This window comes from Streptomyces sp. NPDC097640, assembly GCF_040302705.1.
Lineage (GTDB): Bacteria > Actinomycetota > Actinomycetes > Streptomycetales > Streptomycetaceae > Streptomyces.
Genome location: NZ_JBEOSB010000006.1, coordinates 166474 through 391761, shown reverse-complemented (window position 1 = coordinate 391761; position 225288 = coordinate 166474). Strand labels below are relative to the sequence as shown.

At 72.7% G+C, this 225288-nt stretch carries 188 protein-coding genes and 2 pseudogenes (1 of these 190 only partly in view); 107 read left to right on the top strand and 83 right to left on the bottom strand.

Annotated elements, in window-relative coordinates; all coding sequences use genetic code 11:
• Positions 1-114: 114 nt before the first annotated feature.
• From ABTY62_RS12340 to ABTY62_RS12235, 22 genes are all read right to left on the bottom strand, one after another.
• Positions 115-996: a peptidoglycan-binding protein gene (locus ABTY62_RS12340; protein WP_311728426.1), complete on the bottom strand. Its 882-nt coding sequence runs from the start codon at positions 994-996 to the stop codon at positions 115-117.
• Positions 997-1075: 79 nt separating this feature from the next.
• Positions 1076-2611: a DUF6519 domain-containing protein gene (locus tag ABTY62_RS12335; protein WP_352129349.1), complete on the bottom strand. Its 1536-nt coding sequence runs from the start codon at positions 2609-2611 to the stop codon at positions 1076-1078.
• A gap of 73 nt (positions 2612-2684) precedes the next feature.
• The gene (locus ABTY62_RS12330; RefSeq protein ID WP_352129348.1) at positions 2685-4859 is read right to left on the bottom strand and encodes a hypothetical protein; all 2175 of its coding nucleotides are present in this window, start codon (positions 4857-4859) and stop codon (positions 2685-2687) included.
• A 25-nt stretch (positions 4860-4884) separates the two neighbouring features.
• Entirely contained in the window at positions 4885-8766 is a 3882-nt protein-coding gene (locus tag ABTY62_RS12325) for a putative baseplate assembly protein (protein WP_352129347.1), read from the bottom strand.
• The gene (locus ABTY62_RS12320; protein WP_352129346.1) at positions 8766-11951 is read right to left on the bottom strand and encodes a putative baseplate assembly protein; all 3186 of its coding nucleotides are present in this window, start codon (positions 11949-11951) and stop codon (positions 8766-8768) included. Before ABTY62_RS12320 ends, ABTY62_RS12325 begins: the two co-directional genes overlap by 1 nt.
• Positions 11948-12331: a GPW/gp25 family protein gene (locus ABTY62_RS12315; RefSeq protein WP_352129345.1), complete on the bottom strand. Its 384-nt coding sequence runs from the start codon at positions 12329-12331 to the stop codon at positions 11948-11950. The genes ABTY62_RS12320 and ABTY62_RS12315 overlap by 4 nt, the downstream gene beginning before the upstream one ends.
• The gene (locus ABTY62_RS12310; protein WP_352129344.1) at positions 12328-12675 is read right to left on the bottom strand and encodes a hypothetical protein; all 348 of its coding nucleotides are present in this window, start codon (positions 12673-12675) and stop codon (positions 12328-12330) included. The genes ABTY62_RS12315 and ABTY62_RS12310 overlap by 4 nt, the downstream gene beginning before the upstream one ends.
• Positions 12676-12702: 27 nt before the next feature.
• On the bottom strand, positions 12703-13236 hold the full coding sequence (locus ABTY62_RS12305) for a phage baseplate assembly protein V (protein WP_311728434.1): 534 nt from the start codon (positions 13234-13236) through the stop codon (positions 12703-12705).
• A 16-nt stretch (positions 13237-13252) separates the two neighbouring features.
• Positions 13253-14392, bottom strand: a complete 1140-nt coding sequence (locus ABTY62_RS12300) for a hypothetical protein (protein ID WP_352129343.1) — start codon at positions 14390-14392, stop codon at positions 13253-13255.
• Positions 14382-14762, bottom strand: a complete 381-nt coding sequence (locus tag ABTY62_RS12295; RefSeq protein ID WP_352129342.1) for a LysM peptidoglycan-binding domain-containing protein — start codon at positions 14760-14762, stop codon at positions 14382-14384. Before ABTY62_RS12295 ends, ABTY62_RS12300 begins: the two co-directional genes overlap by 11 nt.
• 20 nt (positions 14763-14782) lie before the next feature.
• Entirely contained in the window at positions 14783-15454 is a 672-nt protein-coding gene (locus ABTY62_RS12290; RefSeq protein ID WP_352129341.1) for a hypothetical protein, read from the bottom strand.
• Entirely contained in the window at positions 15451-16149 is a 699-nt protein-coding gene (locus ABTY62_RS12285; RefSeq protein WP_352129340.1) for a hypothetical protein, read from the bottom strand. The genes ABTY62_RS12290 and ABTY62_RS12285 overlap by 4 nt, the downstream gene beginning before the upstream one ends.
• A gap of 24 nt (positions 16150-16173) precedes the next feature.
• Positions 16174-22719, bottom strand: coding sequence for an eCIS core domain-containing protein (locus ABTY62_RS12280; RefSeq protein WP_352129339.1), 6546 nt, complete (start codon positions 22717-22719; stop codon positions 16174-16176).
• Positions 22716-23021 (bottom strand): hypothetical protein, encoded by a 306-nt coding sequence (locus tag ABTY62_RS12275; protein WP_352129338.1) that lies wholly within the window; start codon positions 23019-23021, stop codon positions 22716-22718. The genes ABTY62_RS12280 and ABTY62_RS12275 overlap by 4 nt, the downstream gene beginning before the upstream one ends.
• Positions 23012-25060: an ATP-binding protein gene (locus ABTY62_RS12270; RefSeq protein ID WP_352129337.1), complete on the bottom strand. Its 2049-nt coding sequence runs from the start codon at positions 25058-25060 to the stop codon at positions 23012-23014. Before ABTY62_RS12270 ends, ABTY62_RS12275 begins: the two co-directional genes overlap by 10 nt.
• Positions 25061-25093: 33 nt before the next feature.
• On the bottom strand, positions 25094-25993 hold the full coding sequence (locus ABTY62_RS12265; RefSeq protein WP_352129336.1) for a Pvc16 family protein: 900 nt from the start codon (positions 25991-25993) through the stop codon (positions 25094-25096).
• A gap of 4 nt (positions 25994-25997) precedes the next feature.
• Entirely contained in the window at positions 25998-26744 is a 747-nt protein-coding gene (locus ABTY62_RS12260; protein ID WP_352129335.1) for a flagellar biosynthesis protein FlhF, read from the bottom strand.
• Positions 26737-27588, bottom strand: a complete 852-nt coding sequence (locus ABTY62_RS12255; protein WP_352129334.1) for a hypothetical protein — start codon at positions 27586-27588, stop codon at positions 26737-26739. Before ABTY62_RS12255 ends, ABTY62_RS12260 begins: the two co-directional genes overlap by 8 nt.
• 38 nt (positions 27589-27626) lie before the next feature.
• The gene (locus ABTY62_RS12250; protein WP_352129333.1) at positions 27627-28151 is read right to left on the bottom strand and encodes a phage tail protein; all 525 of its coding nucleotides are present in this window, start codon (positions 28149-28151) and stop codon (positions 27627-27629) included.
• 7 nt (positions 28152-28158) lie between these two features.
• Positions 28159-30006, bottom strand: coding sequence for a phage tail sheath C-terminal domain-containing protein (locus tag ABTY62_RS12245; protein WP_352129332.1), 1848 nt, complete (start codon positions 30004-30006; stop codon positions 28159-28161).
• Between the two features lie 488 nt (positions 30007-30494).
• On the bottom strand, positions 30495-32612 hold the full coding sequence (locus ABTY62_RS12240; RefSeq protein ID WP_502997445.1) for a GDSL-type esterase/lipase family protein: 2118 nt from the start codon (positions 32610-32612) through the stop codon (positions 30495-30497).
• Positions 32613-32773: 161 nt separating this feature from the next.
• Positions 32774-33034, bottom strand: a complete 261-nt coding sequence (locus ABTY62_RS12235; RefSeq protein WP_311728449.1) for a hypothetical protein — start codon at positions 33032-33034, stop codon at positions 32774-32776.
• Positions 33035-33271: 237 nt separating this feature from the next.
• Between ABTY62_RS12235 and ABTY62_RS12230 the strand changes: the two genes are divergently transcribed.
• Positions 33272-34063, top strand: a complete 792-nt coding sequence (locus ABTY62_RS12230) for an IclR family transcriptional regulator (protein ID WP_352129330.1) — start codon at positions 33272-33274, stop codon at positions 34061-34063.
• A 48-nt stretch (positions 34064-34111) separates the two neighbouring features.
• Here the strand turns inward: ABTY62_RS12230 and ABTY62_RS12225 are convergent, their stop codons facing one another.
• Complete coding sequence (locus ABTY62_RS12225; RefSeq protein ID WP_352129329.1) at positions 34112-35581, bottom strand: aldehyde dehydrogenase family protein; 1470 nt, start codon at positions 35579-35581, stop codon at positions 34112-34114.
• A gap of 198 nt (positions 35582-35779) precedes the next feature.
• On the opposite strand from ABTY62_RS12225, the gene ABTY62_RS12220 reads away from it, so the two are divergent.
• A complete protein-coding gene (locus tag ABTY62_RS12220) occupies positions 35780-39214 on the top strand; it encodes a hypothetical protein (protein WP_352129328.1) in 3435 nt (1144 codons plus the stop codon).
• Between the two features lie 202 nt (positions 39215-39416).
• On the opposite strand, the gene ABTY62_RS12215 is transcribed toward ABTY62_RS12220, so the two are convergent.
• Positions 39417-40994 carry a helix-turn-helix domain-containing protein gene (locus ABTY62_RS12215; RefSeq protein ID WP_352129327.1) on the bottom strand — a complete coding sequence of 526 codons (1578 nt, stop codon included), beginning with the start codon at positions 40992-40994 and terminating at the stop codon, positions 39417-39419.
• A gap of 280 nt (positions 40995-41274) precedes the next feature.
• Here ABTY62_RS12215 and ABTY62_RS12210 point away from each other — a divergent pair, with 280 nt between their 5' ends.
• Positions 41275-41907, top strand: coding sequence for a hypothetical protein (locus tag ABTY62_RS12210; RefSeq protein ID WP_352129326.1), 633 nt, complete (start codon positions 41275-41277; stop codon positions 41905-41907).
• A 246-nt stretch (positions 41908-42153) separates the two neighbouring features.
• On the opposite strand, the gene ssgD is transcribed toward ABTY62_RS12210, so the two are convergent.
• A complete protein-coding gene (ssgD, locus tag ABTY62_RS12205) occupies positions 42154-42570 on the bottom strand; it encodes a spore wall synthesis regulator SsgD (RefSeq protein ID WP_352129325.1) in 417 nt (138 codons plus the stop codon).
• 229 nt (positions 42571-42799) lie between these two features.
• Here ssgD and ABTY62_RS12200 point away from each other — a divergent pair, with 229 nt between their 5' ends.
• Together ABTY62_RS12200 and ABTY62_RS12195 are read left to right on the top strand one after the other, a co-directional pair.
• Positions 42800-44260 (top strand): zf-HC2 domain-containing protein, encoded by a 1461-nt coding sequence (locus tag ABTY62_RS12200; protein WP_352129324.1) that lies wholly within the window; start codon positions 42800-42802, stop codon positions 44258-44260.
• A gap of 409 nt (positions 44261-44669) precedes the next feature.
• Positions 44670-45752, top strand: a complete 1083-nt coding sequence (locus ABTY62_RS12195) for a WD40/YVTN/BNR-like repeat-containing protein (protein ID WP_352129367.1) — start codon at positions 44670-44672, stop codon at positions 45750-45752.
• Position 45753: 1 nt separating this feature from the next.
• On the opposite strand, the gene ABTY62_RS12190 is transcribed toward ABTY62_RS12195, so the two are convergent.
• A complete protein-coding gene (locus tag ABTY62_RS12190) occupies positions 45754-46053 on the bottom strand; it encodes a YciI family protein (RefSeq protein ID WP_352129323.1) in 300 nt (99 codons plus the stop codon).
• A 30-nt stretch (positions 46054-46083) separates the two neighbouring features.
• Between ABTY62_RS12190 and ABTY62_RS12185 the strand changes: the two genes are divergently transcribed.
• A complete protein-coding gene (locus tag ABTY62_RS12185; protein ID WP_352129322.1) occupies positions 46084-46827 on the top strand; it encodes an endonuclease V in 744 nt (247 codons plus the stop codon).
• 7 nt (positions 46828-46834) lie between these two features.
• Here ABTY62_RS12185 and ABTY62_RS12180 read toward each other — a convergent pair whose 3' ends face one another.
• A complete protein-coding gene (locus ABTY62_RS12180) occupies positions 46835-47329 on the bottom strand; it encodes a DUF1203 domain-containing protein (protein WP_352129321.1) in 495 nt (164 codons plus the stop codon).
• A 187-nt stretch (positions 47330-47516) separates the two neighbouring features.
• Here ABTY62_RS12180 and ABTY62_RS12175 point away from each other — a divergent pair, with 187 nt between their 5' ends.
• The 5 genes from ABTY62_RS12175 to ABTY62_RS12155 all read left to right on the top strand — a co-directional run bounded on the left by ABTY62_RS12175 (position 47517) and on the right by ABTY62_RS12155 (position 54817).
• Positions 47517-48455, top strand: coding sequence for a dihydrodipicolinate synthase family protein (locus tag ABTY62_RS12175; protein ID WP_311725613.1), 939 nt, complete (start codon positions 47517-47519; stop codon positions 48453-48455).
• Between the two features lie 50 nt (positions 48456-48505).
• Positions 48506-49960 carry a sialate:H+ symport family MFS transporter gene (locus tag ABTY62_RS12170; RefSeq protein ID WP_352129366.1) on the top strand — a complete coding sequence of 485 codons (1455 nt, stop codon included), beginning with the start codon at positions 48506-48508 and terminating at the stop codon, positions 49958-49960.
• Positions 49961-50140: 180 nt separating this feature from the next.
• A complete protein-coding gene (locus ABTY62_RS12165; protein WP_352129320.1) occupies positions 50141-51274 on the top strand; it encodes a CaiB/BaiF CoA transferase family protein in 1134 nt (377 codons plus the stop codon).
• Between the two features lie 69 nt (positions 51275-51343).
• On the top strand, positions 51344-52558 hold the full coding sequence (locus tag ABTY62_RS12160; RefSeq protein ID WP_352129319.1) for an acetyl-CoA C-acetyltransferase: 1215 nt from the start codon (positions 51344-51346) through the stop codon (positions 52556-52558).
• Positions 52559-52633: 75 nt separating this feature from the next.
• Positions 52634-54817: a 3-hydroxyacyl-CoA dehydrogenase NAD-binding domain-containing protein gene (locus tag ABTY62_RS12155; protein ID WP_352129318.1), complete on the top strand. Its 2184-nt coding sequence runs from the start codon at positions 52634-52636 to the stop codon at positions 54815-54817.
• Here ABTY62_RS12155 and ABTY62_RS12150 read toward each other — a convergent pair.
• Positions 54807-55586 (bottom strand): MerR family transcriptional regulator, encoded by a 780-nt coding sequence (locus tag ABTY62_RS12150; protein WP_352129317.1) that lies wholly within the window; start codon positions 55584-55586, stop codon positions 54807-54809. The genes ABTY62_RS12155 and ABTY62_RS12150 overlap by 11 nt on opposite strands.
• A 202-nt stretch (positions 55587-55788) precedes the next feature.
• On the opposite strand from ABTY62_RS12150, the gene ABTY62_RS12145 reads away from it, so the two are divergent.
• The 3 genes from ABTY62_RS12145 (at position 55789) to ABTY62_RS12135 (ending at position 63274) form a co-directional block, all read left to right on the top strand.
• Positions 55789-59583 carry a glycoside hydrolase family 2 TIM barrel-domain containing protein gene (locus ABTY62_RS12145; RefSeq protein ID WP_352129316.1) on the top strand — a complete coding sequence of 1265 codons (3795 nt, stop codon included), beginning with the start codon at positions 55789-55791 and terminating at the stop codon, positions 59581-59583.
• Between the two features lie 80 nt (positions 59584-59663).
• Positions 59664-61745 (top strand): P-loop NTPase family protein, encoded by a 2082-nt coding sequence (locus ABTY62_RS12140; protein ID WP_352129315.1) that lies wholly within the window; start codon positions 59664-59666, stop codon positions 61743-61745.
• Positions 61742-63274 carry a type 1 periplasmic-binding domain-containing protein gene (locus ABTY62_RS12135; RefSeq protein ID WP_352129314.1) on the top strand — a complete coding sequence of 511 codons (1533 nt, stop codon included), beginning with the start codon at positions 61742-61744 and terminating at the stop codon, positions 63272-63274. Before ABTY62_RS12140 ends, ABTY62_RS12135 begins: the two co-directional genes overlap by 4 nt.
• A 34-nt stretch (positions 63275-63308) precedes the next feature.
• Here the strand turns inward: ABTY62_RS12135 and ABTY62_RS12130 are convergent, their stop codons facing one another.
• A complete protein-coding gene (locus ABTY62_RS12130; RefSeq protein ID WP_352129313.1) occupies positions 63309-64805 on the bottom strand; it encodes a M1 family metallopeptidase in 1497 nt (498 codons plus the stop codon).
• A 196-nt stretch (positions 64806-65001) separates the two neighbouring features.
• Between ABTY62_RS12130 and ABTY62_RS12125 the strand changes: the two are divergent.
• The 4 genes and pseudogenes from ABTY62_RS12125 to ABTY62_RS12110 form a co-directional block, all read left to right on the top strand.
• Positions 65002-65343: pseudogene (locus ABTY62_RS12125) on the top strand (Xaa-Pro dipeptidyl-peptidase); the annotation flags it as partial.
• A gap of 65 nt (positions 65344-65408) precedes the next feature.
• Entirely contained in the window at positions 65409-66692 is a 1284-nt protein-coding gene (locus ABTY62_RS12120; protein WP_352129312.1) for an RNA-guided endonuclease InsQ/TnpB family protein, read from the top strand.
• 68 nt (positions 66693-66760) lie between these two features.
• Positions 66761-67030, top strand: a pseudogene (locus tag ABTY62_RS12115) (CocE/NonD family hydrolase C-terminal non-catalytic domain-containing protein); the annotation flags it as partial.
• Complete coding sequence (locus tag ABTY62_RS12110) at positions 67030-68349, top strand: M14 family metallopeptidase (protein ID WP_502997444.1); 1320 nt, start codon at positions 67030-67032, stop codon at positions 68347-68349. The pseudogene ABTY62_RS12115 and the gene ABTY62_RS12110, both read left to right, overlap by 1 nt.
• Here ABTY62_RS12110 and ABTY62_RS12105 read toward each other — a convergent pair.
• Entirely contained in the window at positions 68336-69298 is a 963-nt protein-coding gene (locus ABTY62_RS12105) for an FAD-dependent oxidoreductase (protein ID WP_352129310.1), read from the bottom strand. The genes ABTY62_RS12110 and ABTY62_RS12105 overlap by 14 nt on opposite strands.
• A gap of 65 nt (positions 69299-69363) precedes the next feature.
• Here ABTY62_RS12105 and ABTY62_RS12100 point away from each other — a divergent pair, with 65 nt between their 5' ends.
• Both ABTY62_RS12100 and ABTY62_RS12095 read left to right on the top strand, forming a co-directional pair.
• On the top strand, positions 69364-70353 hold the full coding sequence (locus tag ABTY62_RS12100; protein ID WP_352129309.1) for an oxidoreductase: 990 nt from the start codon (positions 69364-69366) through the stop codon (positions 70351-70353).
• 230 nt (positions 70354-70583) lie between these two features.
• Positions 70584-72221: an ABC-F family ATP-binding cassette domain-containing protein gene (locus ABTY62_RS12095; RefSeq protein WP_352129308.1), complete on the top strand. Its 1638-nt coding sequence runs from the start codon at positions 70584-70586 to the stop codon at positions 72219-72221.
• A 73-nt stretch (positions 72222-72294) separates the two neighbouring features.
• On the opposite strand, the gene ABTY62_RS12090 is transcribed toward ABTY62_RS12095, so the two are convergent.
• The 7 genes from ABTY62_RS12090 to ABTY62_RS12060 all read right to left on the bottom strand — a co-directional run bounded on the left by ABTY62_RS12090 (position 72295) and on the right by ABTY62_RS12060 (position 79094).
• Positions 72295-74694: a Tex family protein gene (locus ABTY62_RS12090; RefSeq protein ID WP_352129307.1), complete on the bottom strand. Its 2400-nt coding sequence runs from the start codon at positions 74692-74694 to the stop codon at positions 72295-72297.
• Between the two features lie 261 nt (positions 74695-74955).
• Positions 74956-75819, bottom strand: coding sequence for an SCO6745 family protein (locus ABTY62_RS12085; protein WP_352129306.1), 864 nt, complete (start codon positions 75817-75819; stop codon positions 74956-74958).
• A 99-nt stretch (positions 75820-75918) separates the two neighbouring features.
• Entirely contained in the window at positions 75919-76287 is a 369-nt protein-coding gene (locus ABTY62_RS12080; protein WP_352129305.1) for a hypothetical protein, read from the bottom strand.
• Between the two features lie 60 nt (positions 76288-76347).
• Positions 76348-76857 carry a roadblock/LC7 domain-containing protein gene (locus tag ABTY62_RS12075; RefSeq protein ID WP_352129304.1) on the bottom strand — a complete coding sequence of 170 codons (510 nt, stop codon included), beginning with the start codon at positions 76855-76857 and terminating at the stop codon, positions 76348-76350.
• Between the two features lie 38 nt (positions 76858-76895).
• Positions 76896-77630, bottom strand: a complete 735-nt coding sequence (locus ABTY62_RS12070; protein WP_352129365.1) for a transcriptional regulator — start codon at positions 77628-77630, stop codon at positions 76896-76898.
• A gap of 80 nt (positions 77631-77710) precedes the next feature.
• Positions 77711-78109, bottom strand: a complete 399-nt coding sequence (locus tag ABTY62_RS12065; RefSeq protein ID WP_352129303.1) for a hypothetical protein — start codon at positions 78107-78109, stop codon at positions 77711-77713.
• A 172-nt stretch (positions 78110-78281) separates the two neighbouring features.
• Positions 78282-79094: an enoyl-CoA hydratase/isomerase family protein gene (locus tag ABTY62_RS12060; RefSeq protein WP_352129302.1), complete on the bottom strand. Its 813-nt coding sequence runs from the start codon at positions 79092-79094 to the stop codon at positions 78282-78284.
• Between the two features lie 210 nt (positions 79095-79304).
• Here ABTY62_RS12060 and ABTY62_RS12055 point away from each other — a divergent pair, with 210 nt between their 5' ends.
• Complete coding sequence (locus tag ABTY62_RS12055; protein ID WP_352129301.1) at positions 79305-79820, top strand: ATP-binding protein; 516 nt, start codon at positions 79305-79307, stop codon at positions 79818-79820.
• On the opposite strand, the gene idi is transcribed toward ABTY62_RS12055, so the two are convergent.
• From idi to galE, 3 genes are all read right to left on the bottom strand, one after another.
• Positions 79795-80415 carry an isopentenyl-diphosphate Delta-isomerase gene (gene idi, locus ABTY62_RS12050; protein ID WP_352129300.1) on the bottom strand — a complete coding sequence of 207 codons (621 nt, stop codon included), beginning with the start codon at positions 80413-80415 and terminating at the stop codon, positions 79795-79797. The two genes, ABTY62_RS12055 and idi, sit on opposite strands and share 26 nt — an antisense overlap.
• A gap of 56 nt (positions 80416-80471) precedes the next feature.
• Entirely contained in the window at positions 80472-81395 is a 924-nt protein-coding gene (locus ABTY62_RS12045; protein WP_352129299.1) for a cation diffusion facilitator family transporter, read from the bottom strand.
• 124 nt (positions 81396-81519) lie between these two features.
• Positions 81520-82506 carry a UDP-glucose 4-epimerase GalE gene (gene galE, locus ABTY62_RS12040; RefSeq protein ID WP_352129298.1) on the bottom strand — a complete coding sequence of 329 codons (987 nt, stop codon included), beginning with the start codon at positions 82504-82506 and terminating at the stop codon, positions 81520-81522.
• A 272-nt stretch (positions 82507-82778) separates the two neighbouring features.
• On the opposite strand from galE, the gene ABTY62_RS12035 reads away from it, so the two are divergent.
• From ABTY62_RS12035 to ABTY62_RS11950, 18 genes are all read left to right on the top strand, one after another.
• Positions 82779-84662, top strand: coding sequence for a DUF5941 domain-containing protein (locus tag ABTY62_RS12035; protein ID WP_352129364.1), 1884 nt, complete (start codon positions 82779-82781; stop codon positions 84660-84662).
• Positions 84659-85411 carry a phosphocholine cytidylyltransferase family protein gene (locus ABTY62_RS12030; protein ID WP_352129297.1) on the top strand — a complete coding sequence of 251 codons (753 nt, stop codon included), beginning with the start codon at positions 84659-84661 and terminating at the stop codon, positions 85409-85411. Before ABTY62_RS12035 ends, ABTY62_RS12030 begins: the two co-directional genes overlap by 4 nt.
• On the top strand, positions 85399-86472 hold the full coding sequence (locus ABTY62_RS12025; RefSeq protein ID WP_352129296.1) for an iron-containing alcohol dehydrogenase family protein: 1074 nt from the start codon (positions 85399-85401) through the stop codon (positions 86470-86472). Before ABTY62_RS12030 ends, ABTY62_RS12025 begins: the two co-directional genes overlap by 13 nt.
• Positions 86438-87229: a CDP-alcohol phosphatidyltransferase family protein gene (locus ABTY62_RS12020; RefSeq protein WP_352129295.1), complete on the top strand. Its 792-nt coding sequence runs from the start codon at positions 86438-86440 to the stop codon at positions 87227-87229. The genes ABTY62_RS12025 and ABTY62_RS12020 overlap by 35 nt, the downstream gene beginning before the upstream one ends.
• A complete protein-coding gene (locus ABTY62_RS12015; protein ID WP_352129294.1) occupies positions 87229-88113 on the top strand; it encodes a glycosyltransferase family 2 protein in 885 nt (294 codons plus the stop codon). The genes ABTY62_RS12020 and ABTY62_RS12015 overlap by 1 nt, the downstream gene beginning before the upstream one ends.
• 83 nt (positions 88114-88196) lie before the next feature.
• Complete coding sequence (locus ABTY62_RS12010) at positions 88197-89129, top strand: ABC transporter permease (protein ID WP_352129293.1); 933 nt, start codon at positions 88197-88199, stop codon at positions 89127-89129.
• A complete protein-coding gene (locus tag ABTY62_RS12005) occupies positions 89122-89955 on the top strand; it encodes an ABC transporter ATP-binding protein (protein WP_352129292.1) in 834 nt (277 codons plus the stop codon). Before ABTY62_RS12010 ends, ABTY62_RS12005 begins: the two co-directional genes overlap by 8 nt.
• A gap of 283 nt (positions 89956-90238) precedes the next feature.
• The gene (locus ABTY62_RS12000) at positions 90239-90568 is read left to right on the top strand and encodes a Rieske (2Fe-2S) protein (RefSeq protein WP_352129291.1); all 330 of its coding nucleotides are present in this window, start codon (positions 90239-90241) and stop codon (positions 90566-90568) included.
• A 104-nt stretch (positions 90569-90672) separates the two neighbouring features.
• Entirely contained in the window at positions 90673-91416 is a 744-nt protein-coding gene (locus tag ABTY62_RS11995) for a TetR/AcrR family transcriptional regulator (RefSeq protein WP_352129290.1), read from the top strand.
• A gap of 317 nt (positions 91417-91733) precedes the next feature.
• Positions 91734-92768 carry a squalene synthase HpnC gene (gene hpnC, locus ABTY62_RS11990; protein ID WP_352129363.1) on the top strand — a complete coding sequence of 345 codons (1035 nt, stop codon included), beginning with the start codon at positions 91734-91736 and terminating at the stop codon, positions 92766-92768.
• Positions 92765-93727 (top strand): presqualene diphosphate synthase HpnD, encoded by a 963-nt coding sequence (gene hpnD, locus ABTY62_RS11985; RefSeq protein ID WP_352129289.1) that lies wholly within the window; start codon positions 92765-92767, stop codon positions 93725-93727. The genes hpnC and hpnD overlap by 4 nt, the downstream gene beginning before the upstream one ends.
• Positions 93724-95313, top strand: a complete 1590-nt coding sequence (gene hpnE / locus ABTY62_RS11980) for a hydroxysqualene dehydroxylase HpnE (protein WP_352129288.1) — start codon at positions 93724-93726, stop codon at positions 95311-95313. Before hpnD ends, hpnE begins: the two co-directional genes overlap by 4 nt.
• Positions 95310-96410, top strand: a complete 1101-nt coding sequence (locus tag ABTY62_RS11975) for a polyprenyl synthetase family protein (protein ID WP_352129287.1) — start codon at positions 95310-95312, stop codon at positions 96408-96410. Before hpnE ends, ABTY62_RS11975 begins: the two co-directional genes overlap by 4 nt.
• Before the next feature lie 106 nt (positions 96411-96516).
• Positions 96517-98460: a squalene--hopene cyclase gene (shc, locus tag ABTY62_RS11970; RefSeq protein WP_352129286.1), complete on the top strand. Its 1944-nt coding sequence runs from the start codon at positions 96517-96519 to the stop codon at positions 98458-98460.
• Entirely contained in the window at positions 98460-99188 is a 729-nt protein-coding gene (locus ABTY62_RS11965) for a phosphorylase family protein (protein ID WP_352129285.1), read from the top strand. Before shc ends, ABTY62_RS11965 begins: the two co-directional genes overlap by 1 nt.
• Positions 99115-100140, top strand: coding sequence for an adenosyl-hopene transferase HpnH (gene hpnH / locus ABTY62_RS11960; RefSeq protein ID WP_352129284.1), 1026 nt, complete (start codon positions 99115-99117; stop codon positions 100138-100140). The genes ABTY62_RS11965 and hpnH overlap by 74 nt, the downstream gene beginning before the upstream one ends.
• Positions 100141-100217: 77 nt before the next feature.
• A complete protein-coding gene (gene dxs, locus ABTY62_RS11955; RefSeq protein ID WP_352129283.1) occupies positions 100218-102215 on the top strand; it encodes a 1-deoxy-D-xylulose-5-phosphate synthase in 1998 nt (665 codons plus the stop codon).
• Positions 102212-103612 (top strand): aspartate aminotransferase family protein, encoded by a 1401-nt coding sequence (locus ABTY62_RS11950; RefSeq protein ID WP_352129282.1) that lies wholly within the window; start codon positions 102212-102214, stop codon positions 103610-103612. The genes dxs and ABTY62_RS11950 overlap by 4 nt, the downstream gene beginning before the upstream one ends.
• 53 nt (positions 103613-103665) lie before the next feature.
• Here ABTY62_RS11950 and ABTY62_RS11945 read toward each other — a convergent pair whose 3' ends face one another.
• Complete coding sequence (locus ABTY62_RS11945) at positions 103666-104475, bottom strand: tyrosine-protein phosphatase (RefSeq protein ID WP_352129281.1); 810 nt, start codon at positions 104473-104475, stop codon at positions 103666-103668.
• Between the two features lie 172 nt (positions 104476-104647).
• Between ABTY62_RS11945 and ABTY62_RS11940 the strand changes: the two genes are divergently transcribed.
• Positions 104648-106753, top strand: a complete 2106-nt coding sequence (locus ABTY62_RS11940; RefSeq protein WP_352129280.1) for an alpha-galactosidase — start codon at positions 104648-104650, stop codon at positions 106751-106753.
• A 79-nt stretch (positions 106754-106832) separates the two neighbouring features.
• Positions 106833-107654, top strand: a complete 822-nt coding sequence (locus ABTY62_RS11935) for an SGNH/GDSL hydrolase family protein (protein ID WP_352129279.1) — start codon at positions 106833-106835, stop codon at positions 107652-107654.
• A 70-nt stretch (positions 107655-107724) separates the two neighbouring features.
• Here ABTY62_RS11935 and ABTY62_RS11930 read toward each other — a convergent pair whose 3' ends face one another.
• A complete protein-coding gene (locus ABTY62_RS11930) occupies positions 107725-108165 on the bottom strand; it encodes an ATP-binding protein (RefSeq protein WP_311725654.1) in 441 nt (146 codons plus the stop codon).
• 136 nt (positions 108166-108301) lie between these two features.
• On the opposite strand from ABTY62_RS11930, the gene ABTY62_RS11925 reads away from it, so the two are divergent.
• Both ABTY62_RS11925 and ABTY62_RS11920 read left to right on the top strand, forming a co-directional pair.
• Positions 108302-109171, top strand: coding sequence for a Sco1979 family transcriptional regulator (locus tag ABTY62_RS11925; protein ID WP_352129278.1), 870 nt, complete (start codon positions 108302-108304; stop codon positions 109169-109171).
• A 3-nt stretch (positions 109172-109174) separates the two neighbouring features.
• The gene (locus tag ABTY62_RS11920; protein WP_352129277.1) at positions 109175-109426 is read left to right on the top strand and encodes a DUF397 domain-containing protein; all 252 of its coding nucleotides are present in this window, start codon (positions 109175-109177) and stop codon (positions 109424-109426) included.
• Here the strand turns inward: ABTY62_RS11920 and ABTY62_RS11915 are convergent.
• From ABTY62_RS11915 to ABTY62_RS11890, 6 genes are all read right to left on the bottom strand, one after another.
• Positions 109380-110282 (bottom strand): STM4011 family radical SAM protein, encoded by a 903-nt coding sequence (locus ABTY62_RS11915; protein ID WP_352129276.1) that lies wholly within the window; start codon positions 110280-110282, stop codon positions 109380-109382. The two genes, ABTY62_RS11920 and ABTY62_RS11915, sit on opposite strands and share 47 nt — an antisense overlap.
• 10 nt (positions 110283-110292) lie before the next feature.
• On the bottom strand, positions 110293-111675 hold the full coding sequence (locus ABTY62_RS11910; protein WP_352129275.1) for an STM4012 family radical SAM protein: 1383 nt from the start codon (positions 111673-111675) through the stop codon (positions 110293-110295).
• Positions 111672-112475 carry an STM4013/SEN3800 family hydrolase gene (locus ABTY62_RS11905; protein WP_352129362.1) on the bottom strand — a complete coding sequence of 268 codons (804 nt, stop codon included), beginning with the start codon at positions 112473-112475 and terminating at the stop codon, positions 111672-111674. Before ABTY62_RS11905 ends, ABTY62_RS11910 begins: the two co-directional genes overlap by 4 nt.
• A gap of 7 nt (positions 112476-112482) precedes the next feature.
• Complete coding sequence (locus ABTY62_RS11900) at positions 112483-113676, bottom strand: STM4014 family protein (RefSeq protein WP_352129274.1); 1194 nt, start codon at positions 113674-113676, stop codon at positions 112483-112485.
• On the bottom strand, positions 113657-114634 hold the full coding sequence (locus ABTY62_RS11895; protein WP_352129273.1) for an STM4015 family protein: 978 nt from the start codon (positions 114632-114634) through the stop codon (positions 113657-113659). Before ABTY62_RS11895 ends, ABTY62_RS11900 begins: the two co-directional genes overlap by 20 nt.
• A gap of 64 nt (positions 114635-114698) precedes the next feature.
• Positions 114699-115658 (bottom strand): STM4015 family protein, encoded by a 960-nt coding sequence (locus tag ABTY62_RS11890; RefSeq protein ID WP_352129272.1) that lies wholly within the window; start codon positions 115656-115658, stop codon positions 114699-114701.
• A gap of 218 nt (positions 115659-115876) precedes the next feature.
• On the opposite strand from ABTY62_RS11890, the gene ABTY62_RS11885 reads away from it, so the two are divergent.
• The 8 genes from ABTY62_RS11885 (at position 115877) to ABTY62_RS11850 (ending at position 122433) form a co-directional block, all read left to right on the top strand.
• Entirely contained in the window at positions 115877-116203 is a 327-nt protein-coding gene (locus tag ABTY62_RS11885) for a DUF8820 family protein (RefSeq protein WP_065965941.1), read from the top strand.
• 27 nt (positions 116204-116230) lie between these two features.
• Positions 116231-117403 carry a DUF6745 domain-containing protein gene (locus ABTY62_RS11880; protein ID WP_352129271.1) on the top strand — a complete coding sequence of 391 codons (1173 nt, stop codon included), beginning with the start codon at positions 116231-116233 and terminating at the stop codon, positions 117401-117403.
• A 104-nt stretch (positions 117404-117507) separates the two neighbouring features.
• The gene (locus ABTY62_RS11875; protein WP_311725665.1) at positions 117508-118416 is read left to right on the top strand and encodes a glycoside hydrolase family 19 protein; all 909 of its coding nucleotides are present in this window, start codon (positions 117508-117510) and stop codon (positions 118414-118416) included.
• Positions 118417-118530: 114 nt separating this feature from the next.
• Positions 118531-119772 (top strand): MBL fold metallo-hydrolase, encoded by a 1242-nt coding sequence (locus ABTY62_RS11870; RefSeq protein ID WP_352129270.1) that lies wholly within the window; start codon positions 118531-118533, stop codon positions 119770-119772.
• Between the two features lie 253 nt (positions 119773-120025).
• Positions 120026-120886 (top strand): chitosanase, encoded by an 861-nt coding sequence (locus tag ABTY62_RS11865; RefSeq protein ID WP_352129269.1) that lies wholly within the window; start codon positions 120026-120028, stop codon positions 120884-120886.
• 103 nt (positions 120887-120989) lie between these two features.
• On the top strand, positions 120990-121400 hold the full coding sequence (locus tag ABTY62_RS11860) for a hypothetical protein (protein WP_352129268.1): 411 nt from the start codon (positions 120990-120992) through the stop codon (positions 121398-121400).
• A 142-nt stretch (positions 121401-121542) separates the two neighbouring features.
• Positions 121543-121851: a trypco2 family protein gene (locus tag ABTY62_RS11855; protein WP_352129361.1), complete on the top strand. Its 309-nt coding sequence runs from the start codon at positions 121543-121545 to the stop codon at positions 121849-121851.
• 183 nt (positions 121852-122034) lie between these two features.
• The gene (locus tag ABTY62_RS11850; RefSeq protein ID WP_352129267.1) at positions 122035-122433 is read left to right on the top strand and encodes a hypothetical protein; all 399 of its coding nucleotides are present in this window, start codon (positions 122035-122037) and stop codon (positions 122431-122433) included.
• Between the two features lie 93 nt (positions 122434-122526).
• Here the strand turns inward: ABTY62_RS11850 and ABTY62_RS11845 are convergent, their stop codons facing one another.
• The 3 genes from ABTY62_RS11845 to ABTY62_RS11835 all read right to left on the bottom strand — a co-directional run bounded on the left by ABTY62_RS11845 (position 122527) and on the right by ABTY62_RS11835 (position 125659).
• On the bottom strand, positions 122527-123228 hold the full coding sequence (locus ABTY62_RS11845; protein WP_352129266.1) for a gamma-glutamyl-gamma-aminobutyrate hydrolase family protein: 702 nt from the start codon (positions 123226-123228) through the stop codon (positions 122527-122529).
• A gap of 16 nt (positions 123229-123244) precedes the next feature.
• Positions 123245-124732, bottom strand: a complete 1488-nt coding sequence (eat, locus tag ABTY62_RS11840) for an ethanolamine permease (RefSeq protein ID WP_352129265.1) — start codon at positions 124730-124732, stop codon at positions 123245-123247.
• 99 nt (positions 124733-124831) lie between these two features.
• Positions 124832-125659 carry a FadR/GntR family transcriptional regulator gene (locus ABTY62_RS11835; protein ID WP_352129264.1) on the bottom strand — a complete coding sequence of 276 codons (828 nt, stop codon included), beginning with the start codon at positions 125657-125659 and terminating at the stop codon, positions 124832-124834.
• Between the two features lie 92 nt (positions 125660-125751).
• Here ABTY62_RS11835 and ABTY62_RS11830 point away from each other — a divergent pair, with 92 nt between their 5' ends.
• The 4 genes from ABTY62_RS11830 to ABTY62_RS11815 all read left to right on the top strand — a co-directional run bounded on the left by ABTY62_RS11830 (position 125752) and on the right by ABTY62_RS11815 (position 130631).
• Positions 125752-127119, top strand: a complete 1368-nt coding sequence (locus ABTY62_RS11830) for a glutamine synthetase family protein (RefSeq protein ID WP_352129263.1) — start codon at positions 125752-125754, stop codon at positions 127117-127119.
• Positions 127120-127130: 11 nt separating this feature from the next.
• Positions 127131-128537, top strand: a complete 1407-nt coding sequence (locus ABTY62_RS11825; protein WP_352129262.1) for an aldehyde dehydrogenase family protein — start codon at positions 127131-127133, stop codon at positions 128535-128537.
• A 1-nt stretch (position 128538) separates the two neighbouring features.
• The gene (locus ABTY62_RS11820; RefSeq protein WP_352129261.1) at positions 128539-129348 is read left to right on the top strand and encodes a 3-oxoacyl-ACP reductase; all 810 of its coding nucleotides are present in this window, start codon (positions 128539-128541) and stop codon (positions 129346-129348) included.
• Positions 129349-129632: 284 nt separating this feature from the next.
• On the top strand, positions 129633-130631 hold the full coding sequence (locus tag ABTY62_RS11815) for a DUF2510 domain-containing protein (RefSeq protein WP_352129260.1): 999 nt from the start codon (positions 129633-129635) through the stop codon (positions 130629-130631).
• Between the two features lie 34 nt (positions 130632-130665).
• Here ABTY62_RS11815 and ABTY62_RS11810 read toward each other — a convergent pair whose 3' ends face one another.
• On the bottom strand, positions 130666-131886 hold the full coding sequence (locus ABTY62_RS11810) for an amino acid deaminase/aldolase (protein WP_352129259.1): 1221 nt from the start codon (positions 131884-131886) through the stop codon (positions 130666-130668).
• Positions 131887-132108: 222 nt separating this feature from the next.
• On the opposite strand from ABTY62_RS11810, the gene ABTY62_RS11805 reads away from it, so the two are divergent.
• Entirely contained in the window at positions 132109-133296 is a 1188-nt protein-coding gene (locus ABTY62_RS11805) for a hypothetical protein (RefSeq protein WP_352129258.1), read from the top strand.
• The gene (gene mycP, locus ABTY62_RS11800; protein WP_502997443.1) at positions 133293-134525 is read left to right on the top strand and encodes a type VII secretion-associated serine protease mycosin; all 1233 of its coding nucleotides are present in this window, start codon (positions 133293-133295) and stop codon (positions 134523-134525) included. The genes ABTY62_RS11805 and mycP overlap by 4 nt, the downstream gene beginning before the upstream one ends.
• Before the next feature lie 16 nt (positions 134526-134541).
• Here mycP and ABTY62_RS11795 read toward each other — a convergent pair whose 3' ends face one another.
• Complete coding sequence (locus tag ABTY62_RS11795) at positions 134542-135585, bottom strand: serine hydrolase (RefSeq protein WP_352129257.1); 1044 nt, start codon at positions 135583-135585, stop codon at positions 134542-134544.
• A 96-nt stretch (positions 135586-135681) separates the two neighbouring features.
• On the opposite strand from ABTY62_RS11795, the gene ABTY62_RS11790 reads away from it, so the two are divergent.
• Both ABTY62_RS11790 and ABTY62_RS11785 read left to right on the top strand, forming a co-directional pair.
• Positions 135682-136416 (top strand): SseB family protein, encoded by a 735-nt coding sequence (locus ABTY62_RS11790; RefSeq protein ID WP_352129256.1) that lies wholly within the window; start codon positions 135682-135684, stop codon positions 136414-136416.
• Between the two features lie 168 nt (positions 136417-136584).
• The gene (locus tag ABTY62_RS11785) at positions 136585-137433 is read left to right on the top strand and encodes an aquaporin (protein WP_352129255.1); all 849 of its coding nucleotides are present in this window, start codon (positions 136585-136587) and stop codon (positions 137431-137433) included.
• A 139-nt stretch (positions 137434-137572) separates the two neighbouring features.
• On the opposite strand, the gene ABTY62_RS11780 is transcribed toward ABTY62_RS11785, so the two are convergent.
• On the bottom strand, positions 137573-137944 hold the full coding sequence (locus ABTY62_RS11780; protein WP_352129254.1) for a DUF1844 domain-containing protein: 372 nt from the start codon (positions 137942-137944) through the stop codon (positions 137573-137575).
• A 379-nt stretch (positions 137945-138323) separates the two neighbouring features.
• Between ABTY62_RS11780 and infC the strand changes: the two genes are divergently transcribed.
• From infC to ABTY62_RS11730, 10 genes are all read left to right on the top strand, one after another.
• Entirely contained in the window at positions 138324-138944 is a 621-nt protein-coding gene (gene infC, locus ABTY62_RS11775) for a translation initiation factor IF-3 (RefSeq protein WP_352129359.1), read from the top strand.
• A gap of 113 nt (positions 138945-139057) precedes the next feature.
• On the top strand, positions 139058-139252 hold the full coding sequence (gene rpmI / locus ABTY62_RS11770) for a 50S ribosomal protein L35 (protein WP_014175142.1): 195 nt from the start codon (positions 139058-139060) through the stop codon (positions 139250-139252).
• Between the two features lie 101 nt (positions 139253-139353).
• A complete protein-coding gene (gene rplT, locus ABTY62_RS11765; RefSeq protein WP_014175141.1) occupies positions 139354-139737 on the top strand; it encodes a 50S ribosomal protein L20 in 384 nt (127 codons plus the stop codon).
• 193 nt (positions 139738-139930) lie between these two features.
• Positions 139931-140764 (top strand): TrmH family RNA methyltransferase, encoded by an 834-nt coding sequence (locus tag ABTY62_RS11760; RefSeq protein WP_352129253.1) that lies wholly within the window; start codon positions 139931-139933, stop codon positions 140762-140764.
• A gap of 75 nt (positions 140765-140839) precedes the next feature.
• Positions 140840-142018: a sensor histidine kinase gene (locus tag ABTY62_RS11755; protein WP_352129252.1), complete on the top strand. Its 1179-nt coding sequence runs from the start codon at positions 140840-140842 to the stop codon at positions 142016-142018.
• A 149-nt stretch (positions 142019-142167) separates the two neighbouring features.
• Positions 142168-143295, top strand: a complete 1128-nt coding sequence (pheS, locus tag ABTY62_RS11750) for a phenylalanine--tRNA ligase subunit alpha (RefSeq protein ID WP_352129251.1) — start codon at positions 142168-142170, stop codon at positions 143293-143295.
• Entirely contained in the window at positions 143295-145820 is a 2526-nt protein-coding gene (pheT, locus tag ABTY62_RS11745; RefSeq protein ID WP_352129250.1) for a phenylalanine--tRNA ligase subunit beta, read from the top strand. Before pheS ends, pheT begins: the two co-directional genes overlap by 1 nt.
• Before the next feature lie 261 nt (positions 145821-146081).
• Entirely contained in the window at positions 146082-147263 is a 1182-nt protein-coding gene (locus tag ABTY62_RS11740; protein WP_352129249.1) for a PP2C family protein-serine/threonine phosphatase, read from the top strand.
• Between the two features lie 92 nt (positions 147264-147355).
• Entirely contained in the window at positions 147356-148693 is a 1338-nt protein-coding gene (locus ABTY62_RS11735; RefSeq protein ID WP_311725689.1) for an NsdA family TPR-like regulatory protein, read from the top strand.
• A gap of 58 nt (positions 148694-148751) precedes the next feature.
• The gene (locus ABTY62_RS11730; protein ID WP_352129248.1) at positions 148752-149282 is read left to right on the top strand and encodes an NUDIX hydrolase; all 531 of its coding nucleotides are present in this window, start codon (positions 148752-148754) and stop codon (positions 149280-149282) included.
• 94 nt (positions 149283-149376) lie between these two features.
• Here the strand turns inward: ABTY62_RS11730 and ABTY62_RS11725 are convergent, their stop codons facing one another.
• From ABTY62_RS11725 to ABTY62_RS11715, 3 genes are all read right to left on the bottom strand, one after another.
• On the bottom strand, positions 149377-149634 hold the full coding sequence (locus ABTY62_RS11725) for a hypothetical protein (RefSeq protein WP_311725691.1): 258 nt from the start codon (positions 149632-149634) through the stop codon (positions 149377-149379).
• Positions 149635-149818: 184 nt separating this feature from the next.
• Positions 149819-151705, bottom strand: coding sequence for a SulP family inorganic anion transporter (locus tag ABTY62_RS11720; protein ID WP_502997442.1), 1887 nt, complete (start codon positions 151703-151705; stop codon positions 149819-149821).
• A complete protein-coding gene (locus ABTY62_RS11715) occupies positions 151699-152304 on the bottom strand; it encodes a carbonic anhydrase (RefSeq protein WP_311725692.1) in 606 nt (201 codons plus the stop codon). The genes ABTY62_RS11720 and ABTY62_RS11715 overlap by 7 nt, the downstream gene beginning before the upstream one ends.
• Before the next feature lie 219 nt (positions 152305-152523).
• Between ABTY62_RS11715 and ABTY62_RS11710 the strand changes: the two genes are divergently transcribed.
• From ABTY62_RS11710 to ABTY62_RS11700, 3 genes are all read left to right on the top strand, one after another.
• Positions 152524-153393 (top strand): response regulator transcription factor, encoded by an 870-nt coding sequence (locus ABTY62_RS11710; protein ID WP_352129247.1) that lies wholly within the window; start codon positions 152524-152526, stop codon positions 153391-153393.
• The gene (locus ABTY62_RS11705; RefSeq protein ID WP_352129246.1) at positions 153390-154868 is read left to right on the top strand and encodes a sensor histidine kinase; all 1479 of its coding nucleotides are present in this window, start codon (positions 153390-153392) and stop codon (positions 154866-154868) included. The genes ABTY62_RS11710 and ABTY62_RS11705 overlap by 4 nt, the downstream gene beginning before the upstream one ends.
• A 128-nt stretch (positions 154869-154996) precedes the next feature.
• Entirely contained in the window at positions 154997-156565 is a 1569-nt protein-coding gene (locus ABTY62_RS11700; protein WP_352129245.1) for an FAD-dependent monooxygenase, read from the top strand.
• Between the two features lie 173 nt (positions 156566-156738).
• Here the strand turns inward: ABTY62_RS11700 and ABTY62_RS11695 are convergent, their stop codons facing one another.
• Positions 156739-157845, bottom strand: coding sequence for a pentapeptide repeat-containing protein (locus tag ABTY62_RS11695; protein WP_352129244.1), 1107 nt, complete (start codon positions 157843-157845; stop codon positions 156739-156741).
• Positions 157846-157953: 108 nt separating this feature from the next.
• On the opposite strand from ABTY62_RS11695, the gene ABTY62_RS11690 reads away from it, so the two are divergent.
• On the top strand, positions 157954-158859 hold the full coding sequence (locus ABTY62_RS11690; RefSeq protein ID WP_352129243.1) for an aminoglycoside phosphotransferase family protein: 906 nt from the start codon (positions 157954-157956) through the stop codon (positions 158857-158859).
• Between the two features lie 83 nt (positions 158860-158942).
• On the opposite strand, the gene ABTY62_RS11685 is transcribed toward ABTY62_RS11690, so the two are convergent.
• Positions 158943-159803, bottom strand: a complete 861-nt coding sequence (locus ABTY62_RS11685) for a 3-hydroxybutyryl-CoA dehydrogenase (RefSeq protein WP_352129242.1) — start codon at positions 159801-159803, stop codon at positions 158943-158945.
• A gap of 171 nt (positions 159804-159974) precedes the next feature.
• Positions 159975-162272, bottom strand: coding sequence for a xyloglucanase (locus ABTY62_RS11680; protein ID WP_352129357.1), 2298 nt, complete (start codon positions 162270-162272; stop codon positions 159975-159977).
• 315 nt (positions 162273-162587) lie between these two features.
• On the opposite strand from ABTY62_RS11680, the gene ABTY62_RS11675 reads away from it, so the two are divergent.
• Entirely contained in the window at positions 162588-163838 is a 1251-nt protein-coding gene (locus ABTY62_RS11675) for a glycoside hydrolase family 10-like protein (RefSeq protein ID WP_352129241.1), read from the top strand.
• A gap of 16 nt (positions 163839-163854) precedes the next feature.
• Here the strand turns inward: ABTY62_RS11675 and ABTY62_RS11670 are convergent, their stop codons facing one another.
• Together ABTY62_RS11670 and ABTY62_RS11665 are read right to left on the bottom strand one after the other, a co-directional pair.
• On the bottom strand, positions 163855-164061 hold the full coding sequence (locus ABTY62_RS11670; RefSeq protein WP_352129240.1) for a DUF1918 domain-containing protein: 207 nt from the start codon (positions 164059-164061) through the stop codon (positions 163855-163857).
• Positions 164062-164115: 54 nt separating this feature from the next.
• On the bottom strand, positions 164116-165138 hold the full coding sequence (locus tag ABTY62_RS11665; protein ID WP_352129239.1) for a DMT family transporter: 1023 nt from the start codon (positions 165136-165138) through the stop codon (positions 164116-164118).
• On the opposite strand from ABTY62_RS11665, the gene ABTY62_RS11660 reads away from it, so the two are divergent.
• Both ABTY62_RS11660 and ABTY62_RS11655 read left to right on the top strand, forming a co-directional pair.
• Complete coding sequence (locus tag ABTY62_RS11660; protein ID WP_352129238.1) at positions 165137-166588, top strand: aminotransferase-like domain-containing protein; 1452 nt, start codon at positions 165137-165139, stop codon at positions 166586-166588. The genes ABTY62_RS11665 and ABTY62_RS11660 overlap by 2 nt on opposite strands.
• Positions 166589-166657: 69 nt before the next feature.
• Positions 166658-167122 carry a GNAT family N-acetyltransferase gene (locus ABTY62_RS11655; RefSeq protein ID WP_352129237.1) on the top strand — a complete coding sequence of 155 codons (465 nt, stop codon included), beginning with the start codon at positions 166658-166660 and terminating at the stop codon, positions 167120-167122.
• Positions 167123-167143: 21 nt separating this feature from the next.
• Here the strand turns inward: ABTY62_RS11655 and ABTY62_RS11650 are convergent, their stop codons facing one another.
• A complete protein-coding gene (locus tag ABTY62_RS11650; RefSeq protein WP_352129236.1) occupies positions 167144-168403 on the bottom strand; it encodes a cation:proton antiporter in 1260 nt (419 codons plus the stop codon).
• A 3-nt stretch (positions 168404-168406) separates the two neighbouring features.
• Positions 168407-168898 (bottom strand): cation:proton antiporter regulatory subunit, encoded by a 492-nt coding sequence (locus ABTY62_RS11645; RefSeq protein ID WP_311725705.1) that lies wholly within the window; start codon positions 168896-168898, stop codon positions 168407-168409.
• Positions 168899-169249: 351 nt separating this feature from the next.
• On the opposite strand from ABTY62_RS11645, the gene ABTY62_RS11640 reads away from it, so the two are divergent.
• On the top strand, positions 169250-169852 hold the full coding sequence (locus ABTY62_RS11640) for a superoxide dismutase (RefSeq protein ID WP_352129235.1): 603 nt from the start codon (positions 169250-169252) through the stop codon (positions 169850-169852).
• Between the two features lie 73 nt (positions 169853-169925).
• On the opposite strand, the gene ABTY62_RS11635 is transcribed toward ABTY62_RS11640, so the two are convergent.
• The 5 genes from ABTY62_RS11635 to ABTY62_RS11615 form a co-directional block, all read right to left on the bottom strand.
• Positions 169926-170426 carry a copper chaperone PCu(A)C gene (locus ABTY62_RS11635; protein ID WP_352129234.1) on the bottom strand — a complete coding sequence of 167 codons (501 nt, stop codon included), beginning with the start codon at positions 170424-170426 and terminating at the stop codon, positions 169926-169928.
• Between the two features lie 8 nt (positions 170427-170434).
• Positions 170435-171784, bottom strand: a complete 1350-nt coding sequence (locus tag ABTY62_RS11630) for an HAD-IC family P-type ATPase (protein WP_502997441.1) — start codon at positions 171782-171784, stop codon at positions 170435-170437.
• Positions 171781-172056, bottom strand: a complete 276-nt coding sequence (locus tag ABTY62_RS11625; protein ID WP_352129233.1) for a hypothetical protein — start codon at positions 172054-172056, stop codon at positions 171781-171783. Before ABTY62_RS11625 ends, ABTY62_RS11630 begins: the two co-directional genes overlap by 4 nt.
• A 159-nt stretch (positions 172057-172215) precedes the next feature.
• Positions 172216-172827 (bottom strand): DJ-1/PfpI family protein, encoded by a 612-nt coding sequence (locus ABTY62_RS11620; RefSeq protein WP_352129232.1) that lies wholly within the window; start codon positions 172825-172827, stop codon positions 172216-172218.
• Positions 172824-173795 carry a GlxA family transcriptional regulator gene (locus tag ABTY62_RS11615; protein ID WP_352129231.1) on the bottom strand — a complete coding sequence of 324 codons (972 nt, stop codon included), beginning with the start codon at positions 173793-173795 and terminating at the stop codon, positions 172824-172826. Before ABTY62_RS11615 ends, ABTY62_RS11620 begins: the two co-directional genes overlap by 4 nt.
• Before the next feature lie 130 nt (positions 173796-173925).
• Between ABTY62_RS11615 and ABTY62_RS11610 the strand changes: the two genes are divergently transcribed.
• Complete coding sequence (locus ABTY62_RS11610) at positions 173926-174507, top strand: histidine phosphatase family protein (RefSeq protein ID WP_352129230.1); 582 nt, start codon at positions 173926-173928, stop codon at positions 174505-174507.
• A gap of 153 nt (positions 174508-174660) precedes the next feature.
• Positions 174661-176703, top strand: a complete 2043-nt coding sequence (locus ABTY62_RS11605; RefSeq protein ID WP_352129229.1) for an FUSC family protein — start codon at positions 174661-174663, stop codon at positions 176701-176703.
• 296 nt (positions 176704-176999) lie between these two features.
• On the opposite strand, the gene ABTY62_RS11600 is transcribed toward ABTY62_RS11605, so the two are convergent.
• From ABTY62_RS11600 to ABTY62_RS11590, 3 genes are all read right to left on the bottom strand, one after another.
• Positions 177000-178088 carry a pyridoxal-phosphate dependent enzyme gene (locus tag ABTY62_RS11600; protein WP_352129228.1) on the bottom strand — a complete coding sequence of 363 codons (1089 nt, stop codon included), beginning with the start codon at positions 178086-178088 and terminating at the stop codon, positions 177000-177002.
• A gap of 102 nt (positions 178089-178190) precedes the next feature.
• Entirely contained in the window at positions 178191-179417 is a 1227-nt protein-coding gene (locus tag ABTY62_RS11595; RefSeq protein ID WP_352129227.1) for a beta-ketoacyl-[acyl-carrier-protein] synthase family protein, read from the bottom strand.
• Between the two features lie 335 nt (positions 179418-179752).
• The gene (locus tag ABTY62_RS11590) at positions 179753-181972 is read right to left on the bottom strand and encodes an NADP-dependent isocitrate dehydrogenase (RefSeq protein ID WP_352129226.1); all 2220 of its coding nucleotides are present in this window, start codon (positions 181970-181972) and stop codon (positions 179753-179755) included.
• Between the two features lie 201 nt (positions 181973-182173).
• On the opposite strand from ABTY62_RS11590, the gene argC reads away from it, so the two are divergent.
• The 5 genes from argC (at position 182174) to ABTY62_RS11565 (ending at position 187136) form a co-directional block, all read left to right on the top strand.
• Positions 182174-183202: an N-acetyl-gamma-glutamyl-phosphate reductase gene (gene argC, locus ABTY62_RS11585; RefSeq protein ID WP_352129225.1), complete on the top strand. Its 1029-nt coding sequence runs from the start codon at positions 182174-182176 to the stop codon at positions 183200-183202.
• A gap of 82 nt (positions 183203-183284) precedes the next feature.
• Positions 183285-184439 carry a bifunctional glutamate N-acetyltransferase/amino-acid acetyltransferase ArgJ gene (gene argJ / locus ABTY62_RS11580; protein WP_352129224.1) on the top strand — a complete coding sequence of 385 codons (1155 nt, stop codon included), beginning with the start codon at positions 183285-183287 and terminating at the stop codon, positions 184437-184439.
• Entirely contained in the window at positions 184436-185368 is a 933-nt protein-coding gene (gene argB / locus ABTY62_RS11575) for an acetylglutamate kinase (RefSeq protein ID WP_352129223.1), read from the top strand. The genes argJ and argB overlap by 4 nt, the downstream gene beginning before the upstream one ends.
• Positions 185365-186552, top strand: a complete 1188-nt coding sequence (locus ABTY62_RS11570) for an acetylornithine transaminase (RefSeq protein ID WP_352129222.1) — start codon at positions 185365-185367, stop codon at positions 186550-186552. The genes argB and ABTY62_RS11570 overlap by 4 nt, the downstream gene beginning before the upstream one ends.
• A 23-nt stretch (positions 186553-186575) precedes the next feature.
• A complete protein-coding gene (locus tag ABTY62_RS11565) occupies positions 186576-187136 on the top strand; it encodes an arginine repressor (protein ID WP_311725721.1) in 561 nt (186 codons plus the stop codon).
• 18 nt (positions 187137-187154) lie between these two features.
• On the opposite strand, the gene ABTY62_RS11560 is transcribed toward ABTY62_RS11565, so the two are convergent.
• Together ABTY62_RS11560 and ABTY62_RS11555 are read right to left on the bottom strand one after the other, a co-directional pair.
• Entirely contained in the window at positions 187155-187508 is a 354-nt protein-coding gene (locus ABTY62_RS11560) for a beta/gamma crystallin domain-containing protein (protein WP_352129221.1), read from the bottom strand.
• Positions 187509-187854: 346 nt separating this feature from the next.
• A complete protein-coding gene (locus ABTY62_RS11555) occupies positions 187855-188844 on the bottom strand; it encodes a LacI family DNA-binding transcriptional regulator (protein ID WP_311725723.1) in 990 nt (329 codons plus the stop codon).
• A 192-nt stretch (positions 188845-189036) separates the two neighbouring features.
• Here ABTY62_RS11555 and ABTY62_RS11550 point away from each other — a divergent pair, with 192 nt between their 5' ends.
• From ABTY62_RS11550 to ABTY62_RS11525, 6 genes are read left to right on the top strand one after another with little or no spacing between them, the layout of a single operon-like run.
• Positions 189037-189816: an ABC transporter permease gene (locus ABTY62_RS11550; RefSeq protein WP_352129220.1), complete on the top strand. Its 780-nt coding sequence runs from the start codon at positions 189037-189039 to the stop codon at positions 189814-189816.
• Positions 189816-190601 carry an ABC transporter permease gene (locus tag ABTY62_RS11545; RefSeq protein ID WP_352129219.1) on the top strand — a complete coding sequence of 262 codons (786 nt, stop codon included), beginning with the start codon at positions 189816-189818 and terminating at the stop codon, positions 190599-190601. The genes ABTY62_RS11550 and ABTY62_RS11545 overlap by 1 nt, the downstream gene beginning before the upstream one ends.
• A 10-nt stretch (positions 190602-190611) precedes the next feature.
• Positions 190612-191652: an ABC transporter ATP-binding protein gene (locus ABTY62_RS11540; protein ID WP_352129218.1), complete on the top strand. Its 1041-nt coding sequence runs from the start codon at positions 190612-190614 to the stop codon at positions 191650-191652.
• Positions 191649-192701: an ABC transporter substrate-binding protein gene (locus tag ABTY62_RS11535; protein WP_352129217.1), complete on the top strand. Its 1053-nt coding sequence runs from the start codon at positions 191649-191651 to the stop codon at positions 192699-192701. The genes ABTY62_RS11540 and ABTY62_RS11535 overlap by 4 nt, the downstream gene beginning before the upstream one ends.
• The gene (locus ABTY62_RS11530; protein ID WP_352129216.1) at positions 192698-193678 is read left to right on the top strand and encodes a nucleoside hydrolase; all 981 of its coding nucleotides are present in this window, start codon (positions 192698-192700) and stop codon (positions 193676-193678) included. The genes ABTY62_RS11535 and ABTY62_RS11530 overlap by 4 nt, the downstream gene beginning before the upstream one ends.
• Before the next feature lie 51 nt (positions 193679-193729).
• The gene (locus ABTY62_RS11525) at positions 193730-195421 is read left to right on the top strand and encodes an adenine deaminase (RefSeq protein ID WP_352129215.1); all 1692 of its coding nucleotides are present in this window, start codon (positions 193730-193732) and stop codon (positions 195419-195421) included.
• Between the two features lie 9 nt (positions 195422-195430).
• On the opposite strand, the gene ABTY62_RS11520 is transcribed toward ABTY62_RS11525, so the two are convergent.
• The 4 genes from ABTY62_RS11520 to ABTY62_RS11505 all read right to left on the bottom strand — a co-directional run bounded on the left by ABTY62_RS11520 (position 195431) and on the right by ABTY62_RS11505 (position 199154).
• Positions 195431-196429, bottom strand: coding sequence for a bile acid:sodium symporter family protein (locus ABTY62_RS11520; RefSeq protein WP_352129214.1), 999 nt, complete (start codon positions 196427-196429; stop codon positions 195431-195433).
• 101 nt (positions 196430-196530) lie between these two features.
• Positions 196531-197310 carry an FAD:protein FMN transferase gene (locus ABTY62_RS11515; RefSeq protein ID WP_352129213.1) on the bottom strand — a complete coding sequence of 260 codons (780 nt, stop codon included), beginning with the start codon at positions 197308-197310 and terminating at the stop codon, positions 196531-196533.
• On the bottom strand, positions 197310-197813 hold the full coding sequence (locus ABTY62_RS11510; RefSeq protein ID WP_352129212.1) for an FMN-binding protein: 504 nt from the start codon (positions 197811-197813) through the stop codon (positions 197310-197312). The genes ABTY62_RS11515 and ABTY62_RS11510 overlap by 1 nt, the downstream gene beginning before the upstream one ends.
• A gap of 12 nt (positions 197814-197825) precedes the next feature.
• A complete protein-coding gene (locus tag ABTY62_RS11505) occupies positions 197826-199154 on the bottom strand; it encodes a ferredoxin reductase family protein (RefSeq protein ID WP_352129355.1) in 1329 nt (442 codons plus the stop codon).
• Between the two features lie 243 nt (positions 199155-199397).
• On the opposite strand from ABTY62_RS11505, the gene ABTY62_RS11500 reads away from it, so the two are divergent.
• From ABTY62_RS11500 to ABTY62_RS11490, 3 genes are all read left to right on the top strand, one after another.
• A complete protein-coding gene (locus ABTY62_RS11500; RefSeq protein ID WP_352129211.1) occupies positions 199398-200597 on the top strand; it encodes an argininosuccinate synthase in 1200 nt (399 codons plus the stop codon).
• Between the two features lie 91 nt (positions 200598-200688).
• The gene (argH, locus tag ABTY62_RS11495) at positions 200689-202119 is read left to right on the top strand and encodes an argininosuccinate lyase (protein WP_352129210.1); all 1431 of its coding nucleotides are present in this window, start codon (positions 200689-200691) and stop codon (positions 202117-202119) included.
• Between the two features lie 81 nt (positions 202120-202200).
• Complete coding sequence (locus ABTY62_RS11490) at positions 202201-203175, top strand: aldo/keto reductase (RefSeq protein ID WP_352129209.1); 975 nt, start codon at positions 202201-202203, stop codon at positions 203173-203175.
• 11 nt (positions 203176-203186) lie between these two features.
• Here the strand turns inward: ABTY62_RS11490 and ABTY62_RS11485 are convergent, their stop codons facing one another.
• Positions 203187-204014 carry an alpha/beta fold hydrolase gene (locus ABTY62_RS11485; protein WP_352129208.1) on the bottom strand — a complete coding sequence of 276 codons (828 nt, stop codon included), beginning with the start codon at positions 204012-204014 and terminating at the stop codon, positions 203187-203189.
• A 131-nt stretch (positions 204015-204145) separates the two neighbouring features.
• On the opposite strand from ABTY62_RS11485, the gene ABTY62_RS11480 reads away from it, so the two are divergent.
• A complete protein-coding gene (locus ABTY62_RS11480) occupies positions 204146-204949 on the top strand; it encodes a class I SAM-dependent DNA methyltransferase (protein ID WP_352129207.1) in 804 nt (267 codons plus the stop codon).
• A 37-nt stretch (positions 204950-204986) separates the two neighbouring features.
• Here the strand turns inward: ABTY62_RS11480 and ABTY62_RS11475 are convergent, their stop codons facing one another.
• The gene (locus ABTY62_RS11475; protein ID WP_352129206.1) at positions 204987-205658 is read right to left on the bottom strand and encodes a lysophospholipid acyltransferase family protein; all 672 of its coding nucleotides are present in this window, start codon (positions 205656-205658) and stop codon (positions 204987-204989) included.
• A 275-nt stretch (positions 205659-205933) separates the two neighbouring features.
• On the opposite strand from ABTY62_RS11475, the gene ABTY62_RS11470 reads away from it, so the two are divergent.
• From ABTY62_RS11470 to ABTY62_RS11460, 3 genes are all read left to right on the top strand, one after another.
• Positions 205934-207073, top strand: a complete 1140-nt coding sequence (locus ABTY62_RS11470) for a glycerophosphodiester phosphodiesterase (protein ID WP_352129205.1) — start codon at positions 205934-205936, stop codon at positions 207071-207073.
• 176 nt (positions 207074-207249) lie between these two features.
• Positions 207250-207771, top strand: coding sequence for an RNA polymerase sigma factor (locus ABTY62_RS11465; protein WP_311725740.1), 522 nt, complete (start codon positions 207250-207252; stop codon positions 207769-207771).
• Positions 207772-207892: 121 nt separating this feature from the next.
• Positions 207893-208396, top strand: coding sequence for a GNAT family N-acetyltransferase (locus tag ABTY62_RS11460; RefSeq protein ID WP_311725741.1), 504 nt, complete (start codon positions 207893-207895; stop codon positions 208394-208396).
• A gap of 37 nt (positions 208397-208433) precedes the next feature.
• Here ABTY62_RS11460 and ABTY62_RS11455 read toward each other — a convergent pair whose 3' ends face one another.
• Together ABTY62_RS11455 and ABTY62_RS11450 are read right to left on the bottom strand one after the other, a co-directional pair.
• Positions 208434-208868, bottom strand: a complete 435-nt coding sequence (locus ABTY62_RS11455; RefSeq protein ID WP_352129204.1) for a hypothetical protein — start codon at positions 208866-208868, stop codon at positions 208434-208436.
• On the bottom strand, positions 208861-209229 hold the full coding sequence (locus ABTY62_RS11450; protein WP_352129203.1) for a hypothetical protein: 369 nt from the start codon (positions 209227-209229) through the stop codon (positions 208861-208863). Before ABTY62_RS11450 ends, ABTY62_RS11455 begins: the two co-directional genes overlap by 8 nt.
• Positions 209230-209346: 117 nt before the next feature.
• Here ABTY62_RS11450 and ABTY62_RS11445 point away from each other — a divergent pair, with 117 nt between their 5' ends.
• The 10 genes from ABTY62_RS11445 to ABTY62_RS11400 all read left to right on the top strand — a co-directional run bounded on the left by ABTY62_RS11445 (position 209347) and on the right by ABTY62_RS11400 (position 223694).
• Positions 209347-209997: an HAD-IA family hydrolase gene (locus tag ABTY62_RS11445; RefSeq protein WP_352129202.1), complete on the top strand. Its 651-nt coding sequence runs from the start codon at positions 209347-209349 to the stop codon at positions 209995-209997.
• 406 nt (positions 209998-210403) lie between these two features.
• Positions 210404-211468 carry a methionine ABC transporter ATP-binding protein gene (locus ABTY62_RS11440; RefSeq protein ID WP_352129201.1) on the top strand — a complete coding sequence of 355 codons (1065 nt, stop codon included), beginning with the start codon at positions 210404-210406 and terminating at the stop codon, positions 211466-211468.
• Positions 211465-212223, top strand: coding sequence for a methionine ABC transporter permease (locus ABTY62_RS11435; RefSeq protein ID WP_352129200.1), 759 nt, complete (start codon positions 211465-211467; stop codon positions 212221-212223). Before ABTY62_RS11440 ends, ABTY62_RS11435 begins: the two co-directional genes overlap by 4 nt.
• Positions 212224-212332: 109 nt before the next feature.
• Positions 212333-213154: a MetQ/NlpA family ABC transporter substrate-binding protein gene (locus ABTY62_RS11430; protein WP_352129199.1), complete on the top strand. Its 822-nt coding sequence runs from the start codon at positions 212333-212335 to the stop codon at positions 213152-213154.
• 40 nt (positions 213155-213194) lie between these two features.
• The gene (locus tag ABTY62_RS11425) at positions 213195-214013 is read left to right on the top strand and encodes a MetQ/NlpA family ABC transporter substrate-binding protein (RefSeq protein ID WP_352129198.1); all 819 of its coding nucleotides are present in this window, start codon (positions 213195-213197) and stop codon (positions 214011-214013) included.
• A 146-nt stretch (positions 214014-214159) separates the two neighbouring features.
• Positions 214160-214807: a GNAT family N-acetyltransferase gene (locus ABTY62_RS11420; protein ID WP_352129197.1), complete on the top strand. Its 648-nt coding sequence runs from the start codon at positions 214160-214162 to the stop codon at positions 214805-214807.
• Positions 214808-215004: 197 nt separating this feature from the next.
• On the top strand, positions 215005-216252 hold the full coding sequence (gene cbiE, locus ABTY62_RS11415; RefSeq protein ID WP_352129196.1) for a precorrin-6y C5,15-methyltransferase (decarboxylating) subunit CbiE: 1248 nt from the start codon (positions 215005-215007) through the stop codon (positions 216250-216252).
• Between the two features lie 278 nt (positions 216253-216530).
• Positions 216531-221495, top strand: a complete 4965-nt coding sequence (gene cobT, locus ABTY62_RS11410) for a nicotinate-nucleotide--dimethylbenzimidazole phosphoribosyltransferase (RefSeq protein ID WP_352129195.1) — start codon at positions 216531-216533, stop codon at positions 221493-221495.
• Positions 221496-221601: 106 nt separating this feature from the next.
• Positions 221602-222822 carry a uroporphyrinogen-III C-methyltransferase gene (gene cobA / locus ABTY62_RS11405; protein WP_352129194.1) on the top strand — a complete coding sequence of 407 codons (1221 nt, stop codon included), beginning with the start codon at positions 221602-221604 and terminating at the stop codon, positions 222820-222822.
• Between the two features lie 53 nt (positions 222823-222875).
• Positions 222876-223694 carry a TrmH family RNA methyltransferase gene (locus ABTY62_RS11400; RefSeq protein ID WP_311725758.1) on the top strand — a complete coding sequence of 273 codons (819 nt, stop codon included), beginning with the start codon at positions 222876-222878 and terminating at the stop codon, positions 223692-223694.
• Positions 223695-223895: 201 nt separating this feature from the next.
• On the opposite strand, the gene ABTY62_RS11395 is transcribed toward ABTY62_RS11400, so the two are convergent.
• A protein-coding gene (locus ABTY62_RS11395; RefSeq protein ID WP_352129193.1) for a serine/threonine-protein kinase crosses the window boundary here: on the bottom strand, positions 223896-225288 show its 3' portion. 8 nt of this gene lie beyond the right edge of the window; the window shows 1393 of its 1401 coding nt (coding positions 9-1401); the start codon falls outside the window, past its right edge; its stop codon occupies positions 223896-223898.

Below are 225288 nucleotides of genomic sequence, written 5' to 3'. Positions count from 1 at the left end.
GGCGAACGCGGCGGCCGGGCAAGTATGGCGGGCTTGTGGAGAGACCAGGCCCCTACTGACGTAGGGGGCTGAGGCAAGGCAAACTTACCCGTGCATACTCACCACACATGGCGGCTACACGTTCGGGACCTTCAGCTTGTCCCAGCTCTTGCGGCCCGGGATGCCGTCCGCGTCGTCCCCGGAGTACCCCAGCTTGCGCTGCCACGCCGCGTACGACTTGCGGTCCGCCTCGGTCCACTCCGGACCCGGCCCCTCCTCGTAGCGCCCGCAGCCCTCGGCGACCAGGCGCTTGCCCATCGCCGTGATGATCCTGCTCTCGCGGCCGTTCTGGAAGAACGCCGAGCCGGGGAACGGCTCGTACGTCGCGGGCGGCTTGGGCTGCTGCGGGGCGGGGCCGTCCGGCTTGGCGCCCAGGCGTTTGGCGATGCGGGAGCGCATGGTGTCCATCGAGAAGCCGCGCGGGTCCACCTTGCCCGGCTGCCACTCCAGATGGCCGATCACCGAGCGCTGGGTCCAGCCGTGGGCCCGGCAGATGGCCGCGGACACCTTCTCGATGGCCAGCTTCTGCGCCTCCGGCCAGGGGTCGTCGCCATCGCCGAGGTTGATGCACTCGAAGCCGTAGAAGTGGCGGTTGCCATCGGTGTCGGCCTCGTTGTCGCGGGGCAGCGCTCTCTCGTCGATGACGGCGTTGAGCACGTCGCGGTCGCCGAGGCCCGCGTGGTTGGCGCGGCCGTTGCCGACCAGGTGGACCGCGCCCGACTTGTCGATGACGCCGTGGCACAGCGGCCCCGGCAGGGCCGAGTGGCCGTCGTAGCACAGTGCCACTGAGGAGGCCGTGCCCTTGGTGACGGTGTGGTGGATCATCACGCCGTTCACCGGGCCCCACGGGCCCTTGGAGTTGCGGTTGTGGGTGCGCCAGCTGCGGACTTCGTGGACTTCCAGTCCCTCGTCGCGCAGCGCCTTCAGCAGGCGGTCGGCGGTCAGGGGAGTGGCCATCGTGGTGCTCCTTCGAAGCGGGTACGTGGTGTGGGTACGGATCTCGTCGGCCCGGGGCTCAATCCACCCCGCGCCCGGCCTACTCCTGCGGTTCCTCCTCCGCCCGGGCCTTGGCCTCGGCCTCCGCTTCGGCCTCCGCTTCCGCCTCCGCCGCGAGCGCCGCCGCGTCCGCCGCCGGGACCGGCGCGGCCAGCGGACCGAACGCCATCCGCAGATCCACCTCCGCCTCCTCGGCCGCCACCCACGCGAGCGGCGCGTAGTGCACCCGGATCCCGGCCGGGGCCTGGAGCAGCGGCTTGCGGGCCGCGTTCACCGGCCACTCGACGGCGCCCGTGGCCGTACGGGCCGGGATCAGCCAGTGGTCGCCGGAGCGGTAGGTGGCGTCGGGCGCGAAGTACACCTCGACGCCGTCCTCCAGCGGCAGCCAGCGGCCCTCCTCGACCCGGACCGCGCCGTGCCTGAGCCGCCCCGCCGTCCCCTTGCGCGCCCGCCGCGAACCCTCGCGGTGGTCCCAGCGGCGCAGGAACGGCCGCAGCTCCGGGCGGCGCCCGACGCCCGGCTCCGGCTCGCCGGACAGCCGCACCCGCCGCCCCGGCAGGTCGACCTCCTCCACCCGCAGCAGCGGCAGCGGCTCGCCACGGCTGGTGTACGCCGTGTCCACGAACTCGACCCGGTCCCCGACGTTCAGATCCAGCTTGTCGTCACTGCCGAGGGTGGCCAACTCGACCCACGTGCCGTCGAGTTCATCGACCGGGAAGACCACCGAGCCGTTCTCCCGCGACCACTTGAAGGTCGCCTCCTTCGCCGTGCCGCCCTCGTGGATCTCCACCCGGTACAGCTGGTTCTCCGGCCCCCGGTAGCGGGCGTCCGGCCGGATCAGACACGGGTCCTCGTCCGCGTGTTCCGGCCGCTCGCTGCGCGCCGCCAGCCGGGACGTGGCCGCCCCGGACTTCGCCACCCAGTCCCCGAACGCCTTGCGGACCTGGTCCTTGGTCGCGCCGGCCCCGTTCTCCAGGTCTTCCAGCTCCAGGGCCGAGCCCGCCAGCGGCAGCACCTGCCACACCACCTTGACCCGCGCCGCCGTGTCCGGCATCGCCGAGCCGAGGGCCACCTCGCGCAGCGCCGGGTCCTCGGCCGCGGTGACCGACCGCTCCCACACCTTCAGACAGGCCAGGAACGGGCGGTCCGGCAGCCGGTCGCCCGGCCGCTCCGGGTCCCGGTAGGCGTCGGGCTGGTCCCAGTACGACCAGGTGGCGGGCGGCGCGACCGGCTCGTCGTCCGCCTCACCCGCCGCGGGTTCTTCGTCCTGGACGGCCACCCCGGGCAGCGGCCGGGTCGCGTCGCACAGGATGCCGTCGACGTAGTAGCGGCCGCCGCCGATGAGCAGGTCGTCCAGCTCGCGGCTGCCGGCCTTGAACTTGATGTGGAAGCCGGTGTCCCCGACCGGGCCGCCGTGCTGCCCGATCAGGTCGGCGGCGATCGTACGGGCCTGGTGGAGCTGGATCGCGGCCTGCTCGTTGGCGTCGGCGTCCAGCTGTACGCGGCCCTGCTGGGCGACCACCGCCGAGTAGTGGCGGTCGGGCCGAAAGGTGAGACGCGAGAGATCGGCGTGCATGGAAGAGGTCCCCCTCGGAGGTTTTTCGGAAGTCTGGGCGGCGACTGTGGGTGCGTGCGTCAGGGGCTCGTGGTCATGTCACGGCGATGACTCCCGCGTCCGTGCCCGCCGGGGTGTACTCCGCGAGCCGCGCCCGCAGGCTGTCCTCGCGCTGGGGCTGGTACAGGTCGTGGAAGGCGCCCATCTCGGCCCCGTCCTCGGCGCCCCGGCGGATCTCCTCCGCACACCCGGCGGCCAACTGGCCGTACACCGGGGTGCCGTACCGCTCGCCGCTGAACCGCGGCCGCACCCGCCACGCCTCCCCGGCCCCCACCAGGTCCGGCTGGCAGCGGTGGCGGCGCGGGGTGCGCGAGCCCGGCGGCACATAGCTGAACCGCAGACATCCGACACCGCGCCTGGCCACGTGCATCCGCCCCGTGAACACGCTGTTCTCGCCGATCTCGACCGCGTGCGTGTGCACCTCGCCGATGACGGTCGTGCGGTGGGCGTACAGCACGGCGTGCGCGTGGCGGCAGTCCGGGGCGGACAGGGCCGGGCGGTCGTGGCCGGTGGCGTCCAGGATGCTGTCGCGGATGTGGATCGCCAGCGGGTCGGTGTGCACCTCCTCGCCGATGACCTCGATGGTGCCCAGGACACTGCGCTCGATCTGCACACACGCGGTGGTGCGCTCCAGCACCAGGCTGGGCTCGTCGGGCGAGCGCGGCTCGCACTCCGGCTCCAGGGACCAGCCGGGGACGAGCGTGCAGTGGCGCAGCACCACGGCGCCCACCGGCCCGGTGACATTGAGGCCGCGCCCCGCGATCAGCAGCCCGTCCAACACGATGCGCGGCGCCTCGCCGCCGCCGTCATGGTCTTCCCGCGCCCGGATGTTGAGCGCGTCGGGGCGGTTGCTGTACCAGTCCAGCAGCCGGATCACCGGCCGTGTCCCCTCGGCGGCGCGCAGTTCGAGGCGGTCGCCCGGGTCCAGGTCGAAGTCCAGCTGCTCCTGGTAGGCGCCGCTGTGCGTGATCTCGATGACGCCCTCGGGGCCGCACCGCCCGCCCCGCCGGTCGTGCTGCCACTGCCGGTACGCGTCCATGATCCGCTGGTGCGCACACCCCGGGCCGACCCGGTAGACCTCGGCGGCGGGGGAGGTCTCGCGGTCGTCCCGCTCGTACTCGCCACCGCCCATGTCGTCCGGATACGCGTGGTGGTACGTGACCCAGACCCCGTGGCGCGGCGCCGAGCGCGAGCCGAACGCGATGCGTCCCAGCTCCGGGTCGACCACCACCTGGCCGCGCTTGGCCCGGTAGCGCCAGTCCGTCAGATCGGCCACCACGATGTCCGAGAGCGGCACCGGCTCGTCCTGGCCGTCCCGCCAGATCGTGAAGCTCTTGCCCGGCCCGTAGTAGTCGGCGAGCCGGTCCGCGAGCTGCCTGCGGCGGATGTACGCGGGCACGTTGTCGATGGCCGCGATGTGAGAGGCGGACGGCTCGGGTTCGGGGCGGGTGACGAGCGGGGTGTCGTTGCCGAGGATAGAGAAGGTGTAGAGGTCGCGGGCCCGGTCGATGCAGTACGCGGGCGCGTTGGTGACGTGGTACGGCTTCAGCCGCCACACGAACAGCCCCACCCCGGCCGGGGTGTAGCCGCCCTGCCCGCGCCGGGAGCCCGCGCGCCGGACATCCACCGACCGCGCCACCGTCCCGAACGGCCCGCCCGCGAGGTCCAGCGCCGACCCGTCCCGCAGATCGGCGAGCCGGCCGCGCTCCAGGCGGCGGGTGTCCGCCGCCGCGCCACCCGTTCCGCCGTACAGCTTGACCGGCTGGTGGTGTGCGGTGAGCCGGGACAGCTCCACGGCCCGCGCGGGCCATCCGGCCACCGATACGGACAGCTCCTCCAGCAGCGCGAGCGTGCCCTTGCGCCGCCGGTTCGCGACGGTGGCCGCCACGTCCCGGCGCGGCGCGAGCGCCTCGGCCAGCCTCAGCCGGGAGGCGTGCGTGGGCCCGCCGTCCCGCAGCCCGGTGGCCAGGACCCGCTCATAGCCGGGCAGCGGGCGGTAGCCCACCAGGTCGCCCAGGTAGGGCAGCACCCACGCGGTGGCGGTCTCCACGAACCAGTCGTCGTATTGGCGCTCGACCCCGTCGCGTACCAGATCGACCTGTTCGGCGATCACGGCGAGCAGGGCGCGCAGGGGTTCGCCCGCCTCCGCGTCCCTGAGGCGATGCCACTGCGGGAGCAGCTCCGCGAGCCCGTCCGGCTCCCTGCTCATGACGTGACCTCGCTCATGACCTCGCTCATGACGTGACCTCCGTGAGAATCAGCGTGTCCGGGACCTCCGGCGAGAACAGCGCGAGCTGGGCCGGGCGGATGCCGCGGAAGACGGACACCGAGCGGCCGCGGGGCAGCCGGCGGGTGTCGGTGATGTCGGGGTTGAGGCGCAGCAGTTCGGCGAGCGGGATGCCGTGGCGCCCGGCGACGCCGGTGAGTGTCTCGCCGTCCGCCGCGCTCACGCGGTACGTCTCCTCGGTGTACTCGGCACACCGGGCGGGGACCGCGGCGCTCGGCTCGGTGAGCCGGGCGGCCAGCTCGGCCAGCTCTCGCGGGGTGCTGGAGGCCGGGACACCGGTGAAGGCGTCCACGTCCACATAGTCGACGCCCGGCACCGCGTGGGCGGTGGCCAGCACCTCGGACAGCAGCGCAGGCTGCCCCAACTCCCGCCCCAGATAGCCCAGGTTGCGCAGGAGTGCCGCGCGCAGCCGGGGCTCGACGAGCTCCCAGGAGTGGTCCGGCGCCACCTTCACCCGCGCCACCAGCAGAAGCAGCACCAGCTCGCGCACGTCCACGCGCACCGGCAGCCGGGTGTCCCCGTAGGCGGCCAGCGAGGAGCGCAGCGCGCGCAGCACCCGCGAGTCCTCGCCGATCGGTACGTCGTCCACCCCGGCGACCGTCACATGCAGCACCTTGCGCCGCCCGTCGAACAGCTCGCGGGCGGTGGCCCGGCCGATGCCCGCGCGCGAGCGGGCGAAGTCCTCGTAGTCCTGGAGGGACACCAGCCGGTCGAGCGCGGACACCGCGAGCGGGACGGTGCGGCGGGTCAGCCCCGGGCCGTCGCCGTCCGCGCCGCCGGTGGCGGGCTGCGGGTTGGTGACGGCGGTGACCCCAAGCGGCCGGGTCAGGGCCTGGGTGACGCGGTCCGCCGCCACGTTGGCGGCCCGGCCGGTGCCGAAGCGGTAGCGGGCCCGTACGTTCTCGTGGCCGCTGGACAGCCGCGCGCCGTGCACCCCGTCGCCGAAGGTCACTGTCGTCCGCCCGTCCGCGGCGGTCCCCGTGACGTACACCCGCTCGCGCGGGCCGCGCCCGGCCAGGCTGTCCACCCGGTGCCAGAGCAGCCCGTCGACGCGTACGTCCAGCGCGGGGACGGCCCCCAGCGGGTTGTTGGCCGGGAGCCAGGTCAGCGGGGACTGCCACAGCGCGAACGTCTGGTTGGCGAGGGCGGGGTCGCCGCTGCCGATCGCCTCGTCGCGGCTCTCGCCGTGCGTGGCGGGCACCACATTGCCCTGGACGCGGACCGTGTCGCGGCGGTAGCGGTAGGCCAGGCCGGCGGTGAGGGTGAGGGTGGTGTGCACATGGTCGCCGGGCAGTTCGGGGTCGACGCGCTGGTCGACGGCGGCGATCACCGCCAGCTCCGTGCCGCGCACCCCCGTTGATCCGGGGGTCGGCCCCGGGATGTCGGTGCGCTCGCCGGAGACGACGATCCGGCGGCCGGGCCGCAGCCCGTCGTACAGCTCGGCCAGCTCGATCTCGTCGCCGTGCACGTCCTCGCCCAGCGGCTCGTCCGCCGGGCGCAGCGCCTCGCCGCCCGCGTGCACGGTGGTGTCGCGGATCGCGGAGAGCACGACGTCGTGCTCGTCGAGCCAGGGGTCGGCGAGCGTCAGCTCGGTGCCGCGCCCGGTGATGCCGTAGTTGGTGTACGCGGCGGTGCGCACGGCCGTCACGCGCGTGGTGACGAACGCGAGCTTCTTGTCGCCCGGGATGCCGTCCGGCTCCGTGGAGCCCTTGCGCGGGCGCTCGATGGCCACCCAGCTGCCGACCGCGATGGAGCTCTGCACCGAGTCCAGCGGCAGGACATAGCGGTTGGCGGGCTCCGGCACGGTCGCGATGCCGATCTCGACGGCCGGCGGCTCGCTGCCCGGGGTGTACCGGACGGTCAGCTCGTACCGGCCGTAGGTGATGTGGACCGGAGCCTGGCCGCGCGTCAGCGTCCACTGCTGCGGATCGCCGTTGGCCACGACGACCTGCACCCGGCCGTCCTCGGCGGGCCGGGAGACGAACAGCGTGAGCGCCGGCAGGCCCGGCAGCAGCACCGCCGTGACCCCGGGCTCCTGGGAGTCGGCGGGGCGGCTCCTGAGCCAGCCCAGGTCGTGGTCCTGGCCGACGCGCGTGGACAGCCGGACCTTGCCGGGGCCCAGGTCGAACTCCGTGTCCCTGGGCAGATTCTCGCTGACCTGCCACGAGGTGCCGGTCTCGATGTGCTGGAACTCCGCCTTCGCCGGCACCTTGCCCGCCGGGTCGAACACGACCCGCACGCTGGTCAACTCGCCGCCGGTCAGCGGCCAGTCGGCCTGCCGGATCACCCGGCCCCGGTCGTCCTGGACGGGCCTGAGCGGCGCCGTCGCGCCGAAGGGCGCGGCCGTCACCCGCATCGCCAGCAGCTCGCGCAGCACGGGGACGGCGGGAGCGGCGGGAGCGGCTGGGGCGGTTCTGGGCGGGGCGGCCCGGCGCCACGCCGCGTACATCCCGTCGGCCACCCGCGGGTCCAGCGCGGACAGCAGCCCGGCGGCCAGGTCCGAGCCCGGCGCGAACAGCCGCTCCGGGTCATGCGCCGCCCGGGACCCGGCGCCGGACGGAGGCCGTACGACGCGGGTGCGCAGGGCGGGCAGTACGGCGCCGAGCGCGCGTACGGCGGCGGAGCCGTGCGGCGCGGCGGCCTCGGCCGCTGTGCCAAGGGGCCGGTCCGCGGCGAGCTGCGACCGCGGCCGGACCGTGTCGGACCGCGCGGCCTCCGACTCCCCGGCCCGCTCCCGCAGTTCGCCGATCACCGCCTCCAGCCGCTCGAACCAGGCGGCGACCTCCTCGTACGGGGCGGCCAGCACCTGCGCCTCGGCCAGCCGGTCGTGCGGCTCGGCCAGCCGCCGGGCGAGCTGGCCCGGCGTGGTGATCCCCTCCAGGTCGGCCCGCAGCGGCGCCAGCACCTGTGCGTCGAAGTCCTCGATCAGCCGGCTGACCGGGCGCGGATCGGGGTGGTCGGGGGTGGGCTCGGCGTCCCCCCGGTCGTCCGGGTCCTCGGCCGCCTCCGGGTCGGTGATCCACCGGCGTACCTCGTCCACCAGCTCCTTGAGGGACGGCGGGGCGGACCGCGGCAGCCCGATCGCCGTCACGTCCTCCTCCCGGTCGACGCTCACTGCCGCCACCGGCAGCAGCAGCCTCGTGCCGCTCCCGGACTCCGGCGTCCCGCCGAAGACGAACAGCAGCCGGTCGCCGACGGCGAGCGCCAGCGAGGTCCCGGCCAGCAGGAGCCGCGACCGCCGCCGCAGGTCGTCGGGGCCGAGCAGGGCCGGGCGGCGGCGCCTCACCGCCAGCTCGTTCCAGGCCCAGCGGGCCGTCAGGTCCTCGCTGGTCTCGAAGGTCTGCGACTCCTCGCCCGAGGCCGCGGGCACGCTGTGGCTGATGGCCCCGCGCGGAATCGTCACCACCACGTCCTCGGCGCGCGGATCCCGGTCCAGCGTGTACGCGAGGTGGGTGTCGGCCGCCACGCCCGGCCGCGGCACATGCCCGACCAGCCGCCCCAGGAGGGTGAGCGAGCGGTAGTCGTCGGCGGTGCGCAGATAGCCCTCGTCGGCGATCCGCTCGGAGTGGAAGGTCAGCAGATCGCCCAGGACCGCCCAGGCGTCCAGCAGCCCGATCGACGGGTCGTCCGGGGTGCGTACGGTCAGGCCGCGCAGCGCCGGGTAGGCGGGCGAGGCGAGCCGGTCGAGCATGGCGGCCAGGAAGGAGCCGTACTCGCCGACCCGGTAGTCCAGGGCCGCCCGGCCGGGCGGGTTGTGCGGGGCGCCGGGCGCGTGGCGCTCGTCGTGGCCGCCGCAGCCACATCCGCAGGTGTTCGGGTGGTCGCTCATCAGGCCCCCTTCAACTCGATGGCCAGGCGGCCGTTCTCGGGCCGGTCGGGGTCGTTGTCGCATTGGGCGATCTCCAGGGGGCCGATCCGCAGCACGCCTTCGTCCAGCGCCTCGCCGCCCGACGTCTCGTACGACGTGCCGTCGTCGGGCTCCTTCGGCCCCTCGAGCCCCTCGTGCCACAGCCGCCGCAGCCGGACCACCTCGAGGCTCAGCACCCCCGGCACCGCCGCCGCCACGGCCACCAGGCGGCTCAGCCGCACCGGCTCGCCGAACGTCAGCGCGTCGGGGTGGAAGAAGCCGAGCCGCCCGCCGGACAGCCGGCGGCCGCCCAGCACCCGGTACAGCTCGGCGAGGATCTGCCCGTGCTGATGCCCGGGCGCCGCGCACACCTCGACCGCGATGTCCAGCGGCACGGGTCGGGCCGGGCCGACCACCAGGTCGTGCCCGATCCGGCGGTAGCCCTCCAGTGCGTGCGCCACCGAGTCAAGCAGCGCGGAGGAGGGCGCCCCCGTCCCGTACGCGTCGACGGCGATGTGCGCCTCCTGCACACTGCCGGTCCAGCGGATCTCCGCCGCCGCCCGCTGCACCCCGGGCAGCCCGGACGCGAGCGCCGCGTAGTCCTCGGCGGTGACGGCCCGGTGCCGGGTGCGCCTGAGGTCCAGCGGGGCCAGCTGGCGCACCTGCTCGACCGGCTCGGGCTCGGTGCCCCCGACGGCGGGCAGCGGATTGCGCACCCCGGCCACGGGCATGGGCCGCCCGGTGTCGGCCGCGTCCGCGTCTCGGCACAGCACCAGATGGTTGATCGCCTCGGCGCCCACGTTGCCCGCCTTTCCGCCGCCGAGCCGGTAGTGGACCGCGAAGTGCGCCCCGGGCTTCGGCCGGGCGCCGTGCCTGCCGTCGCCGAAGCGCAGCGCGAGCCGGCCGTCGTCCTCCAGCTCGCCGACGAAGTGCCGGTCGCGGGGGCGGGAGCCCAGCAGATCCCGGCGCGGCGTCCAGGTCGCGCCGTCCTCGTCCACGCGTACGGCCGGGAGCGCGGCCCGGGGATCCTGGACGAGCCCGGCGGCCGGACCGTGCAGCACCGGGTCCTCCGGGTGCAGCCCGGCCGCGTACACGCGGCCCCAACTCTGCGCGATCTCCCAGGCGATGCGCCCGTCCAGGACCGTGCCCGCCCGCGCCCTCGCCGTCAGTACGTCGAGGCGCCGCAGCTTGGGGTCGAGCAGCCGGTCGGAGCGGTGCAGCAGCTCGCGCAGCGCCCGGACGGGTTGGCGGGCCAGGTCGATCCGCTCCAGCACCCGCAGCCCGAACAGGACGGTGAGCTCGGCGACTTCCGCGTCCGAGAGCCCGTCGCGGTCGCGGGCGCTGCGCCACAGCCCGGTGAGGCGGCTCCGGACACGGCCCGGGACGGCGGCCAGGTGCCCGGCCTGCCCGGCCGCGATATGGCGCGGGTCGGGGAAGGGCACGGCCTGGGCCACGGGCGAGCGGTGCAGCACGGGGCGGAAACGGGTGGCGATGCCCGGGTAGACGGACTGGGCGAGGAGCGTCCGTAGCGCCTCGGCCTGCGCGTACGCCGTGCCGGGCACCACCTTCTCGCGCCGCTGTCCGGCCGGCTCAAGGCCGATCCCGGCCCGGCCGGTCGCCTCCTCGCCGACGGTGGTGAACAGCTCCCGTACGTCCTCGCCGGTCAGCAGCCGCCCGTGCCCGGTCTTGTCGAGGAGCGAGTCGATGAGGCGCGCGGGCGCGTTCCCCGCGTCCTTGTCGAAGCAGCCGAAGGCGGGCGGGCAGCAGGAGCCGAGGACGGCGGGGACGGGCGGCACGGTGAAGGTCTCCGGGGTGCCGCAGCAGAACGTCAGCGACCGGCCGTGGTCGACGAGCACCACATTGCCCCGCGCCACGCTCACGTCGTCGATCGGCGCGCAGTCCGTGCCGCCTCGCGTGCCCGCAGTGCCTGACAGGCAGAGAGGGAAGGCGAGCGCGTCCTCCCGCGCCCAGGTGACCTCCAGGACCGGCTGCCCGGCCAGCCGGTCGACGGCCGGGGTGACGGAGGCCAGGCGCACCGCCTGCCGATGCGCCGGGTCGGCGTCGCCTGGCGTCCCGGAACGCGGCCCCAGCACCTCCTCGAACAGCAGCAGATCGCCGGGTTTCAGGTCCAGCCTCCGGGCCTCGCACTTCTCGTCCGCCCACTCGTCGCGCAGCGTCGCGGAGGTGGCGCCGACGGGCAGCGAGCAGACATCGCCGCCCCAGGTCCACAGGCGGATGGTGTTGTGGGCGGGCAGCAGCCGGGCGGGCCTGTCGGCCGCGACCGGCTCGAACACCTGGACCGAGCCGCGCTCGTCCAGCACGGCCAGCTCGCGGTCGTCGAGCACGGTGCCGAGATCGGGGCGGTCCAGCGGGCCGAGCGTACGGACGTCGACGGCGGCGAAGCGGAACTCCCCGGGGCGCAGCGTCAGCGGCTCGACCGTCTCGACGGCGACGAACGCGCGGGCGTTGCAGCCGTCGTGCATCGGGTAGTCGATGAGCCGGACATGGCGGCGTACGGACACCCGGCGGCGGGCGGTGTCGAGGTACGCCTCGGTGGCCACCGCGTCCTGGTGGTAGCTGATCTGGTCGGCGGTATAGGCCAGCAGATCGACCAGGGTGGTGCCGAGGTCGGCGGCGTTGCGCTCGACCCAGTCGGGGGTGGTGAGGCGGAGCCGGTCCAGGACGACCTGGCGGAGGGTGTCGTAGTCGCGGGCCGTGTAGTCGATGACCGGGGCGGGACGGAAGGTGGGCGGGCGGTCCGCTCCTTCGTCCTTGCAGTCGAAGGGGGTGGGACAGTCGGGCCGAAAGGTGAACTCGGCCTGGTGGTACCGCTGGTCGAACCCCGGGAAGGGCTCGGTGCCCGGCTGCCCGTACGGATCGGTCTCGACGACGGACAGCCGGTAGACGGACGTGTCCCCGGCCCGGTCGACCGTGACGTACAGCTTGTCGTCGAGCTCGGGGTCCTCCTCGCGCTCGACGGAGATCTCGACGACCTCGATGCCGGTGATCCGGCGGCCGCCGTCGACGCGTACGTTCTCCGGGCACAGGCCGTGCGGGGCCTTGCCGAGAAAGGTCACGGTGAGGGTGAGCCCGTCATCGCCGGCCTCGACGGCGTCGATCCCGTTGAGGTGGGCGGCTCGGATGAGATGCCGACGTGTGGCGCTCATGAGGCCCCCCTCCCCTCGAACACCTCGTCGCGGCGGCTGGCCGTGGAGCGCACCACGTACCGCAGATGGACCCGCACCACGTTCTCCTCGCTCACCACGTCCAGGGACTCCACCTCGATCAGCTCGCCGAGCCAGCGCTGGAGCGAGGCCTGCACGGACAGCTCCACGGCGGAGGCCAGCTCCGGGCTGTTGGGGGTGAAGACGAGATCCAGCAGCCCACACCCGAAGTCGGGCCGCATCACGCGCTCACCGGGGCTCGTGAACAGCAGCTGTTCGATCAGGTCGCGCACATGGTCGTCGTAGTCGGCATGCGCGGTGCGCCCGCGCCGGTCGACACGAAAGGGAAACGCGATATCGGTCCGTACCGTCCGGGCCCTCATCCGCACCTCACTCCTTGCCGCGCGGCGTCGACGACGGGCGCCCCCTGCGGCACGAGCCCCGCGCTGAAGCACTGTGCCGTGGAGGTGTCGAGCAGTACGGGCACGCCGTCGATCAGCACCGAGTCGTGGTCCGGAGTCCACCGGACGGTGGTGCACGGCAGCGGGACACCATCGACGGTGTGCGGGCAGCCGGTCACCATGAAGACGTCATCGGCGGTCGGCACGGGCTGCCCGTCGAGCCGCACGCCGGACGACGGAACGGAGGCCGGCCGCGCGCGTCCGCCGTGCGGGCACCTGATCACGGTTTCCGTGTGGCTGACGAGATTCCCGGAATTCCCGGACACGTCTGTTGTCCCTCCCCGTTCTTCGAACTAACGCTTCTTGGGCACGGTCAGTCGGCCCTCGTTGATGTCGACCTGATTTCCGACCAGCGAAATCGACGCTCCCTGGCCGTTGTTGATGTGCACCCCGCTCGCGTCGATCTTCACGTAGGCCCCGCCGGGCGCCTGGAGCAGAATTCCGTCGGCCGGGACGTCGGACATCACGATCTTGTGCTTGCCCGGCGTCTGGATCACGACGGGATGCGCCGTCGCCGGATCGCTCCGCGCGTCCTCCGGCAGCTGGTCGTTCGCCCCGAACCAGCACCCCGTCCAGATCGGGAAGCTCGGATCCCCCTGCTCGAACTCCACCCACACCCCCGCCCCGACGGACGGCACGACGTACTGCCCGGCGGGCCGCTGCTGATCCCCCGTGAAGGGAAAGCAGGGCATGGCCCAGGTCGACACCTCACCACCGAGCACATCGGGCACCTCGACGGTGATCCGGCCTATTCCGAGCGGGTCCTGGTTGTCCCGCACCCGGCCCCGGAACTTGCCGAGGAATCGGTTGTTGGGGGTTGCCGCCATGGGCGCTCCTGATCCTTTACGGACGAACGGTGCCGCTCCGGGCGATCAGCCCTTCGCGCGAGATGGTGAAGTTCTGCTGGAACGAGCCGGGCCGGATGTTGTGGGTGACCGATTTGACGTAGTAGTCGCCGTCGTAGGTGACCCCCGCGCCCCGGACCCCCACCAACTCGCGCGGCTGGAGGACATACCCGTGCCGATTGACGTCGAGCGAACCGGAACCGGAAATCGCGTCGGCGGAGGTGGCCGCCCTTGCCAGGGCTTCGGCCTCGGCCTGTGGCCGGTCCTTCTTGGCGGTGCCGGAGAGCGTCTTGCGCTTGAGGGCGGGGGTGGCCCGTTTGCCGAGGGGCGGGCGGAGGGGGCTGATATCGGGCTGCGCGAGGAGCGTGGACGTACGGGTCCGTGGATCCTGCACCCGGGCCTGGGGTTCCTCGCGGGCGGTGCCGTCGTAGGCGAAAGTCAGCTGATCGACGGTCGAGTTGACGTCCATATTGACGTTGAGGGCGTGCTGCCGCTCACCGAGCCTTTTCTCCGGGCCCCAATAGGCGGTGGAGTGGCCGGCCGTGGGCCCGGGGACGAGATAGAAGGTGTAACCGTTGGCCCGGGCCAGGTCGTTGACGTACTGGAGGTCGGTGCCGGTCTGGTAGTCGACGCGGTATCGCTCATTAGGCGGCTGGAGGATCTGCTCCTTGACGACGTGGGCGTCGATTCCGTAGTCCGTGTACTTGGCGAGAATGCGGGTGACGCGCTGGTAGGGGGCGAGGTTGGGGTAGCGGTCGGTCCGCTCCTCGAGGTCCATGAGGAGGGTCAGGTCCTCGCCGGTGACGGTGAGGGTCGTCTGGCCCGGCTGATTGCTGGCACCCACCTCGTGGCGCACGATCAGCCCATCGAGGAGAACGACGGGCGTTCCCTTGATGAACGCCGTGACGACCACCCTCGTGCGCGGGTCGAAGAACCCCTCGGGCAGCAACCGCTCGATGATCGCGCCCTTTTTGGTCAGATCGAACGCCATCTGAAAGCCGCTGCGCTCGCCCGCGGTCATGGTGATCTGCGCGGACAGCAGCGCCTCGGTGACCTCGGGCGGCACGGGGCGGGTGAGCTTGGGCCCCATGCGCATCTCGAGGTGGATCGGCCCCTGCCCGACGGGCTCATCGGCCATGACCACCTCCTGGGAACCCGCCCGGGATGTCGATCTCCTCACCGGGCTCGGCGGTCAGCTCCCGGGGGTCGAGCACCGGGTTGGCGTCCGCGATCCGCCACCACTGGGCGGGGTCGCCGAAGTAGCGCCGGCCCAGATGGTCGGGGCGTTCGCCGCTGCTGACGGTGTGGGGAGCGGTGTCCTCGTGAGTGGTGTCCTCGCCGGGGTCCGGGAGTGGGGGGAGAAGCCTGCGCTTGGCGTAGCGGACGGGGGTGCCGTCCGGTTGCATGTGCACGCCGATCTCGGCGTCGTGGTAGCGGCTGGACCGGGGATAGGGGTGCGATCCCGGAATCTCGTCCAGCGCGCTCTCGTAAGGCTCAATGCCGGCCATGTCTGCTGTGCCCTCCCCGATCAGATGTCACCGCTGTTGAGCCCCAGTGAGCTGAGACTTCCGCTGCGCGCGGCCTTGGCCAGGCGCTCCTTCTGCGCGAGATGCGCGAGGTAGAGCTCGGCGCCTCGGTGGCCGGCGGGGAGGTCGCTGACGGTCAGCACCTTCATCCCGATGCTGAGGGATGCGCGGATGGGGTTGAGGTTCACGTCGAACGCCGATTCGTTGATCGAGAGCTCGGTGATGCGGACGGGCATGACGCGTTTGCTGCCCCAGGTGAAGAGGGTCAGCGGCATTTCGATGGGGCTGATCTCGATGGTGCCCTTCTTGGAGAGGTTGGAGGCGGCGCGGAGTTGGGCGGTGGTCGGCTGCACGAGCATCTCGAGGACGGCGAGTTGGGGATGGATGCCGTCGGGGGCCGCGACGTCGAACTGATCGGTCGCGTCGATTTCGGCCGTGAACTTCCATGTCTCCTGGGCGGGGCCCTTGAGCCGCAGGGCCTCGTTCCTGTCCCCGCCTCCGCTACCGCCTCCGCCGCCGTCTGCCTGGTCTCCGGCGGATTGGGGGGAGAGTGAGCGTTCCAGGGTGTCGGGGTTGAACTGAAGCACGATGATGCGCTGGGGCGTGCCGCGCTCGGGGTCGACGATGACGATGCCGGATCGGATGGGCTTGGGTATGTCTGCGTAGCGGGTCACAGGCGGGCCTCGAGACGGGTGCGAAGGGAAGAGTAGTCGCGGTCCGGAAAGAGTTCTGGAAATATCAAGAGCATGTTCTTGAGGTTGTTTGCGTTCTCCGAGAAATCTTGCCTGCTCAGCGAGATGTCTGCGAATAGATACTGCCAGCCGTACGCCCCCTTGGTAAGGAGCAGCGTTTCGAGATATTCGCAGTAGCCGATTTCAAGCTTAATGAACCCTGGTGGATGGGGCGGCTGCTCGATGTCTGCGATGTCGCTGTACCAGAGTTCAAGTTCCTCCACGTTCGCCTGCATGCGAATGTAGGTCTGAATTCCTGCACCCGATTTGGGTGTTCGATCGATTGGGCATAGCTGCGACAAGAATTCACGATGAAAGTCTGTTTTCCCTCTCCCTGTCCCGGGGTCGCTGACCTGGAGGGCGTCGTGAAAATTGATGAGGTTGAACTCGCCCCTGACATCCGGTAGATCCTTGACGGTTCTCCATGCGGTGCCGAGCTCATAGAACCGAAGATAACAGTCGAGCATGTTCTCGCTGAAACGCACCCCCTCCCATGATTCATCGTATTCTTCCGGAAAGATGCTGGAGAGTGGCCTTTCCAGATCTGTGCCGCTGCACTGATATTCCAAAAGATGGCACATTTCGATCTCTTTGATGGAGTCCAGATGTAGCTGCTCGTTCCGTGTAAGCGACGACATTGATTTCCTCCGCGCCTTGCCGTTCTAAGAGAATGTAAAGTGCCCTGCCCTGTGGCGCTCTTCGACCCGTTTCATCGCCTCGTCGAGCGTGTATAGGGGCATGCCCTTGGATGATTTCCATGTATCTAGTTTATTGCGCATATCTGCAATGTCGATAAAGGGTTGCGAGCGGTTCGGGAGTCCCTTGGCGTATTCCGCGTCCCTCACTTCCTGGACGGCTGTAATGAAGTTGGGTGTCTCCCGCAGGGCAGCATTGAGTTCATTCTTGCTCGCGGTGTTTATGTTGACTGGAGCCGGCCTGCTGCCGGGTATGGGTGGTGCGGGAATGGGTAGAGTGGCGCTGGTGATCGGGTCGAACTTATCCCAGTCCAAACGGCTTCTTCCATTTGCTTCCGGCTTCCTGCCGTAGAGTCCCCATGATGCCGTGAATGTCTTGGGGAACCCGGGTGGATAGTCTCCCGCAGCGTATTTTTCCGGGTCGATCATCCGCCCCGGATATTTGTACGGGGAACCTCCTTCCCAGCGCGTCAATTCGACCTTATACCAGCCCACATTCTCCGGGTTTTTATTTATTGACCCGAATGTCATGGCTGCAAACTTCTCGAAGCTATCGTAGAAGGGGCCATTGATCGAGTTGAGTGCTGGCACAAAGTTCGATGTCTTGGCGGGCCCGCCAAGCTGCCTGGGGATGAGGTGCATTCGGTCCCACTGAGGCTTTCCAGGGCTGTTGAGGCCATGGTCGTCCACGTATGTCCAGCCCTCGGTGTACTGCCCGCTGGGTGCCTGTCCGTTCCTGCCGGCCCATTTTGCGTTCACAAATGTTGCCTCGGTTTCCTGACCAGGGCGTCGGCCCATCCGCGGCTGAGGAATGATTTCAGGGTCCGGCAGGCTGTGTTGGTTCAGGTAATCATTCATTTCCTCCGAGAACCCGTTGAGTACGTCCTCTTCGGGGTTAAGGGTCGCCCTGATGTTGAACTTGGGACTTCCTTCCTTGAACAGGCTCGTGAGTCGGTAGTACTGGCGAAGGGCGCCGAGTAGTTGCAGATGAGCCGTCTGCGGTATTCCGGGCTTAAGGCGCTTCCTCAGGATGCGGCGGATGCGCTTGACAGCGTCGCCCAGCCGCTCGTCCTTGGACTGCTCCTCTTCCTTCTTCCGCCCATCCTTTTCTGGTTTGGACTTGGGCCTTCCCGGGCCACTCTTTTCGGGACGGGGCTTGGGCTTGTGCGGGCTCTTCTTATTCGGCCTGGACTTGGTCCGGTCCGGTCCGTCCTTGTCGGGGCGGGGCTTGGATTTGTCTGGTGTGTCCTTGTCTGGCTTCGGCTTCTTGTCGTCCGGCTCCTTGTTCGGCTTCGGCTTATCCGGCGTGTCCTTTCCGTCTGTCTTGGGCTTGTTCGGGTCTTTGCCGTCTTCCTGCGGCTTGCCCCGGGTATCGCCCCGGTCGTCCTTGGGCTTGTTGCCCGGGGTGGTGTCCTCCTTCGGCTTGGGCTTCGGCTCCGGTTCGGACTTGGGTCTCGCGGGAGGCTCCGGATTTGGCTTGGGTTTGGCGGCCGGGGTTGGGCGGGTGTCTGGGCGGTCGTCGGCGGGCTTGGGCTTGCCGTTCTTGTCCTTGGTCGTGGGGGCTGGGGTCTTGGCGTCGGCCTTCGTCGGCTTGCCTGATGGCTGCGTCGCGGGCTTCGCGGGGTCCGGTTTTGTGGCGGGCCTTGGTTTGGTCGTGGTGGTGGTCGTCGGGTGGGCGGGCGCGGGGGCGTTCCGTGCGTTCGGGTCCGGCTGCTGCGTCTTCTGGTTCCCGGGCTTGCCGCCCCGCTGGTCCGAGCCCTCCGCGCCCGCTCCCTTCCCGCCGCCGGCCCCGCCCTTGTCGCCCTTGCCCTTGCCGAGCCTCGCCGCGACTCCCTTGAGCCGCTTGCCCACCTTCGAGACGTACTTGCCGATGCCGCTCAGCAGCCACTGGTACAAGGTCTCCAGCAGCGCGACCACACCCGCCGCGACCGCCTTCGCGAAGAGCACCCCCGCCCCGCCCATGCGGACGGCCTTCAGCCAGTCCAGAACCATCCCCAGCGCCCGCAGGATCGCGCTCAGCGCACCCCAGGCCGTGCGGATGGCGTCGATGACCGCCATCGCCCACCCCGCACCCGGAATCAGTTTGGCGACGACCTTTGTGATGACGAGTTCACCGATGATCAGGGGAAGCTGGGGAACGACCGCGTCCCACGCCTCCTTGACGATCTGGTCGAGGCTGTAGCCGCCGTTGATCAGCTTGTCCAGGATCGCCTTGGGGACGCCGATGATCTCCTGGATCTTCTCCTGGAACCACTGCTTGACGGCCGACGAGACCTCGCGGAAGAGGTGGTTCTTCGCGCCGTCCACCGCCGAGTTCTTCGCTCCGCTCAGCCAGCCGCCCGGGTCCATGAGGAAGTCGACGGCGATGAGCATCCACGCGCCGAGCGCGTTCAGCAGCTGGGAGGCGAAGTCGAGGACCGCCTTGACCGCGCTGACGACCGCGTCGACCGCGGCCTGAAGGGCCTTCTTGAGGATGTCGAGGATGCTGCTCAGCAGCTTGCCGAGGGCGTTCAGCAGATCGGTGATGACCTGCTTGAGCATGTTGGCGAGCTTGTTGACGAGGGCGATCGCGGCGTTGATCAGCCCCGTGATGAAGTTCCGGATGCGCTTGGCGAGATCGACGATGGCCCGCACCATCGCCTTGGCGAACTCGATCAGGTCGTCGATGAAGCTCTTGATCGCGTCGACGATGGCCTTGCGGGCATCGTTGATCCAGCGCTCGACCGTCTCCTTGAAGTTCTTGATGAAGTTGACGACCGCGTCGCGCGCCTCCCTGATAACGCGGACGATCGCGTTCTTGATCTCGATGACCTTGTCTTTGATCCAGTTGAAGGCCTTGCTGACCCAGTTGCCCGAGTCGTTGACGCTGGCGTCGCGCTTCTTCTCGGCATCCCGTTCGGCCTGGTCGCTCTTGTCCTGGATCTTTTTGTCGCTGTCGTCCTTCTCCTTACCGACGTCCTTGTCGGTCTGCTCTTCCTTGTCCTTGACGTCCTTGCGGATCTTCTCGTGCCGGTCGGTCTTCTTGTCGCCGAGGGACTGGAGCTCCTTGTCCTGCTCCGAGCGCCAGTCCTCACGCTTGGCGGTGACCTCCGTCATCGCCTTCTCGCGCTCGCTCGCCTGGCTCTTCGTGTTGGTGTCGATCTCGGCGTCGACCTGTTGCCTGTGCTTCTGCTGACCGTTCCGGAAGTCGCGGTCCTTGGTCTGCCGCCCCTCGGACATGCTCTTCCGGCCGTCGGAGAACGCGGCCTGGAACTGCGGCCCGCGCTCGTGCTCCGCCACCTCCGAGGCGGCCTCGGGCGGTACGGCTCCCGTCGACGCGCCACCCCCGGGCCCGCCGCCCCCGCCGCCCTGCCGGCCGGGGACCTTGGCCGCCATCTCCTCCTTGGGAGCGTCGGGGTAGACCTGGTCCTCGCCCATGGGGCGGGCGGCGTCGTCGCGGCCCGTGTTGACGGTCTCCTGGCCCTTGGTGTCGACGGCGGAGCCCTGCTCGCCGGCCGTCTGGTCGGCGGCGCCCTGCATCTGCACGCCCGGCGCGTTGCCCGCCTGGGCCTGCTTGAGCGCCTCGTCCTTGGTCGGCAACCCGGCGAACTTGGCGGCCAGTTCCTGCGGGTCCACGCTGTCGACGCCGAACGCGTTGAGAAGTTTGCCGACACCGAAGCCCAGGGCCATCTTGAAGGTGTCCCAGCCGCCCGGCTCCTCGGCCTTCTCCGCCTCGATCTGGCCCTCGGGCTCCTTGGCGCCCGTGACCTCGGCCTCTTCCTGCTCGGGTGCTTCGGACTTCTGGGCCGGATCCTGCGAGTACTGGGCCGGCGCGTCGGCCTTGGGCTTGCCCTGGAGGGTCTGCGGAGCGCCCGCCGGGCGCTGCATCGACGGCGGCGCGGCGGCGAGCGCCTTGTGTTCATCGCCTACGGTTCGGTCCACCGAGCCGCCCACGCCGGTCATGGCCTCGAGCGCCACGTGGGGCTTGAGCTTCGAGGCGGTGGACAGACCCGCTTCCGGGGACACCTGGGAGAGGTTCGGGGCCGGGCCTGCGCTCTTCTTCTTGCCCTTCGCCGGGGCGGAGGCCTTGCCACCGCCGCCCCCACCTCCTCCACCCCCTCCGCCTCCGCCGCCACCGCCCGGTGCCTTGGCGGCGGGAGCCGACTTGGGCTTCGCGCCCTTCGTGGCCGACGCCGAGGCAGGGGTTTCGGGCTCGGCGGCCTTCTTGGGTTCCGCGGCGGAGGGTGCCGACTTCGCCGCCGGAGCCGCTGCCGGGGCCTCGGCCGGGGCTTCCGTACGCTCCGCAGGGGGACTCTGCTCGCTCTGTGCCCCGCTGCTCGCCCCACCTGGCGTATCCGCGTTGGACCCGCCGGAGACCTGGGTGTCCCGTGCGGGTGAAGGGGATTGCGCGTCGGCCGTCGGCTCGCTCTTGCCCGCCGGGGCCGCATCCGTCTTCTTCTGTTCCTCCTTGGCCGCGGGCTCCTGGGCCGCCGCCTGACCGCCCGCCGCCTGCTGGGACGCCTTCTCCGGCGCACCGCCGGACTTGTCGCCCGCCGCGGGGGTGCCCTTCTCCTCCTTCGCGGCCTGTTCCTTGGCCTCGCCGCCCCCCTCGGACTTGCCCGCCGCCTGCTGCACCGTCACCTGGGCGTCGACGGGCCCGGCCTTCGGATCGGCGCCGCTCTTCGGATCCCGCGATGCCGCGCCCGCTCCCGGCCGTGTTTCGGCAGCCTGCTCCAAGGCGAGGACGCCGAGCGTCCCGCCCCCAGGACCGCCCTCGTCCTCCTTGGCCGACGGCTCCGTATCGGCAACGGCTTCGGCGCCGTCCTCCTCGGGCTCGGCCTCCGCCGCCTCGTCCTCGACGTCCTCCGCGTCCCGCTCGGCCTGCACCTTGTCGGCCTTGGTGACCGGGGGAGCGGGGAAGGACGGGACCGGCGGGGTGGCGGACGAGGACGGGTCCAGCCCGTCCGCGGTCGGTACGCCGGACACATCGAGGTCCTGGGCCGGCAGGAAGTCCTCCGGCTGGAGCTTGACGTCCCAGGCGCTCTGCTCCCCGCCCCCGACATCCACCTCCGACTCGCTGGCCGAGCCGAACGGGTCCTCGTCGGCCTTCTCCTCCGGGCCATCGATGTCCTGATTGCGCATGCCGTCGAGCGTGGAGAACGCGCCGGGCTGCTGGGTGTCCTTGCCGGACGTCGTCGGCGAACCCGTAGGCCTTTCGGCCCCGCGCTTGTCCTCCTGCTTCAGCTGCTGACCCGCCACGAGCGAATCGACCGCGCCCGGGCGGTTCTTGGCCGCCGACTCCTCCTTGCTCGGGGTCGGTACGCCCTGCTGATCCTGTTGTTCCTGCTGCTTCTGTTCTTCCTTGCCCTTCTCGCCGCCGCCCTGTTGCCCGCCCCCGGACTTCCCGCCGGAGGACGAGGACGAGGCCGACTGCTGCTGGGACTGGGGTGCCGCGGCCGGTGCGGCTGGGGCCTGGCCGCCGGATTGTCCGCCGGACGCGGAGCCTCCGCCCTCTCGCCCCGCACCCGCGCCCGACTTCTGCTCCTGGCCCCCGCCGCGGCCCTCCTTCTCCGCGGCACCGCCGTTCTGCGGCGTACTGCCGGGGGCGCCCTCCTCGGCGGGCTGGTCCGTCTCCGGGCCCGGTGCCGGTGCGGGCCGCCGCTCCTCCGCGCGTTCCTCCTCCGCCGTCCGCCGCTCCGCATCGCGCTCGAACAGCAGCTCCTCGACCGGATCCGGTTCGACGACCGGGGCGTCCAGCGACTCCCGCTCCGGATCCCCATCGGCCTCGATCTCGTCCACCAGGTCGAGCACCCGCTGCTGCTCGGAGCTGAGCAGCCTGGTCTCCAGGCGGTCGAGGACGGCGTCCTGCAACTCGTCCGACAGCCGGGCCAGTTGCATACGGGTGCGCTTCGAGCGGTCCTCCGGGTCGCCGCGCAGCGAGCGCACGACCGAGTTGGCCAGCCGGTCCACGAGGGTCGCCGGGTCGATCTGCTCCATCCGGTGCCGGTCGGCGTCCACGGTGGTGTACCGCAGCCAGCCCGGCGTGGCCCGGCCCTCCTCGACCTCGGCGGCCCGGTCCGGGGCGGCCGCGTTCCCCTCCGCCTCGCGCTCGATCGCGTCCTGCCGCACGGACACCGCGCCCACGTCGCGGCCCGCGCGCAGCGCGCCGAGGCCGTGGGGGTTCTGGACGGTGTGCAGGAGCTCGTGGGCGAGGAGGCGCTGCCCCTCCGCCGTACCGGGCCGGAAGGTGTTCTCGCGGAAGAAGATGTCCTGGCCGACCGCCACCGCGTCGGCGCCCAGCAGCTCCGTCAGCTGCCCCGCGTCGCGGTCGGTGTGCAGGCGGACGCGGCTGAAGTCGTGGCCGAGCTGTTCCTCCAGCTCCCGCCGGACGCTCGGGTCCAGTGGCTGTCCGGCGCCGCTGACGATGTCCTTGGGCTCGGGCGTACGGGAGTTGGCCGTGCGCTCCTTGCGCTTGCGGCGCTTCGCGGACTGGGCCGAGCGGTCGTCCTGGGTCGAGGCATGGGAGGTGCTCATGGCCGCTCTCGCCCCCTTCCGGACAGGCCCGCGTGCACGGCGCGGGCCAGCGCCTCGCCCAGGCGGGTGGGGGAGGTGGTGGCGGGCAGCGCGGGCAGGTCCGACAGGACGTCCAGAGCGCGGTGTTCGCCGTCCGCCGCGAGCGGCACGCCGCGCTCCCGTACGAGCCGGGACAGCTCGGCCTGGAACGCCGCGGAGACCCGGTCCGGGTCGACCCGCGCGTCGAAGCCGGACAGCGCCAGCTCGCCGATCTCCACGCGCACGGTCTGCGGCTGCTGCCCGTACCCCTCGTTCAGACCCATCCGTGGACCTCCGAGGGCGTGAGCGAGCGTTCCAGCTTCAGGTATTCGGTGCGCGCCGCCGCCAGCATGTGGCGCATCTGGAGCCGGTCGCCCTCCTCGGCCGCGAGGAAGGCGCCGGACAGGGCGATGTTGCGGATCGAGCCGCCCGACACGGTCAGCTGGGCCAGCCGCTCGGCGTCTATGTCCTTCATCGGGGCCCGGGCCGGGAGCACCTTGCGCCAGATCTCGGCGCGTTCGCTCTCGCCGGGGAAGGGGAAGTCGACGACGAAGCGGATGCGGCGCATGAAGGCCGGGTCGAGGGCCTTCTTCATGTTGGTGGTGAGGACGGCCAGGCCCCGGTAGGCCTCCATCCGCATCAGCAGATAGCTGACCTCCAGGTTGGCGTACCGGTCATGGCTGTCCTTCACCTCGCTGCGCTTGCCGAACAACGCGTCCGCCTCGTCGAAGAGCAGCAGCGCGCCGCCGCGTTCCGCGGCGTCGAAGACCTTGCGCAGGTTCTTCTCGGTCTCTCCGATGTATTTGCTGACCACCTGCGAGAGATCGATGATGAAGAGATCGAGGGCCAGTTCCTTGGCCATCACCTCGGCGGCCAGCGTCTTGCCCGTGCCGGAGCCGCCCGCGAAGAGGGCGGTGACGCCCAGACCCCGGCGCAGCGTCTCGGCGAAGCCCCACTCCTGGTAGACGGTGCCTCGCTGGCGTACGTGCGCGACGATCTCGCGCAGGATGCGGCGCTGCCGCTCGGCCAGCACCAGGTCGTCCCAGCCCGCCTCCGGCTCGATGCGGCGCCCCAGCTCGTCGAGGCCGATCCGCGCCTCGGTGAGCCCGGCCCGCCAGGCCAGCTCGGTGGCGTCCAACTCGTCCTCGTCGGGGAAGTCGCGGCGTACGGTGGCGGCGGCGGAGCGTATGACGTGCGGCGGCAGCTGGAACTGCGCCACCAGGGAGCGGAGGTGGGCCTCCTCGACCTCGGGGACGTCGGCGAAGGCGTCGGACCACAGGCCGAGCTGCTCCTCGTCGTCGAGCCGGGGCACGGTGACCCGCTCGCCGCGCGGCCGGTCGGTGTGGCGCGGGTCCGGGCTGGAGACCACGAGGGGTACGGCGGCGCCCGCGATGAACGCGTCGGCGGCCGCCGCCTGTTCGCGGTCCAGCTCGCCGACCTCGAGGAGCAGGGCCGCCGGCAGCAGGATCGCCTCGCGCTGCCACAGGCGGGCGAGGCGGTCGCGCTCGGCCGGGTCGGTGGGCAGGTCCTCCGCGGCCATGGCGTACAGGCCGAGCCCGGAGCGGCGGGCGGCGGCGGCCGCGATGTCCGTACGGGACGGCACGTCGCCGCCGACGAGCTCGACCCGCAGCGGGGCCTCCGGACGGGACTCGGTCCAGCCCGCCGCCACCCGGCCCGCCGCCAGGTCGTACGAGGCGGGGAGGGCCTGCGGGACGGGGGCGCGGCGCAGCAGGCCGTGCAGGCGGGCGTCCAGGTACGGCGAGCCGGCCAGGAAGTGCAGGATCCGCTCGTCGAGGCGCAGCCGGGTGGTGGTCAGCAGGGTCTCGTCCGCCAGCTCGACGAGCCGCCAGCGGCGCAGCGGAGCCACGGGGGTGAGGGCGCTCCAGTGCGGGTCGGCGAGCGCGGCGAGCGCGAGCGAGAAGGTGGGGTACGTACGGGCCGGGTCGCCGCTGGCGGCCGCGCAGCGGGCTGCGGTGGTCGGGTCCAGCTCGGCGGCGGCGGTCAGCAGGACGATCTCGCGCTCGAAGTCGCTGAGCCCGAAGCAGGTGACGAGGGCGTCGAGGGTGGCGGGGGTGGCGGGGGTGCGGGTGGGGGTGGGGGCTGCGGTGGGCAGCTCTCCATGAGGCGCGGGGGCCGGTGTGGTGTCCCCGGCCTGTGCGCCGTCCTCGGCCGGTTCTGCGTTTGTCGCGGCCTTCGCGCGGGCGCGGCGGGCGTGGGCGTCCACGCGGGCCAGGACTGCCTGGATGGCGGCGGCCAGCGCGGGGCCGTCCGCCGTGTCCGCCGCCGTGGCGGTGGCCGGTCCGGTTCCGTTGTCGGTGCTCATGCGTTCACCCGCCCCCGTCTTCCGCACCGCGCCTCAGCTCTCCTGGCCCTCGGACGTACGGCCCTTGGTGCCCGGTGCCTTGCGGGTGCGGGTGCGGGTGGGGGAGGCCGTGGGGCTGGCGGGTATGGCCTTCTCGGCGGTCTTTTCGGCCGCTTTCGCCGCCGTCTGCGCGGGCTTCCTCGCCGCCGACTTGGACGCGGCGCGCTTCCTCGCGGGCCTCGGAGCGTCCTGGGCAGGCTCGACAGGCGGCTCCGACGGCGTCGCCTCCGTGGCTTCCGCGGTTCCGTCAGAGCCCGGCAGCCGCGGCGGCTCCGGCGCGCCCGGGGCGCCGAAGGGTGCTGCCCGCACCGTGTACCGCTCCACCGGCTTGGCCGGGACCGGGCGTTCCACGCCCTCCACCAGGACCAGCGACCCCTGGTAGCAGACCGAGAGGGTGTACGGCGTCTGGTAGAGCATGCCCCAGAGCTTCGAGGTCTCGTCGACGTCCATCTGGATGGGCGTGAACCGCACCTTCTGTAGTGACTCGGCGAGGTCGCTGCCCGCCAGATACGGCCGCTCGGCGGCCTCCTCGATCACGTCCTTCGGCAGGACGGGGATCTCGTGCAGTGTGCGCACCACGCACCCGATCAGGCGCTGCCCGACCAGCTCCGTCTCCTCCCCGTACGCGCTGATCAGGAAGTTGAGGTCGAGCGCCGCGGCCGGGCGCTTGAGGAGCGTGCCGTCCGAGGCGCGCGTGGGCAGGTCGTTGTGGCGCATGGACGCGTTCGGGGTGACCTGATACAGGAACACGTTGATGGTCGGCTCGGTTGGCGGCTCGGCCGGGGGCTTGCGGGTCTCGACCGAGACCGCCATGTCGATCTCGGGCCGCAGGTTGTTCGCGATGAGGATGGCCAGGGCCTGGGTGACCGTGGCGAAGGCGAGTGCGTTGCTCATGGCCTCAGCTCCTCGTCTCGCCGCGCGTCAGGTAGTCCTGGAGGCTCAGCGCGGGGGCGCGCCGTCCCGCGTGCTCGGGGCGGGCGCCGGGCGGTCGGCCGCCGCCGGAGGCCGCCGTTCCGGCCGCGCTCACCTCGAGCCGCCCGATCTGTACGTGTACGACGCGCTCGGCGGGCCTGGACCGGCGCCGGGTCACCGGGGCGCGGGCCGCCTCACGGCCGAGCGCGCCGTCGCCGGCCCGGAGGCTCGGCGGCGCGGTGGCGGCCGCCGGAGCGAGGATCGCCTCCGGCGACGCGGGCGCGGGCGCCGTGGTCCGCCGCGCCGGGCCGGGCTCGGTCGGCGTCGCGTCCCGCCGCCCGGGGCGCGGGGCGTCGAGGGCGTCCGGCCGGGGCCCGGGGGTGACCTGGGCGGCAGGGCGCAGCAGCGGCGCCGCTGGTCGGACGGCGGTGGCCGGGGCCGGCTCGGTGCGGGGCGCGGCCTCGGCGCGCACGACGGTGTCCCGTACGGTCTCCACCTCGCGCTCGCGCTCGTACCGCACCGACTCGCCGTGCCACGCCGCCGGTTGGGTCGGGGCGGCGAACAGCGGCGCGGGCTCGTCGAGGGCCGGTGGCTCGGCCCGCAGGCTCTCGATCCGCTCGTACGGGCCGGGCAGCCGCGGCCGTACGAGCGCCGTGCGGCCGTCGGCACCACCGGCACCCGTCCGCGGCGTGGGGGAGTGCCGCGCGAGCAGCCGGTCGAAGTAGTCAGACATCTGCGCACAGCTCCAGGTAGTAACGGCGCCGCAGCGGGCTGAGCGCCAGGATCTCCGGCTCGCTCCAGCCGTAGGCGGTGGCGAGCAGATGGACGTCGAGCAGCAGGTCCCGCGCCCAGGAGTCCAGTTCGGTCCACAGGTAGGAGGCGATGTCCAGTTCGGCCGAGGTGGCCTCGCCGCACTCCGGACAGGCGATCTTCAAGGTCACCTCGGCGGCGGGGTCGGCCTGCTCGGCGGCCTCCGCGAGCCGCCGCTGTACGGCCTCGGGGAGCCGCAGGCCGCGCAGTTGGCCGGCGGGGACGGGGCGGCCCGCGCGGGTGGCCGAGACGGTGCAGCGGGCGAGGAGCAGCCGGCGGGCGAGCGCGGCGGGCGAGTCGTCCCCCGCGTTCCCCGCGTCGCCCGCCGCCGCGCTGGAGGCCGCTGCGTCGAATCCCGCTGCGCTGGAGGCCGCCGTGTCGAATCCCGCCGGACCCGAGCCCGCCGTGACCGCCTCGACGTCGGCGACGGTGGGCAGCCGGAACTCGACCGTCCACTCGCCCTCCTCGACCCGCAGCGGGCCGTCGCCCCGCCGTGGCCGCGCCCCCAAGTTGCCTGCGTCCAGCTCGAACTCCATGTCCTCGCCGCACGCGCCGCACTCGACCCGCACCTGCATCCGCGCGCCGAAGAGCGCGCGGCGCAGGGCGTACAGGTCCGCCTCCCGCTCGCCGACCGGCATCGACAGCAGCTCGTCGGTGCCGGCCTCCGGACGGGCCGCCCGGTGCAGCAGCAGGCCGCGGCCGGGGCCTTGGTGCGCCAGCCCCGCCTCCCAGGTGGCCAGCAGCTCCGCGGGCCCCGTGTTCGCCATCCGTCAGGCCGTCCTGTTCCGTTACGCGCCTCCGTCGCCTACGCAGGATGGGTGAACGAGGGCTCTTGCGGCTCCGGCACCTCGTAGTCCCGCTCCCAGCCCTCGCACTCCAGCTTGAGGCTCTGGATCGCGACCGCGTTGGCGTTGGCGTCCATCTCGCCCAGCACCTGGTACTCGCTCGGCCAGGTCCGGTAGAGCTTGTGCGAGACGGCGACCTGGCCCGCCTCGTTGAGGACCTGTATGACGATGTCCTTGCGGAAGTCGGCCAGCGAGACCTCCGAGCCGAGCCCCGCGCCGATCTGCCAGACCTTGTTGGCCCAGCGGTCGAACTCGGGGTCGTGGGTGACGCCGCGCTCCAGGGTGATGCCCTCGAACTCGGAGCGGCCCGGGGATTTCCGGGGCGAACTCGGATCGCCGCCGTGGCGGTGCTTCACGACTTCGGTGGTGCGCTTGAGCGGACTGATCTTGCTGATGCCCGCGACCGTACGACCGTCCCACAGGACCAGGAACTTGAAGTTCTTGTACGGGTCGAAGCGATGGGCGTTGACCTGAAACTCAGCCATCACATTCCTAAATCTCGAACTGTCCGGCCATCTGCTGGATCTTGACGATCACGAACTCCGCTGGCTTGACCGGAGCTATACCGACCACGACATTGACGATGCCGTTCGCGATGTCGTCCTCGGTCGTCGTGTCCTTGTCGCACTTGACGAAGTACGCCTGGCGCGGCGTGCCGCCCTTGAACGCGCCCTTCTCGAAGAGCGTGTGCAGGTAAGCGGACGCGTTCAGCCGGATCTGCTGCCACAGCTGCTCGGTGTTGGGTTCGAACACCACCCACTGCAACCCGCGGCGCAGACTTTCCTCGACATACAGCGCCAGCCGCCGCACCGGCACGTATTTCCACTCGCTGTCGAGCGCGTCCGCGCCCTCCAGAGTGCGCGCGCCCCACACCACCGGGCCCACCACGGGGAAGGTGCGCAGGCAGTTGATGCCCAGCGGGTTGAGCAGTCCGTTCTCGCGGTCGGTCAGCTTGACGGTCAGCGAGTGCACCCCGGCCAGCCGCGCCTCGGTCCCGGCCGGCGCCTTCCACACGCCGCGCTCGCTGTCCGTACGGGCGACGACGCCGGCGAGCGCGCCGGACGGCGGGAAGGAGCGCAGCCGGCCGGTGAGCGGGTCGGTGAGCTGGAGATGCGGGAAGTACAGGCCCGCGTGGTTGCCGCGGACGGCCTCGAAGGCGCCGATCCCGGCGCGCGCGGCGTCCACGCTGCCCCAGGCCGAGGGCGAGTCGACGAGCAGGAAGATCCGCCGCTCCCGGCACAGCCGCTCGGCCGCGGACAGGACGGTGACCATGTCGTCGGTGGACTCGTACGAGGCGAGCTCCGGCAGCGACAGCAGGTTGACGTCGTCCACGTCGCGCAGCGCCTGGAGGCCGGTCTTGCCCGCCTCGCTGCCGATGATGTCCCGGGGGCCGGGCGGGTCGCCGTCCTCGCCGCCGGTCAGCGGGAAGACGGGCGGGTTGACGGAGGCTTCGAGGCCCAGGTCGTTGGCGCACTCGCCGAGGAAGCGCACCACGTCGTCGGGGTCGATGGACCCGGCGACGACCTGGAGGCGGCGGCCGAAGGCGGTGACCTCGGCGCCCGCGAAGGCGTGCTTGCCCGGGGCGTCCGGCAGCGCGCGCAGCTTGCGCTCCAGGAGCAGGGCGAGCTCGGTGACGTTGCACGGCGCCTCGCCGTCGCAGTCCGGGTCGTAGAGCGTGAACTCGCGCTCGACCTCGCCGATCTTCACCGTCAGTTCGACGTTCAGGTCGGGGAGCTCATGGGAGAACGGCTTGGAGACGGTGCCGGAGGGGTCCGGCCGGCCCTCGCCCACGACCTTGACCCGGATCAGCGCGGACGACGAGTTGATCGCGGTCTCGGCGTAGCGGCCGTGGCCGGGGTCCATGGACAGCCCGGTGAAGGACTCGCGGGCGGTGCCGCGCGCGTCGAGAACCTGGAGGTTGAAGGTCTCGTCCGGGCAGGGGGTGTCGTGGTCGACGGCCAGCCGCAGGCCCGAGCCCCACAGGCCGGGCTCCTTGGCGTGCACCTCGAGCACCGGGCACTCGCTGTGCCCCTCGGTGGACTCGAGCGTGACGCAGGCGGCCTTGCCGGTGCCGGCCTTGGCCACGCGCACGATGACCGCGACCGTGCCGCCGTTGCCGAAGAACTGGTGCACGGCGTAGCCGACCGCGCTCTGCGAGGTGAGCCCGCCGAAGCGGCGCTCGAAGTCGGCGAAGCTGGTGATCCGCACCGGCGCGTTCAACGGACCCCGGCGGGTGTGGCCCACGAACGCGGTCACCGAGGTGGTGACCGAGGCGATGGTGCGGACGCTGCTGGCAAGCTCTTCGATGTATACGCCGGGATAGCCCGCGTGCGTCGGCATTCCCCCTCCATTCTCTGAGTGCATCAAGAGATGAGGAGAGGAAGTGAAGAGCGCGCGCGGATATGTGGCTGCTATGCGCACACTTTCTCCAACACTTCCCCCGTCGCACACCCGCGAAATCTGTATCGCAGGGCCCAGTACGTCGCTTGCGGCTCCTGATGCATGAGTGCTTCTTGAGTTTCTTTCCCAGCTTCGGGGCAGGTCAAGGAGGCGTTCCGGTCAACTCGACGATGGCCGGAATTCTAGATCATTTTCCCTTGATCGCTTCTTGGACAAGCTATTACCCTGCGGAAATGCGGTGCCAATTCGCGACGGCGGACCCCCGCGGGCCCGGGCCACTGCGGCGGGAACGAGCCGAATAGGTGAAGGTCTCGGCGCGCCGAATTGCCGTCCGGCGGGCCCGGGGATATATCGCGCACGAGGGCCCTCGGCCGGACGGCCGGGGGCCCTCGACGGGTGCGGTGCGGCGTGGTGCGGTGTGCGCCGCGCTAGCCGAGCTTGGCGGAGATGATCGGCGCCAGGCGGTCGGTGATGGTGCGGTGGCCCTTGTCGTTGGGGTGGACGGAGTCGGAGAGCTCGTCAGCGGCGAGCCAGCCGGTGGTGTCCACGAAGGAGACCTTGGCGTCGCCGCCGTTCACGGCCGCGGTGACGGCCGCCTGGGTCTCCGGGACGAAGCGGCCGCGGAAGGTCTCCAGGGCGAAGATCCAGGCGTTCGGGTAGGCGGCGCGGACCTTGCGCAGCAGGCTGGAGTACGCCGCCTGGAACTGCGCGGACGTCACCCCGCGGCCCACGTCGTTGGTGCCGAGGTTGATGACCACCGCGTTCGCCTGGTAGCGGGAGAAATCCCAGTCGGGCGTCGCGGCGTTCGGGTTCAACTTGGTGAACTGCTGCTCCAGGCTCATCCGGTCGTCCGCCGTGTCCACCAGGGCGGCGCCGCCCTGGGCGATCTGGGTGTGGTCGGCGCCGAGGCGCTCGCCGATCAGCCAGCCGTACGCGGTACGGGCGTTCAGGGAGGTCGTGGTGCCGACGGTGATCGAGTCGCCGACGAACTCGATCAGTTTCTTCGGGGAGGACGGGGCGAAGGTGGTGGCCCCGCTGTCCAGGGTCAGCCCCTGGAAGACCGCGTCACCGTGGTAGGAGCCCGCGACCACCTGGTAGTTGACCTGAAGGGTGTGGTTTCCGGCGGACAGCGGCGTCGGGGTGAGATTCACCGTCCCCTTGGCCTCGTCGAAGAACGTCGCGGGGCCGCCGTCGATGCTGGCCCACAGGTCGATCGCGTTGCGCTGCTTGAGCTTGACGGTGCGCCCGGTGAAGCCGGTGCGGAAGTACGCGCCCGCCCAGTAGGGGGTGTAGGCGGTGGCGGAGCTCTTGGTGTCCCAGCGGCCGTAGAACTTGATGTTGGGGTCGCCCGGGTCGCCGGGGGCGGCGGCCGCGGCCCTGCCGGCTGCGCCCGCCTTGGTGGCGGCGCCCGGAGTGGCGGCTGCGCCCGGACTGGCGGCTGCGAGCTTCGCGGAGATCACCGGGGCGAGACGGTTCGCGAACTTGGTGTGGCCGGACTCGTTGGGGTGCCCGTTTCCGTCCTCGTAGTCGGTGCCGTCGGTGAGCCAGCCCGTGGTGTCGACGTAGTAGACCCTGGCGTCCCCGGCGCCGGTGCGGGCGCTGACGGCGGCCTTGGTCTCCGTCACATAGCGCTTCTTGAGGGTCTGGAGCGCGAACAGGGCCGCGTTCGGGTACTTGGCGCGGATATCGCGGAGGAGGTTGGTGTACGCGGTCTGGAACTCGGCGCCCGTGACGCCGTGTCCGATGTCATTGGTGCCCAGGTTGATGACGACCGCGCTCGCTTGGTAGCGGGAGAAGTCCCAGTTCTGATCGCCGGTGGAGCCGATCTTGAAGAACTGGGTGGCCAGGCCCGTGCAGCCGTCCTTGCCCACCAGGCAGTAGCCCGAGCGGGCGATCTGGGTGTGCCGCATGCCCAGCTGCTCGCCGGTCTTCCAGCCGTACGAGTCGAGCGCGAGCCGGTCGGTCAGGGCACCGGCGGTGATCGAGTCCCCGACGAACTCGATCAGTTTCGAAGGAACTTGCGGGGTCGTCGTGCCCGCGCCCGAGTCCAGCACGAGGCCCTGGAAGACGGTGTCGCCCGAGCGGTAGGAGATCCGGAGGGTGTGGTTGCCCTGGGGGAGGGGCTGCGGGGTGAGGTTGACGGTGCCCCGGACGCCCGCGTAGAAGACGTCGGCACCGCCGTCGACGCTGGCGTAGAAGTTCACCGCGTCGCGGGCCTTGACCTTCACGGTCGTCCCGGTGAAGGCCGTCTGGAGGTAGCCGCCCGTCCAGTTGGGCACGGCCGCGGTGCCCGAGCTCACGTCCCAGCGGCCGACGTAGGAGATGTTCGAGTCGGTCACCGAGCCGTTGCCCAGGGCGGTGGCGGTGGCGCTGGGGGCCGTGGCGGTGGTGCTGGCGGTGGCGGCGTGCGCGCGGGAGCCGCCCAGGCTCAGCCCCCAGACGAGTAAGGATGTGGTCATGACAAGCAGAAGCATGGCGCGTGCCGTGCGGGCGGCCGCGCGGCCAGGGGCTCTGGTGCTCCTGGTGGGGGGTGCGGTCGGCGACATGGGCCGTCCTCTCTGTGGGCGGGTGCGGGTACCGGCCCGGGAACCTCCTCGGGAGCGCTCCCATCGCGGGCGCGCCCACGATGGAAGCGTTGAATCGGTTCAACGTCAAGAGAGACGGTCAGGTTCGAAAATTCCCATCGAAAGTTCGCGCCGAAAGCCCGTCAATAAGTTTCGTCCGGGCTCCCGATGACATCCCGGACGGTCTCGACGATCTCCGGCACCGCCCCCGCCGGGGCCGGGTCGAGTGCCACCTGGCGTTCGAACTCGGCCAGTGCCTCCCGCATCATGTACGGCTGTTGCACAAAGGCGAGCTGGACGAGCTCGGCCCCGCAGTCCACATAGTCCCGCTCCCCGTTCTCCAGGGCGGTGACCAGGTCCCACATCAGGCCGACCGCCTCGCTCGCGTCCTGCGGTGAGTGCATGAAACATCCTCCGCTGGTCCCGTGACTCGGTACGGTCCCGTTCTTCGAACTGAGAGTGTCCCGCCTCATCACGGTGGGCGCAGCCGTAATGCGATAAGCGACAATCCGCCGTCAGGCTTCGACCGGTTTCGGCGCGCGAGCCGTCCGCCGCCGCCCGTTCCGGGCGCCGCCGCTGACCGGACCCGGGGCGGGCGGCCGCCGCGGTGCGCCGTGCACGATCCGTCTACGATTCGACCCATGGCCGATACCGGGGGCGTACGCGAAGTGAAGTCCGCGGCCCGCACCGTCGAGCTGCTGGAACTGCTCGCCGCGCGCGGTGACCGCCCGGCCCGGCTGCGCGAGCTCGCCGACGAGCTCGGGGTGCCGCGCAGCAGCATGTACGCGCTCCTCCAGACCCTGATCGACCGCGGCTGGGTGCGCACCGACGCCACCGGCTCGCTCTACGGCATCGGCATCCGCGCCCTGCTCACCGGCACCAACTACCTCGACAGCGACCCGCGCGTCCGCGGCGCCCGGCCCTACCTGGACGAGGCGTCCGACACGCTCGGCGAGACCATCCACTTCGCCCGGCTCGACGGCGGGGACGTCGTGTACCTCGCCACCCGTGAGTCGCATGAGTATCTGCGCTCCTTCAGCCGCGTCGGCCGCAGGCTCCCCGCCTACGCCGGGGCGCTCGGCAAGGCCCTCCTCGCCGAGCGGGACGACCGCGAGCTCCCGCTCCCCGACGGCCCCTGGGAGCGGCTGACGCCCAACACCCACCCCGACCGCGCGTCGCTCACCGCGGACCTGGCGCGGGTGCGGGAGCGGGGCTACGCGATCGACCGGGAGGAGGGCGTGGTGGGCATCGCGGGTTTCGGGTTCGCCCTGCGGTACGACTCGCCCGCCATCGACGCGATCAGCTGCTCGGTGCCGACGGCCCGGCTGACCGAGGAGCACGAGCGGCGGATCCTCACCGTCATGCGCGAGATCCGCGGCCGCATCGAAGCCGCGGCGCCCGGGGCCACGGCGGCGGTCCCTCAGTGGCGCTAGGCCGGGCCGGTCGCCACGCCGACGACCGCCCCGGACGCCGGGGCGCGGCTACTCGAACCAGCGCCGGGGGCGGGGCGCCGTGTTGCGCCAGATGTGCTTGGTCTCCTGGTACTCCGCCAGCCCCGCGCGGCCCAACTCCCGCCCGATGCCGGACTGTTTCATCCCGCCCCACTCGGCCTGCGGCACATACGGGTGGAAGTCGTTGATCCACACCGTCCCCGCGCGCAGCCGCGAGGCCATCCGGTGCGCCCTGGCCGCGTCCTGGGTCCACACCGCCGCGGCCAGGCCGTAGACGGTGTCATTGGCCAGCGCGAGCGCCTCGTCCTCGTCGCGGAACCGCTCCACCGTCAGCACCGGGCCGAACGACTCCTCCTGGACCACGGACATGTCCGGGGTGCAGTCGTCCAGCACGGTCGGCAGGTAGTAGTAGCCGTCCTCGAGCATCGGGTCGGCCGGGGGCGTCCCGCCGCAGCGCAGCACCGCGCCCTCGTCCAGCCCGGCCGCCACATACATGGCCACCTTCTCGCGGTGCGCGGCGGAGATCAGCGGGCCGGCGCGGGCGTTCTCGTCGAACGGGCCACCGAGCCGGATCTTGCGGGCGCGGTGGACGAACTCGTCGACAAAGGCGTCGTGCAGCTTCTGCTGGACGAGGAGGCGGGCGCCGGCCGAGCAGACCTGTCCGGCGTTCAGGAGCACGGCGGTCAGGGCGTGGTCGACGGCGGTGTCCAACTCGGCGTCGGCGAACACCACATTGGGGTTCTTGCCGCCCAGCTCCAGCGCGACCCTCTTGACCGTGGGCGCGGCGGCGGCCATGATCCACCGCCCGGTGAGCACGCCGCCGGTGAACGACACCATGTCGACCCGCTCGTCCGTGGCCAGGGGCGCGCCCGCCGTCGACCCGGCGCCCAGGACGAGATTCGCGGTGCCCGACGGCAAGCCGGCCTCCGTGAGCAGCCGCATCAGGCCGATCGCGGTGTGCGGGGTCAGCTCGCTGGGCTTGAGGACGAAGGTGTCGCCGGCCGCGAGCGCGGGGGCCACCTTCCAGCCGGCCTGGAGCAGCGGGTAGTTCCAGGGGGTGATCAGCGAACAGACGCCGACCGGCTCGTGCACCACCCTGCTGTCGATCTCGGGGCGGCCCGCCTCGACGACCCGGTCCGCCCCGTCGGCCGCGGCCAGATCGCCGAACCAGCGGAAGCAGGCGGAGACGTCGTCCAGGTCGCACTCGCTCTCGGCCAGCCGCTTTCCGGTGTCCAGCGACTCGGCCCGGGCCAGCTCGGCCTTGTCGCGCCGCAGCAGGTCGGCGACGCGCAGCAGCAGTCTGCCCCGGTCCGGGGCGGGGACCCGGGGCCAGGGGCCGCGGTCGAACGCGTCCCGGGCGGCCGCCACCGCGGCGGAGGCGTCCTTCGGCCCGGATTCGTCGACCGTGCCGACCGGCATGCCGTCCGCGGGGCAGCGGATCTCCCTCACCTGTCCGTCGAGAGCGGCGGTCCACTGGCCACCGATGAACAGCTCCGGCATGGGGTGCCTCCGGGCTGGGAGGGACGGTGCGCGGACCGTAGCGGCGCGCAGACCCGTACATTCCGAGCCTAAGCGGCGTCCCCCGCCCTCGCACGGCGTGCCGCCGCCGGGCCGGGCGGTGCCGTGCCCGTCCCCGCCGGGGAGCCGCGGCCGGGGGTGAGGTCCCCGGCCGGCCGCGCGGCGTGCACAATCCCTGCCATGGTCCGTGATCCGCAAGCCTCGCACGCCCTGGCCGACGAGCTGCTCGCCGCCCTCGATCCGCTGCCCTACCGGCGCCGCATGCGGGAGTTGGCCCTGCGGGCGAGAGCGACGAGCGCGCACGGACAGCTGGCCGGGCTGCTCGAGGCGCTGTCGGAGCGCGGCGGATACGAGCGGGGGCTGGCCGCCATGGCCGCGGCGGTCGGCGGGCGGACCGCCTATCTGGAGGGGCGGCTGACCGACCCCGACCCCGTGGTGCGCGGCCACGCCCTCAAGGCCGCGCGCCGCGGACAGCTCACGGACGCCGCGCTGGAGGCGGCCTTCGAGGACGCCCCCGCCGCCGTACGGGGCCGGCTCGCCCGTACGGTCGTCGCCGGGCGGCGCACCGCGCTCGCCGACCGCCTCGTCGACCCGCTGCGGGAGCGGTGGGGCGACGTCGAGGCGGCGCGGGTGCTGCCCGCCTGCGGACCCGAGACCGTCGCCCGGCTGCTCCCCGGCCTCTTCCACGCCGTCGGCAGCTGGCGCGCGCTGGCCTCCCGCCACCCCGCGGCGGTCCTCGACGAGGCCGAGCGGCAGCTGTCCGCGCTCCCCGAGGCGCTGCGCGGCGACTGGTGGCTCCGCCACGCCTCCTGTGTCGCCCTCGCGGCGCGCGCCGAGCCGCAGCGGGCCCTCGGGCTGCTGGAGCGGCTGTGCCACGGCATGCTGCCGCTCCCGGTGTGGCACCGGCTGGGCGCGCTGGCCGCCGCCGAACCCGGCCGCACGATACGGCTCCTGCTGACGCCCGAGCGCGCCGGTGCCCTGCGCGGCCGGGGCCTGGAGCGGGCCGTGCTGCGCCGCCTGGTCCGCGCGGACCCGCCCGAACTGGCCGACCTGGCGCGGGCGCTGGGCCACGACGCCCAGGCCCTGTCCCGGCTGCTGGCCGCCCTCCCGCCCTCCCGTCGCCCCGCCTTCTTCGACGCGGCCGTCGCCGAACGCGACCTGACCCACGCCGAACTGGAGCCTGTTCTGCTCGAGGTGCTGCCCCGGCCGCGCCGCGAGGCGGAGGCGCGCCGGATGGCCGAGCGGGCGCGCGAGCGCGGCGCGCACTGGATCACGGTGCTGGAGGCGGTCGCGTATCTGCCGGTCGGTGAGGCGCGCGAGGAACTGCTGCGGGCCACCCGCCGCTCCTCGGCCGACGACCGGGCGCTGGCCTACCCCCTCCTCATCCGCAACGCCGCCCGCTCCGGCGACCCGGAGGCGGTCACCTCCCTGCTGGCCCTGCTGGAGCGGCTGCGCAACGAGCAGGACCCGGTGCGGTCGGCCGCGCTGCGCGCGCTGTCCGGCACCCACCCCTCGCTCTTCCTCGACGCGGCCGCCGAACACCTCGACCGGGTCGCCACCGACGCCATCCAGGCCCGTGACTCCTCGCCCGCGACCCGGCAGGCCCTGCGCCGGCTGGCCGTCGCCCTCCTGCGGGAACACGCGGTCACCGGCCGGCGCGAGCTGATCGGCTGGGCGCTGCGCACCGTCACCCGGCTCGCCGGGAACGTCGGCCGCGGCGATCTGGGGCGGCTCGACGAAACGCTGCGGCGCGGCCAGGAGCAGGCGGTCTTCGAGGCGCTGCGGCCGTGGCTGGAGGCGGGCGCGGACCGGGTCGACCACGAGCTGACCTTCGCCCTCGCCCGCTCGCTCGGGCGCCGCGCGCACGCCATGCCCGAGCTCCAGGAACTGCTGCGGCAGGCCATCCAGTTCGGCAGCAACGACACCGTCCGCACGGCCGTGGGGCTGTGGCTGGAGGACCCCGCCCGGCGCGACGAGCGGGTCGCCGAGCTGCTGGCGCTCGAGCCCTCGACGGCCGTGCTGCCGTCCGTCCTCGACGTGCTGACGCACCGCCGCACGGATCTGCTCGACCTGGTGCTGGACGACACCCCTCCCTACGGCCGCTTTCTGACGCCCGGCAGTCACTGGACGCCCCCGGTCGGCCACGGCGTCGGCCGCTGGCTGCCCCGGCAGCGCGCCGCCGCCGCCCGGATCCTCGCCCGCGCCGCCGCCGACGGCTCGCTGCGCACCGACCAGCGCGTGGGGGCGATCGCCGCGGCCGCGCGCATCCCGGGCCACGGCGCCGAGGCCGCCCTGGCCTGGACCGGCTCCGACGACGTGGTCCTGGCCGAGGCCGCCCTCGCCGCCCTGGCCTGGACCGACCGCCCGGCGGAGCATCTGCCCCTGCTGCTCGCCCACGCGGGCGGCGACCGGGCCCGGGTGGCGGTCTACGCGGCGACGAGAGCGACCCTCTTCATGGCGCCCTCGCGGCTGGAGGGGCTGCTGCGCGGGGTGCTCGCACCGGGCGGGGGGACGGGCGCCGCCGGGGAGGGCGGGGCGGCCGTGCCCGCGAAGGTCACCAGCCGCAAGGAGGCCGCACGGCTGGCCGCCACCCGGCTTCCGGCCCCGGACGCGGCCGCGCTGCTCGCCGACGCGTACCACGCGCCGGGACAGCACCACGATGTGCGGGCGGCCTGTGTGGCCTTCGCGACCGGGCTGCTCGGCCACGAGTCCGCCTGGGAGCTGCTGTCGGCCGCCGCCCGCGGGCGGCGCGAGCCGCGGTGGGCCGTGCTGCGCACCCGCCCCCTGGACCTGCCGGAACTCCACCGGGAGCGCTACGCCCGCCTCATCCGGGACGTGTGCGACACCGACGACCCCGAGGTCGTCAGGGCGGGCCACGCGGCGCTCGCCATCTGGGCCCCCTGGGCGCCGGACGCGGCCGCGGTGCTGGTGGCCGCCGCCACCGACCTGGACGACCGGGCCGGCTGGCAGTCCGCCGCCGACGCGCTGATCGACCTGATGGCCGCCGTCCCCGACGGCATGCCCGAGGACAACCCCCTGGCCTGGGTCCTCGCGGCCCTCGCCGCCGCCGACACCGACCCGCGGACGCCCGACGCCGAACCGGACCGCGACCGCCCGGCCCGCCGCCGCATCGGGCGCATCACGGCCAGGCTGGCCCAGCACAGCCGGATGCGGCCGGGCACGATGCGGCCCGTCGCGACCGCGGCGGCCGAACTCCTCGCCGGCTACGAGCCCTTCGTCGCGGACGCCGCCCAAGTGCTCGTCAACGCCGTCGACCTGGACGCCGAGCCCGGAGTGCTCACCGCCGCACTCGCCCGGCTGGCCCGTCTGCACGCCACCCGGCCCGCGCTCGCCGCCCGTACCGCCGACGCCCTGCACCAGAGGCTGCGCACCGCCGCGCGGCCCGGCCGGGGCGAGGCCCTGCTGCGGGCCGCACAGGACCTCGGCGACGACGGGGCGCACGCCTCCGGGCTGTTCGCCGTCACCCTCACCGAGGTGGGCGGCGCGCGCACCACGTGGACGGAGCCCTGGCGGACCCGGCTCCGCGCGCTGCGCCGCCATCCGCACCCGGACGTCCGCGACGCCGCGCTTCTCCTGTCGACCGCGCAGGAGTAAGCGCCCCTGGCAGCGATGACTAGGGGGTGTCCGACGGACACGCGGCGGAGCCGCACATCGGTGCTGTTCCCCTACCCGCCCCTTCTCACAGTGTCTCTTTGCGGCTCCGCCGCGTGGCAGGGGCTTAGCCCCTGGACCCGGGGTCTGGGGCGGAGCCCCGGTTGAGGGAAGGGGCGGGGTGGGGCAGGGCCCGCCGCAGGCGTCAAGATCCTCCGGACACCCCCTGGCCATCGCGGCGCCAGACGTGAGTGTCGAACTGATAGCCGTACTCCGGGCGCCCCTTGACGGAGCTGGTGCGGAACGGCGCGCCGTGGTCGTCGATCCGTATCCTCCCCTCGCGGTCACCACTGGTCCACTCGAGCTCCAGGTACCAGTCGCAGTCGCAGCCGGACGTGCGGGCGTTGATCAGCAGCACCTCCGGGTCCGTGTCGGACACGCGATACGGAAAGCGGACGGCGGGGATCGGCTCGCCGGCGTCGTTGCCGTCCGTCGGGACGGCCAGCGGGCGGGCGGCGTCCAGGTTGACGGAGAAGACGCGCGGGGTCAGGGAGCCGCCGCAGCCGTTGTTCATCGCGAAGGACGACCAGGGCAGCGGGGTGCGCCGCCCCACCACCCGGACGTGCAGATCCTGGAGCACCACGGCCGACTCGGAGCGGCCTTTCACCGTCACCTCCACGTTCGTGGTGCCGCCGTGCACCGCGCCATGGGCGGACGCCCAGGCCGCGGCGTCCTGCTCGACGGGTGGCGGGGCGACCTGGGACGGCGGGCGGTTGATGAGATAGCGGTGGTCACACCTGCTCTCCCAGACGTGGGAGCGGGTGCTGAGCGTGAGCGGGGTGCCGCTGCCGGGCTTGTCGTCCCGGCCGCCCCCCGATCCGCCCGAGCCGCCGCCGTCCGCGCCGCCGCCGGATCCGTCCCGTCCCGGCGACGCGGAGGGGGACGCGCTGCCGCGCCGCCCGCCGCCCCGGGGCGAGGCCGATGCACGCTCGTGTGCCGTGTCGTCCTTCTTCAGGTCGCCCCGCGCGGTGGGCCCGGCCGGCGGTGCGGACCCGGACGGGGCCGCCGAGGGCTCGGGGGACGCGGCGGCGTCCTTCCGCTCGCCCCCGCTGGGCGGCCGCACCTCCACGGCCGTGATGGCGAGGACGGCCGCCGCGGCCGCCCCGAGCACCAGCGCCCACGGCCGGGTCCGCCAGACGCGGGGCCCGGCCCCGACCGCCCCCACCGGCCGCCCGACCGCCCCGCCCGCCGCCGGAACGGACCGCAGCCGCCCCCGGTCCGCCGCGCCCCGGGCCTTCCCCGCGGCCTTCGCCGCCCGCGGGCCCGCGGCGCTCGTCGGCGGCGCGCCGCCCTCGGCGCCGCTCCCGGCCGCCCGGCCCGGCTGATCCGCCGCGGCGGCGCCATCGGGCGACGGGCCCGCCGCGACGCCGGTCGTGTCGTCAGTCGCGTCATCGGTCGTGTCATCGGTCGCGGCATCGGCGCCGCCGTCGGGCGGGGCCGGCCGGACGACCCCGCCCCGGCCGGAGGCCGCCCGTCTCGCCGCGTCCGCCAGGATCCACCGGCGGTGCAGGGCGACCAGCTCTTCCGGGGTGGCCCCGCACAGCCGCGCTAAGCGCTCCGCCATGGCGTACTCCGCCGGCACCGCGTCGCCGTTGCAGTAGCGGTGCACCGTCGACGCGCTGACATGCAGCCGCGCCGCCAGCACGCCGTAGCTGCGGCCCGAACGGTCCTTCAGCTTGCGCAGACTCTCCGCGAACTCCGCGATCTCTTCCCCGCTGCTCACCTGAGCCACCCCCCATGAATCCATACACCGCCGCCCGCACTCACGTTCCACCGTTCCGCGACCGCGTTCCAGGCAGTTGTCATTCCCCCAAGTCAGAGTACGTGCAGGCATTCCCGCGTTCCGCATGCCGCGCCACCCCTGGCGGCGGCGGCACGGTGCCGCCCACGCTGGGGACCAGTCGCCGCGAGCGTTGCGGCGGATCACAGACCCGGGCCGCACACGCTCGGGCCGCACGACCCGGACCGCGTGGACGCGGACCGTAGAAACGGGGAAACACCGCATGCACAACCACAACCACAAGCGCTCCCGCCGCGCCGTCGTCCTCGGCGCGGCCGCCGCGGCCGCCGCCTTGGCCGTCGTCGGCGCCGGGCCGGCCCAGGCGGGCGTCCAGTCGGTTCCGGCCCACCTGGTGCCGAAAGAGCTGCCGCCGCACCCGGCGTCGGACTGGTACGCGAGCGACGTCACGAAGGGCCTGCCCGAGACCCCTCCGTTCTGCATCGAGAACACCCTGCCCTCGGCGGGAGCCACCCACCGGACGTTCTGGACCGAGTACGACACGGGCGCCGCCCAGATCGTGGTCAGGACCGGGACGGTGGACGCCGCCCGGAAGCTCGCCGCGGCCGCCGAGAAGAAGATCCGGAACTGCGCCGCCGACTGGGAGCGGCAGTTCCCGCAGGGCACCGCCTCCTGGCGGGACTACGGCGCGCTCCAGGCCGAGGACGGGGCGCACGTCTACGGCGTCCACACCTCGTATCCGGATTCGGAGCCGGGCATCCACCTCTTCGGGGTGGGCCGTGACGGGCGGACGGTCACCATCGTCCGGTGGGGCGAGATGGGCGGATACGACCAGGCACCGCTGGCCGACTTCAGGCGGACCACGACGACCGCGGTCGTCAAGCTCTACCAGGAGTAGCGCTCAGCGGCGGCCTGAGGACGGGGGAACGGGGGACGGGGGGAACGGGGGCCGGGGTCCGTGCCCGGATGTGCCGGCTACGCGCGCGCAAGGGGGGTGCGCGTCGCCGTCACACTGAGCAACGGGCGCCGAACGGGGGGCGGGGGGCGGGAGGGGGCGGGGCAGGGGGAAGCAGGGTGCCCGGGAGAGGGGGCGGGCCCGGCGTCGGCGCCGGGCACGGCGGGCACCGCAGGCGGCCCTGCCCCCTCAGGCCTCCCGCAGCAGCGCGGCCAGGCCGTGGTCCAGGTCCAGCCGCGCGCTCTCGCTGCCCTCCGGCACCAGGGCGTACGAGCGGCTGAGGAAGTGCCGGAGATCGTCGGTGTCGAACTGGACCATGGCCATGCCCTCCGGGGCGTGGAACTCCAGGACGGTGCGGTGCGGGCCGCACGGCCACACCAGCACATCGCCGCTGCCCGCCGGGGTCCGCAGCCCGGCCGTCAGCAGCTCGCGCCCGAAGGTCCACTCCACAGCCGCCCCGTCGAGGGACGCGGCGGGCGGGAAGGAGACGCGCACGGCGAACGGGTCCTCGCGCTCGTAGCGCAGGCATGCGGGAATCGCGCGCGCCTCGGGCGTCGACGCGATGAGGCGGGCCTGGACGGCTTGATCGATGACGGTGGTGGTCAACGCCTGCTCCCTTGCGATCGGTGCGGGTCCTTGCCTCTCTCTACGCCTTTAAGACGTATGGGCGATCACCCCAGTGCACCCGCTGCGGACGTGACGTGTGTCACGACCATGTTTTCGGGTGGAGATGCGACATTTAGGCTTGCGGAATCCACGCAAAGTCTCAGGTGCCGTGCTGAGCTGTTACAAAACCGCGGCCGCGGCGAGGCATCACTTCAGGGGTTGTTCCACCATGACCGAAGGTCCCACAGCGCCGGACGCGGATACCTACATCCGGCGCCACCAAGACCACCATCCGCACCTCGTCGGCTTCGCCCGCACCTTCGTCGGCACTCCCTGGGCCGCGGAGGACGCCGTCGCGGAGGCGTACTTTCTCGTCTGGCGGCGGCTGCGGGCCGGTCAGCCCGTCGGCGACGTCCCGGCCGCCCTGAAGGCCGCCGTGCGCGACCTCGCCCTGGCCGCGGCGAGCCGCGACCGCGGGCAGACCGTCTCCTACGTCGAGCTGCTCGCAGGCGTCATAGAGGATCTGCCGCAGCGGTGGGTCAAGGCGCTCTGGCAGGCGGAGGCGGAGCGGCAGGCGCCGGTGGCGTCGACCGGCCGCCGGGGCGAGGCGGGGGTGAGCCCCGCCGCCGCCCTGGAGCGGGCCCGGGACGGCATGCGCCAGCACTTCCTGCGCGCCCAGCCGGGCGCCCCGGCCGACCCGGCCTGCGGGTGGTGCTGGGAGCGCCTCCCCGAGCACGTACGGGGCGTCGACTCCCCGTCCCAGGCGGAGCAGGTCGCGGTCCATGTGGCCGGCTGCGCGGACTGCCGGGCGCGCCTGGAGCGGCTCATGGCGGCCGACGCCCGGCTGCCCGCGCTGGTGGGCCCGGCCCTGATGGTTCTCCTGGCCCGCGGGACCGCGGAGTACCTGGTGCCGCTCGCCCGCGAGGGCGGCGCGGTGGCCGCCCTGTCCTCGGGCGGGGCCCATGCCGCCCCGGCGACCGTCAAGCTGGCGACCGTGGCCCGCACCGCCGGCAACCGGGTGCGCGGGCGGGCGACCCGGGCCGGGCGGCCGGTCGCGGTCGCGGCCGCGGCCGGTGCGCTGGCCCTCGCGGGGGCGGCGGTCGCGGCCGGGCTGGTCCTGACGAACGGCGACTCCCCCGGACAGGATCAGGGCACGGCGGCCTCGACGCCCTCCTCCGCGCCGTCCTCGGACGGATCCTCGCCGGCGTGGGGCGCGGAGTCGGCGCGGTCCGGCGCGTCGGGGCACGAGGCGTCGGGCGACGCCTCCTCGGGGCGCTCCGCCGCGGGCGGCCCGTCGAGCGGCGCCGCCGACCGTTCGCCGTCCCCGTCCACGCCGTCCCCGTCGGCTTCGTCCGCTCGCGGCACGACCGGCGCATCCGGTGCCCCGCAGAGCGCGTCGGCGACCCCGTCGCCGACAGCGTCGTCCGGCGGTGGCGGGAAGGCCACGGCGGCGACCCCCACCCGGCCCCCGGCCACCCAGCCGACCCCGACGCGTACGCAGAGCGCCACGCCCAAGCCGACCCAGACCCCCGGCCAGACCGCGAGCGCGACGCCCGAGCCGACCGCGTCGCCGACCGAGTCGCCCACCGCGGAGCCGGGCAAGCCGGCCAAGTCGAACAAGACGGCCGACGCGAGCGAGCAGCCTTCCGCGCCCGGCCGCGGCGGGGCCAACGGCTGGGACAACAACTAGGCCCTGTCTCCCCGATCTCTATGGATCAGGCCGCGGCGTCAGGGGGCGCCCCCAGCTACCGCTGGGAGGTGCCCCCGCCAGCGGTAGCTGGGGGCGCGTGCGATCGCAAGGCGGAGGGCCGCCCTCTGGGGGCACCTCCCGGCCGAAGGCTGGGGGCGGGCCTACTCGGGCGGGCCCTACAACGTAGCGAGCGCGCGTGCCAGGCGTCGCGGGCCCGCAGAGATCGGGGAGACAGGGCCTAGATCCCGCCGGCACAGGGGCGCCCGCTCACGAGCGGGCGCCCTTCGCGTGAGATCCCGCGATTCTGCGTCCGGCCCCGCTCGCCCGTGGACGGCGTCCCGCGCATGGGCTAGCTTCCGGCCCCATGAGGGACAAGGGGATCAAGGGCATCAAGGGCATCAAGGGGACGATGAGACGCGCCGTGGCGGCCGGGCTGTGTGCTGCGGCGCTCGCGTCGGCGCTGGCCGCCGCGCCCGCGCAGGCCCAACCGGCGCGCGACAAGGGCCTGTCGGGGGCGGGGTGGGGGCTGAAGGACACCGGCACCGACGCCCGGTTCCGCGGGCTCGCCGCCGTCAGCCGTACGACGGCGTGGGTGGCCGGCTCGAAGGGGACCGTGCTGCGTACGCACGACGGCGGGCGCAGCTGGCGCGACGTGTCGCCCCCGGACGCGGAGGGGCTGGAGTTCCGTGACGTCGAGGCGTTCGACGCGCGCCGCGCCGTGGTGCTGGCGATCGGTGAGGGCGAGGCGTCCCGGGTCTTCCGTACGGACGACGCCGGCGCGACCTGGACGGAAAGCTTCCGCAACACCGACCCCCGCGCCTTCTACGACTGCCTGACCTTTTTCGACGCGCGCAACGGCATCGCGCTCGGCGATCCGGTCGACGGCAAGTACCGCGTGCTGGCCACCGGTGACGGCGGCCGCAGCTGGCGCGTGCTGCCCTCGGACGGGATGCCCGCCGCACAGCCGGGCGAGGCGGCGTTCGCGGCCGGCGGGCAGTGCCTGGTCAGCGCGGGGCGCCGGGACGCGTGGTTCGCCACCGGAGGCGCGGCCTCCGCGCGCGTGTTCCACTCCGCGGACCGCGGCCGCACCTGGACGGTGGCCGAGGCGCCGCTCCCGGCCGGCGACCCGGCGCGCGGCGTCTTCGCGCTCGCCTTCCGCGACACCCGCACCGGCCTGGCCGTCGGCGGCGACTACCGCGCCGGGCAGCCCTCCCCGAAGGCGGCCGCGGTCACCCGGGACGGCGGGGCCGTCTGGACGGAGGCCGCCGAGCCGCCGCCCGCGTACCGTTCGGGCGTCACCTGGCTGCCGCACAGCCGTCGCGCCGCCCTGGCGGTCGGCCCGACGGGCACGGATGTGACGAGCGACGGCGGCCGCACCTGGCGCACGGTGGACCAGGGCTCGTACGACACCGTGGACTGCGCCGCGGACCTCGGCTGCTGGGCGGCGGGCGAGCGGGGCCGGGTCGCGCGTCTGGAGCCGGCCGGGGGGTGAGTCAGGACGGCGGCTGCCGGCGGTGGGCGGCCAGCTCGGGAGCGGTCTTCGTGGCCAGGAACTCCGTGATCCGGTACTCGCACAGGCCCGCGACCGAGAACGGGTCGGTCGCCACGAGCCGCTCGACCCGGGTCCGGTCGTCGCCGACCGCCAGGATGATCCCGCCGTCCCGCGGCACCTTGCGGCCCGAGGCGATGATGTCGCCCGAGGCGTAGAGCCCGTCCAGCCAGGTCACGTGGTCGGGGAGCGCGGCTTCTATGCGCTCGATGGGCGCGGTGTAGGTCAGCTCCAATACGAACATGATCGCGAGGCTAGTAGCGTGGGGGACACCATGACCAGCACTTCCGACCCCGCTGCCGCCCCTGGGCCCGCCGCCGAGCCCACCTATGAGCTCCCGTCCGGCTGGCCGACGACCGAGGCCGAGGCGGCCGCCGTCCAGGAGCGGCTCCGGCCCTCCGTCCTGGTGGGCGGGGAACTGCCCGCGCCGGGGAGTGGCACGGGCGCCGTGGTGGGCGTGGACGTCGCGTACGACGACGAGCGGGGTGTGGTCGCGGCGGCCGCCGTCGCGCTGGACCCGCGCGGCCTCGCGGTCGTGGGGGAGGCCACGGCGGTCGGCCGGGTCACCTTCCCGTATGTGCCCGGCCTGCTGGCGTTCCGCGAGATCCCGGCCGTCCTCGACGCGCTGGCCGCCCTGGACCGGCTCGGCCACCGCCCCGACGTGGTGGTCTGCGACGGCTACGGCCTTGCCCACCCGCGCCGCTTCGGGCTGGCCAGCCACCTGGGGGTGCTCACCGGGCTGCCCACCATCGGCGTGGCCAAGAACCCCTTCACCTTCCACCACGACGCCCCCGGCCCGCGCCGCGGGCAGTGGTCACCGCTGCTGGACGGGGCGGAGGAGGTCGGCCGCGCGCTGCGCACGCAGGACGGCGTGAAGCCGGTCTTCGTCTCCGTCGGCCATCGGGTGAGCCTCGCGGACGCCTGTGCGTACGCGCTGCACCTGGCCCGCGACTACCGGCTGCCCGAGACCACGCGGCGGGCCGACGCGCTGTGCCGCCGGGCGCTGGCGGGCGCGTGACCGGCGCTCAGCCGGCCGTCCGCCGCGTCTCCACCTGGAAGCAGCCGTACTCGACGGCGCGTACGTGCACCGCGACCACCTCCGGATCGCGGTAGACCTCCCTCAGCCCGTCCTCGATCGTCGTCTCCCCGCCGTTCAGCAGCAGCCCGCCGAGGATGTCGCCCCGGGCGGAGTACGCCCGCAGCACCCTCCGCTCGCCCCGCATGGCGTCCGGGTAGCCGCCGCCCGGCCAGCCGCCGCAGTCCTCGACGTGGATGAAGACCGGGCCCACCTCGCTGTACGGGCCGGGCGTGGCGCCCGTCTCGAGCGCCCAGCGGCGCAGCGGGGCGTAGGAGACGAGCGCGATCGTCTCGCCCGGCCGGCTGCGGCCGAGGCAGCAGCGCAGCGGGTTGCCTCCCTCCTCGTCGACCACCGTGCGCGGCGGATCGCCCGCGTCGTCGGCGATCCGCAGCTGCTTCAGCACCTCGGGCGCGATGGCCCGGATCTCGTAGTTCTCCCTCATGGCGTCCATGCTGTCCGCCGGGGGTGGCGGGTGCTGGCGGGATTCGGACGGCGCGCTGGGGTCGGCGCCGATGCGTACGGGGGCTTGACACGGTGGTGGCGCTCCGTCAGATTCAGCCGCGAACATAGGACGTCCGACGTCCTGAATGACTGAAATATCCGTTCGATCGTCAGAAGGCTGGGTCTCGATGAGTCTGTCGACTCCGCTCACCGGTGTCGTCCCACCCCTGTGCACCCCGCTCACCCCCACCGGCGAGGTCGACACCCGCTCCCTCGCCGCGCTCGCCGAGCGGCTGATCGGCGCCGGGGTGAGCGGCCTGTTCGTCCTCGGATCCAGCGGCGAGGCGGCCTATCTGAGCGACCGTCGGCGGCGCGCCGTCCTGGAGACCGTGACCGAGGCCGCGGCCGGGCGGGTGCCGGTGCTCGCCGGGGTGATCGACATGACCACCGAGCGGGTGCTCGACCACGCCCGTACGGCGGCCGGGGCGGGCGTGGACGGCCTCGTCGCCACCGCTCCCTTCTACACCCGCACCCACCCGGTGGAGATCGCCGACCACTTCCGGCGCATCCGCGGCGGCGCCGGGCTGCCGCTCTTCGCTTACGACATCCCGGCCGCGGTCCACACCAAGCTCACCCCGGCCACCGTCCTCCCGCTCGCGGCCGAGGGCACGCTGGCCGGGCTCAAGGACAGCAGCGGGGACGACGGCGCGCTGCGCCGCCTCCTGGTCGAGGTGCGGCGACGCGGGCTGCACACCGCCTTCTCGGTGCTCACCGGCTCCGAGCTGGCCGTGGACGGCGCCCTGCTGGCGGGGGTGCACGGCGTCGTCCCGGGTCTCGGGAACGTCGACCCACAGGGCTATGTGCGGCTGTACGAGCACGCGCGGGCGGGCCGCTGGGAGCGGGCGGCGGCCGAACAGGACCGGCTGGCCGCCCTGTTCGCCATCACCGATGTCGGCGACCCGGCCGCGATGGGCGGCAGCTCCTCCGCCCTGGGCGCCTTCAAGGCGGCCCTGCACCTGCTGGGCGTCATCGACTGCCCGGCCACCGCCCCTCCCCAGGTGCCGCTGGGCGACGCGGCGGTGAAAAGCGTCCGCCAACTTCTCGAAAACGGAGGGCTCTTGCCGTGACCACACCCCAGCCCTGGTACCGGGAGGTCTCCCGGCGGCAGTGGAAGGCGATGTTCGCCGCCTGGATCGGCTATCTGCTCGACGGCTTCGACTTCGTCCTGATCACGCTGGTCCTGACGGAGATAGCCGACGAGTTCGACCTGAGCGGCGCGTCGGCCGCGAGCCTGGTCTCCGGGGCGTTCATCACCCGCTGGTTGGGCGGCGCGCTGCTCGGCGCGATGGGCGACCGCTACGGGCGCAAACCCGCCATGATCGCCAGCATTCTGCTCTACTCGCTGGGCACGTTCGCCTGCGGCTTCGCATGGAACTACTTCAGCCTGTTCACCGCCCGGCTGCTGATCGGCATGGGGATGGCGGGGGAGTACAGCGCGAGCGCGACCTACGTCCTGGAGAGCTGGCCGACCCGGCTGCGCAACCGCGCCTCCGGCTTTCTGATCTCCGGGTTCGCGGGCGGCTCGATCATCGCCGCCGAGCTCTACAAGTGGGTGGTGCCCCACTGGGGCTGGCGCTGGCTGTTCTGGATCGGGGTGCTGCCGGTGTTCGTGGCGCTGTGGGTGCGGCGCGCGCTCCCGGAGGCCGAGGACTGGAGCGCGGCGGCCGGTGGCGGGACGGCGGACGGCAAGGGCGCCGGGAGCGGCGCGGCCGGCGGTGGGGTCGCTGGTGGGGCGCGCCCGAACCCGTTCGGGCCGCTGTTCACCGGGCGCGGCCGGGCCTCGCTGAACACGGCGCTGGCCGTGCTCGCGAGCGTCGCGCTGTTCTGCGTCTTCACCCCGGTGGGGAAGGGGCTGGTGTGGCCGCTGGCGCTGCTGTCGGCGGGCTGTCTGTTCGCCTTCGCCGCGCAGCTCGGCGGGCGCCGCCGCTGGGTGCTGTACATGGCGCTGATGTGCACCGTGTTCTGCGCCTTCCTCTACAGCTGGCCCATCCAGGCGCTGCTGCCCACCTATCTGAAGGAGGAGCTCGGCTATTCGCCGAGCGAGGTCACGGACATGATGTTCTACGCCGGGTTCGGGACCATGGCCGGCTGCTGGCTCGCCGGATTCGTGGGGGACTGGCTGGGCACCCGGCGCGCCTACGCCTGGACGCTCCTGGCCTCGCTCGCCTTCGTCTTCCCGGTGTTCGCGGTGCAGGACAGCCTGGTCGGGCTCGGGGTGCTGCTCTTCTTCCTGCTCGCCCTCAGCCAGGGCATATCCGGGATCCTGCCCAAATACATCGCGAGCCACTTCCCGACCGAGACCCGGGCCGCGTCGCTCGGCTTCGTCTACAACACCGGGGCGCTCGGCGGCGCGGTGGCGCCGGTGCTGGGCGCCCACCTGGCGGAGGGCATGTCCCTCGGACGGGCGCTGGCGGTGCTCACCTTCGGGCTCACCCTGCTGGTGATCGTGCTGGTCGGCGGCAATGTCCCGCAGCGTCTCGCCCGGCTCACCGACCCGGAAGCACCCGATGACCACCTCGTGCCGGAGCGGCCGTTGCCGGCGGCTGCCGCTAGCGTGGAGAAGGCCGGGTGAGGACGGGCGACCACCGAGCCGGCCGACGCCCGCACCCTGCCCGTCAAATACCGGGCGGACCAGCCTTTTTGAGTTTCCGTCCGGTTATCCACAGGCCCGCCGTGGGGGCTTGTGGAATGCCGGGCGCGTTCTTAGCATCAGCGGTGTTACAGCGGTAGTGTCACACGGTTTGGGGACGGCATGGCGGCGACAGAGCACGGCCCGCTGGCAGGGGTGCGCGTGGTGGAGCTCGCGGGGATCGGGCCGGGCCCGTTCGCCGCGATGGTCCTGGCCGATCTCGGCGCCGACGTCGTCCGCGTCGACCGGCCCGGCGGCCCCGGCGGGCTGAAGATCGACCCGGCGTACGACCTGGCCAACCGCAACAAGCGCTCCGTCCTCCTCGACCTCAAGACCGAGCCGGGCCAGGCGGCCGTGCTCGACCTCGTGGAGCGCGCCGACATCCTCGTCGAAGGGCTCCGCCCGGGCGTCGCCGAGCGACTTGGCGTGGGCCCCGACGCATGCCTGGCCCGCAACCCCCGCCTGGTCTACGGCCGGATGACCGGCTGGGGCCAGCAGGGCCCGCTCGCCGACACCGCCGGCCACGACATCGCCTATATCGCCGTCACCGGCGCGCTCGGCATGATCGGCGCCCCGGACGGCCCGCCCGCCGTCCCCGCCAACCTCCTGGGGGACTACGCGGGCGGCGCGCTCTATCTGGTGATCGGCGTCCTCGCCGCCCTCCAGCACGCCCGCACCTCCGGCGACGGCCAGGTCGTCGACGCCGCGATCGTGGACGGCACCGCCCATCTGACCGCCGTGATCCACGGCATGATGGCGGCGGGCGGGTGGCAGGACCAGCGCGGCGCCAACCTCCTCGACGGCGGCTCCCCCTTCTACGGCACCTATGAGACCGCGGACGGCGGCTATATGGCCGTCGGCGCCCTCGAACCCAAGTTCTACGCCGAGTTCATCGAGCTCCTCGGGATCGCCGAGGAGGCGCCGGGCCGCCGCGAGTTCGACCGCTGGAGCGAGCTGCGCGCCCTCATCGCCGCCCGCTTCAAGCAGCGCACCCGCGAGGAGTGGACGGCCGTCTTCGCCTCGTCCGACGCCTGCGTCGCCCCCGTCCTCTCCCTCCGCGAGGCCCCCGGGCATCCGCATCTGGCCGCCCGCGCCACCTTCGTCGACCACGGTGGCATCACCCAGCCCGCCCCCGCCCCGCGGTTCTCCGCCACCCCGGGCTCGGTGCGCCGCCCGCCCGCCCGGCCGGGGGCGGACGGCGCCGAGGTGGCCCGCGACTGGGGCGTGCCGCCCTTCCCGCAGGAGGGCCCGCCGTGAGGCGCCGCGCCGCCGCCGCGCCCGTGCCGTGCCTCCCGCCCCGTCCGAACCTCCCGAAAGGCTGCTGACGTGAGCACCGAAGCGTATGTATACGAGGCCATCCGCACCCCGCGCGGGCGCGGCAAGGCCGACGGGGCCCTGCACGGCACCAAGCCGGTGGACCTCGTCGTCGGCCTCATCCACGAGCTGCGCCGGCGGCTGCCCGGCCTCGACCCGGCGGCGATCGACGACGTGGTGCTCGGAGTCGTCAGCCCTCTCGGGGACCAGGGCTCCGACATCGCGAAGGTCGCGGCCATCGCGGCCGGGCTCCCCGAGACGGTCGCGGGCGTCCAGGAGAACCGCTTCTGTGCCTCGGGCCTCGAAGCCGTCAATCTGGCGGCGGCCAAGGTCCGCTCGGGCTGGGAGGACCTGGTGCTGGCGGGCGGCGTCGAGTCGATGTCGCGGGTCAAGATGGGCTCCGACGGCGGGGCCTGGTTCGCCGATCCGATGACCAACTACGAGACCGGCTTCATCCCGCAGGGCGTCGGCGCGGACCTCATCGCCACCATCGAGGGCTTCTCCCGCCATGACGTCGACTCGTTCGCCTCGCTCTCCCAGGAGCGCGCCGTTCAGGCGTGGAAGGAGGGCCGCTTCGACCGCTCGATCGTCCCGGTCCTCGACCGCGCGGGCCTCCCGGTCCTCGACCGCGACGAGCACATCCGCCCGGGGACGACGCCCGAGTCCCTGGCCGGGCTGAAGCCGTCCTTCGCCACCATCGGCGCCGCGGGCGGGTTCGACGCCGTGGCGCTCCAGAAGTACCACTGGATCGAGGCCATCGACCACGTCCACCACGCCGGAAACTCCTCCGGGATCGTGGACGGCGCGGCGCTCGTCGCCATCGGCAGCGCCGAGGTCGGTGAGCGCTACGGCCTCACGCCCCGCGCCCGTATCGTCTCCGCCGCCGTCTCCGGCGCCGACCCGACCATCATGCTGACCGGCCCCGCGCCCGCCACCCGCAAGGCCCTCGCCAAGGCCGGGCTGACGATCGACGACATCGACCTGGTCGAGATCAACGAGGCCTTCGCGGCCGTCGTGCTGCGCTTCGCCCGGGAGATGGGCATCGACATGGACAGGATCAACGTCAACGGAGGGGCGATCGCCATGGGGCATCCGCTCGGCGCCACCGGGGCGATGATCCTGGGCACGCTCGTCGACGAACTGGAGCGGCGCGGGCAGCGCTACGGGCTGGTCACGCTGTGCGTCGGCGGCGGCATGGGCATCGCGACAGTGGTCGAACGCGTCTAGGACACGGCCTCGGCCGGGCCGCAGCGCCCGGGCCCACCCGCACCGCCTCCACGACTTCCCAGGGAGCCAAGAACCATGAGCACCCCCACCGCCGCGACCGCCATCCGCTGGGAGCGCGGCGACGACGGCATCGTGACCCTCGTGCTGGACGACCCCGCCCAGTCCGCCAACACCATGAACGCCGCGTTCATCGCCTCCCTCACCGCGGTCGCCGACCGCCTGGAGGCCGAGCGGGACTCGATCCGCGGCGTCGTCATCACCTCCGCCAAGAAGACCTTCTTCGCGGGCGGCGACCTCAAGGACATGATCAAGATCGGGCCGGGCGACGCCCAGCGGGCGTACGACACCAGCATGGAGGTCAAGCGCGGCCTGCGCCGCATCGAGACCCTCGGCAGGCCCGTGGTCGCCGCGATCAACGGCGCCGCCCTCGGCGGCGGCTTCGAGATCGCCCTGGCCTGCCACCACCGCGTCGCCCTCGACGCCCCCGGCTCCAAGATCGGCTGTCCCGAGGTCACCCTGGGCCTGCTGCCGGCCGGCGGCGGCGTCGCCCGTACGGTCAGGCTCCTCGGCGTCGCCGACGCGCTGCTGACGGTCCTGCTCGAGGGCCGGCAGTACGCCCCGCGGCGGGCGCTGGAGGCGGGCCTGGTGCACGAGGTCGCGGACTCCCCGGAGGACATGCTGGCCAAGGCCCGTGCCTTCATCGACGCGCACCCCGAATCCCAGCAGCCCTGGGACGTCAAGGGCTACAAGATCCCCGGCGGCACCCCCGCGCACCCGAAATTCGCCGCCGAACTGCCCGCCTACCCCGCCAACCTCAGGAAGCAGCTGGGCGGCGCCCCCTACCCGGCGCCCCGCAACATCCTGGCCGCCGCCGTCGAGGGGGCCCAGGTCGACTTCGAGACCGCGCAGATCATCGAGGCCCGCTACTTCGTGGACCTGGTCACCGGCCAGACCGCCAAGAACATGATCCAGGCGTTCTTCTTCGATCTACAGGCGGTCAACTCCGGCGCCAGCCGGCCCGACGGCATCGCGCCGCGCCAGGTCCGCAAGGTGGGCGTCCTGGGCGCCGGGATGATGGGCGCGGGCATCGCCTACTCCTGCGCCAAGGCCGGTATCGACGTCGTCCTGAAGGACGTCTCGGCCGAGGCCGCCGCCAAGGGCAAGGCCTATTCCGAGGGGCTCCTCGCCAAGGCCCTCGCCAAGGGCCGTACGACCGAGGCCCAGCGGGACGAGCTGCTCGCCCGCATCACCCCCACCGCCGACCCCGGCGATCTCGCCGGCTGTGACGCGGTGATCGAGGCGGTCTTCGAGGACCCGGCGCTCAAGCACAAGGTCTTCCAGGAGATCGAGGGCATCGTCGCCCCCGACGCGGTGCTCTGCTCCAACACCTCCACCCTCCCCATCACCCTGCTCGCGGAGGGCGTCCAGCGCCCCGGCGACTTCATCGGGCTGCACTTCTTCTCGCCCGTCGACAAGATGCCGCTGGTGGAGATCATCAAGGGCGAGCGGACCGGCGACGAGGCCCTGGCCCGCGCCTTCGACCTGGTGCGGCAGATCCGCAAGACCCCGATCGTGGTCAACGACTCGCGCGGCTTCTTCACCTCGCGCGTCATCAGCCAGTTCATGAACGAGGGCGTGGCGCTGGTGGGAGAGGGCGTCGAGCCCGCGTCCGTCGAGCAGGCCGCCGCCCAGGCCGGCTACCCCGCCAAGGTGCTGGCGCTGATGGACGAGCTGACCCTGACCCTGCCGCGCAAGATCCGCGAGGAGACGCGGCGGGCCGTGGAGGAGGCGGGCGGCACCTGGCGGCCCCACCCCGCCGACGCGGTCATCGACCGGATGGTCGACGAGTTCGGGCGCCCGGGCCGCTCCGGGGGCGCCGGGTTCTACGCGTACGACGAGGCGACCGGCCGTCGGGCGGGGCTGTGGCCCGGCCTGCGCGAGCACTTCACCAAGCCGGACGTCGCCGTGCCGTTCGAGGACATGAAGGAGCGGATGCTCTTCTCCGAGGCGCTCGACACGGTCCGGCTCCTGGAGGAGGGCGTGCTGGCCTCCGTCGCCGACGCGAACATCGGCTCCATCCTCGGCATCGGCTTCCCCGGCTGGACCGGCGGTGTGCTCCAGTACATCAACGGCTACGAGGGCGGGCTGACCGGCTTCGTGGCGCGCGCCCGCGAGCTCCAGACCCGGTACGGCGACCGCTTCGCGCCCCCGGAGCTGCTGCTGGACAAGGCGTCGAAGGGCGAGACGTTCACGGACTGACAGGGGCCTCCGGGTCCTCCTGCCCGTACCAGCCGCGCAGCTCGCTCTTCATCGACCGCTGGAAGGCGATCACCAGCGCCTGCACCACCAGCGGCTGCATATGTGCCGACAGCGACTTCTTGGCCCTGACCCGTTCGGGCCCGGACGGGCCGGACCCGCCCTCGTGGTCCGGCCCCCACACCTCGTCGCGGAAGAGCCTGCTCAGCTCGCGCGCCGCGGACCGGGTGTGTTCCAGGACGACCGTATGGGCCGCCAGGATGGTCTCCAGCGCGATCGGCACCTCCAGCAGCCGCATGCCCAGGTGCAGCACGCCGGGGTCGATGCGCAGAACGTCCGGGTCCTCGGTGCGCTCCAGCACGTTCAGCGCGGCCAGCCGGTCGATGTCCTCCTCCGACAGCGGTCGCCCGGCCCGCCGCGCCAGCTGCTCCCGCGTCGCCTCCTCCGGCGCGTCGGGCGCCCAGGAGGCCACCAGCGCGCGGTGGATGGCCAGGTCGTCCGCGCTGAGGCCGGGCGGCAGCTGCCGCAGATAGCGCTCGATGGCGGACAGGGTCATGCCGTGGCGCTGGAGCTCCTCGATCAGGGCGAGACGGGAGAGGTGTTCGGGGCCGTAGTGGCCGACGCGGCGCGGGCCGATCACCGGCGGCGGCAGCAGCCCGCGGGTGCCGTAGAAGCGCACCGTGCGGACCGTCACCCCGGCGCGGGCCGCCAACTCGTCGACGGTGAGCGCCGGTTCCTCGGTGTCGGTGATGGCCGTGTCGGTGGTCGCCATGCGCCGTGCCTCGCTCTCCGCTCTGCCGCACGATCGGCTCATCGGTCGGGTGTTCCAGTATTGCTGTCTCACCATCGGTGTGAAGCCCTCCCTCTGTCGACCCCCGTTCCCCGCCCCTGTTGACGCCGCAGGAGTCACTGCATAGCGTGCGGTGCTGTTCAACTGTGTTGGTTTTCTTCCGAATCTGTGAAGTGGGGTCGGAGTGAGCACTGGGCACAGCAAACACAACAGACGCGGCTTCAGAAGGCTGCTCGGCGCGGTGCTGGCGATGGCCACGGCCGCGGGGCTGAGCCTCACCGCGGCGGACACGGCCCTGGGCAGGGCGGCGGACGCGGGCAAGTTCCCGGCCGATGTGCACACCTACCTCGAGGACCCGGAGATGACCGGCGAGGGGCAGGAGCCGCCGCACACCCTGCTGCGGCCGGACGGTCCGGACCGCGAGAAGTGGGAGCGCAGCCTGGACGGCACCTGGCGGTTCGCGATCGCGGACCGGCCCGAGGACGCGCCGCAGGGCTTCTGGAAGCAGGACTACAGCGCGTCCGCCACCGCCTGGAAGCGCGTCCAGGTCCCGCACACCTGGCAGACCGACGACCTCGACCACCCGCTCTTCCGGAACGTCCAGAGCGAGATGGTCCCCGACGCCCCGCCGAAGGTCCCCCGCGACGTCAACCCCACCGGGGCGTACCTCCGGGACATCCAGGTGCCGGCGAGCTGGGACGGCCGCCGTCAGGTGATCCGGTTCGACGGGGTGACCTCGGGCTGGTTCCTGTGGATCAACGGCCGGTACGTCGGCTACGACCAGGGCGGCTATGTGCCCGCCGAGTTCGACGTGACCGACTATCTGCGCCCGGGCACCAACCGCGTGGCCGTCCAGGTGCACCGCTGGAGCGCCGGTTCGTACCTCGAGGACTACGACCAGTGGCGGTACGCGGGCATCTTCCGCTCCGTCACGCTGTACTCCACGCCCAGGACCCGCATGGAGGACGCGTACCTCACCACCGACCTCGACGACGACTACCGCGACGCCACCCTGCGGGCCGAGGTCGACATCGCGCGCGCCGAGAACCCCGGGAATGGCGGCCCGCACCGGGTCACCGGCGTCCTCTACGACCCCAAGGGCCGCGAGGTGCGGCGGCTGACCGCCGAGGAGAGCGACGGCAGGGCCGAGCTGACCGCGCGCGTCAGCGACCCCGCCAAGTGGTCGGACGAGGCGCCGAACCTCTACCGGCTGGAGCTGACCCTGCGCGACCCGGCCGGGAAGGCGGTGCAGACCGTCGGCCAGAAGGTCGGATTCCGCGAGGTCGAGGTCAAGGACAAGCAGCTCAAGCTGAACGGCAAGCGCATCCTGATCCGCGGCGTCAACCGGGCCGAGACCGACCCGGCCACCGGGCGGCACGCCACCCGCGCCCGCATGGAGCAGGACATCCGGCTGATGAAGCGGCTGAACGTCAACGCGATCCGCACCTCCCACTACCCCTCGGACCCCTACCTCTACGAGCTCGCCGACCGTGAGGGCATCCTCATCGACGACGAGATGGAGGTGGAGACCCACAGCCACGAGAACTGCCCCAACAACTGCCTGGCCGAGAAGCCCGAGTGGCAGAAGGCGTTCCTCGACCGCCACCAGGGCATGGTCGAGCGCGACAAGAACCACCCCAGCGTCATCATGTGGGACACCGGCAACGAGGCCGGGCTCGGCAAGGCGCACTACACCATGGCGGAGTGGACCCGGCGGCAGGAGCCCACCCGGCCGCTCTACCACCAGTCCAACCGGCCGGACGGCGACGCGCCGTTCGCCGACATCGCCGGACCCCGCTATCCGACCCCGGCCTCCCTGGAGAGCAAGGCCAAGACGTTCACCAAGCCCATCGTGATGGGCGAGTACGCCCACGCCATGGGCAACAGCCTGGGCAACTTCCGGGAGTTCTGGGAGGTCATGCGCGCCTACCCGAACGCCCAGGGCGGCTTCATCTGGGACTGGGCCGAGCAGAACATCCGCCGCCCGCTGATCACCACCCCCGACTCCTCCGGCAACCGCATCGCCGCGAGCCTGTCCGGCCGGCCCGAGGTCGTCCCGGGCAAGCGGGGCAAGGCGCTCCGGCTGTCCGGCCTGGACGACTTCGTGGAGGTCTACCGCGACCCGAAGCTCGACCTCACCGGCACCTCCGTCACCCTCGACGCCCAGGTCGAGCCCGCCGACACCTGGACCGGCGACTTCACGATCGTGAGCAAGGGGGACCAGTACGTCCTGCGGATGAAGGACGCGAACACCCTCGAGTTCACCCTCACCAGTGAGGGCAAACCGCGCACCGTCACCGCCCCCGTCCCCGACGGCTGGACCGGCGCCTGGCACCGCGTCACCGGCACCTACGACGGCAGCAGGCTGACCCTCTACGTGGACGGCGAGCCCCTCGCCGACACCCCCTGGACCGGCCGCATCGACTACACCGGCTTCGACCTCGGCGTCGGCCGCAACACCGACACCATGGAGGACGGCTACGCCGGACGGACCGCCAAGGGCACCGTCGACCAGGTCCGCGTCTACGGGACGGCGCTCACCGCCGGGCAGCTCGCCGCGGACGAGGACCCCAAGGGCGAGGCGCTGATCGCCCTGGACTTCGACGACTTCACCCGCAAGGGCAGCTACCTCTCCTACGGCCTGTACGAGTCCGGCGTGGACGGACTGGTCACCGCCGACCGCGACCCGGAGCCCGAGACCGCCCAGCTCGCCTGGGTCCAGGCGCCCATCCGGATCACCGCCCCCTCCGGCACCGATCCCCGCTCCGGCCAGGTGAAGGTCACCAGCGAGCGCGCCTTCACCGGCACCTCCGACCTCAGGCTGCGCTGGACGGTCACCCAGGGCGCGAAGACCGTGGCGAGCGGGGCCCGCGCGCTGGACGTCGGCCCCGGCGAGAGCGCCGACGTCCAGCTGCCCGCCCCGCCCGCCAACCCCGGCGGCTACGAGCGGTATCTCACCGTCCAGGCCGTCACCGCGCGGGACACCGACTGGGCGAAGGCCGGGCACGTCGTGTCGTTCGGCCAGTTCGCGGTCGGCGGCGACAAGGTGCCGGAGCCGGCCGCGCCCGCCACCGCCGCCCGCCCGGCCACCGCCGACGACCGCGGCGAGAGCGTCGAGGTGACCGGCGAGGGCTTCCGCTACACCTTCGGCAAGAAGGACGGCACCCTCACCTCCATGCGCGTCGGCGGCCGCGAGCTGCTGCGCTCCGGCCCCGAACTGGACGCCTGGCGCGCCCCGATCAGCAACGAGCGCTCCGACTGGGGCACCGCCGAGGGCAAGCGGTGGCGGGCCCTCGGGCTCGACCGGCTGCGCACCACCGTGGACGGGGTGGACGTGACCCCCGCGGAGGACGGCACGGTCACCGTGACCGTCCGCTCCACCGCCGCCGCGCCCGATGTGACCGGGGCGTCCTTCGAGCAGACCGTCGACTACCGGGTCGACGGCGCGGGCCAGGTCGGCGTCCGGCACCGGGTCGAGGCGCGCGGTGAGTTCCGCACGCTGTCGTATCTGCCGCGCATCGGCCTGAAACTGCGGGTGCCCGAGCGGTACGACACCTTCCGGTGGTACGGCCGCGGGCCCGTGGAGAACGTCAACGACCGCAAGGACGGAACCCCCATGGGCGTGTGGTCCAGCCCGGTCGAGGACCAGTACGTCGAATACCTCAAGCCCCAGGACCACGGCAACCACGACGATGTGCGCTGGGCCTCGCTCACCGACGGCGGCGGCCGCGGGCTGCTGGTCTCCGGCGACCTGGAGGCCGGAGCCACCGCGTACGACGAGCTCGACCGCGCCGCCTACCCGCACTTCCTCAAGCGCAACCCGGGCTGGAACACCCTGCACGCCGACCACGCGGTCACCGGAGTGGGCGACACCCCGAACCCGGTCCGCGAGCAATACCGGGTCAAGGCCGACCAACCGTACGACTACACCCTGACCCTGCGCCCGCTCACCGGCAAGGAGGACATCTCGAACGAATGAGCGTCTTGTGCCTCCGTCCGTTCGACTGTTTTGTAGACAACAGCGCGAAAGACCCGGCGCCGGGGGGACGGGGGAGTGCCATGCGCCGCCAGTGGGCGGGGGAGTCCGAGCGGGACCGGGCCGTGGAGGCCTATGCCGAAGCGCGGCTGAGACGCGAGAGTGACGGAGGGCGCGGGTCCGGCCTCGGCCGGGCCCGCGCCCCCGGCCCGCAGTTCGACGCCACCCTGCTGCTCGGCCCGCGCGGCAGCGGCAAGACCACCCTCCTGCGCCACCTGGAGCGGTGGGCCCAGCGCGCGCCCGTCGCCCGCCTCGACCTGGCCGACCTCGGCCAGAAGGGCGGCAAGCCCATCGACGCGCTGACCGGTCTGGTCTTCCGGCTCAACGCGCGGAAGGCGGACTTCCCCCGGCTGACCTTCCCCTCGTTCGGCCTCCTGGTCATGGCCGTGGCCGCCCAGGTGGACGGGATCGACCGGGACACCGCCGTGCGCGACATGGCGGACGCGCTGGCCGGCCCGGACAGCCGCCGCCTGGAGGTGCTGGGCCGGCTGGCGGACGCGGTGGCCGGGATGGCCGGCGCGCCCGGGCTGGCCGGCGCCGCCCTGCCGCTGCTGCCCGAGTGGCAGCGCGGCTGGGGCCGGCTGCGCACCCGCCTGCGGCTCCGGCGGATCCGCAGCACCGCGCCGCAGCAGCCGTACGACACCTTCCTGATCGAGCTCAACCGGCGCTACGGCGCCGGTGAGGACGAGGAGCGCAAGCGGGCCGAGGCGGTGCTCTTCGCGGCGTTCCTGGACGACCTGCGCCGCGCCTACGGGACCCGGAGCGGCGACCGTCGGCGCACCTCGCGCTGTCTGGTGCTGCTCGACAATGTCGACTCCCCTCTCGGCAGCGACTTCCTCGAACTCCTCCTGGAGGCGCGCCGGGAGGCCGACGCCCCGGACCCGCTGGTCGTCATGGCCGCCGCGGGCAGCTATCCGCGGGTCTTCGAGGACCACGCCTGGGGCGGGGCGCCGCAGCCCGGCGCCTACCCGGGCCGCTGGGAAGGCGAGGAGTTCCGGCCGGCCCAGGTCGCCAGGGGCCTGTGCGTCGGACAGCTGCGCGATCTGCGCCGGCTGGAGGTGGAACGCCAGGCGAAGGAGGTGCTGAGCGCGGCCGGGCGCGACTTACGGGCCCCGAGGGCCGACAGCGGCGTCAAATGGCTCGGCTGGGCGGTCTACGAGCTGACGCGGGGCCAGCCCGCCGCCACCGCCGCGGTGCTGGAGGCGCTGCTCGGCCGCGGCGACACCATGGACTGGGAGGAGCGGCTGCGGCGCGTCCTCGACCCGTCCGACGCGCTGGTCGACGGCCTGCTGGACCGGCTGCTGCCGATCGACGCGAGCAGGGAGCTGGTCCGGGCGCTCACCCGCGCCGCCGCCTCCGTCGACCTCGCCCACGCGGGCGTGGCCGGACAGCTGTGGGGCGAGGCCAACGCGGCGGCGCAGAAGGAGTTCGACGACTTCTGCGCGGACGTGCTCTGCACGATGCACATCGACACCGGCGACCGGGCAGCCGACGGGCGGACCGAGACCCTGCACCCGTTGCTGCGGCTGTTGCTGCTGCGCAAGCTGGCCGCGTCGGCCCCTGCCGCGCCCGGCGAATCCGGCGCCGACGGCTGGGAGGCGACCCACACCGCGCTGCGCGCCCGCGCCGAGGAGGCGGACAAGCCCGGCCTGGCCGCGTATCACGCCCTCGCCCTGGGCGATCTGCCCGCCGCGGCCGCCTATCTGAACGAGCGCTTCGGCCGGATCGCCGCCGAGGACTGGTGCGCCGAGCTGTGCCGGCTGCGCCGGGCACCGCTGCGCCCGGTGGGCCCCGACGCCCCCCACCGCCAGCCCTGGGAGCGCTACGAGGCGCTGGTCGAATTCCTCAACGAGGGCGAGGTCGAGAGCCGGCTGCGGACCGTCACCCGCCTGCTGGCGGCCAGCTGGATCGGCCCCGAGCCACCGCCCTCGCCCGCCACCGACCGGGTCGGGGACCCCTATCGCGACCCCCTCGGCGATCTGTACGCCGAGCTCTACGGCGAGATCGCCGCCCGCTTCAGGACGCTCACCACCCACACCGAGAGCGTGAGCTGGGACCGGACGCTGCTGGCGAAGGCGGCGCAGTACGAGGGGAAACCGTGGTGAGCGACAGGGTGTACGTGCCACCGAGACCCCCGTCCCGGCGGGGCCTGTGGGCCGCGGTGACGCTGGCCGTCGTCGCCTGCCTCGTCCTGGCGGGCGTGTGGTGGCTCGGGGACGACGGGCCCGAGCGCTGCGCCGAGGGGGTCTGGAAGCGGGGGCCGGGGCAGGAGTGCGTCGGGGTGACCGACGGCTCGTATGTCTTCAGCCCCGAGCTCAAGAAGGTCAGCGAGAAGATCCGCGCCGAGAACCGCAGGGTGGAGAAGTCGGGCGACCCCTGGGTCGCGGTCGCCTACACCGAGCCCATGACGCGCAGTGAGGGCGGCCCCCGCGCGAACGACCGCGGACCGGAGGTGGTCAGGCAGGCCATCGAGGGCGCGTATCTGGCGCAGCGCGAACTCAACGACCCCGACAGCGGCCACGGCCGCACCCCGCAGATCAAGCTGCTGCTCGCCAACAGCGGGCAGGGCGGCGAGCAGTGGAAACCGCTGGTGGAGCAGCTGACCACGATGTCCGGGGACGAGCGGCTGGTGGGGGTCGCGGGCTTCGGACAGAGCCTGGAGACCACGAAATCCGCCGTGGACGCCCTGCGCGAGGCGGAGATCCCGATGGTCGGCGCGACGGTCGCGGCCGACCGGCTGTCCGCCGAGAAGCCGGTGTTCTTCCGGGTGTCCTCGCCCAACCGGGACCAGACCGCCATCGCCGCCAAGTATCTGAAGGGCCGCCAGGACGCAGATCCGCGGTTCCGGGTCGAGGTCGTGAAGGACATCAAGCACGACGACTCGTACAACGAGTCCCTCGACCAGGACTTCGACCGGGCGCGGCGCGCCCACGGGCTGAAGCTGGAGACCGCGGAGGGACAGTCCTTTGTCTCCGGCAGCTCCTCGACCGCCACCGCCCTCGCCGCGATCGCCGACACCGTCTGCCGTCCGGAGCGTCCGGTCAAGGCCGTCTACTTCGCCGGGCGCGGACGGGAGCTCAAGCTCTTCCTCCAGGCCCTCACGGCGCCCGGCCGCAGCTGCGAGCTCACCGTGGTCTCCGGCTCCAGCGCGGTCGGCGTCTTCTTCGACCCCCAGGCGAAGGGCTCGCTCGCCGTCGCCGGTGACGTCCTCACCCGGTGGAAGCACAGCGGCATCAAGGTCCTCTACACCGCCTACGCCCACCCCGACGCCACGGCCAGGATCTACCCCCGCGACGGCAACCCCTTCCGCGCCTTCCGGGACGCCTACCACGACGCCCGCTTCGGCGGCGACCAGGAGCTTCAGAACGGCCAGGCGATGATGGGCCACGACGCGGTGCTCTGCCTGGGCAAGGCGAGCCGGCTGGCCGCGGGCCCGCAGGGCGAGGCCGCGGTGGACGCGGCCGGGGTGCGCAACATGCTGCTCCAGGTCGGCAAGCGCTCCGAGCTGCCCGGCCTCAGCGGCCGGATCGCCTTCGACGAGCGGGGGAACCCGAAGCGCAAACCGATGGCCCTGGTGGAACTGAGCCCCGCCGAGAGCGGCCACTACGTGTACCGCGGCACGGTCTCGCCATAGCCGCCCCGGGGGCGGCCGCCCTCGACGGGGAGGGTCAGCGGGCCGGGTGCCCGTGGACCGTGTCCGTCGCGTGGATGGCGCGCCAGGACTTCGGCCGTGCCGCGGTCGCCTTCGCGCCGACGCCGGTGGCCCGTGCGGCCGGCGCCGCCGGCTTGGACGCGGTGAACAGCCAGGTGTCGAAGACGGCCCCGAGCGGCCGGCCGGAGACCTTCTCGGCGTAGGCCTCGAAGTCCCGCACCGACCCGTTCCCGTAGCGCCGCTCCGTGGGCCACCCCTTGAGGATCGCGAAGAAGTCCTCGTCGCCGACCTCGTTCCGCAGCGCCTGGAGCGCGATCGCCCCCCGGTCGTACACCGCCGCGTGGAACTGGTTCTGCGGCCCCGGATCCCCCGGCTTCACCGTCCAGAACGAGTCCTCGGCCGGATGCTGTGCGTACACATAGTCCGCGAGCTCCTGCGCCGTGCCGTCGCCCTCCTTCTCCGACCACAGCCACTGCGCGTAGCGCGCGAAGCCCTCGTTGACCCAGATGTCGCGCCAGTCCTTCACCGAGACGCTGTCGCCGTACCACTGGTGGGCGAGCTCATGGACCACCACCGAGACGTTCGAGCCGTTCGCAAATTGGCGGGGGCTGTAGAACGGGCGGGTCTGGGTCTCCAGCGCGTACCCCGTCGGCACATTGGGCACATAGCCGCCGAGCGCGTCGAAGGGATAGGGGCCGAAGACCCCGCTGAGCCAGCCCGCGACCTCGGCCGTCCGTTCGACGCTCGCGCGCGCCGCGCCCGCGTTGTCCCCCAGGTCCTTGCTGTACGCGTTGACGACCGGCAGGCCGCTCGCCGTGGTGTCGGTGGTGAGGTCGAACCGGCCGACCGCGAGCGTGGCGAGATAGGTGGCCTGTGGCCTGCTGGAGCGCCAGGCGTAGCGCGTCCAGCCCAGCCGGGAACTCGTGGATTGCAGCGTGCCGTTGCTGATCGCCTGTGACCCGTCGGGCACCGCGACCGACACGTCGTAGGTGGCCTTGTCGAGCGGGTGGTCATTGCTCGGGAACCACCACCACGCCGCCTCCGGCTCGTTCGCCGCGACCCCGCCGTCCGGGGTGCGCAGCCAGGCCGTAAACCCGTTCACCCGCACCTTGGAGGGCGTGCCGCGGTAGCGCACGACCACGGTGAAGGGGCGGCCGGAGTCGAGCGGGGCGGCCGGGGTGATCTCCAGCTCGTGGTCGCCCGTCGCCGCGAACTCCGCCTTTCTGCCGCCCACCAGCACCTCGCTCACCTCCAGCGCGAAGTCGAGGTTGAAGCGGGACAGGTCCTGGGTGGCGGTGGCCAGGACGGTCGCGGTGCCCTCCAGACGGTCGGTGGCCGGCCGGTACTTCAGCCGGAGGTCGTAGTGGGAGACGTCGTACCCGCCGTTGCCGTAGCTGGGGTAGTACGAGTCCCCGATACCGGGCGCGCCCGGGGTGGCGTCGGCCGCCGAGGCCGGGACCGCCAGCAGCAGGCAGGCGGCGGCCGCGCTCGGGACGGTGAGTCTGTGACGCAAGGGTCCTCCAACGCGTCGGGGAGAACGATCACTGAGACATTGGGTACTCGCCGTGACCCCCTCCTGTCCATCACCCCGGCGACACACGATCGACATCCGGCCGACGTCAGCGACCGCTGCCGCTTGCGAGCCGCTTGCGAATGCCCTCTTCTGCACAGGAGTTGACTCGCGCTACGGTCCGCCCGTGCTGCTACGAATGCGGAAGCCCCGCCTCCATCGGACCGCGCTCAGGCCGCCCGTGGCCGCCGCCCTGGCGGCTCTCACCGTGGCGCTCATACCGTCCCTCGGCACATCTCCCGCCCAGGCCGCCGAGCGGGAGAGCAGACCGGTCTACTCATACGACAAGGCAATTCGCGAATCCGTATGGGTGGACACCGGCCTTGACGGCGACTCGGACGGGAAGACCGACCGGGTCGCCGTCGATATCGTGCGGCCCGGCGAGCCCGCCGCGGAGGGCCGCCGAATCCCCGTGATCATGGACGCCAGCCCGTACTACTCCTGCTGCGGACGCGGCAACGTAACGCGACGAGACGCCTGGTCCGGTGCGTAAGTCAGGACTCGGATTCTGACGCAGCGACACAAGCCCAATGATAGTGTAGTCGCATGACCACGGAACGTGCATGCGGGAAGCGGCAGTTCGGGCATCGCGCCCGGCTGGCGCTGACACCTGCACAGGTCCAGCTCATGGACGGTCAGGCGCACGCGGCCCGAACCTTGTGGAACCTGCTGCACGACTGGTGGACGATGCTGCCCAGGGACACGCGTTCCCTCGCGGCGGCGGACGCGGCGATCCGCCAGGCCCGCAAGGAGATCAACTGGCTCGCCGTACTCCCCGCCCAGGCCGCCCAAGCCGTGCTCAAGACGTACTTCCAGGCATGGAAGAATTGCTGGGAAGGGCGCGCGGGTGCCCCGGAGTTCAAAGCCCGCTTCCGCACGGTGCTGTCCGTGGACATCCCCCAGGGCCGGGACCTGTGCATCACCCGGGTGCACCGCCGCTGGGGCATGGTCAACATCCCCAAGATCGGCCGGGTCCGGTTCCGCTGGACCAAAGACCTGCCCGTGGGAAAGCACGCCAACACCGAGAACCGGATCACCGGGGCCCGGCTGGTCAAGGACGCGCTCGGCTGGCACATGGCCTTCCGCGTCCAGACCCTCGAACCCGCACCCGAACCGCACACCGGCCCCGAAGTCGGCATCGACGTGGGCGTCACCGTGCCGCTCGCCCTCTCGGACGGCACGACATACGACCACCACGCATGGCTGACCGGGACGGAACAGGCCAAGCTGGGCCGGCTGGAGCGGCGGGCCGCGCACCGCAAGGGCTTCCGCAAGCGGGGAGAGCGCACCTCCCACCGCCTGCGGGCCACCTATGACCAGATCGCAGAACTCCGCGCGAGAGCCAAGCGCAGACACCTGGACTGGCAGCACAAGGCCACCACCGCCATCGCCGCGAAGTACAGCGTGGTCGTGGTGGAAGACCTGAACATCACGAACATGGTCAAGAGCGCCAAGGGCACCGTGGAGCGGCCGGGAAAGAGCGTCGCCCAGAAGTCCGGCCTCAACCGCGCCATCAGCCAGGAGGCGTGGGGCCGCACGGCCAGACTGCTGACATACAAGACCGCCCGCCATGGCGGCACCCTGCACAAGGTCCCCGCCCCCGGCACTTCCCAGCACTGCTCGATGTGTGGGTTCACCACTCCGGGCAGCCGGGAGTCCCAGGCCGTGTTCGTGTGCAAGAACCCCGACTGCGGCTGGGTGGGCAACGCCGACCACAACGGAGCCCGGAATGTCTTGCATCTGTATCGGATGGGCCTCGCGCTCGTCCCGGCTGCCGGGAGGGCAGTCGTCAGGCGCGCACGCCGCGTCAAGCCCGCCACCGCAAGGTAGGCAGGAATCTTCCGGATTCATCCGGGAGAGCACTTCAAGACAACTACTTCGTGCCTCGCGGCTACGCCACCGTCCTGGCCAACCTCGCCGCCACCGACCACGTCGTCCCCGCCGGGCACCGGCTGGCCCTGATCGTCGCCGGCACGGACGCCGGCCTGATAGAACCGGCTGACACCACGCCCACCGTCATCGACCTGGCCCGCACCGAGGCCCGGCTGCCCCTGGTCGGCGGCGCCCCGGCGCCGGCTCGGGCCGACGCGGGCACCCCGGCCGACCCCACCTCCGCGCCCACACTGAAGGGCGTCGCCGAGCCACGCCCGCAGCCACGGCTGCCCTGATGAGAGACGCCCGACCCCCTCACTCAAGGAGACACCGCTCCGTGATCTCACGCGCACCCCTGATCCGCACCGCGGCGATCAGCGCCGTCGCACTGCTGACCACCTCGTTCTTCTCCGCGCCCGCACACGCCGGAACCCAGCCCCGCACCGGCTTCGAAGCGAGCCACGGCGCCCGCTGGACGACCGAGTCGGAGGAGGAACGGTTCCTCACCGCGGTCGACGCCGCGAGCCCGAGCGTCGCCGTCGACCGCATCGGCACCACCGAGCAGGGCCGCGCGCTGCGCCTGGTACGGATCGGCGCGCCCACCAACACCAACTCGCTCCTGCTCATCTGCTCCCAGCACGGCGACGAGCCCTCCGGCCGCGAGGCGTGTCTGTCCACCGTCCGCGACCTCGCCTACACCAAGGACGCCCGGACCAAACGCTTCCTGAGACACACCACCGTCCTCGTCATCCCCACCGCCAACCCCGACGGCCGCGCCGCCGACACCCGTGAGAACTCCCAGGGCGTCGACATCAACCGCGACCACATCGCCCTCAAGACCGCGGAGGCCCGCGCCACGGCCGCCGTCCTCCGCGACCGGCGGCCCGACACCGTCTACGACCTCCACGAGTACGGGGCCACCGTCCCGTACTACATGAAGGACCTGCTGGCGCTGTGGCCGCGCAACCTCAACACCGCGGACGCCGTGCACCAGGAGGCGCGCACGCTCTCCGACTCATACGTCCGGCCGAGCGCCGAGCGGGCGGGCTTCGACACCGGCGTCTACGGCATCTGGACCGACCCGCAGACCGGCGATCCGGTCAAGCAGGTGGCGGGCGACGGCCAGGAGCGCATCCTGCGCAACACCGCCGGGGTCAAGCACTCCGTCGGCCTCCTCGTCGAAACCAGGGTCGACCCGCTCACCGACGCCGAAAAGGCCGACCCGGCGGTCAACAACCGACGCCGCGTAGGGTCTCAACTCGCCGCACTCGACGGGGCCTTCGCCTTCGTGGACCAGCGCCGAGGGCGCATCGAGGCCGCCACCACCCGCGCCCGGCTCGCCGGCTACGCCGACCGCGGCCCGGTCCACCTCGGCGGCGCCGACAACGACCCGGCGGGCGAGGTCCTGGCCGACCCGCCCTGCGGCTACCGGCTGAACGCCGAACAGTACGCGGACGTCAAGGACGAACTCGCCCTGCACGGCGTCACGGTACGGCCCGGCGCGGACGGCGCGTTCGTACCGCTGCGCCAGTCGCTGCGCTCACTCGTACCACTGCTCCTGGACGCCCGCGCCACCTACCACCTGACCGAAGGACAGCCCGTCAACAACTGCTGAGCAGCCCGGCGGCCGCCTCCGCACACCCCCAGGACACGGTCACACCCGCCCCACCGTGCCCGTAGTTGTGCACGAGGCGGCCGCCGCCCGGCACGGTCGCCGCCTCCAGCCGCACCGGCGACCGGGCCGGGCGCAGCCCCACCCGGTGCCCGATCACGCGCGCGTCCGCCAGCCGCGGCCCGACCGCGAGGGCGCAGCGCGCCACGATGGCCTCGGCCGTCGCCGGATCCGGCGTCAGATCCCAGACCCCCTCCCGGGCGGTGCCGCCGAGGACCAGCCCGTACGGCTGCGGCAGCACGTACAGCGTGTCCGCCGCCGAGTCGGGGTCGGCGGCCACGAACCACTCATCGAACCCCACGTTCTCCACCACCACCAACTGCCCCTGCACCGGTGCGACGCCACGATCGGACACCAGCTCGCGCGCCCCGAGCCCGGTGCAGTTGACGACAGCCGGCGCTTCCCGCGCAGCCTCGCCCAGATCGGCCACGACCCGCCGCTCGACGGTGCCGCCCGCCGCCTCCAGCCGCCGCCCCAGATAGCCGAGATAAGTCGCCATGTCGACCACCGGAACGCGCACCCGCAGCCCATGGCCCCAGCCCTCCGGCAGCTCCTCGCGCCGCGCCGCACGCATCCCCGGCACCTCGGCCGCCCAGGGACCGAGATCCTCGAGGCGCATCCCCGCCAGCGTCCCGTCGACCATCCGGACGCCGGTCTCCCCAGGCCGGCCGGCCAGCTCGGTCAGCACCCCGAGCGTGCGCAGGGACCAGGCGCCCACCTTCTCCTCGGGCTCGACGCGGTACGGCCACCACAGCCCGCCGGCCACCGCCGACGTGGTGGCCCCGACCGGGTCCCGGCTCCACACCGCTACCCGACGGCCGCTCTCGGCCAGCACGATGGCGCTGGTCAGACCGATGACCCCGCCCCCGACGACTATCGCATCGCTCGCCATGCCCCGAGCGTATCGCCGGGGCGCGCTGAGCGGTGGCGGTGCCTCGATAGGGCAATACTTGGCGCATGACCTCCGAGTACGCGACCTTCGGCCTGGCGCCGGCGATGCGCGCCGGCGGCGTGCTGCCTCATGGCGCGTACCGGATGCACCGCGACTTCCTGGACTTCACCGTCGGCGGCGAACCCCTGCTGTCCAGCCTCGCCGACCTCGACGTCATCTCGCCGCTCGCCGCCGACCTCGGTCCCACCGTCTTCACCACCCGGGTACGCGGCCTGCTGCTCGAGACCGAGCCGCCGCTGCCCGCGGGACGTCGCGTCGTCTACGGCTGCCCCGAGTGCGAGGACCTGGAGTGCGGCGTGGTCACGGCGGTCATCGAGCGCGAGGGCCCGGACATCGTCTGGCGTGACTTCGCCTGGCAGGCCGGCGACACCCCGGACAGCTACCCCGACCTCGGCCCCTACCGCTTCCGCGGCGAGCAGTACCGCGCCGAACTGCTGGCACACGAGGCTCCGGCGGGCCGCCGGGTGCTGCTCGTGGGGCAGCGCGCCGCCCTCCTCGCCAAGCTCGCCGCCGCGCTGCGCACCATCGGCATCGGCGCCGAGATCACCCAGGACGCGCCCTCAGCACACGCTGACGAGCTGCGCGGATACGACGCGGTGGCCTTCGGCCGCACGGTCGGCCCCGAGGAGCGCGCCGCCGTGCGCGACGCCTTCGCGGCGGCGGGCGCAGGCGCGGTCTTCGTCGCCGACGCGGCCCCGATCGTCCCCCTCCTCGTAGCCCGCATCGAACAGGCCCTCAACCACACCCCCCAACGGCTGGCCGGGCTCACGGCCGAGGGCGCCGAGGCGCTGCTGGAGGTCGTCGCGCCGTGCCGGGTGGGGCTCCTCGCCCACCGCCTGGACCGGCTCGGCCGCCCGCGCACCCACCCCCTGTTCAACGGCTGGCTGGAGCCCGGCACCCACCGCATCCCCCTGGACGCGCGGGCGATCCGGGGAGAGGCCTATGTGGTGGCCCGCACCTCCACCGCGGTCCTGGTCGCCCCGGTGGCCCAGTGACGGGTGGCCGCGAGACGGCGGGAGGGGATGGGGGTGCAGGGATGGTGCCCTGGACGCTTACGCATATTTGTGGTGCGAAGTTCCGGCCCAGTCAGCGCTTCCGGGCACCGGCGCCGTAAATATGCGGTCCAGGGTGACAGCCCCGGAGGCCCCGCCCCCGCACCACCCACGAACAGCAGGCGCACCACCCACCGGACCCGCACACCGCTCCGGTTAGGATCGGCGCCCTGATGACTGCCACTCTCGTAGCCAAGGACCTCGCCGCGGGACACGGCGACCGTACTCTCTTCTCCGGCCTCGACCTGGTCGTGGCGCCCGGCGAGGTGATCGGCCTCGTCGGTGTCAACGGCGCCGGGAAGTCCACACTGCTGAGGCTGCTGGCCGGGCTGACGGACCCCGAGCAGGGCGCAGTGCGGCTCAGCCCGCCGCACGCGACCGTCGGCCATCTGCCGCAGGAGCCCGAGCGGCGGCCGGGCGAGACCGTACGGGGCTTCCTGGCCCGCCGCACCGGCGTGGCCGCCGCCCAGACCGCGCTCGACACCGCCACCCAGGAGCTGGTCGACGGCGCGCCCGGCGCCGACGACGCATACGCCATCGCCCTGGAGCGCTGGCTCGCGCTGGGCGCCGCCGACCTCGACGAGCGCGCGGACGAGGTCGCGGCCTCGCTGGGGCTCGACATCTCCCTGGACCGCCCCATGACCGCCCTGTCCGGTGGGCAGGCGGCGCGCGCCGGGCTCGCCTCGCTCCTGCTGAGCCGCTACGACGTCTTCCTGCTCGACGAGCCGACGAACGACCTCGACCTCGACGGGCTGCGGCGCCTGGAGACCTTCGTCCAAGGGCTGCGCGCCGGCACCGTCCTGGTCAGCCACGACCGCGAGTTTCTCGCCCGCACGGTCGACAAGGTCCTCGAACTCGACCTCGCCCAGCAGCAGGTGAACCTCTACGGCGGTGGCTACACCTCCTACCTGGAGGAGCGGGAGACCGCCCGCCGCCACGCCCGCGAACGCTACGAGGAGTACGCGAACACCCGCGGCTCCCTGGAGGCACGGGCCCGCACCCAGCGCGCCTGGATGGAGAAGGGCGTCAAGAACGCCCGCCGCAAGGCCCCCGACAACGACAAGGTCGGGCGGAGCGCCCGGGTGGAGTCCACCGAGAAGCAGGCCGCCAAGGCGCGCCAGACCGACAGGATGATCGAGCGGCTCGAGACGGTGGAGGAGCCGCGCAAGGAGTGGGAGCTGCGGATGGAGATCGCCGCCGCGCCCCGCTCGGGCGCGGTGGTGGCGACCCTGCGCGGCGCTCAGGTGCGGCGCGGCGACTTCCACTTCGGCCCCGTCGACCTCCAGATCGACTGGGCGGACCGGGTCGCGGTCACCGGAGCGAACGGCTCCGGCAAGTCCACGATGCTGGCCGCGCTCCTCGGCCGGCTGCCGCTGGACGAGGGGGCGGCGGTGCTCGGGCCGGGAGTGGTGGTCGGCGAGATCGACCAGGCGCGCGCCCTGTTCTTCGGCGGCGAGGCGCTGCTGGACGCCTTCGGCGCGGCGGTGCCGGAGCTGGAGCCGGCGGAGGTACGCACGCTGCTGGCCAAGTTCGGCCTCAAGGCCGAGCATGTGCTGCGGCCCGCGTCCACCCTGTCCCCGGGCGAGCGCACCCGCGCGGCGCTCGCGCTGCTCCAGGCCCGCGGCGTCAATCTGCTCGTCCTGGACGAGCCCACCAACCACCTGGACCTGCCCGCCATCGAACAACTCGAGTCCGCGCTCGCGTCGTACACCGGCACCCTTCTGCTGGTCACCCATGACCGCCGGATGCTCGACGCGGTCCACACCACCCGCCGCCTCGAGGTCGCGGACGGCAAGGTGACCGAGAGCTGACCTGGGAGACCTGACCTGGGAGACCCGACCCGGCGGGAACGCCCTCCCGCCGGGTCGGCTCTCCGGGGATCCGCTACCGCTTCTTGGGGTCCAGCAACCCCGCCCGCCGCAGCGCGTCGGCCATCGCGTCGTTGACCGGGGCCGTGTCGCGGCCGCCCGCCCCGCCACGCTGACCGCGGCCGCCGCCCTGGCGCTGCTGGGGGGCGCCGCGGCGGCCGCCGCCGCGCGGGCCGCGGGCGTCCTGCTCGGAGCGGTCGCGGTCGCGGTTACGGTCCCGGCCGCCGCCGGAACCGGCGCCCGCCTCGTCGTCCAGCCGGAGCGTCAGCGAGATCCGCTTGCGCGGGATGTCCACGTCCAGGACCTTCACCCGCACGATGTCCCCGGGCTTCACCACATCCCGCGGGTCCTTGACGAACGTCTTCGACATCGCGGAGACGTGCACCAGGCCGTCCTGGTGCACACCGACGTCGACGAACGCCCCGAACGCGGCGACGTTGGTCACGACGCCCTCCAGAATCATCCCCGCAACCAGATCGCCGATCTTCTCGACGCCGTCCTTGAAGGTCGCGGTCTTGAACGCGGGCCGCGGGTCGCGGCCGGGCTTCTCGAGCTCCTTGAGGATGTCGGTGACCGTGGGCAGCCCGAAGGTGTCGTCCACGAACTCCGCGGGCTTGAGCCGGCGCAGCACGGCCGTGTTGCCGATGAGCGACGAGACCTCGTCGCCCGCCGAGCCGGCCATCGCCCGCACCACCGGGTAGGCCTCGGGGTGCACGCTGGAGGCGTCCAGCGGGTCGTCACCGCCGCGGATGCGCAGGAAGCCCGCGCACTGCTCGTACGCCTTGGGGCCGAGCCGGGGCACGTCCTTCAGGGCCTTGCGGCTGTGGAAGGGGCCATGGGCGTCGCGATGGGCGACGATGTTCTCCGCGAGCCCGCCGCCGATGCCGGAGACCCGGCTGAGCAGCGGGGCCGAGGCGGTGTTGACGTCGACCCCGACGCCGTTCACACAGTCCTCGACCACCGCGTCGAGCGAGCGGGAGAGCTTCACCTCGGACAGGTCGTGCTGGTACTGGCCGACGCCGATCGACTTCGGGTCGATCTTGACCAGCTCGGCGAGCGGGTCCTGGAGCCGCCGCGCGATGGACACGGCGCCGCGCAGCGAGACGTCCAGCTCGGGCAGCTCCTGCGAGGCGAAAGCCGAGGCCGAGTACACGGAGGCGCCGGCCTCGGAGACCATCACCTTGGTGAGCTTCAGCTCCGCATGGGCGCCGCACAGCTCGCCCGCGAGCTTGTCGGTCTCGCGGGACGCCGTGCCGTTGCCGATCGCGATGAGCTCGACGTCGTGCTCGCGCGCCAGCCGCTCCAGCTTGGCGAGGGACTCGTTCCACTTGTTCTGCGGGACGTGCGGGTAGATCGTGTCGGTCGCGGCCACCTTCCCGGTCGCGTCGACCACGGCCACCTTCACCCCCGTACGGAAGCCCGGGTCCAGGCCCATCGTGGCGCGGGTGCCGGCCGGGGCGGCGAGCAGGAGGTCGCGCAGATTGGCGGCGAAGACGCGCACCGCCTCGTCCTCCGCGGCCTGCCGCAGCCGCAGCCGCAGGTCGATGCCGAGGTGCACCAGGACCCGGGTGCGCCAGGCCCAGCGCACGGTGTCGGCCAGCCACTTGTCGGCGGGGCGGCCCCGGTCGGCGATGCCGAAGCGGTGCGCGATGCTGCGCTCGTACGAGGTGGGGCCCGCCTCCTCGGAGGGCTCCTCCGGCTCCAGGGTGAGGTCGAGGACCTCCTCCTTCTCGCCGCGGAACATGGCCAGCACCCGGTGTGAGGGCAGCTCGGTGAACGGTTCGGCGAACTCGAAGTAGTCGGCGAACTTCGCGCCCGCCTCCTCCTTGCCGTCCCGCACCCTGGTGGCCACCCGCCCGCGCGTCCACATGCGCTCGCGGAGCTCGCCGATGAGGTCCGCGTCCTCGCTGAACCGCTCGGTGAGGATGGCCCGCGCGCCCTCCAGCGCGGCGGCGGGGTCCGCGACCCCCTTCTCCGCGTCGACGAAGGCGGCCGCGGCGGCCGACGGCTCCACGGAAGGATCGCCGAGCAGCCCTTCGGCCAGCGGCTCCAGACCGGCCTCCCGCGCGATCTGCGCCTTGGTGCGGCGCTTCGGCTTGAAGGGCAGGTAGATGTCCTCCAGCCGGGCCTTGGAGTCCGCGGCGAGGATCTGCGCCTCCAGGGCCTCGTCGAGCTTGCCCTGCGATCTGACGGACTCCAGGATCGCGGCGCGCCGCTCCTCGAGCTCCCGCAGATAGCGCAGCCGCTCCTCGAGGGTGCGCAGCTGCGCGTCGTCGAGCATCTCGGTCGCTTCCTTGCGATAGCGCGCGATGAACGGCACGGTCGAGCCGCCGTCGAGCAGCTCGACGGCGGCCTTGACCTGCCGCTCCCGTACGCCGAGCTCCTCGGCGATCCTGCCTTCGATGGACGTCGTCACGATCACGCTCCGCTTTCTGTCTGCGCTGCGATCTGCATTGTGGCAGGTGGCACTGACAGAGGCGGGTGCGACCGACCGACAGCCGCCGCCGGGCGCCGTACGCGGCGCGGGGCACGGGCTTGTCGCCGGCGTGCGCGGCGCGCGGTTGGGCGCCCTGGAGGGGCGGCCGATCGTCCTCGGTGACCGGGTATCCCGCCGGCCCACCGCCAAACCCGCGCCGCTCAGCGCCCGCCGATGCCGCTCAGCGCCCGCCGATACCGCTCAGCGCTTCCCGATGAGGTCCGCGGGGAACCCGCCCGCCGCGATCACGGCGCCGGTGAAGGCCTCCGCCAGCTCCCTCAGCCGCGCCACGCCCGCCGGCCCGAGGTGCTCGTACGGGGCCCGGTCCAGCCGGTCCGTCTCGTCCTCCAGGGCCTTGCGCAGCTCCGTGCCCGCTGGCGTCAACTCCCCGTCGGTGGCCAGCAGTCCGCGCTCCCGCAGCCGCTCCTGCGCGGCCGCCCACTCGTCCGCCGACCAGCCCCGCGACCGCAGGATCCACGCCGGGGACATGCCCCTGCCGCTCGCCGTATGGCTGGCCAGCGCCTCCACGGGGTCGAGCCCGGCGCCCAGGATCGTCATCAGATGGCCGTCGCCGCGGTGCTCGCGCAGCAGCGTGGCGGCGTGCCAGAAGGCCAGGTGCGGGGCGTCGGGGACGGGGAGGTCGGCGTGCGCGGCGTACAGGGGGCGGGCGGCGCGGGAACACGCCTCCGTGGCGCGCAGCGCCAGCTCCGCGGTCTCGGCCATCTCCTTCGAGGAGACCGCGTCGTCGCCGAGCAGCCGCCGCAGCACACTGTCGGCCGCGCGCAGCCGGGCCGCCAGCGCGTCCTCGGGGGAGATCACGTCCCAGGCGGCGGGGAGGTGCCGGGCGACCAGGTCGTGCTTGAAGTTGAAGAAGGTCGCGGTGACGGTTCCGGCTCCGACGCGGCCGAACGCCGCCGCACGGCTGACGAAGTAGTCGGCGCCCCGGTCCTCGACCCCCAGCCGCTCGAGCTCCCGCCCGATGTCGCGCTGGAAGTAGACGGTCGAATGGAAGGGGTTGACGACGGCGTGGCAGCGCCGCCCGGCACGCTCGGGAAGTGAGGTCATGGCTGCATGTTACTTATGGGTATGCGATGGTGTGCAGGCCCGTTCCCGCCCCGGGAGGCGGGGCGGGAACACGGGCATGCGTCGTGGTGCCGACCGGGCTCAGATCTCCAGTTCGGCTTCGATCTTCCTCAGCTGGTGGCGGGCCATGGCGAGGTTGGCGCGCCCGGAGTCCAGTACGAGGTAGAGGAAGAGACCGTTCTGCTTCTTGAGCAGCCGTATCAGGTGGTACTGGGTGCCCAGGGTGATGAGAATGTCCTCGATTTCGTCCTTGAGGCCGAGGTGCTCCATGGTGCGCAGCTTGGCGCGGATGACGTCGGTGTTGCCGGCGGCCGCCACGTTCAGGTCGAAGGTGTTGCTGCCCCCGATCGTGCCCAGCGCCATCCCGCTGGTGTAGTCGACGAGCGCGGCTCCCGTCGCGCCCTCGATCGACGCGAGCGCTTCCTTCAGTGCTGTTTCGGTGTTCGCCATGACGGGTCTCGTTCCCTTTGTCGGGCCGGTGTTGAACTGTTGTGCGGTGTGGCGTGCGGTCTACTCCGTCGCGGCCTCCCCGGTGGCCGGGCGCGGGGACCGGGCCGGACTGCCGCCGGCCGGTGGGGAGGAGGGCCGTACGGGCAGGCCGGTGTCGGTGGCGGCGGGCGGCTGTCTGCGGGCGCCTTCGGGCAGCTGAATGGCGGCCTGCACCAGCTCGCCGATGCGGCTGCTGGAGCGGCGTCCCTCCAGGTGCAGCCGGCCGACGTTCACCTGTCCCTCGGCGAGCACGGTCAGCACGGCGGACGGGCCGGCGGCGTAGCTGGCCACATAGCCGTGGGCGCCGCGGACGAGGAGTTCGCGGAAGTCGCCCTGCCCGGTGGCGTCGGCGAGCCGCACGGAGATGCTCAGGGCGGCCGCGGTGAGGGCGGCCACTCCCTCCGGCTCCACCCCCCGGGTGTCCTGCGCCAGCACGAGGCCGTCGACGCTGGCCGCGAGGGCGCCGGTCAGCTGCGGCAGGCGGGCCCGGAGCCGGTGGAGTTCGTCGAGGATTTCGGCCTCGGCCGCCATGAGCTGTCTCCTCTCGGCACGCTGTCTGAGCGCGCGGATCACAGGGCCTCCAATGCGTTTCTGAGCCGGCGAAGCAGGGCGACGTCGGGGCCGGCCGATATTCCCGGAAGCCGGGTGGGCACGGTGGCGGGCCGCGGAGTCCGCCGGGCCGCCGCCACGATGCCGGCGGCGGCGAGACGGCGGACGTCGACCAGGGTGTGGAAGGCGGGACGGCCCAGGACACGGGAGATGTCGGCTGCCGTGCGCACCCCGTCGACGTGCTCGAGGATGGCGCGCTGACGCGGCGACAGGTTCGTGTCGAGGGGCAGGCTGGTCCTGACGAGCGGCTCGCTGTCCGCCTCCGCCTCGGGCCAGATCTCGTGCAGCAACTCCCGCCGGCGTGACGTCTCGCGCTGCACCGCGTCGACCGGCACCGGGCGCACCGCACCCATCCAGTGCGCGACCCCGTACCGGAAGCGGGCCGGGCCGCCGCCCGGGCCGAGCACGAAGAACGCCGCGTCATACAGCGCCCCCAGATGGCACAGTTCCAGTGCGCCCTTCGGGAGGCGGCCGCTGTCCACCAGGAACCGCCCCACCCGCTGTTCGGGCCCGGCCTCGTCAAGGGCATCGCGCCAGTTCTCGGGTGACAGCGCGCCGCCCGCGGTGAGCAACGCCTCGAGATCGGGCGTCTCCGGGCTGTCCGCGTAGATGACCTGTCCGTCGGAGAGATGCAGCGTGCCCCTCTCCCGCATGAAGGAGCCGGTGGCCTTCTCCGCGGCGAGCCGGTCCAGCATGGGGGAGCCGACCTGAGCGGCGCCGCTGGGGGCCGCGGGACTCCGCCGGGTCGGGCTGGGGGAACGCGTCGGCAAACCGGTCACCCCAGCACCAGTTGTCGCGCCATCTCGCTCAGCCGGATGCGGGCCAGCGCGAGGTTGCCCTCCGTACGGCCGAGCCACAGATGGAGGAAGACACTGCTGTCGAAGGTGGTGCGGACGAACTTGAGGACGTGGTAGCTGTCGCGGTTGCTGACGATCAGATCGTCCACAGGAGTGTCGTCCTCGGACCAGTCGGAGCCGTCGGCGGGCGCGAAGGACTGATATTCCGCCGCCATCCGGGCGAGCTCCGCCGTCTCGGCCGCCGCGGCCTCGTGGTCGCCGCCCGGCGAATCCCCGACCGTCCCCAGAGCCAGACCGCTGGTCCAGTCGACCACGGCGGCGCCCCGGGCGCCGGGAAGCTTCATGGCCTCCAGCAGGCACTCGTCAATGCCGGGCACGGTGACTCCCTCCCCGTGTGCGTCGAATGAATCATGGAGAACCTAGACTCCGCATGTGGAGGAAATGTGAAGGCGCAGGTGAATTTCTGTGCAATGCGTGAGTGATGAGTGTCATTCGTTGAGATTCAGAGGTTCCGTCGGAAGTTTGGGCGACGGTCTGCGTGCCGGGGCTTCAGCGGCTGTGATCGGCCGGAACCGCGGGGCCGGCGACGGCGGGGTGACGGTCTGAGCGCGCTGGGGGCGTCCAGCCGAAGCGCGGGGCGCGGCGCTCGAGGAAGGCAGCGATGCCCTCCCGGGTCTCGCCGCTGTCGCTCGCCTGCTCCTGCCAGTACTCCAGGCGCGCCGGATCGACGGGCCCGGCCGTGAACTCCTTGGCCGCCGCCTGGGTGAGCGCGGACCGGGACAGCAGCACCCGCGTGAACTCCGCCACCCGCCCGTCCAGCCCGCCCGGTGGCAGCACCTCGTCCACCAGCCCCGTCCGCAGCGCCCGCTCGGCGCCGATCAGTTCGCCGGACAGCAGCAGGTATTTGGCGGTCGCCGGGCCGGCCAGATCCACCAGCCGCCGGGTGGACGAGGGCGCGTAGACGATCCCGAGCCTGGCCGGGGTGACCCCGAATCGGGCGCCCTCCTCGGCGAACCGCAGATCGCAGGCGGCGGCCAGCTGGCAGCCGCCGCCCACGCAGTAGCCGCGCACCGCGGCGAGCGTCGGCTTGGGGAAGTGGGCCAGGGCCTCCTCGGCGGGCAGCGCGAGCGCCGTGGACTCCTCGTAGGTCGTGCCCAGCGAGCCGATGTCCGCGCCCGTGCTGAAGGTGTCGCCCTCTCCGGTGAGCACCAGGGCCCGTACGGCCGGGTCGGCGGCCAGCCGCTCCAGCAGCGGGGGCAGCGCGCGCCACATACCGGGGGTCAGCGCATTGCGCTTGGCGGGGTTGCGGATCACGACGGTCGCTGTGCCGTCGGCGACATCGTGGTGCAGGCAGGGCTCCATGCGGCGGATCGTAGCCGGGCCGCTCAAGCGACCGTCGGCATCGCCGGAAGCAAGCCGGGCAGGAACAGTCGAGCGAGTGACGCTGGCATACGCACGCGGTCAAAAGCCGTCGATAGGCGGCGACTTGCGCTCAGTTACCCGGTCCGTACCAACACATTCCCAACACTCGACGGAGAGAGTTCGAGCTGTGGCGATGGGTGGGGATCGGACATGGAGATCGTCGGGAGTATCCCTCCTGAACCGGGAGCCGCCCCGCCCCGCGGGCCGGTCGCCTACGAGGGTGTCTGGCGCTTCACCGCCCCCGCGCTCGACACCTCGGTCCCGCAGGCCCGGCACGCGGTGCGGGATCTGCTGGCCCACCAGCGGGTGCCCGCCCCCGACGACCTGGTGCAGAGCCTTCTGCTGATCGTCTCCGAGCTGGTCACCAATGCCGTACGGCATGCGGCGCTGCTCTCCCCCGAGATCGCCGTGGAGGTGTCCATCGGCCCGGACTGGGTGCGGGTCGCGGTCGAGGACAACCACCCCTACCGGCCGAAGGCGCTGATGGCCGACCAGGGCCGGACCGGTGGGCGCGGGCTGTTACTGGTCCAGACGATCACGGAGGAGTCAGGCGGGGTCTACGACGTCCAGCACACTCCCAGCGGCGGCAAGGTGATCTGGGCGGCGCTGCCGCTCGCGGCGGCCCGGGCCGGGCTGACCGCTACCAGCCCGCCGCGGTTCCGGTGATCTCCCGGATCGTCGGCCGGGCCGCGTCCAGCACGGTCATGAACCAGGCAGAGAACGGATTCCGCTCGAACAGCGCGGCCAGCTCCTCGGGGGTGACGAAGGCGATCTCGCCGATCTCCTCCGGGTCCGGATGCGACTCCGCCCGCACCAGCCCCGCGAACAGGTGGTTGTACTCCTGCTCCACCAGGCCCGACGCCGGATCCGGGTGGTTGTAGCGCACCGTGCCCGCCTCGCGCAGCAGCGCGGGCGCCACCCCCAGCTCCTCACCCGTGCGCCGGGCCGCGGCCACGAACGGCGGCTCGCCGGGGTAGGGGTGGCCGCAGCAGGTGTTCGACCAGACGCCGGGGGAGTGGTACTTGCCCAGGGCCCGGCGCTGGAGCAGCAGCCGCCCTTCGTCGTCGAAGAGGAAGACGGAGAAGGCCCGGTGCAGCCGGCCGGGGGCGAGGTGGGCGGAGAGCTTCTCAGCGGTGCCGATGGTCCTGCCGTCCTCGTCGACCAGCTCCAGCATGATCGGCTCGGTGGAACCGGCCGCTGCGCCCGGCGCGGTGGGCCTGGCGGTGTCGGTGATGCGGCCGTTGGCGGGTGTGATTGGCATGACCATCCTCATAGTCCGTCTCGGAACCTTCAAGTCTGCCGTATCTGTGCCATGTGTCAGTGGCAAAGTTTGGCTTCGTGCTCAGCATGTCCGCCTGGCTCCAGCTGGAACGTGCAATGGCTCACGTCGAAGTGTTCGCCCAGGCAGCCCTGTAGGTCGTGCAGCATCCGCTCATGGCCGACTGTGTCCAGCACCCGTCGGCTGACCACAACGTGTGCGGAGAGTACCGGCATGCCGGAGGTGATGGTCCATACATGCAGATCATGCAGCCCTTCGACGCCGGGGAGGGCGAGGATGTGGGCCCGTACCTGGCCCATGTCCACATCCCGCGGAGCCGCCTCCAGCAGGACGTTCAGCGTCTCCTTCAGCAGCCGGAGCGTCCGCGGCACGATCATGAGGCCGATCAGCAGGGAGGCGATCGGATCGGCCGTCTGCCAGCCGGTGGCCACGATGATCCCCGCCGAGACGAGGACCGCGACCGAGCCCAGCGCGTCCGCCAGCACCTCCAGGAACGCCCCGTGGACATTGAGGCTGTCCCGCTGCCCGCCCCTGAGTATCGCCAGCGACACCGCGTTCGCGGCCAGGCCGATGGCGCCGAACAGGATCGTCAGCCCGCCGTGGCTGGTGGTCGGCGTGATGAACCGCGCCACCGCCTCGTACAGGATGTAGCCGCCGACGCCGAGCAGCAGCAGGCAGTTCGCCAGCGCGGCCAGGATCTCGGCCCGCGCGTAGCCGTAGGTGCGGCGCGGGCTCGGCGGGCGGTTCGCGAAATGGATCGCCAGCAGCGCCATGGCGATCCCGAGCGCGTCGGTGGCCATGTGGCCGGCGTCCGCGAGCAGCGCCAGCGAGCCGGCGATCACCCCGCCGGTCACCTCCACGGCCGTCACCGCGAGCGTGATCCAGAGGGCGGCCCGCAGCCGCCACTGATGCCTGGCGCCCGCCGTGGCGAGGCCGCCGCCGTGGTTGTGGCCTGCGCCCATGTACGGCCTCCTCCCGCGCGACGTCGGGCCGGGCCGCGCGCCTGCCCTACGCCCCAGTGAACTACGGCGCCGTCCGGCGGCGCGGTCAGCCGCGCCGGGCTCCGGCAGGCCGCCCGGGCGGCCGTCAGCCGCGCCGGGCCTCCGGGTGGTGCAGGCACCAGCCGTCCCAGGCGGACCGCACCATCGCCTCCACCCCGCGCCGCGCGCTCCAGCCCAGCTCCTTGGCGATCAGCTCCGCCGACCCGACGCACCGGGCCGGGTCCCCCGCGCGGCGCGCCTCGACCACCGGGGCGAGGTCCGGGCGGCCGGTGACCTCGCCGATCAGCTTGGCCATCTCGCGCACGGAGACGCCCTGGCCGGTGCCGATGTTCACCGTCAGATCGCCCGCCCCCGGCCGCTCGGCCAGCCGGCGGGCCGCGGCGAGGTGGGCGGAGGCCAGGTCCTCGACGTGGATGTAGTCGCGGATGCAGGAGCCGTCCGGCGTCGGATAGTCGTCGCCGAAGATCCGGGGAGCCTCTCCCCGGGTGATCCGCTCGAACATCATCGGGATGATGTTGAACACGCCGGTGTCGGCCAGCTCGGGACGCGTGGCGCCCGCCACATTGAAGTAGCGCAGACAGGCCGTGGAGATCGAATGGGCCGCGCCCGTGGCTCTGACCAGCCATTCTCCGGCCAGTTTGGTCTCGCCGTACGGATTCATCGGCCGGCAGGGGGTGTCCTCGGTGACGAGTTCCACATCCGGCATCCCGTAGACCGCGGCGGAGGAGGAGAAGAGGAAGCTGCCGATCCCGGCCGCGACCACCGCCTCCAGGAGCACGGTCAGGCCGTGCACATTCTCCCGGTAGTAGCGCAGCGGCTGCTCGACGGACTCCCCGACCTGCTTCTTCGCCGCCAGATGCACCACCCCGGTCACCCCGAGGTCGGCGAAGGTGCGGTCCAGCAGCTCACGGTCGAGCGTGGAGCCGGTTACCAGAGGGACGCCGTCCGGCAGCCGCTCGGCGACGCCGCTGGACAGGTCGTCGAGCACGGCGACCCGCTCCCCGGCCTCCGCCATGACCCGCACGACATGCGCCCCGATATATCCGGTACCACCTGTGATCAGCCACGTCATGTCCGCACCCTACCCACAGCCGGGCCGGCCGCCGTTTGTCGTGGAGCGCCGCCATCCACCATGATGATCGCGGCAGCGGAAGCCGTCGTTCCCCCGATCGGGCGATGAATGTGCGGTGAACGGACGCTTCCTTCCATCCGATAGCCTCTGCCGACGTGCCGCCCGGCCCTTACGGGGTCCGGGGCGTGCCACGCCCGCTGCCCGGACGGCGACCCCTGGGCCGATGCCTGTCCGGCGCGGCCACCGTGCCAGCTGCCAAGGAGTGAGTTCGTCTGTCGACCGCCATTCTCACCGGTCCCGCGGTCGCGGGCTCGTCCCTTGAGGACGACCTGCGGTCGCTGGGGTTCGACGTGCGCACGGCAGCCGACGCCGCCGGGGTCGCGAGGGAGCTCGCGGCCGCCCCGGCGCGTGAGCGGGTGGCCCTGGTCGACCCGCGCTTCGTCGGCCACGTCCACGCACTGCGCCTGGCTCTGACCGATCCGCGCTTCCCGGCCGCCGCGGTCCACGGTGCCCTCACCGCCCAGCCGGAGGCCCGCGCGGCGCTCACCCGCGCGCTGACGGCCTACGCCCCGGGAGCGCCGGCTCCCGGCCGCGGCGCCCTCGCCGCGGCGGGTGCCCCGGCGGCCCCCGCGGCCGAGGCACCGCTGCCGGCCCCGGACGGCCCGGCCGTGCTGCCCGACGCCCTCGCCGACGCCCTGAGCGCCGAGGACGTCGCCGTGCACCGGCCCGAGCTGGGGGTGCTCGTCGCCGCCGTGCCCGAGGACGCGCCGGAGCGCGCGGAGGCGCTGGCCCGCACCAACGCGGTGGACGACGAGCAGGTGCGGCTGCGCAGCGCGGTCAAGTCGCGGGACGGCTTCTTCACCACCTTCTGCATCAGCCCCTATTCGCGCTACATCGCCCGCTGGTGCGCCCGCCGCGGGCTGACGCCCAACCAGGTCACCACCGCCTCCCTGCTCACCGCCCTCATCGCGGCGAGCTGCGCGGCCACCGGCACCCGCCCCGGGTTCGTCGCGGCCGGGGCGCTGCTGATCGCCTCCTTCGTCCTGGACTGCACCGACGGGCAGCTCGCCCGCTACTCCCTCCAGTACTCCACGCTCGGCGCCTGGCTGGACGCGACGTTCGACCGGGCCAAGGAGTACGCCTACTACGCGGGGCTCGCCTTGGGCGCCGCGCGCGGCGGGGATGACGTATGGGCGCTCGCGCTCGGCGCCATGGTGCTCCAGACCTGCCGTCATGTCGTCGACTTCTCCTTCAACGAGGCGAACCACGACGCCACCGGCAACACCAGCCCCACCGCCGCCCTCTCCAACCGCCTCGACAGCGTCGGCTGGACGGTCTGGCTGCGGCGGATGATCGTGCTGCCGATCGGCGAGCGCTGGGCGCTGATCGCCGTGCTCACCGCGTGCACCACGCCCCGTATCACCTTCTATGTGCTGCTCGTCGGCTGCGCGCTGGCCGCCTGCTACACCACCGCGGGCCGCGTGCTGCGCTCGCTGACCCGCAGGGCTCGGCGCACCGACCGCGCGGTGCTCGCCCTCGCGGACCTCGCCGACTCGGGCCCGCTCGCCCAGGGCTTCGCCGCGGCCCTCCGCGGGGCCGCGCGCCGGCTCCCGGCCTTCGCCGCCCCCGCCGTCGCCCTGCTTGGGGCGGTCGCCGTCGTCGCGGTGGCGGCGCTCACACCCTTCGGCAGCCCCTGGGCGGTCGTCGCCGCCGCGGGCTACGCGCTCACCTCCGGACTGGCCGTGGCCCGTTCGCTCCAGGGACCGCTCGACTGGCTCGTGCCGCCGGTCTTCCGCGCCGCGGAATACGGCACCATCCTGGTCCTGGCAGCTGACTCGGGGGTGAACGGGGCCTTGCCCGCCGCTTTCGGGCTGGTGTCGGCGGTCGCCTACCATCACTACGACACGGTGTACCGCATCCGTGGCGGCACCGGCGCGCCCCCGCACTGGCTGGTGCGGGCGATCGGCGGGCACGAGGGGCGGACCTTGGCGGTCACGGTCGCCGCCGCCCTGCTGTACGAGCAGAACCAAGGCTTCACCATCGCGCTGACCGCTCTCGCGGCGGCCCTCGCGCTGGCCGTGCTCAGCGAGAGCATCCGCTTCTGGGTGTCCTCCGGAGCACCCGCTGTACACGACGAAACAGGAGAACCCGCATGATCGGCCTCGTGCTGGCGGCCGGCGCCGGACGGCGTCTGCGCCCTTACACCGACACCCTCCCCAAGGCCCTGGTGCCGGTGGGCCCCGAAGGGAACGAGGAGGCCATCACGGTCCTCGACCTGACCCTCGGCAACTTCGCGGAGGTGGGACTGACCGAGGTCGCGATCGTGGTCGGCTACCGCAAGGAGGCCGTGTACGAGCGCAAGGAGGCGCTGGAGGCGAAGTACGGCGTCAAGCTCACCCTGATCGACAACGACAAGGCCGAGGAGTGGAACAACGCCTACTCCCTGTGGTGCGCCCGTGATGCGATCAGGCACACCGTGATCCTCGCCAACGGCGACACCGTGCACCCGGTCTCCGTCGAGAAGACCCTGCTCGCCGCCCGGGGCGACGGCAAGAAGATCATCCTCGCCCTGGACACGGTGAAGCAGCTCGCCGACGAGGAGATGAAGGTCGTCGCGGACCCCGAGAAGGGCGTCCAGAAGATCACCAAGCTGATGGACCCGGCCGAGGCGACCGGCGAGTACATCGGCGTCACCCTCATCGAGGGCGAGGCCGCCGCGGAGCTTGCCGACGCGCTGAAGACCACCTTCGAGCGCGACCCCGACCTGTACTACGAGGACGGCTACCAGGAGCTGGTGAACCGCGGCTTCAAGGTCGACGTGGCTCCGATCGGCGACATCAAGTGGGTCGAGATCGACAACCACGACGACCTCGCGAAGGGCCGTGAGATCGCATGCCAGTACTGACCCGCCTCATTCCGTCTCCCGTCTCCGTCGACATCAACGCCGGGGCCCTGGACGACTTGGCGGGCCTGCTGGCCGACCAGCGCATCTCGGCCTCCGGGAAGCTGGCCGTCGCGATCAGCGGCGGCTCCGGCGCCGTGCTGCGCGACCGGCTGGCCCCGGTGCTGCCGGGCGCCGACTGGTTCGAGCTGGCCGACGGCACCATCGACGGCGCCATCCAGCTGGGTGACGCCATGAAGTCCGGGCACTACGACGCGGTCGTCGGCCTGGGCGGCGGGAAGATCATCGACGCCGCCAAGTACGCCGCGGCGCGCATCGGCCTGCCGATGGTCGCCGTCGCGACGAACCTGTCGCACGACGGCATCTGCTCGCCGGTGTCGATCCTGGACAACGACGCGGGCCGCGGCTCGTACGGTGTGCCGACCCCGATCGCGCTGGTCATCGACCTCGATGTGATCCGCGACGCCCCGGTCCGCTTCGTCCGCTCCGGCATCGGCGACGCCGTCTCCAACATCTCCGCGATCGCGGACTGGGAGCTGTCCCACAAGGAGACGGGCGAGCCGATCGACGGCCTCGCGGCGGCCATGGCCCGCACCGCGGGCGAGTCGGTGCTCCGGCACCCCGGCGGCTGCGGCGACGACGACTTCCTGACCGTGCTGTCCGAGGGCCTGGTGCTGTCCGGCATCGCCATGTCGATCGCCGGTCACACCCGGCCGTCCTCAGGCGCCTGCCATGAGATCAGCCACGCCTTCGACCTGCTCTACCCCAAGCGCTCCGCGCTCCACGGCGAGCAGGTCGGCCTCGGCGCCGCCTTCGCGATGCACCTGCGGGGCGCGCACGAGCAGTCCGCGCTGATGGTCGATGTGCTGCGGCGGCACGGCCTGCCCGTCCTGCCGACCGAAATCGGATTCAGCGAGGACGAGTTCGTCAAGGCGGTTGAGTACGCGCCGCAGACCCGCCCCGGGCGCTACACGATCCTCGAGCACCTTGACCTCTCCTCCGACGCGATCAGGGACGCATACGCCGACTATGCCAAAGCAGTCAGTCAAACCATCGGTAGCTGAACTCCGCCCGGTCGTCCACCCCGCGGGGGTGAAGGACCGGCGGAGCGGTGAGCACTGGATGGGACGCCTCTACATGCGCGAGGTCTCCCTGCGGGTCGACCGCCATCTGGTCAACACCAGGGTCACGCCCAACCAGCTCACGTACCTGATGACCGTCTGCGGCGTGCTCGCGGCCCCGGCACTCCTGGTGCCGGGGATCCCGGGCGCCGTGCTCGGTGTGGTCGCGGTTCAGCTCTATCTGCTGCTGGACTGCGTCGACGGCGAGATCGCGCGCTGGAGGCAGCAGTTCTCGCTCGGCGGGGTCTACCTGGACCGGGTCGGCGCCTATCTGACCGACGCCGCGGTGCTCGTCGGTTTCGGTCTGCGCGCCTCCGACCTGTGGGGCGGCGGCCGGATCGACTGGCTCTGGGCCTTCCTCGGCACCCTGGCCGCCCTCGGCGCGATCCTGATCAAGGCCGAGACCGACCTCGTCGGCGTCGCCCGCCACCAGGGCGGGCTGCCGCCCGTCAAGGAGGCGGCGTCCGAGCCGCGCTCCTCCGGCATGGCGATGGCCCGCAAGGCCGCGGCGGCGCTGAAGTTCCACCGGCTGGTGCTGGGGATAGAGGCGTCCCTGCTGATCCTGGTCCTGGCGGTCCTGGACTCGGTGCGGGACGACCTGTTCTTCTCCCGGCTCGGCGTCGCCGTACTCGCGGGCATCGCCCTTCTGCAAACCCTTCTTCACCTGGTGTCCATCCTCGCGTCGAGCAGGTTGAAGTGATGACGGACACACTCAAGGTCGGCGCGGTCGTCCTGACGATGGGCAACCGCCCCGACGAGCTGCGCGCGCTGCTCGACTCGGTCGCCAAGCAGGACGGCGACCGGATCGAGGTGGTCGTCGTGGGCAACGGCTCGCCGCTGCCCGAGCTGCCGGACGGGGTGCGCACCGTCGAGCTCCCGGAGAACGTGGGCATCCCGGCGGGGCGCAATGTCGGCATCGAGGCGTTCGGCCCCGGCGGCGCCGAGGTCGACGTGCTGCTCTTCCTCGACGACGACGGCCTGCTGCCCAACTCGGACACCGCCGAGCTGTGCCGCCAGGCCTTCGCCGCCGACCCCGAGCTCGGCATCGTCTCCTTCCGTATCGCCGACCCTGAGACCGGCACCACACAGCGCCGCCATGTGCCCCGGCTGCGCGCCTCCGACCCCATGCGGTCCTCGCGCGTGACCACCTTCCTCGGCGGCGCCAACGCGGTCCGTACGAAGGTCTTCGTGCAGGTCGGCGGCCTGCCGGACGACTTCTTCTACGCCCATGAGGAGACCGACCTGGCCTGGCGGGCCCTGAACGCCGGCTGGATGATCGACTACCGGTCGGACATGGTGCTGCACCACCCGGCCACCGCGCCGAGCCGGCACGCGGTCTACCACCGCATGGTCGCCCGCAACCGGGTCTGGCTGGCGCGGCGCAACCTCCCCATCCCGCTCGTCCCCGTCTATCTCGGCGTCTGGCTGCTGCTCACCTTGGCCCGGCGACCCTCCAAGGACGCCCTTCGTGCCTGGCTGGGCGGGTTCCGGGAAGGCTGGAAGACATCATGTGGTGCACGGCGCCCCATGAAGTGGCGTACGGTATGGCGCCTGACCCGACTGGGCCGACCGCCTGTCATCTGACAAGCTCGTATCTGAGAGCATCGGGCGCGACCCGGGGCGCGGCCCCCGTCAGCGCACCCCTGATGAGGACGAAAGTGTCAACTGTGAGCGAGACTACGCACAACAGTGCGGTCGCCAGCGCCCCGCCATCGCCGGACGACGGCCTGGCCCCGGCAGAGCTGGCGGCGAAGTACGGGCTGTCGGTGAGCGGCGCCCGGGTGAGCCTTCCCGATTACGTCCGGCAGATGTGGGGCAGGCGCCACTTCATTCTGGCTTTTTCGCAGGCCAAGCTCACCGCCCAGTACAGCCAGGCCAAGCTCGGCCAGCTGTGGCAGGTGGCGACGCCGCTGCTGAACGCGGCGGTGTACTTCTTCATCTTCGGACTGCTGCTGAAGAGCAGCCGGGGCATGGCGCACGACATGTACATCCCGTTCCTGGTGACGGGTGTCTTCGTCTTCACCTTCACCCAGAACTCCGCGATGTCGGGTGTGCGCGCGATCTCCGGGAACCTGGGTCTGGTGCGGGCCCTGCACTTCCCGCGGGCCTCGCTCCCCATCTCCTTCTCGCTCCAGCAGCTCCAGCAGCTGCTGTTCTCGATGATCGTGCTGGTGATCGTGCTGCTGGGGTTCGGGCACTACCCGGGCCCGTCCTGGGTGCTGATCCTCCCGGTGCTCGCGCTCCAGTTCGTCTTCAACACCGGTCTCTCGCTGATCATGGCCCGTCTGGGAGCCAAGACCCCGGACCTGGCTCAGCTGCTGCCGTTCCTCCTGCGGACGTGGATGTACGCGTCCGGAGTGATGTTCCCGCTGGCGCGGACGCTGGAGTCGGCGGGGGCGAGCGGCTGGGTCTCGGACGCCATGATGGCCAACCCGGCGGCCGTCTACATGGATCTGATGCGGTACGCGCTGATCGACGGCTATGGCGCGGGGAACCTGCCGCCCCATGTGTGGGCGCTGGCCCTGGGCTGGGCGGTGCTCTTCGGCGTCGGCGGCTTTGTGTACTTCTGGAAGGCAGAGGAGCAGTACGGCCGTGGCTGAGCAAATCCTTGATCAGGCTTCTCAGGCGTCCGACGCGCCCCAGGCCTCTCCGGCGGCCCCGGCCGCCGGGCGCATCCCGACCGTCATCGCCGACGATGTGCACATCGTCTACCGGGTCAACGGCGGTCCGCGCGGCCGCGGCAGCGCCACCGCGGCCCTCAGCCGCATCCTCCGGCGCAAGAACTCCCCGGGCATGCGCGAGGTGCACGCCGTGCGCGGGGTCACCTTCATGGCCTACCGCGGTGAGTCGATCGGCCTGATCGGCTCCAACGGCTCCGGCAAGTCGACGCTCCTCAAGGCCGTCGCGGGGCTGCTGCCCACCGAGCGCGGCAAGGTCTACACCGATGGCCAGCCGTCGCTGCTCGGCGTGAACGCGGCGCTGATGAACGACCTGACCGGCGAGCGGAACGTCATCCTCGGCGGGTTGGCCATGGGGATGTCGCGGGAGCAGATCCGCGAGCGCTACGAGGGCATCGTCGACTTCTCGGGCATCAACGAGAAGGGCGACTTCATCACGCTGCCGATGCGCACCTACTCCTCCGGTATGGCGGCCCGGCTGCGGTTCTCGATCGCCGCCGCCAAGGACCACGATGTGCTGATGATCGACGAGGCGCTGGCCACCGGCGACCGGAAGTTCCAGAAGCGCTCGGAGGCCCGCATCCGCGAGCTGCGCAAGGACGCCGGCACGGTCTTCCTGGTCAGCCACAACAACAAGTCGATCCGGGACACCTGTGACCGGGTGCTGTGGCTGGAGAAGGGCGAGCTGCTGATGGACGGCCCGACCGACGAGGTCATCAAGGCGTACGAGAAGGAGACCGGCAAGTAGCCGACCTCCGCGCACCAGCAGGCCCCGCCGGACACCCTCCGGCGGGGCCTGCGGCGTGTGCGGGCCCATAGGAGAACCCCGCGCCGCTGAAAAATGACCGAGACTCAAATTGACCCCAGCGACAAGTGTTTGCTTCAGAGCGACGCGGACCGCGCCTGTCAACCGTCTCCGGGGGCTGTGGAAATGCCGTCTGGCGGGTAGTCAATCGGCTATGTGTCCGCCATATCTGAATCTGACATTCCGTAATCTGTAGAGTGAGGTGCGCCAAGAGAGGGGTCACCCGATGAGCGAGACCGCGAGCGAGCGCGGCGGGATCCGCGTCGCGCGCCTGGCGGATGTGCAGCCTGGCGAGATGACGACGGTGGAAGTGGAGGGCGTCAAGGTGCTCCTGGCGAACGTCGGAGGCACGCTCCGAGCCCTGCGCGACAGCTGCTCGCATGAGGAAGCTCCCCTGTCGGAGGGCGAGTTGGAGGGGGAGACGGTGGTCTGCCCCTGGCACTACAGCAGCTTCTGCCTCCGCACGGGCGAGGCACTGGAACCGCCTGCGGTGGACCCCGTGGAGGCCTACGCGGTCCACGTGGCGGACGGAGAGGTGTTCCTTTCTCGCCAGTGAACGCGGGGAACTGACGTGGGCGGCGTTCACTAAACGGAGGCGCTGTATCGTGTGCCTGAACGCCGAGTTCTTGTCGAGCGGCGGGGTATCAGGGAGGGGGACGCGTGTTGCCAGGGGAAGCGCACGTCGCACCGTACTCACGGCGCGAGCGGCTGCGCATCGCGACCATCCGCGAGATCAAGGATGTCGCCCGGACGCTCCTGGTTCAGGAGGGCCCGGAGAATGTGACGATCCGGGCCATCGCCCGTGAGATGGGCATGACCGCGCCCGCCGTCTACCGCTATTTCAGCAGCCGTGACGCCCTGATCCTCCAGCTGCGTGTGGACATCTTCGCCGAGATGGCCCGTTACATGCGCGGGGTGATCGGCCGGCTGCCCGAGTCGGAGCCCGGCCGCGGGCTGATCGGCGGGGCGAGAGCGCTGCGCATCTGGGCCATCAAGCACCCTCATGAGTTCGGGCTCATACTCGGCCCCTGGGCCCCGGGCCTGGGCCGGGAGGAGACCAAGCCGGACCGGAACATGGGCTGGGTCTTCGGCTCGGTGTTCTCCGACCTGATCTCGGACCTGTGGCGGGTGCGCGGCTTCCCCGTCCCCAAGGAGGAGGAGCTCGACCCCGGGCTGGTGCGGGCGCTCGTGGAGCTCAGCGAGGACCAGGGCGTCGAGATGCCCCCGGGCGCGCTCGCCGTGATGCTCCGCTGCTGGGTGCGGCTGTACGGGGTGATCTCCATGGAGGCCCTCGGCCATATGTCGTTCGCGATGCCGGAGGGGAAGTCGTTCTTCGAGTTCGAGCTGCGCCATCTGTGTCTGATGCTGGACATCGAGGAGTTCTACGAGGAGGACACGGCCTAGGTCCCCCTAGGGGATCTTCCGGGGCCGCCTCGGGGTACATCCCCGCACGTTTGTACACCGAGAGGCGTAAGCTGTACCGGTGCCCATTCGGCACGTGGGACCTGCGCCGCCGCCCCCTGCGGGGGGCGTGGCCGTGAGCGCCCTTGACCTGGCGGTGCGGCGTGTCCGCGTCGTGTCGACCCTGGCAACCGGTGTAGAACGGGGGATGTGACGGCATTGGCTACCCGGCCCATCTCCAGCTCTCCTACAGGGCCCGGTCACCCGGGTCCGGGCGGAGACCTGGTCCTTGCCCGTGCGCCTGGCTGTCCACGGTGACCGTGGAGGACGAGCGCAGCGGGTCCCATAGCACGTCCAGCGGTCCCCTCGACGGGCGGGAGGCCGCCCGGGCCGTACTCGACAAGGCCGCGCACGAGAACTTCCCCGTCGCACCCTTCTTCCTCCCCCGCGCCTGGCGGGCCGACCTCATCGCCGTCTACGGCTACGCCCGTCTGGTCGATGACATCGGCGACGGCGATCTGCCCCCCGGCGGCGCCGACGCCGAGCTGCTGGGCCTCGACCGGGACCGGGCCGGCGATCCACTCGCGATGCTCGACGCCTTCGAGAGCGATCTCAGGCAGGTGTTCGACCATGTGCACAGCAACATCGCAAACGGCGACATCGCAAACGCCAACCTCGCAAACGGTGACAACGCACGCGGCCCCGGCGACACGGACACCGCGGACGGAGCGTCCCCGGAGCCCCGCCATCCGCTGCTGCGCGCGCTGCTGCCCACGGTCCGCCGCCACCGGCTGTCCCCCGAGCCGTTCCTCGGCCTGATCGAGGCGAACCGGCAGGACCAGCGGGTGCGCCGGTACGCCACTTACGAGGACCTCCTCGGCTACTGCGAGCTGTCCGCCAACCCCGTGGGCCGCCTGGTGCTCGGCGTCACCGGCACCACCAGTCCCGAGCGGGTCCGCCTCTCCGACAAGATCTGCACCGCACTCCAGATCGTCGAGCATCTCCAGGACGTCGCCGAGGACCTCCGCCGAGACCGCGTCTATCTGCCCGCCGAGGACATGAAACGCTTCGGTGTGACCGAAGCCGACCTCGCCGCCCCCACGGCCGGGGCCCCGGTGCGCGCCTTGATCGCCCATGAGGCGGCGCGCGCCGAGACCCTGCTGAATGAAGGGACCCCCCTCGTGGGTAGCGTCCACGGCAGGCTCAGGTGGTTGCTCGCCGGGTTCGTGGCCGGGGGGCGGGCCGCTCTGAGGGCGGTCGCGGCCGCGGGATACGACGTACTTCCTGGACCGCCCAGACCCACCAAGCTCAGCCTGCTGCGCGAGGCGGGGGCGACACTGCGAAGAGAGGGGTGAGCCGGACCGTGACCGGATCTCCGCACGAGTCCGCGCCAGTGCTCGCGGCGTACCGGTACTGCGAGGTCGTGACCGGGCAGCAGGCCCGCAACTTCGCGTACGGCATCAGGCTGCTGCCGACCGAGAAGCGCCGGGCGATGTCGGCGCTCTACGCCTTCTCGCGCCGTATCGACGACATCGGGGACGGCCGGCTGGACGCCGACGCCAAGCGGGCGCGGCTGACCGAGACCCGCGCCGTGCTCGACCGCATCAGGAGCGGCGCCATCGAGGAGGACGACACCGACCCGGTCGCCGTCGCGCTCGCCCACGCCGCGCGCCGCTTCCCGATCCCGCTCGGCGGGCTCGACGAGCTGATCGACGGCGTGCTGATGGACGTGGCCGGCCAGACCTATGAGACCTGGGACGACCTCAGCGCCTACTGCCGCTGCGTCGCGGGCGCCATCGGGCGGCTCTCCCTCGGCGTCTTCGGCACCGTGAGCGCCCCCGGGGTGAGCGCGCGCGAGCGGGAGCGCGCCCCCGAGTACGCCGATACGCTCGGCCTGGCCCTCCAGCTCACCAACATCCTCCGGGACATCCGCGAGGACGCCGTCGGCGGTCGCACCTATCTCCCCGCGGAGGACCTCGCCAAGTTCGGCTGTCCGCCGAGCATCCACACCTCGACGGCCCCGCCGGACGCCGACTTCACGGGACTGGTGCAGTTCGAGGTCCGGCGGGCCAGAGCCCTCTTCGCCGAGGGCTACAAGCTGCTGCCGATGCTCGACCGCCGCAGCGGGGCCTGCGTGGCGGCCATGGCCGGGATCTACCGCAGACTCCTGGAGCGCATCGCCCACGAGCCGGAGGCCGTGCTGCGCGGCCGGGTCTCGCTCCCGGGCCGCGAGAAGGCGTATGTGGCCGTCCGCGGCCTGGCCGGGCTCGACGCCCGCACCGCCGCCCGGCGCAATCCCCGGGGGCGGACATGACACTCCCCGCGGATCCGCACCCACGCCCGCACCCACGCGCGCAGGCCGGCCCCGGCGCCCGGGGCGGAGAGACCGAAGGCCGCCCCCTCGGGGCGGCCGCGCCGTCGCGGACGAAGACCGAAGCCAGGGCCGGAGCGAAGGCGGACGGCGTCGGCGGCGGGCGGCGGGGCTCCGTGGTCGTCGTGGGCGGCGGGCTGGCGGGCACCACCGCGGCGCTCGCGCTGGCCGACGCCGGGCTGCGGGTGACGGTGCTTGAGGGCCGCCCCCGGCTGGGCGGGCTCGCCTTCTCCTTCCGCCGTCCGTCCCCCGTCGGGGAGCTGACCGTGGACAACGGCCAGCATGTGTATCTGCGCTGCTGCACCGCCTACCAGTGGTTCCTCGACCGGGTCGGCGGCTCCCGGCTCGCCCCGCTCCAGAGCAGGCTGGACGTGCCCGTCCTGGACGCCGACGGGCGGCCGGGGCGGCGCCTGGGCAGGCTGCGCCGCGCCGCCCTGCCCGTTCCGCTGCACCTGGCCGCGAGCCTGGCCACCTACCCGCACCTCTCGCTCGCCGAGCGCGCCCAGGTGGGGCGCGCCGCGCTCGCCCTGGGGCGGCTGGACCCGGCCGACCCCGCGCTGGACGGGGTGGACTTCGGCGACTGGCTGAGCCGCCACGGGCAGTCCCCGCGCGCCGTCGAGGCGCTGTGGGACCTGGTCGGGGTCGCCACGCTCAACGCCACCGCCCGCGACGCCTCGCTCGGCCTGGCCGCCATGGTCTTCAAGACCGGGCTGCTCTCCCACCCCGGCGCGGCGGACATCGGCTGGGCCCGCACCCCCCTCGGCGAGCTGCACGACACCCTCGCCCGCGCGGCCCTGGACCAGGCCGGCGTGGACTGCGAGCTGCGAGCGAAAGTGACCGCCGTCACCCGCACCGCCCAGGGCCGCTGGAGCGTGCACAAGGCGGGCGGCGCGCCGCTGGAGGCGGACGCGGTGGTGCTGGCCGTACCGCAGCGCGAGGCCCATGCCCTGCTGCCCGAGGGCGCCCTGGCGGACCCGGACCGGCTGCTGCGCATCGACACCGCGCCGATCCTCAACGTCCATGTCGTTTACGATCGCAAAGTCATGCGCCGCCCCTTCTTCGCCGCGATCGGCACCCCCGTCCAGTGGGTCTTCGACCGCACCGACACCTCGGGCCTGGCGAAACTCCCCGGGGCGGGGGAGAGCCAGTATCTGGCGCTGTCCCAGTCCGCGGCGCACCAGGAGATCGACCTCCCCGCCGCCGAGCTGCGCGCCCGCTATCTGCCCGAGCTGGAGCGGCTGCTGCCCGCCGCCCGCGGCGCGGCGGTGCGCGACTTCTTCGTCACCAGGGAGCGCACCGCGACCTTCGCTCCCACTCCCGGCGTCGGCCGGCTGCGGCCCGAGGCCCCCACGAACGTGCCTGGCCTGTATCTGGCCGGCGCGTGGACCGCCACCGGCTGGCCCGCGACCATGGAGGGCGCCGTGCGCAGCGGGTTGTCCGCCGCCCGCGCGGCCGTCTCCGACATCGTCCGCCCGCACCTCGACCCTCCCCTCGCCGCCGGCCGGGGGATCCCCAAGGAGGCGGCATGAGCACCATCACACAGAACCATCAAGGAGAGACCGTGACTCCGGCGACCCCCGCAGCCGACACCGCAGGCGTCATCGCGCTGCTCGAGCGCGGACGCACGCTTGCCACGCCGGTGCTGCGCGCCGCCGTGGACCGACTGGCCTCGCCCATGGACACCGTGGCCGCCTACCACTTCGGCTGGATCGACGCCGAGGGCCGCCCTGCCGCGGGCGACGGCGGCAAGGCCGTCCGCCCCGCCCTCGCGCTGCTGTCCGCCGAGGTGGCGGGCCAGGCTCCCGAGGTGGGCGTGCCCGGCGCGGTCGCGGTGGAGCTGGTCCACAACTTCTCGCTGCTGCACGACGACCTGATGGACGGCGACGAGCAGCGCCGCCACCGTGACACCGTCTGGAAGGTGCACGGACCGGCACAGGCCATCCTCGTCGGCGACGCGCTCTTCGCCCTGGCCGGCGAGATACTGCTCGAACTGGGCACGGTGGAGGCCGGGCGCGCCACCCGCCGGCTCACCTCCGCCACCCGCAAGCTCATCGACGGCCAGGCCCAGGACATCAGCTACGAGCACCGCGAGCGGGTCACCGTCGCCGAGTGCCTGGAGATGGAGGGCAACAAGACCGGAGCGCTGCTCGCCTGCGCCGCCTCCATCGGTGCCGTCCTCGGCGGCGCCGACGACCGCACCGCCGACACCCTGGAGCGCTACGGCTACCACCTGGGGCTCGCCTTCCAGGCCGTGGACGACCTGCTGGGCATCTGGGGCGACCCCGACGCCACGGGCAAGCAGACCTGGAGCGACCTGCGCCAGCGCAAGAAGTCGCTGCCGGTGGTGGCCGCCCTCGACGCGGGCGGCGAGGCCTCCGAGCGCCTCGCCCGGCTGCTCGCGGCCGACGCGAAGAAGACCGAGGCCGAGTTCGCCGACTTCGACGAGGAGGAGTTCGCGGCCCGCGCCGAGCTGATCGAGCAGGCCGGCGGCCGCGACTGGACCTCCCAGGAGGCCCGCCGGCAGCACGCCACCGCCATCGCGGCGCTCGACCAGGTGGACATGGAGGACCAGGTCCGGGCGCAGCTCGTGGCGCTCGCCGATTTCGTCGTCGTACGAGAGAGATGATCACTATCGACCGCATATAGCTCGCAGTCGCCGGCCGGCACCCAACCGGGGTGCCGGCCGACGGAAGCCCCACGACGGCAGAGATCTCACACTGCAAGGGGAAGCCATGACAGCGACAACAGTCCATCCGCCCGAGCCACTCGAACCCGCGACTTTAACGCTTGCCCGGGAGGCGACGGCCCGGGCCACCCGCCACCTGTTGGACCGCCAGGACGAACAGGGCTGGTGGAAGGGCGACCTGGAGACCAATGTCACCATGGACGCCGAAGACCTGATGCTGCGCCAGTTCCTGGGCATCCAGGATCCGGCCACGCTCGAGGCCGCCGCCCGCTACCTCCGCTCGGAGCAGCGCGAGGACGGCACCTGGGCCACCTTTCACGGCGGCCCGCAGGAGCTCTCCGCCACCATCGAGGCGTATGTCGGCCTGCGGCTGGCCGGTGACCGGCCCGACGCGCCCCATATGGCCGCCGCCTCCGCCTGGGTGCGCGAGCAGGGTGGCATCGCGAGCAGCCGGGTGTTCACCCGCATCTGGCTGGCGCTGTTCGGCTGGTGGAAGTGGGAGGACCTGCCGGAGCTGCCCCCTGAGCTCATCTACTTTCCGAAGTGGTTCCCGCTCAACATCTACGACTTCGGCTGCTGGGCGCGGCAGACCATCGTGCCGCTCACCATCGTCTCGGCCAAGCGCCCCGTGCGGCCCGCGCCCTTCGCCCTCGACGAACTCCACACCGACCCCCGGCGGCCCAACCCGCCGGCCGCTCCCGCCCCCCTCGCCTCCTGGGACGGCGCCTTCCAGCGCCTGGACCGGGCGCTGCACGCCTACCACAAGGTCGCGGTCCGGCCGCTGCGCCGGGCCGCGCTGAGATCCTGCGCACGCTGGATCGTCGAGCGCCAGGAGAACGACGGCTGCTGGGGCGGTATCCAGCCACCGGCCGTGTACTCCCTGATCGCCCTGCACCTGCTCGGCTACGACCTCGACCACCCCGTGATGCGCGCCGGGCTGGCCTCCCTGGACCGCTTCGCGCTGTGGCGCGAGGACGGCAGCCGGATGGTCGAGGCCTGCCAGTCACCGGTCTGGGACACCTGTCTGGCCACCATCGCGCTCGCCGACGCCGGGCTGGCCCCGGATCACCCCGCGCTGGTCAAGGCCGCGGACTGGATGCTCGACGAGCAGGTCACCCGGCCCGGCGACTGGTCGGTGCGGCGCCCCGGGCTGCCGTCCGGCGGCTGGGCGTTCGAATTCCACAACGACAACTACCCCGACACCGACGACACCGCCGAGGTCATCCTGGCGCTGCGCCGGGTGAGCCACCCCGACCCCGGGCGGGTCGAGGAGGCCGTGCGGCGCGGCACGCGCTGGACGCTCGGTATGCAGTCCAGCGACGGCGCGTGGGGCGCCTTCGACGTCGACAACACCAGCCCGCTGCCCAACCGGTTGCCGTTCTGCGACTTCGGGGAGGTCATCGACCCGCCGTCCGCCGATGTCACCGCACACGTCGTCGAAATGCTCGCCCATGAGGGCAGGGCCCAGGACCCGGCCGCCCGGCGCGGCGTCGCCTGGCTGCTGGCCGAGCAGGAGGACGACGGCTCCTGGTTCGGCCGCTGGGGCACGAACTACGTCTACGGCACCGGCTCGGTCGTCCCGGCGCTGGTTGCCGCCGGGATCCCGGCCTCCCACCCGGCGGTCCGCCGCGCCGTCCGCTGGCTGGAGGGCGTCCAGAACGAGGACGGCGGCTGGGGCGAGGACCAGCGCTCCTACCCCGACCGGCAGTGGTCCGGGCGGGGCGCCTCCACCGCCTCGCAGACCGCCTGGGCGCTGATGGCCCTGCTGGCGGCGGGGGAGCGGGAGAACAAGGCGGTCGAGCGCGGGGTCACCTGGCTCGCCGAGACGCAAGAAGACGACGGGTCCTGGGACGAGCCGTACTTCACGGGCACCGGCTTCCCCTGGGACTTCTCCATCAACTACCACCTGTACCGGCAGGTCTTCCCGGTCACCGCGCTGGGGCGGTACGTCAACGGCGAGCCCGCCGTGGCGCGGCCGCGGAGATCCTGATGACCCCCAGCCCGGGCCCGGCGCCGCTGCTGATCGCCTGCGCGCTCGGCATCGAGCGGTTCGCCCTGCGCGGCGGCGACTTCGGCGCGGCCGCCGGGCCGGTGACCGTGGAGCGCACCGGCATGGGGCCGCAGGCCGCCGAGCGCGCGGTGACGCGCGCGCTCGCCGGGTCCGGCGCGTCCGGCGCCGCCGTCATCGCCACCGGCTTCTGCGCCGGCCTGGCCCCCGGGATGCACCCGGGGGACCTGGTGGTGGCCGAGGAGACCCGGGACGGGGCGGGCCACACGCCGTGCACCGGCACCGCGGTTCTCGCCGAGGCGCTCACCCGACTGTCCCGGGCGGGCCCCGGGCGCGCCGTCCACACCGGCCCGCTCGTCGGGTCCGGCCATGTCGTACGGGGCGCCGAGCGCGCCCGGCTGCACGCCACCGGCGCGATCGCGGTGGACATGGAGTCCGCCGCGACGCTCCGAAGCGCCGTGGCCGCCGGGGTACGCCCGGTTGCGGCCGTACGAGTGATCGTGGACGCTCCTGAACATGAACTCGTCCGTATCGGAACACTGCGCGGGGGAATATCGGCTTTCCGTGTACTACGCACTGTCCTTCCCGCTTTCTTTGCCTGGCACCGTTCTTCGCTGCTCCCAGGAGGTGAGCTAGATGGCCATGCCGCTCCGTCAGACCATCCGGGTCGCGACGTATCTCTTCGACCAGAAAGTGATCAAGCGTCGTGACAAGTTTCCGTTGATCGTCGAGCTTGAGCCCTTGTACGCCTGCAACCTGAAGTGCGAGGGATGCGGAAAGATCCAGCACCCCGCCGGGGTGCTGAAGCAGCGGATGCCGGTCGCCCAGGCCGTGGGCGCGGTGCTGGAGTCCGGTGCGCCGATGGTGTCCATCGCGGGCGGCGAGCCCCTGATGCACCCGCAGATCGACGAGATCGTGCGGCAGCTGGTGGAGCGCCGGAAGTATGTCTTCCTGTGCACCAACGCCATGCTGCTGCGCAAGAAGATCCACAAGTTCAAGCCCTCTCCCTATTTCGCGTTCGCGGTGCACATCGACGGGCTGCGCGAACGGCACGATGAGTCCGTGGCCAAGGAGGGGGTGTTCGACGAGGCCGTCGAGGCGATCAAGGAAGCGCAGCGGCGCGGCTTCCGGGTGACCACCAACTCCACCTTCTTCAATACCGACACCCCGCAGACCGTCGTCGAGGTGCTCAACTTCCTCAATGACGAGCTCAAGGTGGACGAGATGATGATCTCGCCCGCCTACGCCTATGAGAAGGCGCCCGACCAGGAGCACTTCCTGGGCGTCGAGCAGACCCGCGAGCTGTTCAGGAAGGCCTTCGCGGGCGGCAACCGGAGGCGCTGGCGCTTCAACCACAGCCCGCTCTTCCTGGACTTCCTGGAGGGCAAAACCGACTTCCCCTGCACCGCGTGGGGCATCCCCAACTACTCGCTCTTCGGCTGGCAGCGCCCCTGCTATCTGATGGCCGACGGATATGTCCCCACGTACCGTCAGCTCGTCGAGGAGACCGACTGGGAGAAGTACGGCCGCGGCAAGGACCCGCGCTGCGACAACTGCATGGCCCACTGCGGCTATGAGCCCACCGCCGTGCTGGCCACGATGGGCTCCCTCAAGGAGTCGCTGCGCGCGGCCCGCGAGACGGCCGGTGGAAGCCGCGGGTGACGTTGGCCGAAGACGGCGACGGCGGATGTCTCGTCGAATCCGCGGCAGTGGCCGATACGCAAGGAGGGGATCCGCGCATGCGACTGCTCGACGGTGTCCGGGGCCCACACGACCTCAAGGCGCTGAGCGAGGGAGAGCTCGGCGAACTGGCGGAGGAGATCAGGGCGTTCCTGATCGACGCGGTGGCCAGAACCGGCGGACACCTGGGGCCCAACCTCGGCGTCGTCGAGCTGTGCATAGCCCTGCACCGCGTCTTCGACTCGCCCCGGGACCGCATCCTGTGGGACACCGGGCACCAGTCCTACGTCCATAAACTGCTCACCGGCCGCAAGGACTTCTCCAAGCTCCGCGGCAAGGGCGGCCTGTCCGGCTACCCCTCGCGAGCCGAGTCCGAGCACGACGTCATCGAGAACAGCCACGCCTCCACCGTCCTCGGCTGGGCCGACGGCCTGGCCAAGGCCAACGAGGTGCTCGGCCGCACCGACCGGCACGTCGTCGCGGTCATCGGCGACGGCGCGCTGACCGGCGGCATGGCCTGGGAGGCGCTCAACAACATCGCCGCCGCCCGGGACCGCCCGCTGATCATCGTCGTCAACGACAACGAGCGCTCCTACGCGCCCACCATCGGCGGCCTCGCCGACCACCTCGCCACCCTCCGCACCACCGACGGCTACGAGCGCTTCCTGGCCTGGGGCAAGGACGTGCTCCAGCGCACCCCGGTGGTCGGCCAGCCGCTGTACGAGTCGCTGCACGGCGCCAAGAAGGGGTTCAAGGACGCCTTCGCGCCGCAGGGCATGTTCGAGGACCTGGGGCTGAAGTACGTCGGCCCCATCGACGGACATGACATCGCGGCCGTCGAATCGGCCCTGCGCCGCGCGCGGCGCTTCCACGGCCCGGTCCTCGTCCACTGCCTCACCGAGAAGGGCCGCGGCTACCGGCCCGCGCTGGAGGACGAGGCCGACCGCTTCCACACGGTCGGCGCCATGGACCCGCTCACCTGCGCGCCCCTCGCGCCCTCCGGCGGCCGGACCTGGACCTCGGTGTTCGGCGAGGAGATGGTGCGGATCGGGGCCGAGCGCCCCGACGTGGTGGCGATCACCGCCGCGATGCTGGACCCGGTCGGCCTCGCCGAGTTCGCCCGGGCGTATCCGCGACGGGTGTGGGACGTGGGCATCGCCGAGCAGCACGCCGCGGTCTCGGCCGCCGGTCTGGCGACCGGCGGGCTGCACCCGGTCGTCGCGGTCTACGCCACCTTCCTCAACCGGGCCTTCGACCAGGTGCTGATGGATGTCGCCCTGCACAAGTGCGGGGTGACCTTCGTGCTGGACCGCGCGGGCGTCACCGGCACTGACGGCCCCAGCCACAACGGCATGTGGGACATGTCCGTCCTCCAGGTGGTGCCCGGTCTGCGGATCGCGGCCCCGCGCGACGCGGAGCAGCTGCGCGCCCAGCTGCGCGAGGCGGTCGATGTGGACGACGCGCCCACCGTCATCCGCTTCCCGAAGGAGTCGGTGGGCGCGCCGATCCCGGCGCTCGCCCGCGTCGGCGGCATGGATGTGCTGCGCCACGGCGGCCCGGAGCCGGCGGACCGGGGCGGCGGCGGTGATGTGCTGCTGGTCGTGGCCGGGGTGATGGCCCAGGTCGGCCTGGCGGCCGCCGAGCTGCTGGCCGAGCGCGGCATCGGCTGCACGGTCGTCGACCCGCGCTGGGTCAAGCCCGTCGACCCCGAGCTGCCCGGGCTGGCGGCGCGCCACCGCGCGGTGGCCGTCGTCGAGGACAACAGCCGCACCGGCGGGGTGGGGGCGGCCGTCGCGCAGGCGCTGCGCGACGCCGAGGTGGATCTGCCGGTGCGCACCTTCGGCATCCCCGAGGCGTTCCTGGCGCACGCCAAGCGCGGGGAGGTGCTCGCCGACCTCGGGCTCACCCCCGCCGAGACGGCGGGCCGGATCGGGGCCGCCCTGGCCCGTATCGACGTGGCCCGGATGGGCGCGCCCGCCCCCGCCGGCGCCGGCTCCGCCTCCACCCCCTCCGCCCGCCCGGCCCCGCCCGCGGCCCGCAAGGAGAAGGACGCATGACAGCAGCCGAGCAGCGATCGGGCTTCGACCTCGGGAAGCTCCTGGCCGAGCGCGGCTCCGAGCGCTACGACCTGCACGCCCGGCACCTCAACCACCAGCTGCCGCGCATGCTGCACACCATCGGCTTCGACAAGGTCTACGAGCGGGCCGAGGGCGCGTACTTCTGGGATGCCGAGGACCAGGACTACCTCGACATGCTCGCCGGCTTCGGGGTGATGGGCCTGGGCCGCCACCACCCGGTCGTCCGCAGGGCGCTGCACGACGTGCTGGACGCCCAGCTGGCCGACCTGACCCGGTTCGACTGCCAGCCGCTGCCCGGCCTGCTGGCCGAGAAGCTGCTCGGCCACGCCCCGCACCTGGACCGGGTCTTCTTCGGCAACAGCGGCACCGAGGCCGTGGAGACCGCGCTGAAGTTCGCCCGGTACGCCACGGGCAGGCCCCGCGTCCTGTACTGCGAGCACGCCTTCCACGGGCTGACGACCGGCTCGCTGTCGGTCAACGGGGAGGACTCCTTCCGCAAGGGGTTCGCGCCGCTGCTGCCGGACACGCCGATTCCGCTCGGCGACCTGGCCGCGCTGGAACGGGAGCTGAGGCGCGGCGACGTGGCCGGGTTCGTCGTCGAGCCGATCCAGGGCAAGGGCGTCCACGAGACCCCGCCCGGCTATCTGCCGGCCGCCCAGGAGCTGCTGCGCAGGCACAAGGCGCTGCTGATCGCCGACGAGGTGCAGACGGGGCTCGGCCGCACCGGGGACTTCTTCGCCTATCAGCACGAGGCGGGCGTGGAGCCGGACCTGGTGTGCGTGGCCAAGGCCCTGTCGGGCGGATATGTGCCCGTCGGCGCGACGCTCGGCAAGGACTGGATCTTCAAGCGCGTCTATTCGTCGATGGACCGGGTGCTGGTCCACTCGGCGAGCTTCGGGGCCAACGCGCAGGCGATGGCGGCGGGGCTGGCCGTCCTCGCGGTCATGGAGGACGAGAAGGTCGTCGAGAACGCCCGGATCACCGGCGACCTGCTGCGCACCCGGCTCGCCGCGCTGGTGGACCGCTATGAGCTGCTCCATGAGGTGCGCGGCCGCGGGCTGATGATCGGCATCGAGTTCGGGAGGCCGACCTCACTGGGGCTGCGCAGCCGCTGGGCGATGCTCCAGGCGGCCCGCAAGGGGCTGTTCGCGCAGATGGTGGTGGTGCCGCTGCTCCAGCGGCACCGCATTCTCACCCAGGTCTCCGGCGACCATCTGGAGGTCATCAAGCTGATTCCGCCGCTGATCATCGGGGAGCGGGAGGTGGACCGCTTCGTCGACGCGTTCACGGCGGTCATGGACGACGCGCATGGGGGCGGCGGCCTGATGTGGGACTTCGGGCGGACGCTGGTCAAGCAGGCCATGGCGCAACGCTGACCGCGCCGGGGCGGGCGGCGGCGCCCGCGCCCGCCCCACGCCGGATCAGCGGCTCAACCGGCGAGCAGCCGCTCCCGCAGCCGCTCCCGCTTGGCCGCGTCGAGGCCGAGCCCCTGGGCGAGGTACTTGTCGGTGTCGCCCCAGGTCTCCTCGATGGCCTCGAAGGCGGTCGCCAGATACTCGGCGCGGGCGTCGAAGAGCGGCGAGAGCAGCTCCATCACCTCGGGGGACATGCCGTCCTCCGCATGTGAGGCGCGCCATACCTTGTAGCGGCGGTGGGCGGCGGCCGACTCCAGATAGTCGGCCTCGATGGCGTCCCGCTCCACGCCGAGGGCCAGCAGGGTCACCGCGATCGACAGACCCGCGCGGTCCTTGCCGGCCGAACAGTGCATCAGCGCGGGCGCGCTGCCGTCTCCGAGCTCGTCGAGCACCTGGCCGTGCTCGGCGGTCCGGGTGGTGATGATCAAGCGGTACGAGTCGATCATCCGCTGCGCCGCCCGCCCCTCGCCGAGCATCTCGCGCAGGGTGGCCAGATCGCCCTCGCGGACCATGGTCCAGAACCCGGCGCCGTCGGCCGGGTCGGAGAGCGGGAGGCCGACGGTCCGTACGCCCGTGAGCGCCACGTCCGAGCCCTCGAGCTTGATGTCGGCGGAGTTCCGGAAGTCGAAGACGGTGTGCAGCCCGAGCGATTCGAGGAAAGCGGTGTCGCTCTCGGTGGCGTGCGCCAGATGACCGCTGCGGAACAGTACGCCAGGCCCCACGCGCCGCCCGTCGACCGTCGGCAGACCGCCCACGTCCCGGAAGTTGCGCACGCCCGAGAGCTCGGGCTCGATCGACGGAACCTGCGGCGTCTGCTGCGTCACGGGCGCTCCTCACGGCTCGGCCGCCGGCGCCGCTCGTCGGCGAGGCGGACTGTGCTGACCATACGACATGCGTGCGCACCGGCGACCGGACCATGACCGGGGCCGGTCGAGTATTGCGCGCCGGGTGCGCTGCCCCGATGATGTTCAGGTCTGTGCGGAATTGGGGAGAGTGATGATCGAAATCGGTGGTAGTGGTCGCGTCTGGCTGCTGTCGGGACGGCGGAGCAGCTATGCGCTGCATCTCACGGAGAACGACGAGCTGCTTCACCTCCACTGGGGCCCGCGCATCGCGCTCCCGGACGCCGAGGCGCTCGCTGATGAGTCCGTCCCCCCGGAATGGGGGTTCGAATCCCCGCTGGACGGGCGCGAGGAGTACCCGGTGGAAGGCGGGCCCCGCTTCGTACGCCCGGCCCTGTCGGTGCGGTCGCGGGACGTCCGGGGCACCGAGTGGCGCTTCGAGCGGGGCGAGGTGGCCGACACCGGCGACGAGCTGCGACTCCACTTCCACGACCCGCTGCACCACCTCGCCCTCACCCTCCACTACCGGATGCGCGACGACTTCGACGTGATCGAGCGCTGGACCACCGCCGCCCACGCGGGCGGCCCGGACGACGCCCCGCTGGAGCTGCTGCGCGTCGACTCCGCCGCCTGGTCCCTCCCGGCGCGCGACCGCTGGCGGCTGACGCATCTGTACGGGCGCTGGGCCGCCGAGAGCCAGGTGGCGCGCACCGAGCTCACCCCCGGCGAGAAGGTGCTCGGCAGCCGCCGCGGCCACACCAGCCATCAGCATCTGCCCTGGATCGCCCTGGACGAGGGCGCGGCCACCGAGGACCACGGCGAGGTGCACAGCTGCGCCCTCGCCTGGTCCGGGTCCTGGCGGATCGCCGTACAGCGGCTGCCCGTCGGCACCGTGCAGGCGGTCGGCGGCGTCGGCCACGACGACTCGGGCCAGCTGAGCCTGGCGCCCGGCGAGTCCTACGCCACCCCCGTCTTCGCGGGCCTGTGGACCGACGGCGGGTTCGGCGGGGCCAGCCGCGCCTGGCACGCCTGGCAGCTGGCCCATGTGATCCCCGACGCCGACCGGTCAAGGCCGGTGCTCTACAACTCCTGGGAGGCGACGTTCTTCGACGTCGGCGAGGAGCAGCAGCGCGGGCTCGCCCGCCGCGCCGCCGAGATGGGCGTGGAGCTGTTCGTCGTCGACGACGGCTGGTTCGGGGCGCGCACCAGCGACCGCGCCGGGCTCGGCGACTGGACCCCCAACCTCGACCGCTTCCCCGGCGGCCTGAAGCCCCTCGCCGACGAGGTGCACGCGCTGGGCATGCAGTTCGGCATCTGGGTCGAACCGGAGATGGTCAACCCCGACAGCGACCTCTACCGGGCCCACCCCGACTGGGCGCAGCACCGCCCCGGGCGCACCCGCACCGAGTTCCGCAACCAGCTGGTGCTCAACCTCGCCAGGCCCGAAGTGCGCGAGCACCTGTGGGAGCGGCTGGACACCCTGCTGTCCGGCGCGCCCATCGACTATGTGAAATGGGACTTCAACCGCTCCTTCACCGACCCGGGATGGCCCGGCGACCCGTACCCCCAGCGGCTCTGGATCGAGCATGTGCGCGGGTTCTACGAGCTGCTGGAGCGCCTGAGGGCCGCGCACCCGGGCGTCGCCTTCGAATCCTGCTCGGGCGGCGGCGGCCGGATCGACCTGGGCGTCCTCGGACTCACCGACCAGGTGTGGACCTCGGACAACACCGACCCGCTGGACCGGCTGCCCATCCAGCACGGCTTCAGCCAGCTGCACCCGGCCCGCGTCATGGCCGCCTGGGTCACCGACACCCCCAACGCCCTGGGCAATCAGCGGGTCACCTCGCTGCGCTTCCGCTTCATCAGCGCGATGGCCGGGGTGCTCGGGGTGGGCGGCGACCTGAGCCGGTGGAGCGAGGCCGAACTCGCCGAGGCGCGCGACTGGGTGGCGCTCTACAAGCGCATCCGGCCCGTGGTCCAGCACGGCGAGCTGTACCGGCTGCGGCCGCCGGGGGACGGCGGGCTCAGCGCGGTGCAGTACGTGCGCGGCGAGGAGACCGTGGTGCTGGCCTGGCTGCACGCCCAGCGCCTCGGCGAGCGCCAGCCCCGGCTGCGGCTGCGCGGGCTCGACCCCGAGGCCCGGTACGAGGACCTGGAGACCGGAACGGTCCACCGGGGAGCCGTGCTCGCCCACCACGGCCTCGCGACCGGGCTGCGTCACGACCTGGACGCCGCCGTATTCCACCTTCGGCGCATCTGACCAGGTGGGATAGATCACCCTCCGTCAACCCCTGCCTACGGTGGCGTAGGTCACTCGTCAGGGTGAAAGATGTCGGGACGTGGCAGACGATGCGAAGAGACTCAACAGTGGCGTGATCGGGTCGTACGCAGCCATCGGGGACAGCTTCACCGAGGGCGTCGGAGACCTGGATCCCGAAGGCATGTTCATCGGCTGGGCGGACCGGCTGGCCGTCCTGCTCTCCGACCGGCATGCCGGGGGCGGGCCCGCGAGCCCGCCCCCGGCCGAGTTCCGCTACGCCAACCTCGCCGTGCGCGGCCGGCTCCTCGACCAGATCGTCGAGGAGCAGGTCCCGCGCGCGATGGAGCTCGGCCCCGATCTGGTGACCTTCTGCGCGGGCGGCAACGACATCCTGCGGCCCGGCAGCGACCCCGACGATGTCGCCGAGCGCTACGAGGCGGCCGTGGCCAGGCTCACCTCCCGCGTCGGCACCGTGCTGCTGTGCACCGGGTTCGACCCGCGCGGCGTGCCGGTGCTGCGCCATCTGCGCGGCAAGGCCGCCATGTACACGGCCCATGTGCGCTCGATCGCCGACCGGTACCGGTGCCCGGTGCTCGACCTGTGGTCGCTGCGCTCCGTACAGGACCGGCGGGCCTGGAGCGAGGACCGGCTGCATCTGTCGTCCGACGGACACACCCGGGTCGCGCTGCGCGCCGCCCAGGTGCTCGGCCTCGAGGTGCCGACCGACCCGGATCAGCCCTGGCCGCCGGAGGGGCCGCGCTCGGCCGCCGAGGTGCGCCGGGACAACCTCCACTGGGCGCGCGAATACGCGGTGCCCTGGATCGGCCGACGGCTGCGCGGGGAGTCGTCGGGGGACCATGTGGAGCCCAAGCGGCCGGATCTGCTGCCGCTGCGCCCCTGAAGCTCCCGAAGCGCCCCTGAACTCCCGAAGTTGGCCAAACCGCGAACGCGGAACAGGGCCGCGTGCGATGCTAGGCCAGGTAGGCCCACACGGCGCGGCCCGTGCCTCCGGTGTCAGGTCTGACGCCCCATGCCTCGGAGAGGGCCTCCACCAGCATCAGCCCGCGTCCGCCCTCCTGGTCCACGCTCACCGACCGGGCCTGTGGCTCCGTACGGGCGCACCCTTGGTCGGCCACTTCCAACCGCAAGCGCTTGCCCATGAGCTGCAAGCTGCACCGCACCTCTTCGCTGGATGTGTGGCGCACGGCGTTGGTGAAGAGTTCGGAGACCACCAGCTCGGCGTTGTCGCACATCTCCTGCGTTGCTCCCCATGAGCACAGTCGCAGCACGACCAGCCTTCTCGCCTCCGCGACGGAAGTGCTCAGTGCCGGCAGACGAAACGCGTCTTGCAGGCACGGAGCGGAGAGCGAGCCGCTGCGCCCTAACCGGAGAGCCTCATAGGAAGGAGCCACGCCGACACTATGCTCTGCGCCACTCGCGTATGGCAAGGTTCAATCTGTAAATTGCAGAATCGAAGAGACAGTCTGTCGCTGAAGCTGAGCGCGTGCCAGACTGCTGTGATGTGAAGGTAGTTGGAGGGGGACGGTAGTGCCGGATGCGAGGGCGGGCGGCGGCGCCCCGACCGTCCTGAGAGTCGTGCTCGGCAAGCGGCTACAGGACCTCAGGGAGAAGAGCGGGCTGTCGTACGAGCGGGCGGGACGCGCGCTCGACGTCACCCATGCCACGATCCGCCGCATGGAGAAGGCCGAGGTCGGCCTGAAGCTCCCGTATGTCGAGAAGTTGCTGCGCACCTACGGGGTCACCGACCCGGAGGAGGTCGAGGGGTTCCTCTCCCTCGCGCGCGAGGCCAACAAGCCCGGCTGGTGGCACCGCTTCCGGGATGTACTGCCGGAGTGGTTCAACACGTTCGTCAGCCTCGAGGGCGAGGCCAACCTCATCCGGGCCTATGAGCCGCACTATGTCCCGGGGCTGCTCCAGACCGAGGACTACGCCCGTGCGGTGCTGCGCGCCGGCATGCCGCACGCCCCCGAATCGGAGATCGAGCGCAATGTCGCCCTGCGCATGGAGCGGCAGTCCCTCCTCACTCGCGAGAACTCACCGATGCTCTGGGTGGTGATGGACGAAACGGTGCTGCGCCGTCCCATTGGCGGGCCCGACGTCATGCGCGATCAGATCACGCGGCTCATCGATGCCGCGACCTTGTCCAACATCAGGTTGCAGATCATGCCGTTCGACGCCGGACCCCATCCGGCGATGTACGGCCCCTTCCATATCTTCCGGTTCCCGATCCAGGAGTTGCCGGATATCGCGTACACGGAGTCGCTCGTCAGCGGCTCCTACTACGACCAGCGCGATGACGTTTCGGCGTTCCTGGAGGCCTTGGACCGGATGTGTGCGCAGGCCGCGCCTGCACAGACCACTCAGGCCATTCTGAGTGGCATTCGCAAGGAGATCTGACCAATGGATCGCATTCGCAGGGACCGCGTCTACAGCGGAATGCCGGCGACCGACCTCGGAACCGAGGGCTGGCACAAGCCGTGGAGCGGCGGCAACGGGGGAAGTTGCGTCGAGGCCATGAGACTGACGGACGGAAGGGTCGCGCTGCGCCAGTCCACGGATCCGGACGGGCCGGCCCTCATCTACACGCACCTGGAGATGAAGCGGTTCATCCAGGGGGCGAAGTCAGGCGAAGCGGACTTCCTCCTCGCCTGATCCCAGCCGGGCCGGCCGTGGCCGGAATCCGCTCCAGCACCCCGCCCGCGAAGACGTCGTACAGCGGCAGCGACTCCAGGTGCACATAGCCGATATGGCAGTCGCAGACGGCGAGCGGGCAGGCGCGGGGCGCCAGGGCCGCGCGGTACGACCCGTCGTAGAGATTGCCCAGTTCCGTCCGGACGAAATGGCAGCGGCGCACCGTGCCGTCGCCGTCCACCGAGATCACCGAAGCGCCGGTCCGGCACGGCAGACCGGCGCTTCGGTGCGGGTTGCGGCTGTAGCCGAACAGCGGGTCGAGCGCGGTCCACCCGGCCGCCTCCTCGTCCGTATAGGAGCGCCCCTCGGCCGCGTTGACCCACAGATAGACGTGCTCGGGCAGCTTTGCGCGCAGCCTCCGGGCGGGCTCCAGATGCTCGGGCAGGCCGACGATGCCGACGCTGTGGCGCACCCCGAGCGCCGCCAGCTCACGGCTCTTGGCCAGGAACCGGTCGTACGGCGTCTGGCCCGGGTGGAAGGTGCACCACAGCGCCACGGTGTCCGTGTCGGCCTCCGCCAGCCAGCCCGTACGGCAGCTGAGATTCGTCTGGATCGCCACCCGGGCGATGTGCGGCAGCCGGCTGAGCTCGGTCAGCGCACGGCGGTACCAGGAGCGCACCAGCCCCTCGCCCCACGGGGTGAACAGCACCGACAGCCGGTCGCCCGTGTTCGCCGCCGCCCAGGCGGTGAAGCGCTCCAGCGCGGCCCGGTCGGCGCGCAACTGCTCCGGGGTGTCACGCCGCTTGGCGAACGGGCAGTAGGGGCAGTCGTAGTCGCACGAGGCCAGCGGGCCGCGGTAGAGGATCGTCAGGTCCACGCCGGTCGCCTCACTTCAGGTCGTAGTCGGCCATGGCGGCGCGCACCGCGGGGGAGAACAGCTCCGGCCCGAGCGCGTCGGAGTACGCCAGCCCCTCGGCGGAGAGCCGCAGCAGCCCGGGGGCGGCGTCCGGGTCCAGCCAGCCGCGCTCGGCGAACCGCGCCAGCTCGGTGGGGAAGTCCTCGGCCGGGTCGGTGCCGAACCGGGCCCGGTAGCCGGCGACCGGCATGCCGTCCGCCTGGAGGACCGACTGGAGAAGGTGGCGCCGGCGGGCCTCGTCCTCGGTCATCGCGCGGCCCACCTCGGCGCGCGCGAAGTCGGCCGCGGGCCGCGCCGTGTAGTCGTCGATGATGCCGCGGATCTCCCGCATGTCCACGGCGTAGTCGAACGAGTAGTGCAGCGCCGAGGTGTACGAGCGGGCGCCGCAGCCAAGACCGACCATGCCGTCGGTCTGGCAGGCGTAGTCGTCCCCGCCGCCTGGCTCCCCGCCGGTCCCGGGCGCGTCCCGGCGGCGGAACATGCGCATGGACACCTGCTCATAGCCGTGGGCGAGCAGGTGGTCCCGGCCCGACCGGTACAGCCGCAGCCGCTGGGTGTCCCACTCCGCGTCGGTGGCCGCGGCGTCGCGGCGGCCCAGACCGGTCAGCGGGCGCACGTACAGCGGATACAGATACAGCTCCTCGGGGCGCCAGGCCAGGGCGGCGTCCAGGGACCGCCGCCAGCTCCGCTCGGTCTGCCCGTCGATGCCGTAGATCAGATCGATGTTGAGCACGGGGATACCGGCCTCGCGGATCCGCCCCAGCGCCGCCTCGACGTCCTCCCGGCGCTGCGGCCGCACCGCCGAGCGCGCCTCGTCGTCCACGAAGCTCTGCACGCCCAGGCTCAGCCGGGTGGTGCCGCGCTCGGCCAGCACCGCCAGCCGGTCGGCGGTGGCGGTGGCCGGGGACGCCTCGACGGAGAGCGGAACGGCCGCCAGATCGGCCCCCATGCGCCGGCTCGCGATATCGCACAGCCGCTCCAGCTCGGCGGCCTCCAGAAAGGTCGGGGTGCCGCCGCCGAAGGCCGCCGTGGTGAACCGGGCCCGGTCGCCCAGCGCCTCGCGGACCGTGTCCGCCTGCCGCTCCAGGGCGCCCAGATAGGCGCTCACCAGCCCCTCGGGGGCGCCGACGCGCGTGAAGAGATTGCAGAAGCCGCAGCGCACCTCGCAGAAGGGGATGTGCAGATACAGCGAGAGCGAGTCCTTGGGCTCCTCCGCCCACAGGTCGCGCAGCGCGGGCCGCGGGTCCAGCGGGCGGTAGGCGGTCTTGTGCGGGTACGCGTAGACGTACGACTGGTACGGGCGGACGGGCGCGGCGGTACCGGTGGCGCGGCCGACGGTGGTGCTGGTGGTCATGAGGCCTCGAGGAAGAAGTGGGTGTACGGCACGGTCCAGACGACTTCATGGCCGAGCCGGTGGCCCGTGTAGCCGTCGTCTCCGTACGCCGTGCCGTGGTCGGAGCAGACGATCGCGAAGCCCGGGGCGCGGCCGCTCATCGCGGAGAACAGCCGGCCGATGTGGCGGTCGACGTACTCGAGCGCGGCGGCGTGCGTGGCGCGCGAGTCGCCCGCCTCGCGGGTCGCGCCGGGCAGATGGAACCAGTTGGGCTGGTGCAGCGCCGAGACGTTCACGAAGAGGAACAGCCGGCGGTCCCGCTCCAGCCCGGCGATGACCTTCTCGGCGCACGCGACCTGCGCCTCGAAGGAGGTGGGGGACGGAACGCCGAACTCCGGCTCCCAGTGGCTCTCCTGGAAGAGCCCGGGGAGCACCGAGCCCAGCGCGCCCCGCTTGTTGAAGAACCCCACCCCGCCCACGCAGACCGTGTGATACCCGGCGGCCGCGAGCCCGGACACCAGGTCCGGGGTGTCGAACACATAGGTGCCCTCGGCGGTGGTCTCGCTGCCCGCGAACCGGGCCGCGAACAGCCGCCGGTGCGGGCCCGGCGCGGCCGGTGTGGGCAGGAACCCGGTGAACATCGCCTGGTGCGAGGCGTAGGTGAAGCTGCCGGGCGCATGCCGCTCGTCCCACACCCCGCCGGGCATCCGGCCCGCCAGGTGCGGGATCCGGCCCTCGGCGGCCAGCTCGGCCGCCACGTCGTAGCGCAGGGTGTCCAGGGTGACCAGCAGCAGATCGTGGCTGCCCACGACCTCGTTCATATCGGGCTCAGGCAACGGCATCGGCGCCGCCTTCTCCCGCTACCCTTTTTGCCGCCGGCTTTCGCCGCCGGACCACGGCCGCGACCTGCGCGCCGTAGGTGTCCAGGCCCTCCGCGCCGCTGCCGGGCAGGCCGGTCAGCCGGGGCAGCAGATCGCCGAAGGCGTTGACCTCGCCGATCGAGAAGTGCCGCCAGCCGGTGCCGGGCAGCAGGTCCACGCCGACGCACAGGGTGCCCGGGAAACAGGCCGCCGCGCGCTCCGCCAGGCCCAGCACCTCGCCCCAGGACACCCCGGCCGCCTCCGCCGCGGCGCGCGCGGCGGCCAGGTCGCCACGGATGCCGCCGAGGTGGAGATTGGTCATCGGGGAGCGGCTGGTGCGCACCACGGCGTGGCTCGCCCGCCCGTCGACCACCACGACGCGCAGGTCGGCGGCGCGGCCGTGCTGCGCCGCCTTGGGTACCCAGCGCTCGATGTGCAGCCCGTCCGGGGCCAGCGTGTCGACGATCGCGGCGATCTCCGCCTCCGTCTCGTACCGGCGCACCCGCAGCGAGTTGAACAGCCGCCCGTCGGCGGTGCGCTCCACCGAGGTCGCGGCGCGCACCCGGCCGTGGGCACCCCACTCGACGGCGAGCACCCCGGAGGCGGACGAGCCGTGCGCGAGCTTCACAAAGGCGCGGCGCAGCCCGCCGGAGCCGGCCAGCAGCGCCCGTACGTCCTCCCAGCCGCGGACGGGCGGCGCCTGGGGGCCGGAGGTCGGCGACGGCGGCACCCGGACCCCGGCCTCGCTCAACACGCCGTGGCACAGCCGCTTGTCGAACATGACGGCCAGCTCGCCCGGGTCGTCCAGCATCCGCGCACCCCCCGCCGCGGCCGCCTCGGCGACCTGGCGCACGGCGCCGGTGAACCGGGCGTACCAGCGCCCGGTGCCCTCGACGCGGGTCGGGTCGTCGGCGCCGCGCAACAGCAGCTCCACCTCCTCGTCCTCGCCGGGGGAGTCCAGCCGCACCGTCTCGCCCGGCTCGAACCGGGGCCCGCTGTCGTACAGCACCTCGCGCCAGGGCAGCACCCGGGGCTCGGTCAGCCCCGCCGCCCGCACGGCGTCCGTGAACATCTCCACCCGGCGGCCACCGGGGTTGCCGACCACCGCGAAGCGCACGTCGCCGCGCCCCTCATGGCGCGTCTCATTCGGAGACGGCGACATAGCGGTGCTCCTCGTTGCTCTCGTCCCAGTCGTACCTCTCCGCCTGCTGCGGCTCGGAGAGGTCCACCTCGACCCCGCTCGGCTCCAACGTGTCGCGCACCCGCTGCGCCAGCTTCTCGCTCAGGTAGTGGTGGTGGAGGTCGAGCGCTATGAGGTGGGTCAGCGGCTGGCCTTCGAGCAGGGCCTCGGCGCCCGCGTCGGTCAGCGTGCCCATGGACAGGTCGAGGGAGGCGAGCTGGGCGACGACGGGGGCGGCGGCGACGGCGGCGGCTATGTCGTCCTGCATCTCGCTGTTCTGGAGGCCCAGATGGTGCAGCTCGGGGAAGCGGCCGCCGGCCAGCAGCGGCGCGAGGTCGGCGACGGTGACGTCGCAGCCGTATTGGTCGATCCCCAGCCACAGCGCGAGGTGTTCGAGGCGGGGCAGCTCGCTGTCGCAGACGGCCCGTACGATGTTCGCGGGCAGACCGCCGGACTCGAACCGCAGCGTCCGCAGCCGCTCATGGCGCACGGGGCGGAAGACCAGCTCGCCATCGCTCCCGTAACCGCAGCCGCGCGCCACGAACTCCTCGAGCAGCGGGTACGCCTCGACCACCGGTGTCACATCGGTCATCTCCAGCCAGGACAGCTCGCACTCCTCGCCCGTCACATCGCCGAGGAAGACCGCCCGCAGCGCCGGCAGGCGCTCGGCGGACTCCGTCAGCCGGTCGATCACCGGCTGCACGGATTCGTACCCTCCCTCGCCCCACCAACTGCCGATGACGATCGCGCGGACCCGGTCCGCCGGAACGGTCTCCAGGAAGTTCCGCCACAGCTTGTCGAAGGGGAGGTCGTCGTCCCAGCCGCAGGCCAGCCGCCAGGCCACGGCATCGGCGGGCGGCAGGTCGGACGCGTCGGTCCCGGACGTGGCGAAGTCGGTGACGGGGAGGCCCGCGAAGGTCTCCAGATATGCGCTGATCATGAGGCGGTGCGGTCCTTTCGGTCGTCGTGATGTGCGGCTGTCGAGGCCTTCGGGCCAGGGGGCGTCACTCGGAGACCGCGGTGTAACGCCACACCTCGCCCTCTCCGTCGTCGTCCTCGTCGCCCTTCTCGGAGAGGTCGAGCTGCACGCCGGAGGGCTCCAGGGCGTCGCTCAGCCGCTGTTCCATCGCCTCGGAGAAGAAGTTGTGGTGCAGGTCCAGCGACGTGAGGTGGGTCAGCGGCTGGCCTTCGAGCAGCGCCTCGGCGCCCGCGTCGGTCAGGACGCCCATGGACAGGTCCAGGGAGGTGAGCTGGGCGACGACGGGGGCGGTGGCGACGGCGGCGGCTATCTCGTCCTGGATCTCGCTGTTCTGGAGGCCCAGATGGCGCAGCTGCGGGAAGCGGCCGCCCGAGAGGAGCCCGCCGAGGTCCGCGACGCTCGAGTCGCCCCCGTACGCCTCCACACCCAGCCACATCTCCAGCCGCTCCAGCGCGGGCAGTTCGCTGTCGCCGACGCCGCGCACCACCGCGCCGGGCAGCCCGCCGGTCTCGAACCGGAGCGTGCGCAGGTGCTCGTGTTTGACGGCGGGGAAGGACAGGTTCGAGCCACCGCGGACCCCCAGCTCCCGCAGCCGCGGGAAGGTGTCGAGGACCGGGGTGACATCGGACTGCTCGATCCAGGAGATCTCGGCCTCCTCCGCTTCGATGTCGCCGATGAAGACCGCCTCGAGGGCGGGCAGCCGGTCCTTGGCGGCGACGAGCGGCTCGATGACCGCGCTGGAGGCGTTCCCGTATGCCTCGCCCCAGATGCCGAAGATCAGCGCCCGCACGCGGGTGGTGTCCACTGTGTCCAGGAAGCGCTGGAAGCGGCCGGCGAAGCCCTCTGCCCCATCCTCGTCGTACGGGTTGCAGGAGATCCGCCAGGCCACGGTCTCCGGCTCGGGGAGTTCCCGCTTGTCGTCGGGCGACGGAAACTCGAAGCCCGGCAGGCCGTGCAGTTTCATGAGGTGGTCGGCGTGGTCCATGACGGGATATCTCCTGAGGCTTCGAGAGGGCGTGCCCGGTTCCTAAGGGCGTGCGAAGAGTTCTACCAAGCGCCACCGACAGCGGGGTCGGCGGGCGTTGTCGATGCGTTGTCAGACCCTCCGCGTTGTCAGACCCCACGCCTAACGTCGTGAACATCGACGGGCGCCGCATGAGCGGTGGGCCCCGGCGCCGCTGTGCGGTGGAAAGGGAGAAGCGCATGTACCGACAGGGAGACGTCCTGATCGTGCCGGTGGCCGAGGAGGCACTGCCACCGAACACCGAAGCGCTGCCGCGGCAGCCGCGGGACGCGCGGGGGCGGCTGGTGCTGGCGCTGGGCGAGGTGACCGGACACGCTCACGCGGTGGTCGGGCCGGGCACGCTGGTGCGCGAGTCGGGGCCGTTCGGCGTCTCGTATCTCCATCTGCCGGACGGCGGGCGGGTGGTGCACGAGGAACACGCGGCGATACCGCTGCCCAAGGGGTGGTACCGCGTGGTGCGACAGCGGGAGTACGTGCCGGGCGCCGTGCGCGTCGTGGCGGACTGAGAGCGGGGGACGAAAACGATGAGCACCATGACGACGGCATCGCGCAGCGCGGAATCGCACGGCGCGGAAGCCCCGGGCCCGGTCGAGCGGTGGCGGGCGGTGGCCGCGGCCACGGGCCCGGCCGACCGCGAGGCCGCCGAGGCGGGTGTGCGTACGGCCTATGCAGCGGCCGGACTGGCGGCGCCGGAGCGGATCGTATGGGTCGGCTCCCCGCTGGACGGCACGGCGGCGGCCATGCTGCTGACCGGCCAGGGCGCCGAGCTGCCGCGGGAGATCGCCGACCGGGCCGCCGGCGCGCTGCGCGCGGCGGGGGTCGAGCCGGTGGCGGGCGCGGCGGGCCCCTCTGTGCGGGAGGCGGTGCGCACCCTTCCGTGGGCGGCCGCCCGGAAGCGGCTGCACGGCGCGCTCGGCAGCACGGGCTGGGCCGAGCGATGGGCCCTGACGGGCGCGGCGCTGTGGGACATCACCCGCACCCTGACCGAGCGCGTCCGCACCGGGGTGGTCGAGACCCTGGCGGCGGAGTCGGACCGGGCCCGGCAGTCCGCCGTCCGGCTGGCCATGCTGGACGCGGTGTTCGGCCAGCACGACGCGCCGTGGCTCGCGGCGGTGACCGAGGAGGGCGCTGCCGGCCCGGACGCGGGCGCGGGCACGGACAGCGGCGAGCTGGCCGGCCCGGCCGCGGTGGCGCGGTCCGCCGGGTGGTGGTGGCCGTACGAGAAGGCCGTGGTCATCGCCGAGCGGCCGGTCGCGCTGCACCGTGACGAGGCGGGCCGTCTCGACCGCGGCGACGGGCCGGCGCTGGAGTACCCCGACGGCTTCGCACTGTACGCGTGGCGGGGCATGCCGGTGCCCGCCGCCTTCCTGGAGCAGCTGTCAGAGCTGACCGCCGACCGCATCCGCGCCGAGGAGAACGCGGAGCTGCGCCGCGTCATGCTCGAGTACTACGGCTACGACCGCTACCTCACGGAGTCCGGGGCGCGGCCGGTGCACCGCGACGAGACCGGGGTGCTGTGGCGCATCGAGATGACCGGGGACGAGCCGGTGACCATGGTCGAGGTGGTCAACTCCACCCCGGAGCCGGACGGTACGAGCCGCACGTACTGGCTGCGGGTGCCGCCGAGCACCCGAACGGCCCGTGAGGGCGTTGCCTGGACCTTCGGTCTTGACGCCGAGGGATACGCCCCGGAGCGCCAGACCTGACGCACCGGGCCCGACGGCCCGACCCATATCGACTTGGTCTATACCTTGACTGGTATAGACCAAGTCCGCTTCAGTGGTGTCAAGTCCCCCCTGAAGGAGGAGCCTTGACCGGAAAGCGCATCCGGGCCGCTCTCGCCGCCGCGGCGGCGGTCTGTGCCCTGCTGTTTGTCATGCCCATGGCCTCCGCCTCCGCGGCCCCCACGGACACCACCCCCCGCGCGGCCTGCACCTACCCGGACTGGGTCGCGGGCAAGTGGTACGTGGCCGGCGACATCGTGAGGTACACCGACGGCAAGTACTACCGCGCCGAACACGACAACCCGGGCTACGACCCGACCATCAGCACCTGGTACTGGGACCCGTACGACTGCGGCTCCGGGGGCCAGAACCCGGCCGGGTTCGTGGTGAGCGAGGCCCAGTTCAACCAGATGTTCCCGAACCGGAATTCGTTCTACACCTACCAGGGCCTGACCGCCGCCCTGAGCGCGTACCCCGGCTTCGCGAACACCGGCAGCGACACTGTCAAGAAGCAGGAGGCTGCCGCCTTCCTGGCCAATGTCAGCCACGAGACCGGCGGCCTCGTCTACATCGTGGAGCAGAATCAGGCCAACTATCCGCACTACTGCGACTGGAACCAGCCCTACGGCTGCCCCGCAGGTCAGGCCGCGTACTACGGGCGCGGGCCGATCCAGCTCAGCTGGAACTTCAACTACAAGGCGGCCGGTGACGCGCTGGGCATCGACCTGCTGAACAACCCGTACCTCGTCGAGCGGGACGCGGCGGTCTCCTGGAAGACCGCCCTGTGGTACTGGAACACCCAGACCGGGCCGGGCACCATGACCCCGCACAACGCGATGGTCAACCAGCGCGGCTTCGGCGAGACGATCCGCAGCATCAACGGCAGCATCGAGTGCAACGGCGGAAACCCCGGCCAGGTGCAGAGCCGGATCGACTCGTATCAGAGGTTTGTCCAGATACTGGGCACCACCCCCGGATCCAACCTCGGCTGCTGATCGCCGGAACAAGGTCGGTGGTCTCGCGAGTTGTCCAAGCAGCGCGGCGGTCGCCGCCGCGCTGCCACACCGCAGACCGTACGGGGGTGATCACCCCCTCATCCAGGAGGTGCCGTGACCGGCTCCAGCCAGAAACGCGCCCGGCTCGCCGCCGCCCTGCGCCCCGCCGCCTTCGGGGTCGATCCGGCCGGGGAGCGGATGGAGCGCATCCGTCGGTCGCCGAACTTCGCGAACGGCGTGTTCGTGAACCCGGTGAGCGCCCGCACGGCCCCGTCCGGCTCCATGCTGAAGTTCCTGCCCACCTATTTCCGCAAGGAGGAGCGGGTGCGCCGGGCCCCGGCCGGGCCCGTGCCGGTGCACCCCACCACCCTCGCCGACCTGGCCACGCCGCCCGCCTCCGGGCTGCGGCTGACCTGGATGGGGCACTCGACCGTGCTGGCGGAGATCGACGGGCGGCGGGTGCTGTTCGACCCGGTGTGGGGTGATCGCTGCTCGCCGTTCTCCTTCGCCGGGCCGAAGCGGATCCACCCGGTGCCGGTGCCGCTGCGCGAGCTGGGGCCGGTGGACGTGGTGGTGATCTCCCACGACCACTACGACCACCTCGACATGCCGACCATCCGAGCCCTGGTGCGCTCGGAGGCGCATTTCGTGGTGCCGCTGGGCGTCGGCGCGCACCTCGAGCACTGGGGGGTGCCCGCGAAGCGGATGACCGAGCTGGATTGGCGAGAGTCCATGGAGGCGGCCGGTCTGCGGTTCACCGCCACCCCGGCGCGCCACTTCTGTGGTCGCGCGCTGCGCAACACCCAGCACACACTGTGGGCCTCCTGGGTGGTGGCCGGCCCCGAGCACCGCGTCTACCACAGCGGGGACACCGGATACTTCCCCGGCTTCGCCGAGATCGGGGAGGAGTACGGGCCATTCGACGCCACCATGATCCAGATCGGCGCGTACAGCGACTTCTGGCCCGACATCCATATGACCCCGGAGGAGGGGATGCGGGCGCATGTGGATCTCCAGGGCGGCGATCCCGACCGGGGGATCATGCTCCCGATCCACTGGGGCACCTTCAACCTCGCCCCGCACCCGTGGGAGGAGCCGGCGGAGGGCACGATGACCGCCGCGGCGGCGGTTGGCGCGCGGGTGGCCGTGCCCCGGCCCGGAGAGCCGTTCGAGCCGGTGGCCGGGCTGCCGCTGGACCCGTGGTGGCGGGCGATCGCGGCGCGGCCTGCGCCGGGCGCGCTGACCGCCGCGGCGGTCTCGCCGCAGGGCCCGGGGCGCGGCGCCGTGGCATCCGACGGCGGCCCCGGAGACCAGACCGGCGGCCCCGGCGCAGCGGTCCCCCTTCCTCAGTCGTAGTGGGCGACCCGGCGTAGCGGACCACCGGGCGTAGCGGGCGACCCGGCGTAGCGGTTCCCCAGACGTAGCGGGCGACCTGGTCGCGGCGGCGCGGTCGCGGCCGCCGTCTTCGCTTCTTTCTTCATAACCCTTGTCGCGAGCATGGCACGCTCGCTTGAATGGTTAGGAAAGGTTCCTAACGGATCGTTGGGAGCGTCTTTCCGCGACGACCCGTGCGTGCTTCCCCCACAGTCGACAAGGAACGGAGATCCAGATGTCCAAGAGGATCGGCCTCGTGGCAGCCGCCGTAGCCGTCCCGGCGGCGCTCGTCCTCACCAGTGTCGGAATCGGCCAGGCCGCCGAGCACACGCCCCCGTCGGCGTCCGCTCCGGCCGGAGAGGCGGCGCCCCGGACGGCCGCGGTGAAGAATCTGGACGATCCCGCGAAGAAGGAGATCGCCATGAAGCTGGTCTCCAGTGCGGAGAACTCCTCGCTGGACTGGCGTGCCCAGTTCAAGTACATCGAGGACATAGACGACGGGCGCGGCTACACCGCCGGGATCATAGGCTTCTGCTCGGGCACCGGCGACATGCTCGAACTCGTCGAGTACTACACACAGGTCAAGCCCGGCAACGTGCTGGCCAAGTACCTGCCCGCGCTGCGCGAGGTCGACGGCAGCGACTCCCACGACGGCCTCGACCCCAACTTCACCAAGGACTGGAAGAAGGCCGCCGAGGACAAGGCGTTCCAGGAGGCGCAGGAACACGAGCGCGACCGCGTCTACTTCAACCCGTCCGTCAGCCAGGGCAAGTCCGACGGGATCGGCACGCTGGGCCAGTTCATCTACTACGACGCGATCGTGATGCACGGCCCCGGCGACAGCAAGTACAGCTTCGGCGGCATCCGCAAGACCGCCATGTCCAAGGCTAAGACCCCGGCGCAGGGCGGCGACGAGAAGACCTACCTCAACGCCTTCCTGGACGCCCGCAAGAAGGCCATGCAGAGCGAAGAGGCGCACAGCGACACCAGCCGGGTGGACACCGAGCAGCGCAAGTTCCTCAACGAGGGCAACCTCGGCCTCGAACCCCCGCTGAAGTGGAAGGTGTACGGCGACCCGTTCGAGATCAACTCCTGACCGTCCTTCCCTGCCGCAGGGGAGCCCGGGCCCCTGCCGGTCAACGGCCTGTTCATAATGGACCGTTGTTGATCAATCCTCTTTGCTGTTCTTGGGAAGTGACATGAAGTACCGCAAGACCGTCGCCGCGTTCGCGGTGGCCATCGCCGCGGCAGGGGCGCCCCTGCTCACCGCGCCCACCGCCAATGCCGCCGCCACGGCCGACTGGTGGGACGAGCAGATGCACACCGACGACAGCGACCCGGGCGGTCGCGTCCGCTTCAAGGCGGACGGCGACAAAGTGGAGCTGTGCGACATCGAGGCCGACGGCTGGAAGGTCAACCTGACCATCGTCCACGGCCACACCGGGAACGTCGTCGACCGCATGTCCGTGGGCGGCAACGGCAGCTGTGTCACCCACACTGCCGCGAACGGCCACGACCTGACGGAGAACCAGCACTACTACTTCCAGATCTACCTCAGCAAGTCCGGCACCCCGCTGGCCTACGACGACTCGTCGGACTGGGTCGCGTAGCCCGGAGTTCCCCGTCTCTCCCGATCGGCCCGCCGGATCCCCTTCCGGCGGGCCGACCGCTTTTGCTTCGCCTTTCCTGTCGGTGCCCCCTTGTAGGATTTCCTCTCTCGGGACGAATGACGAGGGAGAGCCCGTGGCGGAGATGGTCGAACTGTCGGAGATGATCCGCGAGTTGCGTACGCAGCTGACCGCCGCGGCCGCCGCGGGTGCGCACGAGGCGCTGAAGTTCGACGTCGGCCCGATCGAGCTCGAGGTCACCGTGGCCGTCACCAAGGAGGGCGGCGCGAACGGCAGGGTCCGCTTCTGGGTCGTCGAGGCGGGCGGCAACGGCAAGTACGCGACCAGCGAGACCCAGCGCATCACCTTCACCCTCCAGCCGACGACGATCGGTCCCGGCGGTACGACCACGACCGCCCGGATCTCCGGCGCCGAGGTGGACGGGGAGCGCTGAGGCCGGCCGTGCTCGCAACCATCGAATACGGGAGTTGACCATGGTTGTTCGAGCCTCTTATATTCCTCGCGGCAACCACTCAGCAGGCAGATGTGCCGCACTCAACTCTGGCGTATGGCGAGGGTGTTGAAAGTGCACATCCCCGGGCACACTGCTTCGCTTTGTTTCCTCTTGGGGAGTGACATGAAATTCCGCAGGACCCTCAGCGCGTTTGCCGTGGCCGTTGCCGCGGCGGCTGTGCCCTTGCTCAGCGCACCCACCGCCGGGGCGGCCACCACCGCTACCTGGGACAATCAGCTGCACACCAACGACGGCGACCCGGGCGGTCGGGTTCGCTTCAGGGCGAACGGCGACGTCATGGAGCTGTGCGACATCGAGGCCGACGGTTGGAAGGTCAACCTGGAGGTCTCTGGCTACCACTATTACGACGAGTTTTCCGTGGGCGGAAACGGAAACTGCGTCACTCACAGTGCCTCGAATGGCCACGACTTGACGGAGGGCGCGGGCTACTCCGTCAAGATTTACCTCAGCAAGTCCGGCCACCCCTACGAGTACGAGGACTCGGCCGTGTTCTGGGCGTAGTCGGCGTCCTCTCTTCTCTTCTGATCAGGCCCGCCGGAGCTGCTCCGGCGGGCCCGATCGCCCATGGCCGGGGATCGGCAAGGCGCTGGACGTTCAGCCCCTTGCCGCGGCCGCCGCGTCGACCAGCGCACGCATGACCCGCACATCTTCCCCTGCTTCGGGATGCCACTGCACCCCGAGCACAAAGCCCGTGTCCCCCGGCAGCTCCACCGCCTCCACCGTCCCGTCCTCCGTCGCGCGCGCCGAGACCACCAGCCCCTCGCCCAGCCGGTCCACCGCCTGGTGGTGGTACGTCGGCACGGACACCGCCTCCGGCGCGATCCGGGCCAGGAGCGTGCCCGGTACCGGCTCGACCTCGTGCCGCTCGAAGACGCCCGGCGGGCCCACGTGGCCCTCCAGGTGCTGGACGAGCGTGCCACCAAACGCGACGTTCAGGAGTTGCATGCCGCGGCAGATGCCCAGCAGCGGCACACCGTCCGCCAACGCCGCGTCGATCAGCGCCAGTTCCCACGCGTCCCGTTCCCGCGCGGGCGGGCCGGTGCGCTCGTGGGGGGCGGCGCCGTAGCGTACGGGTTCGACGTCGGGGCCGCCCGCGATGACCAGGGCGTCCAGCCGGGACACCACGGCCGCGGCCGACGCCGGGGCATCGTCAGGCGGCAGCATGACAGCCAGGCCGCCCGCGCGCTGGACGAGGCGGTGGTATCCGGCCGGGAGCAGGGCCGCGGGCTGGTGCCAGACGCCCCAGCTGACCGCCGACTCCAGGTAGGTGCTGATACCGATAAGGGGTTTTGACAACGCAGGGTCCAATCTCTCAGTCGCGGGACAGCTCCGCCTCCGCCTCCGCCAGCGCCGCGAACTCCTCTTCCGGAGCCGCCGCCACCAGCCGGTGCCGGCTGTAGAAGGCGAAATACGCGAGGGCCACGGCGTAGACGCCGAGCGCGATGAAGGCGGCGTCCTTGTCCACCAGGAAGGTGGCCACGAGCGCCGAGCAGGCCAGCACGAACGCGACGGACGAGGTCACCACCCCGCCCGGGGTCCGGTACGGCCGGTGCAGCCCCGGCTCGCGGCGGCGCAGGACGATGTGGGAGAGCGACATCAGCGCGTACGAGATGGTGGCGCCGAAGACCGCGACATTGAGCATCCGGGCGCCGTCGCCGGTCGCCGCCGCCAGCGCGAAGCCGAGGGCGCCGGGGACCAGCAGGCCCAGGTAGGGGGCCTTGCGGCGGCTGGTGAGAGAGAGGAAGCGGGGGAGGTAGCCGGCGCGGGAGAGGGCGAACAGCTGTCGTGAGCCGGCGTAGATGAGGGAGAAGAAGGAGGCGACGAGGCCGGCCAGGCCCGCGTAGTTGACGATGCGGGACAGCGTGGTGGCCTCGCCGTCCGGCTGTAGCGCCTCGACGAGGGGGTTGCCCGCGTCCTGGACCGCGTCCGCGCCGCGCGCGCCGGTCGCGGCGAGGAACGTGAGCAGGGCCAGCACCAGCAGGATGCCCACCGACCAGGCCATGGCCCTGGGCAGGGTGCGCGCCGGGTCGCGGGTCTCCTCGGCCGCGAGCGGCACGCCCTCCACGCCCAGGAAGAACCACATGCCGAAGGGGAACGCGGACCAGATGCCGAGCAGCCCGAACGGCAGCCAGGAGTTCGCGCCGAGGGCCGAGTGGTCCACCGGGATGTCATTGAGGGAGCCGGAGTCGAAGTCGGTGAAGGCGCCGACCGCGAAGATCAGCAGCGCGGCGACGGCGACGGCGGTGACGATCAGGCTGAAGCGCAGGGCCTCGCCCACGCCCCACAGGTGGATGCCGATGAAGATGACGAAGCAGGCGAGGTAGACGGGCCAGCCGGACTCCAGGCCGAAGAGCCCGAGCGACTCGACGTAGTCGCCGATGAAGATGGCGATCGCGGCGGGCGCGAGGACGTACTCGATGAGGATCGCGGTGCCGGTGAGAAAGCCGCCCCAGGTGCCGAGGGCGCGCCGCGCGAAGCCGTAGCCGCCGCCCGCCGTGGGCAGGATCGCCGCCAGTTCGGCGAGGGCGAAGACCATGCAGGTGTACATCAGGCCCATCAGCACCGCGGCGATGGCCAGGCCGCCGAAGCCGCCCTCCGCCAGGCCGAAGTTCCAGCCGGAGAAGTCGCCGGAGACGACATAGGCGACGCCGAGACCGGTCAGCAGCAGCGGGCCCGCGCTGCCGCGGCGCAGGGTGCGGCGTTCCAGATAGGCGTCCTCGGCGGGCGCGGTGCCGGCGTCCGGTGCGGTGCCGCCTGGCGGGCTGAGGGAGGTGCGCGGGGACTCGGTTCCGTCGGCCATGGATGCTCCTGGTCCACACGAGAGGCGAGGGCAATGGTTTGGAGGCATACCTTTGCCCCGTCCGGCGCGACTGCGCAAGACCTCTGCGTAAAACGCCCGTTAACCCTGCCCGTTATCGGCGGCGTCGGCGGCGGTGTTGTTGGTGTTGTCGACCAGAAAGCCGCGCAGCAGCGCCGCCGTGCCCTCGCAGTGCTCCCGCATCACCTCGCGCGCACCGTCCGCGTCCCCGTCCAGCACCGCCTCGACCAGCGCCGTGTGCTGGGCCTGCGAGTGCTCCAGGTTGCGCACCAGCAGCGGGATGCGGTCCAGCAGGTCGTTCACGGTGGCGCGGACGGTCGCGTACTGGGCGGCGAGCGAGGGCGAGCCCGCCAGCTCGGCGAGCGTCAGATGGAGCAGCGTGTCCAGCCGGCGGTAGTCGGCGAGCGGCGCCTCCCGCGTCGCGTCGAGGGCGGCGCGCAGCCGGTCCGCCCGCTCGCCGGACAGCCCGTGCGCCGCGCACAGCCCGGCCGCGCCCACCTCCAGGACCTCCCGGAACCGCAGGGTGTCCTCGACGTCCACCTCCCGGATCCGGCGGCGCAGTTCGTCCTCGCCGCCGTGGGCCGGCTCCGGCCGGGCCCGTACGAAGGTGCCGCCGTAGCGGCCGCGCCGGCTCTCCACCAGCCCCTGGTCCGTCAGCACCTTCAGCACCTCGCGCAGCGTCACCCGGCTGATCCGCAGCCGCTCGGCCAGCTCCCGCTCGGCGGGCAGCCGCTCGCCCTCGGGGACCAGGCCGAGCCGCAGGACCCGGAGTATCTGCTCCAGCGCCTCCTCGAAGCCGTTGCCGGCCCGCACCGGCCGCAGCACCGGCGCCAGCCGGTCGCCCCCGCCGCCGCCCGCGTCGCCCGCGCCGCCACCCGCGGCCGCCGCGCCGCCTCCGCCGCCGTCCATGGAACCTTCCGCACCTACTTCCCAATCAATGGTCTACCCGAATACCTTATGGCTCCTGTGGCACCGAGTCGTACCCGACAGGAGGCAACACCGTGGCAGACCGCACGCCCCCGCTCTCCGTCGACGAACTGACCGGACTCGTCGACACCGGGGAGATCGACACCGTCGTCCTCGCCTTCACCGATATGCAGGGCAGGCTCCAGGGCAAGCGGTTCGCCGCCCGGTTCTTCCTCGACGAGGTCCTGGACCACGGCACCGAGGGATGCAACTACCTCCTCGCCGTCGACGCCGACATGAACACCGTCGACGGCTACGCCATGTCCTCCTGGGAGCGCGGCTACGGCGACTTCGCCATGCACGGCGACACCGCCACCCTGCGCCGCACCCCCTGGAACCCCGGCACCGCCCTCATCACCGCCGACCTGGCCTGGCACGACGGCTCGCCCGTGATCGCCTCCCCGCGCCAGATCCTGCGCCGCCAGCTGGACCGGCTCGCCGAGCGCGGCTGGACCGCGTACGCGGGCACCGAGCTGGAGTTCATGGTCTTCAAGGACACCTACGAGCAGGCCTGGGGCACCGGCTATCGCGGGCTGACCCCCGCCAACCAGTACAACGTCGACTACTCCGTCCTCGGCACCGGCCGCGTCGAGCCCCTGCTGCGCCGCATCCGCAACGAGATGGGCGCGGCCGGGATGACCGTCGAGTCGGCCAAGGGCGAGTGCAACCTCGGCCAGCACGAGATCGCCTTCCGCTACGACGACGCCCTGACCACCTGCGACCAGCACGCCGTCTACAAGACCGGCGCCAAGGAGATCGCCGCCCAGGAGGGCATGGCGCTGACCTTCATGGCCAAGTACGACGAGCGCGAGGGCAACTCCTGCCATATCCACCTCTCGCTGCGCGACGAGTCGGGGGCGCCCGTGCTCGCCGACGGCGACGGCCCGTACGGCATGTCCAGGACGATGCGCCACTTCCTCGCCGGACAGCTGGCCGCGATGCGCGACTTCACCCTCCTCTACGCGCCGAACATCAACTCCTACAAGCGCTTCCGCCCCGGCTCCTTCGCCCCCACCGCCGTCGCCTGGGGCCCGGACAACCGCACCTGCGCGCTGCGCGTCATCGGCCACGGCCTCTCCCACCGCCTGGAGAACCGGCTCCCCGGCGGCGACGTCAACCCCTACCTCGCCGTCGCGGGCATGGTCGCGGCCGGCCTTTACGGGATCGAGGAGGAGCTGGAGCTCCCCGAGGTGTGCACCGGCAACGCCTACAACGGCGACGCCCAGCACGTCCCGGCCACCCTGCGCGACGCCGCCGAGCTGTGGCGGGAATCCCCCATAGCGCGGGCCGCCTTCGGCGAGGAGGTCGTCGAGCACTACCTCAACATGGCGCGTGTCGAGCAGGAGGCCTACGACACCGCCGTCACGGACTGGGAGCGCTTCCGGTCCTTCGAGCGCATGTGAGGAACCACCGCGTGAGCAACGAGCACCCGCACGAACACCAGGTACTCAACCCCGCGACCGAGGAGGTCATCGCCACCGTCCCCGCCGCCGGCCCGGCCGATGTCGACGCCGCCGTCACCCGGGCCGCCCGGGCCCAGACGGGCTGGGCCGCCCTGGCGCCCGGCGACCGGGCGCGGCTGCTGCGCCGCTTCGCCGCCGCCGTCGACGACCACCTCGAGGAGCTGGCCCAACTGGAGGTCCGCGAGGCCGGACACCCCATTGGCAACGCCCGCTGGGAGGCGGGCAACGTCCGCGACCTGCTGGAGTACGCGGCCGGGGGAGTGGAGCGGCTCACCGGGAGCCAGATCCCCGTGCCGGGCGGCCTGAACATCACCTTCCAGGAGCCCCTCGGCGTCGTCGCCGTCATCGCGCCATGGAACTTCCCCATGCCGATCGCCGCCTGGGGCACCGCCCCCGCCCTCGCGGCCGGCAACGCCGTCCTCCTCAAGCCCGCCGAGACCACCCCCCTCACCGCGCTCCGGCTGGCCGAACTCGCCACCGAGGCCGGGCTCCCCGACGGGCTCTTCCAGGTGCTGCCCGGCGCCGGGCCGGTCGCGGGCGAGGCGCTGGTCGAGCACCCCCGCGTCGCCAAGGTCGTCTTCACCGGGTCGACGGCCGTCGGCAAGCGGATCATGGCCAAGTGCGCGGCGAGCGTGAAGCGCGTGACCCTCGAACTCGGCGGCAAGAGCCCCAACATCGTCTTCGCCGACGCGGACATCGAGCGGGCCGCGCGCTCGGCCCCCGGCTCGTTCCTGGACAACACCGGCCAGGACTGCTGCGCCCGCAGCCGCATCCTGGTCCAGCGCGGCGTCTACGACCGGTTCATGGAGCTGCTGGAGCCCGCCGTGCGCTCCGTCGTGGTGGGCGACCCGGCCGAGCCAGGCACCGCCATGGGCCCGCTGATCTCCGCCGCCCAGCGCGAGCGCGTACGGTCCTACGTCACCGAGGACGCCACCGAGGACGTCACCGGGGACACGCGCGTCGCGATCCGCGGCGAGGCCCCCGAGGGCAAGGGCTTCTGGTACCCGGCCACCGTCCTGGAGGGCACCGGGCCCGGCCACCGCGCCGCCGTCGAGGAGATCTTCGGGCCGGTCGCCGTGGTGCTGCCCTTCGAGGACGAGGCCGACGCCGTACGGCTGGCCAACGCCACCGACTACGGCCTGTCGGGGTCCGTCTGGACCCGCGACGTGGGCCGCGCCGTGCGCGTCTCGCGGGCCGTGGCCGCCGGAAACCTCTCCGTCAACTCGCACAGCAGCGTGCGCTACTGGACCCCGTTCGGCGGCTACAAGCAGTCCGGCCTCGGACGGGAGCTGGGGCCGGGCGCGCTGGCCGCCTTCACCGAGACCAAGAACGTCTTCATCAGCACCGAGGAGCAGTGACGTGACCGACAGCCCGAACACTTCCGAGCCCCCCGAGGCCCCGGTGTGCCGCCGCCTGGTGGGCCGCACGGCCGTCGTCACCGGGGCGGGCAGCGGTATCGGCCTGGCCACCGCGCGCCGCCTTTCCTCCGAGGGCGCGCATGTGGTGTGCGGCGACATCGACGAGAGCGCGGGCAAGGCCGCGGCCGACGAGGTCGGCGGGTTGTACGTCCGGGTGGACGTCACCGACCCGGAGCAGGTCGAGGCGCTGTTCAAGACCGCGTATGACACCTACGGTTCGGTCGACGTCGCTTTCAACAACGCGGGCATCTCGCCGCCCGACGACGACTCGATCCTCACCACCGGCCTGGACGCCTGGAAGCGGGTCCAGGAGGTCAACCTCACCTCCGTCTACCTGTGCTGCAAGGCCGCGCTCCCCTATATGCGGGAGCAGGGCAGGGGGTCGATCATCAACACGGCCTCCTTCGTGGCCGTCATGGGCGCCGCCACCTCGCAGATCAGCTACACGGCCTCCAAGGGCGGGGTGCTGGCGATGTCGCGCGAGCTGGGCGTGCAGTTCGCCCGCGAGGGCATCCGGGTCAACGCGCTGTGCCCCGGGCCGGTCAACACCCCCCTGCTGAAGGAGCTGTTCGCCAAGGACCCGGAGCGCGCCGCCCGCCGGCTGGTGCACATCCCGGTGGGACGCTTCGCCGAGCCGGAGGAGATCGCGGCCGCGGTGGCCTTCCTGGCCAGCGACGACTCCTCGTTCGTCAACGCCGCGGAGTTCCTCGTCGACGGCGGCATCGCGGGGGCGTACGTCACCCCGGTGTGACGGCGAGTGAGCCGAAGGGGCGCGGTCGCCCGCGCCGGAGGCGCTGATGTCACTGTGAAAGGGAGAGCGCGCGGAGGCCCTGAGGCTGCAATCGATATGCGGCTCCGCCGCGCGGAAGGGCCGAGCACGGTCGACCGTCGACAGGGGCTGTAGCGCCCCCCCCGGGGGCACCTCCCAGCGGTAGCTGGGGGAGAACCGAGCCTCAGTAAAGAGGCGCCGAGGGGTTGGGACGGGTGGGGCCTGTGTACTGAGCCGACGTGTGCCCATAAGGTGACGTCGTGAGCATGACGACACCCCCGGGCTGGTACCCGGACCCCGGCTACACAGGCCCCGGCTCCGCCCCCGAACGCTGGTGGGACGGGTTCGCCTGGACCGAGCACACCCGCGAGGCCCCGGGACCGACGAGCCAGACGTTCGGCCCGCCCGTGCCCGTGTACCCGCCCGGGGAGGGCGGGGCGCCGGCGCGGGGCCGCGGCCCGAAGATCGCGGCGGCGGTCGTGGTGGTGGCCGTGGTGGCCGCCGCCATCGCGGGCGGCATCGCCCTGCTGGGCGACGACGGCGGGTCCGACGACGGCGGCGACCGGGCCGGGCCCGGGCCGACCGCCACCGCGCCGGCCCCGGACAGGAGCAGTGGCGGGAGCGATGACGGCGGTGACGGGGGCGTCTCCGGCGGCGACGGCGACAGGAGTCCGGGCGACCCCTCCGAAAGCGCCGTCCCCCAGCCCAGCGACGACCCGAACGTCTCCGAGGACGCCCTGAACGGCATCGGCCTGCCGGTCCTGGACGGCTGGCAGGAGAGCCGCAGCAGCGCGGGCGGCGCCGGTGTCACCACCGAGGCCCGCTACCCCTGCCCCAACGACGCCGCCAGCCAGTGTCTGCGCGGCGGTGTGTTCTCCATGCCGGCCACGGGCTTCAAGGCCAAGTCCGCGGAGGGCATCGCCAAGGAGGACATCGAGCAGGCGGCCGAGAGCTCCTACGGCAAGAACCAGGAGAACGGCAAGGAGTCGTACGGCGGGATCACCTCGCACAAGCAGCTCAAGTCCGAAGCGGTCACGGTCGCCGGGCAGAAGGGCTATCTCGTGCGCTGGAAGGTGATCACGAAGAAGGGCGAGGACGGCTACGTCCAGACCGTCGCCTTCCCGTCACCCCTCCTGCGCGACACGATGGTCCTGGTGCGCTTCGGATTCGACGTCAGCGACAAGGCGCCGCCGCTGTCCGACATGGACAAGATCGTCAAGGGCATCAAGGCGCTGGGCGACAACGGGGACGGGCAGTCCGTCTGACCCCGCGCCCGGGGCGCCCGCCGTCACAGAGCCGTCAGAGATACGTGTGGCCCTCGCCCCGGTACGTGGGCACCGAGTCCACCACCCGGTCCCCGTCGATCAGGTGCAGCACCTCGAAGCGCTCGCACATCTCCCCGGCCTTGGCGTGCCGGAACCACACCTTGTCGCCGATCAGCAGGTCGTCGGCGGGCGTCCCCAGCAGCGGTGTCTGCACCTCGCCCGGCCCCTCCATCGGGTCGTAGGCCAGGCCCTCCGGCAGATACGGCACCGGCAGCCGGTCCCGGCCCGCCGCGCCCGACGCCGGGTAGCCGCCGCCCAGCACCGTGACCACGCCCACGCCCGGGCGGCGCACCACCGGCTGGGCGAAGAGGGCGGCCGGACGGCCGCGGAAGGAGGTGTAGTTGTCGAACAGCCGGGGCTGGTAGAGCCCGGACCCGGCGGCGATCTCCGTCACCGCGCCCTCGGCGGCGGTGTGCTGCACACTGCCCGTGCCGCCCCCGTTCACGAACTCCAGGTCCGCCACCGCCCGTACGGCCCGCACCGCCGCGGCCCGGCGCTCGGCCAGCTCACGCCGCGCGGCGGACTGCATCAGCCGGATCGCGCGGGACCGCAGCGGCTGCCCGGCCACCGCGTCGCCCACGCCCGCCACATGCCCCTCGTAGCCCATCAGCCCGACCACGCGGAAGCCGGGCCGGCGTCCGATCGCCTCCGCCAGCTCCGCCAGCCGGGCCGGGTCGCGCAGCGGCGAGCGCAGCGCCCCGATCCGCACCCGCCCGCCGAACAGCCGTAGCGAAGTGTCCAACTCCAGGCAGACCCGGACCTCTTCGGTCCCGGCGCGCACACTCTCGATCAGATCGAGCTGGCTCATGTCGTCCACCATCACCGTCACGGCGGCCGCGAGCTTCGGATCTCCGGTCAGCGCGGCGAACCCGTCCCGGTCGGCGGACGGATAGGCCAGCAGCACGTCCTCGTACCCCTCGCGCGCCAGCCACAGCGACTCCGCGAGCGTGAAGCTCATGATGCCCGCGAAGCCGTCCTTGGCCAGCGCCCGGTCCAACAGCGCCCGGCACCGCACCGACTTGCTCGCCACGCGGATCGGCTTGCCCTGCGCCCGCCGCACCAGATCCCGGGCGTTGTCGTCGAAGGCCCGTAGATCGACGATCGCCAGCGGTGCCTCGAGATGGGCGGTGGCCCGGTCGTAACGGGCGCGATCGGCAGGGAGATCGGTGGGGAGACCAGCTGAAGGCACGGACATGGGCGAAGCTTGCCAGACGGCCATTACCACCGGGTAGAGGGCAGCCGGTGCGGATGGCGCCCGGCGCACCGTAGAGTGTCGCGCACACCACGACCGGCAGGTGAGCGGCGTGATGTCCGTATACGGGCCCACCTGCCTGGCTTTGGCCGCAAGGCCGTCGGGTGCGTACGGCGGCCGGGTGCGACCAGGTGAACACGTCTTCGAGGGTGCGAGGGGGTGCAGGTGAGCACCGAAGCGGAACAGACGCGCACCCCGCGTATCCCTCCGCCCCGCCCCGCCCACCCCCCGCACACCGCGCCCCCGCCGCGCCCCACGGCACCGCCGGGCGCCGCCCCCGGATCCGGGCCGCTGGGCGATCCGGACACCCCGATCCTGGGCGTGCCGCTGCGGATCCCCCGAGCGAAACCGGGCACGAACCGGGCCCCGCACCCGGGCACGAACCGGACCGCGGACGCGCACTGGGCCGCGCCCCCGGGCGCGGGCGACGGCACGGGCATATCCCGGCCGCGCCCCGCCGGCCTCCCGCCCCGCCCCGCCGCCGCACCCTCGGCCGGCGCGCCCCCGCTCGCGCCCCAGCCCGCCGGGTTCGGCCCATGGCGCCGCCCCGGCCGCTCCGCGCCCGACAGCCCGTACGACGATGCCGCCCCGGACGGCACGGCGGGCCGCCGCACCCCCGGCAGGGTCGCGGCCGCCGCCGCGAGCCTGGTCCTCGGCCTCGGGCTGCTCAGCGGCGCGGCGGCCGGATCCTGGCTCACCGGCGACTCCGGCCCCCGGCCGGTGGCCGGTGACGGCTACCTCCGGGCGCGCGGCGCCTGGCACAGCGTCCCCGTCGACGACCTCTTCCCCCGCACCCTGCGCGGCGAAGGACCCGGTGGCGCCGAACGCACCTGGACCCGGATCGCGGTCGCCCCGGACAGCAGCTGCGGCGGCGCCTTCGACCCGCTGCTCGACAAGGCCCTCTCCCCGGTCGGCTGCGCGCGGCTGCTGCGCGCCACCTACACGGACGCCACCAGCACCGGCGTGACCACCGTCGGCCTGCTGTTCACCAAGGCCGGGCCGGAGGCCATGGGCAAGCTCGGCGAGCGGTTCGCCGACGAAGGGCTCGACGAGCGCACCGACCTGATACCCCGCCCGTACGCGGCCAAGGGCACGGCCGCCGCCGACTTCGGCGACGCCCAGCGCGCCAGTTGGCGGATCCGCGTCCTGACCGACGCCCCGGTCGTCGTCTACACCGTCTCCGGCTTCGCCGACGGCCGGAAGGTCACCGACCCCCAGCCCGCCGGCGAGGCGACCCGAAACGGCGCGACGACGGCCCCGGCCGAGGCGGGCCTCGGCCACGACGCGCGCGGTATCGCCGACGAGGTCGAGCGCGCCTTCCACCGCGCAGTGTCCAGGACGGAGGCCCCGTGACGACCCGGTGGCGACGTTGGCGGCGGCTGCGTCGCGCCGTGGGTGCGGGGCTGGCCGCGGCCGGGCTGGCGCTGCTGCCCGCCGCGCCCGTGCGGGCGGACGAGATACAGGCGCAGGAGTGGGCGCTGGACGCCATCCACGCGCGGGACGCCTGGAAGACCACCAAGGGCGCGGGCGTGACGGTCGCCGTGCTCGACACCGGCGTGGACGACAGCCACCCCGACCTCGCGGGCCAGGTCCTCACGGGCAAGGACCTGATCGGCTTCGGCGCCGGGCGCGGCGACAGCGCGTGGGCCGGGCACGGGACCGCGATGGCGGGGATCATCGCGGGCCACGGCCACGGTGCCGCGGGCGGCGACGGGGTGATGGGCGTGGCCCCCGAGGCGAAGATCCTGCCGGTGCGCGTGATCCTCGAAGAGGACGACCCGGCGCGCAAGAAGGCCCGCGCACAGCGCGGCGGGGCGCTGGCGAACGGGATCCGCTGGGCCGCCGACCACGGCGCCGATGTGATCAACCTGTCGCTGGGCGACGACAGCAAGTCCGCGCACCCGGAGCCCGCCGAGGACGCCGCCGTGCAGTACGCGCTGCGCAAGGGCGTGGTCGTGGTGGCCTCGGCGGGCAACGGCGGCGAGGAGGGCGACCGGACCTCCTACCCGGCCGCGTACCCCGGGGTGATCGCCGTGACCGCCGTGGACCGCTTCGGCTCGCGCGCCGGCTTCTCCACCCGCCGCTGGTACGCCGCGGTCTGCGGGCCCGGCGTCGACGTGGTCATTGCCGACCCCGACCGGCGCTACTACGTGGGGTGGGGGACGAGCGCCGCCGCCGCGTTCGTCTCGGGTGCGGCCGCGCTCGTCCGCGCCGCCCACCCCGAGCTGAGCCCCCGGCAGATCAGGCAGCTGCTCATCGAGACCGCCCAGGACCGCCCCTCGGGCGGCCGCAGCGACGAGCTCGGCGCGGGCCTGGTGGACCCGGCGGCGGCGATCAGGGCGGGGGCGAAGCTGAAGCCCCAGGCGCAGCGTCCGGCCGTGGGTGCCCATGCGAGCCGCTACTTCGGCTCGGGCCCGGGGCGCGCCCACGAGGACGCCGACGACGGCGGCCCGAACGAGCTGGCGCTCACCGCCGGCGCCGCCGGGGCCGGGCTGCTGGCCGCCGCGGTGGCGCTGTGGCGCGGGGTGGGGCCGCTGCGCCGCCCGGAGTTCGCCCGCCGCTGGTCCCGGAGCGGGCTCTAGGCCCCGACAAGGGGGTTCACGCCGTGGCGGCGGCGTGCACCGCGGCGCGCGCGGCGGTCTCCACGATCGTGACGCCGGTATCCATGTCCTGGTGTCCGTCGGAGAGCACGGCCACCAGATACGTGCGGCCCCCCGCCGTGACCCGGCCGATGCTGTTGACGTCCCACAGGCCGGTGGCGCTGCGCGGCAGCCAGCCGTTCTTGAGCCGGGTACCGGTCGTGTCGTCGGCGGCGGCCGAGACGCCCCAGGCCTGGTCCGCCGCTATCTGCCCCATGAGCTGCTGGATGTAGTCGCGGGACCGTTCGCTGAGCGCCGCCTTGTGGCCGAGGCCGGCATCTCCGGTCGCGAAGATCTCCCGCAGCAGCCTCAGCTGATCGGCGGCGGTGGTCCGGGTGAGCCCCCACCGCCCCGCCTGGCCGCCATGGGTCTCCGTCAGGCCCAGCCGTTTGTTGGCGGCGTCCAGGCCCGTCGCACCGCCGATCTCCTGCCACAGCGCGGTCGCCGCGTCGTTGTCGCTCTGCTGGATCATCACGGTGGCGTACGAGCGCTCCTGGGCCGTGAGCTGCCGCCCGGCGTCCTGGGCCCGCAGCAGCAGCGCGGCGAGGATGTCCACCTTGACGATGCTCGCGGTGTCGTACGCGTCCCCGCCGTACACCGCGCTCGCGGCCGAGCCGGTGTCCAGGACGGCGGCCGAGAACCGGGCGTCGGTGCCGTCCGCCACGGCGTCCAGCGCGTCGGTCAGCGCCGTGGTCAACGCGGTGGCGGACGGCGTCGCCGACGCCGTCGCCCCGCTCTTCTCCCTGCCCACGCGCTCCATGCCGCTCCCTCCGTTGGCCTGGCCACCACTCGCGGTGGCCGACGGCGAGGCGGCGGCCGAGGAGCGCGCGGCGGCGCTGCGCGGCCGGTCGTGAGCCCGGACCTGGGCGCCGACGGCGACCGCACCGATCAACAGTGCCAGTGCCGCGGCGGTCGCGTACAGAGCGGGGCGGCGGGTGGCCGGGCGGTGTGTGCCACGGTGCGCGCCGCCCCTGCCTATTCCCCCCGGAGTACCGGATTCCATGACGGGCGACGCTAAGCGGAGCAACTGCTTCCTGGTTAAGAGGCAGGTTAAGAACCCGTGAGAAATCGCTCCGGCCGCCCCCGATACCCTCGTCGGGTGGCGCTCAAGAACATTCCCGACCCTGGCTTCTCCGGCGACGACGGCTCCGCCGACCCCCGCCTGACCGCGGCGCTCGCCGCCTGGGCCGACGACCCCTCCACCGAGCCCGAGGTGCTCGGCGCGCTCACCGGGGCGCGGCTGCTGGTGCCGGTGGTCGCGGTGCTCGGCGAGGTCGAGGTGGGCCCCGACGGGCTGCGCCGGGAGAAGACCAGCGACATGGCGGTGCCCACGCTCCAGGCGCCCGACGGCCGGCGCGCCCTGCCCGCCTTCACCTCCCTGGAGACGCTGGCCCGCTGGCGCGCGGACGCCCGGCCGGTGGCCGTACCGCTGCGCCAGGCCCTGGAGGCCGCCGCCCACGAGAAGGCGGACACCGTGGTGCTCGACCTGGCCGGGCCGGTGCCGTACCAGCTGACCGGGCCCGCCCTGCTCGCCCTCGCCGAGGGCCGTACCAGCGCCGATCCGCTCGCCGACCCGGCGGTCGGGGCGGCGCTGCGCACCGTGCTGGCCGCCGAGCCCGGTGTGCTCCGCGCCCATCTGACGTCCGCCGCGGACGCGGACGGCATGCTCGCGCTCGCCCTGGAACCGGGCGCTCCCGCGCCGGAGACGGTGCGGCGGATCGCCGAAGCCCTGGCCGCCGACGAGACGCTGCGCGCCCGGCTGGTGCGCGGGCTGGACCTGGCGCTGCTGCCGCCCGGGACGCAGGTGCCGGGGGAGCCGCTGTTCAGCCGCTGAACAGGGGGCACCGCCCAGCGATAGCTGGGGGAGGGTCCACGCGATCTCCCACGGGCGAAATCGTCCGACAGGCGCGAGCAGGTGCCGACAGGCACCGACAGGCGGAATCTCCTGTTTCGTCCCACAATGCTAGGACGACAACTGGCGATCCGATCGAGGAGAGCGCCGATGGATACGAGCACGGCGGAGACGAGAACGATAGAGACGAGAACGGTCGTATCCGAATTCGTCGGAACCGCGATGCTGGTCTTCTTCGGGGTCGGTTCCCTGGTTCTCGCGGGCGACTACATCAACGCCGTCGGCATCTCGTTCGCCTTCGGCTTCACCCTGATCGCGATCGCCTACGCGTTCGGCCGGATCTCCGGCTGCCACGTCAACCCGGCGATCACCCTGGGCGTGCTGCTGGCCAAGCGCATCGACGTCCGCACGGCCGTCGAGTACTGGGTGGCGCAGCTGGTCGGCGGGATCGTGGGCGCGGCCGTGCTCTTCCTGCTGGCCAAGCAGGTGCCGAGGCTGGTGACGAGCGACGCGTTCGGCAGCAATGGCTACGGGGGCCGGTCGCCCGTGGGCATCGGCGGCGGCGGGGCCTTTCTCGCCGAAGTCCTGCTCACCTTCCTGCTGGTCTTCGTCTTCCTCACGGTGACCAGCAGGATCGCGCTGGTCGGCGTGGGGCCCCTTGCGGTGGGCGTCGCCCTCACGGCGGTCAACCTGGTCGGCATCCCGCTGACCTGGACCTCCGTGAACCCGGCGCGCAGCCTGGGCCCGGCGCTGTTCGCGGGCGGCGGGGCGCTGTCACAGCTGTGGCTGTTCCTGGTCGCGCCGCTGGTCGGCGGAGTGCTGGCGGCGGGGCTGCACATGGTCACCCACCCCGGGCACCCGGTCGCCGTGGAGGAAGAGGAAGAGGCGGCGGGGCCGCATCCGCACACGCTCTGGGGCAGACGGCCCGGCGGCAGGGGCCCCGCGGCGGGCGGGCCCGAGGCCGGCGGACCGGAGACCAAGGGGCCGGAGGCCGCGTGAGCGCACTGCCCCGGCGGCCCCGTACGACCGCGCCGCCCCGGCCGCCCGCCGGGCGTCAGCCGCTCGGCACCGGGCCACTCAGTACCGGGCCGCTCGGCGCCGGGCCGCTCGGCCACCGGGCCACTCGGCGCCCGGCCGCTCAGCGCCCGAAGACCGGCCCGGTGAACTTCTCGCCCGGCCCCTGACCCGGCTCGTCCGGCACCACCGACGCCTCGCGGAAGGCGAGCTGGAGCGACTTCAGCCCGTCGCGCAGCGGCGCGGCGTGGAAGGAGCTGATCTCCGTGGCGCTGGCCGTGACCAGCCCGGCCAGGGCGTTGATCAGCTTCCGCGCCTCGTCCAGGTCCTTGTGCCGGGGGCCCTCCTCGGCCAGCCCCAGATTGACCGCCGCCGCGCTCATCAGGTGCACCGCGACCGTCGTGATCACCTCGACCGCGGGCACATCCGCGATGTCGCGGGTCATCTGTTCGAAGTCGGGGGCGGGTGCGGGCTGCCCGGCGTTGGCGTCGCTCATGGTGCTGGAGGCTCACTTCCTGGTGGATGGTGCGACCCAGCCTAGGCGCGCGCGGTCCGGGCCCCCGCCGCGGGGCGCGGGGCCGCCCGGTGAGCATTCTCGGCCAGTCCTGGTATCGTAGGGAAACGACCGGCCGGTCACTCGTGTGCCCGGCCCGCAAGTGGAGGCTCCGGACTCCCACCTGAACCGACCCCCGGGTCGGCAGGTCATCGGTCAGGCTGCGCCCCGCGGTGATATCGCGGCGGTGCTCCCGGTCTATGAGGAGCCCCGCCTGTGTACCGTCCGGGGCGTTTCTCACGTCACGGCGCGGTGGTCCGACCAGAACAGACGTTACGCGGTCGTCCGCCAGGCGGTCGCGTGGTGCAACCGAGGAGGCCCCATCAGCGCCGAGCCCCGCATCAACGACCGGATTCGCGTCCCCGAGGTGCGACTCGTCGGTCCCAGTGGCGAGCAGGTCGGCATCGTGCCGCTTGCCAAGGCCCTGGAGCTTGCGCAGGAGTACGACCTCGACCTCGTCGAGGTGGCGGCGACCGCACGTCCGCCGGTCTGCAAGCTCATGGACTACGGAAAGTTCAAGTACGAGTCGGCCATGAAGGCCCGTGAGGCGCGCAAGAACCAGGCGCACACGGTCATCAAGGAGATGAAGCTCCGGCCGAAGATCGACCCGCACGACTATGACACCAAGAAGGGTCACGTCGTCCGGTTCCTCAAGCAGGGCGACAAGGTCAAGATCACGATCATGTTCCGTGGCCGTGAGCAGTCCCGGCCGGAACTCGGCTACCGACTGCTTCAGCGGCTGGCGGAGGACGTCCAGGACCTGGGCTTCGTCGAGTCCAACCCGAAGCAGGACGGCCGAAACATGATCATGGTTCTCGGTCCGCACAAGAAGAAGACCGAGGCGATGGCCGAGGCCCGCGAGGCGCAGGCCGCCCGCAAGGCGGAGCGTCAGCAGGGCCACAGCCCCGCGGAGGAGCCCGCCGAGGAGCCCGCCGAGGCGTGATTCGAGGCGCGAGCCTCACCCCGGGGCCGCGCGCCCCGGACACAAACCGAAACATCCCGACGCTTATCGCTGCCCTTGTGCGGCCGGCGTCCCGACGAGGAGAGAACGGCGACATGCCGAAGAACAAGACGCACAGTGGTGCCAGCAAGCGCTTCAAGCTCACCGGCTCCGGCAAGGTGATGCGCCAGCGCGCCGGTCGCCGCCACCTTCTCGAGCACAAGCCGTCCACGTTGACGCGCCGCCTGGCCGGCAAGACCGAGATGGCCCCGGCCGACGCCAAGAAGATCAAGAAGCTTCTCGGCAAGTGACGCCCCGCCCCGCTCAGGCGGGGCGCGCGTCGAGCCGACCGGGACCTATTCGTTTCCGGGCCGTGTGAGTCAGCCGCGGCCCCGTACAAGGAGTTAAACAAGTGGCACGCGTCAAGCGGGCAGTCAACGCCCACAAGAAGCGCCGGGCGATCCTCGAGCAGGCCAGCGGCTACCGGGGCCAGCGCTCCCGCCTGTACCGCAAGGCCAAGGAGCAGGTCACCCACTCCCTGGTCTACAACTACAACGACCGCAAGAAGCGCAAGGGCGACTTCCGTCAGCTGTGGATCCAGCGCATCAACGCTGCTGCCCGCGCCAACGGCATCACGTACAACCGCTTCATCCAGGGTCTGAAGGCCGCCAACATCGAGGTGGACCGCAAGATCCTGGCCGACCTGGCGGTCAACGACGCGAACGCCTTCGCCGCGCTGGTCGAGGCCGCGCAGAAGGCGCTGCCGAGCGACGTCAACGCGCCGAAGGCCGCGTAAGCGCTGCGCTGAGCTGTACTGGCTGGCCGGACCCGCAGGTGATGATCACCTGCGGGTCCGTGCGTGTCCGGGGGCGCAGAGCGAGGGTGCGGGCCGGCGGCCGGTTGTGCCCACCTGTTCCTCCCCCAGCTACCGCTGGGAGGTGCCCCCAGCGGAACGATTGCCCACCACGGAGAAAACGAGAGCACACCCCATGGCGACCCCCGAGCTGACCTCCCTTCGATCGCCGCGTGTGACCGCGGCGAGACGGCTCGCCAAGCGCAGCTTCCGCGGGAAGGAGCGCCGATTCCTCGTGGAGGGCCCGCAGGCCGTCCGTGAGGCGATGGCGCACCTCGTGGAGGTGTACGTGACCCCGGAGGCGGCCGCCCGCCACGCGGACATCGTCGACGCCGCCCGCGCCGCGGGCGCCCCCGTGCTCACCGCGACCGACGAGGTCGTCGCCGAGATGTCGGACACCGTCACCCCGCAGGGCATCGTCGGGCTGTGCCGCTTCCTGGACACGCCGTTCGAGGAGATACTGCGCGCCCGCCCCCGGCTGGTCGCGGTCCTCGCGCACGTCCGCGACCCCGGCAACGCCGGCACCGTGCTGCGCTGCGCGGACGCCGCCGGGGCGGACGCCGTGGTGCTCACCGACGCCTCCGTCGACCTGTACAACCCCAAATCGGTGCGCGCCTCCGTGGGCTCCCTGTTCCATCTGCCCGTCGCCGTCGGCGTGCCCGTCGAGCGGGCCGTGAGCGGCCTGCGGGAGGCCGCGGCGCGGGTGGTGGCCGCCGACGGGGCGGGGGAGCGGGACCTGGACACCGAGCTCGACGAGGGGGTTCTCGGCGCTCCCACCGCCTGGATCTTCGGCAACGAGGCGTGGGGGCTGCCGGAGGCTACCCGCGCACTCGCCGACGAGGTGGTGCGCGTTCCGATCCACGGCAGAGCCGAGAGCCTCAACCTCGCCACGGCCGCCGCCGTGTGCCTCTATGCCTCCGCTCGTGCGCAGCGCGCTCCCGGAGGGTGCCGCTCCGTCACATCGACCTAGTAGGGTTGCCCCCTCTGGGGGCCCAGGGTCTGTCGTCAAAGGGGGCGTCCGGCCGCGAGCGGAGGGGGTGCGGGGATGGACGTCAGGACCTCCGGCGCCAGGTCGAGTGATGCCTGTGCGCCCGGAGCGCGCCTGGAGGCGCCGTACCAGGGATATGCGCGGTGGGAGCCGGACGAGGTGACGGCGGGCCTCGGCGTGCACCCGGACGACCTGCCCGACGGCCTGGTCATCGCCGATGAGACCGGCCGGGTCACCTGCTTCAACGCCGCGGCGGCCCGGATCACCGCGACCCGCCAGGCCGACGCCCTCGGGCGCAAGCTGGAGCGCGCGCTCCCGTTAGAGGACCTGGAAGGCCGCCGCTGGTGGGCGCTGACCGATCCGTACGGGGGGCTGGCCACCCGCGTCGGCCAGCCCGAGCGGAATCTGCTGCTGCCCGGCGGCCGTGAGGTGCTGGTCTCCGCCCGGTATGTGCGCGAGCGGCCGACGGGACCGGTGCGCCGCGTCGTGGTCTCGCTGCGCGGCACCGAGGCGCGCCGGCGCACCGAGCGCAGCCACGCCGAGCTGATCGCCACCGTCGCCCATGAGCTGCGCTCCCCGCTGACCTCGGTGAAGGGGTTCACGGCGACGCTGCTGGCGAAATGGGAGCGCTTCACCGACGACCAGAAGCGGCTGATGCTGGAGACCGTCGACGCCGACGCCAACCGCGTCACCCGCCTGATCGCGGAGCTGCTCGACATATCGCGGATCGACTCCGGCCGTCTCGAGCTGCGCCGCCAGCCCGTCGACATCGCGGCCGCGGTCCGGCGCCATGTCCAGGCGCTGACCGCCGCGGGGCACTCCTCCGAGCGCTTTCTGATCAAGGTCAGGGAGCCGCTGCCCGGCCTGTGGGCCGACCCGGACAAGGTCGACCAGGTGCTGGGGAACCTGCTGGAAAACGCGGTGCGCCACGGCGAGGGAACCGTCACCATTGAGGTGGCCCCCGAGCAGGCGAAGCCCGCCGCGGAGGGCCCCGCAGTCGAAAGGACCGCCGTCACCGTGAGCGATGAGGGCCCCGGTATCCCGGAGGAGTCGATGAGCCGCGTCTTCACCCGCTTCTGGCGGGGCAGCAAGCGTGGCGGCACCGGCCTGGGCCTGTACATCGTCAAGGGCATCGTCGAGGCACACGGCGGGACGATCACCGTCGGCCGGGCCCACGGCGGCGGCGCGGAGTTCCGATTTACCCTGCCCGTGGGTACCCCGGCCTACCTGGTCTGAGGAGCCCACGGGCCCACACTCCACCCGGGGCCGGGGGCGTCCCCCGGAACAGCGCGGTCCCACGCCCCTTAGACTCGGCTTTTGGCACCTTTGGCGCACCAGTGGTCGAGGCAGGTCGCGCAGCCAGCCAATCGGAAGCACGGGAAGAGATGTCGGCACCGAATAAGTCGTACGACCCTGTCGAGGTCGAGGCATTGAAACCAGAAGAGGTCGAGCGGATGCGGGACGAGGCGCTCGCCGCCGTCGCCGCCGCGGGCGATCTCGAGGCGCTGCGCGAGGTGAAGGTCGGGCACACCGGCGACCGCTCGCCGCTGGCGCTGGCCAACCGCGAGATCGGCGCGCTGCCGCCGCACGCGAAGGCGGACGCGGGCAAGCGCGTCGGCCAGGCGCGCGGGGCGGTGAACAAGGCGCTGGCGGCCCGCCAGGCGGAGCTGGAGGCGGAGCGGGACGCCCGGGTGCTGGTCGAGGAGGCGGTGGACGTCACGCTGCCGTACGACCGGATCCCGGCCGGCGCCCGCCACCCCATCACCACGCTCTCGGAGCGCATCGAGGACGTCTTCGTGGCCATGGGCTACGAGGTCGCCGAGGGGCCCGAGGTCGAGGCGGAGTGGTTCAACTTCGACGCGCTCAACTTCCCGCCGGACCACCCGGCCCGTGAGATGCAGGACACCTTCTTCGTGCAGGGCGCGAAGGGGCAGTCGGGTGCGGAGTCCGGGGTGGTGCTGCGTACCCACACCTCGCCCGTGCAGGTCCGGTCGATGCTCGACCGGAAGCCGCCGATCTATGTGATCTGCCCCGGCCGGACGTTCCGCACCGACGAGCTGGACGCCACCCACACCCCCGTCTTCAACCAGGTCGAGCTGCTGGCCGTCGACGAGGGCCTGACCATGGCCGACCTCAAGGGCACCCTGGACCACATGGTCTCGGCGCTGTTCGGGGAGGGCATGTCCACCCGGCTGCGGCCGAACTTCTTCCCGTTCACCGAGCCGTCCGCCGAGATGGACATGCAGTGCTACGTGTGCCGGGGCGCCTCGGTCGGCAACCCCGACCGGCCCTGCCGCACCTGCTCCAGCGAGGGCTGGATCGAGCTGGGCGGCTGCGGCATGGTCAACCCGCGGGTGCTGATCGCCTGTGGCATCGACCCGGAGAAGTACAGCGGGTTCGCCTTCGGCTTCGGCATCGAGCGGATGCTGATGTTCCGGCACAACGTGGAAGACATGCGAGACATGGTCGAGGGTGATGTGCGCTTCACCCGGCCCTTCGGGATGGAGATCTGATGCGGGTCCCGCTTTCTTGGCTGCGGGAGTACGTCGACCTGCCGGCCGGTGAGACCGGCCGCGACGTGCAGGCCAAACTCGTCTCGGCCGGGCTCGAGGTCGAGACCGTCGAGCAGCTCGGCGCCGGGCTCAAGGGCCCCCTGGTCGTCGGCCGGGTGCTGGCGATCGAGACGCTGGAGGGCTTCAAGAAGCCCATCCGCTTCTGCCAGGTCGACGTCGGCCAGGCGAACGGCAGCGGCGAGCCGCAGAACGTCATCTGCGGCGCGACCAACTTCGCGGTCGGCGACAAGGTCGTCGTCTCCCTGCCCGGCGCGGTGCTGCCCGGCGGCTTCGCGATCTCGGCGCGCAAGACGTACGGCAAGGTGTCCGAGGGCATGATCTGCTCGGCCGCCGAGCTCGACATGTCCGACGACCACAAGGGCATCATCGTGCTGCCCCCGGAGCACGAGGCCGGCTCCGACGCGATCGAGCTGCTGGAGCTCGTCGACGAGGTCCTGGACATCGCCGTCACCCCGGACCGCGGCTACTGCCTGTCGCTGCGCGGCATCGCCCGCGAGGTCGCGACCGCGTACGGGCTGCCGCTGCGCGACCCGGCCCTGCTGGACGTGCCCGCGCCCAACGCGCACGGCTACCCGGTCCAGGTCGCCGACCGGATCGGCTGCGACCGCTTCACCGCGCGGACCGTCACCGGGCTCGACCCCGAGGCGCACTCCCCGATCTGGCTCCAGCGCAGGCTCCAGAAGGCCGGGATGCGGCCGGTCTCGCTCGCCGTCGACATCACCAACTACGTGATGCTGGAGCTCGGGCAGCCGCTGCACGCCTACGACCGGTCGCGCGTCAGCGGGACCATCGGGGTGCGCCGCGCCGAGCCGGGCGAGAAGTTCACCACCCTCGACGGCACCAAGCGCGTCCTGGACGCCGAGGACCTGGTGATCACCGACGACAACGGCCCGATCGGGCTCGCCGGGGTCATGGGCGGCGCCAACACCGAGATCGCCGACGCCGTGCCCGACCCCGAGACCGGCGCCGTCCGCGGCACCACCGAGGTGGTCATCGAGGCCGCGCACTTCGACGCCGTCTCCATCGCCCGCACCGCGCGCCGCCACAAGCTGTCCTCGGAGGCCTCCCGGCGCTTCGAGCGCGGCGTCGACCCCGAGGCCGCCTCGGCGGCCGCGCAGCGCACCGTCGATCTGCTGGTGCTGCTGGCAGGCGGCACCGCCGAGGCGGGCGTCACCGAGATCATCGCGCCCAGCGCGCCCCGTACGATCACCGTGCCCGCCGACCACCCGGACCGGGTCGCGGGCGTCACCTACGGCCGTGAGACCGTGGTGCGCCGGCTCCAGCAGGTCGGCTGCGACGTCTACGGCGCCGACACCCTCACCGTGACCGTCCCCAGCTGGCGGCCCGACCTGCGGGACCCCAACGACCTCGCCGAGGAGGTCATCCGGCTGGAGGGGTACGAGAACCTCCCCTCGACGCTGCCCCGGCCGCCCGCCGGCCGCGGGCTCACCGAGCGCCAGCGGCTGCACCGCAGGGTCGGCCGGGCGCTGGCCGGCGCCGGCTATGTCGAGGCCCTGAACTACCCGTTCATCGGCGACGAGGTGCTCGACCAGCTGGGTCTGGCCGCGGACGACCCGCGGCGCGACACGGTCCGCCTGGTCAACCCGCTCTCCGACGCCGAGCCTGCGCTGCGCACCACCCTGCTGCCGGGGCTGCTGGCCGCGATGCGGCGCAACGACGGCCGCGGGGCGCACGACCTCGCGCTGTTCGAGACGGGTCTGGTGTTCCGCACCACCGGCGACGAGCCGCCGGCGGCCGTCCTGCCCGTCGACCACCGTCCGTCGGACGAGGAGATCGCCGAGCTGAACGCCGCGCTGCCCAGCCAGCCGCGGCGTGCCGCGGTCGTGCTGTCCGGCGCCCGTGAGCAGGCCGGCTGGTGGGGCAAGGGCACCCCGGTGAGCTGGGCCGACGCGGTCGAGGCGGGCCGGATCGTGGCGGGTGCGGCGGGTGTGGAGCTGATCGTCCGCCAGGACCAGCAGGACCCCTGGCACCCCGGCCGGTGCGCCGCGCTGCTCGCCGTCGTCGACGGCCAGGAGATCCTCGTCGGCAACGCGGGCGAGCTGCACCCCCGGGTCACCAAGGCCCTCGGCGTGGCCGAGCGCACCTGCGCGATGGAGATCGATCTCGACCGCCTGGAGCGGGCGGCCCTGGGCCCCGTCCAGGCCCCGCATGTGTCCTCCTTCCCGGTGGCCACCCAGGACGTGGCGCTCGTCGTCGACGCGTCGGTCGCCGCGGCCGACGTGGAGGCGGCGCTGCGGGCCGGGGCGGGTGAACTCCTCGAGTCGCTGCGGCTGTTCGACGTGTTCACCGGCGAACAGCTGGGCGAGGGCAGGAAGTCCCTGGCCTACGCCCTGCGCTTCCGCGCCCCCGACCGCACGCTGACCGCCGAGGAGGCCTCGGCGGCCCGTGACGCGGCGGTCGCGGCGGCGGTCGAGCGCACCGGCGCGGCCCTGCGCGGAGCCTGATGTCGTAACGGCCCGATCTGGTGGGGGCGCATCCCGTACGCGGGGTGCGCCCCCAGCGCGTTGACGCACCGTCATCCCCCTCCCCAGCGCGATGTTCGACAACACAGCGATAGACAACTCACCCGATCAGGTGAGAATCGGAGTCCGGCTACTCATTTCGACAGGGGCTGTCGCGAGAATCGTCACGGTCGCACTGGCCCGCGCAGAACCGACCATCCGGGGTCCGGCCGACCGCCTCATTGGCCGGCGTTGGGGGGCGACATGATCGGGACATGGGAAGTCGGCGGCGCGTTCGTACGGGGAGGCCGGGTTCTGCGTGCCTTCACCCAGGTGGTGCCCTGTCTGTGGGTGCTCGGCGTCATCTGCTGGGAGCTGCTGGCCCCGCATGACACCGAGGTCGTCCCGCTCCTCGCCGCCGCGCCCGCCATCGCCTGCGCGAGCAGCGGCCGCCGCAGATGCATCCTGCTGCTCGGCGGCGCGAGCCTGCTGTTCGCCCTCGCCCCGCCGACCGCCCTGGAGCCCGACGGCGACTCGGAGGAGTCCCACGCGAGCCTGGTCAGCTGCTGCGCCATCCTCGCCGTGGTCGCCGCCAGCTATCTCACCAACGGCCGCAGGCTGCGGCTGGTCCGCGAGCTGGAGCAGATGCGAGCGGTGGCGGCCGCCGCGCAGGACGCGGTGCTGCGGCCGCTCCCGGCCAGCCTGGAGGGCATCGAGGTGGCGAGCGGCTATCTGTCGGCCAGCCGCGGCGCCGTGGTCGGCGGCGATCTGTACGAGGTGCTGGCCACGGCGCACGGCGTCCGCGTGATCATCGGGGACGCGCGCGGCCACGGCCTCGGCGCCATCAGAACCGTCGCCGCCGTCCTCGGCAGCTTCCGCGAAGCCGCCCACGACGAGTCCGAACTCGCCGACGTACTGCGCCGCCTGGACCGCGCCCTCCAGCGCCATCTGCGGGAGCGCGCCCTGGGCGAGCCCCAGGCCGGCGAGGAACCCGGGACCCCGGTCGCCGAGGAGTTCGTCACCGTGCTGCTGCTCGAGGTGGCGCCCGACGGCGAGTTGGCCGCGCTCAACTGCGGCCACCCCTGGCCGTATCTGCTGTCCGAGGACGCGGCCGGCGCGGCGCGGGTCCGCCGGCTCGACCCCGCCGAGGTGCTGCCTCCGCTCGGCCCCTTCCCGCTGCCCGACGACCTCCCCGCCGCCCGCTGCGCCCCGCTCCAGCCCGGCGACGCGCTGGTCCTGCACACCGACGGGGCCGAGGACGCGCGCGACGCACACGGGACCTTCTTCGACCTCGGCCCCGCCCTGGCCAGGGCCGCGGGCACCGGCCCCGTCGACCCGGCGGCGGTCATCGAGGGCGTGCGGTCGGCGGTGCTGCGCCACACCGGCGGCAGGCTCGCCGACGACGTCGCCCTGCTGGCGCTGCGCAACGAGACCAAGGCCGGCTGAGCCCAGAACACTTCACACCCCGTGCGAACGGACCTCCACTACGCTGGCCACACCGGGGGCATGCGGCTGGGCACGCGCATCAGGAGGGGGCCATGGAGCCCAACACACTGCTCGACTCCCTGCTCGACGAGGCCGGGATCTCCCACGCCGGGCTCGCCGCGCACATCAACGAGGCCGGCCGGGCCCGCGGCATGAGGCTGCGCTACGAGCACACCGCGGTCGCCCGCTGGCTGAAGGGCCAGCGCCCGCGCGGCCAAGTGCCCGACCTGATCTGCGAGGTGCTCGGCGGGCGGCTGCACCGCGCGCTCACCCTCGACGACATCGGCTTCGGCACCCCCGGCTCCCCGCGCGCCCCCGCCACCCCGCTGACCGGCTTCGTCGAGCGGGCCACCGCGCTGTGGCGCTCCGACGAACAGCAGCGGCCCCATGTCGTCACCGCCCCCGCGGTCACCGGCACCCCCGCCGTCATCCCGGTGTGGGAGTGGGAGAACCCGCCGGAGGACTCGGACGTCTCCCGCAGCGGCCTCACCCGCGTCAGCATGTCCGACATCGACATGCTGCGCGCCGCCCGCGCCCACTACGAGCAGCTGTACCGCAAGGCCGGCGGCGTGGCCACCAGAGCCCGCGTCGTGGGCTTCCTCAACGCCGAGGCCGCGCCGCTGCTGCGCGGCGGCTACCCCGACGCCACCGGCCGCCAGCTGCACCGGGCGACCGGCGGCCTGGTCGCCATCGCCGGCATCTGCGCCTACGACTCGGACGCCCACGGCCTGGCCCAGCGCTACTTCCACCAGGCGCTGCGGCTGGCCAAGGCGAGCGGGGACCGCGGGCTCGGCGCCTATGTCATCGCGCTGCTGGTCAACCAGTCCCTGTTCATGAAGGAGTACCGGCAGGCGGTCGCCTTCGCCGAGTCCGCGCTGCGCGCGTCCGGCTCGGACATCACCCCGGCGCTCGCCGCCGACCTGTACGCGATGCAGGCCAAGGCGTACGCGCGGCTGGGCGACGGGGCCGGGGCGCTGTCCTGCATCCGGAGCGCCGAGACCGCCGCCGACCGGATCCGCCCGGGCCAGGAGCCCGACGAGACCGGCTACGTCCAGCCCGGACTGGTCAACGTCCAGGTCGCGGAGGCGCTGCTGAGCCTCGGCGACCTCGGCGGCGCGCGGGAGAACGCCGCCGCCGCGGTCGGCACCCCCGCACACGACCGGGGCCGGGTGCACCGGCTCGCGATGCTCACCCATATCGCGCTGAGACAGGGCGACGCCGACCGGGCGGGGGCCACGGCGGTGGAAATGACCGAGCGGGCCCGCGGCATGGAGTCCCGGCGCTTACGCGACCGGCTCCGGGCGGTGCGGGAACACCTCGCCGAGAGCGGGAGCGCGGCGACTGCCGAAGCCGCCGAACTCATCGACGGGGCGCTGCGCGTGCCCCTCTGAGTCCGGTCCGCGCCCTCGTCGACAGCCTTGCCAACTGTGCGGCGGAAGGTGGCTGACAGTGCGATGGAAGAACCTGCGGGAGCGGACCGTGTACGAGAACCGGTGGTTCTCGGTGAACCTCGCCGATGTCAGACTCCCTGACGGCCGCCACCTGGACCACTATCTGATCCGGCTGCGCCCCGTGGCCGTGGCCACCGTGGTCAACACGGCCAACGAGGTGCTGCTGCTGTGGCGGCACCGCTTCATCACCGACGCCTGGGGCTGGGAGCTGGCCGCCGGGGTCGTCGAGGACGGCGAGGACATCGAGGACGCCGCGGCCCGCGAGATGGAGGAGGAGACCGGCTGGCGCCCCGGCCCGCTGCGCCATCTGCTCTCCGTCGAGCCGTCCAACGGGCTCACCGACGCGCGGCACCACATCTACTGGGCCGAGGAGGCCGCGTACGTCGGCCCTCCGGAGGACGACTTCGAATCCGACCACCGCGCCTGGGTGCCGCTCAAGGCCGTCCCGGACATGGTGGCGCGGGGCGAGGTGCCCGCCGCGAACATGGCGGCCGCGCTGCTGCTGCTCCACCACATCCGCTTCGGCTGAGGCCTCCGCTTCGGCCGGCGCATGCGCTTCGGCCGACCGCCGGCGTCGCCCCCGCCGGCGGCCTGCCGACCGCGTCCCCCCCATTCGCCGGGCGTCAGCGGCCGGCGGCCTGCCACAGCGCCAGCGCCAGCGCGCATACGCCGGTCAGCGCGGCGATGGACCGCAACGGCCAGCGCCCGTGCTCCAGATGGCGTACGCGCGCGGCCAGTTGCTCCACATCCTCCTCGGACTGTTCCCCGCGGTGGTCGAGCAGGGCGAGTTGTCCGTCGACACGGGCCAGGCTGACATCGACCCTGCGGCGGATTTCCGCGAGCTCCACGGCTAACGCGGCGTGCTCGGGCTCGGTGGTCACGGGCTGTTCCCCTTCCAAAATGCGCTTCTGTGCACTTCTCACAACCCGAGTCAACCGCTCCGCACGGTGTCGCGGGAGAGTGTGCGCAGGACAAGCACGGGTCACCGCCGCACACCCCGTGTGAAAACCGTGTGACCGAACTGTGCGGGCGGGTTGGCGGGGGGCCCGGAGTGGTCACGCTGCGTCAGTACGGGACGCTCCGGGCGAAGGCCGTGTCGGCCCCGCGGATCTCCTCGATCGGGCGCGTGTCCAGGTAGAACCACTCCGCCGTCGGGCCCGGAGTCGGCGCCGGACCCGGACCCGCGCCGGGGTCCGAGCCCGGCGGCGCCTCGGCTCCGGGCATCAGCAGCTCCACCCGCACCGAGCCCGACGCGCGCTGCTGGGCGGCGAACTCCTCGATCTGGCTGCGGCAGGCGTGATCCAGGTGGGTCACCGCGGTCAGGTCCAGGCGGATCCGCGGCTTGCCGGACGCGGCGATGGCCTCCAGCGCCTCGATCACCTGGGGGAGGCGCAGAAAGGTGGCGTTGCCGGCCATGGTGAGATGGGCCGTGTCGCCGTCGGTGTGCTCCTTGACCTGCGTGCGCGACATGCGCAGCGCGGCCAGCACCACCCCGGCCGCCAGCCCGATCAGCACGCCCTCGAGCAGCGCGGTGGCCACGATGGCGACCGTGGTGAGGGTCATGACGACGAACTCGCCGCGGTCCTGGCGCCACATCTTGGGGAACTCCTGCGGCGCGAGCAGCTTCCAGCCGCTGTGCACCAGGACGCCCGCGAGGACCGAGATCGGGATCAGGGCGAGCACATTCGGCAGGAGCAGCGCGAAGCCGAGCAGCCACAGGCCGTGCAGCGTACGGGAGACCCGGGTCTTGGCGCCCGCCTGGACGTTCGCCGAGCTGCGGGCCACGACCGCGGTCACCGGAAGCGCGCCGAGGAACCCGCACACCGTGTTCCCGACGCCCTGCGCGACCAGTTCGGAGTTGTAGCGGGTGCGCGCGCCGTCGTGCATGCGGTCGACCGCGGCGGCGGTGAACAGGCTCTCCGCCGAGGCGATGACGGTGAAGGTGAGCACCGCGCCCAGGACCGCCACGTCGGCCAGCCCCGCGAACTCCGCGGGCCCCGGCACCTGGACGGAGGCGAACAGATTGCCCACCTCCAGCGTCTTCACCTCGACGCCGGGCAGCGCGGCGACCGCGATGCCGATGGCCACCGCCACCAGCGCGGCGGGCATCCTGCCGACCGGCCCCGGCACCTTCTTCCACAGGAAGCTGAGGACGACCGTGGCGATGCCCAGCCCGGCCGCGATCGTCGTCTGCGGGTCCCGCAGGGTGTCGGCGACCAGCCCGGGGAACCCCGCGATGTTCTCCAGGGGGGTGCCCGGCGCGCGGGCGTCGGACAGCGGATACGACTGGCTGAACATCAGCGGCAGGCCGATCCCGGCGAGCATGCCCTGGACCACGGCGACCGAGATGGCCTGGAACAGCCGGCCGAGGCGGATCAGCCCCAGCACGATCTGGAGCACCCCGGAGGCCAGCACGATCACCCCGAGCATGGCCAGGCCGTGCTCCGTCACCGTCTCCAGGACCAGCGCGGTCAGCCCCGCCGCGGGCCCGCTGACCTGGAGGGCGCTGCCCCGGGCCGCCCCCACCACGAGCCCCCCGACGACGCCGGAGATGATGCCCAGCTCGGCCGGGGTGCCGGAGGCGACGGCGACGCCGATGCACAGGGGGAGGGCGACGAGGAAGACCACGAACGAGGCGGTGATCTCGGTCCCCAGGTCGATGCCGCCGGAGCGCCCGGCGCCCGAGCGGGCCTTGCCGCCCCCGCCCCCGCCCCGGGCGCCGCGCCCGGCCTGCCTCGGGGGCGGTGCGGCGGGCTGTGGCGGCGGCGCGGCGGGCGCGGTCGGGGGAGCGGCTCCGTAGAGCGGCGCGGCGGTCCCGTACGGAGGGGTGGCGGCGGCTCCGTACGGCGCCTCGGCGCCCCCGTACTCCGGGTCGGCGCTCCCGTACGTGATCGGCGGGCCCGCCGCATGGCGGCCCCGGGCGTGCCGGGGCGTGCTGTGCCCGGTCAGCACGGATGCTCCCGGAAGCGGCCGTCCTCGTCGAGCTCCCAGAGCTCGCCGGTGTCGACCTGGTAGAACCAGCCGTGCAGCCGCAGCCCGCCCTCCTCCAGCCGCCGGCGGGCCGCGGGGTAGTCCCGCAGCGCGGACAGCTGGTTGCGCACATTGAGCTGCGCCATGCCCCTCAGCGACGGGTCCTGGCAGCCGCCGGTGATCTCCGGGACCAGCCCCGGCCGGGCGAGTTCGAGCCAGGCGCTCACCCCGGGCAGCGTCGACAGATCCGCGCCGGACTCCAGCGCGCCCATGGCGCCGCAGTGGGAATGGCCGCAGACGACGACGTCCCGCACCCCGAGCACTTCCAGGGCGTATTCGATGGTGGCGGCCTCACCGGAGACCAGATGCATTCCATGCGGTGGAACTATGTTGCCCGCGTTGCGCAGCTCGAATATCTCCCCGGGGCGGGCGCCGGTGATGTGGGCCGGTATCACCCGGGAGTCCGAACAGGTAATGAACAGCGCTTCGGGGAATTGTCCTTCGGCCAGTTTCCGGTACTCGTCGCTCGCGAAATCGGCGCGGTACCGAAAAGAGCGGGCGTGTTCGACCAAGGCTTTCACGGTGCCTCCTGACAGCTGGCTGGACCAGGTGTCATGCACCGTAGGCAGGCACGTGCCAGCGGAAGGTTAAGCGAAGGCCAGCGGGGGGCCAGAACTCGTCCAAGTCCGGTTTTTGCTCGCAACATCACAAAATCCGGGCCCGCCCAATGAGCCTCTTGTAGCGTGTCGGCTCCGACCGGGGGATTCGTGTTGTCCGTATTCACGGAAGAGACAGGACCCATGACCGTACGAGCGCTGCTCATCGAGGACGACGAGACGATCGCCGAACCGCTTGCCGAAGGGCTGGCGCGCTATGGGCTGACGGTCCATCACGTAAGGACCGGCGCCGCCGGACTGGCGGGTCCTTACGACGACATCGTCCTGCTCGACCTCGGGCTGCCGGACATGGACGGCATCGACGTCTGCCGGGGCATCCGGCAGGTCTCCGACGTACCGATCATCATGCTCACCGCGCGCGGCGAGGAGGCCGACCGGGTGCTCGGCCTGGAACTCGGCGCGGACGACTACCTGGCGAAGCCCTTCTCCATCCGGGAGTTGATCGCCCGGATCCGGGCCGTGACCCGCCGCACCGGGGGGCGGGCCGAACCGCCGCCGGCCGACCGCCCCGTTGCCGCTTCCGTTTCGGCTTCCGTTCCTGCTTCCGCTTCCGTTTCAGCTCCCGAGCCACCGGCTTTCCCCGACTCCCCCCGGCCCGCCGTGGACGGCCCGCCGCCCGCCCCGCCCCTGGTCGTGGACCGGCGCACCCGGCAGGTGTGGGTGGGCGAGACGCTTCTCTCGCTCACCCCCAAGGAGTTCGAACTGCTCGCCCTGCTCACCGAGGATCCCGGTGCGGTCTACTCCCGCCAGCAGATCCTCGACCAGGTGTGGGACCCCCACTTCCACGGCCCGACCAAGACCCTCGATGTGCATATCGCGGCGCTGCGCCGCAAGCTGGGCGACCCGGCGTGGATCCAGACGCTGCGCGGGGTGGGGTTCCGGCTGGCCGTACGCACCCCTGAGCGCCGGCCGGAACCGGCGCCGTTTCCGGCGCCGGAAACCGAGTCCTGGTTCACCCCCGCCCACCACGCGTTCGAGCCCGCCCGCCCATGAGGCGCCGACTGCTGCTCAGCTATCTGAGCCTCGCCGCGCTGGTCCTGCTGTGCCTGGAGATCCCGCTGGGGTTCGTCTACAGCCGGGGCGAGCGCGAGCGCGTGGTCACCGCCGCCAAGGAGGAGGCCGACTCGGTGTCCGCGTACGCCTCGCTGTCCATCTCGGCCGGGCGCGCGGAACGCGAACTGCGCCCCCGGGTGCTCATGTGCGCCGAGCGCATCGGCGGAAAGGTGCTCGTCGTCGACGGCCTCGGCCGCCCGCTCGCCACCTCCCACGACCTGTCCGCCCAGGAGGCCCGGGAACTCGCGTCGCGTCCCGAGATCACGGCCGCGCTGGGCGGCCGGTCCACCGCCGACGTACGCACCTCCACCATCGGCGGAGTGCGGTCCCTGTCCGTCGCCGCCCCCGTCACCCACGGCGCCGAACTCCAGGGCGCCGTGCGCATCATCGTGCCCACGGAGGCGGTGTCCGCGCGCATCCACCGCATCTGGCTGCTGCTGGCCCTCGCCGGGCTCGCCGTCCTCACCGCCCTCGCCGCGGTGGCCTTCGGGCTCGCCCGCTGGATCAGCCGCCCCATCCTCCAGGTCGAACGGGCCGCCCGCCGCCTGGCCGAGGGCAGCCTGGCCACCCCCGTCCCCACCACCGAAGGACCACCCGAGATACGCAGCCTCGCCGCCACCTTCAACCAGACCGCGGCCCGTCTGGAACACCTCCTGGCCTCCCAGCGCGCGTTCGCCGGAGAGGCCTCCCACCAGCTCAAGACCCCCCTCGCCGCCCTGCGGCTGCGCCTGGACAACCTGGAGCCCGACATCGCCGGCCACGCCCGCGGCAGCCTCACCGCCGCCATGACCGAGACCGACCGGCTGGCCCGCATGGTCGAGGGACTGCTGGCGATGGCCCGTATGGAGGAGAGCGCGGGCACCCGCGAACCCGTCGGCCTGGACCGGGTGTGCGCCGAGCGGACACGCGCCTGGGCCCCGCTGTTCGAGCGGCACGGCGTCCGGCTGGTGCGGCACGGCGAGTTCGACGGTCAGGTGTTCGCGGTGCCCGGGGCCATCGAGCAGATCGTGGACAACCTGCTCTCCAACGCCCTGCGCGCCTCGCCCGTGGCCGGCACCGTCGTCCTCGAGATCCGCGCCGCCCCCGCCGACCGCCGCCACCACCGCGCACCGCGCCCCACCTGGGTCGAGCTGCACGTCATCGACCAGGGCCCCGGCATGACCGCCGAACAGCGCCACCGCGCCTTCGACCGCTTCTGGCGCGCCCCCGACGCGCCCAAGGGCGGCACGGGCCTGGGCCTCTCCCTCGTCCAGCGGCTCACCCACGCCAGCGGCGGCGACGCCGCCCTGCGCCCCGCCACCGACGGCGGCCTCGACGCGGTCGTCCGCCTCCAGGCCGCCACCCCGCCCCGCCCCTCCGCCACCCGCCCCGCGAGACCGGCCCACCGGGGCAGCCCCGAACCCGCCCACTCGTGACCGCGCGCCGCGTGGCGCGAACGCCGGGGAGTCTCCCGCCTGGAGTACTCCGCGCGCCCGTGACGTAACCGCGGGATCCCTGCGGCGTTCTCATCCCGTCCGACCGATCCACGGTCCGGGAGGCCGATATGCCCGCGGTGAACGCCGAGGTGGCGGTATTGATCGTCGGCGGTGGGCCGGTCGGGCTCACCGCCCGGGCGCTGCTGGAGCGCTGGGGTGTGCGCGCGTCGCTGGTCGAGAAACACGGCGGGCTGTCGCCCTTTCCCCGGGCCCGGCTGGTCAATGTGCGCTCGATGGAGATCTACCGCCGGCTCGGGCTCGCCGACACGATCACGGCCGACGCGTTCGCGCCCGAGTACGGCCGCATCCGCTTCCGCGACACCCTGCACGACCGCGACTTCGCCACCGCGCCGATGGCCGGGGTCAACGCCCCGGTACCCGAGAGCCCCGCGATCGGCGTGGTCACCTCGCAGGACCGGCTGGAGCCCATCCTGCTGGCCGCGGCGGACGCGCCGGTCCGGTTCGGGGTCGAGCTGATCGACCTGGCCGAGGAAGCCGAAAGCGTCGTGGCCCTGCTCGTCGACCACCGAAGCGGTGCGGAGACTCGCGTCCGCGCCCGCTACGTACTCGCCGCCGACGGCGCGAACTCCACCGCCCGGCAAGGGCTGGGCATCGACACCACCGGCCCCGGGGCGATGGGGGACTTCACCACCGTCCTGTTCGACGCCGACCTCAGCCGCTGGTGCGCCCACCAGCCCGCCGGGGTCTACTTCACGGCACACGGCATGTTCGCCCCGCTCTACCCCGAACGAGGGTGGGCCTGGTTCGCGCCCACCCCCGAAGACGCCGCGCGCGCCGACTGGTCCGGCCTCGTCCAGCGCGCCCTCGGCCCCGGCGCCCCCGTACGAGCCGAGGTGTCGCGGGTCCAGCACTGGGTGATGAACGCGTTCGTCGCCGAACGGTTCCGCCACGGCCGGACCCTGCTGACCGGCGATGCCGCACACGCGGTGCCCATCGTCGGCGGCCTGGGCATGAACACCGGCATCGCCGATGTGCACAACCTGTGCTGGAAACTGGCGGGCGTTCTCCACGGGTGGGCCGAACCGGGCCTGCTGGACACCTACGAGACGGAACGGCACCCCGTCGCCCAGCGGACGCTCCGCCGAGCAGTGGCCAACACCCGGCTCATGCTCGACGTACAGAACCGGCGCCGCGAGCAGCTCCGGACCGGCGAAGCGGCGTCGACCCGGGTGGAACTGCCCTGGTCGGACCGGTACTTCGCGCAACTCGGGCTCGTGCTCGGCACCACCTACCACTCCGGCGCCGTCCTCACCGACCACAGCGCCCCGCCCGAGCCGTCGGACCCGGGTACGGACTATGTCCCCACCGCGAGGCCGGGCCATCGCATGCCGCACCTCTGGCTCACCCCCGGCCGCTCCACGCTCGACGCCGTCGGCGAGTGGTTCACCCTGCTCACCCCCGACCCCGCCCACTGGGAGCGACACCTCACCGCGGCATGGCCGCTGCGCATCGAGCCCCTTCCCGACCAGCACGCCGACCCCTGCGACCTCGGCCCCCACGGAGCGCTGCTCATCCGCCCCGACGGCCACATCGGCGCCCGCTGGCGCGAGCGCCCACCGAACGACTCCACCCTCCACCGGGCCCTCGCCACCATCACCCGCTCGACACCGTCCTAGGCCCTGTCGTCAAAGTCTCGCCTGCCCCACGACGCCTGGCACGCACGCTCGCTGCGTTGTCGGGATCGTCCGAGTAGGCCCACTACGAGGACGACCCTCCGCCTTGCGATCGCACGCACCAGACGCCGTGGGGCCCGCCCTGCGGGCGGACGGCGCTACTTTGACGACAGGACCTAGCCTTTGCTCCACCGGGGCCCCACCGGGTACCACGCCGAAGGCAGACTCAGCCCGGTGGGCAGAGGCGATCCGCCCGACGGGACCAGGTCGCTCGGCGCCACTCCGGCCGCACCGGAGAGGTCGACGGTCCCGCCGGTGAACTCCGCGTCGCCGAAGGTGACCGTGGAGCCGCTGAACTCCGCGCCTTCGAAGACGACCGTGCCGCCGCTGAACGCGGCGTAGCCGAAGTCGACGGTGCCGCCCGAGAACACCGCGCGCGAGAAGCTGACGGCACCGCCGGAGAACTTCGCGCCGGTGAAGTCGACCTTGCCGCCGGAGAACTCCGCGCCGGAGAAGCTGACGGAAGCGTCCGAGAACTCGGCGCCGTAGAAGGCGACGGTGCCGCGGGCGAACACCGCCCTGTCGAAGCGGACCCTGCCGCCGGCGAACACCGCGTTGTAGAAGTCTCCGCCGTCGAAGGCGACGGCGGAGAAGTCGAGGTCATGGCCCTGCCAGGAGTGGGGATCCGCCCCGGCCGGAAGGCGGAGATGGTCGCAGATGAGACGGATGACCGCGTGCCGGACCTCCCGCAGGCCCAGGTACGCATGCCGGGCATCGGTGTCGTCCTTCGAGAGGTCGGCCTCCGCGAGGTACGGAAGGCGGAGATAGGCACAGAGGACGTCGATGCACGTCTGGCGCAACTCGCGGGTGGGGGCGTCGTCGGCGAGGCCCGCCAGGGCGTGAACGCCGCCGAGGCGCACGGCGGCCGATTCCGCCCCCAGCTGGGAGACGGCGGTGGTGAAGCGCTCGGTGTGCAGTCGGGTGGCCTCACGCTGGGCGCCGTCCTCGTCGACGCGCTGACGCCGATAGGACACGACCAGGGCGACCAGGGCGCCGGCACCGGCGACCGCCCCCAACGACAGTTTCACCAGGTCGAACAGCGTCTGGGAGCTGATTCGGCGCTCGGACTCGAGCCCCTGGGCTCCGATGATCCACCACCCGGCGAAGAACGCCGCGGCGGCCACGGCGATCGCGGTGGCGAAGGTCAGAGCGAGGACGGTGCCAACAGGCCATAAGCTCAGGCCGCGCCGCTCAGCCCGGCGCCGGGGCAGATGTGGTCTCACACAACAACAGGACAACATGGGCAGTGGGCCGGTGGCAACAGCCTCCGCGGAGGTTGCGCGACGAAGAAACGGGTTGCGGTCGAAGATCGTGGCGCCGATGCTTCCACCGTGAAGATGCATGACAACCAGCTGACGGTGTCGCCCGAGACGGTGCGCACATTGGTGGACCAGCAGTTCCCCGAGTGGCGGAGCCTGCCGGTCAAAAGCATCGCCGCGCCGGGTACGGTCAACGCCATTTTCCGCATCGGCGATCAGTTCACGGCTCGATTCCCGCTTGAGTCCGCGGACGTCGACGCGACGCGGCGCTGGCTGAAGTCCGAAGCGGAAGCGGCTCGCGAGCTGGTGGGCCGCACGCGTTTCCCCACGCCCGAGCCGGTCGCGCTCGGCGAACCCGGGGCGGGCTACCCGCTTCCGTGGTCGGTGCAGACGTGGCTGCCCGGGACCGTGGCCGCCGACGAGGATCCAGCCGAATCGGTGCCGTTCGCCCGCGACTTGGCCGATCTCATCGGCGACCTACGCGCGATCGACACGCGTGGCCGCACGTTCGCCGGCACGGGTCGAGGAGGCGAGCTGCGATCCCATGACGCGTGGATGGAGACCTGTTTCACGCACAGTGAGCAACTCCTGGATGTTCCCCGGCTTCGCCGCATCTGGGCAACTCTGCGTGATCTGCCGCGAGGTGCGGCTGAGGACGTCATGGCCCATGGCGATCTGATTCCCGGCAACCTGCTCGTGTCCGACGGCCGGCTCGCGGGGATTCTCGACGTCGGCGGCTTCGGCGCGGCGTGCCCTTCGCTGGATCTCGTGAGCGCGTGGCATCTGCTCGAGGCCGGGCCGCGGCAGGCGCTCCGCGACCACCTGGGTTGCGACGACCTTGAATGGGAGCGAGGCAAGGCCTGGACCTTCATCCAGGCGATGGGGTTGGTCTGGTACTACGTCGAGAGCAACCCGGCCATGAGCCGGCTGGGCCGGCGATCCCTGGAACGCATCCTGGCGGACACATCGGCGGTGTGAATCATTGAGGGCCGCTGCCCCGATCACGGGTAGCGGCCCTTGCCGATGCCTGCCGATGCCTGCCGAAGTCCGGAGAGCGCGGGTCAGGCGTACTCGTAGAAGCCCGATCCCGTCTTGCGGCCCAGCCGGCCCGCGTCGACCATGCGCAGCAGCAGCGGCGGCGGGGCGTACAGGGGCTCCTTGTACTCGCCGTACATCGAGTCGGCGATCGCCGCGATCGTGTCCAGGCCGATCAGGTCGGAGAGCTTGAGCGGGCCCATGGGGTGGGCGCAGCCGAGTTCCATGCCGTTGTCGATGTCCTCGCGGCTCGCGATGCCGGACTCGAACATGCGGATGGCGGAGAGCAGATAGGGGATCAGCAGGGCGTTGACGACGAAGCCGGAGCGGTCCTGGGCGCGGATGGCGTGTTTGCCGAGGATGTCGTGGACCAGGGCCTCGGAGCGCTTGATGGTCTGGTCACCGGTGGTGAGCGCGGGGATCAGCTCGACCAGCTGCTGGACCGGGGCCGGGTTGAAGAAGTGGATGCCGATGACCTGGTCGGGGCGTGAGGTGGCGACGGCCAGCTTGACCAGGGGGATGGAGGAGGTGTTCGAGGCCAGGATGGCGTCGGGGCGGGTCACGACCTGGTCGAGGACCTGGAAGATCTCGGTCTTGATCTGCTCGTTCTCCACGACCGCCTCGATGACGAGATCACGGTCGGAGAACTCGCCGAGGTCCGTGGTGAAGCTCAGCCGCGCCAGCGTCGCGTCGCGCTCCGCCTCGGTGATCTTGCCGCGCTCGGCGGCCTTGCCGAGGGAGTTGGTCAGCCGGGTACGGCCCAGCTCCAGGGCCTCACCAGTGGTCTCCGCGACCTTGACGTCCAGGCCGGCACGGGCGCACACCTCCGCGATGCCCGCGCCCATCTGGCCGCAGCCCACCACTCCGACGCGTTCGATGTCGGTCACCTCGTGCCCTTCCGCTGATCAGTAGGTCGTCCCAGACGTTACCTGCCGGTCGGGTCCGAGGGGTGGGCCGGGGGCCGGAACCTTGTGGTCCGGACCCCGGCCGGGGATCTCAAGTGGGCGGGCGGCGGGCCCCGTTGGGGCGGTCGGGGGCCGTGGCCGGCGGCCTCTCGGTTACGCGGAGTCGCCGCGCAGGATGCCGCGCCCGTTCGTGCTCACGTACACCCGCCCGTAGACCCGCGGGTCGCCGGTGATCGCGGCGCCGGTCCAGGCGAACTGGTGTGCGTTGTCGTTGATCCGTACCCAGCTCGCCCCGGCGTCGGTGGAGCGGAAGATCCCGCGGACGCCGCCGATCTTGGCGCTGGTGTAGAGCGTCTGGTACGTGGCGCCGGTCGCCGCCTTGCCGAAGCCGATGTTGTCGGCCTGCTGGACGCCGGACAGCTTGGTGAAGGTGGCGCCCGAGTCGGTGGAGTGCCACAGCCCGTACGTACCGCTCGCGCTGCCGCCCGCGAGCCAGATGTCGCCCTCCGCGCCCGGCAGGGCCTTGAAGCGTACGGGGCCGTCGGTGGGCAGCCCGGTGGCGGCCTTGGCGGTGAAGGTGGCGCCGCCATCGGTGCTCACATAGAACGTGCCGGACTTGAAGCCGTAGTACTTCTTCGGGTTCTTGCGGTCCGACTCGACGACCGCCCCGGCCGGGATGCCGCTGGAGGCCGTCCAGGAGTTGCCGAAGCCGGCGGTGTAGTAGACGGAGGAGGTGCCGTCGGGGCTCCAGACGAAGCCGCTGCCGTCGGCCGCCGCGGCCACGGTGCCGCCGCCGGTGACCCCGGACGGCTCGCTGCCCTGCCACCAGTTCGCGCCGTTGTCGGTCGAGAAGGCGATCCGGGGCGCGGTGTCGTTGTTGCCGACCCGCACCACCGTGTTCGGGTTGGTCTCGGCGTAGTCCAGGCTGGTGGTCGTGGTGAAGCTGGGCGAGGCGAACATCTTGGCGGGCACCGCGTCGAGGTCGGTGTGGCGGAAACCGCCGATGTCGCCCAGGGCGCTGAGCAGCGGGGCGCCGGACGGCGGGCTGGCCAGGTCGTTGACCGCGGTCTCCTCCAGGCCCCTGACCATCGGCGTGATCTTGATCTGGCCGCCGGAGTCCCAGGACGAGAGGTTCTCGGTGCCGTAGACCGTGGCGCCGGTGCCGTACATCATCCGGTTGGAGTCGAACGGGTCGATCTCCAGCGCCTCGGTCATCCAGCCCAGCTTGGGCGTGACCTCGGGCGGGGACGGGTTGGTGCCGAAGGTCAGCCAGGGCACGGACGAGACGTCCTGGGTGTAGCGGAAGGAGCGGTTGGGGTAGCTGGTGAAGTCCCAGGCGCGGGTCCAGGTCGCGCCGGAGTCGGTGGAGCGGAAGATCTGGGTGTCCGGCCACCAGGAGCTGTAGCCGGTCACCATCAGCGTGCCGGGCTTCTGCCGGTCCACCGTCAGCCCGCTGTAGCCGAAGTAGGTGTCGGCGTCCGTCATCGGGCTGATGTTCTTCCACTCGCCGGTGGCCGTGGCGTACCGCCACACCTGGCCCTTCTCCCCGTCGTACGGACCGCCCTTGTCACTGGTGGTGATGTAGAGGTAGCCGTTCTTGGAGTCGAGGACGCCCTTGTGGGAGAGGTAGCCGGTCGGCTGTCCGTCCACCCGCGACCAGGTGGCGCCGGCGTCGGTCGAGCGGTAGACGGTGTTCTGCTTGTCGGCCACGCCCACGTAGATGGTCTTGGTCGCGGTGCCCGACGAGCCCGTGCGCTCGTCGAAGGTCACCCACACCACGCCCTGGTTGTCGCTCAGATAGCCGCTGGAGTCGCTCGGGTCCTGGGCGTAGTTGCCCGAGTTGGGGAAGGCCGTCACCTTCGACCAGGTGACGCCGGAGTCGGTGGAGCGCCACAGGCCGTTGCCGCTCGGCGCGCCGAAGTACAGCACGCTGTTCTTGTTGGGGTCGACCGCCAGGCGCTCGCCCATGCCGCGGCCGGGCATATTGCCGCCGACCTTGAAGGGGAGGGTGGTGGACTGCCAGGTGGCGCCCCGGTCGGAGGAGCGCAGAATCGCACCGTTGGTCGGGTCCCAGCTGTTGGTGTACGTGCCGACGGCCGCGTACACCTTGTTCGGCTCGACCGGGTCGCTGGCCAGGCTCGACACCCCGGTCCAGCCCCAGCGGTCCCAGTCCACCCAGTCCAGCAGCGGCACCCACTGCTTGCCGGTCTGGTCCCAGCGGTACGCCCCGCCGATGTCGGTGCGGGCGTAGGCGAGGTTCTTCTCCTTGCGGTTGAAGACGATGCCGGGGACGAAGCCGCCGCCGTCGACGCGGACGTTCTTCCAGGTGGCGGCGGCCAGCCCGGCGGCGGGGCTGCTCGGGGCGCGGTCGCTCGCGGCGCGGTCGGGGTGGGCGGCGGCGGGGGCGGCGGCCGCGGTCAGCAATCCGCCGACGAGCGCCAGCGCGGCCATGAGCGCGCCGAGTGGTCTTCTCCTGCCATGAAAGCGCACGGGAACTTCCTCTCCGGGCATCCGCCGCGGGCCGCGGCGGTACGGGGGCGGGTGTCTGTGCCGGTCTGTCCGTATCCGGGTTTGGGAGCGCTCCCATATGTGCGTACCACCGATGCTAGCGGCCGGATGACCGGGCGAGAAGAGTGGAGTCAAGAGGGCGTGGCGGTGAAGAGTCGAGTGCTCCGGAAGGGTGGGAAGGATTGCCGTGTGCCCGTAAGACCCGCATCATCGGCGGGAGTTAGCCACGATCAACAGGCGAGCGAGCGAGGAGCGAGGATGGGGCAGATCACGCGCAGGGGACTGACGGTCGCGGCCGCCGGAGCGCTGGCCGCGACCGTCACGACGGGTTCGACGGCGGCGTACGGGCGTGACGGGGCGCGGAGGAGCGGCGGACAACGCACGCCGCAGTTCCGCGGGATGTGGCTGGCCACCGTCGCCAACCGGGACTGGCCCTCCAAGCCCGGCCTGACCGCCGCCGAGCAGCGCGCCGAGCTGCTCGCCTTCCTGGACACCGCGGTCGCCCGGCGGCTGAACGCGGTGGTCTTCCAGGTCCGGCCGACCGCCGACGCGCTGTGGCCCTCCCGGTACGAGCCGTGGGCCGAGTATCTGACGGGCGTCCAGGGCCGCGACCCGGGCTGGGACCCGCTGGGCACCGCCGTGCGCGAGGCCCACCGCCGGGGCCTGGAGCTGCACGCCTGGTTCAATCCGTACCGCGTCGCCAACCACACCGACCCCACCCGGCTGATCCCCACCCACCCCGCGCGGCTGCACCCGGAGTGGGTGGTGCCCTACGGCGGCAAGCTCTACTACAACCCCGGCCTGCCGGAGGTCCGCCGCTTCGTCCAGGACGCGATGCTGGACGCGGTGGCGCGCTACGACATCGACGGTGTGCACTGGGACGACTACTTCTACCCCTATCCGGTGGCGGGCCAGGTCTTCGACGACGACGCGGCGTACGAGCGCTACGGCGCGGGCTTCCCGGACCGGGCCGCCTGGCGGCGGGACAACATCGACCGGCTGGTGCGCGAGACCGCCGGGCGGATCAAGCGGCTGGACCGGCGGGTGCGGTTCGGGATCAGCCCCTTCGCCGTCTGGCGCAACCAGGCCACCGACCCGCTGGGCTCCGACACCCGGGCCGGGGTGCAGACCTACGACGACCTGTACGCGGACACCCGCACGTGGGTCCGTGAGGAGTGGATCGACTACATCGTCCCGCAGGTGTACTGGAACATCGGCTTCGCCGCCGCCGACTACGCCAAGCTGGTGCCGTGGTGGGCGGAGGTGGTGCGGGGCACCGGTGTGCACCTCTACATCGGCGAGGCGCTCTACAAGGCGGGGGACCCGGCGCAGCCCGCGCCCTGGCAGGACCCGGCGGAGCTGTCCCGGCACCTCACCTTCGACCGGGACTATCCGCAGGTGCGGGGCAACGTCTACTTCTCCGCGAAGGAAGTGGCCGCCGACCGCAACGGCGCCATGGCGCGCGTGGTCGCCGACCACTACCCGTATCGCGTGCGTCCGCCCCGCTGAGCCGTCTGGGCCTGGACTACGGTCGTCCGGGCTCTGTGTGCAGGTGACGCACGACCGAATCCGGGCCGGGGGAGACCACGCACTCGTGCCCGTCGTCCTCGAAGCGGACGCGGAACGGTGGGGTCCCGTCGTCCCCGAGCACTTCGATGATCTCCGCGGTCCGGTCGTGAATTCCGACAACCCTGCCGTGTACCAGCAGCTTGTCGCCTACGGTCGCCTCCATACGCGTGACCTCCTGTCCGGTGCCCCGGAGGGTGTTGCGGTCCCTGAGGCCAGTTTATGGCCGCTCCTCCCGGTTTGCGCCCGTCGATGCCCGCTGCGTCACGGCGATGCACACCAGGACGGCCACGGCGGCCACGGGGGCCGCCCAGGTGAGGTGTTCGCCCAGGAGGAGCACGGACCACACCAGGGTGAGCAGCGGCTGGGCCAGCTGGAGTTGGCTGGCCCTGGCCACGCCGATGGCCGCCATCCCGCGGTACCAGACCACGAGCCCCAGGAACTGGGAGCCCAGGGCCAGCCACAGCACCCCGGCGACGGCGTGCGCCCCGAGGTGCACGGGCTCGGTGGCCAGGGCGGCCGCCGCGCCCGGCACCGACAGCGGCAGACAGGCCACCAGCGCCCAGCCGATCACCTGCCAGCCCGGCATGTGAGCCGCCAGCCGGGCGCCCTCCCCGTAGCCCGCCGCGCACACCAGCAGCGCGCCGAACAGATACAGATCCCCGGCGGTTGGCGCGCCGCCGCTCTGCTGGAGCGCGAAGGCGACGATCACCGCCGCGCCGATCAGGGCCGCCACCCAGAACGCACGGGTGGGCCGGGCCCCGGTGCGCACCGCCGCGTAGGCGGCCGTGGTCAGCGGCAGCAGGCCCACGACCACGGCGGCGTGCGAGGTGGTGGAGGTCCGCAGCGCGAGGGTGGACAGCAGGGGGAAGCCGATGACGACGCCCCCGGCGACCACCAGCAGCCCGGGCCAGTGGCGCCGGGCGGGCGGCGGGACGCGCAGGGCGGCCAGCGCGCCGCCCGCGACCAGCCCGGCCAGGCCGAGCCGGCAGGCGACCAGCGACCAGGGGCCCAGGCCCTCGAGACCCCAGGCGGTGGCGGGGAAGGTCAGGGAGAACGCGGCCACGCCCAGCACGGCCAGGACGGTGCCGAGAGCGCCGGTGGTGCCGGTGGTGCCGTCCCGGCGGACGGGGGACGGGATGGGGCGGGGGCGGCCGAGCGGCGGCCGGGCGGCGGGGCGCGGCTCGGCGCCACCGCTCACCGCTATCGTCTCGCTCGCAATAGCGCTATCTTGGGCTCTCATGCAAGAGCGTAGCAGTGTCGCGGAACTGGCCGGAATCCTCCGCACGGAGCTGAACCGCTACTCTCCGGGTGAGAAGCTGCCGTCCAGCCGGGCCCTGGTGGACCGCTACCGGGTGAGCCCGGTGACCGTCTCCCGGGCGCTCGCCGCGCTGCGTGCCGAGGGGCTCGTCGTCACCCGCCCCGGCGCCGGGGCCTTCCGGGCCACCCGGCCGCGCGCGGCCGAGGCGCCGCGCCCCGGCGACACCTCCTGGCAGGAGGTGGCCCTCAGCGTCGAGACGTCCGGCGAGTCGGTCCCGCGCTCCGTCGACGCCTCCGGGGTGCTGATGACCCTGGCCGTCCCGCCGCCCGGCGCCCTCGAACTGCACGGTGGCTATCTGCACCCCTCGCTCCAGCCGGAGCGGGCGCTGGCCGCCGCCCTCGCCCGCGCCGGGCGGCGGCCCGGCGCCTGGGACCGCCCGCCGATCGACGGGCTGAGCGAGCTGCGCGCGTGGTTCGCCGCCGAGATCGGCGGCCGGGCCGGGGCCCTCGCCCCCTCCGAGGTGCTGATCACCGCGGGCGGCCAGAGCGCGCTGACCACCGCGCTGCGCGCCCTCGCGCCCCCCGGCGCGCCCGTGCTCGTGGAGTCGCCCACCTACCCCGGGGCGCTCGCCGCCGCCCGCGCCTTCGGGCTGCGGCCGGTCCCGGTCCCCGTGGACGCCGACGGGGTCCGCACCGACCTGCTCGAACAGGCGCTGCGCGCGACCGGGGCGCGCGTCTTCCTCTGCCAGCCCCTCTTCCAGAACCCGACCGGCGCGGTGCTCTCCGCCGAGCGGCGGCGCGAGGTGCTGCGGGTCGCCCGGGAAGCGGGCGCGTTCGTGGTCGAGGACGACTTCGCGCGCCGCCTCGCCCACGAGGACGCGGGGCCGCTGCCCGCGACCCTCGCCGCCGACGACCCCGACGGAGTCGTCGTCCACGTCTGCTCGCTCACCAAGGCCACGTCGGCCAGCCTGCGGGTGGGCGCGCTCGCCGCCCGCGGCCCGGCGCTGGAGCGGCTGCGCGCCATCCAGGTCGTCGACAGCTTCTTCGTGCCGCGCCCGCTCCAGGAGGCCGCGCTGGAACTCGTCGGCTCGCCCGCCTGGCCCCGCCATCTGCGCACCGTCGCCGCCGAGCTGCGCGCCCGCCGCGAGGCGCTGGCCACGGGGGTGCGGCGGGACTTCCCCGAACTCGCCCTGCGCCATGTCCCGCCCGGCGGCTTCCACCTGTGGCTGCGGCTGCCCGACGGGGCCGACGAGGCCGCGCTGACGGCCGCCGCCCTGCGCGCCGGGGTGTCCGTCGCGCCCGGCCGCCCGTACTTCTGCGCCGAGCCGCCGGCCCCGCACCTGCGGCTGGGCTTCGCCTCGGCGGCGGGCGCCGGCGAGCTGGCCGAGGGGCTGCGCCGACTGCGCCTCGCCTGCGACGAGGTGCTGGGGTGACGGCACGCAGGATCTCCCACGTGCCGAAAACCCCTCGACGCGGCCCCCTTGACCTGCGAGTCTCCCGCCATGAGTGACACGAACGGCCGGCCGGTGCCGGACGGCTACGAGATATCCAGCGATCCCGCCCGCCTCGACCCGGCCCGGATCCACCGCTGGCTGTCCACCGACGCGTACTGGTCGCTGGGCCGCACCCGCGAGAAGCAGGACCTGGCCATCGCCGGCTCGCTCAACTTCGGCGCGTACGAGACCGCTTCGGGCGCCCAGGCCGCGTACGCCCGGGTCATCACCGACCACGCCACCTTCGCCTGGCTGTGCGATGTCTACGTGGACCGGTCCGCGCGCGGGACGGGCCTCGGCACCGCGCTGGTCGCGGCCGTCCGTGACCACCTGGAGCCCTTCGGGCTGCGGCGCATCCTGCTCGCCACGTTCGACGCACACGGCGTCTACGAGAAGATCGGCTTCTCGCTCCTGGACGACCCGGAGCACTGGATGACCCTGCGCTTCCCCGGCGCCGAGGCGCCGGGGAGGTGACGCGGCCGGGCCGCGGGCAGGTCAGGGGCCGTGCTGGTCCACGGACTCCCGCGGCTCCGCTGCCTCCCGCGGCCCCTCGGCGGCCTCAGCGGCCTCGGCGAGGGCGGCCGGTTCGGCGGGCTTGCGGCGGCCGGTCAGCCGCATGGCGAGCGGCTGGGTGTAGCGGGCGGTGAGCGGGCCGAGGATCACGAGGATCAGCACATAGGCCGTGGCCAGCGGCCCCAGCTCCGGCTCGATGCCCGCCGTGACGGCGAGTCCGGCGATGACGATGGAGAACTCGCCGCGCGCCACCAGGGTGCCGCCCGCTCGCCAGCGGCCCTTGACGGAGATCCCGGCGCGCTTCGCCGCCCAGTAGCCGGTGGCGATCTTCGTACCCGCGGTGACGACGGCCAGCGCGAGGGCCGGCAGCAGCACCGGCGGAATGCTCGCCGGGTCGGTGTGCAGACCGAAGAAGACGAAGAACACGGCCGCGAACAGGTCCCGCAGCGGGCTGAGCAGGTTGTGCGTGCCCTCGGCCACCTCGCCGGACAGCGCGATGCCCACCAGGAACGCCCCGACGGCCGCCGACACCTGGAGCTGCTGGGCGATACCGGCGACCAGCAGGGTCAGGCCCAGCACCACCAGCAGCAGCTTCTCCGGGTCGTCGCTGGAGACGAAGCGCGAGATGACCCGGCCGTAGCGCACGGCCACGAACAGCACCAGACCGGCCACGCCGAGCGCGATGGCCAGGGTGACGCTCCCCGCCGCCAGGCTCACCCCCGCCAGCAGGGCGGTGATGATCGGCAGATAGACGGCCATCGCCAGGTCTTCGAGGACCAGGATGGACAGGATGACCGGTGTCTCACGGTTGCCCAGGCGCCCCAGGTCGCCCAGGACCTTGGCGATGACGCCGGACGAGGAGATCCAGGTGACCCCGGCCAGCACCACCGCGGCCACCGGGCCCCAGCCCATCAGCAGCGCCATGACGGCGCCGGGCAGGGCGTTGAGCGTGGCGTCGACCAGTCCGGCCGGGTACTGGGTCTTGAGGTTGCTGACCAGGTCACTGGCGGTGTACTCGAGCCCGAGCATGAGCAGCAGCAGGATCACGCCGATCTCGGCGCCGATCGCCACGAACTCCTCACTCGCGCCCAGCGGCAGCAGACCGCCTTCGCCGAAGGCGAGCCCGGCCAGCAGATAGAGGGGGATGGGGGAGAACTGAAGGCGTCCGGCCAGCCGGCCCAGCAGGCCCAGGCCCAGGATGACCGCCCCGAACTCGATCAGGAAAAGAGCGGAGGAATGCATCGATCACTCCCGCCCAAGTATCGTCGCGGCCGTCTCCACGCCTTCGCGGGTGCCGATCACGATCAGGGTGTCGCCGCCGGCCAGCCGGAAGTCCGGCGCCGGGGAGGGGATCGCCTCCGCGCGGCGCAGCACCGCCACGATCGAGGCGCCGGTCTCGGTCCGCATCCGCGTCTCGCCCAGCACCCGCCCGTTCCAGTGCGAGACCGACGACAGCTCGACCCGCTCGGCCACCAGGCCCAGCTCGGTCGTGGACAGCAGCGCGGGGCTGTGGTGCGACGGCATCAGCGCGCCGATGAGGGACTCCGTCTCCTTGGCCGTGAGCCGCACGGACAACGCGCACTCGTCAGGGTCGTCCTCGCGATACGCGCTCACCGTCCGCCCGCCGTCGCGATGCGCGACCACCGACATGCGCTGGTGTTCTCGCGTGGTCAGGTCGTAACGGACACCGATTCCGGGCAACGGCGTACTGCTGATCCGCGGAGCTCCCACGGCCATCCTTCCGTCGTGTGTGCCACTTGGTGGTGGACGCACGGCGGCTGGTTTTGGCCGGTGACGTCCCCCGTACACCCTATCGAACGGCAAAGACTTGGTAATGAGCGGGGCGGAAGGGGGGTGGTTGTGAGCGGAGCCGGCCGGATACCGGCGGTCGCCGGGTGAGAAGACGATCACCCCTCGGAAGGATGCGCCCGGATGGCTACGGGCCTCGATCGCGAAGGCTGACGGGCCGGCTCCGCACGCCTTCATGCTCCTGCATATGTATAGTTGTTGCAAGCTATTCGCAATAAGGCTCTAGGGTGGGTCCCGGCACGATCACTCACCGTCGAAAGCCGAAAGGGGCTCTGCCTGATGGGCACGTACTCGCTTCCCGACCTGCCGTACGACTACGCCGCGCTGGAGCCGGCCATCACCGGCCAGATCCTCGAGCTGCACCACGCCAAGCACCACGCGGCCTACGTCAAGGGCGCCAACGACACCCTGGAGCAGCTCGCCGAGGCGCGGGAGAAGGAGCAGTTCGGCGGCCTGGTCGGGCTGGAGAAGACCTTCGCGTTCAACCTGTCCGGACACGTTCTGCACTCGATCTTCTGGCAGAACCTGTCCCGGGACGGCGGCGACCGCCCCGACGGAGCGCTCGGCGACGCCATCGACGAACACCTCGGCGGCTTCGAGGCGTTCAAGAAGCAGCTCACCACCGCCACCACCACGGTCCAGGGCTCCGGCTGGGGCGTGCTCGCCTGGGAGCCGCTGGGCAAGCGCCTGATCGTCGAGCAGGTCTACGACCACCACGGCAACGTCGGCCAGGGCGCGGTCCCGCTGCTGGTGTTCGACGCCTGGGAGCACGCCTACTACCTCCAGTACAAGAACGTCCGCCCGGACTACGTCACCAAGCTCTGGGACCTCGTCAACTGGGAGGATGTGGCGGCCCGGTACGCCGCCGCCAAGGGCGTCTGAACGGGACCCCGGACGGGCGCCTCGACTCCCGGGTGTACGCGGCACGGCCGCTCGCCGAGCCCTGGCACCTGCTTCAGTCGCCGAGTCGCACCACGCGGGCGGTGGCCGTGACCCGGCCGCTGTCGCGGAACCGCAGCACGAACGGCAGTTCCTCGCCCAGCCGCAGCGGCGTGGAGACCCTGACCATCGCCTTGAGGCCGCCCGCCGACATGGTCAGCCCGGAGCGGGCGGGGACGGCCGCCGTGTCGACCATGGCCATGGACTCCGTGGCGCCCCTGCGCACCGTGCGGGAGAGCATGGCGCGGCCGGTGACCGGGGAGGTCACGGACACCAGCCGGTCGTCGGCGCCCCCGGTGTTGCGCACCCGGAAGAAGGCCACCGTGAACTCGTTGCCGGCGTACGGCAGCCAGACGCGGCCGTCGGTGATCCGGAGCCGGGCCGGTGAACCGGCCCCGCCGGTGGCGGTCCAGGCCGTCAGCCCGCCGAGGGCGACGGCGCTCGCCACCAGCGGCGCCAGCGCGCCGCGGACGGCGCCGGCCAGGCGGCGACGGGTGGGCGAAAGCAGGGGGCGCATGGTGTTCCTCATGATGGGGTGAGCCTTCGGGCGGCCGGGGCCGGGCGCGGGCCGGTGGCGTACGCGACGAGGCCGTCGGCGACGGCGAGCAGGACACCGGCCGCCATCGCCACGACGGCGCCCGACGGGTTGAGCCAACCGGCGGCGGCGGGCGCCAGGGCGACCACCTGGCAGCCCGGCACCCAGACCAGCTGGGCGCGGAGGACGTACCCGGTGCGCCGCGCGAGACGGATCGCGTCGACGACGGCCTCGACGTCCCCGCGCGGCAGCGTCATATCGGCCGCCCCGACGGCCACCGGGTCGCCGTCCCCCAGCGCGATGCCCAGGTCGGCCTCGGCCAGCGCCGCCGCGTCCTCGGCGCCCTCGCCCACCACCGCCACCCGGTGTCCCCGCTCCCGCAACTCCCGCACCAGGACGGCCTTGTCGCGCGGCCCGACACCGGAGTGCACCTCGGCGATGCCCAACCGGTCGGCGGCGGCCCGGGCCGCCTCCTCCCGCTCCCCGGTGACCAGCACCGGCCGCAGCCCGAGCCGCTTCAGATGGCGCACCGCCCGGTAATCGCCGGGCCGCCGCACGGTGTTCAGCACGACGGTGTCGACGGCGCGCAGCGCATCCAGGGACCGCGGCCGACGGACGCGAACGCCGATCCGGGCGCCGCGCAGGGCGGCGGACAGCAGCGTCGCCGGGACCGCCGCCAGCAGCGCGCAGGGGGCGGCCACCACCAGCACCGCCACGGCGGCGGCCACCGCGGCCCGTGGCTCGGCGCCCGCCCCGAGCCAGAAGCCCGGCACCGTCACGGCCACGGCCGCCACCATCGGCACCAAGGCCCGGGCCATCGCGTCGGCCGGGAGCGGAGCCGAGGCCGTACCGCGCCCGGCCCTGGCCTCCAGACAGCGCCCGGCGAGGGCACACAGCACGACCCCGGCCACCGCGTCGAGACACGGGCGTGCCGCGCCGGCTCCGGCGGTGGCCGTCGGGTCGAAGGGCAGCCGCGTCCCGGGCTCCCCGGCCCCGCCCAGGAACAGGGCGTACGCCGACCAGACGAACGACGCGACGACGGCGAGCGACACCAAAGTGTCCGAGGCGACCGTCGGCTCTCGCAGCGCGCGCCGGTGGAACGGCCAGGCGCCCCACACCGCCAGCGGCGCGGCGAGTACGAAGCACAGCCACTGCCAGTTGCGGAACTGCGCGCCCGGCACCACGGAGAGCACCAGCACGGGCAGCGCCAGCACCGCGGCGACCAGCAGCCGCCGGCGCTCCGGCTCCGCCACGTCGGCCGCCACGTCCTCAGGGCCCGGGCGCTGCGGCGGCACCGCGAGCCCGGCCGACGGCGCCACCTGCGGTGCCGCGGCGATCACCGCCCGCCACCCGGCCGCGCGGCCATGCCGTGCATCCCGCCCCCGCCGCCGCCCCCGTCCCCGTCTCCGCCCCCGCCCCCGTCCTCCGGGGCGGTCCCGGACGGGCTCGACGGGCGCATCCACGGGGCGACCGGCCCGGCCGCCGCCCCCACCGCGTAGGAGGCCGCGAACAGCAGCCCGAGCAGCACCAGGAAGCCCAGCAGCGCGGGAGGCGGCGCGAGGCGCCGCACGGCGACGCGCCCTTCGGGGGACGGGGGATGGCGGTCCGTCATCATCACTCCTGCGAGAACACACGGCCCGGTCGGCCGCCGTCATGCTGGCACGCCGGAACACCGTGCGGACGCCGTGGCACGGGGGCGGGGCGCGTGAGGTTTCTCCCGGTGCGGCGCGGGAACCAGGCGCCCGCGCCGGCCGACTACATCAGGAGGTGTTCAGACAGAAGACCCGAGCGGCTCGTCGGCGAGGTAGGGCGGCGCCGGCTCGTACTGGATGTACCGGCGGACCGCGCGCGCGTGGTCCCGGCCGTGCAGGCGGCCGACCAGCCACAACGCCATGTCGATCCCGGCCGAGACACCCTGACTGGTGACCAGGGCGCCGTCGACCACATAGCGGGCGTCGCGCACCACCGTGACCTCGCCGCGGGCCTCCAGCGCGTCCTCGAAACCGTAGTGGGTGGCCACCCGGCGACCGCGCGCCGGGCCCGCCTCGTGCAGCAGCAGCGCCCCGGTGCAGACGCCGGTGGTCCACTCGGTGTGCGCGGAGGTCTTGCGGATCCAGTCGATGACCGCCGGATTGGACACCTCGCGACGGGTGCCCATGCCCCCGGGCACCAGCAGGACGTCCAGCGGCGGATGGTCGTCAAGCGTGTGGTCCGGCAGCACCCGCATGCCCTTGTTGCAGCGGACGGCGCCGGGCCGCTCGGCGATGAGCAGCGCGGTGTCGGCGTGGTCGCGCAGCATCGACGAGGCGGTGAACACCTCCCAGGGGCCGACGAAGTCGAGCTCCTCCACTCCCTCGAACACCAGCAGTCCGTAGGTGGTCATGTGTACTCCCTCGTGGATCGGAAACGGTCCCGGTAGTCGGACGGGGCGACGCCGACATGGCGGTGAAAGGCGCGGCGCAGGGTCTCGGCGGTGCCGAAGCCGCAGCGCCGGGCGATGGCCTCGACGGGGTCGCCGCCCTCGACGAGCGCGCGCTGCGCCGCTTCGACCCGCACCCGCTCCACATAGACCGCGGGCGGCACGCCCAGCTCGGCGGCGAACCTTCGCTGGAGATGGCGCGTGCTCAGCCCGGCACACCCCGCCAGGTCCGCGACGGTGTGCCGGGCGCCCGGGTCGGCGTGGATCGCCGAGACCGCGGCGCCGATCGAGTCGGTGGCCGGCTGCGCCGACCACAGCCCCACGCCGAACTGGGACTGGCTGCCGGGGCGGCGCAGGAACAACACCAGCTCCCGGGCCACGGTGTGGGCCGTCTCCCGCCCCAGATCCGCCTCCACCAGGGCGAGCGCCAGATCCATCCCGGCGGTCACGCCCGCCGAGGTCCACACCTTCCCGTCCCGGACGAAGATGGGATCGCAGTCGACCCGCACCCCGGGGTGTTCCCGGGCCAGTTGCTCCGCGCGGCCCCAGTGGGTGGTGACCCGCCGCCCGTCCACGAGCCCGGCGGCGGCCAGCAGGAACACCCCGCTGCACACCGAGGCGACCCGCCGGGCGCCGGCCGCGGCCGACGCGATCCAGCCGGTCAGCGCCGGATCGTGACGGGCCCGGTCCACCCCGCGGCCGCCCGCCACCACCAGCGTGTCGATCCCGCCGGGGTCGAGATCGGCCACCCCGTGCGCCGCGTGCACCGGCAGGCCGCTGGACGACCGCACGGCGCCCGGGAGGGGCGCCACGATCCGGCAGGAGTAGCCACCCGCGAGGTGGCCGGCGTGCTGGAACACCTCCAGCGGACCGGCCAGGTCGAGCGACTGGAACCCCTCGTAGATCACGAAGACCATGTGTCGCTGGTTCACCCTTCCACCCTGCGGTCTGTCCCGGATGGCGGCAAGGACACACACCCCACACATCGCGCCACCCATTCCCACACGGCGGAACGGGCTTTCGGCAGCCGCCACCATGATCCGTGCCGCCTACCATGCCCGGATGAACTTCCGGCTCACGCTGATCGCCTCCGCCCGCAGTTCCTCCCGGCTCGCCGAGCGTTTCGATGACGACCGGCCGCTCGATCCGGCGGGCTGGCGCGAGGTCGAGCGCGTGGCGCCCTCGCTGCTTCCGCTGGCCGCCGCGGAGCTGCGCTACTGCTCTCCGTCGGCGCGCAGCCGGGAGACCGGCGACATCCTCGGATTCATGCCGCTCTCCCAAACCTCCCTGCGCGACTGCGACATGGGCAACTGGCGCGGCCGGACCCTGGAGGAGGTGAAGGAGCGCGAGCCCGAGGCGGTCGACGCCTGGCTCGCCGACCCGGGCAGCGCGCCGCACGGGGGAGAGTCGCTGTCGGCGTTCATCAACCGCGTGGGCAGATGGCTGGACAACCGGCCCGCCGGATTCGACGACCCGATGCTCGCCGTCGCCGACGCGGGTGTGATCCGCGCCGCGGTGACCCACGCGATGAAGGCGCCGCCGCACTGCTACTGGAACGTCGATGTGCTCCCGCTGTCCACCGTCACGCTGATCGGCGGGGCCGGGCGGTGGCGGCTGTGCGTGGACCGCGAAGCGCAGTTGTAAGGCCCGCCCAGCGGTCTGCACAGCGGTCCACACAGCGGTCTACACAGCGGAAACGCAGCGGTTACGGAATGTCGCCATCGGTCGCGTACGTTCGAGGGGACGTGTCCTCGACGACGAGGGAAGCCACCCCGCCCGACCGCCCGGAGGACACCGTTGCGCACCCCGCACACCTCGCCCGCACTGCCCCGCTGGCTCACCCACCCGCTGCCCGGCGCTCGCGGGCTGCGCGGGCCCGTGCCCTGGGCGGCGGTGGCGCGCGGCGCGCTCGGCGTGGGGCCCGTGCTGGCGGCCGGAGTGGCCGCGGGGCAGACCTCCGCCGGGGTGACCGCGGGCCTCGGCGCGATGTTCGCGCACATCAACGACCGGCCCGCCACCCGCGCCACCCGCCTGGTGCGCATCGGCCTGCCCGCCCTGGCCGGGGCCGTCGGCATGCTCACCGGGGCATGGCTGGGCACGCTGGGGCTCGGCACCTGGATCGCGCTCGCACTCGCGGCGGTCGGCCTGGTGTCCGGAGCGATCAGCGCGATCGGGCCGGTGTGCTCCTCGGCCGGGGTCCAGCTGATGGTGGTGTGCGTGGTCGGCGCGGGCATGCCCGCCCCCGAATCCCCGCCCGCCCGGGCCGGGCTGCTGCTCGCGGGCGCCGCGTGGGTGCTGGCCATGGCGTGGCTGCTGCCGCTGCTCGCCCAATTTCGGGGCTCGGTTCTCCCCCAGCTACCGCTGGGAGGTGCCCCCAGGGGCGCCACAGCCCCTGTCGACGGTCGCCCCGCGGCGGGCCTGCCCGACGAGCGGGTCGCGGTGGCCGCCGTCTACGACGCGCTCGCCGACCTGATGGCGGCGGTCGGCACCGAGCGCGGCCAGGCGGGCCGGCGCCGGCTGACCGCCGCGTACGACGCCGCCTACGAATCGCTCTACGCACACCGTGTCCCGCTCCACCGCCCCGACGCCGGCCGGCGCCGGCTGCGCGATCTGCTGGCGGTGGCCGGGGCGTTGAGCGAGACGGCGGTGACCCTGCTGTGGGAGGGCGAGCCGCTGCCCGCCCGGGTGGCGCGGACCCCCGCGCTGCTGGCCCGCTCGGTGCGCACCGGCCGGCCGCCGGGCCCGCTCCCCGCGCCCGCGCCGCACACCGCCGGCGGCCTCGCCGCGCACCGCGCGGTGCTGCTGGCCGCCCGTGTCTTCGACGGCGAACCGGCCCCGGCGGTCGGCGCGGTCGGCCCCGGCCCCCGGCAGCGGCTGCGCCGGGCGCTCGGCCCGGCGGGCCGGGAGTACGCGGCCCGGGTGGCGCTGTGCGTGGGCGTCGCCACCGCGCTGGCCCGGTCGCTGCCGGGCGAACACTGGTACTGGCTCCCCGCCACCGCCGCCTTCCTGGTCAAGCCGGACATGGGCCCGCTGGTGTCGCGGGCCGTGAGCCGCGCGTTCGGCACCGCCGTCGGCGTGGCCGTCTTCGGCGGGCTCGCCGCGCTGCTCGGCCCGCTCGCGGGGGCGGACGGGGTGTGGCCGGTGGCCGTCGCCGCGGTGTGCTCGGCGCTGATCCCGGTGTCCGTACGCCACTTCGCGCTCCAGACGGCGGTGCTCACGCCACTGCTGCTGTCCCTGGTGTACCTCGGCGGCGACCGCGGCGCGGGGTACGCGCGGCTCACGGACACGCTGCTGGCCTGCGCGGTGGTGCTGGCGGCGGGCGCGCTGCCCGGCCTCGGCGGCCCGCGCGCCCAGGTGTCCGTACGACTGTCGCTCGCGGTCCGCGCCACCCGCGACCACCTGGACCGGGTGCTGGACGCCGACGCGCCGTACGCGGTACGGCTGCGGCTGCGCCGCGAGGCGTACCGCGCGCTGGCGGACGCCCGGCGCGCGGTGGAGGTGGCGGGCGCCGAACACCCGCCGTTCGGGCGCGACCTGGCGGCGTGGGCCCCGGTGGTGGCGGCGCTCGAGGAGATCGTGGACGCGACGACGGCGTGCGGGGTCCGGCTGGACCACGGCGCGCCGCGCCCGGAGCCGGCCCTCGCGGACGGGCTGCGGGCCGCCCTGTCGGACCTGGCCGACGCGGTCGCCGCCCGTCGCCCGCCGGCCGATCTCCCGCTGCCCGCCGGACCGTCGGTGACCGTCCCCCAGCCACCGCTGGGCGGCGTCCCCTGCGCGACCCTCGCCGATGTCACCGCGGGCCTGCACCGCGCCAGGCAGCTCGCCGGTTCACGCCAGTGACCTGAGTCGGAGATTCTTTGGCAGATCCAGCGTTGCCGCTCATTGGCGCCAGTCGTCACCAGCTGCGGTTGTGCTGCGGAGCGCCGCTTGCGGAACTACCGGAGAACTTCTGACTCAGGACACTCGGCCCTGTCTCCCCGATCCCTGCGGGCCCGCGACGCCTGGCACGCGCCCAAGGCTACCGCTGGCGGGCGTACCTCCCAGCGGTAGCCGGGGGCGTCACCGTCACAGAGATCGGGGAGACAGGGCTCAGGCCGTGTCCGCGAAGTGCCGGGTCCGGGACGGCCGGACATGGCCTAACCGGCCGGCGGCCGCCATTCCCCGGTGGTGGCGAACCGCTCGACGACGCCCGCGTACGGCGCCGGGTCGAGCCCCCGGGCGCGTACCCACTCCGGGTCCAGGTGGGTGTTCCGGTACGGCTCGGCGTGGTCGCCGACGAGGCCGACCACGCTGCCCCGCGCGCCCGACTCGCGCATCCGCGCCACCAGGTGGCATACGCCCCACAGCCCGGTCCCGGCCGCCGGGCCGGCCGGGACGGCGGCCGTGTCGTGCAGCCATCGCAGGGCGGCCAGGGACGCGGCGTCCGGAACCGGGATCACCAGGTCGATCACGGTGGGCAGGAACCCGGGTTCGGTGCGGGGGCGGCCGATGCCGGGGATCCGGGAGGGCATGCCGGTGGCGTAGTCGTGGCAGCCGCTCGCCCACGCCGGGAAGTAGGCGGAGTTCTCCGGGTCCACCACGGCCAGCCGGGTCGGATGGCCGTGGTGGCGCAGATGGCGTCCGATCGAGGCCGAGGTGGCGCCGGTGCCGGCGCCGGTGACGATCCACGCGGGCACCGGGTACGGCTCCTCGCGCAGCTGCGTGAAGATCTCGTCCGCGATCGTCGGTTCGCGGCTCGCGGCCAGGGCCGGTTCGGCGTCGGTGAAGTGGTCGAGGAAGTGTCCGCCGAGCCGCTCGGCCACCGCGCGGGCCTCCTCCTGCACCGCGGCCGGCGGCTGTTCTGCCACCTGCCACCGCCCGCCCTGCCGCTCGACGCGGGCCAGGGTGTCCGCCGGGGTCTTCGCCGGTACGACGGCGAGGAACGGCAGATCCAGCAGCCGCGCGAAGTGGGCTCCCGCGACGGCGACCGCGCCGCCGGTGGCGGCGACCACCGTGGTGTCCGCGGTGATCCGGCCGGTCTCGATCGCCTCGTGGAACATGGCCCGCACCAGGCGGTGTTTCACGCTGCCGGTGGGGTGTGCGGACTCGTCCTTGAGATAGACCCGGACGTCCCGCAGCGCGGGCAGCGGAAGCGGCCGGAACGGGGTCGGGCCGTGAGCGCGGCCCTCCGCGCGGAGGCGCCGGATCGCGTCCGCCGCCCAGGCGTTGGGGTGGTCCGAGGTCATGGGCCCCGACCCTACCCAGGGCCGCAGCCCGGCGCCCCGGCCCGGAGGAGGCCGACGGCTCCCGGCCGTCCCGGATGCCCGCCGACACCCTCCGTGGCCGGACTACGGCGCGGGAGTGAACACGAGCGAGGTGTTGTGGCCGCCGAATCCGAAGGAGTTGCTGAGCGCGGCGGTCGGCGACGCTCCGCGCCGGGGCGCTCCCGTGACGACGTCGAGCTTCACCTGCGGGTCGAGGGCGTCGACGTTCTGGGTCGCGGGGATCACCCCGTCGCGCACCGCGAGGATCGCGGCGAGCGCGCCGACCGCCCCCGCAGCCCCGAAGAGGTGGCCGGTCATGGACTTGGTCGCGGTCACGGACGGGTGGATGCCGATCGCCTCGGCGATCGACTCGGCCTCGACGAGGTCGCCCATCGGTGTGGAGGTGGCGTGGGCGTGGATGAGCTCGATCGCGAGCGGGGTCAGCTTCGCGGAGGCCAGCGCCATGCGCATGGCGCGGACTTGACCCTCCGGGTGCGCGGCGGTGATGTGGTGGGCGTCCGAGGTGACCCCGGCCCCGGCGAGCGTCGCGTGGGTGCGGGCCGCCCGGGCGGCGGCGAACTCGGCGCGCTCCAGGACGACCACGGCAGCGCCCTCGCCGATGACGAAGCCGTCGCGGTCGACGTCGAAGGGCCGGGACGCCCGCTCGGGCTCGTCGTTGCGCGTGGAGTGGGCTCGGGCCTGGGCGAACCCGGCCAGCACCAGCGGGTTGACGCAGGCCTCGGTGCCGCCCGCGACGACCACGTCGGCGCGGCCGAGGCGGATCAGGTCTAAGCCCATGGCGATCGCCTCGGCCCCCGAGGCGCAGGCGCTGACCGGGGCGTGGGCGCCGCCGCGCGCGCCGAGTTCGATGCTGACCAGGGCGGCGGGACCGTTCGCCATCAGCATCGGGACGGAGTGCGGGGACATCCGCCGCATCCCGGTGGACTCCATGATGTCGCTCTGGCGGAGCATGGTCAGCGTGCCCCCGGTGCCCGTGCCGATGGCCACGGCCAGCCGCTCCGGCTCGACATCGGGGGCGCCCGCGTCGGCCCAGGCCTCGCGGGCGGCGATCAGCGCGATCTGCTGGCAGCGGTCCATGCGCCGGGCCTGCACCCGGTCCAGGACCTCGGTCGGCTCGACCGCCAGCTGGCCCGCGATCCGCACGGGGGCGTCGGTCGCCCACGCCTCCTCGATTCGGCGGATCCCGGATCTCCCGCTCAGCATCCCGGACCAGGTCGAGGCCACATCGCCGCCGAGCGGTGTGGTGGCCCCGAGACCGGTGACCACCACCTGTTCGGTGTCAGCGCTCATCGAAATCTACCCCCGTGTAGTGGACACACGACTCCCGCGTGGAAGTTCGCGGGAGGAGATCACTTGTCGGCCACTCTGTCAGGGGGCTCACGGCCGGGCAGATGGCGCAATCCCAGCAGGCCGGGGTCCGGGTTTTGTAGGGCTCCGCTATTGGTTGTCGCCACGGTGACCGGGGGCCCACGGAGCGCACATGGCGGGGGCCGAGGGGGAGCGCGCCCGGCGGGCCGCGGAGAAGCGCGCGGGGACGGGGGCACACAAGCCGCCGCCCCGGCCGGAACGGTGTCCGGCCGGGGCGGCGGCGAGAGGCAGAGGAGGCGGGAGGAAAGACCGCCGCGTCAGCCGAGGGTGGCGAGGGCCTGGTTGAAGGTCGCCGACGGACGCATCACGGCGGCGGCCTTGGCCGGGTCGGGCTGGTAGTAGCCGCCTATCTCGGCCGGCTCGCCCTGGACGGCGATCAGCTCGTCGACGATCGTCTGCTCCTGGGCGGCGAGCGTCTCGGCGAGCGGGCCGAAGGCCTTGGCCAGGCCCGCGTCGTCGGTCTGCCCGGCCAGCTCCTGCGCCCAGTACAGCGACAGGAAGAAGTGGCTGCCGCGGTTGTCGATGCCACCGACCCGGCGGCTGGGCGACTTGTCCTCGTTGAGGAAGGTGGCCGTGGCCCGGTCGAGGGTGTCGGCGAGCACCTGGGCGCGCGCGTTGCCGGTGGTCTTCGCGTACTGCTCGAGGGACGGCACCAGCGCGAAGAACTCGCCCAGCGAGTCCCAGCGCAGGTAGTTCTCCTTGACCAGCTGCTGGACGTGCTTCGGCGCGGAGCCGCCCGCGCCCGTCTCGAAGAGGCCGCCGCCCGCCATCAGCGGGACGACCGACAGCATCTTGGCGCTGGTGCCCAGCTCCAGGATCGGGAACAGGTCGGTCAGGTAGTCGCGCAGCACGTTGCCGGTGACCGAGATGGCGTTCTCGCCGCGGCGGATCCGCTCCAGGGAGAACGTGATCGCGTCGACCGGGGCCTTGATCTCGATCTGAAGGCCCTCGGTGTCGTGCTCCGGCAGGTACGCCTTGACCTTCTCGATCAGCTGGGCGTCGTGGGCGCGGTTCTCGTCGAGCCAGAAGACGGCCGGGTCGCCGGTGGCGCGGGCGCGGGTGACGGCGAGCTTGACCCAGTCGCGGATCGGCAGGTCCTTGGTCTGGCACATGCGGAAGATGTCACCGGCGCCGACGACCTGCTCCAGGACCACGGTGCCGGCCTCGTCGAGGACGCGGACGGTGCCCGTGACGGGGATCTCGAAGGTCTTGTCGTGGCTGCCGTACTCCTCGGCCTTCTGCGCCATCAGGCCGACGTTCGGGACCGAGCCCATGGTGGCGGGGTCCAGGGCGCCGTTGGCCCGGCAGTCGTCGAGGACGGCCTGGTAGATGCCGGCGTAGCTGCTGTCGGGCAGGACGGCGAGGGTGTCGTGCTCCTGGCCGTCGGGGCCCCACATGTGGCCCGAGGTGCGGATCATGGCCGGCATGGAGGCGTCGACGATCACGTCGGAGGGGACGTGCAGGTTGGTGATGCCGCGGTCGGAGTCGACCATCGCCATCCGGGGGCCCTCGGCCAGCTCGGCCTCGAAGGACTCCTTGATCCGGGTGCCCTCGGGCAGCGACTCCACGCCCTTGAGGATGCCGCCGAGCCCGTCGTTGGGGGTCAGACCGGCGGCCGCGAACACCTCGCCGTACTCGGCGAAGGTCTTCGGGAAGAAGGCCCGCACCGCGTGGCCGAAGACGATCGGGTCGGAGACCTTCATCATCGTGGCCTTGAGGTGCAGCGAGAACAGCACGTCCTCGGCCTTGGCCCGGGCCACCTGGGCGGTCAGGAACTCGCGCAGCGCGGCCACGCGCATCACGGACGCGTCCACGACCTCGCCGGCCAGCACGGGTACGGACTCGCGCAGCACGGTGGTCGAGCCGTCGTCGCCCGCCAGCTCGATGCGCAGCGAGCCGGCCTCGGCGACCACCGCGGACTTCTCGGTGGCGCGGAAGTCGTCGACGCCCATGGTGGCGACGTTGGTCTTCGACTCGGCGGTCCAGGCGCCCATGCGGTGCGGGTGCGTCTTGGCGTAGTTCTTGACCGACGCGGGGGCGCGGCGGTCGGAGTTGCCCTCGCGCAGCACCGGGTTGACGGCGGAGCCCTTGACCTTGTCGTAGCGGGCGCGGATCTCGCGCTCCTCGTCGGTCTTCGGGTCGTCCGGGTAGTCCGGCAGCGTGTAGCCCTGCTGCTGGAGCTCGGCGACCGCGGCCTTCAGCTGCGGGATCGAGGCCGAGATGTTCGGCAGCTTGATGATGTTGGCCTCGGGCGTCTTGGCCAGCTCACCGAGCTCGGCGAGGGCGTCGGGGATCCGCAGGCCCTCCTCCAGGTACTCGGGGAAGACGGCGATGATGCGCCCGGCCAGCGAGATGTCACGGGTCTCCACAGCGACCCCGGCCGTCGACGCGTACGCCTGGACCACCGGCAAGAACGAATACGTCGCCAGGGCCGGGGCCTCGTCGGTGTGCGTATAGATGATGGTCGAGTCAGTCACCGGGTGCTCCGCTCCACGTCTGCAACATTGCTCGACATCAAGATATCTCGTTGCCGGCCCCCTCTCGAAAGGGCCCGACCCCCTCTGGGCGCGTAACACGCGTCACCCCCGCCGTGTCACCGCCTCCGGCTGTCCGAAACACTCATTGCATAAAGCTTCGGTCGACCGTATAGTCATGCCATCGACAGGGAGGTTGTTTCGATGGCGATACGTGCGGCGGTGGCCGGAGCGAGCGGATACGCGGGCGGCGAGGTGCTGCGCCTGCTGCTCGCCCACCCCCAGGTGGAGATCGGCGCCCTGACCGGCAACTCCAACGCCGGCCAGCGCCTCGGGGCCCTCCAGCCGCACCTTCCGCCGCTCGCCGACCGGATCCTGGAGCCGACCGGCCCCGAGGCGCTCACCGGGCACGACGTGGTGTTCCTCGCACTGCCCCACGGCCAGTCCGCCGCCGTCGCGGAACAGCTGGGCGACGAGGTCCTGATCATCGACTGCGGGGCCGACTTCCGGCTCGAGGACGCGGGGGACTGGGAGCGGTTCTACGGCTCGCCCCACGCGGGCACCTGGCCCTACGGCCTCCCCGAGCTGCCCGGGGCCCGCGACGCGCTGGAGGGGTCCAAGCGCGTCGCGGTCCCAGGCTGCTACCCCACCTCCGTCTCCCTCGCGCTGTTCCCGGCGTACGCGGCGGGGCTCGTCGAGCCCGAGGCCGTGATCGTCGCCGCCTCCGGCACCTCGGGAGCGGGCAAGGCGCCCAAGCCGCACCTGCTGGGCAGCGAGGTCATGGGCGCCATGAGCCCGTACGGCGTGGGCGGCGGCCACCGGCACACCCCCGAGATGATCCAGAACCTGTCGGCGGCGGCGGGGGAGCCGGTCTCGGTCTCCTTCACCCCCACCCTCGCCCCCATGCCCCGCGGCATCCTCGCCACGTGCAGCGCCAAGGCCAGGCCCGGGGTGACGGCCGAGGCGGTGCGGGCCGCCTACGAGAAGGCGTTCCAGGACGAGCCGTTCGTCCACCTCCTCCCCGAGGGACAGTGGCCGTCCACCGCCTCCGTGTACGGATCGAACACCGCGCTGATCCAGGTCGCCCTCGACGCGGCGGCCGGCCGGGTCATCGCCATCAGCGCCATCGACAACCTCACCAAGGGCACCGCGGGCGGCGCGGTCCAGAGCATGAACGTCGCGCTCGGCCTCCCGGAGGAGCTGGGGCTCCCCACCACCGGAATCGCGCCATAAGCCCGACCGGAACGAGTCGCGCGGCCGACGCCGCACCCCACGAAACCGGCCCCCTCCCGAGCGGGGCGAACAAGGAGTCACAGTGAGCGTTACGGCAGCCAAGGGGTTCACCGCCTCCGGTGTCGCAGCGGGCATCAAGGAGAACGGCAACCCCGACCTGGCCCTCGTCGTCAACAACGGGCCGCGCCTGGCCGCCGCCGGCGTGTTCACCTCCAACCGCGTCAAGGCCGCCCCCGTCCTGTGGTCCGAGCAGGTGCTGAAGGGCGGCGCGGTGAGCGCGGTCGTCCTCAACTCCGGCGGCGCCAACGCCTGCACCGGCCCGCTCGGCTTCCAGGACACCCACGCCACCGCCGAGAAGGTGGCGGAGGTCCTCGGACACAGCGCCGGTGAGGTCGCCGTCGCCTCCACCGGGCTCATCGGCATCCGGCTGCCCATGGACAAGCTGCTCCCGGGCGTGGAGAAGGCGGCCGCCGAGCTGACCGCCCACGGCGGCGAGAAGGCCGCCATCGCCATCAAGACCACCGACACCGTGCACAAGACCGCCGTGGCGGAGGGCGCCGGCGGCTGGGTCGTCGGCGGCATGGCCAAGGGCGCGGGCATGCTGGCCCCCGGCCTCGCCACCATGCTCGTCGTGCTCACCACCGACGCCGACGTCGAGGCCCAGGACCTGGACGCGGCGCTGCGCGCGGCCACCCGCACCACCTTCGACCGGGTCGACTCCGACGGCTGCATGTCCACCAACGACACCGTGCTGCTGCTCGCCTCCGGCGCGTCCGGAGTCACCCCCGCCGCCGACGAGTTCGCCGAGGCGGTCCGCACGGTCTGCGCCGACCTGGCGCGCCAGCTGATCGGCGACGCCGAGGGCGCCTCCAAGGACATCCGCATCGAGGTGGTGGGCGCCGCCACCGAGGACGACGCCGTGGAGGTGGGCCGCTCGATCGCCCGCAACAACCTCCTCAAGTGCGCCATCCACGGCGAGGACCCCAACTGGGGCCGGGTGCTCTCCGCGATCGGCACCACCTCCGCCGCCTTCGACCCGGACCAGCTCAACGTCGCCATCAACGACGTGTGGGTGTGCAAGAACGGCTCCGTCGGCGAGGACCGGGAGCTGGTCGACATGCGCTACCGCGAGGTCCGGATCACCGCCGACCTGGCCGCGGGCACCGAATCCGCCGTCATCTGGGCCAACGACCTGACCGCCGACTACGTCCACGAGAACAGCGCCTACTCCTCATGAGCCAGCCGACCGCCCGTAAACACACCGCCCTGCCCAAGGCGCGCATCCTCATCGAGGCGCTGCCCTGGCTGACCCGCCACCACGGCAAGACCGTCGTCATCAAGTTCGGCGGAAACGCCATGGTCGACGAGGAGTTGAAGGCCGCCTTCGCCCAGGACGTGGTCTTTCTGCGCCACGCCGGACTGCGCCCCGTCGTGGTGCACGGCGGCGGCCCGCAGATCAGCGCCCAGCTCGACCGGCACGGCCTGGTCAGCGAGTTCAAGGCGGGGCTCCGGGTCACCACCGACGAGGCCATGGACGTCGTACGGATGGTGCTGGCCGGCCAGGTCCAGCGCGAGCTGGTCGGGCTGCTCAACCGCCATGGGCCGCTCGCCGTCGGCATGACCGGCGAGGACGCCCATCTGATGTCCGCCACCAAACACTTCGCCGAGATCGACGGCGAGCGCGTGGACATCGGCCGGGTCGGCCGGATCACCGAGATCGACACCGGCGCCGTCCAGGCCCTGCTGGACGACGGCCGCATCCCGGTCGTCTCCTCCATCGCCCGCAGCGCCGATGACGGCCACGTCTACAACGTCAACGCCGACACCGCCGCGGCCGCGCTCGCCGCCGCGCTGGGCGCCGAGACGCTGATGGTCCTCACCGACGTCGAGGGCCTGTACGCGGACTGGCCCAACAGCGACGAGGTGATCAGCAGGCTCACCGCGAGCGAGCTGGAGAAGCTGCTGCCCGACCTGGCCAGCGGCATGGTGCCCAAGATGGAGGGCTGTCTGTACGCCGTGCGCAACGGCGTCACCACCGCGCGCGTCATCGACGGGCGGGTCCAGCACTCCATCCTGCTGGAGATCTTCACCGACGAGGGCATCGGCACGATGGTCCTGCCTGACCCGGACAACGACAGCAACAAGAACGAGGGGGCGGACCGGTGAGCAACGAGAAGCTGACACAGCGCTGGCAGGGCGCGCTGATGGACAACTACGGCACGCCCCGCGTCCCGCTCACCCACGGCGAGGGCGCCAAGGTCTGGGACGCCGACGGCAAGCAGTACGTCGACTTCGTCGGCGGCATCGCCGTCAACGCCCTCGGCCACGCCCACCCCGCCGTCGTACGGGCCGTGTCCGGCCAGATCGCCACCCTCGGCCATGTCTCCAACCTGTTCATCGCCGAGCCCCCGGTGGCGCTGGCCGAGCGGCTGCTCCAGCTCTTCGACCGCCCCGGGCGGGTCTACTTCTCCAACTCCGGCGCGGAGGCCGTCGAGGCGGTCTTCAAGATCGGGCGGCGCACCGGCCGTACGCACATGGTGGCCACCACCGGCGGCTTCCACGGCCGCACCATGGGCGCCCTCGCGCTGACCGGCCAGCCCGCCAAGCAGGACCCGTTCCTGCCGCTGCCCGGCGAGGTCACCCATGTCCCGTACGGGGACGTGGACGCGCTGCGCGCGGCCGTCACCACCGACACCGCGCTGTTCATCGTGGAGCCGATCCAGGGTGAGAACGGCGTCGTGGCGCCCCCGGCGGGGTATCTCGCGGCGGCCCGCGAGATCACCCGGGCCACCGGCACCCTGCTGGTCGTCGACGAGATCCAGACGGGAATCGGCCGCACCGGCCACTGGTTCGAATGCCAGGCGCAGGGCGTCGAGCCCGATGTGGTGACCCTCGCCAAGGGTCTTGGCGGCGGCCTGCCCATCGGCGCCACCGTGGCCTTCGGGCCCGCCGCCGAGCTGCTGACCCCAGGTCAGCACGGATCGACCTTCGGCGGAAACCCGGTGGCGTGCGCCGCCGCGCTGGCCGTGCTCGACACCCTCGCGGCCGATGGTGTCCTCGATCAGGTCAAGCGGACCGGTGAGCGGCTGCGTGACGGGATCGAGTCCCTCGGCCACGCGTTGATCGACCATGTCCGCGGCTCCGGCCTGCTGCTGGGTATCGTGCTGACAGAGTCCCTCGCGCCGCAGGTGCAGCAGGCGGCTCAGGACGCGGGACTCCTGGTCAACGCGGTCGCGCCGGACGTGGTCCGGCTCGCCCCGCCGCTCGTCATCGGCGACGAGGAGGTGGATGCGTTCCTCCGGGCCTTCCCCACCGCCCTGGACGCCGCCCAGGGGAGACACGGGCACTGACGGATCCGGAGACTGACGAGACGATGACCGAGGCGCAGCACACCGAGGCGCAGGGCACCGGCAACCACAACAATGGTGGCCCGGCCGTGCCGCAGACCCGCACTGCCCGGCACCGCCGGATCGTGGACATCCTGAACCGGCAGCCGGTCCGCTCCCAGAGCCAGCTCGCGAAGCTCCTCGCCGACGACGGGCTCTCCGTCACCCAGGCGACGCTCTCCCGCGACCTGGACGAACTGGGCGCGGTGAAGATCCGCAACACCGGCGGCGAGCTGATCTACGCCGTCCCGGCCGAGGGCGGCGACCGCACGCCCCGGGCCCCGCTCGGCGAGTCGGCGAGCGAGGCCCGGATGGCGCGGCTGGCGGCCGAGTTGCTGATCTCGGCGGAGGCGTCCGCCAACCTGGTGGTACTGCGCACCCCGCCCGGCGCCGCCCAGTTCCTGGCCTCGGCCATCGACTCGGCGGAGCTGCACGCCATCCTGGGCACCATCGCGGGCGATGACACGGTGCTGCTGATCAGCCGCGAGTCGACAGGCGGCCAGGCGTTGGCCGACCACCTGCTCCGGCTGGCCCAGAAGGAGCGCTAGACCTTCCGCCGCGGGTCGTCACAGGATCTGGATGGCGGCGACCCTCGGCGGGCGGTTCGGGAAGGTGATGTCGTGCCAGCGCTCGATCTTCACCGAGTCGCCGTTGACGTCGTAATAGATCAGGTCGTTGTTGCCCGTGTAGATACGGTCGACCCACCATGCGCCGAAGTCGGTCTTGCCGGCGTTCGCGTAGCAGTCGACGCTCTCGCGGCCGTCGAGGTGCGACCAGATCTTCAAGAAGTTCTCGCCGCCGACGCATTGGACGTGGTCGATGGCGAAGGCGGTGCCGCTCGACACGGTGACAGTGGACGCGGCTGCCGCGGCGAGCACCACGGCGATGGAACAGACGGCCCGCTTGGTTTTCGAGATCACAGATTCCCCTTCAGGCGAAGGCCGGCACCCGTCCGGCCGTGACACTCCGAATGCGAACCGCAGGATCGAAGCAGCGCTCGATCGAGCATCACTCGATCGTGGCGCTCACAGCCCGCCGCCCCGGCCTGGGCAGCGTGTCCAGCTCCGCGGCCAGCCTCCCGTCGGCGGCTAGGACCTGTCCGGCGGATCTTGGCGCCTGTGGCGGGCTCGCCCCCACCCCGTCCCTTCCCGGCGCCAGTCGATATGCGGCTCCGCCGCGCGGGGCTCTGCCCCAGACCCGGGGTCCAGGGGCAAAGCCCATGGTTGCGGGAAGGGGCGGGTAGGGGAAAAGATCCGTCGGACCCCCCTAGCGCTTCTCCGGCGGCGGGGCCGTGGAGCCGCGGACGACCAGGCGGGTGGGGACGCGGACGCGCGGCGGGCGTTCGCCCGTGTGCGGAGCCTCCCGCACCAGCCGGCACGCCGCCGCTCCCGCCTCCTGGAGCGGGACGTGCAGCGCGGTGGTGCCCGGCTGGGTCATCCCGATGACGGTGAGGTCGTCGGACGCCGCGAGGCTGATGTCCTCGGGCACCCGCAGCCCCGCCCCGCGCAACCCCATGAGCAGCCCGAGCAGTACGTAGCTGCTGTACGCCATGACCGCGGTGACCCGCTCCGCCCGCCGCACCAGGTGCTCGGCCGCCGCGAGGCCGGCGTCGACCTGGGGCGGTACGGGGTCCAGCACGGTCAGCTCGCCGCCGCCGTCCTCGACCGCCTTGCGGGCGGCCCTGGTGCGCTGCCGGTCCATCCATGAGCCGGGCGGGCCGCCGAGGTAGGCGATGTGCCGGTGGCCGAGGCCGAGCAGATGCGCCATCAGCTCCCGCACCCCGCCCGGAGTGTCCACCACCACCCCGGGCAGCCCCGGGGTGGTGCGGTCGACCGTCACCACCGGCAGCCGCTCGGCGAGTTCGTGCAGCGTCGCGTCGCCGCTGACCGGGGCGACGAGGACGAGCCCGTCGACCCGCGAGCCCAACTGCGCCGCCAGCTCGCGCTCGCGCTCCTCGGAGCGGTCGGACACCCCGAGGAGGACGTTTCCGCCCGTCTCGGCCAGTGACTCCTGGACGCCGGTGACGATGGGCGGGAAGAACGGGTTGGCGAGGGTGGGGACGATGACGCCGACCAGCCCGGTGTGGCCGGTGGTCAGGGCCCGCGCGGTGGCGTTGAGCGTGAATCCCATCTCGGCGGCCGCCTTGGCGACCCGCTCCCGGGTCTCCGCCGCCACCATGTCGGGCCTGCTCAGAGCGCGGGACGCGGTGGACGTGGACACCCCCGCGGCGCGTGCGACATCTGCCAGCCGAACCATCCGCGCCTGCCTTCTGTTGTCCGTTGCCGGTTACATGTTCTTAACCGGCAGTTGTTGACGGGCTCACCGGCTCCAGCGTAGCTTGCCTGCAACCGGTTGCCGCAACCGGTTGCAGACGACGTATCAGTAACATCTAGGAGGGTCCGGCTCGTGTCACGCAGAGCGGCTTCTGGCCTCTTGCTCCTGCCGGGCGTGGCACTTCTCGCCTTCGGCTTCCTCTACCCCTTCGGCATCACCCTGTTCGCGCCGCCCGCCGCCGAGAACCCCGATGTCCTCGGCAAGCTCGGCGGCATGCTCGGCGACGGATACGTGCTGGAGGTCGCGGCCCGCACCGTCCGGGTCGCCGCCCTGACCACGGCCATCTGTCTGCTGCTCGGCTTCCCGGTGGCGTATCTGATCGCCCGGGCGCCCCGGCGCCGCCAGGGGCTGCTGCTGGCCCTCGCGGTGTTCCCGCTGCTGCTCAGCACCGTCGTACGGACCTTCTCCTGGCTGGTCATCCTGGGCCGCAACGGACTGATCAGCGACCTGCTGACCGCCCTCGGCCTCGCCGACGGCGGCACCCAGCTGCTCTACACCGAGTTCGCCCTGATCGCCGGGCTCACCCAGCTCTTCACCCCGATCATGATCCTGACCTCGTACAGCTCGCTCTCGCACATCGACGTCAAGCTGGAGGAGGCCGCCCGCGGCCTCGGGGCGAGCCCCGGCCGGGCCTTCCGCCGCGTGGTGCTGCCGATCGCGCTGCCCGGTGTGCTGGTCGGCGCGATGCTGGTGTTCGCCGGCGCGGTCACCGCGTTCACCACCCCGCTGCTGCTGGGCGGCACCCGTAACCGCACGCTGGCCACCCTCCTGTACGACTACGCCAACGTGAAGCTCGACTGGGGCGCGGCCAGCGCGGTGGCCCTGATCATGACCGCGCTGGTGCTGATCGCGGGCTGGATCTCCGGCCGGCTGTCGAAGGTGGGTGCCGTCTGATGCGCGGACGTCCGCTGCTGACCGCCGTGGCCGCGCTGGCCCTGGTCTTTCTCCTCGGGCCCATCCTGCTGGTGGTGGCCATCGCCTTCTCCTCCGGCGACACCGTGGAGTTCCCCCCGCCCGGCCTGTCGGGCAAGTGGTTCACCAAGGCGCTGGCGTACCAGCCCTTCCAGGACGCGCTGGCCACCAGCGCGATGGTGGCGGCCGGGGCCACGCTGCTCGCGCTGCTCGTCGGCATCCCCGCCGCGCTGGCGATCCAGCGGCGGCGGTTCCGCGGCCGCAAGGCGGCCGAGGCGCTGTTCCTGTCCCCGGCGATCGTCCCCGAGCTGGTCCTGGGCTTCGCGCTGTTCCAGCAGCTGATGGTCACCCTGCGGATCACCGCCCTCGGGGCGCTGCTGATCGGCCACACCGTGCTGCTGCTGCCGTACGCGGTGCGGGTGACCGGTGCCTCGCTCGCCATGGCCGACCCCGCGCTGGAGGAGGCGGGGCGGGGGCTCGGCGCGGGCCCGCTGCGGACCTTCTTCCACATCACCCTGCCGGTGATGACGCCCGGGATCGTCTCCGCGGCCGTGCTGTCCTTCCTCACCTCCTTCAACAACGTGCCGCTGTCGCTGCTGCTCAACGGCCCCGGCGTGACCACCCTCCCGGTCCAGATGCTCAATTACGTCGAGTTCTCCTTCGACCCGGTCGTCGCGGCGGTGTCCACGCTGCTGCTCGCGGCCACGGTGGTCGTCGCCCTGGTGACCGAGCGGCTCGTCGGCTTCAACAAGGTCTTCGGCAAGTAGGGATGCGCCCATGACAACGACGACGCCAGTGGTCCAGCTCCAGTCCATCAGCCGGGAGTTCTCGGGCTCGGTGGCGGTCGACTCCATCGATCTGACGGTGCGCCGCGGGGAGTTCACCGCGCTGCTCGGCCCCAGCGGCTGCGGCAAGACCACCACCCTGCGGATGATCGCCGGTTTTCTGCCGCCCACCAGCGGCACGATCCTGCTCGACGGCAAGGACGCCACCACCCTGCCGCCCGAGCGCCGGAACATCGGCATGGTGTTCCAGTCGTACGCGCTCTTCCCCCATCTGACCGTCGAGAAGAACGTCGCCTTCGGCCTGCGGATGCGCGGTGTGCCCAGCGCCGAGATCCGCACCCGCGTGGCCGAGGTCCTCGACCTGGTCGGCCTGGCCCACCTGGCCGGGCGCAAGCCCAAGCAGCTGTCCGGCGGCCAGCAGCAGCGGGTCGCGCTGGCCCGCGCGGTGGCCATCCGCCCCTCGGTGCTGCTGCTCGACGAACCGCTGTCCAACCTGGACGCGCGGCTGCGGGTCCAGATGCGCCAGGAGCTGCTGCGGGTCCAGCGCGAGACCGGGCTGACCGCCATCCTGGTCACCCACGACCAGGAAGAAGCGCTCGAACTCGCCGACAACATGGTGATCCTCGACCGCGGCCGGATCGTCCAGCAGGGCCCGCCGCGCGAGGTGTTCCGGGCGCCCGCCACCCGCTTCGTCGCCGAGTTCCTCGGCTACGAGAACTTCCTCGACCTCCCCGGGCGCGGCCCGGTCACCATCCGGCCCGAGCACATCGGCGTCCTCGGCCCGGACGCCGAGCCGCCCGCGGGCGGCGAGGTGGTCGAGGCGACCGTCACCGCGGTCCGCTTCCGCGGCACCGACTTCGCGGTCACCGCCGCCGTCGGAGACCGCGTTCTGCACGCCGTCACCACCGACGAGACGCTGCGCGCGGGCGCGTCGGTCCGGCTCCATCTGCCCCTGGGGCAGGCCATCCCTCTGCCCGGCGACGACGGCGCCGCTCGGCTCGGCAAGAACCCTCGTCAGGAGTGTCCCGCATGATCCGCACCGCCAGACTCACCACCGGCGCCCTGGCCGCGTCCCTGATCGCCTTCACCCTCTCCGGCTGCGCGGAGAGCGCCGGGGCCGACCCGAAGAAGCTGACGGTGAGCACCTTCGGCTTCGGGGCCGACCGCTTCGAGGAGACGGTGATCAAGCCGTTCGAGAAGAAGACCGGGATCGATGTCACCCTGGAGACGGGGGCCAACGCCGACCGGCTGACCAAGCTGAAGGTCAACAAGAACGACCCCACCGTGGACGTCGTGATGATCTCCGACCTCTTCGCCGCCATGGGCCAGAAGCAGGGCCTCTTCGACAAGGTCGACGCCAAGAAGGTCCCCAACATGGCGAAGATCTACGACTTCGCCAAGAGCCAGGACGGCTACGGCCCCGCCTACACCTACCAGCTGCTCGGGATGCTCTACCGCACCGACAAGGTCAAGCAGCCGCCCACGCTGGAGAGCCTGTGGGACGCGAAGTACAAGGGCAAGGTCGCCGTCCCCGACCTGTCCACCAGCGCCGGCGTCCCGTTCCTCCAGGCCGCCTCCGCGACGTACGGCTCGGGCCCCAAGGACACCGACACCGGCTTCAAGAAGCTCTCCGACCTCAAGCCGAACGTGCTGAAGTTCTTCAACCGCTCCACCGAGCTGGTCAGCCTCCTCGACCGCGGCGAGGTCGAGATGGCCCCCGGCCTCGACCTGTTCGCCGTGGACCCGGCCAAGGCCGGCAAGCCCATCGGCTGGGTGCCGTTCGACAAGGGCCGCTACGTCGCCGCCAACACCGCCCAGATCGTCAAGGGCGCCAAGAACAAGGCGGGCGCCGAGAAGTTCCTCGACTACCTGCTGTCCGCCGACGTCCAGGAGAAGGCGGCCGCCTCCTTCAGTGACAAGCCGGTCAACAAGGACGCCAAGGTCCCCGCCGCCATCACCAAGGTGTCCGGCGAGGCCGCGAGCGACCCGGCCGCCGCCGGGTTCACCTCGCCCGACCTGGCCTACTCCGTCGAGCACAACGACGCGTGGGTGGACCGCTTCCAGCGTGAGGTCTCCGGATGAGCCGGACCCCCAGGCGGGTCGTGATCGACTGCGACCCGGGCATCGACGACGCCATCGCCCTCTTCCTGGCGTACGCGTCGCCGGAGCTCGAGGTCGCGGGCGTGACCACGGTCGCGGGCAACGTCGGCCTCGACCAGGTGGTCGACAACGCCCTGCGGCTGTGCGACCTGATCGGCGGGCCCGCCGCGGCCACCCCCGTGCTCCGCGGCCACGCCGGGCCGCTGGCCCGGGTGCCGCGCCACCCCGACGAGCCGGTCCACGGCGCGTACGGCCTCGGCGGAGTCGAACTCCCCGCGGCCGCCCGCGCCGCCCACCCCGGCCACGCCGTGGACTGGATGGCCGAGCAGCTGCGCGGGGCGGGCCCGGGGGAGATCACCCTCATCGCCACCGCGCCGCTCACCAATGTCGCCGCGCTGCTGCACACCCACCCCGACACCCGCGGACTGCTGCGGGAGATCGTGGTCATGGGCGGCGCGGCGTTCGCCCCGGGCAACACCACCCCCGCCGCCGAGTTCAACTTCCACGCCGACCCGGAGGCCGCCCGCTACGTCACCGAGTCCGGCGTCCCGCTGCGCGTCGTCGGCCTCGACGTCACCCGCAAGGCCCTCACCCCGCTCGCCGACGCCGACGCACTCGTCGCCGACGGCGCGCCCGTCACCACGGCGGCCGGGCAGATGCTGCGCCACCTCATCGACCGCTACGCCCGCCGCCACCAGGTGCGCGCCTGCGCCGTGCACGACGCGCTCGCCGTGGCCGCCGCCGTCCGCCCGGAGCTGCTGGAGTGGACGGAGGCGTGGGTGACCGTCGAGTGCGCGGGCGAGTTCACCCGCGGCGCCCTGGTGGCCGATGTGCACGGGCGCACCGGCCTTCCGCCCAACGCGCGCGTGGCGACCGGCGTGGACGCGGAGGCGTTCCGCGCCTTCCTGATGTCCCGGCTGCGCGGCCGTTACGGCGCGGACACCACCCCCGCGCCGTAACGGCCGCACCCCTCACCAACCCCCCAGAGCAGGAAGCGAGCAGGAGACCCCATGCCGATGCCAAGCCGCTGCGACCTCCTCATCCGTGGCGCCGGCGTCTTCTCGGTGCACACCGGCGAGATCCTGCCGGCCGACGTGGTGGTGACCGGCGACCTCATCCGCGCCGTCACCGCCCCGGGTGTACGGATCGAGGCCGAGCGCGTCCTGGACGCCGACGGGCTGATCGTCGCGCCCGGCTACATCGACGCCCATATGCACATCGAGAGCTCGCTGCTCACCCCCGCCGAGTTCGCCCGGATCACCCTGCCCCGGGGCACCACCACGGTGCTCGCCGATCCGCACGAGATCGTCAACGTCGCGGGGCGCGAGGCCATGGCCTGGATGATCGAGCAGGGCCGCGGGGCCGAGCAGACCATGCTGTGGGCCGTGCCCTCCTGCGTGCCCGCGCTGGAGGGCTTCGAGACCGCGGGCTCCTCGCTGACCGCCGAGGACATCGCCGAGATGCTCGACTGGGACGGGGTGACCACCCTCGGCGAGGTGATGGACTACCGCGCCGTGGTCGCGGGCTCCCCGCGGATGCGCTCGATCGTCGACGCGGCCCGGCGCAAGGGCGTCCGCCTGGACGGCCACTGCCCCAACCTCACCGGCGACGACCTCGGCGAATACCTGTGGGCCGGCATCGACTCCGACCACACCAAGAACACCCCCGAGGTCGCGGTCGAGAAGGCGCGGCTCGGCATGCTGCTGATGCTCCAGGAGAAGTGCCTGAGCGCCGAACTGGTGCGCCGCCTCCACGAGCTCCCCGTGCTGCCCGACTTCTGCCTGGTCACCGACGACCTGGCGGCCGACGCCATCCTCGACCGCGGACACCTCGACCACATCGCCCGCGTCGCGCTCGACGCCGGGATGAGCCCGGCCACCGTACTGCGCGCCCTGACCCTGCACCCGGCCCGCCGCCTGGGCCTGGACGACCGGGGCGTGGTCGCCCCCGGCAAGCGGGCGGACCTGGTCCTGCTGCGCGCACTCGACGACCCGACACCGGTGACGGTGGTCTGCGGGGGCCGCGTCGTGGCCGGGGACGACACCGCCGGGCCGGCGCCCGACAACCCCTTCGCCGACTCCGTCCGCCTCGCCCCGCTGGAGGAGGCCGACTGCGTGTGGCGCGCCGACCTCCCCGACGGGGACCACACCTTCCGGGCGCTGCGGGTCAACCCCGTCGACACCTTCACCGAGCCGGCCGAGGTCGTGCTGCCCGTACGGGACGGGGTCGTGCACTGGGAGGGCAGGACGGCCGTGCTCGCGGTGTACGAACGCCACCACGGCACCGGCCGCCGGACGATGGCCCCCGTCGTGGGGTTCGATCTCGCGGAGGGCGCCACCGCCACCACCTACGCGCACGACAGCCACAACCTCACCGTGGTGGCCACCGACGCGGGCGCGCTGCGCCGGGCGGCCAACCGCGTCATCGCCTCGGGCGGCGGGATCTGCGTGGCGGTGGCCGGGCGGCCGGACGTCCATCTGCCGCTGCCCGTGGGCGGCGTGATGTCCGCCGCGCCCGCGCCCGAGGTCGCGGCCGGCGCGGGCGCCGTACGGGAGGCGCTGCACGGGTGGGGCTGGCTCCACCGCAACGCCTTCATGAGCGTGTCCACCATGACCCTCCCGGTGTCGCCGCAGATCAAGCTGACGGACCTGGGTCTGGTGCGGGTGGTCGACCGGGCCTGGGAGGACCCGGTCGTCGCCTGACCCCCGCCGTCAGCCCTCCGCGCGGCGCGAGCGGTGGGACATCCAGGCGGCGACCAGCGCGCCCGAGATGTTGTGCCAGACGGAGAAGATGGCGGCCGGGAGCGCGGCCAGCGGGCTGAAGTGCGCGGACGCCAGGGACGCCGCGAGCCCGGAGTTCTGCATGCCGACCTCGAAGGCCATGGCCCGCCCGGCGGGTTCGCCGAGGCGGGCGGCCCGGCCCGCGGCGTAGCCGAGCGCGAGCCCGAGGCCGTTGTGCAGCACCACGGCCAACAGCACCAGCCCGGCCGCCGACTTGATGGCGTCCGCGCTGGCCGCCACCACGACCGCCACGATCACCGCGATGGTGGCGGCCGACAGCCAGGGGAGCAGGCCCAGCACACGCCCGATGTAACGCCCCGCCACCAGCCGTACGACGAGGCCGCCGAGGACCGGAAGCAGCACCGTCTTGAGGATGTCGGTGACCATCGACCCGGCGTCCACCGGCAGATACTCCCCGGCCAGCAGCAGCGTCAGCGGCGGGGTGACCAGCGGGGCGAGCACCGTGGAGACGGTCGCCACCGAGACGGACAGCGCCACGTCGCCGCGCGCCAGGTACGTCACCACATTCGAGGCCGTACCGCTCGGGGCGCAGCCGACGAGGATCACACCGGCCGCCAACTGCGGTGACAGACCGAGGGCATGGGCGATGAGCCACCCCAGGCCCGGCATGATCACATAGTGCGCCACCAGGCCCAGCGCCACGGCCCACGGCCGTTTGACGACGCCGGAGAAGTCCTGCGTGGTCATGGTCAGACCCATGCAGAACATGATCGTTCCCAGCAGGTAGGGCACGTTCGGCGCCCAGCCGCTGAAGGTGCCGGGCGTCGCCAGGCCCGCCGCGCCCGCGGCGAGGACCAGAACGGGGAAGACGGTGACGGCCCGTCTGGCCGCCCGGTCGGCGGTGGCGGACTGCGTCGGTGTCGGCGGTGCTGTGGCGTCCGCCCTGCGGCTCGTGTCTTCTGATCGCACCGCGTGATGGAACGCCCTCGACGGGGTGTCACGCAAGACCGTCTCGTTATGTGGTCCCTACACCGATCGCCCGGGGTCCGCGCGGGGCGGCCGGAACACCGCTACACGAACATCGCCGCGTCGTATCGCGCGAACCCGCTCGTCTGCCAGGTCGCGCCGTCCGCCGTGACCGCGAACGCCGCCGCGTCCGGAAGCCGCTGGAGCCAGGGCCTGGCCCGCTCGGCGCCCATCGCGCAGGCCGCGGTGGCCCAGGCGTCCGCGTCCGCCAGGCTCCGGCACACCACGGTGACCGAGGCGAGCGGCTCCGCGGGAGGCGCGCCGGTGTACGGGTCCAGGATGTGGCAGCCGCGCTCGGCCGGGCCCGAGGTCGCCACGGCCAGCTCGTCGCGCGCCTCCACCACGGCGACCAGCTCCCCGGGGCGCAGCGGGTCGGCGATGCCCACCCGCCACGGCCCCCCGTGCGTCTGGATGTCCCCACCGCCGTTGACGCACACCGACCCGGCCCCCGCCGAGGCCAGCATCTGGGCGGCCCGCTCCACCGCCCAGCCCTTGACCAGGCCGGTCGGATCCACCCGGCCGGCGTGGCGGCTGGAGAACCAGCCGTCGCTGAGCCGCTCGGCCTCCTCGCACAGCCGCAGCACGTCCCGTACGTCCGCGTCGCACTGCGACACGTCGAGCTCGCCGCGGTGCAGCCGGCTGATCTGGCTGTCGGGGCGCCAGGTGGAGAACAGCTCGTCGACCCGGTGCAGCCAGGCCGCGGCCCCGTCCAGCGCGGCCCGCACCCGGGGCCGGGCGGCGTCGGCCACCTCACGGACGTCGAGGGAGAAGACCGTGCCCATGGTCTCCTCGACATGCAGCATGCGCCGCGGCTCGCCGTCCATCACAGACCGGCCTTGTCCAGCGCGCTCTGGAGGGACTTCCGGTAGCCCTCGCTGGTGTAGGTGGCGCCGGAGACGGTGTCGATCTTCGCGCTCTGGGCGGTCACCGCCGCCTGGTTCAGCTTGGGCACCGAATCGGCCGCGATCTGCTCGCTCTGGGGGCCGGAGTCGGGGGTCTTGACGGCCGTGGCGGCGGTGATCTTCCCGCCGCTGACGGTGACGCTCACCTGGACCGGGCCGTACTGGGTGTTGGCCTCGTCGCCGGTGACCGTCTGCGCGCCGCCGCCACCGCCACCGCCACCGCCACCGCCGCCCCGGCTGTCTCCGCCCCTGCTGTCTCCGCCGGGCGCCGGCGGCGCGGTGGCGGGCACCTGCCCGGCGTTCTGCGAGCCGGCCGCGGCGACCGGCTCGGAGGCCGGCTGCTTCAGGGCCAGCAGCAGCACGACCCCGGAGACGGTGGCCGCGGTGCCCAGGATGATCCGGCGCAGCGGATGCTTCCTCTTCATGACTCCGCCTCCCTACATTTCGAAGGACTCGTGGTGGATACGGCGATCGGGCACCCCGGCCTCGCGCAGCGCCGCGTAGGCGTGCTCGGCCAGGCCGGGGGGCCCGCACAGAAAGACGTCGTGCCGGTCGATGTCGGGCAGCACCGAGCGCAGCCGTTCGGAGGTGATCTCGGGGCGGGCGCCGTCCGGCCCGTTCACGGCGTACAGCAGCCGGGCCCCGCGCGCCTCGGCGATCCGCTGGAGCTCGTCCCACAGCGCCAGGTCCTCCATGCTGCGGGCCCGGTAGAGGAGCGTGATGTCGCTGCCGCGGCCGGGCAGCGTCTCGAACAGCGCCCGCAGCGGGGTGATCCCGGCCCCGCCCGCGATCATCAGCACCTTGCTGCGGCTGCGCCGCCCGGTGGTCATCGCCCCGTACGGCCCCTCGGCCCACACCCGCGTGCCCGGCTCCAGCGTGGCGAGCGCCGTGCTGTGCCCGCCCACCGCCTTGACCGTGATCCGCATGCGCTCCTGCTGCGGGGGCGCGGACAGCGAGTAGGGGTGCGAGCCCCAGCGCAGCCGCGGCGCCAGGAACCGCCAGCGGAAGAACTGCCCCGGCTCCGCGCCCAGCCGGTCCAGATCCCGGCCGCCGATCACCACCGAGACCATGCCGGGCGCCTCGGGCACCACCGCTAACACGCGCATCCGGTGGCGCAGGTTCAGTCCCACCGGGACCAGCACCCGGAACCACACCATGGCGAGGGTGACGCTGCCGTACAGCACGTACCAGGCGATGCGCGCCACCTCGTCGGCGACGAACTCCGCGCCGGCGGCCAGCTGGTGCCAGAAGGCCAGGAACACGCCCGCGTAGGTCATCAGGTGCAGGTAGTACCAGGCCTCGTACGGCATCCGGCGGCGCACCACCCCCGCCGAGATCAGGCCGACCAGCAGCAGAAGCCCGGTGCCGACCGTGGCCTTGATCATGTCCGGGTACTCGGTCACCACCGTCACGGTCTGGTCGACGACGCTCGTCCGCGCCTGGACCGCGTACCCCCAGATGATCAGCCCGATATGGGCGATGATCAGGCACAGCGTGTACCGGCCGGCCACGGCGTGCCACCGCGCGACCCGGTCCGACCCCACGCGCCGCTCCAGCGCCGGAACCCGCGCCATCAGCAGCACGACCAGCGCGATGGAGTACCCGCTGAGCAGCCCGGTCAGCCGACCCCCGCCGACCAGCCACTCCGCGTTGCCGACCACGTTCGGGGTGTTCTGCCACCACAGCGTGACCACCGCCGCGGCCCCCGCCCAGCTGAGCAGGATCAGCGGCACCGCGGGGGAGCGGCGGGGACGGATGCGCCGCATCACCCCCGGCCGGTCGGTCCGGCTGTTCGTCACCGTCGTCAACGCCCTGTCCCCTTTCCGCACGCGTCCGCGCGTCACCGGACGGCTCCGGTTGACGAGGGATACGGCCCGGAGGCGCCGATGTCTCAATGGGCGCCCGGGATTCACGGATTTTCCTGCGGGCGGGCCCCGGGGCGCGTTGACGAAACATACGGAGGAGTGCATACTTATGCCAGCTAGTGCATGAATCCAAAGGAGAACGCCGTGACCGAGCGCGTCGTACTCGCCTATTCGGGCGGCCTTGACACCTCCGTCGCCATCGGCTGGATCGCCGAGGAGGCGGGCGCCGAGGTCATCGCCGTCGCCGTGGACGTCGGCCAGGGCGGCGAGGACCTGGATGTCATCCGCAAGCGGGCGCTCGCCTGCGGGGCGGTCGAGGCGGAGGTCGCGGACGCCAGGGACGAGTTCGCCGAGGGCTACTGCCTCCCGGCGATCAAGGCCAACGCGCTGTACATGGACCGCTACCCGCTGGTCTCGGCGCTCTCCCGGCCGGTGATCGTGAAGCACCTGGTCGCCGCCGCGCAGAAGCACGGCGCCACGACCGTGGCCCACGGCTGCACCGGCAAGGGCAACGACCAGGTCCGCTTCGAGGCCGGGATCTCCTCGCTGGCCCCCGGGCTGAAGTGCATCGCCCCGGTCCGGGACTACGCGATGACGCGGGACAAAGCCATCGCCTTCTGCGAGGCGAAGAAGCTGCCGATCGCGACCACCAAGAAGTCCCCGTACTCCATCGACCAGAACGTCTTCGGGCGGGCCGTGGAGACCGGCTTCCTGGAGGACATCTGGAACGCGCCGATCGAGGACGTCTACGAGTACACCTCGAACCCGGCCACCCCGCGCGAGGCCGACGAGCTCGTCATCACCTTCGACAAGGGCGTCCCCGTCGCCATCGACGGGCGTCCGGTCACCGTCCTCCAGGCCATCCAGCAGCTCAACGAGCGGGCCGGGGCCCAGGGCGTCGGGCGGATCGACATGGTCGAGGACCGGCTCGTCGGCATCAAGTCCCGGGAGATCTACGAGGCCCCCGGCGCCATCGCGCTGATCACCGCCCACCAGGAGCTGGAGAACGTCACCGTCGAGCGCGAGCTGGCCCGCTACAAGCGCCAGGTCGAGCAGCGGTGGAGCGAGCTCGTCTACGACGGCCTGTGGTTCTCCCCGCTGAAGCGGGCCCTGGACGGCTTCATCGCCGAGGCCGACGAGCAGGTCTCCGGCGACATCCGGATGACTCTGCACGGCGGGCGCGCGGTGGTCACCGGCCGCAGGTCCGACCAGTCGCTGTACGACTTCAACCTGGCGACCTACGACACCGGCGACACCTTCGACCAGTCGCTGTCGAAGGGCTTCATCGAGATCTTCGGCCTGTCCAGCAAGATCGCGGCCGGGCGGGATCTCGGGCAGAGCTGACGCCGGCGCACCAGTAGCCTGCATGTCATAGCCGCCTCCTCGCCCCGGCGCGGAGGCGGTCGCACACCCACACCCTTCAAGGAGCAACAGCGTGAGCAACGGCAACAACGGTGACGTACGCCTGTGGGGCGGGCGCTTCGCCGACGGGCCGTCCGAGGCACTGGAGAAGCTCAGCGCCTCCGTGCACTTCGACTGGCGCCTGGCACCGTACGACATCGCCGGCTCCCGCGCCCACGCCCGGGTGCTGCGCCGGGCCGGGCTGCTCACCGAGGACGAGCTGGAGCGGATGCTGGCCGGGCTCGACCTGCTGGCGGCCGACGTCGCGTCCGGCGAGTTCACCGGCACCATCGCCGACGAGGACGTGCACACCGCCCTCGAGCGCGGCCTGCTGGAGCGGCTCGGCCCCGACCTCGGCGGCAAGCTGCGGGCCGGGCGCTCCCGCAACGACCAGGTGGCCACGCTCTTCCGGATGTATCTGCGCGACCACGCCCGGATCGTCGGCGGCCTGATCGCCGACCTCCAGGGCGCGCTGGTCGGGCTGGCCGAGGCCCACCCGGACGTCGCCATGCCCGGCCGCACCCACCTCCAGCACGCCCAGCCCGTCCTCTTCGCCCACCACGTCCTGGCCCATGTCCAGGCGCTGTCCCGGGACGCGGAGCGGCTGCGCCAGTGGGACGCGCGCACGGCCGTCTCGCCCTACGGATCGGGCGCCCTGGCCGGCTCCTCGCTGGGCCTTGACCCGCAGGCGGTCGCCGCCGACCTGGGCTTCGAGGGCGGCTCCTCGGCCAACTCCATCGACGGCACGGCCTCCCGCGACTTCGTCGCCGAGTTCGCCTTCATCACCGCCATGATCGGCATCGACCTCTCGCGGATCGCGGAGGAGGTCATCATCTGGAACACGAAGGAGTTCTCCTTCGTCACCCTCCACGACGCGTTCTCCACCGGCTCGTCGATCATGCCGCAGAAGAAGAACCCGGACATCGCCGAGCTCGCCCGCGGCAAGTCCGGCCGGCTGATCGGCAACCTCACCGGCCTGCTCGCCACCCTCAAGGCCCTGCCCCTCGCGTACAACCGCGATCTCCAGGAGGACAAGGAGCCGGTCTTCGACTCCTGCGACCAGCTGGAGGTCCTGCTCCCCGCCTTCACCGGCATGATGGCGACGCTCACCGTCAACCGCGAGCGCATGGAGGAGCTGGCCCCGGCCGGGTTCTCGCTGGCCACCGACATCGCCGAATGGCTGGTCAAGCAGGGCGTGCCGTTCCGCGTGGCGCACGAGACGGCGGGGGAGTGCGTCAAGGAGTGCGAGCTGGCCGGCATCGAGCTGGACCAGCTCACCGACGAGCAGTTCGCGAAGATCTCGCCCCATCTGACGCCCGAGGTCCGCACCGTCCTCAATGTGCCCGGCGCGCTCGCCTCCCGCAGCGGCCGCGGCGGCACGGCCCCCTCCGCGGTGGCGGCGCAGCTCGCCGAGGTGAAGGCGGACCTGGCGGTGCAGCGCGAGTGGGCCGACGCCAAGCGCTGACGCCCGGCCCTGACGGCGCGCGCCGCCGCACGGCAGACTGACCGGACGGCTCGGCCACCCGACACAAGGAGCGGACAGACCATGGCGTTCGCGCGCCTCGCGCAAGTCACCACCCCCACGGCCCGGATCGGCCTCGGTCTCGCCGCCGTGGGCCGTCCCGGCTACATCAACCTCGGCCGGCGGCGGGACCTGCCGGCCGAGCGCAGCGTCGAGGCGATGCGCGACCGCACCCACCAGGTGCTGGACGCCGCGTACGCGCGGGGCGTGCGCTATCTGGACGCCGCGCGCTCGTACGGGCGGGCCGAGGAGTTCCTCGCCTCCTGGCTGGACGGCCGCCCCGACGTACGGGACGTGGTGATCGGCAGCAAGTGGGGCTACACCTACGTCGCCGACTGGCGCACGGACGCCGAGACGCATGAGGTCAAGGACCACAGCGTCGCGACGTACGAGCGCCAGAGCGCGGAGAGCCGGGTCCTGCTCGGCGACCGGCTCGACCTCTACCAGGTGCACTCCGTCACCCCCGGCAGCCCCGCCCTCACCGACCCCGAGCTGCACGGCCGGCTGGCCCGGCTCGCGGCCGAGGGCGTCACGATCGGGCTGTCGACCAGCGGACCCGCCCAGGCCGAGGCGATCCGCGCGGCGCTCGAGGTGACCGTGGACGGAAACCCGCTGTTCCGTACAGTCCAGTCCACGTACAACCTGCTCGAGCCCTCGGCCGGGGCGGCCCTGGCCGAGGCGCACGAGGCGGGATGCGCGGTGATCGTCAAGGAGGCCGTCGCCAACGGCCGCCTCGCGGCGCCCGAACAGCTCCCGGAGGCGCTGCGCCGCATCGCGGAGGAGACGGGCGCGGGCCCCGACGCGGTCGCCCTCGCGGCGGTGCTGCACCAGCCGTGGGTGGACGTCGTCCTGTCGGGCGCGGCGACGACCGCCCAGCTCGACTCCAACCTGACGGCCGCGACCCTGAGGCTGGACGGGGGACAGCGGGAGGCCCTGGCGGCGCTGGCCGAGTCGCCGGAGACGTACTGGCACCACCGCGCGGAGCTGCCCTGGGCCTGAGGCGGCTCGGCCTACCGCCCCGCCAGAAACTCCCGCACCGCCCCCGCGTACGCCTCCGGCGCGTCGTCGTGGATCCAGTGCCCGCAGCCCGCGAACTCCCGCAGCACCGCCCCCGCCCGACGGGCCGTCATCTCGCGGGCGTGGGCGGCCGGGAGCATGGAGCTGTGCTCGCCGCGCAGCAGCAGCGCGGGGCAGGAGGAGCCCAGCCACTGATCCCAGAAGTCGCCGCACATGGCCCGCTGCGACTCCATCAGCTCACGCGGCGAGAACAGCAGCCACCAGCCGCCGCCCTCGGCGTCCGGCTCCGCGCTGTCCAGGAAGTACGTGGCGTCGGGGATCCCACGTGACTCGATCTCCCGGCGCAGCGCCTCCCGGTCCGCAGCGCGCGCGGGCCAGCCGGAGACGTCGAGCACGGGATGGGCGACCACCGGGCGGTCGGTCACGGCGCCGATGTCCTCGATGACGAGCGCGCTCACCAGCTCCGGGTGGCGGGCGGCCAGGGTGTACGCGATCACCCCGCCCGTGGAGTGGGCGACGACCGGGACCGGGCCCAGCCGCTCCGCGCGCAGCAGGGCGGCGGCGTCGGCCACGTACTCGTCCAGCGAGAACGGCCCGCCGCCCCCGGTCAGCCCGTGCCCCCGCAGATCGGGGGCGATCACCCGATGGCCGGGCGCGAGGGCCGCGGCCAGCGGCCCGTACAGCCGACCGCGCCCGAAGTGGCCATGGAGAGCCAGCACCGGGGCGCCGGGCCCGCCGAAGTCCAGACAGGCGACGCGGCGGCCGCGCACGGCGAGGAAATCGGGAACGGCGGCGGTGGAGCCAGCAGGGGGAGCACCCATCCGCCGCAGGCTAGCGCCGCGCCGACCGGGGCGACCACCCGATTTCGCGGCCGGGGCCCGGACGCCACACGCGGCTGGCGAGGGCACACCGCGGCGGAGAGGATGGGGCAAACCGTGACAGCGAGGTCCCGATGCCCGTACGCACCACCACACCCGGCACCAAGAACCGCGCGAGCGCCCTGCACAAGGTCCGGTACGCCGTACGCCATCCCGAGCGGGTGCCGCGCTATGTGCGGCGGATGGCCCGGGATCTGCGGCTGCGCGTCTCCACCCGCGACCACATCGCCTACTACCGGGCGGTGATGCGGGACGACACCGCCCGCAGCCCCGAGGCGGCCGTCGGCAGCGCGTCGCACGAGCGCTGGCTCGCCCTGGGGCAGATGCAGCACGACTACCTCCTGCGGCACGGGCTGCGGCCCGAGGACCGGCTGCTGGACATCGGCTGCGGCAATCTGCGCGGCGGATGGCGCTTTGTCGACTATCTCGATGCGGGCCACTACCACGGCATCGACATCTCGCCCGACATCCTCCTCGCGGCCCAGGAGGTCGTGGCGGGCCGTGGTCTCCAGGCCAAGCTGCCCCATCTGGGCCTGGTGCGCGATCTGCGGCTGGCGGCCCTGCCCGAGGCGTACTTCACGGTGGTGCACGCGCACAGCGTCTTCTCCCACTCGCCCCGGGAGGTCATCGAGGAGTGCCTGGCGCATGTGGGCCGGGTGCTCGCCCCGGGCGGATACTTCGACTTCACCTTCAACCGCACCGAGGGTCCCGAGCACCATGTGCTGCGCGAGGACTTCTACTACCGCACGGCCACCCTGGTGCGGCTCGCCGCGGACCACGGTCTCGCCGCGCGGTTCATGGACGACTGGGAGGAACTGCCCCACCGGCAGTCGAAGATCCGCGTCACCCACCGCGGCGAACGCGAAGAGGCCGCCTGAGCCATCGCCAGGCGGCCTCTCGCGTCAAGAAGGTCTGTCAGGCGGCCTTCGCCTTGGTGGCGTACATGTCCACGTACTCCTGGCCGGACAGCCGCATGACCTCGCTCATGACCTCGTCGGTCACGGCCCGCAACACAAAGCGGTCCCGGTCCATGCCCTCGTAGCGGGTGAACTCCAGCGGTTCGCCGAAGCGGACCGTCACCTTGCCCGGCCGAGGCAGCCCCTTGCCGCCCGGCTGGAGCCGGTCCGTGCCGATCATCGCGAACGGCACCACGGGGGCGCCCGTCATCAGGGTGAGCCGGGCGATGCCGGTGCGGCCGCGGTAGAGGCGGCCGTCGGGGGAGCGGGTGCCCTCGGGGTAGATGCCGAACATCCGGCCCTCCTCCAGCACCCGGCGGCCGGTCATCAGCGCGGCCACGCCACCGTGCCCGCCGTCCCGGTCCACCGGGATCATGCCGACGCCGGTGAAGAACCAGGCCATCAGCCGGCCCTTGAGCCCCTTGCCCGTGACGTACTCGTCCTTGCCGATGAAGACGACCTGGCGGTCACAGACGAGCGGCAGGATCATCGAGTCGATGAAGGTGAGATGGTTTCCGGCCAGGATGACCGGGCCGGATCCGGGGATCCGCTCCGCCCCCTCGACCTGCGGGCGGAACATCAGGCGCATCAGCGGACCGAGTACTGCCTTCAGGAACGTGAATCGGGACAACGGGCCCTCCGGTCGGGGTCAGGGTCTGAAGCGCTCGGGTGCGGGAGACCGGCCTGGGGTGAGTCAACCCGATACCGCACACTTACGCCGGTGAGACGATACTCGCCGGTCACACCCCCGCGCACACCGGGTTCACCCACCTGATACGCACTGTTGACCCACGTTTCCCACGCGTTCCGTCCAACGTCTCCCGTAGGAAAGCCGCATCACCCTACGATCGGCCCGTCATTTGATCAGGTTTTGGCGGGTACCGGACGCCTCAGCGAGGAGTGGTCATGGAGCGGGAGCAACAGCCTGGACGGCGCGCCATTCTGGGGGCCGCGGCCCTGGGGGCGGGAGCGATGGCGCTGAGCGGTGCGGGCACCGCCACCGCCGCAGAGGCGTCCGGGAAGGGCCACGGGCTGCCGGTGCCCACCGTCATCGGGCACCGCGGGGCCAGCGGATACCGGCCCGAGCACACCCTGGGCTCGTACCAGCTCGCCCTCGACATGGGCGCCGACATCATCGAGCAGGACCTGGTCCCCACCAAGGACGGCCACCTGGTCTGCCGCCACGAGAACGACATCACGGCCACCACGGACGTCTCCGCGCATCCGGAGTTCGCCGACCGCAAGACCACCAAGACGGTCGACGGCACCGCGCTCACCGGCTGGTTCACCGAGGACTTCACGCTCGCCGAGCTGAAGACCCTGCGCGCCAAGGAGCGCATCCCCGGCACCCGCCAGCGCAACACGCTCTACGACGGCCGCTGGGAGGTGCCCACCTTCGAAGAGGTGCTCCAGTGGGCCGAGCGCGAGGGCCGCAAGCGGGGCCGCCGCGTCTGGCTGTACGTGGAGACCAAGCACCCCACCTACTTCCGCAAGCTCGGGCTCGGCCTGGAAGAGCCGCTGGCCAAGATGCTGCGCAAGTACGGCCGTCACAAGAAGGACGCGGCGCTGTTCCTCCAGTCCTTCGAGCCGAGCAGCATCCAGCGGCTGCGCAAGCTGGTCGACACCCCGGCGGTCGTCCTGCTGTCCACCGTCAACAGCCGCCCCTGGGACTTCATCGATGCGAACGACCCGCGCACGGTCGCGGACCTGGTCAAGCCCGAGGGCCTGAAGTGGATCGCGAGCTACGCCCAGGGCATCGGCCCCGACCTGTCCGTGATCATCCCGCGCACCGCCGACGGCAAGCTGGGAACCCCGACCAGCGTGGTCAAGGACGCGCACGCGGCCGGTCTCGTGCTGCACCCGTACACCATGCGCAACGAGAACTCCTTCCTGCCCGCCGACTTCCGGCGCGGCACCGACCCGAACGCCTACGGGGACGCCTTCGGCGCCTTCAAGAAGTACTTCGAGACGGGCATCGACGGAATCTTCTCCGACAACCCGGACACCGCGCTGCTCGCCGCGGAGGACTTCCGCAAGAGCCGGTGAACGCACGCCCCGGCGCGCGGCGGTGCCCCACGCGGGCCCGCCGCGGGCCGCGGCATGTCCGGCCACCGTTCTCGACACCGCCGTGACGCCGTCAACCTTCCGTCCTGCGGCCGCCCGGTCGGGTGAGAGAGCGGCGCACCGGAAACCGGCCCCGACCCGCCCACGTCCCGCCGGTTATGGACCTTGTGGAGAAACTCCGCCCGCTGCTCGCCGCCGAGGCGGCGGCCGAGGCCTACGGCGCGGGCATCGAACCCGCCGAGCTCGAACAGGCGGTGTGGCTGCGGCTGCTGGAGCGCACCCGCGAGGCCGGCCCGCCGCCCGAGCCCGCCGCCTGGCTGCGCGGCGCGGTCCGGGCCGAGGTGCGCGGGGCCAGGCGCCGGGCCCGGCGGGAGGTGCCGTACGACCCGGTGGGCGACGGCCCGCCCGGCGCCCCCGACGCCCGGTCGGCCGAGCACGCGGTGCTCAGGGCGGAGGCGGGCCGGGCGCTGCGCGCCGCGGTGCGCCGGCTGCCCGGCCGCTGTCCCCTCTTACTGGGCGCGCTGCTGTCCCGCTCCGACCTGACGTATCGCGAGATCGCGGGGGAGTTGGGAATGTCACAGGGCAGCCTTGGCCCGGTACGTTCCCGATGTCTCGGTTGCCTGCGCAGAATGCTCACGGCGGAGATTGCGGCTCCTGAACTCTGGGGAAAGGAGCGTTAGACAATCGGCGCCTCGGAGGCGGACGTGCATCCTCACGACGGCTCCGGTCAGGCCAACACCCCCGGTCGCATCCCTACCCTCAGCGCGGCCGGCGGACCGATACAAGGGGAGGCATGCGCACATGGGCATGAGCGTGACCATCTCTGCGGCGACCGCGGACGACGCCGAGCAGATCCTCAAGTTGCAGTACCTGTGCTACCAGCGGGAAGCCGAGCTCTACGGGGACTACTCCATCGAACCGCTGACCCAGTCCCTCGACGACCTCCGCGCCGAACTGGGCGAGGGCTGTGTGCTCGTGGCCCGGCTCGGCGCGGAGGTCGTCGGGTCGGTCCGCGGGATGGTCGACGACAAGGGCACCGCCGCCATCGGCAAGCTCATCGTGCACCCGCGGATGCAGCGGCACGGCCTGGGCGGGAGGCTGCTCGCGGCGATCGAGGAGCGGCTGGCCGAGGAGCGGGCCGCCAAGCGGTACCGGCTGTTCACCGGCCACCGCAGCGAGGGCAATCTGCGGCTGTACCGGCGGTACGGCTATGCGCAGGTGGGCACCGAGGAGGTCAACCGCCGACTGAGCCTGGTCACCCTGGAGAAGGAGGCCACGCCCTCGGCGTACGCGGCCAGCGCCTGACGCCGGTTGTCCGAGGGAGTGGCAGGGCCCGCCGGGATCAGTCCTGGCGGGCCCTGCGCAGCCAGAACAGCCCGGTGACCGGCAAAAAGATCGGGATGAAGAGATAGCCCATGCCGTAGTCCGACCACACCGTCTGGTCGGGGAAGGCGGAGGGGTCCACGAGCGTCCAGGTGCCGATGGTCAGCACCCCCAGCAACTCGGCGGCGCAGCAGACGATGGCCGCCTTCCGCGCCCCTTCCCCGCCGCGCACCAGCGAGACGGTGATGAACGCGTACACCACGGCCGAGACCGCGGAGAGGATGTACGCGAGCGGGGCCTCGTGGTACTGGGCGATCAGCTGGTAGATCGAGCGGGACGCGGCCGCGACGGTGAACACCCCGTACAGCAGGACCAGCAGCCGCCCCGGCCCCTGGCCCAGCTCGGTCCGCCGGTTCCCGGCGGGCTCGGTGGATTCGGGCGTCGACTCAGCCACCGGTACCTCCCCAGATGTCGTACAGCCGCACCTCGAGCACGGCCAGCACCACCGCGGCCGCCGCCACCGTCGCCGATCCCCACCGGGTCCGCTCCGCCAGCGACATGAACGCCGCGATCGGCACGGCGAGACCCGAGCCGATCAGATACGCCACGAAGATCGTCACGGACTCGTCGGGACGCTGCCCGCGCGCCAGCAGCACGATCCCTATGGCCAGCTGGGCGAGGCCCAGCAGGGTCACCACGGCCATACCGATGAAGTGCCAGTCCTTGGTGGGCTGGTCGCGGTAGGTGGCGAAACCGCACCACGCGGCGAGTGCGAGGGCGGTCACACCGAGCGCGACCGTCAGCGCGTCGATCAACGGGACCTCCGCGTGGTGCGGCGGCGCACACAGGGGGTGGCAAGCATGGGACGAGGGTAATCGGCCGCGAGGGGCGCCCTGTGCCCGCCCCTGTGCGGGCCCGTACGCTGACCCGATATGAAGATCTCCGCTGACGCCCTGCTGTTCGACAACGACGGAACCCTCATCTCGTCCCTGGAGTCGGTCCACCGTTGCTGGAGCCGCTGGGCGCGGGAGTACGGAATCCCGGCGGAGGAGTTCGCGCGGGTCGAGCTGCACGGCCGCACCGCCTCCGACATCATCGGCGATCTGCTTCCCGCGCACCGCGTCCCCGAGGCCCGCGCCCGCATCGACGAGCTGGAGCTGGAGGACGTGCCCGGCGGCGGGGTGGTGGCGCTGCCCGGCACCCTCGATTTGCTGGGCCGGATTCCCCGGGACCGCTGGGCCGTGGTGACCTCGGCGATACGCCCGCTGGCCGAGGCCCGGCTGGCCGCGGTCGGCATCACCCCGACCCTGCTGATCAGCGCCGACGACATCACGCGCGGCAAGCCGGACCCCGAGCCCTTTCTGCTCGCCGCCGACAAGCTCGGCTTCGACCCGGCCCGCTGTGTGGTCTTCGAGGACGCCCCGGCCGGGCTCGCGGCGGGCCGCGCCGCCGGCATGCGGACCGTGGCGTTGACCACAACCACCGACCCGGACCAACTGGTCGCCGATGTCGTCGTCAAGGACCTGTCGGCCGTGTCCGTCCAGGCCACCGAGGGCGGGCTGGAGATCACGGCCGGGGAGTGACCCGTACCGCCGCTGTCCACGGGCTGGTCAACCAGGTCCGCTATTCGGACACGGTTGATTGGCCCGCACGCATGTCTGCTTTACTTACGCCCATGACCACGACGAGCAGCCGCGCCCACGCGACCGAGGCGATCCAGACGCCCGGTGCTCGTTGTATGTGTCGAATGTGTGACCGCTGAGGGCCCCTGCCTGAGCCTCGCGCCCCGAAGCGAGACCCGCTGAGCCGAGCCGCGTCCGTGCCGCCCCCTACCGGGCCGTGCACCGGACCGCGCCGCCCCGCGTCACCGGACCCCGAAGCCGCGCCCGCGCTCGCGCGCGCCTCCGGCGCTCCACGCCGCGTTCCGCAAAGAACGAACCGTGCCCGGCGGCACCATCCGCCGTGCACTCAACAGTGACGGAAACCCCTGTGATCACCACGACAGGCCTGACCAAGGTCTACCGCTCACGCGGCCGCGAGGTCACCGCCCTCGACGGCGTCGACCTCCATGTCCGGGAGGGCGAGGTGTACGGCGTCGTCGGACAGAGCGGCGCCGGCAAGTCCACCCTCATCCGCTGTGTGAACCTCCTGGAGCGCCCCACCTCCGGCACGGTCAGCGTGGCCGGCCAGGACCTCACCGCGCTCGCCGGGCGCGGTCCGGGGGCCGGATCGGCGCTGCGCAAGGCCCGCACCGGGATCGGGATGGTCTTCCAACACTTCAACCTGCTCTCCTCGCGCACCGTCCGGGACAACGTCGAGCTGCCGCTGGAGATCCTCGGCGTCTCCGGCAAGGAGCGCACCCGCAAGGCCCTCGAACTGCTGGACCTGGTCGGCCTCAGCGACAAGGCGAAGGCGTACCCGGCGCAGCTGTCCGGCGGCCAGAAGCAGCGCGTCGGCATCGCCCGGGCGCTGGCCGGCGACCCCAAGGTGCTGCTCTCGGACGAGGCCACGTCCGCCCTCGACCCGGAGACCACCCGCTCCATCCTCCAGCTGCTGCGCGACCTGAACCGGCAGCTCGGCCTGACCGTGCTGCTCATCACCCACGAGATGGACGTCGTCAAGACGATCTGCGACTCGGCCGCGCTGATGCGCGGCGGGCGGATCGTCGAATCCGGCACGGTCGCCGACCTGCTCGCCACGCCCGGCTCCGAACTGGCGCGGCAGCTCTTCCCGGTCGGCGGGGAACTGCCCGGCATCGACCGGACCGTGGTGGACGTCACCTTCCACGGTGAGGCCGCGACCCAGCCCGTCATCTCCCAGCTGGCGCGCACCTACAACATCGACATCTCGATCCTCGGCGCCGCCATGGACACCGTCGGCGGCCGCCAGGTCGGCCGGATGCGGATCGAGCTGCCCGGACCGTTCGAGGAGAACGTCGTGCCGATCGGGTTCCTGCGCGAGCAGGGGCTCCAGGTCGAGGTGGCCGACGGAGCGGAAGAGGCGGCGCACCGGGGGACGGGCGACGCCGTGCTGACCAAGGAAGGTGCCAAGTGACCTGGTCCGAAATGCAGCCCCTGCTGGAGCAGGCCTGTTGGGACACGCTCTACATGGTCGGCTGGTCGGCCCTGATCGCGGTCGTCGGCGGACTGCCGCTCGGGGTGCTGCTGGTGCTCACCGACCGTGGCGGGGTGCTTCAGAGCCTCGTGGTGAACAAGGTCGTCGGCCAGATCGTGAACATCGCCCGATCCATGCCGTTCATCATCCTCATGGTCGCGCTGATCTCCTTCACCCGCTGGGTCGTGGGCACCACCATCGGCCCCGAGGCCGCGATCGTGCCGCTGGCCGTCGGCGCCATCCCCTTCTTCGCCCGGCTCGTGGAGACCGCGGTGCGCGAGGTGGACGGCGGGCTGGTCGAGGCGGTGCAGTCGATGGGCGGCTCCACCTGGACCGTCGTACGCAAGGTCCTGCTGCCCGAGGCGCTGCCCTCGCTGATCTCCAGCGCCACCACCACGATCGTCGCGCTCATCGGCTACTCGGCGATGGCCGGCACGGTCGGCGCCGGCGGCCTGGGCGACCTCGCCATCCGCTACGGCTACCAGCGCTTCGAGACCGAGCTGATGTGGATCACCGTGGCGATCCTCGCGGTGGTGATCTCCATCATCCAGTTCGCCGGTGACTTCGCGGCCCGCGCCCTGTCGCATCGCGGCCGCTCCTCGGCCACCTCGTGGCTGCGGCCGGCGCGCGCCCCGAAGAGGGCGGAGGAGCCCGGCCCGGTGGCCAAGGTCGCCGAAGCCCCCGAGGCGCCCTGAGCCCCGACTCCCGTCCTCTTTCTCTCCGCCCTCTCTCGTCGAACTCCCTCTCCTCAGAGCGTCCCGCACCCACAGCGGCTTCGTACGCCCAAAAAGAAAGGCACTTTTCGTGCGTAACACCACCAAGACCCTCGCTATCGCCCTCACCGCCGGCGCCCTCACCCTCGGCCTCACCGCCTGCGGCGCGGACTCGGGCTCGGACAAGAACGGCGCGCTGGTCGTCGCCGCGAGCCCCGTCCCGCACGCCGAGATCCTGAACTACATCAAGGACAACCTGGCCGAGAAGGCCGGCCTCAAGCTCGAGGTCAAGGAGTTCACCGACTACAACACGCCGAACACGGCGACCGAAGACGGCTCGGTGGACGCCAACTACTTCCAGAACCAGCCGTTCCTGGACGACTTCAACAAGAAGAAGGGCACCCACATCGTGCCCGTCGTCACCGTCCACCTGGAGCCGCTCGGCCTGTACTCGCACAGCGTGAAGAAGGTCGACGACCTCAAGAGCGGCGGGACCGTGGCGATCCCCAACGACACCGTCAACGAGGCCCGCGCGCTCAAGCTCCTGGACGCGAACGGCGTCATCAAGCTCAAGAGCGGCGTCGGCAACGAGGCCACCCCCAAGGACATCGCCGACAACCCCAAGGGCCTGAAGTTCAAGGAGCTGGAGGCCGCCCAGCTGCCGCGCTCCCTGGACGACGTGGACGCCGCGGTCATCAACGGCAACTACGCCATCGAGGCCGACCTCAAGCCCGCCAAGGACGCCCTCGTCCTGGAGTCGCCCAAGGACAACCCGTACGGCAACTTCCTCGCCGTGAAGAAGGGCAACGAGGACGACCCGCGCGTCAAGAAGCTCGCCAAGCTCCTCACCTCCCCCGAGGTGAAGAAGTTCATCAAGGACAAGTACGACGGCTCCGTCATCGCCTCGTTCTGACCACGGACCCGGACTGCGTGACCCCGGAGGAAGCCACATCATGCGCAAGCTCGCGGTCCCTCTCGCCGCCGCCGCACTCGCCCTCGGGCTGACCGCGTGCGGCGCGGGCTCCGGCGGCGGCTCGGACGACGACACGCTCGTCGTCGGGGCCACCGCCGTCCCGGCGGGCGAGGTGCTCGACTACATCAAGAAGAACCTGGCGGACAAGGAAGGCCTCAAGCTCGAGGTCAAGGAGTTCACCGACTACGTCCTGCCGAACACCGCCCTCCAGGAAGGCTCGCTGGACGCCAACCTGTACCAGAACGTCCCATTCCTGGAGAACTTCAACAAAACCAAGGGCACCGACCTGGTGTCCGTGGCGGATATCTATCTGCCGCCCATGGGCGCCTACTCCAAGCACGTCAAGGACGTCTCCGGCCTCAAGACCGGGGCGACCGTCGCGGTGCCCAACGAGACCACCAACGAGGGACGCGCCCTCAAACTGCTCGCCGCCAAGGGGCTCATCGAGCTGAAGAAGGACGCGGGGGTCACCGCGAGCCCCGCCGATATCACCGCCAACCCGAAGAAGCTCACCTTCAAGGAGCTGGAACCGGCCCAGTTGCCGCGCTCTCTCGACGATGTCGACCTGGCGGTCATCAACAGCAATTACGCGCTCGACGCCGGACTCGACCCGGCGAAGGACTCGGTGCTGCTGGAGTCGGTGAAGGGAAACGAATACGCCAACGTTCTCGCCGTCAAGAAGGGCAATGAGGACGACCCGCGGGTGAAGAAGCTGACCAAGCTCCTCACCTCGCCCGAAGTGCGGAAATTCATCCAGGAGAAGTACAAGGGGTCGGTGCTGCCGGTCACCGGCGGATAGCCGACGCCCGCGTGAAGGCTCCGTATCCGAACGCCACAAACGGATACGGAGCCTTCCGTTCGGCCACCCCGTGCTGCATTTCTCTCGGGCGATGCTGCATGCTGGGCTCTTCCTGAATCCTTGGACCCCCGGTTACGGAGCGGCGCATGACATCCACCTTCCCGGACATCTCCATCAGTACGGAACGGCTGGTGCTGCGCCCCTTCGAGGAAGCGGACGTGCCCGCGCTCACGGAGATGATGAACGACGAACTCGTCACCGCCTGGACCTCGGTGCCCCACCCCTACACCACCCGCGACGCCCGCGAATGGGCGCTGCGCATCGCGCCCGCCGAGCGCACCTCCGGCCGCGGCATCGTCTTCGCCGTCGCCGAGTTCCTCACCCAGCGCCTCGTGGGCATCGTGCACCTGAGCAACACCGACTGGCGCGTGCTGGCCACCGAGATCTCCTACGTCACCGCCCACTGGGCGCGCGGCGAGGGCTACGCCTCCGAATCCGCGCTGGCCGTCGCCCGCTGGCTCTTCCAGGACCAGAAGTTCGAGCGGCTCGAACTGCGCACCGCCGCCGACAACACCGCCTCCCAGCAGGTCGCCCAGAAGATCGGCTGCATCAGCGAAGGCGTCCTGCGCCACGCCTGGATAGCGCGCACCCAGACGGAGGACGGCGGCTGGACCGACCTGCGCACCGACGTCATCGTCTGGAGCCTGCTGCCCGAAGACCTCCAGGGCGTGCACGGCGGGCCGACCGAGGTGGAGAGCTTCAGCGACTACTCCCCGTACACCGACTGGAACTGACCACGCCCAGCGCGCCCGGCCCTCGGCGCGCCCCGCACCCACGCCCCGCGCCTCCCGCCCTGCGTGAGGAGGTACGGACCAGGCGGGATAATCTCTCCAGGCCCGTGTGGAGCGCGCCCCCGCGCCGAGCGCACCGGCACCCCCGATCTCCGCGGCGACCCGCCGCCCACCCGCGACAACCTGGGAGAGACACGACGATGGCCGACCGCGTCACGGTGATCGGTTGGGACGGATCCCCGCTCACGGACGCGGCCCGCTCCGCCCTCGGCGCGGCCACCCTCGTGGCCGGCGCCGCCCACCACCTGGCGCTGCCCGAAGTCCCGCCGGGCGCCGAGCGGATCAGGCTCGGCAGCGTGGACCTCGCCGCCCGCCGCATCGCCCAGCACCGCGGCTCCGCCGTGGTCCTGGCCGACGGCGACCCCGGATACTTCGGCGTCGTCCGCGCACTGCGCGCCCCCGAGCACGGCCTGGAGGTCGAGGTCGTCCCCGCGGTCTCCTCCGTCGCCGCCGCCTTCGCCCGCGCCGGGATGCCCTGGGACGACGCCCAGGTCGTCGTCGCACACAGCCGCGATCTGCGCCGCGCCGTCAACGTCTGCCGCGCCCACCCCAAGGTCGCCGTGCTCACCTCGCCCGGCGCCGGCCCCGCCGAACTCGCACTGCTCCTCGGCCCGGTGCACCGCACCTTCGTCATCTGCGAGGCCCTCGGCACCCAGCGCGAGCGGGTCACCGTGCTCACCTCCGACAAGGTCGCCGACCACACCTGGCGCGACCCCAATGTCGTCATCGTCATCGGCGGCTCCGGCGCGGCCCCCGTACGCAGCGCCCCGGGCGGCGCGCGCGGCGCACTCCAGGGCGGAGGGTGGCTCGCCGGCCGCGAACCGGGCTACCCGGGCGCCGTACGCGGCTGGGCGCTGCCCGCCGCCGCCTACGCGACCGTCCTCCGCGACAGCGAGTCGCCCCAGCTGCGCGCCGCCCAACTCGCCCGCCTCGGCCCCCGCGTCGGCGACCTGGTCTGGGACATCGGCGTGGGCAGCGGCGCCGCCGCCGTCGAGACGGCCGGATTCGGCGCCGCCGTCATCGCCGTGGACCGCGACCCGGACGCCTGCGCGCGCACCACCGCCCTCGCCCGCCGCTACGGCGTCCAGCTCCAGGTCGTCCACGGCACCGCCCCCCAGGTGCTCGAAGACCTCCCCGAGCCCGACGTGGTGCGGGTCGGCGGCGGAGGCCCCGACGTGATCGCCGCGTGCGCCGCCCGCCGCCCCGAGCGGATCGTCACACATGCCGCGACACGGGACGAGGCGGAAGCCGTCTGCCGGGCTCTGGAGGACGGCGGCTACGCGGTCGAGTGTGCCCTTCTCCAGTCGGTGGAGCTGGACACCAGGGTCTGGGCCGAACGCGAGCGCGCCGTCGCGTTCCTGGTCTGCGGTCACCGCCTGCACCTGTGATTTTCGCTCTGTGACGTTCCCTCGACCCTCGCCCCTATGACCGCCTCCGGGCGGCGTCCGAGGTAGGCTGGCAGATCGTTGTACTGCCTGTGCCGCTGCCCGGCGTTCGGCGCTTTATCGGCCAATGGCCGGAATGCGTCCCCCTCTTGACGGGCCGCGGTAGGCAATGCCTCGGGCGTGCTACGTGCCGCGCACCGCGTGCGCTCGTTCTTGCCTCTGAGGCTTGCTCTCGGTGGTAGGCGGTAGGAAGGAGCACTAGCGATGGGCGAGGGGTACGCATGACCGACACCGGCCAGGTCCCGGGCGAGGGGCTGCCGGAGAACGCGGGCGGACGACTCGGGCAGCCGCATCCCGCGGATGTCCCCATCCCCCCCGCCGACGCCGGCTTCATCGAACAGCCGCAGTCCGCGTACACCTTCCTCGACCCGCACGACGCCGTCGGCGAGGAGGACGACCTCCTCCTCATGCCCGGCGCGCAGGGCGCGTGGAGCGAACACCAGCCGCAGTACCAGGACCCGTACCAGCAGCCCATGACCCACCTGCCCGGCGCGCCCGGCCCGTATGAGACCGCGGGCTACGCCCCGGCCCCGGCCGAGGGCTATGACGCGGGCCTGGTCTACGACCAGGTCCCGGCCGCGGCCTACGACCAGGTTCCGGCCGCGGCCTACGACCAGATCCCGGGCGGCGGCTACGACGCGGGACCGGCCCAGGGCTATGACCAGGCCCCGGCCGAGTACGAGGACGTACCGCCCGAACCCCAGCCGGCGCCCGTCCACCAGGCCCACGCCCAGGCCGCCCCGTCACCCAGGCCGCTCGCCCACGCCGCCCCCGCCACGCCGCGGCGCCCGCTGCACATGGGCCCGCCCGTACCCGACCCGTCCAACGGCATCGTGCGCTCCCTCGCCGACCGCGGCCCGGCCGGTGCCCCCACCCAGTCCGTGCCCGTCCCCCACGCCGAACCGCCCGCCGCCGGACCCCAGTACATCGAGCAGCCCCACGACGACGCCGCACCGCTCCCCGGCGCCCCCTGGGACGCCCAGCCCCCGCAGGCCGCGGCCCCGGCGGCGGAAGCGGCCGCCCCCGCCGAGGAACTCGAGGAGCTGGACCCGTTCGACCCGCGGCAGTACGCCAAGCCCGCCGCCCCCGAGGCGGCCGAGTTCCAGGGCGTGGACCCGGCCGTCGACATCCCCGCGCAGGTCCACCCCGACGCCGCCCCGGACCAGCAGGAGGACCCGGCGCACGCCCCCGGCGCGGACACCGCCCCGGACGACCCAGCCGAGGCCTTCGCGGGCCCCATGGCGGGGACCCCGCCCCAGAACCACCCCCAGGCCGAGCAGCCCGGGCCGGCCATCGCCATCCCGGCCCAGGCGGACGGCACCGCGCTCCCGGCCGAACCCGCCCCACAGCCCGTACCCGTGGACCCGGGCCACGCCATAGTCGCTGAGGCCCCCTCGCCCGAGGACCCCGCGCAGAGCGAACCGGAGCAGCCCCAGGAAGCGGACGCGGCGCCCGCGCCGGACGAGGCCACCGCGGCACAGCCCCCCCAAGGGCGCGCCGCCCGCCGCCGCGCCGCCCGGGGCCGGGCCGCCACCCAGGACGAGGCCCCGGCCGAACCCACCGCGGCCCCCACCGACGCCCCGCAGACCCCCGCGGCACAGGCCCCCCAGGGCCGCCGCCGTCGAGCGGCCCGGAGCCAGGGCCAGCAGGGCCAGCAGACGCAGGCTCAGGAGACGCCCCCCGAGGCGCCCGCGGGGCCCGGCGCCGCGCCGGTGGCCGTCGAGGCCGTGGCCGCGCCTACCGATGACGCGCCCGCCGCGCCAGTCGGCGACCCGTCGAATGGGAGCGCGGCCACGGCCGCACCGACGGCCCCGGCCCCGGCCGCTGACGCAGCCGGGGCCGAGCCCGCCGCCCCGCCGTCGGCTGGTGACGTTGCCGAGGCGCAGGCAGCCGCCGCGCCCGACGCCTCCGGCGCAGCACCTGTCGCCGCCGAGTCCGCCGATCCCGCTGAGGGGGCTGCGGCGCCCGGCGCAGCGCCCGCCGCGGAGGCGCCCACTGACGAGCCGACGGCTGATGCGGTCGCGGCGGCCGACGTGCCCGTGTCCGCCGATGCCGCGCCGACGGCTGAGCAACCCGAGGCTGTTGCCGTGCCGGGTGCGGACGCGCAGGACAACGAGGGGGCTCCTGCCGCGCCGACGGCTGACGAGTCCGCTGCCGAGCCCGTTGTGGAGGACGCGCCCGCCGAGCCGTCGGCTGATGCGCCCGCGGTCGCTGCTGTTGCGCCGCCTGCTGGCGCGGCCGAGGGTGCGGTCGTCGAGGCACCGGTCGGGGATGGCGCGGCAGCCGCACCTGATGCGCCTGCGGTCGCTGCTGCCGCGCCGCCTGGTGACGCGGCCGAGGATGCGGTCGTCAACGCTCATGTCGGGGACGTCACGACCGCCGCGCTGCCGGCCGACGCGCCCGGCGGGGACGCCGAAGGTGAAGGTGCGGTTGCCGACGCGCCCGTTGAGAACGGCGAGACTGCCGCGCCTGGCGGCGCCGCTGAAGACGCGGCTGTCGCCGCGCCCGTTGGTGACGACGCGAACGGCGCGCCGTCGGCTGATGCGCCTGCGGTCGCAGCCGCTGCGTCGGCTGGTGAGGTGGCCGAGGGCGTGGTCGTCGATGCGCCGGTCGGGGATGGCGCGGCTGCCGTGCCTGGCGGCGATGCCGTGGACGCGCCTGCCGCCGAGCCCGTTGTGGAGGTTGCGCCTGCCGAGCCGTCGGCTGATGCGCCTGCGGTCGCTGCTGCCGCGCCGACTGGTGAGGTGGCCGAGGGCGCGATTGTCGATGCGCCGGTCGAGGACGGTGCGACTGCCACGCCTGGCGGCGACGCCGTGGACGCGCCTGCCGCCGAGCCCGTTGTGGAGGACGCGCCTGCCGAGCCGTCGGCTGATGCGCCTGCGGTCGCTGCTGCTGCGTCGGCTGGTGAGGTGGCCGAGGGCGCAGTCGTCGATGCGCCGGTCGGGGATGGCGCGCCTGCCGCGCCTGGCGGCGACGCCGAAGACGCGGCCGTCGACGCGCCCGTTGGGGACGACGCGACTGCCGCGCCGACGGCTGACGTACCCGTGGCTGCCGCAGCCGCGCCTGCGGCTGACGAGGCCGCTGCCGAGCCGGAGGGCGCCGAGCCGGGCGCAGGCCATGCCGCTGAGGCGACGACTGACGACGCCTCCTCCGCCGCGGCCGAACCGCAGGAGCCGGAGGCCGGGTCCCAGGAGGCAGCCCCGGCTGCCCAAGCAGCCGCCGACGCGCCCGCCGAGGCCTCGGCCGCCGATGAAACACCTGAAGCCGAAGCCGAAGCCGAAGCCGAAGCGGCCGCGGGCGCCGTGCCGCAGGAGGATGCCTCCGCCGAGGCACCGGCTCCCGCGGAGGCCGCGCAGGCCACGGCCACCGAAGGCGGCACCGACAACGCGCCCGCGCCCGAACCAGCCGCCGCAGCCGCCCCCGAAACAGCTGCCCCCGAGGTCCCCACCGGCCCCCCGGCCGAGGGCTACGCGGAGGCCGAGCGGGCCGCCGTCCACCGGGTCATCCGCGACCGCCGCGACATCCGCAACGGCTTCCGCTCCGACCCGATCCCCCCCGAGGTGCTGCTGCGCGTGCTCGAGGCCGCGCACACCGCGCCCAGCGTCGGGCACTCGCAGCCGTGGGACTTTGTCGTCATCCGGTCCGAGGAGACCCGCCGCACCATGCACGAGCTGGCCATGCGCCAGCGCGACGCATACGCCAAGTCGCTCCCCAAGGGCCGGGCCAAGCAGTTCAAGCAGCTCAAGGTCGAGGCGATCCTCGAGACCCCGGTCAATATCGTGGTGACCGCCGACCCGACCCGCGGCGGCCGCCACACCCTCGGCCGGCACACCCAGCCGCAGATGGCGCCGTATTCCTCCGCGCTCGCCGTCGAGAACCTGTGGCTGGCCGCGCGCGCCGAGGGGCTCGGCGTCGGCTGGGTCAGCTTCTTCGACGAGCGCGAGATGGTGCGCGCGCTGGGGCTGCCCGAGCACTTGGAGATCGTGGCGTATCTGTGCGTCGGGTACGTGGACGAGTTCCCGGACGAGCCGGAGCTGATGAAGACGGGGTGGTCCAAGCGCCGCCCGCTGTCCTGGGTCGTCCACGAGGAGACGTACGGGCGGCGCGCGCTGCCCGGCGAGGCCCCCGCCAATCTGCTCCAGGAGACCCTCAGGGGTATCCGTCCGCTGGACGCCAAGGCGCTCGGCGAGGCGTGGGAGCGGCAGAAGCGCATGACCAAGCCGTCCGGCGCTCTCGGCATGCTCGAGATCATCTCGGCGCAGCTCAGCGGGCTGTCCCGGAAGTGCCCGCCCCCGATCCCCGAGCCCGCCACCGTCGCGATCTTCGCGGGGGACCACGGGGTGCACGCCCAGGGCGTCACCGCCTGGCCGCAGGAGGTCACCGGCCAGATGGTCGCCAACTTCCTGGGCGGCGGGGCGGTCTGCAACGCCTTCGCGGGCCAGGTCGGCGCCGAGGTCTGCGTCGTGGACGTGGGCGTGGCCGGCGAGCTGCCCAGCACCCCGGGGCTGCTGCCGCGCAAGGTGCGGGCGGGCACGGGCGACTTCACCGTCGGCCCCGCGCTGACCCGCGAGGAGGCGCTGCGCGCCATCGAGGTGGGCATCGAGACGGCGCGCGACCTCGTGGCCGCCGGTAACAAGGTGCTGCTCACCGGCGAGATGGGCATCGCCAACACCACCGTGTCGGCCGCCCTGATCTCCGTATACACCGGCGTGGACGCGGCCGAGGTCACCGGGCGCGGCACCGGCATCAACGACGAGATGCACGCCCGCAAGGTCGACGTCGTACGGCGCGGCCTGGAGCTGCACCAGCCCGACCCGGCCGACCCCATCGGCGTCCTGACGGCCTTCGGCGGCCTGGAACATGCCGCGATGGCCGGACTGCTCCTGGGCGGCGCGTCCCTGCGCACCCCCGTCATCCTGGACGGGGTGAGCGCCGGCGCCGCCGCCCTGATCGCCCGCGCCATCGCCCCCGAGGTGCTGGCCGCGTGCATCGCCGGGCACCGCAGCGCCGAGCCCGGTCATGTGGCCGCGCTGAACAAGCTGGGACTGCGGCCGCTGGTCGACCTTGATCTGCGCCTCGGCGAGGGGACAGGCGCGCTGCTCGCCCTCCCCGTGGTGCAGAGCGCCGCCCGGGCCATGCACGAGGTGGCGACCTTCGATTCCGCCGGAGTCACGGAGAAGGGCTGACGTCCGCCCCCGCCACGTAGGGTGTGCGCGGGGGCCTGTCCCACCGTCGATCAGCCGCTCCAGCGCCGCAGCGGCCGCGCATTCGCACGAGGAGAGCCGCATCGCCATGTCCGAGAACTTTGCATACCCCGTGGGACTGCGCCTGTCCGGGCGCCGGGTGGTCGTCCTCGGGGCCGGTCAGGTCGCCCAGCGCCGGCTGCCGGCGCTGATCGCGGCGGGCGCGGACATTGTGCTGATCTCTCCGTCCGCCACGGCCTCCGTCGAGGCCATGGCCGAGGCCGGCGAGGTGCGCTGGGAGCGCCGCGGGTACCGGGACGGCGACTTCGAAGGCGCCTGGTACGCCCTGATCACCACCGACGACCCCGAGGCCAACGCCGCCGCCTCCGCGGAGGCCGAGGCCCGCCGGATCTGGTGCGTACGCAGCGACGACGCCGAGGCGTCCACCGCCTGGACCCCGGCCACCGGGCGCAGCGAGGGCGTCACCGTCGCCGTGCTCACCGGCCGCGATCCGCGCCGCTCCGCCGCCGTGCGCGACGCCGTCGTCGAGGGGCTGCGCGACGGCACCCTCGCCGCGCCCCGGCACCGCGCCCGCGGGCCCCATGTCGCGCTGGTGGGCGGCGGCCCCGGCGACCCGGACCTGATCACCGTGCGCGGCCGTCGGCTGCTCGCCGAGGCGGACGTGGTCGTGGCCGACCGTCTCGGCCCCCGCGATCTCCTCGACGAGCTGCCGCCCCACGTCGAGGTGATCGACGCGGCGAAGATCCCGTACGGCCGCTATATGGCCCAGGAGGCGATCAACAACGCGCTGATCGAGCACGCCAAGGCGGGGAAGTCGGTCGTCCGGCTCAAGGGCGGCGACCCCTTCGTCTTCGGGCGCGGCATGGAGGAGGCGCACGCACTCGCCGAGGCGGGCATCCCCTGCACCGTCGTACCGGGCGTCACCAGCGCGATCAGTGTCCCGGCCGCGGCCGGGATCCCGGTGACCCACCGCGGCGTCGCTCATGAGTTCACGGTGGTCAGCGGGCATGTCGCACCTGACGACCCCAGCTCGCTCGTCGACTGGGCCGCGCTGGCGACGCTCCGCGGCACCCTCGTCCTCCTCATGGCCGTCGAAAAGATAGGCCCCATCTCCGCCGCGCTGATCCAGCACGGCCGCGACGCGGACACCCCGGTCGCCGTCGTCCAGGAGGGCACCACCGCCACCCAACGGCGCGTCGACGCGACCCTGGCCACCGTGGCGGAACGGGTCACGGCCGAGGGAGTACGACCCCCCGCGGTCGTCGTGATCGGCGATGTCGTGTCCCTCGCCTCGGGTAACCATGGGTAACGCATCACGTCCGCGTCATTGGCACGACCTCCAGGACAAGGCAGTATCACCCTGTGGCTGATCTCATCACCGTCGATGACCCCGACGACCCGCGGCTGCGCGACTACACGGGTCTGACCGATGTGGAGCTACGGCGCAGGCGCGAGCCCGCCGAGGGCCTGTTCATCGCCGAAGGCGAGAAGGTCATCCGGCGGGCCAGACAGGCCGGTTACGAGATGCGTTCCATGCTGCTGTCGGCCAAGTGGGTCGACGTCATGCGGGACGTCATAGAAGACGTCCCGGCGCCGGTCTACGCCGTCAGCCCCGACCTTGCCGAACGCGTGACCGGTTACCACGTCCACCGCGGAGCCCTCGCCTCCATGCAGCGCAAGCCGCTGCCCGAGGCCGAGCAACTCCTCCAGGGCGCCCGGCGCGTGGTGATCATGGAGTCCGTCAACGACCACACCAACATCGGCGCGATCTTCCGCAGCGCCGCGGCGCTCGGCATGGACGCCGTGCTGCTCTCCCCGGACTGCGCCGACCCGCTGTACCGCCGCTCCGTCAAGGTCTCCATGGGCGCCGTCTTCTCCGTGCCGTACGCCCGTCTCGAGACCTGGCCCCGCGGCCTGGAGGCGGTCCGGCACACCGGCTTCAAGATCCTCGCCCTCACACCCGACGAGAAGGCCACCTCCATCGACGACGCCGCACCCCACCGCATCGAGCGCGTCGCCCTGATGCTGGGCGCCGAGGGGGACGGGCTCTCCGCGCAGGCCCTCATGGCCGCGGACGAATGGGTGCGCATCCCCATGGCGCACGGCGTCGACTCCCTCAACGTGGGCGCCGCGGCGGCGGTGGCCTTCTACGCGGTCACGGCGGGCCGCCCGCAGGGCTGAGGCGGGTAGCCGCGAACGAGACGGGAGGGGGTGGGGGTGCAGGGGTGGTGCCCTGGACGCTTACGCATATTTGTGGCGCCAAGTTCCGGGTAACACCACGTTTCCGGGCACCGGCGCCGTAAATATGCGGTCCAGGGTGACAGCCCCGGAGGCCCCGCCCCCGCACCACCCACTAACGGCAGGCGCACCCACCACCCACCGTCAGCCGAACGACGTCGTGGACGTCGGCGTGGACGACGACGCGGGCGTCGGCGCCCCCAGCCCGTAGGGCGGCCCCTGGCACCCCTGCGCGGCGGCGATGCCCAGCGCGACCAGCAGCGTCACCACCACGAAGACGATCAGCCGCTGCCGCAGCAGCCGCCGGTCCGGCCCCGCGGGCCGCCGCCCGTTCGGCGGCGTACGGACCGTACGGACGGGCGGCCGCGCACCGTTGCGCCCCGAGGGGCGCGCCGGCGTCGGGCGGGCGCCGGAGTTACGGCCGGTGGACCCGGTGGACCCGGTGGAACGGCCCCCCGTGCCGGGCCCCGGGCGCGGCGCGGAGGCGCGCGGAGCCTGGGCGCGGGGTGTGGGGGCGGGCGTACCACCCGGGCGCCGCTCCGTGCGCTGCCGCGCGTACTCCTCGGGGCGCCGGCCGCTCGGCCGCTCCGACGGCTGCCGGGCCCCGTGGTGCCCGCCCGGGTGGTGCCCGTCGGAGGCGCCGGCCCCGCCGGCCCCCAGGCCGCCGTGCCCGTGCCCCTGCCCGCCGTGCCCGGGGCCCCCGTGCCCAGAGCCCCCATGCCCGTGCGCCTCCCGCGCCGCGATCTCCTTCAGGCGCAGGGAGAGCTGAAGCGTGCTCGGCCGGTCCTCGGGATCCTTCGCGAGACACGCGTGGAGCAGCGGCGCCAGCGCGTCCGGCACCCCGGCCAGCTGCGGCTCCTCGTGCACCACGCGGTACAGCATCACCTCGGAACTCCCCTGCCCGAAGGGGGAGTCCGCCATCGAGGAGTACGCGAGCGTCGCGCCCAGCGCGAAGACGTCGGTCGCGGGGGTCACCGTCGCCCCGCGCACCTGCTCGGGCGCGAGGAAGCCGGGGGAGCCGACCGCCGTGCCGACGTGGGTCAGCGTGCTGGCCCCCGTCGCCCAGGCGATGCCGAAGTCGATGATGCGCGGGCCCTTGGGCGAGAGCAGGATGTTCGAGGGCTTGAGGTCCCGGTGCACCACACCCGCCTCGTGCACCGCCAACAGGCCCTCGGCCAGGGCCGACCCGATGGCGGCGACCTGGGCGGCGGGCAGCGGGCCGTCCTCGTTCACCTTGTCGTGCAGGGACGGCCCGGGCACGTACTGGGTGGCGAACCACGGCCGGTCGGCCTCCAGGTCGGCGGCCACCAGCCGCGCCGTGCAGCCGCCGCGGATCCGCCGCGCGGCCGAGACCTCGCGGGCGAACCGGGACCGGAACTCGCGGTCCTCGGCCAGGTCCGGCCGGATCACCTTCAGCGCCACGCGCTGCCCGCGCCGGTCGGAGCCGAGGTAGACGACCCCCATGCCGCCCGCGCCGAGCCGCCGGTGAAGGCGGAAGGAGCCGACGACACGCGGGTCCTCGCGCCGGAGCCGCATC

Bases quoted from the DNA above. Each gene is read 5' to 3' on its own strand.
- ABTY62_RS12270 (WP_352129337.1), bottom strand. From the start codon at position 25,060: ATGAGCACCGACAACGGAACCGGACCGGCCACCGCCACGGCGGCGGAC.
- ABTY62_RS11660 (WP_352129238.1), top strand. From the start codon at position 165,137: ATGCAAGAGCGTAGCAGTGTCGCGGAACTGGCCGGAATCCTCCGCACG.
- shc (WP_352129286.1), top strand. From the start codon at position 96,517: ATGACAGCGACAACAGTCCATCCGCCCGAGCCACTCGAACCCGCGACT.
- ABTY62_RS11855 (WP_352129361.1), top strand. From the start codon at position 121,543: ATGGTCGAACTGTCGGAGATGATCCGCGAGTTGCGTACGCAGCTGACC.
- pheT (WP_352129250.1), top strand. From the start codon at position 143,295: ATGCGGGTCCCGCTTTCTTGGCTGCGGGAGTACGTCGACCTGCCGGCC.
- ABTY62_RS11470 (WP_352129205.1), top strand. From the start codon at position 205,934: ATGGAGCGGGAGCAACAGCCTGGACGGCGCGCCATTCTGGGGGCCGCG.
- ABTY62_RS11460 (WP_311725741.1), top strand. From the start codon at position 207,893: ATGGGCATGAGCGTGACCATCTCTGCGGCGACCGCGGACGACGCCGAG.
- ABTY62_RS11625 (WP_352129233.1), bottom strand. From the start codon at position 172,056: ATGACGGACCGCCATCCCCCGTCCCCCGAAGGGCGCGTCGCCGTGCGG.
- ABTY62_RS12045 (WP_352129299.1), bottom strand. From the start codon at position 81,395: ATGGGCGCAGGCCACAACCACGGCGGCGGCCTCGCCACGGCGGGCGCC.
- pheS (WP_352129251.1), top strand. From the start codon at position 142,168: ATGTCGGCACCGAATAAGTCGTACGACCCTGTCGAGGTCGAGGCATTG.
- ABTY62_RS11540 (WP_352129218.1), top strand. From the start codon at position 190,612: ATGACAACGACGACGCCAGTGGTCCAGCTCCAGTCCATCAGCCGGGAG.
- ABTY62_RS11920 (WP_352129277.1), top strand. From the start codon at position 109,175: ATGGATCGCATTCGCAGGGACCGCGTCTACAGCGGAATGCCGGCGACC.
- ABTY62_RS11600 (WP_352129228.1), bottom strand. From the start codon at position 178,088: ATGACCTCGGACCACCCCAACGCCTGGGCGGCGGACGCGATCCGGCGC.
- ABTY62_RS12105 (WP_352129310.1), bottom strand. From the start codon at position 69,298: ATGGCGAGCGATGCGATAGTCGTCGGGGGCGGGGTCATCGGTCTGACC.
- ABTY62_RS11860 (WP_352129268.1), top strand. From the start codon at position 120,990: ATGAAGTACCGCAAGACCGTCGCCGCGTTCGCGGTGGCCATCGCCGCG.
- ABTY62_RS11555 (WP_311725723.1), bottom strand. From the start codon at position 188,844: ATGGTTCGGCTGGCAGATGTCGCACGCGCCGCGGGGGTGTCCACGTCC.
- ABTY62_RS11545 (WP_352129219.1), top strand. From the start codon at position 189,816: ATGCGCGGACGTCCGCTGCTGACCGCCGTGGCCGCGCTGGCCCTGGTC.
- ABTY62_RS12165 (WP_352129320.1), top strand. From the start codon at position 50,141: ATGGCGGCGACAGAGCACGGCCCGCTGGCAGGGGTGCGCGTGGTGGAG.
- ABTY62_RS12330 (WP_352129348.1), bottom strand. From the start codon at position 4,859: ATGAGCAGGGAGCCGGACGGGCTCGCGGAGCTGCTCCCGCAGTGGCAT.
- ABTY62_RS12240 (WP_502997445.1), bottom strand. From the start codon at position 32,612: ATGTCGCCGACCGCACCCCCCACCAGGAGCACCAGAGCCCCTGGCCGC.
- ABTY62_RS11670 (WP_352129240.1), bottom strand. From the start codon at position 164,061: ATGGAGGCGACCGTAGGCGACAAGCTGCTGGTACACGGCAGGGTTGTC.
- hpnH (WP_352129284.1), top strand. From the start codon at position 99,115: ATGGCCATGCCGCTCCGTCAGACCATCCGGGTCGCGACGTATCTCTTC.
- rpmI (WP_014175142.1), top strand. From the start codon at position 139,058: ATGCCGAAGAACAAGACGCACAGTGGTGCCAGCAAGCGCTTCAAGCTC.
- ABTY62_RS11815 (WP_352129260.1), top strand. From the start codon at position 129,633: ATGACGACACCCCCGGGCTGGTACCCGGACCCCGGCTACACAGGCCCC.
- ABTY62_RS12275 (WP_352129338.1), bottom strand. From the start codon at position 23,021: ATGGGTCTGAACGAGGGGTACGGGCAGCAGCCGCAGACCGTGCGCGTG.
- ABTY62_RS11610 (WP_352129230.1), top strand. From the start codon at position 173,926: ATGAACTTCCGGCTCACGCTGATCGCCTCCGCCCGCAGTTCCTCCCGG.
- ABTY62_RS11565 (WP_311725721.1), top strand. From the start codon at position 186,576: ATGACCGAGGCGCAGCACACCGAGGCGCAGGGCACCGGCAACCACAAC.
- ABTY62_RS12170 (WP_352129366.1), top strand. From the start codon at position 48,506: ATGTTCGCCGCCTGGATCGGCTATCTGCTCGACGGCTTCGACTTCGTC.
- ABTY62_RS12055 (WP_352129301.1), top strand. From the start codon at position 79,305: ATGGAGATCGTCGGGAGTATCCCTCCTGAACCGGGAGCCGCCCCGCCC.
- ABTY62_RS11655 (WP_352129237.1), top strand. From the start codon at position 166,658: ATGAGTGACACGAACGGCCGGCCGGTGCCGGACGGCTACGAGATATCC.
- ABTY62_RS11910 (WP_352129275.1), bottom strand. From the start codon at position 111,675: ATGACCACCAGCACCACCGTCGGCCGCGCCACCGGTACCGCCGCGCCC.
- ABTY62_RS11780 (WP_352129254.1), bottom strand. From the start codon at position 137,944: ATGAGCGACGCCAACGCCGGGCAGCCCGCACCCGCCCCCGACTTCGAA.
- ABTY62_RS12025 (WP_352129296.1), top strand. From the start codon at position 85,399: ATGCCAGTACTGACCCGCCTCATTCCGTCTCCCGTCTCCGTCGACATC.
- ABTY62_RS11480 (WP_352129207.1), top strand. From the start codon at position 204,146: ATGCCCGTACGCACCACCACACCCGGCACCAAGAACCGCGCGAGCGCC.
- ABTY62_RS12075 (WP_352129304.1), bottom strand. From the start codon at position 76,857: ATGGCGGCCGAGGCCGAAATCCTCGACGAACTCCACCGGCTCCGGGCC.
- ABTY62_RS12000 (WP_352129291.1), top strand. From the start codon at position 90,239: ATGAGCGAGACCGCGAGCGAGCGCGGCGGGATCCGCGTCGCGCGCCTG.
- ABTY62_RS11420 (WP_352129197.1), top strand. From the start codon at position 214,160: ATGACATCCACCTTCCCGGACATCTCCATCAGTACGGAACGGCTGGTG.
- ABTY62_RS11865 (WP_352129269.1), top strand. From the start codon at position 120,026: ATGTCCAAGAGGATCGGCCTCGTGGCAGCCGCCGTAGCCGTCCCGGCG.
- ABTY62_RS11510 (WP_352129212.1), bottom strand. From the start codon at position 197,813: ATGAAGAGGAAGCATCCGCTGCGCCGGATCATCCTGGGCACCGCGGCC.
- ABTY62_RS12315 (WP_352129345.1), bottom strand. From the start codon at position 12,331: ATGAGGGCCCGGACGGTACGGACCGATATCGCGTTTCCCTTTCGTGTC.
- ABTY62_RS11485 (WP_352129208.1), bottom strand. From the start codon at position 204,014: ATGGGTGCTCCCCCTGCTGGCTCCACCGCCGCCGTTCCCGATTTCCTC.
- ABTY62_RS11675 (WP_352129241.1), top strand. From the start codon at position 162,588: ATGGGGCAGATCACGCGCAGGGGACTGACGGTCGCGGCCGCCGGAGCG.
- ABTY62_RS11505 (WP_352129355.1), bottom strand. From the start codon at position 199,154: ATGCGGCGCATCCGTCCCCGCCGCTCCCCCGCGGTGCCGCTGATCCTG.
- ABTY62_RS12030 (WP_352129297.1), top strand. From the start codon at position 84,659: ATGATCGGCCTCGTGCTGGCGGCCGGCGCCGGACGGCGTCTGCGCCCT.
- ABTY62_RS11975 (WP_352129287.1), top strand. From the start codon at position 95,310: ATGAGCACCATCACACAGAACCATCAAGGAGAGACCGTGACTCCGGCG.
- dxs (WP_352129283.1), top strand. From the start codon at position 100,218: ATGCGACTGCTCGACGGTGTCCGGGGCCCACACGACCTCAAGGCGCTG.
- ABTY62_RS12200 (WP_352129324.1), top strand. From the start codon at position 42,800: ATGACCGAAGGTCCCACAGCGCCGGACGCGGATACCTACATCCGGCGC.
- ABTY62_RS11885 (WP_065965941.1), top strand. From the start codon at position 115,877: ATGTACCGACAGGGAGACGTCCTGATCGTGCCGGTGGCCGAGGAGGCA.
- ABTY62_RS12265 (WP_352129336.1), bottom strand. From the start codon at position 25,993: ATGAGCAACGCACTCGCCTTCGCCACGGTCACCCAGGCCCTGGCCATC.
- ABTY62_RS12280 (WP_352129339.1), bottom strand. From the start codon at position 22,719: ATGAGCACCTCCCATGCCTCGACCCAGGACGACCGCTCGGCCCAGTCC.
- ABTY62_RS11665 (WP_352129239.1), bottom strand. From the start codon at position 165,138: ATGAGAGCCCAAGATAGCGCTATTGCGAGCGAGACGATAGCGGTGAGC.
- ABTY62_RS12250 (WP_352129333.1), bottom strand. From the start codon at position 28,151: ATGGCTGAGTTTCAGGTCAACGCCCATCGCTTCGACCCGTACAAGAAC.
- ABTY62_RS11530 (WP_352129216.1), top strand. From the start codon at position 192,698: ATGAGCCGGACCCCCAGGCGGGTCGTGATCGACTGCGACCCGGGCATC.
- ABTY62_RS12120 (WP_352129312.1), top strand. From the start codon at position 65,409: ATGACCACGGAACGTGCATGCGGGAAGCGGCAGTTCGGGCATCGCGCC.
- ABTY62_RS11465 (WP_311725740.1), top strand. From the start codon at position 207,250: ATGGACCTTGTGGAGAAACTCCGCCCGCTGCTCGCCGCCGAGGCGGCG.
- ABTY62_RS11650 (WP_352129236.1), bottom strand. From the start codon at position 168,403: ATGCATTCCTCCGCTCTTTTCCTGATCGAGTTCGGGGCGGTCATCCTG.
- ABTY62_RS12210 (WP_352129326.1), top strand. From the start codon at position 41,275: ATGCACAACCACAACCACAAGCGCTCCCGCCGCGCCGTCGTCCTCGGC.
- ABTY62_RS11490 (WP_352129209.1), top strand. From the start codon at position 202,201: ATGGCGTTCGCGCGCCTCGCGCAAGTCACCACCCCCACGGCCCGGATC.
- ABTY62_RS11950 (WP_352129282.1), top strand. From the start codon at position 102,212: ATGACAGCAGCCGAGCAGCGATCGGGCTTCGACCTCGGGAAGCTCCTG.
- ABTY62_RS11740 (WP_352129249.1), top strand. From the start codon at position 146,082: ATGATCGGGACATGGGAAGTCGGCGGCGCGTTCGTACGGGGAGGCCGG.
- ABTY62_RS11940 (WP_352129280.1), top strand. From the start codon at position 104,648: ATGATCGAAATCGGTGGTAGTGGTCGCGTCTGGCTGCTGTCGGGACGG.
- ABTY62_RS11515 (WP_352129213.1), bottom strand. From the start codon at position 197,310: ATGGACGGCGAGCCGCGGCGCATGCTGCATGTCGAGGAGACCATGGGC.
- ABTY62_RS11785 (WP_352129255.1), top strand. From the start codon at position 136,585: ATGGATACGAGCACGGCGGAGACGAGAACGATAGAGACGAGAACGGTC.
- ABTY62_RS12235 (WP_311728449.1), bottom strand. From the start codon at position 33,034: ATGCACTCACCGCAGGACGCGAGCGAGGCGGTCGGCCTGATGTGGGAC.
- ABTY62_RS12325 (WP_352129347.1), bottom strand. From the start codon at position 8,766: ATGAGCGACCACCCGAACACCTGCGGATGTGGCTGCGGCGGCCACGAC.
- ABTY62_RS11735 (WP_311725689.1), top strand. From the start codon at position 147,356: ATGGAGCCCAACACACTGCTCGACTCCCTGCTCGACGAGGCCGGGATC.
- ABTY62_RS11905 (WP_352129362.1), bottom strand. From the start codon at position 112,475: ATGAACGAGGTCGTGGGCAGCCACGATCTGCTGCTGGTCACCCTGGAC.
- ABTY62_RS12260 (WP_352129335.1), bottom strand. From the start codon at position 26,744: ATGTCTGACTACTTCGACCGGCTGCTCGCGCGGCACTCCCCCACGCCG.
- eat (WP_352129265.1), bottom strand. From the start codon at position 124,732: ATGGCCGACGGAACCGAGTCCCCGCGCACCTCCCTCAGCCCGCCAGGC.
- idi (WP_352129300.1), bottom strand. From the start codon at position 80,415: ATGCCAATCACACCCGCCAACGGCCGCATCACCGACACCGCCAGGCCC.
- ABTY62_RS11835 (WP_352129264.1), bottom strand. From the start codon at position 125,659: ATGGACGGCGGCGGAGGCGGCGCGGCGGCCGCGGGTGGCGGCGCGGGC.
- ABTY62_RS11965 (WP_352129285.1), top strand. From the start codon at position 98,460: ATGACCCCCAGCCCGGGCCCGGCGCCGCTGCTGATCGCCTGCGCGCTC.
- ABTY62_RS11760 (WP_352129253.1), top strand. From the start codon at position 139,931: ATGGCGACCCCCGAGCTGACCTCCCTTCGATCGCCGCGTGTGACCGCG.
- ABTY62_RS11645 (WP_311725705.1), bottom strand. From the start codon at position 168,898: ATGGCCGTGGGAGCTCCGCGGATCAGCAGTACGCCGTTGCCCGGAATC.
- ABTY62_RS12080 (WP_352129305.1), bottom strand. From the start codon at position 76,287: ATGGCGAACACCGAAACAGCACTGAAGGAAGCGCTCGCGTCGATCGAG.
- ABTY62_RS12255 (WP_352129334.1), bottom strand. From the start codon at position 27,588: ATGGCGAACACGGGGCCCGCGGAGCTGCTGGCCACCTGGGAGGCGGGG.
- ABTY62_RS12070 (WP_352129365.1), bottom strand. From the start codon at position 77,630: ATGCTGGACCGGCTCGCCGCGGAGAAGGCCACCGGCTCCTTCATGCGG.
- ABTY62_RS11755 (WP_352129252.1), top strand. From the start codon at position 140,840: ATGGACGTCAGGACCTCCGGCGCCAGGTCGAGTGATGCCTGTGCGCCC.
- ABTY62_RS11640 (WP_352129235.1), top strand. From the start codon at position 169,250: ATGGGCACGTACTCGCTTCCCGACCTGCCGTACGACTACGCCGCGCTG.
- ABTY62_RS12340 (WP_311728426.1), bottom strand. From the start codon at position 996: ATGGCCACTCCCCTGACCGCCGACCGCCTGCTGAAGGCGCTGCGCGAC.
- ABTY62_RS12305 (WP_311728434.1), bottom strand. From the start codon at position 13,236: ATGGCGGCAACCCCCAACAACCGATTCCTCGGCAAGTTCCGGGGCCGG.
- ABTY62_RS11595 (WP_352129227.1), bottom strand. From the start codon at position 179,417: ATGAGCGCTGACACCGAACAGGTGGTGGTCACCGGTCTCGGGGCCACC.
- ABTY62_RS11810 (WP_352129259.1), bottom strand. From the start codon at position 131,886: ATGTCCGTGCCTTCAGCTGGTCTCCCCACCGATCTCCCTGCCGATCGC.
- ABTY62_RS12195 (WP_352129367.1), top strand. From the start codon at position 44,670: ATGAGACGCGCCGTGGCGGCCGGGCTGTGTGCTGCGGCGCTCGCGTCG.
- ABTY62_RS11710 (WP_352129247.1), top strand. From the start codon at position 152,524: ATGACCGTACGAGCGCTGCTCATCGAGGACGACGAGACGATCGCCGAA.
- ABTY62_RS12185 (WP_352129322.1), top strand. From the start codon at position 46,084: ATGACCAGCACTTCCGACCCCGCTGCCGCCCCTGGGCCCGCCGCCGAG.
- ABTY62_RS11680 (WP_352129357.1), bottom strand. From the start codon at position 162,272: ATGGCCGCGCTGGCGCTCGTCGGCGGATTGCTGACCGCGGCCGCCGCC.
- argB (WP_352129223.1), top strand. From the start codon at position 184,436: ATGAGCCAGCCGACCGCCCGTAAACACACCGCCCTGCCCAAGGCGCGC.
- ABTY62_RS12150 (WP_352129317.1), bottom strand. From the start codon at position 55,586: ATGGCGACCACCGACACGGCCATCACCGACACCGAGGAACCGGCGCTC.
- ABTY62_RS12225 (WP_352129329.1), bottom strand. From the start codon at position 35,581: ATGCCGGAGCTGTTCATCGGTGGCCAGTGGACCGCCGCTCTCGACGGA.
- ABTY62_RS12320 (WP_352129346.1), bottom strand. From the start codon at position 11,951: ATGAGCGCCACACGTCGGCATCTCATCCGAGCCGCCCACCTCAACGGG.
- ABTY62_RS12020 (WP_352129295.1), top strand. From the start codon at position 86,438: ATGCCAAAGCAGTCAGTCAAACCATCGGTAGCTGAACTCCGCCCGGTC.
- ABTY62_RS11890 (WP_352129272.1), bottom strand. From the start codon at position 115,658: ATGGACCACGCCGACCACCTCATGAAACTGCACGGCCTGCCGGGCTTC.
- ABTY62_RS11850 (WP_352129267.1), top strand. From the start codon at position 122,035: ATGAAATTCCGCAGGACCCTCAGCGCGTTTGCCGTGGCCGTTGCCGCG.
- ABTY62_RS12085 (WP_352129306.1), bottom strand. From the start codon at position 75,819: ATGACCTCACTTCCCGAGCGTGCCGGGCGGCGCTGCCACGCCGTCGTC.
- ABTY62_RS12300 (WP_352129343.1), bottom strand. From the start codon at position 14,392: ATGGCCGATGAGCCCGTCGGGCAGGGGCCGATCCACCTCGAGATGCGC.
- ABTY62_RS11895 (WP_352129273.1), bottom strand. From the start codon at position 114,634: ATGATCAGCGCATATCTGGAGACCTTCGCGGGCCTCCCCGTCACCGAC.
- ABTY62_RS12100 (WP_352129309.1), top strand. From the start codon at position 69,364: ATGACCTCCGAGTACGCGACCTTCGGCCTGGCGCCGGCGATGCGCGCC.
- ABTY62_RS11445 (WP_352129202.1), top strand. From the start codon at position 209,347: ATGAAGATCTCCGCTGACGCCCTGCTGTTCGACAACGACGGAACCCTC.
- ABTY62_RS12230 (WP_352129330.1), top strand. From the start codon at position 33,272: ATGGCCGATACCGGGGGCGTACGCGAAGTGAAGTCCGCGGCCCGCACC.
- ABTY62_RS11525 (WP_352129215.1), top strand. From the start codon at position 193,730: ATGCCGATGCCAAGCCGCTGCGACCTCCTCATCCGTGGCGCCGGCGTC.
- galE (WP_352129298.1), bottom strand. From the start codon at position 82,506: ATGACGTGGCTGATCACAGGTGGTACCGGATATATCGGGGCGCATGTC.
- ABTY62_RS12095 (WP_352129308.1), top strand. From the start codon at position 70,584: ATGACTGCCACTCTCGTAGCCAAGGACCTCGCCGCGGGACACGGCGAC.
- ABTY62_RS11900 (WP_352129274.1), bottom strand. From the start codon at position 113,676: ATGTCGCCGTCTCCGAATGAGACGCGCCATGAGGGGCGCGGCGACGTG.
- ABTY62_RS11795 (WP_352129257.1), bottom strand. From the start codon at position 135,585: ATGGAATCCGGTACTCCGGGGGGAATAGGCAGGGGCGGCGCGCACCGT.
- ABTY62_RS12175 (WP_311725613.1), top strand. From the start codon at position 47,517: ATGAGTCTGTCGACTCCGCTCACCGGTGTCGTCCCACCCCTGTGCACC.
- ABTY62_RS11705 (WP_352129246.1), top strand. From the start codon at position 153,390: ATGAGGCGCCGACTGCTGCTCAGCTATCTGAGCCTCGCCGCGCTGGTC.
- ABTY62_RS12140 (WP_352129315.1), top strand. From the start codon at position 59,664: ATGCGCCGCCAGTGGGCGGGGGAGTCCGAGCGGGACCGGGCCGTGGAG.
- cobA (WP_352129194.1), top strand. From the start codon at position 221,602: ATGTCCGAGAACTTTGCATACCCCGTGGGACTGCGCCTGTCCGGGCGC.
- ABTY62_RS11880 (WP_352129271.1), top strand. From the start codon at position 116,231: ATGACGACGGCATCGCGCAGCGCGGAATCGCACGGCGCGGAAGCCCCG.
- ABTY62_RS12190 (WP_352129323.1), bottom strand. From the start codon at position 46,053: ATGTTCGTATTGGAGCTGACCTACACCGCGCCCATCGAGCGCATAGAA.
- cobT (WP_352129195.1), top strand. From the start codon at position 216,531: ATGACCGACACCGGCCAGGTCCCGGGCGAGGGGCTGCCGGAGAACGCG.
- ABTY62_RS11620 (WP_352129232.1), bottom strand. From the start codon at position 172,827: ATGACCACCTACGGACTGCTGGTGTTCGAGGGAGTGGAGGAGCTCGAC.
- ABTY62_RS12015 (WP_352129294.1), top strand. From the start codon at position 87,229: ATGACGGACACACTCAAGGTCGGCGCGGTCGTCCTGACGATGGGCAAC.
- ABTY62_RS12155 (WP_352129318.1), top strand. From the start codon at position 52,634: ATGAGCACCCCCACCGCCGCGACCGCCATCCGCTGGGAGCGCGGCGAC.
- ABTY62_RS11535 (WP_352129217.1), top strand. From the start codon at position 191,649: ATGATCCGCACCGCCAGACTCACCACCGGCGCCCTGGCCGCGTCCCTG.
- ABTY62_RS12295 (WP_352129342.1), bottom strand. From the start codon at position 14,762: ATGGCCGGCATTGAGCCTTACGAGAGCGCGCTGGACGAGATTCCGGGA.
- ABTY62_RS12245 (WP_352129332.1), bottom strand. From the start codon at position 30,006: ATGCCGACGCACGCGGGCTATCCCGGCGTATACATCGAAGAGCTTGCC.
- ABTY62_RS12180 (WP_352129321.1), bottom strand. From the start codon at position 47,329: ATGAGGGAGAACTACGAGATCCGGGCCATCGCGCCCGAGGTGCTGAAG.
- ABTY62_RS12110 (WP_502997444.1), top strand. From the start codon at position 67,030: ATGAGAGACGCCCGACCCCCTCACTCAAGGAGACACCGCTCCGTGATC.
- ABTY62_RS12285 (WP_352129340.1), bottom strand. From the start codon at position 16,149: ATGTCGTCGCTTACACGGAACGAGCAGCTACATCTGGACTCCATCAAA.
- ABTY62_RS11635 (WP_352129234.1), bottom strand. From the start codon at position 170,426: ATGCGCCCCCTGCTTTCGCCCACCCGTCGCCGCCTGGCCGGCGCCGTC.
- argC (WP_352129225.1), top strand. From the start codon at position 182,174: ATGGCGATACGTGCGGCGGTGGCCGGAGCGAGCGGATACGCGGGCGGC.
- ABTY62_RS11425 (WP_352129198.1), top strand. From the start codon at position 213,195: ATGCGCAAGCTCGCGGTCCCTCTCGCCGCCGCCGCACTCGCCCTCGGG.
- hpnE (WP_352129288.1), top strand. From the start codon at position 93,724: ATGACACTCCCCGCGGATCCGCACCCACGCCCGCACCCACGCGCGCAG.
- ABTY62_RS12060 (WP_352129302.1), bottom strand. From the start codon at position 79,094: ATGGAGCCCTGCCTGCACCACGATGTCGCCGACGGCACAGCGACCGTC.
- cbiE (WP_352129196.1), top strand. From the start codon at position 215,005: ATGGCCGACCGCGTCACGGTGATCGGTTGGGACGGATCCCCGCTCACG.
- ABTY62_RS11700 (WP_352129245.1), top strand. From the start codon at position 154,997: ATGCCCGCGGTGAACGCCGAGGTGGCGGTATTGATCGTCGGCGGTGGG.
- ABTY62_RS12220 (WP_352129328.1), top strand. From the start codon at position 35,780: ATGGTCCGTGATCCGCAAGCCTCGCACGCCCTGGCCGACGAGCTGCTC.
- ABTY62_RS12335 (WP_352129349.1), bottom strand. From the start codon at position 2,611: ATGCACGCCGATCTCTCGCGTCTCACCTTTCGGCCCGACCGCCACTAC.